The sequence below is a fragment of the Bradyrhizobium brasilense genome, from assembly GCF_029714345.1.
GTDB lineage: Bacteria > Pseudomonadota > Alphaproteobacteria > Rhizobiales > Xanthobacteraceae > Bradyrhizobium > Bradyrhizobium australafricanum.
On sequence record NZ_CP121669.1, the window covers coordinates 8,803,153 to 8,976,199 of the forward strand.

Consider the following 173,047-nt stretch of genomic DNA (forward strand, 5'->3'; position numbering starts at 1 on the left):
TCCCCGCGCTTGCGGTTTTCGGCGTGGGTTAACCTACTTATCCTCTTAAAGGAATAGACGCGTCGTCATGGGCCGCCTCGTGATGAAATTCGGCGGTACATCCGTCGCCAATATCGATCGTATCCGCAACGTCGCGCAGCATGTGAAGCGCGAGGTCGACGCGGGCCACGAGGTCGCCGTCGTCGTCTCAGCGATGTCCGGCAAGACCAATGAGCTGGTGGCCTGGTGCACCGATGCCTCGCCGATGCACGACGCGCGCGAATATGACGCGGTGGTCGCCTCCGGCGAACAGGTCACTTCGGGCCTGCTCGCGATCGTTCTGCAGGGCATCGGCATCCAGGCGCGCTCCTGGCAGGGCTGGCAGATCCCGATCAAGACCTCGGAGGCGCATGCCTCGGCGCGCATCCTCGATATCGACGGCACCGAGATCATCACCCGCTTCAAGGAGCGCAAGGAAGTCGCCGTGATCGCCGGCTTCCAGGGCATCAATCCCGATACCGGCCGCATCACCACGCTCGGCCGCGGCGGCTCGGACACCTCGGCGGTGGCGATCGCCGCCGCGCTGCGCGCCGACCGCTGCGACATCTACACCGACGTCGACGGCGTCTACACCACCGATCCGCGCGTGGTGCCGAAGGCGCGCCGGCTCGACAAGATCGCCTTCGAGGACATGCTGGAACTGGCCTCGCAGGGCGCCAAGGTGCTGCAGGTTCGCTCGGTGGAACTCGGCATGGTGCACAACATGCCGATCTTCGTGCGCTCCAGCTTCGACAAGCCAGAGGATATCGACCCGCACGCCAACCAGCCGCCGGGCACGCTGATCTGCAGCGAGGAGGAAATCATGGAAATGCACGTCGTCACCGGCATCGCCTTCTCCAAGGACGAAGCCCAGATTTCCGTGCGCCAGATCGAGGACAAGCCCGGCGTCGCCGCCGCGATCTTCGGGCCGCTCGCGGATGCCAATATCAATGTCGACATGATCGTGCAGAACGTGTCCGAGGACGGCAAGACCACCGACCTCACCTTCACCGTTCCGGCCGGCGACTATAACCGCGCCAAGGACACGATTACCGCCGCCAAGGCCAAGATCGGCTACGCCCGCCTCGACACCGCGACCGACGTCGCCAAGGTCTCGGTGATCGGCAGCGGCATGCGCAGCCATGCCGGCGTCGCGGCCAAGGGGTTCAAGGCGCTGGCCGACCGCAACATCAACATCCGCGCCATCACCACCTCCGAGATCAAGTTCTCGGTCCTGATCGACGCCGCCTATACCGAGCTCGCGGTCCGCACGCTGCACACGCTGTACGGCCTCGACCAGGCGTAGGTCTTTGGGAGCCCTCTCCCCTTGTGGGAGAGGGTGGGTTCGATGCGGGAGCATTGAAACCGGGTGAGGGGTCTGTCTCCGCGGATGGAGACCCCTCATCCGTCGCGGACTTCGCATAGGCGATGCGCAGCATCGGCGTCTTCCAGGGACGGCGGCCTGTGGGCGCCTACGGACACCTTCTCCCACAAGGGGGAGAAGGGAAGAGGGTCCCCCAGCCGCGCCCCGGAGTTAGAATTTCTCTTAGCGGGCGCAGCATTAGGCTGACGCAGACGTTATTTGCTACTGGCAGGCGTTTTGCTTGGCAAAGCAAGCCTCGATTGGCTATACGGCCAGTCAGGTAGGCTGTCGCAAACTGTGGCACAGTTTCGGTGATCGCGAATCGGCGGGAACTGGCGAGCGGCGACGCCGAATGACTAAAATTGTTGTTTTTGACGAGTTTTGCGCCAGCGGCCGGCCGCACCGGTGCGCTGGCTTCGCGGGGAGGGACTGAAACACATGCGGAGCGCGTCGGGAGGCCCCCGCATCCTGTTGAGACGGCTCCGCGAGACCATGGCGGAGCAAGTCTCCGCCCAGGAGCGGCTCGACAAGATCGTGGTGCTGATCGCGGCCAACATGGTGGCCGAGGTCTGCTCCTGCTACGTGCTGCGCATCGACAACACCCTCGAACTCTACGCCACCGAAGGTCTGAACCGCGACGCCGTCCACCGCACCGTGATGAGCGCGCATGAAGGCCTGGTCGGCCTCGTCGCCAGCGAGGCGACGCCGCTCAATCTGTCCGACGCGCAAAGCCATCCCGCCTTCGCCTACCGCCCGGAGACCGGCGAAGAGGCCTACCACTCGTTCCTCGGCGTGCCGATCCTGCGCGCCGGCAACACGCTCGGCGTGCTCGTGGTGCAGAACCGCGCCAAGCGCACCTATGTCGAGGAAGAAGTCGAGGCGCTGCAGACCACCGCCATGGTGCTGGCGGAGATGATCGCCTCCGGCGAGCTTGCCGCGCTGGCGCAGCCCGGCGCCGAGCCCGCCGCGCGGCACTCGCTGCACAAGACCGGCGCGGTGCTCTCCGACGGCATCGCGCTCGGCCACGTCGTGCTGCACGAGCCGCGCGTCGTCATCACCAACTACATCGCCGAGGATCTGCCGAAGGAGATCAAGCGGCTCGACACTGCGCTCGCCAATTTGCGCGCCGATCTCGACCGCATGCTGGAGCGCGGCGACGTCGCCGACGGCGGCGAGCACCGCGAGGTGCTAGAAGCCTACCGCATGTTCGCCAACGACCAGGGCTGGTCGCACAAGCTGCATGAGGCGGTCGCCACCGGCCTCACCGCGGAAGCCGCCGTCGAACGCGTGCAGTCCGACACCCGCGCGCGCATGCTGCGCTCGACCGATCCCTATCTGCGCGACCGCCTGCACGACCTCGAGGATCTCGGCCATCGCCTGATGCGGCAGCTGGTCGGCCAGGACCATGCGCCCTCGCGCGAGCAGCTGCCCGACAACGCCATCCTGATCGCCCGCGCGATGGGTCCCGCGGCATTGCTCGACTATGACCGCAAGCGGCTGCGCGGCCTGGTGCTGGAGGAAGGCACCGCGAATTCCCACGTCTCGATCGTGGCGCGCGCGCTCGGCATTCCCGCGGTCGGCGAGGTGCCGAACGCGCCCGGCATCGCCGATCCGGGCGACGCCATCATCGTCGACGGCATTTCCGGCGAGATCTATGTCCGCCCCTCGACCGAGATCGAATCCGCCTACGCCGAGCGCGTCCGGTTCCGGGCGCGCCGGCAGGCGCAATATTCGGCGCTGCGCGACAAGGCCTGCGTGACCAAGGACGGCCAGCCGATCGAGCTTCTGATCAATGCCGGCCTGACCATCGACCTGCCGCATATCGACGACACCGGCAGCGCCGGCATCGGCCTGTTCCGCACCGAATTACAGTTCATGGTGAGCCCGAACCTGCCGCGCTCGAGCGACCAGCTCGCGCTGTACCGCACCGTGCTCGACGCCGCGGGCAGCAAGCCCGTCACCTTCCGCACGCTCGACATCGGCGGCGACAAGGCGCTGCCCTATATGGAGACCGTGATCGAGGAAAATCCCGCGCTCGGCTGGCGCGCCATCCGGCTCGGCCTCGACCGTCCCGGCCTGCTACGCGGCCAGATCCGCGCGCTGCTGCGTGCCGGCGGCGGCCGCGCGCTGAAGATCATGTTCCCGATGATCTCCGACATCGCCGAGTTCGATCAGGCCAAGGCGATCGTCGAGCGCGAGTTGACCTATCTGCGCCAGCACGGCCATTCGCTGCCCGAGCGGATCGATATCGGCACCATGGTCGAGGTGCCGGCGCTGCTCTACCAGCTCGACGAGCTCCTGAAGAAGGTCGACTTCGTCTCGGTCGGCTCCAACGACCTGTTCCAGTTCCTGTTTGCGGTCGACCGCGGCAATGCCAAGGTCTCCGAACGCTTCGACATTTTGTCGGCGCCGATCCTGCGCGCGCTGCGCGACATCGTGCGCAAGGCCAAGACGGCGAAGAAGGCCGCCTCGCTGTGCGGCGAGATGGCGTCGAAGCCGATCGGCGCGCTGGCGCTGATCGCAATCGGCTACCGTTCGCTTTCATTGTCGGCAACCGCGCACGGCCCGGTCAAGGCGCTGATCCTCGACCTCGATGCCAAGAAGGCCGAGGCGATGATCAATCCGCTGCTGGACGCGCCGGTCGGCAGCGTCTCGATCCGCGCGGCGCTGACGAAGTTTGCGGAAACCGAGGGGCTGGCCTTGTAGCGACGCTGCCGTCGCCGCTGCCGCCCTTCCGGACCTTCCGCAATTCGAGATACCGCCATGCTACCCGAAGCCAAACTCGACGTCCTGCTCGCCCATCATGCCTCGCTCGAGGCCGAGCTGCTCGGCGAGGTCAAGTCCGAGCGCTATGTGCAGATCACGCGCGAGCTCGCCGAGCTCAACCCGCTGATCGATGCGGTGAAGCTCTACCGTTCCGCGCGTAGCGAACTTGCCGACACCGAGGCGATGCTGGCGGATGCCGGGACCGACGCCGAAATGCGCAGCATGGCGGAAGCCGAGCTGGAAACGCTGCAGGCGCGGCTCGGCGAGCTCGAGCAGGAGATCCGGATCGCGCTGTTGCCGAAAGACGCGATGGACGACCGCAACGTGATGCTGGAAATCCGCGCCGGCACCGGCGGCGACGAGGCCTCGCTGTTCGCCGGCGACCTGTTCCGGATGTATGAGCGCTTCGCGTCCTTGCAGGGCTGGAAGGTCGAGGTGATCTCGGCGAGCGAAGGCACCGTCGGCGGCTACAAGGAAATCATCGCCGAGGTGCAGGGCTGCGGCGCGTTCGCCAAGCTGAAATTCGAATCCGGCGTGCACCGCGTGCAGCGCGTGCCCGACACCGAGACGCAGGGCCGCATCCACACCTCGGCCGCCACGGTCGCCGTGCTGCCGGAGGTCGAGGACGTCGACGTCGATATCAAGGACACCGACTTGAGGATCGAGACCATGCGCGCGGGCGGCGCCGGCGGTCAGCACGTCAACAAGACCGAATCGGCGATCCGCATCACCCATCTGCCGACCGGCATCGTCGTGATGATGCAGGACAGTCGCTCGCAGCACAAGAACCGGGCGTCGGCGATGAACATCCTGCGCTCGCGCATCTACGATGCCGAGCGCCAGCGCGTCGATGCGGCGCGCTCCGCCGACCGCAAGGAGAAGGTCGGCTCCGGCGATCGCTCCGAGCGCATCCGCACCTACAATTTCCCGCAAGGGCGAGTCACCGACCACCGCATCAACCTGACGCTCTACAAGCTGCCGCAGGTGATCGCGGGCGAAGCGCTCGGCGAATTGATCGACGCGCTGACCACCGAGCACCAGGCGGCACAGCTCGCCGCGCAGGGCGCCGCGGCCTGACGCGCGCCGCCGCTTGCGCCGGCGAATGCTGCGCTCAGTCCTCTCCGGAAGACGGCGAGGACTTCAGCAGGCGCCGCAACGCCGGGCTCGCGACGCGGCGCAGCTCCTCGATGTTCTTCTTCGAAACCGCCTGGAGCTTCTGTTCTCCCTTTGCCGTCAGCTTGAGCTGAACCCGCCTCGCGTCGTCGGGATCGGCAAGGCGGCTGACCAGTCCGAGCTTTGCCATGCGGTTCATCAGTTCGACGGCGGAGTGATGCCGTATCAGCAGGAACCGCGCGATGTCACCGACGGTCGGCGGACCGGGGTCGACGAAACCCTTGATGCCGAGCAGCGCCTGGTGCTGTCGCGGCGTCATTCCGGCCTTCCGGGCGCCCTCCTCGCTGAATGCAAGAAACCGGCGCAGCTCGTAGCGAAACTGCGCCAGCGCCCGGTAGTCCACCGTCGCGGCCGCCGCCTTGCGTTTGGTTGCTCCGGCTGGTGCTCGTCGTTGCTTTGGTTGCGGCATTCAGTCGTCCTGCTGCTGGCTCGCTCCGCCGGACGGCAGACGCCATGCAACGCTATCAAGCCCGCGCCGGACGCACCATACTACCGGCCGCCCCCACTCATGTTTTCAACGGTTTGACGGTCGAGCGGCGGCGCCGGGCAAGCTCAGGGCTGCGGCCAGTGATCGTAGGTCGAGCTCAATATCTTCAGCAGCACGATCTGGAAGGCGACCGGGATCCGCGGGCTCCTGCGGCGAATGGATTTCTCCAGCGCCTCGGTGATCTCGCTCTTGGTGAGATGCCCGGCCGAGGCGCGCGCGACCAGATCGCCCCAGACCTCCGACAACGACTTGCCGGTGTGATGTGGAGACGGGATCGTTATTCCGCGCGTCTCGGCCCAAGCGATGATCTCGCGCATGGTTTGCCGTCCGCAATTTCGCGCCGTCGCGAGATGGCGCGCGGTGAGCAGGCGCAGCAGATCGTCCGGCGGCGTCCAGCCCACCTTCGGCGGCACTTCGTCGAGCAGCTCGACCGCCAGCTCCTTCAGGACGTTGATCGCGCGGATGCTCAGGCTGCCCGATTGCTCGGCGCCACCGTGCTCGGTCACGGCGTGCTCTCCGGCATTTCCGGTGCGACTTGAAGGCTCATGGATCATCGCTCCCTCACTTACAGGACCCGCACCCGGTCGGTAAACCCTCGATACATCGTAGAGCGATATTAATTCTATCGTAGGCCGATATGATTCGACGAAAGGTGACATTGACTAAATATGCCGGTGGGGAATTGTAGCTGTGACAGGCTGCTCGATTGCAGCCGGCGCATCGTGCCGCCGATCGATCCGATCAGGCGACGAGTGAGCATGCGCGCCAACAATCAATATAATTGGAGGATACTGAGCGATGAGCACCAAGGATTTTCGGCCGGGCAGCGCCCCGAACGTTTCGCGCCGCACTTTGCTGCAAGCCGGCGCGGGCCTGATCGGCGGCACCGTGCTGCCGGCCTCGATCGCGTCGCGGGCACTCGCCGAGGACCATCCGGCGATCGGAACCTATCCCGCGGGCACGTCCGGCTCTTCGGCGTTCATCGGCATCTCGGTGCCGCGCACCGGCACCTATGCGGTGCAGGGCGAGGATGAGCTCAAGGGCTACCAGCTCGCGATCGAGCACATCAACAGCGGCCACGAACTGATCAAGAAGATCTCGCCGAAGACCAGCAAGGGCGTGCTCGGCAAGGAGCTGAAGTTCGGCGTCGCGGATTCCGCGGCGAAGCCGAACGAGGCCGTGCAGGCGCAGCAGCGCTTCATCTCCGAGAACAAGGCGGTGATGATCACCGGCGGCACGTCGAGCGCGGTCGCGGTGGCGCTGAACAAGCTGGCGCAGCGCGAGAAGGTGATCTTCGTCTGCGGCATTTCCGGCTCCAACGACACCACCGGCAAGGATTGCGTGCGCTACGGCTTCCGCCAGAACTTCTTCGGCCAGACCGCCGCGGCGGCGATCGCGCCGGTGCTGATCAAGCAGTTCGGCAAGAACAAGAAGGCCGCCTACCTGACGCCGGACTACACCTACGGCCACACCGTCACCAAGTCGATGCAGGACTACCTCGCCCAGGCGGGCTGGACCACCGTCACCAACCAGGTCTCGCCGCTCGGCGCGCCGGACTATTCGTCCTATCTGCTCAACGTCGCGAATTCCGGCGCCGACGTGCTGATCAACGTCAACTGGGGTCACGATGCCGTGCTGTCGACGCAGCAGGCCAAGCAGTTCGGCGTGCTCGACAAGATGAAGCTCGTGGTGCCCTACCAGGTGCCGTTCATCGCCCGCGAAACCGGCGGCCTGATGCAGGGCGTCTACGCCGCGACCGACTATTGGTGGACCATCGAGGACAAATATCCGCTGGCCAAGATGTTCAACGAGGCCTTCGAGAAGAAGTACGGCTACAAGCCGGAATGGGGCGCCGAGAACGCCTATGTCAGCTTCGCGCACTGGGCCCGCATGGTCGAGGAAGCCGGCAGCTTCTATCCGCCCGACGTCATCAAGGCCTATGAGAAGGGCGAGACGCTGCCTTCGCTGGTCGGCGACGTCCACTATCGCCCCGAGGATCACCAGTGCGTCCGCCCCGTCGTCATCGTCCGCGGCAAGATGGAAAAGGAGATGAAGAACAAGGAGGACTATTACGAGGTGGTCGAGATCGTCCCCGGCGACGGTCTGATGCAAAAGCCGGATGCGTTCGGCTGCCATCTCGGCGACTACACCTGATTAACGTGGGAAGACTCGGCGCCGTGGGCGGGGCGACCCGGCCCGCGGCGCCGCTTTTCTCGGAACGCATCCTCCATCGACCGGGCCAGGTATACGGCTGAGTGAACGCGCGCCATGATCAACTGGCCAAATTTCGTCTCGCAACTTTTCAACGGACTGGCGCTCGGCGCGCTGCTGGCGCTGATCAGCTCCGGATTGACGATCATCTACGGCACGCTCGGAGTGCTCAACCTCGCCCACGGCGCCATGTTCATGATCGGCGGCTACGCCGGATATGTGGCCTATTCCTACACCGGCTCGTTCATCCTCGCCGTGATCGCGGGCTCGCTGTTCGTGATGGCGCTCGGCGTGGCGATGGAGCGGATCATCATCCGCCATTTCTACCATCGCCCGCATGAGGACCAGCTGCTGGTCACGTTCGGCCTCGGCATCTGCTTCGTCGAGATCGTGCGGCTGATCTTCACCAGCCAGTCGCAGGTGGTGCCGCCGCCGGCGATGCTGCAGGGCATCACCTCGCTCGGCTTCCTGTTCTACCCGACCTATCGGCTTGCGGTGGTCGGCATCGTCGCGGTCGCGCTCGGCGCGCTGTTCCTGATCCTGTACCGCACGCGGCTCGGCATGATCGTGCGCGCCGGCATCGAGGATTCGGTGATGGTCGATTCGCTCGGCATCAACGTCTACCGCGTCTTCATGATCGTGTTCGGCATCGGCGCGATGGCCGCAGGCTTCGCCGGCATCATCAACGCGCCGGTGGTGTCGCTGACGCCGGGTGTCGGCGACGACATCCTGGTCGAGACCTTCGTGGTGGTGGTGATCGGCGGCGTCGGTTCGTTTCCCGGCGCCATCCTCGGCGGGCTGATCGCCGGCGAGATCATCAGCATCACCTCGATGTTCAACCCCGGTTACGCCTACGTCATGCTGTTCGCGGCGATGACGCTCGTGCTGGTGCTCAGACCGCATGGCCTGCTCGGCACGCAGGGCCGCGAATGACGACGGACAATTTAGATGCTTAAACAGCGCCCATACCTGATCGAATTCCTGACCGCCGCCGGACTGATCGTCGCGCCCTTCGTGCTGCCGTGGCTCGGCTTCGCGCCCAACACGGTGAACCGGATCCTGGTCTGGGGTCTGTTCGGCCTCGGCTTCGACATCCTGTTCGGCTTCACCGGCCTGCTGTCGTTCGGCCAGTCGGCCTTCTACGGCACCGGCGGCTTCGTCGCCGCCTATCTGCTGACGCGCGCCGGCTTCCCGTACGTCGTGCTCGCGCTCGTCATCGGCATGATCGCGGCCGCCGCCACCGGCTATCTGATCGGCCTGATCGCGCTGCGCCGCACCGGCATCTATTTCGCGATGATCACGGTGGCGATCGCCGAGGTGTTCTTCTTTGTCGAGTTCAATCCGCTGTCGGACTTCACCGGCGGCGAGAACGGGCTGCCGGGCGTGCCGACCCCGAGCTTCAATCTCGGCTTCACCACACTGCACTTCACCACCGGCTGGTCGCTCTATCAGTTCCTGGCGCTGTGCTACTTCATCGGCGTCGTGATCGCGCTGCGCATCGTGCGCTCGCCGGTCGGCGCCGTGTTCAGCGCGATCCGCGACAATCCGCTGCGCGCGACCGCGGTCGGCCACAACATCCACGGCTACAAGCTGACCGCCTTCGTGATCGCCGCCGCCTATGCCGGCTTTGCCGGCGGGCTGCTCGGCGTGCTGCAGGCCTTCATGCCGCCCGACGCGTTCACCTTCGACACCTCGGGGCAGCTCGTGATGCAGACCGCGATCGGCGGCCGCGGCACGCTGTTCGGGCCGCTGGTCGGCGCCGCGGTGTGGCTGTCGCTGCAGGACTTCCTGCAGGCGGCGCTCGGGCTCGGCGCGGCCTGGAAGCTGGTGCTCGGCATCGTGTTCGTGCTGCTGGTGTGCTTCCTGCGCCGCGGCATCATCGGCGGCCTCGCCGATCTGTACCGTCTCCTGACCGGACAGCGCGGCGCCAAGGAGCCGGAGGAGAGTGCACCCGAGGTCGTCGTCGTGGCCAGCGAGCGGCACGCTGCAGCGCCCGTCGCACCGAAGCCGGTGGCGGCTCGCGCCGGCGGCAATCCGTCCGGCCCGATCCTCCAGGCCCGCGGCCTGACCAAGCGCTATGGCGGCCTGCTCGCCAACAGCGACATCGACTTCACCGTCAATCACGGTGAGCTGCGCGGCATCATCGGCCCGAACGGCGCCGGCAAGTCGACCTTCTTCAAGATGCTGACCTGCGAGGTGCATCCGACTTCGGGCACTATCCTGTTCGAGGGCCGCGACATCACCGGCATGAACGTCACCGACGTCTGTCAGCTCGGCCTGACCAAGAGCTACCAGGTCAACCAGCTGTTCGCCGGGTTGACGGTGCGCGAGAATTTGGTGATCGCGGCGCTGTCGGCGCTGCGCGGCAAGTTCAAGCTCGACCTGTTCCGCAGCATCGACAGCATCCCCGGCCTGTCCGAGCGCGTGCAGCAGACGCTCGAGCTGGTCAATCTGACCTCGAGGCCGGACACGCCGGTGTCCGAGCTTGCCTATGGCGAGAAGCGGCGGCTGGAGATCGGGCTGGCGCTGGCGACGTCGCCGAGCCTGTTGCTGCTCGACGAGCCGCTGGCCGGCATGAGCCCGCGCGAGCGCGTCGAGACCGTCAAGCTATTGAAGTCGATCAGTCAGGGCCGCACCATGATCATCATCGATCATGACATGGATGCGCTGTTCGAGCTCGCCGAGCGCGTCACCGTGCTGCAGGAGGGCCGCGTGCTGGTCGAGGGAACGCCGGAAGAGATCAAGACCAATTCGACCGTCCAGGAGGCCTATCTTGGCGGCGTGCATGGAGTGCTCGCCGCATGAGCTTGCTCGAGGTCAACGGACTGAACAGCTACTACGGGGATTCTCACATCCTGTTCGACGTCTCGATGCGCGTCGAGCGCAACGAGGTGGTGGCGCTGCTCGGGCGTAACGGCGCCGGCAAGAGCACGACGCTGAAGAGCCTGATGGGCGTCGTCACCCCGCGCCGCGGCTCGGTGATGTTCGACGGCGTCGAGATCTCGGGCAGGAAGAGCCACAAGATCGCGCAGGCCGGCATGCAGCTGGTCCATGAGGAGCGCCGTATCTTCGGCAGCCTGAGCGTCGAGGAGAACCTCGTGATCGCCGGCCTGACCGCCTCGCAGCGCTGGCCGCTCGAGCGCATCTACGAGATGTTCCCGCGGCTCCGCGAGCGGCGGAGCAACCGCGGCACCGACCTGTCGGGCGGCGAGCAGCAGATGCTGGCGATCGCGCGCGCCCTGGTGCGCGATCCCAAGATCATCCTGCTCGACGAGCCGTTCGAGGGACTGGCACCGGTGATCGTGCGCGACCTGATGAAGGCGTGCCGCGATCTGGCCGAGGCCGGACAGACCATCGTGCTGGTTGAGCAGAACCTCGCCGCGACGCTGGCGCTGGCGCAGCGCATCTACATCATCAACAACGGGCACATCGTCCATGAAGGGCCGGCGCAGGAGATCAAGGCGCAGCCCGAGGTCCTGCAGCGCTATCTCGGGGTTTAGGGCGCGTCACTTTCTCCGCCGTCATTGCGAGCCAACGGGTCGCGCGAACGCGCGCCCGATGACAGGCTCCGCGAAGCAATCCATCGGTCCGCATGCGCGGATGGATGGATTGCTTCGTCGCTACAGCGCAAAATTGCTTTGCAAATTTTGTCGCGAGTTCCTCGCAATGACGAACTCGATATTGCGCATGGCCTCTCGGGATAGGGATTACGGCATTCCCGCGTCGGACCGGGCCACCCGCTCACCCACCCAGCGCCGCGATCATCCGCCTGGCGTGATCGGCGAGCACATCCATCTCCGCCTTGACGGTCTGCGCCGGCAGCAGTGCGATGCCGGCCTTCACCGGCATCACATGCATGTGCAGGTGAAACACCACCTGGCCGCTGGCGGGCTCGCTGAACTGCTGGATGATGATGCCGTCGGCGGCAAACGCCTTCATCGCGGCGACGGCGATGCGCTTGGCCGACCGCGCCACCGCGGCGAGGTCGGCTTCGGCGATGTCGAGGATGCCGCGCGCGGGCGCCTTCGGAATCACCAGGGTATGTCCCGGCGATCGCGGCATGATGTCGAGAAAGGCAAAGGTCCGGTCGGTCTCGTAGACCTTGAAGCTCGGGACCTCGCCGCGCAGAATCCTGGCGAAGATGTTCTGGTCGTCATAGCCCGTCATGGTCGCGCGTCCCGGATCGCTAGGTTGAGATTTCGACCGTGCGCGCCGGCCGCACGGGGCGCAAGTGATATCGACGCCGCATCGGCCATCGGCTAACAACGCGCGATGAGCGAACCCGCAGGACATGGCCAGACCGTCGAGCGTATCAGGCGCAGCCTCGCCGCCCGCCTCAAGGCAGCCGGCAACGACGCCGCCGAGCTCGATGCGCGACTGCTGGTCGGCGCCGCGCTGGGGCTCGATCTGACCGGCATGGTCACCGGCGCGAAGCGTGCGCTGACGAAGGATGAAGCCGATCGCCTCGAGCGCCTCGCGCAGCGCCGCCTCGACGGCGAACCGGTCGCGCGCATCCTCGGCGTCAAGGAGTTCTGGGGACTGCCGCTGCATCTGTCCGCCGCGACGCTGGTGCCGCGCCCGGACACCGAGACGGTGGTCGAGCGCGCACTCGAACTGCTGCGCGCCGACGGGGTGGCCGAGCGCGCCTTGCGGATCGCCGATCTCGGCACCGGTTCTGGCGCGATCCTGCTGGCGCTGCTCTCGGAACTGCCGAACGCGCATGGCTTCGCCACCGACATCTCGACGGAGGCGCTGCAGACCGCAAGCCGCAACGCCGCCGCGCTTGGACTTAGCCAGCGCACGACATGGATCGAATGCGACTACGGCAGCGGGCTCGTCGGCGCGTTCGAGCTGATCGTGTCCAACCCGCCCTACATCCCCTCGGCCGACATCGCCGGGCTCGACATCGAGGTGCGTGCGCACGATCCGCGCGCGGCGCTCGACGGCGGTGCCGACGGGCTCGACGCCTACCGCGCGCTGATTTCGCAATCTGCGGGTCTTTTGACATCAGGAGGATTTCTGGTTGTGGAGGTCGGACAGGGTCAGGGCGGCGACGTTAAAGCGCTGATGACGGCATCGGGGTTATCCCCAACGGGGCCGCCAAAAGCCGATCTGGGGGGCGTCCCGAGGGCCGTTTCCGCCCGCCGGCTGCCCCGATAAAGTCCTATTGGAACGAAAAAAAACCTCTTGGATTATCCCCCGGGAACGACTACGTTCCGGGCACAACATCGGTGCTGGCCCCGTAATCCGTTACGGGTGATGACCAGGGTTCAGCAGAGCCCGCCGATCGAAAGGTTCCAGGAACGCAGGTCATATAGAGCGCAATAGCCGACGCTGTGCTGCTCTCGACCGCCAAGCGAACGAAAGCCTGTTATTGCGCTTGAAGACTTACGCACGAGAACTGAGCCTGTCTCAACGGGCGGAATGATTTGGTCGCTGGCGCGATTGCCGGCGGTTGGGGAACGCGTCTTTGCTGCACGCGACTTTGCTGAACGAGATGGTCGGCGACATCGAAACCACTTCGAACGGTATTGCGATTCCGTGTGCCTAGGCGCGCGCCGAATCGGACTCTGGGAATCGGACTTCTGAGAAATCGGACTGCTGAGAAATCGGACTGTGGACTGCAATAACTTCAGGGCTGGAATAAAAGGCGACAGATGAGAAACGGTCAGAACAACAAGCGGATGCGCAACCGGAATAACAACAACAATAACAACAACAATAACCGGCGCGGCCAGAATCCCCTGACACGGGTGTACGAATCGAACGGACCTGACATCAAGATCCGCGGCACGGCCTCCCACGTGGCCGAGAAATACGTTCAGCTTGCGCGCGATGCGCGCTCCTCCGGCGATCCGGTGGCAGCTGAGAACTATTACCAGCACGCCGAGCACTACTACCGGATCATCGCGGCCGCGCAGGAGCAGTTCCGGCAGAATCAGCAGCCGCCGCGCCCCGACGCCGAGGTCACCCCGACCGAAGACGGCGACGACGACGGCGACGGCTATTCGAGCTTCGGCCAGGAGCCGGGCTTCGTGCCGCAGCAGCAGCAACCTTTCATGCGCGACAACGGCCAGCAGCCGTACCAGCGCGAGCAGCAGCAGCCGCGCGAGCATCGCGAGCGCGAGCATCGTCCGCAGCCGCAATATCAGCCGCAACCGCAGAACCAGCCGCAGCCCGCGATGGCCGATGCCGGCGGCGTCGATCGCCTGCCGTCGTTCATCACCGGCGGCGCGCAGCCGCAGGTCAACGGCGCCTATGAAGGCAATAATGGCGGCGCAGAACGCGGCGAACGGAGCGAGCGCTTTCCGCGCCGCCGCCGCCGTCCGCACGGCCCGCGCCCCGACATGGCGACGCAGCCCGCGCCGAGCGACGACTTCAATCCGGGCAACGAGTAATCCTGAAAATCTGTCACCCTCCCTTCACGGGGAGGGTGAATTGTCCGCGTCACGCCTCGGGTCGTGTTACGACTCTGCGTGAGTCGATTTGCGCGTCGCCGTCGAGGACGGCACCAGCACCGGACGCAATGACGGGATCAGCTGCGTGCGCTCGCGGCGCGCGGGAATCGCCCGATAGACCTGCTTGGTCGCCTCCACGATATGCACGCCGGCGAACGGCATCGACAGCGCCGCGCCGACCCGCTCCCACGCCATCGCCGAGCGCAGGAACCAGCTGCCCTGCACCGGCGGCATGAACAACGCCTCGCCCCACGACGACGGCGTGAACCAGGTCTGCCGCAACAGCTGCGTGATCTGCGCCCGCGAATAGGGCCGGCCATGGCCGAACGGCGTGGCGTCGGTACGCGTCCAGACGCCGCGCCGATTCGGGATGATCGCGATCAGCCGCCCCGAGGGCGAGAGCACCCGCCACACCTCGCGCAGCAGCCGCTCCGGGTCATCGGACATCTCCAGCGCGTGCACCAGCAGCACGCGGTCGACCGCGGCATCCGGCAGCGGCATCGAGAATTCGTCGATCAGGGTGGCCAGCGCCGGCCGGCCGGTCGGCCATTTCAGCACGCCTTGGGCCGCCGGCATGAAGGCAATGCAGCGCTCGCAGGACTCACGGAACAGGCCGAGATAGGGGGTCGGATAGCCGAGGCCGAGCACGCGCTGGCCTTCCGCGTTCGGCCACCGCGCGCGGATACCCCGGTTGATCAGCTGCCGCGCCACGATGCCGAGGCGCTGCGAATAGAAGTCGCGCAGGTCGATGACGTCCATGGTGTTTAGCCTAACACGCCCCCTGCTGCCCAGGTGCGCCGAAAATTGCATTGCCGCCGGAGCGTTAACGCCATATTTCACCCCTATATTGGGCGCGTTAAAAGCATGACCCGGGAAAGTCGATACCGGTCTTTCGAATACACCATGCTTTGAAATGTCCGTCCCGTTTGTTCGTGGAGATATCATGACCGCCGAAATTCGCACTTTCAGCTGCCTCACCGACAATTTCGGGTATTTGATCCACGATCCCGCGACCAAGGCGACCGCGTCGATCGACGCGCCGGAAGCCGGCCCGATCATCAAGGCGCTGGAGCGCGAAGGATGGACTCTGACGGATATCCTGATCACCCATCACCATGGCGACCATGTCGGCGGCGTCGCCGAGCTGAAGCAGAAATACGCCTGCCGCGTCGTCGCCCCGCACGACCAGTCGGCAAAGATCGCCAATGTCGATCTGCGCGCCGCCAATGCCGATGTCATCAAGGTCGGCAGCCTGCTCGCACGCGTGGTCGAGACGCCCGGCCATACGCTCGATCACATCTCCTATGTGTTCGACGGCGAGAAGGCGGTGTTCGCCGCCGACACGCTGTTCTCGATCGGCTGCGGCCGGGTGTTCGAGGGCACCTATCCGATGATGTGGGATTCGCTGCTGAAGCTGCGCTCGCTGCCGGACGATTTTCGTCTCTATTGCGGCCACGAATACACTGCGGCGAATGTGAAATTCGCGCTCACTATCGAGCCCGACAATGCGGTCCTGCAGAAGCGGGCCGAAGAGGTCACAAAACTGCGCGCCGAGAACAAGCCGACGATCCCGGTGCTGCTCGGCGACGAGAAGAAGGCCAACGTGTTCCTGCGCGCCGACGAGCCTGTGGTCGCGGCCAAGCTGCACATGAAGGGCGCCGATCCGGCGCTGGTGTTCGGCGAGCTCCGCGAGCGCAAGAACAAGTCGTGATGGCAGACCTCTCGGCGGCCGATATCATCGCGCAGCTTGCGCTGAAGCCGCATCCCGAAGGCGGACATTATCGCGAGACGTTTCGCGACGAGCGCGGCGACGCCAATGGCCGCGCGCATTCGACCGCGATCTATTTCCTGCTGGCGCGCGGCGAGCGCTCGCATTGGCACCGCATCGACGCCGTCGAGATGTGGCACTATTACGCCGGCGCGCCGCTGACATTGCGGATCGCGCAGGACGGCGGCCCACATGCGATCACGCTCGGGCCGGATGTGGCGCGCGGCGAGCAGCCGCAGGCGATCGTGCCGGCAGACGCATGGCAGGCCGCCGAAAGCAACGGCGACTGGACGCTGGTCGGCTGCACGGTCGCGCCGGGATTCGAATTTGCGAAGTTCGAGCTCGCGCCAAAGGGCTGGGAGTCGGCGTCGTAAGAGCTTTTTCCCGTCATCCCTGCGCAAAGACACCGCCTTTGTCGCTGGAGGTGCGAGCCTTGCGGCGCAATTGCGCCGCTGGGCGAGCCTCGAAGGATGAATCGGCCACAGACGGGGCCGTCGACCCTTCGAGACGGCCGCGTTGCGGCCTCCTCAGGGTGACGGTGAAACAGTAGCAACAACCCTCTTTGTAGGATGGGTAGAGCGCAGCGAAACCCATCAATTCCTATCTACTCTGCGGGATGATGGGTTTCGCTGCGCTCTACCCATCCTACGTTCTTTTTCTCAGCACCATGTCTTTGGCCGCGATCAACCCGCCGCCGGCGATCAGGATTGCGGCGATGGCGATGTTGGCGCTCGGCCTAGCGAAGCCCGCCAGGATCAGGAACGCGGTCGAGAGCAGCGGCGTGGCATAGGAGGCGGCGCCGAGCACGCGGATGTCGCCGCGCTTCATGCCGATGTCCCAGGCGAAGAACGCGGCCCCCACCGGGCCGATGCCGAGCGCGACGACGGCGAGCCATTGCAGCGGCGTCGCAGGCCACACCGTCGTCTCCACCGTCATGTGCACCAGCGCCGCAAGCACGGCGGTTGCGAGGCAGAAGCCGGCCACCGCATCGGTCGGCACCGCCTTGAGCCGGCGCGACATCACCGAATAGGACGCCCAGACGAACGCCGCGACGAAGGCGGCCGCGAAGCCTGGAATCTGCTCTTTTGTGAAGGCGCCGGTGTTGCCGGCGAACAGCAGCACGGTGCCGGCGAGGCCAAGCAGCGCGCCGACGATGTGATGCACCGCAAGCCGCTCGCCCGGCAGCAGCGACGAGAACAATACGATCAGCAGCGGCCAGAGATAGTTGAGCAGGCCGGCCTCAGCCGGCGGGGCGAAGCGCAGCGCCAGGAAATACAGCGCGTGATAGCCGAACAGCCCGCCGACGCCGACGACCCAGGCGACCAGCGGTTGCTTCAACGCGCCGAAGGCTGATGGGCGCAACAGGAAGCTCGCGAACGCGAACGCGGCGCCGATCGCAAAGGTCATGGCCGCGAGCTGGAACGCCGGGATAGTCCCGGTCGCGACCGTCATGACCGACAGCAGCGACCACATCAGGATGGCCGTCAGTCCGACAAGGGTGGCAGTTCGGGTCGTCATCTCAATTCAATCCGTCGTGGCCGGGCATGACTGTCCAAAGGATGGCCGTCTGCAGCCGCTCGCCGATGTCCCGGCCGGCCACGTCTTCCTTCGCGTGTGGCGCGTTGTAAAGACGAAAATGCCCGGCACAAGGCCGGGCATTCGCTACTTGATTGTGCGCGCCTGCGACGCGACGACGCTGCTCGCGTCAGGCGTGATACTGGCCGCCGTTCACGGTCAGCGTCGAGCCGGTGATGAAACCGGCATCGTCTGCGGCGAGGAAGACCACGGCCCGCGCGATCTCTTCGGGTTCGCCGAGCCGGGCGACCGGAATCTGCGGGATCACGTTCTTCTCGAGCACGTCCTTCGGTACCGCCTGCACCATCTCGGTGTTGATGTAGCCGGGGCAGATCACGTTCACGGTGATGCCGCCCTTGGCGTTCTCCAGCGCCAAGGCCTTGGTGAAGCCGATGTCGCCGGCTTTGGCCGCCGAGTAGTTGACCTGGCCGAACTGGCCCTTCTGGCCGTTGATGGAGGAGATCGAGATGACGCGGCCGAACTTGCGGGCGCGCATGCCCTCGATCACCTGGCGCGTCATGTTGAACAGCGAGCCGAGGTTGGTGTTGATCACGGCATTCCACTGCTCGACCGTCATCTTGTGGAACGCGGTATCCTTGGTGATGCCGGCATTGTTGACGAGCACGTCGACCGGGCCGAGATCGGCCTCGACCTGCTTGACGCCGGCCGCGCAGGCGTCGAACGACGCGACGTCCCACTTGTAGACCGGAATCCCGCTCTCCGCCTTGAACTTCTCCGCCGCGGCGTCATTGCCGGCGTAGCTCGCCGCCACCTTGTAGCCCGCCGCTTTCAGCGCCTTGCTGATCGCAGCTCCAATACCGCGCGTTCCGCCCGTCACCAATGCAACACGTGCCATGTCCGTTTCCTCCTTGGCCGTCTTTTATAACCGGATAACTCCGGCCTACGCACTCACAACCCCTCGAAACAAAAATGCCCGGCGCAAAGCCGGGCATCTTATTTATCAGCTCGCTTCGCGGTTGACAGATGATCTTTTCATCACCTAACCGGCCTCGCTGCCTTTTGTTCAGTCGCGTGCAACGCACATAGCGATGCCCATGCCGCCGCCGATGCACAGCGTCGCGAGGCCCTTCTTGGCATCGCGCTTCTGCATCTCATGCAGCAGCGTCACCAGCACGCGCGCACCCGACGCGCCGACCGGATGGCCGATCGCGATCGCGCCGCCATTGACGTTGACCTTGGCCGGATCCCAGCCGAGGTCCTTGTTCACCGCGCAGGCCTGCGCGGCGAACGCCTCGTTGGCCTCGATCAGATCGAGGTCGGCGATGTTCCAGCCGGCCCTCTTCAGCGCGGCGCGCGAGGCAGGGATCGGGCCGGTGCCCATGATCTTGGGGTCGACGCCGGCCTGGCCCCACGACACGATGCGGGCCAGCACCTTCTTGCCCTGCTTGGCGGCTTCCTTGGCGGTCATCAGCACGACGGCGGCGGCGCCGTCATTGATGCCCGAGGCGTTGCCGGCGGTCACGGTGCCGTCCTTCTCGAAGGCCGCGCGGAGCTTGGCCATCGCGTCGAGCGTGGCGCCATGGCGCGGATACTCGTCGGTGTCGACCACGATATCGCCCTTGCGGGACTTGATGGTGACCGGGACGATCTCGTCCTTGAACTTGCCGGCCTTCTGCGCCGCCTCGGCCTTGTTCTGCGAACCGACCGCGAACTCGTCCTGCTGCGACCGGGTGATCTGGTACTGCTTGGCGACGTTCTCGGCGGTGTTGCCCATGTGGTAGCCGTTGAAGGCATCCCACAGCCCGTCCTTGATCATGGTGTCGATCAGCTCGAGCCCGCCCATCTTGACGCCGCCACGCAGATATTGGGCGTGCGGGGCCATGCTCATGGATTCCTGGCCGCCGGCGACGACGATCGAGGAATCGCCGTTGAGCAGCGCCTGGTAGCCGAGCGCCACCGTGCGCAGGCCCGAGCCGCAGAGCTGGTTGACGCCCCAGGCCGGGCTTTCCACCGGGATGCCGGCCGCGATCGAGGCCTGGCGGGCCGGGTTCTGGCCCTGCGCGGCGGTGAGGATCTGGCCCATGATGACTTCGGAGACCTGACCACCCTCGACGCCGGCACGCTCCAGCGCTGCCTTGATGGCGATCGCGCCGAGGTCATGGGCCGGCGTGGTGGCGAAAGCGCCGTTGAAGCTACCGACGGGGGTGCGGGCGGCGCTGACGATGACGACATCGTCTGACATGGACATCTCCTATGGGTTGTAGCTGGGTTTCTCGACGGCGGGCGGCCGATTTGGCGGGCCTGTCTCTTGACGGCTATCCTGTAAACCTCGTTGAGACATGTCAATCGCACTGTCGGGCAAATCGCGCCGCGACGCACTCAAAATGACGCCCTTGGCACTTTCCTGAGCAAATCCTATGCTTTGGAATTAACCGCACAGCACAAAACTGTAGCCGAACCGCTTTGAAAATGCTTACCTTTGCTGCGATGCGTTGCATTTTGCCCTGCGGCGATGCCGTAGGGTTCCAGGTTCTTCGGTGTTGAAGTGAGAGCCCATGGCAAAATCTGAACAACCGACCACGATCAAGAAATACGCGAACCGGCGGCTCTATAATACCGGGACGAGCACCTACGTGACGCTCGAGGATCTCGCGGCGATGGTGAAGGAAGGCGAGGATTTCCTCGTCTATGACGCCAAGACCGGCGACGACATTACCCGCTCCGTGCTCGCGCAAATCATCTTCGAGCAGGAAAACAAGGCCGGGCAGAACCTGCTGCCGACCACTTTCCTGCGCCAGCTGATCCGCTTCTACGGCGACAGCATGCAGATGGTGGTGCCGAAATATCTCGAACAGTCGATCGAGACGCTGACCAAGGAACAGGAAAAATTCCGCAAGCAGATCGCGGGCGCGCTGAGCGGCACACCGTTTGCGCCGCTGGAAGAACAGGTCCGCCGCAACATGGAGCTGTTCCAGCAGACCTTCTCGATGTTCAAGCCGTTCGTGCCGCAACGCGGGGGCGGCGAGGCCGAGAAGGCGCCGGAGCCGACGCCCGATGACGGCAACATCGACGATCTTCGGCGCCAGATGAAGGACATGCAGGAACGCCTCGAGCGCATGTCGCAGCCGACGAAGAAGGACGAGTAGGTCCTTAGCGCCGATCGGCCGGACCTCCGGCCGCCATCGCTTCTGAAGTCCTGACGGCGGCTCTCGCCGACGTCGGGCGGTCGCCGTCTGATCGAGCATACCCTCGCGGGCGCGTCTATGCAGGCCGACGGCAGACGAGATCGATTTCGATCAACGCATCATAGGCGAGACCGGTGACGCCGACGCAGGTGCGGGCCGGCAGGCGGTCGGACGGGAAATAGCTGCGATAGGTCTCGTTCATCGCCGCATAATCTTCCTTGAAGCGCGTCAGATAGATGCGCGACATCACGATATGCTCGAGGCCGAGATCGAGGCCCGCAAGCACCACGCGCAGATTCTCCATCACTGCGCGGGTCTGCGCCACGATGCCCTCGGGCAATAGGCCGGGTGCGGCCGGCGTATCCGGCATCTGGCCGGTGACGAAGACGAAGCCGTCCGTCTCGACCGCATGGCTGAACGGCGCGACCGGCTTCGGGCCGCCGGATATCATGTGAAACTGCAACGACGTCTCCTCGCCTGCTCTTTGATGGATCATGATGCTCGTCTACGGAATCGCATCATGATCTCATGTCTTTGTTCGAGCATGATCTTTCATGCTCTAGTTTTGCGGCGCGTGATCGAAGACGCGCTTGCTGAGAATGGCATGGACGCCCCAATTGCCGTCCACCACCTGCGTCACGCCGAAATCCACCGCCACCGACATCAGCGCGATCGCCTCGTCCTCGGTAAGGCCTTTGATGTTCATCAGGAAGCGCCGCATCTTGCGGAACGCATCCTTCATCGCGAGATCGAGCGACGAGGTCGCGTAGACCTCGCTCTGCCCCTTGGCGCCGAATTCGGCGAGATAGTTGGGATGACTGAAGCCCATCAGCACCCAGTCGGCTTCAGTCTCGATCAGCGGATAGGTAAGATCGGCGAAGGGCTGATTGGTAAGCTCGTTCTTCTTGTGCAGGATGACCTGGAACGTGCCGGTCATCGAACATTCGATGGCGGTGCCACCGAGCTCGCCGTCGCCCTGCGCAGCATGGGGATCGCCGACCGACAATAGCGCGCCCGGCACCGACACCGGCAGATAGACCGTCGAGCCCTTGCCGAGCCGCCAGTTGTCGAGATTGCCGCCGAAATATGCGGGCGGGACGGAATCGACAAGCTCGGCCTCGCGCGGCGCAAGCGCGATGACCCCGAAATGCGGGCGCAGCGGAATGCGGATGCCGTCGAGCACGTCGTGGCGGCGCCGCACCGATGACGGCGGGATCGGAATGCCCGGATAGTCGTAAGTCTTGTGCAGCGTCCCGAACGGATCGGTCTGTGGCTCCCAGCGATAGGAATACAGCGCACGGGCATGCGGCGCGTCATCGTCGTCGACGATCTCGTAGATCGTCACCGCCTCATGGGCGTTCTGCTCGGCAAGGAACTCCTTGTAGTGATAGCCCCACCAGGCCGCGACGCTGCTGCCGAACACGCGGCCCTCGAAGTCCGGATTGCGGCTCGCGCGCGGCGCGATGTCGAGGATGCGGATTTCCAGTACGTCCCCTGGCTCCGCGTCCTTCACGGCCACCGGCCCGGTGCAAATGTGAACGCCGAATCCCTCGCCGGCGCCGCGGCCGTAGATCGAGGCATCGAGCGGGCCGGCGCCGCGGCGATCGACGTTCTTCCGATCGCGCGTCCAGTGGAACACGCTCTCCGCGCCTGGATCACCCTTGATCATGCGCTCGGGATCGTCGGAGGCGTGCTGGGTCAGCGTCTCAATGGTGATGGTGTCGCCGGAGCCGATCTCGACCTGCGGCGGCAACGAATGGCTGAAATAGCCCCAATGCACGCGCGAGGCATCCGCGGCGAGATGGTGATGGCGCGGCGCGTCCGCGATCTCCACGTCGTGCGCGTTGAACGGCGCAGCCGTCCTGCGCGCCAGCGCTGCGCGCCGGCTGCACAGCTGCGCCAGCGCCTGTTGAGGCCAGCCGCGTTGCACCGTGGCCGCGGATGCAGTCTGCCGCTCGGCTTCATGCTGGCGGAATTCGCGCGGCGACAGACCGAAGCGCTGGCGAAACGCGCGGCTGAAATGGGCAGAGTCGTTGAAGCCGACACGGAACGCGATCTCGGAAATCGAACGATGCGCCTCGGCGGGATTCGACAGATCGGCCCAGGTACGCTGCAGCCGCCGTTCGCGCAGGTAATGCGTGAAACTGGTGCCGGCCCCCTCGAACAGCTTTTGCAGATAGCGTTCAGAAATGCCCTCGGCACTGGCGATTTTGACCGGCGTCAGATCGGGTTCCTCGAGGCTGCGTTCGACGGTCTGGCACAGGCGATGCAGCGTCGCTGCCTTGGAAGCGCCGCCGCCGCCGCGATCGCCCGCCGTCTCGCCGTGCTGACGCATGAAGGTCGGCAGCAGATCGGCGAGACTTCGCGCCAGCGCCGTCCATTCGACATCGGACAGCGCGTCGAGATCGCGCGCGGCGAGCTCCATCATCTGCGCGAATACGCTGCCAAAGCCGCCGGGCTGGAGCACCCGCACCTCGCCGCCTTGCAACGTGGCGCGATGGCGATGTGCCGGTTCGGACGTCACCGACAGCACTACCGCGCGCATCTCGCGCTGGAACGACACGCTCCAGTCCCCGGCGCGTGGCAGCAAGAGAAGATGCCGCGCAGCAACGATCTGATAACCGGTGGTCGTCTTCAGCGCCACCCCGTCTTCGAGCGGCAGCAGCACCAGCGGATGATCGGCCACCGCATCCGTGCGCGGCGATACCGATTGTGGTCCTGCCGAAAGCCTGGCCAGCGTCACGCCCTGAAAGCTGCGCCGCACCGCGATGGCATGGCCGGCATGGGTGCTCGTGGCGACCGTGGGCTGCAAGCCGACCGACGCCAGGACGTCCCGCCACGCCTCGGGGCGGTCGCCTTCGGAGTAGGATTCACTCGTGAACGGACGCAACCTCATGCATCGACCTTTATGGCCGAAGCGAAGCAATCTCCGTGCCATCCCCGAGGATGACACGTCCTGCTCAGCGGCCGGCGCGTGATCAGTCACACCGGAACACGTTCTTGCGGATGGTCCCGTGCACGCCCCAATTGGCGTCGACCACTTGCGTCACGCCAAAATCTGCCCCCACCGACATCAGCGAGATCGCCTCGTCCTCGCTGAGCTTGTGCACCGTCATCAGGAAGCGCCGCATCTTGCGAAAGGCGTCGCGCATGGCGCGGTCGAGGCTGGAACGATTGGCGATTTCGAGCTGCGCATTGGCGCCGAGCTCGGCGAGATAGTTCGGGTAGGTGAAGCCGTAGACCGACCAGGCGTCGGGGGTTTCCAGCATCGGATGCATCAGTCCTTCGAGCTGTGTGCCGCCGAGATCGCGATGCTTGTGCAGGATGAATTCGAAATCGCCGGTGAGCGAGGTCTCGATCGCCGTGCCGCCGAGCTCGCTGTCGCCCTGTGCGGCATGCGGATCACCGACCGAAAAGAACGCACCGGGCACCGCAACCGGATAGAACATCTTGGCACCCTTGCCGACGCGCCAGTCGTCGATGTTGCCGCCAGTATAGCTCGGCGGGATCGAAGAGACGAAATCCTGCTCCGACGGCGCGAGGCCCATGGTGCCAAAATGCAGCCGCGCGGGCACACGGACATTGCTCAGAACATTCTCGCGCTTGACGACGGTGGCGTGATCGACGCGGACGCCGGGATAGTCGATGGTCGGGTGCACGATGCCATCAGGATCGGTCTGCGGCGTCCAGACATAATTGTAGACCGCTTTGGCGGAAGGCTCACCCGACGCGTCGAGCTCGAAGATCGTCACCACTTCGCGCGGCTTCGGCTCTTCGATCAGGTCGTGATAGTGAAAGCCCCAATTGGCCGCGACGTTGGAGCCGAAGCATTTGCCGGCATGGCAGGCCTTGCAGGCCGGCCTCGGTCGCACGTCAAGAATGCGAACCTCCAGCACGTCGCCCGGCTCGGCGCCTTCGATCGCCACCGGACCGGTGAGCAGGTGCACGCCGACGCCTTCGCCGGAGCCGCGGATGAACGGCGCTTCGATGGGCCCCGAACCGCGCCGCACCACCGCCTTGTGCTCGCGCGTCCATTTGAACACGCTCTCGGCACCCGGATCGCCCTCGATCATGCGCTCGTAATCGTCATTGGCGTGATGCGTCAGCGTCTCGATGGTCGCGCGGTCGCCGGACTTCAGCGTCAATGCCGGCGCCACGACCTTGCTGAAATAGCCCCAATGCACAGTCTTCGCAGATACCGGCAGCAGATGATGTTTCACGCAGGGGTCCTCACGCGGATGGAAACGGAACGGGTTCTATTCATGCGACCTCGGCCTCCATGGCATTGAGGAAACGCTGCGCGACCGGATTGCGCGGATTGCTCAGCACCTCGTCGGCCGGGCCCTCCTCGACGATCGCGCCATCCGCCAGCAGCACCACGCGATCAGCGACTTCACTGGCGAAGCGCAGTTGATGGGTTGAGATGATCATGGTAAGGCCGTCTTCCACCGCGAGGCGGCGGATCACTTCAAGCACCTCATTGACGAGTTCGGGATCGAGCGCGGAGGTCGGCTCATCCAGCAACAGCACGCTGGGATTCGGCGCGATCGCACGGGCGATGGCGACGCGCTGCTGCTGGCCACCGGAGAGATGCCGCGGCAGCGCATCGGCGCGGTGGCTGAGGCCGACGCGCCCGAGCAGTTCGGTCGCCCGGCGATCCGCATCGATGCGCGACACGCCATGCACCCAGCGCAGCGGCCCGGCGATGTTCTCCTTCGCGGTGAGGTGACCGAACAGGTTGAACTGCTGGAACACCATACCGACACCGACCTCGGCGCGCGCCTGCGCCAACAGTCGCGGCGACAGCGCCTTGCCGCTATCGCTGAAGCCGAGCCGGCGACCGCCGACCTTGATGCTGCCGTCGTTCCAGAGTTCGAGATTGTTGATACAGCGGAGCAGCGTGCTCTTGCCGGAGCCGGACGGCCCGAGCAGCGCGACCACCTCGCCGATCCGCACCGTGAGATCGACGCCGGCGAGCACCATTTGCTTGTCATAGCTTTTGCGCAATGCGGCAACATCGACCGCCGCATTGTTCCGCTTCAGGATCTCGTTGCGTTTGGCGCGATCGACACGCTCGGTCTGCGCCCGCGGCGGCGGCAATTCGGCGACACCGGCATCGGGCAAGATCTCGGGCGGCGCGTCCTCGGCCGCAATCAACGGATCATCGAGTCCCTGCGCGCGATACCACGGCATCATCCGCATCAGTTTGATCTGCTTCGATGCGCGGTCGAGATCGAACAGCCATTCGAGGAACAGCTGAATGCCGGCGATCGCCGCGGTAAGGAACAGATAGATCAGGCCCGAGGCGAAGAAGATCGAGAAGAAATCGAAAGTTGCCGACGCCATCTGGGTCGAACGCAACGTCAGCTCCTGCACGGCGATCACCGACGCCAGCGAGGAATTCTTCAGCGCGCTGACGGTCTCGTTGCCGAAAGCGGGGATCATCGAGCGGATCGCCTGCGGGGCGATGATCCGGCGCATCAGGACGCCGGGCGTCATGCCGAGCGCCTGCCCGGCCAGCACCTGGCCGCGATCGACGCCGAGCACGCCGGAGCGCAGCATCTCGGCGATGAACGGAGCTTCGTTGCAGGCCAGCGCGAGGCCGGCGGCGAGAATGGCCGGTAGCTTGATGCCGATCTGCGGCAGGGCATTATAGGCGAACACCATCTGCAGGATCAGCGGCGTGCCGCGAAAGATCACGGTGTAGACCCGGGCGAAGGACGCCAGCGCCTTGAAGCGGCTGAGTTGCATCCACGCCAGGATCACACCGAGGATCAGGCCGCCGAGCAGACCGAGGGCGGTGACCTGCAAGGTCGCCTGAATGCCCTCGATCATATACGGCATGGTCAAATAGTGGAGGAACAGCTCCATGGAGCATGTCGTCCTTTTTGCCGGTGCTGGGGCCTACTTGACCGTCAGCAGACCGGGCTCGATCAGGTTCTCCGGATCGAGATTCCACTTCTTCAGCAACGCGAGCTGATCGCCCGATTTGTAAATCTCGGTCAGCGCCGCCTTCACGGCATCGCGGAAGGCCGGCTTGTCCTTGGGCACGCCGATGCCGACCTTGTACGGGATCGTCACCGCGATAGCTTTTTCGAGCTTGTCCGGATAGGCCTTCACCGCATTGTCGACGGTGTTGACGTCGTTGACATAGGTGTCGGCGCGTCCGGCCAGGATAGCCTGGATGCAGTTGGCGTTGTTGTCGTAGAGCTGAATGGTCGGCTCAGGCTTGCCCTCCTTCTTGCACTCCGGCACGAGCGCCTGGATCAGCGGAACTTCAACGTAGCCTGTGTTCTCGGCCGCTGCCGCGCCGCACATCGAGGTGTTGATGCCGGAGATCTTCTTCGGATTGCCCTTGGCGACCAATACGCCGTCGAACACCTTCGAATAGGTGATGAAGTCGGCCGCCTTGGCACGCTCTTCCGTGGCGTAGATGTCGGAGATCACAATGTCGGCCTGACCACTGGACAGCGTGGTCAGGAGTGCGGCGAAGGTCACCGCCTTGTAGGTCAGCTTGAAGCCGAGGCATTCGCCGATCTGCTCGCCGAGATCGATATCGAAGCCGACATATTTGCTCGGATCCTTCGGATCGATCGACTCGTAGCCCGGCGTATGCGGATTGATTGCGTTGACGAGGGTCTTGCCCTTCCAGTCCGGATACTTTGCCTGCAGCTCCGCACAGGCGGCCGGCGCAGCTGCCCTGGCGTCGGTTGGAGCACCGACGCCCACAACGAGCAATGCCCCTAACGCTGCGATGTGCATGAGTTTGTACGCGCGCGGAAAAGATAACGTGACCATTCGATCCTCTTTCGACGTTGTCATGGCGCAAGCCACGGTCCAAACCTCGAAGAAGTAAACGGCGGTCTCCGGCGGAAAACTTGTCTGGGGACGCACAATTAATTGGATGAACTCCCGCCAAACCTTGGGCAGGACGCGCTCATATTTTGAGCAATCCCTTTCGCGGGTATCACGACCGATATTGTGAAACGGCCTATGGCCGCTTCAGCCCGTGGCGGGCACGGGCTTCTCCGCCGGCGCGTTCCACGGGCGGTCCGGCGAGGCGAGGCCGATCAGGCGGCCCTGGATGAAGTCGCAGCCCCATTCGCGCAGCATCACGGCGGCTTCCTCGTCCTGCACCCATTCGGCGACCGTCTTGATCTCGAGGCGGCGCGCGAGATCGATCAGCGTCTGCACGAAGGCGCGGTCGTCGGCCGAACGCACGATGTTCTGCACGAAGGCGCCGTCGATCTTCACGATGTCGACGCCGAGCTTGCGCAGATTGCGGAACGAGGTGTAGCCGGCGCCGAAATCGTCGATCGCGATCCGGCTGCCGAAGTTCTTCAGGCGCGTGACAAAGCCGCGGACGTCGTCGATGTCCTGGATCGCGACCGTTTCGGTGATCTCGACGATCAGCCGCTCGCCGACGCCGGGATGCGCGCGCATCAGGGATTCGATGGTGGCCCACCAGTCCGGATCCATCGTGGTGTCGGGCGAGATGTTGAGGCTGAGCTGTACACCGGGCGCGGCGGCGAGCTCGGCGATGGCGAGCTCCAGCACGCGGTGGTCGACCAGCCGGATCAGGCCGAGCCGCTCGGCGACCGGCACGATATCGGGCGCGAGCAGCGCGCGGCCGTCGTCCTGCTCCATCCGGACCAGGCACTCGTAGAACGCCGGCTGCCGCAGGCGCGCATCGACCACGGGCTCGAAGCCGATCACGATGCGGCGCTCGTTCAGCGCGGTGACGATCTCGTCGGTGACGCGGATGTTGACGCGGCGCTGGGCGTCGCGCTCGACATTCGGCTTCCACAGCGCGAACGATCCGGCGCGGCGGCTCTTGGCCGCGTCCAGCGTCTCCTGGGCGCGATTGACCGCCTCCTCCGCCGACCGCGCATGGCGCGGAATGGTGACCGCGCCGATCGACACCGTTACCGACACCGGGCCGGACTTGGTCGGCACCACCTCGTCGCGCACCGCGGCCAGGAAGCGCTCGGCCGCGACATTGGTGTCGTCGACGGTGCAGTTGCGCAGGATCAGGCCGAACTTGTTGCCGGAGAAGCGGCCGAGCATGTCGCCGCTGCGCAGCCGCGCGCGAATCCGCTTCGCGACCTCGGCAATGACGGCGTCGGCGACATCGAAACCGAACGCATCGTTGACGCGCGCGAGGTGATCGATGCCGATCAGCATGAAGGCGCAGGAGCTGCGGAAGCGCGCGCACTCCTCCATCGTCTCGGCGAGCGAGGCGATCAGATGGGTGCGGTTGAGCTCGTTGGTCAGCGGATCGTGCCGCGACAGCTTCAACAGCTGCTCGTCGCGGGCATGCCGCTCATTGTTGATGCGGACGACGCCCTGCACGCGCGCCGGCCTGCCGTCGGCGCCGGCAAACCAGCAGCCGGTCTCCTCGATCCAGATCACCGGCGCTGAGGTGACGGCCCGCACGCCATATTCGATCCGGTAGGGTATGCCCTCGCCGCTCCGCACCGGCGCCGGCGCGCCGAGCGCATCGGATCGCACAGAGCGCGATGGCTCGATCAGCTTTGCAAGCTCGGCGCCGCTCGCCAGCGCCGCGACCGGGATATCCGGGAAGACTGCCGCCACATCGTCGCTCCAGGCAATCGCATCGGTCGCCAGGTCCCAGGCGAATGTCGCTTGGCCGAGCGAGGCGAGGATGCTGGCAGCTGGCGGGACAGGGGGCATCGAACATGTCTCGATTTGGGACGGCGCCCGGTGATTCTACACGCTCTCAAGATAGTGGTTCCGGCGAATCCAACGCTAGGTGAAGTTGATAAATAATCTGGAAACCACGTTTTCGACTGTCCGGGAACGAACTGGGGACGGCGGGCATGACCCTTGCCACGGGGGTGTTGCGGAGGGACGCGACGTCCCAAACTATGACGCTCCAACGGGTCGCAGACGATGCCGGATATCGATCAATCGGAAATCCTCGACGGTAAGTGCACCGGCGATGCCGCGGCGGCCAGCACGGCGCTGGTGCCGCTGGCCGCGACCACCCATTGGGCGCCCAAGATCCCGCTGCCGCATGCCGATCCGTCGTTTGTGGCTCATCTGATCGCAACCGCCGCACACGAACCGCAGACGCGCGGGCAGCGGCGTGGGTCATTGGCCGACGCGCAGAGCGCTTACGGCCCGCATGTCGACGAACGCCGCAGCGTGGCGCGGCGGACCCGGCAGATCATCTAGAAAATATCAGCGCTGCGGCGCGTCCGACGGCGGATGGCCGCCCGGCTGCAAATCCGGCGAGGTCACCGTCGGCTTTGGCGCGGACTGATCGAGCAGCACGGATTCCGCAACCGACGTCGCCGAGGGAACCGGTGCGGCCGGCGGCGGCGCGGCAGGCGCCGGTGCTGCGACGGGCGCGGGCTCAGGCCGGGGTGCCGGCTCCGCTACGGGTGCAGGCTGCGGTGCCTCAGCTGCCGCAGGGTGCGCTCTGCCGGCGCTGGGCGCCGGTGCGACCACCGCACGGCGGCGGGTGCGCAGCGCAATTCCGGAAATGAAATCGACCAGCGCCAGCAGCGTGAGCAGGCCATAGGTCGAGTTGCCGAATTTCGGCCAGAGCACGAATTCGGCGGCGGCGGCGCCGAACACGATCAGCGACAGCAGATGGTCGGTGAGATATTTCGCGCCGGGGCGCGCGCCCTTGATGACCTCGAGCAGCAACAGCAGCACGGCGGCGGCGAGCAGCATGTCGCTGAGCGTGATCTGCCACTGCTCGCCCGACAGCAATGTCAGCCTGATCAGCGGGTCCGTGAACGACACGCCGGGCATCAGGAAAGCGATGATGTTGTAGACCGCGAGCGGAACGAGCAGCAGCGGAAAACCGACCATCGGGGCTTGCGCCTTATTCAGGGAGAACCAGCAATGCGGCGATGCTCATTGGCCTCGCCGCGGACGCGCCCGTCTTGGCCGCACTCGTTGACCGAATTCAGGCGCCGCGCCGCATGGCTGCGGCGCGTAGGCCGAATGTCCGATCAGGACTCTTTCTTGGCCTTCAGGACCTGGCGGCCCTTGTACATGCCGGTCTTCAGGTCGAGGTGGTGCGGACGGCGCAGTTCGCCGGAGTCCTTGTCCTCGACATAGGTCGGGGTCTTGATCGCATCGGCCGAACGGCGCATGCCACGGCGCGACGGCGAGGTTTTTCTTCTGGGAACGGCCATGACGGTGTCCTCTAGGGGTGTTGCGGAGGCATCGTCCGAAATGGGGACGAGCGCACAGCGCTTCAAAGCGCCAGCTGCGATGCCGGTAAGGCCGCGCTTATAGAGGAAGGCACTGCGTAAAGCTAGGGCCGGAGACAGCAAAAAGCGTCCGAAATCGGCCTCAGGAGCTGCGATTTTCGCGCCAGCAGCGCGTCACGGAGTTGGCCCGGACCATATAGGTGGCGGACAGCCTGCGGACCCCCGGACCGGGGTTCCGAGCGCTCCTCTTGACCGGATTCGGCAGGATCGCGGCCAAAAGCGCGGCCTCACGGGCTGACAGCCCAGCGGCGGACCGGCCGAAGGCATATTGGGCGCCGGCTTCGGCGCCGAACTGGCCGGACGGGCCCATTTCCGCGATATTGAGGTAGATTTCCAGGATCCGCTGCTTGGGCAGCACGAGATCGATCCAGAGCGCCAGCGGCAGTTCCAGCCCCTTGCGGATCACGCTGCGGCCGGACCACAGGAACAGGTTCTTGGCGACCTGCTGGGTGATGGTCGAGCCGCCGCGGGCCACCTCGCCATCCTCGGCGTCGTCGAGCACCTCGCGCAGCGCGCCCCAGTCGATGCCCCGATGCTTGCAGAAATGGGCATCCTCCGAGCCGACCACGGACCGCGCCAGGTAGGGCGACATCGCGCCGAAATCGATCCAGTGCCGCGTCACCGGGGCCCCGCGCAGGGTCCGCCACGCCATCAGCGCCGAAACCGGATGGCCGGTGCGGTAGAACGGCGCCACCAGATACGGCAGCAACAGCAGGGCCAGCAAAAGCAGCAATAAAATTCGGACGATGCGCAAAACAGGGGTTTCCGGGGAGGACCATTCCAGGAAGGATTTGGGACCCGCCCGCCAGAACACGGCCGGCGCCGTCGACGTCTGCGGGATAATTCACGGTTTTTCCAGCACTTTTAAGGCGCATTCCGTCGCAGGGCGGGAATTGACGAAGCCGATGCCATCAACGATTGTCCGGCCGAAAATCGATCTGGAGCAATTCTTAATGACGACCGGTACTGCAGAGTTTTCCAAGCGGCTGGACCAGACCGCGGAGGATACCGAAGCCCTGCTCGCCAAACTGCTGTCCGACGCGACCGAAAGCGACGAAATCGTGCGCCCGAAGCGGCTGATCGAGGCGATGCGCTATTCGAGCCTCGGCGGCGGCAAGCGGCTGCGGCCGTTCCTCGCGGTCGAGAGCGCGGCGGTGTTCGGCATCCCGCGCGAATCCGCGCTGCTGGTCGGCGCCGCGCTGGAATGCATCCACTGCTACTCGCTGATCCACGACGATCTGCCGGCGATGGACAATTCCGATCTGCGCCGCGGCCGCCCGACCCTGCACAAGGCCTATGACGACGCCACCGCGATCCTCGCCGGCGACGCGCTGCTCACCATCGCCTTCGACATCATCACCCGCGATGCGATCCACAAGGACGCCCAGGTCCGCCTGCTGTTGACCCGCGCGCTGGCGCGCGCCTCCGGCGTCGGCGGCATGGCCGGCGGCCAGATCCTCGACCTTGCCGGCGAAGGCCGCTTCGGCGACCGCGAGCCGGTCGACGTCGCGCGCCTGCAGCAGATGAAGACCGGCGCGCTGCTCCGTTTCGGCTGCATCGCCGGCGCGATCCTCGGCCAGTCCTCGCAAAAGGAGTACCAGGCGCTCGACGATTACGGCAAAGCGCTCGGTGAAGCCTTCCAGATCGCCGACGATTTGCTCGACGTCGAGGGCGATGCTGCCGCGCTCGGCAAGCCGGCCGGCGCTGACGCCGCGCTCGGCAAGACCACCTTCGTCACCCAGCTCGGCATCGATGGCGCCAAGCAGCGCGTCCGCGATCTCCTCGCGCGCGCCGATGCCGCGCTGTCGGTGTTCGGCGACCGAGGCGACGTACTGCGCGCGGCCGCCCGCTTCGTCGCCGAGCGCAAGAACTAGCCGAAAGCGGCGCGAAATGAACAAGGAGATCGACGACCGCCTTGTTCGCTTCCGCAAGCTGCCGCTGCCGGTCCGCGTCGTCGTGGGCCGGCCGCGCACGTTCAGCTCGATCGCTTTCGGCATCCTGGCTGCGCTGCTGGTGCCGGGAGCACCGCGCATCGTCACGCGCCTGCTCGCGGGCTGGGATGCCTTCGCCGCGCTGTATCTCGTGCTTGCCTATGTGATGATGCTGCGCTGTGGCGTCGCCCATATCAAGCGAAGCGCCATCCTGCAGGACGACGGACGTTTCCTGATCCTGCTGCTGACCGCGTTCGGCGCGCTGGCGAGCCTCGCAGCCATCGTGTTCGAGCTCGGCGCATCGAAGGGCAGCCCGGCCGGACTGGCGCTGGCAATCGTCACCATCACGCTGTCATGGGCCGTGGTGCACACCGCGTTCGCGCTGCACTACGCCCACGAGTATTACCGCGGCAAGACGCCCGGCGGCCTGCAGTTTCCGAACGGCGAGGAACATGTCGACGCCGATTACTGGGACTTCGTCTATTTCTCGTTCGTGATCGGCATGACGGCGCAGGTCTCAGACGTCGGCATCACCGACAAGATCATCCGCCGCACCGCGACCGTGCACGGCATCATCTCGTTCGTGTTCAACACCGCGCTGCTCGCCCTGATGGTGAACATCGCCGCGAGCGCGATCTAGTCGTGCCGCCTGATGAGATGCCGTCCGCAAGGCGGTCGGCAAGGACGACAAGCAGCACGCCGATGACGTCGCGCGGATTTATTCCCCGCCTTGCGTCACGTGCTCCTGATATTGCGGCAGATCGTCCGTTATCGCGTACCACGGCGCCTTGGAGCCGACGAAGATGTGGGCGGTCGGCCGGATCGCCGGCGCATCGCGCAGCGTGCCCATCGCGACATGGACATAGGCGCCGCCGCGGACCTGCGAATAGAGCAGCGAGCCGCAGCGGCCGCAATGCGCGTCGTGGGTGAGCTCATCGCCATAAATCAGGAGCCCATCAGCGCCGCTGACCACGGTGAATTTGTCGCGCGCGATTCCCGCGAATGGCTTGAACGCCGATCCCGTGGTGCGCCGGCAGTTCGAGCAGTGACAATTGAGCGCATAGGCAAACGCGTCGGCCACCTCGTAGCGCACGTCGCGGCAGAAGCATTCGCCGGTCAGGATATGTTCGTTCGAATTTGCAGATGCGGTCACAACTCGTCCCTCACGCAGAATTTTGTCGCCGGCCATGGCGCAATCTAGCGGTTCATGGCTAAATCCTGGAGCCCTTTCCGTTCCGATTGAATCGGAACGGGGGCTCTAGATTCGAGCCTGACGCGTTTTCTCCACGCGAACCGGCACCCGCTTCGCTCGAAAACGCTCCAGCCGATCCAATCCTGCCGGGAGGACCAACCAATGAGCCAAGATCGATCCAGCGTCGAAAGCGTCGTGCAAACCTATTTCGACGGTCTCTACGAGAGCAATGCCGACAAGCTCGCCGAGGCTTTTCATCCGAGCGCCGATTTGCGCTGGGTGGAGAAGGGCGAGCTGAAGGTCCTCACCGTGCCGGACTGGCTTGCCTTGGTGCGCAAGCGCACCTCGGCGAAGGCCGAAGGCAAGCCGCGCGAGGATTTTATCGTCACCATCGACCGCTCCGACGACAACACCGCCTTCATCAAGGTGCGCTGCCAGCTGCCGCCGCGCTATTTCACCGACTATCTGGTGGCGATGAGGCTCGCCGACGGCTGGCAGATCGTCTCGAAGTCCTACCGCTACGACCTCAGGGATTGATCGACCGGGCGCGGCGCGCCCGCGACGGCTTTGTGACACGCCCTCCGCGGTCCGGCTCCGGCCGGACCGCATTGACTGGCACCGGTTTCCGGGCGAATTGAGCCCGTTATGGAAGCCAAATTTCAGATTTTTCTCACTTTGCTCGGCGTGCTGGCGGGAACCGCCCTGGTGGCGCGGCGGACCGATATCGCGCCCGCGATCCTGCTGCTGCTGGTCGGCATCGTGCTCGCCTTCGTGCCGGGCATGCCGTCGCTGGAACTGCCGCCTGAGCTCGTGCTGCTGGTGGTGCTGCCGCCGCTGATCTATTCGGCGAGCGTCGCGATGAGCTGGCGCGAGTTCAAGGCCAACCTGCGGCCGATCATCCTGCTGTCGGTCGGCTGCGTGATCTTCACCGCCTTCATGGTCGCAACCGCGACCCATTATCTGATCGGCCTGCCCTGGAGCATCGGCTTCCTGCTCGGCGCTATCGTCGCGCCGCCGGACGTGGTCGCTCCGCTGGCGATCGCCCGCAGGCTCGGCATGCCCCGCCGCATCCTGGTGGTGCTCGAGGGCGAAGGGCTCGCCAATGACGCGACCGCGCTGATCCTCTACCGCTTCGCGCTCGCCGCGATCACCACCGGGCTGTTCTCGCTGCCGAAGGCGACCGGCACCTTCCTCGTCATCGTCGCCGGCGAGATCGCGTTCGGCACCGCGGTCGGCTGGCTCAGCCTGCGCGCCCGCCGCCGCGCCAGGGATCCGCAGGTCGAGATCACGCTGTCGCTGATCACGCCCTATCTCGCCTACTGGATCCCCGAGCATTTCGGCGGCAGCGGCGTGATCGCGACCGTCGCCTGCGGCCTCTACATGAGCTGGAACGGGCCGCTGCTGATCTCGGCCGCGACGCGCCTGCAGGGCATCTTCTTCTGGGATCTGATCATCTATCTGATCGAGGGCCTGCTGTTCCTCTTGACCGGCTTCCAGATGCGCTCGCTGTACGAGAAGTCGAAGTCGTTCCCGCTGCACGACATCCTCACCGCGACCGTGCTGGTCGCCGTCATCGTGATCGTCGCGCGCTTCGTCTGGGTGTTTCCCGGCACCTATCTGCCGCGCTGGATCAGCGCCCGCGTGAGCGAGCGCGATCCGCTGCCGTCGTGGCGGGCGGTGTTCGTGGTGGCCTTCACCGGCGTGCGCGGCGCGGTCTCGCTCGCCGCAGCGCTGGCGCTGCCGCTGACATTGCCGAGCGGAGACGCCTTCCCGTATCGCGACCTGATCCTGTTCGTCGCCTTCGGCGTGATCTTCGTGACGCTGGTCGGGCTCGGCCTCACCTTGCCGCCGGTGGTGCGCTGGCTCGGCCTCGCTAGGGACGGGCGCAGCGAGCACATCGCCGAGCACGAGCAGGAGATCGCGGCGCGGCGCGAGGCGCTGAACGCCGCGCTGAAGTCGCTCGATGCCATCACCGACGACCGCGAGCTTTCCGACGAGGTCATCAAGCTGTTGCGCTCACGGCACGAGATCCGGATCAACCAGCTGCCCGACTCGCTCAATCCCGACACGCACGACGTTTCCGCCACCGGCACCGAGCTGACGCGGGAGCTGATCGCCTCCGAGCGCAAGTTCATCCATATGCTGCTGCGCGACGGCAAGATCACCGACGAGACCAGGCGGCGGATCGAGCGCGACCTCGACCTCGAGGAAGCGAGCCTCGCCAACCGCGAGTATCGCAGGATGCCGTTGTAGCGCGTGTAGCGCGCGGTATCCCTCCCCACGTCGTCCCGGCGCAGGCCGGGACCCATAACCACCGTCGCTGGTTTGGCGAAGGTTGGGGCCACAGCGCATCTCAATAATATCCAACGGTGGTTATGGGTCCCTGCTTTCGCAGGGACGACGGTGCCCTACTCCGCGGCGGCGTTCTGGCCGGGACCGCCGACGAAGCCGGAGGGATCGCCGAACCGCTCGATCATCACGGCGGTGAGGTCCTTGGTCTTGCTGGTGACGCAGGCGCCGGAGCGCACGGTGTAGCGGTCCTGATGCTGAGCATGCGGCGGCGCCTCGCCCTTCTGCAGCGCGCGGGCCGCCTCCATCATGAGCTTGCGGAAATGCATGATGCCGAGATCGGTCGGGCCGAGATGCTCGCGGGTGCGGTCGGCGATCGGGCCCTGGCTGTCCTGCACCGCGGCGTCCTGCTCGGAAACGCCCTTGATGCCGGTGTAGCTCTTGGTCCGCTGCAGCTTGCGGTCGATCAGATAGTCGTTTGCCTTGTTGCGCAGCGGCACGTAGTTCTCGTCGACGACAGCCATCACGCCATTGCCGTTGGCGTAGCCTTCGCGCTCGGCGTCGGTCAGCGGGCGGTGCGGATTCCACGCATAGGTGTAGATCCAGCAATTGGTGTCGGTGACCGGCACGAAGGTCTGGCCGAACATGTTCTCGCCCGGCATCGAGCTCGGCGCGTAGCTGTGGAACGGCATCAGGAACTGGGCGATGCGCCAATAGATGTTGTCGCTGCCGGTGAGCCGTCCGCCCGCCACCGTGAGGCCGGCCTCATGCGGATTGATCTTGATCACCGGGCGCGGGTCCTCGGCGATCCAGCGCATGTGATCGGTCGCGACCCGGGTCAGCGGGTTCACGAAATGCTTCTTGATGTCGAGGATCTCGTTCTCCTCCTTCTCGAAGGAGAGATGCGCGAAGGTGAAATGCGCGGTGTCGATCGAGCCTTCCACCGCCTGCACCCAGTTGCAGTCCTGCCACTTCTTGGTGACGAAGCGGTGCGAGGCCGGCAGCAGCGCCATTTCCAGCGCCGGCAGTTCGGGCATCACATCGGCCGGGCCCATATAGGCCCAGATCATGTCGCCCCATTCACGCACCGGATAGGACTTGATCCGGATCAGGTCCTTTGCGTTGAGGTCCGGATACGACGTCGGCATGTCGACGCAGCGGCCGTCGGTGTCGAACTTCCAGCCGTGATAGACGCAGCGGATGCCGCATTCCTCGTTGCGGCCGAGCCAGAGATTTGCGCCGCGATGCGGGCAGTATTGGTCGATGACGCCGACCACGCCTCTCGTGTCGCGGAAGGCGAGCAGGTCCTCGCCCATGACAACGATCTTCTTCGGGTCGCTGTCCGGTTCCGGGAGTTCTTCGGACAGCAGCACCGGAATCCAGAACCGCCGCAGCAACTCGCCCATGCCGGTCCCCTCACCGGATTCGGTGAGGAATTTGTTGTCCTCCGCGCGAAGCATGGGCGGTCTCCCGATGGCATTTTTTTCAGTTCGTAGTTCGTAGGATGGGTGGAGCCAACGGGGCCGCGCGTTGTGCGGACCCGTTGGCTCTACCCATCCTACGCAGCACGCAATTCCTCACACCGGCCGCTCTCCCTTCACGGTGACGCGGGTGCCGGAGCGGGTGTGCGGCCAGTAATCCCACATCGCGCGATGCTGGGCGCAGCGGTTGTCCCAGAACGCGATCGCGTTCTCGGTCCAGCGGAAGCGGCACTGGAACAGCGGGTTCTCGGCGTGCTGGTAGAGATAGGCCAGCATCGCGTCGCTCTCGTCGCGCGGGATGCCGACGATGAAGCGGGTGAAGCCGCGATTGACATAGAGCGACTTCTTGCCGGTCACCGGATGGGTGCGGACCACCGGATGCTCGGCGCGGGGATATTCCCGTTTGTCGGCGACGCCGTAGTTGGCATACAGGCCACGATAGGTCTGCTCGCCGTCATGCAGCGCGGTCAGCCCGTCGAGATAGGCCTTCATGCGGTCCGACAGGGCCTCATAGGCGGCGTACATGTTGGCGAACAGCGTGTCGCCGCCGCGCGGCGGGCACTGCTTGATGTAGAGGATCGAGCCCATCGGCGGCTCGAGGTCGCAGGACACGTCGGTGTGCCAGCCTTCGCCATTGGCGCGCGGGGAATCCTTGTCGGCGTAGATCTTCATCAGCGCCGGATCGCCCTCATTGGGCGCGGCGGGATGCACATGCAGCTCGCCGAACTTGCGGCCGAAGGCGAGATGCTGGTCGGGGCTGATGTGCTGGTCGCGGAAGAAGATGACGAGGTTTTCGGCGAGCGCGCGATGGATCTCGTCCATCTGGCGGTTGGAGCGCGCATCGTCGCCGACCAGCTTGCCGATATCGACGCCGGAGATCTCCGCGCCGATGATCGGCGTCAGCTTCTCGACGCCGATGGTCTCATAGGGCTCGGATTGGTCGGCGAGGTGGCGGTAGCGCGGGCCTTGCTTGCCGGACAGCGAGCTCATGGGCGTTCTCCCGATCATTCTTGATTGGGAGCATGGTAACGCGCATCGACGGAAGCGCAATCTGCGCCTCAAACATATCTGTCGTCCCGGACAAGCGCAGCGAAGCGGAGCGCAGATCCGGGACCCATAACCGCAGGATCGGGTTTTGCGGAGGCTGGTAACCCAGATCTCGCGCCACAACCACCGTCTGTGGTTATGGGTCCCGGCCTTCGCCGGGACGACGGTTGAGTGTGGGTCACGCGCGGAGTGAAACTACTCCGCGGCGCCGGCCTGCTCCGGCAGCTTGGCGCCGTTGCCGTAGCGCTGGTCGATATAGTCGATCACCAGTGCCTTGAAGTCGGCGGCGATGCCCGGACCGCGCAGGGTGCGGAACTTCTTGCCGTCGACGAACACCGGCGCGGCCGGCGCTTCGCCGGTGCCGGGCAGCGAGATGCCGATATTGGCGTGCTTGGATTCGCCGGGGCCGTTGACGATGCAGCCCATCACCGCGACGTTGAGCTGCTCGACGCCCGGATACTTGGTCTTCCAGGCCGGCATCTCGTCGCGGATGAAATCCTGGATCGAGCGCGCCAGCTCCTGGAACGTGGTCGAGGTGGTGCGGCCGCAGCCCGGGCAGGCCGCAACCAGCGGCACGAAGGTGCGGAAGCCCATGGTCTGCAGCAATTCCTGCGCGACCTGCACTTCCAGCGTGCGGTCGCCGCCGGGCTCCGGCGTCAGCGAGATCCGGATGGTATCGCCGATGCCCTGCTGCAGCAGGATGCCGAGCGCGGCCGAGGAGGCCACGATGCCCTTCGAGCCCATGCCGGCCTCGGTGAGGCCGAGATGGATCGCATAATCCGAGCGGCGCACCACTTCCTGATAAACCGCGATCAGATCCTGCACGGCGGAGACCTTCGCCGACAGGATGATCCGGTTCTTCGGCATGCCGAGCTCTTGCGCGCGCGCCGCCGACAGCAGCGCCGACTGCACCATCGCCTCGCGGGTCACCGCGCGGGCATCGCGCGGATTCGCAGACGCAGTGTTCTCGTCCATCAGCTTGGTGAGCAGCTCCTGATCGAGCGAGCCCCAATTGGCGCCGATGCGCACCGGCTTGTTGTTCTTGTTAGCGATCTCGATGATGTCGGCGAACTGGGTGTCGCGCTTGTTCTTGAAGCCGACATTGCCGGGATTGATACGGTACTTGTCGAGCGCCTCGGCGCAGGCCGGATATTCGGCGAGCAGCTTGTGGCCGATATAGTGGAAGTCGCCGATCAGGGGCGTGGTGATGCCGCGCTTGCGCAGGCCGTCACGGATGTGCGGCACGGCAGCGGCGGCTTCCTCGCGGTCGACGGTGATGCGGACCATCTCGGACCCGGCGCGGGAGAGCGCGGTTACTTGGGCGATGGTGCCGTCGACATCGGCGGTGTCGGTGTTGGTCATCGACTGCACGACGATCGGCGCGCCGCCGCCGACGGCGACGTTGCCGACCATGACCTGCGTGGTTTGGTGCCGCGGCGCGGGGCCGGCGACGTCGTCTTGCGGCAAAATCTCGGGCTTGTTCATGGCGTCTCGAATATCAGGTTTTGGTGACATTCACCAAGGGGGCGATGGGCCTCGCGCGCGGCGGGCCAAACGATCGTGTTTCGGAGTGAATTCAACAGCTTATGGCGCCGATTGAGGCCAAACGCAAGCCATGCAGCGGCGTCCTGCATGCCCCGCTATATTGGACCGGATTGGGGTGAATCAAAGGGCAAGTGACAGCTTTTCATGTGATCCGGAGCATCCTAGCATTGTCTTAAGATCATTCCGGGAGGGCGCGAAATGGCCGGCCACAGCGAGCTGATCACCACGGCGGAACTTGCCGAGATCCTGACCCGGCCGGACCTTCGCCTGTTCGACTGCACCACTTATCTGGAGCCGGCCCCCGCCGGCAGCAACGTTCCCTATATTGTCGTCTCGGGCCGCCAGACGTTCGAGGCCGGCCACATCCCGGGCGCCAATTTCCTGGATTTGCAGGCCGAATTCTCCGAGGCCCATACCCATCTGCGTTTCATGATGCCGCCGACAGCGCAGCTCGAAGCCGCGTTCGGCCGCCACGGCATCTCGGCGGGCAGCCGCGTCGTGCTCTATTCGATCGGCACCGCAATGTGGGCGACGCGGTTCTGGTGGATGCTGCGCTCGCTCGGCTTCGAGGGTGCTGCGGTGCTCGACGGCGGCATCGACAAATGGACCGCCGAAGGACGCGACATCGAGACCGGACTTGCCGGCGGCTATCCGCCGGCGACGTTTCCGGCGCGGCCGAAGGACGGCATGTTCGTCGACAAGCATGACGTGCTCGCCGCGACCGCGGAGGACGACACCGTCATCGTCAACGCGCTCGGCCCGCAATTCTACAAGGGACTGGAGCCGAGCCGTTACGGCCGGCCCGGCCGCATCCCCGGCAGCGTCAGCGTGCCGGCGGCGACCTTGATCGATCCGAAGCACAAGACGTTCGTGCCGCTTGAGGAGGCCGAAGCAACCTTCGCTGCGCAAGGCATCACCAGGGACAAGCGCGTCGTCGCCTATTGCGGCGGCGGCATCTCCGCGACCATCGACCTGTTTCAGCTGCATCGGCTCGGCTACGACAATCTCACGCTCTATGACGGCTCGATGGGCGAATGGGCGAAGGATGAGTCCCTGCCAATCGAGAGGGGTTAGTGGGGAAGCGCGATGTCTCCTCCGTCGTCCTGGCGAAGGCCAGGACCCATAACCACCGAATTTGCTTGTGAACGGGAAAGCGGCCCCCAGCGTCGCGCGACAACCGACAGTTGGGGTAATGGGTCCTGGCCTTCGCCAGGACGACGCTGAATGTTTGGCGCGCCGATGAGGCATACATCCGCATTCTCGCGACATGAATCGTCGGAGTCTTGAGGCGATCAAGCCGGCTTCTTGACGATCTCAAGGCCTCGGGCCGCCAATTCCTTCAAGATGCTCCGTGCGAGGTGGGAGCACTCATCCGGCTTGATCCAGCACGCGCTCCGCCAGTCCGGATCATCCTCCTTGGAGTATGCGGTGAACGCGGAGCGAATACCGGCTTCAATTGCATCGGTGGCATCGATTGGCATCGGCGCGCCTCCAACGGCATCCCTCGCATGGGAGCCTTCGTGGAGGCGATGTTGACGTAAATCGATACCGTCCGCAATTGCGCCTGAAGGCCACAATTGTCCGCTCAGCAATAGGGAAACGTAAATCTTCGCCGCTAGAGTGCTGCCGTCTGCCGGAGATGGTCGTGCATCCCACCGCGTCGATCGCCACCTGTTTCAGGAAGTTCGCTGATTTCACCGGACGGGCTTCGCGCGCCGAGTTCTGGTGGTTCTTCGGCTTTTGTCTGCTGCTCCTGCTCGCAGCCCATCAGCTCGACAAGACGGTCTACGCCGCCGTCGCAATAGCGCTGCCGCTGTTTGCCGTGACGGCCCGGCGCTTCCACGACAGTGGCCTGACCACCGGCCTTGCGGTGTTCTTCGCCATTGCGCCGTTTGTCATCTTCTACTTCTTTTCCGCTGTCCAGGATCGCATCGAGGCATGGTTTGGCGTGCACGTGCCGTATGGATTGATCGCCGCGATCCCGGCGACCTGCGCCTTTGCTTTCTCTGCCTTCTGCTTCCTCGCCGCACTCGGCCGCCGAAGCCTGCAGACCGCTTCGACGGTACGGTCGAGGTCCGACGTCGATTCATCGGAACCAAATCCGGCCGTGCTCGCCAGGCAAGAGGCGGAACGCAAGGTCTCCGGTTTTTCCAAAGCCGTCATGGCCGTATTCGCGATCCCGGCGGATGGCGGGACGTCGGCCGTCGCCGACAAGACCGACCCCGGCGTCACCGCCGCGTGCGGGATCGTCGTCGATCTCTGCGCGCGTTACGGACACGGCATCACCTCACCGCCATTCAACGCGCTGTTTTCCGGATCAGGGGCGCGACTTGAGGCCGCCGGCTGGCACGCCCTACCGGACGGCGGCGCGGAGATCGACCTGAACCATCGCGCAAGCACCAGCATCGTGCGCAATTGCGCAGTTGAACTGCGCAAGGACGCGGGACAGACCGACATTGCCGGCCTGCTGCGCAAGGAGAAAGAGCAGTTGCAGGCGGCCGAGACGGCGACGCCGGAACAGGATCGGACGACGGCCTATTACGCGCTCGACGGAGTGGGCGCAGCCGGATTCATTGCGATCGAGAAGCTGCGTCAAAGCTACAACACCTATTTCCGAATCCGCATCTACCTTGCCGAAGGGCATGGGCGCGCCGCGATGGAGACCCTGCGATCGTCGACGCTCTACCAGGCATTCCGCCACGCGTTCTCCGATGGCGCGCCGCCCTATCCCGCGTTCGGCCAGAGAATCATCAAGGGCTATCAGCCGATCCTCTACCGGGACGGGCTCGGCATCTCACTCGAGGTCACCGAACTCGGAGCCGGGAGCGCAAAAATGCTTGCCGACCGCGGGCTGCATCTTCCGCAGGTCTACGTCGATTTCGAGATGCATGAGCGGATGATGTAACGGGACTGCGCTCCGGTTGTCTGCGGCATTCCGCTCCTCTTTGCTCGTCATCCTGAGGCGCGAGCTCTTGCGAGCCTCGAAGGATGAACGGCCCGGCTGCCGGCTGGGCCGTCGTGCTTCGAGACGCGCGTTCCGCGCTCCTCAGCATGACGGGGAGAGAGTTGAGCGCACGGCACCCAGGATAACCTCACGCCGGCACGTTGGGATCCGGCGTCACCTTCGGGTCGGGCTTGTTGACGAGATAGAGGCCGGCGATCACCAGCAGCGCGGCGACGCCGAACACCGCCGTCAGGGTGTCGTGCATGATGAAATAGGCCGCAACCACGCCGAACAGCGGCGTGACGAAGGTGAATGCGGACAGCTTGCTCGCGGAGTAGGTTTTCACCATCGCGAACCAAATGACAAACGTGCAGCCCACCACCCAGACCGCCTGATAGGCGAGCAGCGAGATCGACAGCGCGCTCGGCACATGCTCGATGCGCTCGCCCGCAATCCAGGCGGCGAGGCCGAGGATCGGAATCGAGATCGCGACCTGGTAGCCGAGCGCCTTTTCCGGCGCCGCCTTGCGCAGGTTTGTGCCCTTGGCGACCAGCGTGGTTGCCGCCCACAGCGCGCCGCCGCCGACCACCATGAGGTCGCCGAGCAGCACCTTGGCATCGACGTTCGGCTGCGGCACGCCGATCGCGAGCGCGACGCCGGCAAAGCTCAACGCAAGCCCGCTCCACTGCACGGTCGAGAGACGCTCGCCGAGGAACTGGTGCGAGCCGAGCGCGACGAAGAACGGCGCGGTGTAGAGGAACACCGAGGCACGCGACGCCGAGGTGAAGACGAGGCCGGTGAAGATCAGCACGAACTCGCAGCCGAACATCAGCCCGGCGATGATGCCGGGCACGAGCGTGCCGTCGCGCTCGAAGAATTTGACGCCGCGCAGGTGGCCGACGATCAGCATCACCGGCAGCGCGCCGGCGGAGCGGATCATCGCCTGCAGCATCGGCGGCACGTCGGGCAGCGCGAGTTTCACCGCGAGCTGGTTGAAGCCCCAGCTCACGCACAGCATCAGCATCACTGCGATGGCGCCGGGCGGCAGCCCGTGCCCGACGCTGACGGGCCTCGTGACGCTGGCGGAGATCGCTTGGGTCGACATGTTTCCTCGCGGGCCGGCTTGGTGCCGTGTTGTTAATTGCCGGTTGGGCTCCCTCGCCCCGCTCTTGCGGGGAGAGGGTTGGGGTGAGGGGCCGTCGCCGCAAATTCGATAGAGGCGAGCGTGCGGAGAGTCTCCCTCACCCGAAATTCGCTACCGCGAATTTCGGCCTCTCCCCGCAAGCGGGGCGAGGTAGCTCGAAAGCAGTGCGAGTTAGCTGAAACCATCGCGCCATCACGTCTTCTGGCAATGCGCGCAGGTGCCGGCGATCTCGACGACGGAGAGTTTCGGGATGAACCCCGAGGCCCGCGCCGCCGCGGTCAGGCTTTGCGCGACGGGGGCGGCCGGGATCTCGCCGACCGAGCCGCAATGGTCGCAGATCAGGAACGCCACCATCGAGGTCTCGTCATGGTCATGCGCGCAGGCGAGGAAGGCGTTGCGGCTCTCGATGCGGTGCACGAGGCCGTTCTCCATCAGGAAGTCGAGCGCGCGGTAGACGGTAATCGGTGCCGGCCGCGGCATCGTCTTGGCCAGCTCGTCGATCACCTCATAGGCGCCGAGCGGGCGATGGCTCGACAGCAGCGCCTGCAGCACCTGTCGGCGGATCGGGGTGAATTTCTGGCCGCGGCGCGCACACACCTGCTCGGCATGCGCCATCGCGTCCGCGGCGCAGCGGCCGTGATCGTGGTCGGGGGCAGGAAATGTCGGCTTGGCCAGGCTCATTGCCTCGATATGTAGCATTTGCGCGGCCGTTCCCAAAGCCCGGCCCGCCAACCCCGGTCGGCCGCCGCGTTGCAGCCATGCCCGCAATGCGGGGCAGCCTCGCGTTAACCCGGCATGCAGAAATCATAAGCAAGCTTATTATATCCCAAGCTTATGGAGACAGGATCGATGCGCGGTTCCGTGGATACGGATTTCTTGTTTACGCTGGGCGAAGTGTTCCGGCTGATCCGCGTCTATGCGGACAAGGAGGCCGCACGCTACGGCATCACTCGCGCACAATGGGCCGTGCTGTCCAAGGTGGAACGCCAGGAAGGGTTGAAACAGACCGAGCTCGCCGAGCTGCTCGAGGTGCAGCCGATCACGCTGACGCGGCTGATCGACAAGCTCTGCGACAATGGCTGGATCGAGCGCCGCAGCGACGAGAACGACCGCCGCGTGAACCGCCTCTACCTGAAGAAGGCCGCGCGCCCGCTGCTCGGCAAGCTCGCCGGCCTCCGCTCCGAACTCACCGCGACCGCGCTCGAGGGCATCAGCCCGACTGACGCGCATCGCCTGCTCACCCAATTGGAATCGATCAAGGAAAACGTTCGCAATGCCGTCCAAACCCCAGCCGGCGAACCCTCCCGAAAGGAACAGCGCTATGGCTGAACCCGTCCTCAAACTGGCCCCCGAGCAGAAGAGCAATCCGGGCGAGCCCAGCCCGTCGGGCAAGGCCAGCCGCGCGCCGCGCCGTCGCCTGATGGCGGGCCTGCGGCGCTATCGCCGCACGCTGCTGCTGGTCGTGCTGCCGACGCTCGCTGCGATCGGCGGCATCGTGTTCTATCTCAATGGCGGCCGCTATGTCGGCACCGACGACGCCTATGTCGGCGCGCAGAAGGTGCTGATCACGCCGGAAATCTCCGGCAAGATCGACAAGATCGTCGTGAAGGAAGGCCAGCACGTCAAGAAGGGCGACGAGCTGTTCGAGATCGACCCGGTGCCGTTCCGCCTCGCGGTGGCGCAGGCCAAGGCCGCGCTCGACCAGACCAGGACCACCTATGACAACCTGGTCGACAACATCAAGATCAACAGCAGGATGCTGGAATTCGCCCAGCAGAGCATCGAATTGAAGAAGCGCGACGTCGATCGCAAGTCGACGCTGGCCAAGCAGAATTTCGGCTCGCAGCTCGACCTCGACAACGCGGCGAACGCGCAAGTGACGGCCGAGAGTCTGGCGCAATACATCAGGCAGCAGATCTCCAAGGACAAGACGCAGCTGCTCGGCGACGTCGACCTGCCGATCGAGCAATTCCCACCCTACGCGCAGGCCAAGGCCAAGCTCGACGACGCCCAGCGCAATCTCGATCACACCGTGCTGCGCGCGCCGATGGACGGCGTCGCGACCCAAGTCGACCAGATCCAGCTCGGCCGCTTCGTCGCCGCCGGCTCGCCGGTGTTCTCGATCATCGATGTCGACCATCCCTGGGTCGACGCCAATCCGAAGGAAAGCGACTTCACCTATGTCGCGGTCGGCCAGCCGGTTGAGCTCGACGTCGACGCGTTCCCGAACCATCGGTTCAAGGGCAAGGTCAGCTCGCTGTCGCCCGGCACCGGCGCGCAGTTCGCGATCCTGCCGCCGCAGAACGCGACCGGCAACTTCGTCAAGGTGGTGCAGCGCGTGCCGGTGCGGATCTATTTCGACGACAACGATCCGTTCGTGAAGAAGCTGAAAGCCGGCATGAGCGTCTACGCGACGATCGACACCAACCACCGCCGCACGCTGGCCGGCCTGCTCGGGCTGGCGCCGGCCTCGGCGCACCCGGACCACGAGTAGAGAGAAGAAGCGGTCGATCATCGACCGCAGAGACAGTGCGCCCCCTCTCCCGCTTGCGGGGGAGGGGGTTTCCAACGCTCGAACAGGACCGACCTGAATGAATGCACCGTCACCATCCGCCGTACCCGGCATGCGCCGGAACATGGTGACGATCTGCGCGATGACCGCGACGATCATGCAGGCGCTCGACACCACGATCGCCAACGTCGCGCTGCCCTATATGCAGGGCTCGCTGTCGGCCTCGCAGGACCAGATCAACTGGGTGCTGACCTCCTACATCGTCGCGGCCGCGATCATGACCGCGCCGGTGGGCTGGATCGCCAACCGCTATGGCCGCAAGCGCATCTTCATCATCTGCTCGGCCGGCTTCACCGTCGCCTCGGTGTTCTGCGGCCTGGCGCAGGACATCAACCAGATGGTGCTGTTCCGCCTGCTGCAGGGCGTGTTCGGCGCGGCGCTGGTGCCGCTGTCGCAGGCGGTGATGCTCGACTCCTACGCGCTGCATGAGCGCGCGAAGGCGATGTCGATCTGGGGCATGGGCGTGATGATGGGCCCGATCATGGGACCATCACTGGGCGCCTGGCTGACCGAGACCTATTCCTGGCACTGGGTGTTCTTCGTCAACCTGCCATTCGGCGCCATCACCGTGCTTGGGCTGGCGATCTTCATGGACGAGACCAAGCAGGACCTCAATCTGCGCTTCGACTGGTTCGGGTTCGGCGCGCTCGCGGTCGCGATCGGTTCGCTGCAACTCGCGCTCGACCGCGGCGAGCAGCTCGGCTGGCTGGAATCCAACGAAATCATGATCGAATTCATCGTCTCCGCGGTCGGCTTCTACTATTTCTTCGCCCATTCGCTGACGACCAGCCGGCCCTTCATCCAGTTCGCGCTGTTCAAAGACAAGAACTTCCTCGGCGGCTGCGTGTTTATGACTGTGATGGGCCTCGTGCTATATTCGACGATGGCGCTGTCCTCGCCCTATCTGCAGAACGTGGTCGGCTACCCGATCATCACCGCGGGCCTGTTGTTGGCGACCCGCGGCGCCGGCACCTTCGTCGCGATGATGCTGGTCGGCCGCATGATGCGCTATATCGAGGCGCGCACGCTGATCATCTCCGGCCTGGCGCTGACCGCGGCCTCGCTGTTCCAGATGACCGGCTGGACCGACATGACGCAGGCCAACGAGATCATCGTCGTCAGCGTGGTCCAGGGCTTTGGCTTCGGCCTCGTGTTCGTGCCGCTGTCGACGGTGGCGTTCATGTCGCTGCCCAACCATCTGCGCACCGACGGCACCTCGATGCTGACGCTGCTGCGCAACGTCGCGAGTTCGGTCGGCATCTCGATCGTGATCGCGCAGCTGACGGAAGGCGGACGGCGGATCTACGCAAAGCTGTCGGAGCAGATCAATCCGTTCAACCACGCGCTGCAGATGCCCGACGTATCGGGCATGATCAACCTCAACACCGATGCCGGCCGCGCGATGGCCGACAAGATGGTGGCAGCGCAGTCGCAGATCATCGCGTTCTCGCACGACTACCAGCTGGTGATGCTGTTCATCCTGGTCTCGATCCCGCTCGCGCTGATGATCGGCTCGACCAAAGCCGCGCTGCGCGCGCAGTCGGCGCCGTCGGACCATGCCGCGGTGATGGAGTAGGTTTTCGCCCTACGTTCTCCGATTGTCGGGGCGATTGGTCACACCGTCATCCTGAGGCGCGAGCATTTGCGAGCCTCGAAGGATGCACGGCCCCGTTGGTGGCCGTCGACCCTTCGAGACGCGCTACGCGCTCCTCAGGGTGACGGTGAAAGAGTGAGGACGCCCCCTCCGAAAGCGCAAGACGCCGCAGCCGCAAGCCGCGTTGACTTTCCGACCTCGCCTCCCAATACTCCGCGAAAACAAGCAGACCCGTCATACAACTGACGGTTTCAGGGGAGGACGCGATGCCGACTTCACGCAGGACGCTGCTGAAGACTTCAGCGGCTGCCGCCGCTGCTTTCAGCTTGGATTGGACACGGGCGCAGGCCCAGGCCGAGACGGTCCGGATCGGCGTGATCTACGACCTGACCGGCCCATTCGCCGCCGGCGGCTCGGTCGCCTCCTCGATCGGCACCCAGATCGCGATCGACCTCGTCAACGAGAAGGGCGGCATCGGTGGCAAGTACAAGATCGCGCCGGTCAACGTCGATTCCCAGAGCAAGCCCGATGTCGCGATCAACGAGGCCAATCGCCTGATCGACCAGGAGAAGGTCGACATCCTCAACGGCGTGTTCGCAAGCTCCCACGCGGTGCCGCTCGCCGCCAAGGTCGAGCAGCAGAAGCGGATCCTGTGGATCACGACCGCGGTCTCGACCGCCGTGTTCAAGGACAAGAACCTGCAATACGTGTTCCGCGCGCAGATCCATTCCGACCAGTACGGCCAGGCGTTCGCGAGCTTCATCAACGAGCACGCCAAGGCCAAGCTCGGCATGGAGCCGAAGGACGTCAAGGTGGCGCTGATCCATGAAGACGGGCCCTATGGCGTCGGTGTCGCCGCCGCGGACGAGGCCTTCGCCAAGGAGGTCGGGCTGCAGGTCGCGCTGAAGGAGGGCTATTCCGCCTCCGCGCCCGATCTCTCGGTGCTGGTGACCAAGCTGAAGCGCGCCAAGGCCGACGTGATCTCGCATGCCGGCTACAATCCCGACATCACGCTGTTCCTGCGCCAGGCACGCGAGAGCGGGCTGAAGTTCAAGATGCTGTTCGGTGCCGGCGCCGGCTACAGCCAGCTCGACAAGCTGCGCGCGACCTTCGGCGCCGACATCGACAATTTCTGCAACATCGACCCCGTGCCGGCGCAGCTGCTCGATCCGGCCAAGCTCGCACCCGGAATCGGCGACCTCACCAAGACCATGGTCGCGCGCTACCGCGAGAAGACCAATGCGACCGAAGTGCCGCCGCACTGCTCGATGGGCTTCAACCAGACCTGGATCCTGCTCAACAATGTGCTGCCCGTCGCCAAGGAGAAGTACGGCGGCTTCGATCCCGAGGCGATCCGCAAGGCGGCGCTCGACGTCGACATCCCCGCAGGCGGCACCATCCAGGGCTATGGCGTGAAGTTCTATCCGCCGGGCACGCCGCTGTCCGGCCAGAACGAGCGCTCGACGCCGGTCGTGATGCAGAACGCCGGCGAGCGTATCACCGTGGTGTGGCCGACCAATATCCGCACGCAGGATCCGGTGTTCCCGCTGCCGAAGGGCTCGGTCTACGCGGCGTAGGGACGATCGTTTGCTGTGCGGCTCGCCGGAGAATTATCCCCGTCATCCCCGCGCAAAGGCTTCGCCTTTGTCGCTGGAGGAGCCCGCACTTGCGGGCGTCTCGAAGGATCGACGGCCACCGGCCGGGCCGTGCATCCTTCGAGACGCGCTACTCGCTCCTCAGGATGACGGGTCTGGCGTGAGTATACGCGCGTAATCTCGTCGTTCCCGCCACCCTACAGCACCACCCGCCTGCCCTCATCCGCCGCCCAGTAGCCGGCGTAGTTCACCCTGGTCGTCTCATACGCCAGCGCGAGATCGGCGAGCGGCTGCCGCCCGGTCGCCACGCACTCCATGAAATCCTGGATCTCCTGCAGGTAGCCGCGGGTCCATTCTTCCTCGAGGCAGACATATTGCCAGCCGGTTTTGCGATCGACCTTTTCGGTGATGTAGACCGAGGCGAGCTTCTCCTCGGAGGTCTGGTAGCTGGTCAGATGCGTGTTCGGGGTGATGTTGGCAAACAGTGAGCCGCCGCTCGTATAGGTCTCGATCAGGTTGCGCACGCCGCCCATGATCATGTCGCCCGAAAACACCGTCGCCTTGGTTCCGTCGGAGAAGGTTGCGGTCAGCGTGCCCCAATCCTCGACGTCGACCGGCTTGGCCTTGATGTAGGCGCGCTCCTCGGATTTAAGGCCGGCGGTGACATTGCCGACGTCGCAGGTGACGCTGGCGACCGTGATGGTCTCGCCGCGCGCCTTGGCCTCGACCTGCTTGAGATAGAGCACCGCCGACAGGGGATGACAGCCCATCCGGATCAGCGAGCCGCCACCGGTCATCGCCCACTCGGCGGCATGCGCCGCATGCGAGCCGGAATGGCTCTCCTCGCCCTTCATGAACAGGATCTTGTCGCCTGTCGCGCGGATGATCTCCGCGGTCTTGGTCACCGCCGGCGCGTAGATCCAGTCCTCGGCATACATGAAGAGTTTTCCGCTTCGCTCGATCGCGGCGCGGGTCACCTCCATCTCCTCCATCACCCGCTGGTACATCAGCGCTTTCGGCACGTGCCTGCCGATCGGCGCCTTGTCGCCGTCGCGGCCGAAATAACCGCTGAACGGCTTCTCGCAGATCACGTGCTTGCCCGCCTGCATCGCCTCTACGATCATCCCGGCATGCAGATTGGGCGGCGTGCAGATGTCGATGACGTCAAGCTCGCGGTCGGCGATCAGCTCGGCGAAGCTGCGATAGGCGTTCGGGATTGCGTGCTTGCGCGCGAACGCATTGACATGATCGCCGCGCGCCGCGACCGCCCTCACCTCGACGTCGACGCCATAGACGCGCCGGTAGGCAACCATATGCAGCTCCGACACGAAGCCGCAGCCGGCCAGCCCGATCCTGATCTTTGTCATTTTGTGTCTCCGCCCCTCAGGCCGGCGCAGCGTAGCGTGCGGCCATCACCGCGTCGAACGCATTTGCCATCACGGCGTGCGGCGGCGTCAACCCCGTGAACAGCTCGAACGCATCGGCCGACGCATTGATCGCGAGGTCGCGTCCGGTCAGAACATCTGCGCCCCTTTCCTTCGCCATGGTCAGCAGCGGCGTCCAGAGCGGCGTGTAGACCGCATCGGCGACCCACATCGAGCGATGCAGCAACGCATCCGGCACCGGCGTGTCGCGGCTCGGCAGCATGCCGACCGGCGTTGCGTTGACGAGACCGACGGCGCCGTCCACCGCGGTCACGACGCCAGTGGCGTGGACCACATGGCGATCCGCCAATTGAGCGGCAAGCTGCGCTGCCCTGACGTCATCGGCGTCGAAGATGCGGAGCTCACCGACGCCAAGGCCGGCGAGCGCGAAGGCGATCGCCTTGCCGACGCCGCCGGCACCGATCAGCGCGATCGGGCCGCGCGGCGCTGATGCAAGCAGCGGCGCGATCGCGCGCGCAAAGCCGGTCGCATCGGTGTTGTGCCCGACCAGTCGCGCACCATCGGCGACGATGGCGTTGACCGCGCCGATCGCGCGCGCATTGGGTGCGAGGTCGTCGAGCAGCTCGACCACCGCCTCCTTGTAGGGAAAGGTGACATTGACGCCGGCAAAGCCGAGCCGCCGGATGCCTTCCAGCATCGCGCGCAGCTCGTCGCGGCCGGCGCCGTTGACCTCGATGAGCTGGTAGTGACAGCGAACGCCGAGCGCAGCTGCGGCCGCTTCGTGCATCGCAGGCGCCGCCGAATGCGCGATCGGATAGCCAATCAGACCGGTCAGGAAGCGGTCGCGCATTGTCCCTCACGTCAGTCGCGTTCAGCTCATGCGGTCGAGCCGAGCATAGCTGTCTTCCATGCCGTGCTCCATGCCGGTCGCGAGCATCGCCGCGCGCGTCTCGGCATTCGGCAGCGTCATCCGCATCGTCATCAAGGTGCCGTCGCCGTCGGGCGCGAAGCGCGTCTCGACATGATTGTCCGGCGTCGGATCCGGCAGATGCATGCGCTCGACATGCACGATGCGGCTGAACGGTTCGAGCGCGAGATATTCGCCGGTCAAATGAAAGCCGCCGCCCTTGCCGTCGGTCCATTCGTAGCGGATCCGGCCGCCGGGCTTCGCCTCGCTGATGCAGACCGGCATGGTCCAGCCGTCGGGACCGAGCAGCCATTTCTGCAACAGCTCCGGCTCGGTATGCGCGCGATACACCGCCTCCGGGGGCGCGACGAAGCGTCTGGTCACGACGACATGGCGGTCGCCTTCGGTCTTCAGCGTCAACTTGCTCATGGGGATACCCTTCACTGCTCAGGCTTCATTGTGGCCAGCACGTCGTCCAGCCGGTCGTAATTGGTTTCCAGCGCGCGGCGCAGCATGCCGAGCCATTGATCGATCTCGGCAACCGCCGATGGCGCCAGCCGGCACGGCCGCTTGGTGCCTTCGATGCGCCGCACGATCAGGCCGGCGCCCTCGAGCACCTTGAGATGGCGGGAGATCGCGGGCTGGGTCATGTCGAACGGCTCGACCAGTTCCATGACAGTCGCCTCGCCCAGCGCGAGGCGCGCCAGGATCGCCCGGCGGGTCGGGTCGGCGAGCGCGGAAAAGGCGGCATCGAGGTTGGCCATGCTTGATCTCGCATCGGTTATATAACAATATTTTTATATAATCGATGACGCATGGTCAAGCGAACCCGCTGCGGCGAACGCGCGCAGGGGATTTCGCTTGTCCCTTCAATGCTGGATTTTCGCGTGCGGCTCGCGGCGCGCAGCTAGACGTCGAAGAACACCGTCTCGTTGTCGCCCTGCAGATGGACGTCGAACGTGTAGGCGTTGCCCGCGCCGGCCTTGCGCCTTGCGATCAGCGTCGCGCGTCGCTCGGCCGGCACCAGCGCGAGCGTGGAGTCGCCGGCGTTGCCGGCTTCGTCGTCGAAATAGATCCGGGTGTAGAGGTGCAGCAGCATGCCGCGCGCGAACACCGCGAGCCCGATATGCGGCGCCTGCGGCTTGCCGTCGGCATCCGGCACCACGCCCGGCTTGATGGTGTCGAAGGCGTAGCCACCGCTCTTGTCGGTGCCGCAGCGGCCAAAGCCCTTGAAGGAGGAATTGGGCAGCGCGCGCGCATCCTGCGGATCGGAGAAGCGCCCTTGTGCGTCGGCCTGCCAGATCTCCAGCATGCAATCCGGGATCACGGCGCCGTCGCCGTCATAGACCTTGCCCTCGACGCGGATGCGCTCGCCGGACACATCGGGCGTCAGCAAATTGCTGGTGAAGGCATCGTTCCATTCGTACTCGCCGTTCGGCGTCAGGCCATACTTGAAATAGGGGCCGACGGTCTGCGAAGGCGTGATGCCATCAGGACGCGGGTTCGACACTTACCTGGTCTCCATCGGCGTGGCACTCTGCCCGCGCAGCACGATATCGAAGCGGTAGCACAGCGCCCATTCCGGTTTGGTGTTCTCGAGATCGAAGGACGAGATCATCCGCGCCCGCGCCTTCTCGTCGGTCACCGAGTTGAAGATCGGATCGAACGGAAACAAGGGATCGCCGGGGAAATACATCTGGGTCACCAGCCGCGAGACGAACGAGTGGCCGAACACCGAGAAGTGGATGTGCGCGGGCCGCCAGGCATTGTGGTGATTGCCCCAGGGATAGGCGCCGGGCTTGATGGTGATGAACTTGTAATAGCCCTTGGCATCGGATTGCGTCCGGCCTGCGCCCGTAAAATTCGGGTCGAGCGGCGCCGGGTGCTGATCGACGACATGGATGTAGCGGCCGCAGGCATTGGCTTGCCACAGCTCGACCAGCGTGTTGGGCACGCCGCGGCCGTCCTCGTCGAGCACATAGCCGTGCACGATGATGCGCTCGCCGAGCGGCTCGCCCTTGGCCTGGATGGTGAGGTCGTTGTCGTGCGCGCGCACGGTCTCATGACCATAGACCGGCCCGGTCAGTTCCGAGAGCGTGTGCCGCATCGGGATCAGCGGCTTTTGCGGCGAACGCTTGATCGCGCTCCGGTACGCAGGCGACAGGCGCGCGGGATGGACGCTGTTCGAAGCGACAGGATAGATCAACGTCATGAGCTTTCTCCAGACCGGATTGCCGCCCGCGCCGGATATCAGGCCGGCGCCTTGAAATCGTAGGAGATGCGCCCAGCCGGCAGATAGAACAGTGCGATGACCGCGCCGCCCCTGACCTCCGGATAGTGCCGGCTGCCGGGATCCGGCGCGGTCCAGCCCGGACCTTGCCAGCCCTGCAGCCCCTTCAACTGCGCGCCCTTGTCGAGCGGAACGACGAGGTTGAGCTCGCCATAGGGATGGCCGTGATATTGCCCGCGCAGCACGTCGTGATCGTCCTCGTCCTTGAAGCGGCGCGGATCGGTGCTGTTCATGTAGACCGCGGTGATGCTGAACTGGAACGTCTCTGGGACCGGCTCAAGGATGCGGCTGCGCCGATAGTTCGGACCTTCCACCTCCTGGTTCGCGGCCCAGCCCTCCTCGACTCCCATTTTGATCAGGCGGGCCAGATCCTGGTACAGCGCGCTGTCCTCTCCATAGGTCTCGTTGAGCCATCGCTCCATCGCCGCGCCCGGCGTCATGTCCTTGACCTCGCGCAGAAACGGAATGCTGCGTTCGATAAGCTGTTCCCGGCTTCCCATGACTTTCTCCTGGTTTAATCCTCGAAACCCTTGAAGGAGGCGAATGCCTCCAGTTCCGCGCGCGGCATCAGCCGCGTGCGCGACCGCTCCCTGGGGTGGCCCATCGAGATCCCGCAGGCCACCATCTGCTCGGCGGGGATCGACAGCAGCGGACGCAAGATCCGATGGAATCTGGCGAAGGTCTCCTGCGGACAGGATTGCAGCCCGCGTCCGACCGCCGCCAGCATCACGTTCTGGATGAACATGCCGAGATCGAGCCAGCTTCCCATCGCCAGGCGCCGATCGATGGTGACGATCAACCCAACCGGCGCGCCGAAGAACATGAAGTTCTTTGCGGTCTGCCGGCTCCTCGCCGCAGCGTCGCTTTGCGCGATCCCGAGCGAGTCATAGAACAATCGCCCGAACTCCTGACGACGGCCGAGATACGGCTCGGGGAAAGCGCTGGCGTAGTATTGATATTCGGAGACGTGCTCGTTCGGCTCGTTCTCATACGCATCCAGCAGCGCAGCCGACACCTCGGTCTTGGCGGCGCCGGCGAGCACGAAGACGTGCCAGGGCTGGATGTTCGCGCCGCTCGGCGCGAACCGCGCCACGCGCAGGATCTGCTCGATGGTCGATCGGGAGACCGGACTGCCGGAGAACTCGCGGCACGACAGCCGGCCGGCGATCACCTCGTCGATTGGATTGCGTGCGGCTCCGCACGCCACACCCCGGTCGATCACGACTTCTTCACGAGCGAGCATCCGCCGTCCTCCATCGGTCTGAAGGCCTCTTCACCCGGGATCGTGGCCAGCAGCTGGTAGTAGTCGAACTGGTATTTCGACTCTGCCGGCGACTTGACGCGGAACAGATACATGTCGCGGACCAGCCGGCCGTCGGGACGGATCCTGCCGTTGCGGGTCATGAAATCATTGACCGGCAATTCGCGCATCTTGGCCGCGACCGTCGGCCCATCAAGCGTGCCGGCGGCTTCGACCGCCTTGAGGTAGTGCATGACAGCACCATAGGTGCCGGCGTGGATCATGGTGGGCACCTTCTTCGTCTTCTCGATGAAGCGCTTCGACCACGCCCGCGTCTCGTCGTTGAGGTCCCAGTAGAACGCCGAGCTCAGCATCAGGCCTTGCGCACTCTGCAGCCCAAGGCTGTGAATGTCGGCGATGAAGACGATCAGGCCGGCAAGCTTCTGCCCGCGCGTCACCCCGAACTCGCCGGCCTGCTTCACGGCGTTGATGAAGTCGCCGCCGGCGTCGGCGAGCGCGATCACGTCGGCCCTGGAGGCCTGCGCCTGCAGCAGGAAGGACGAGAAATCGGGCGTGTTGATCGGGTGTTTCACGGCGCCGACCACCTTGCCGCCGGTCGTGTCGATCACCTTGCGGCTGTCGGCCTCGAGCTGCGCACCGAGCGAGTAGTCGGCCGAAAGAAAGAACCAGGACCTGGCGCCGAGGCGCGAAATCGCCCTCGTCGTCCCCTGCGACAGCGCATAGGTATCGTAGGTCCAGTGGATGCCGGTCGGCGAGCACTCGTCGCCGGTCAGCCGGGACGTTGCCGCGCCGGTGGCGAGAAACAGCTTCTTCTTGTCGCGCGTGATGCCCTGCACCGCCAGCGCGACCGCAGAATTCGGGACATCGAGAATGGCCTCGACATTGTCGTTCTCCAGCCAGCGCCGGGCAATCGCCGAGCCGATATCCGCCTTGTTCTGATGATCGCCGGCAACGATCTCGATCGGGCGGCCGAGCACGTTGCCCTTGAAATCGTCCACCGCCATTTGCGCCGCGACCACCGAGCCCTGGCCGCCATTGTCAGCGTACAGCGACGACATGTCGGTCAGCACGCCGAGCCTGACCGGCCCGTTCTGTGCAATCGCCGACGTCGCCGTCGCCACCAGCATCAACGCCAGTCCGATTGATTTATGCGCGCCACTTTGGGCCAACATCACCCAGGCCTTCATCGCTTTTCTCCTCCCAACCCGGTGCCGGCAATCTTGGCCAGAACGCCGCGTTGCGGAAGTGAAAGTCTTGCAGAGTGATCCTGAACCGGCTTCAGATGGCAGGTGGTGACGACACGGCTATACGCTCGTGGAGAATCCGCTCGGTTGCATCCGCCAGACGCCTGGCCTTAACTGCCGTCGATCGCGGAATTTTGCCGAGGCGAGCGATCTGCCATAGACGGGGACTCTCAACGTGTCCGTTTCCTTCAAGACCCTGGATCTGAATCTGCTCAAGGTATTCGACGCCGTCATGGAGGAGCGCAGCGTGCTGCGGGCCAGCCAGAAGGTCGCGCTGAGCCAATCCGCTGTCAGCCACTCTCTGGCGCGGCTGCGCGAGATGCTGGATGACGACCTGTTCGTGCGCACGGCCACCGGCATGCAGCCGACCGCGCGCGCGTTGACGATGGCGCCGCAGGTTCGCCAGGCGCTGCGATCGCTGGAGGCCGCGGTCGAGCTGCCGACCTTCGCTCCAGCAGCCTCCACCAAGCCGTTCACGCTGGCCGCCAACGACTTCACGACGATGGTGCTGGCGCCGCCGCTCCTGAAGATCCTGGGCCGGGAAGCTCCTGCGATCGACCTCACCATCAAGCCGGTGACGCGGATCGATCTTGCCGAGCAGATCGACCTCGGCCGCATCGACGTCGCGATCGGCGTGTTCTCGTCGCCGCCGAGCCGTTTCCGCACGGCGCTGCTGTTCGAATATAATGATGTGCTGATCGTCGGCAAAAGGCGCAAGCTTGGCCGGCTCGACAAGGCAAAGCTCGCGACCTTGCCGTTGGTCGTGGTGTCCTTTGGCGGCGAGCAGGAAGGCGCGATTGGCGGCTTCATCTCCGAGCGCGGACTCGCCAGGCGTTCGGAGATGTACGATCGCCCCGCGCTCGAACGGGCGCTGTCCGACAGCGACCGGCCGCCGCGGATCGCGGTCTCGCTGCCGCACTTCCTTGCCCTGCCCGCACTGCTGATCGATTCCGAGTTGGCTGCGATCGTCCCGCGGCCGCTGGCGCGTGCACTCGAGCAGGCACATGCGATCACGACCTATGAACTGCCTTACACCACGACGCCCGTGGAGGTTCGGCTGCTCTGGCACGAACGCGTCGAGGACGAGCCTTCGCACGAATGGCTTCACGAGGTGCTCCGGCGCGCCACCGAAGAGCTGCGGCGCGACGGCTAGCGGCCGGGCTAGACGTCGAAGAACACCGTCTCGTTGTCGCCCTGCAGATGGACGTCGAACGTGTAGACGCTGCCCGCGCCGGCCTTGCGCCTTGCGATCAGCGTCGCGCGTCGCTCGGCCGGCACCAGCGCGAGCGTAGAATCAGCGGCGTTGCTGGCCTCGTCCTCGAAATAGATCCTTGTGTAGAGGTGCAGCAGCATGCCGCGCGCGAACACCGCGAGCAGGATGTGCGGCGCCTGCGGCTTGCCGTCGGCATCCGGCACCACGCCGGGCTTGATGGTGTCGAAGGCGTAGCCACCGCTCTTGTCGGTGCCGCAGCGGCCAAAGCCCTTGAAGCTCGAATTGGGCAGCGCGCGCGCATCCTGCGGATCGGAGAAGCGGCCCTGCGCGTCGGCCTGCCAGATCTCCAGCATGCAGTCCGGGATCACGGCGCCGTCGCCGTCATAGACCTTGCCCTCGACGCGGATGCGCTCGCCGGACACATCGGGCGTCAGCAAATTGCTGGTGAAGGCGTCGTTCCATTCGTATTCGCCGTTCGGCGTCAGGCCGTACTTGAAATAGGGGCCGACGGTCTGCGAAGGCGTGATGCCATCAGGACGCGGGTTCGACACTTACCTGGTCTCCATCGGCGTGGCACTCTGCCCGCGCAGCACGATATCGAAGCGGTAGCACAGCGCCCATTCCGGTTGGGTGTTCTCGAGATCGAATGACGAGATCATCCGCGCCCGCGCCTTCGCATCGGTCACCGAGTTGAAGATCGGATCGAACGGGAACAGCGGATCGCCCGGGAAGTACATCTGGGTCACCAGCCGCGAGACGAACGAGTGGCCGAACACCGAGAAGTGGATATGCGCGGGCCGCCAGGCGTTATGGTGATTACCCCACGGATAGGCGCCGGGCTTGATGGTGATGAACTTGTAATAGCCCTTGGCATCGGACTGGGTGCGGCCGGCGCCGGTGAAGTTGGGATCGAGCGGCGCCGGGTGCTGGTCGACGACATGGATGTAGCGGCCGCAGGCGTTGGCTTGCCACAGCTCGACCAGCGTGTTGGGCACGCCGCGGCCGTCCTCGTCGAGCACATAACCATGCACGATGATGCGCTCGCCGAGCGGCTCGCCCTTGGCCTGGATGGTGAGATCATTGTCGTGCGCGCGCACGGTCTCATGACCATAGACTGGCCCGGTCAGCTCCGAGAGCGTGTGCCGCAGCGGGATCAGCGGCTTCTGCGGCGAACGCTTCACGGTGGAGCGATAGTCCGGCGACAGCCGCGCCGGATGGGCCGCAAGCGATTGCAGCGGGTACAACAAGGTCATGGCGAATTCCTCCGCGGCCCACGCGCCCGGTGAGCTCACGTCAGATCATTATAATGCATAACCAAATTGGGGAAGGGCTGTTTTCAGCCCCTCCAAGCCATTGGCTTAATTCAGCTTTTCGATCGCGACCGCGACGCCTTGGCCGACCCCGACGCACATAGTTGCCAAGGCAAGCTTCCCGCCCCGCTTCTCCATGCCGTGCACGGCGGTCAAGACCAGCCGCGCGCCGCTCATGCCGAGCGGGTGGCCGAGTGCGATCGCGCCGCCATGCGGATTGACGAAATCGGCGTCTTCCTTGACGCCGAGCTGGCGCAGGCAGGCGATGCCCTGCGAGGCGAAGGCCTCGTTGAGCTCGATCAGGTCGAAGTCCGACACCTTGATGCCGAGACGCTCGACCAACTTCTTCGTTGCCGGCACCGGACCGATGCCCATGATGCGCGGCGGCACCGCGGCCGAGGCAAGGCCGAGGATTTTTGCGCGCGGCGTCAGGCCGTGCTTCTTAACCGCGGCTTCGGAAGCGAGGATCATCGCGGCGGCGCCGTCATTGACGCCGGATGCGTTGCCCGCGGTCACCGTGCCCGGATTGCGCACGATCGGCTTCAGCTTGGCGAGGCCTTCGAGCGTGGTCTCCGGACGCGGATGTTCGTCCTTGTCGACGGTGATCGGGCCGGCCTTGCCGCCGGGCACCTGGACCGGAATGATCTCCTCGGCGAAATAGCCCGACGCGATCGCCGCGCCCGCACGCTGCTGCGAGCGGATCGCCATCGCATCCTGATCGGCGCGCGACACCTGGAATTCCTCGGCGACGTTCTCGCCGGTCTCCGGCATCGCATCGACGCCGTACTGCGCCTTCATCAGCGGATTGATGAAGCGCCAGCCGATCGTGGTGTCGTAGATATCGGACGAACGCGAGAAGGCTTCCGCGGCCTTGCCCATCACGAACGGCGCGCGCGTCATCGATTCGACGCCGCCCGCGATCGCGAAATCGATCTCGCCGGCGCGGATGGCGCGGCCCGCGGCGCCGACCGCGTCGAGGCCGGAGGCGCAGAGCCGGTTCAGGGTCTGGCCGGGAACCGACTCCGGCATGCCTGCGAGCAACAGCGCCATGCGCGCAACGTTGCGGTTGTCTTCGCCGGCCTGGTTGGCGCAGCCGAAATAGACCTCGTCAACCTCGTTCCAATTGAGCGTCGGGTGCTTGGCCATCAGCGCCTTGATCGGGGCCGCGGCGAGATCGTCGGCGCGCACCTTGGCGAGCGAGCCGCCGAAACGGCCGATCGGGGTCCGGACGGCATCGCAAATGAACACATCACGCATTGAATCTCTCCCTGAATGCCGCGACTTAGCGCTGGATCGGCTGGAACTTGAGATCGGTTTTAGGAGCGTGCCCGCGGCAGGTCAATTGACGCGGCTGCGGGCCCCGCACGCATTGCCGTGAGGGCTGACATAATTGGTACCGTGGACAGGGTGGAAAACCCCGACCTCGCGGATAGGACCGCGCGACGAAATTTTGTAGTTTCCGCCCCCTCATGACAGTCCAGCAGCCCATCCCCGTTCCGCCCGAGCCACCTCCCGCCGCCGAGGCGCCGTCGCGCGTCACGCCGATGATGGAACAGTATCTGGAAATCAAGGCCGCCCACCCCGGCCTGCTGCTGTTCTACCGGATGGGCGATTTCTACGAGCTGTTCTTCGAGGACGCCGAGATCGCCTCCCGGACGCTCGGCATCGTGCTGACCAAGCGCGGCAAGCATCAGGGCATGGACATCCCGATGTGCGGCGTTCCGGTCGAACGCTCCGAGGATTATCTGCATCGCCTGATCGGCGCCGGCCACCGTGTCGCGGTGTGCGAGCAGACCGAAAACCCCGCGGAAGCCAGAGCCCGTGGCAACAAGAGCGTGGTCCGCCGCGGCGTGGTGCGGCTGGTGACGCCGGGCACGCTGACCGAAGACACCCTGCTCGACGCCCGCACCAACAATTATTTGATCGCGATCGCGCGCGCCCGTGGCTCGGCCGGCGCGGATCGTCTTGGCCTTGCCTGGATCGACATCTCGACCTCCGAATTCATGGTGACGGAGTGTTCGACCGCGGAGCTCGCGGCCACGCTGGCGCGCATCAATCCGAACGAGGCCATCGTCACCGATGCGCTCTACAGCGACAGCGAGCTGGCGCCGACCTTGCGCGAACTGCCGTCGGTGACGCCGCTGACCCGCGACGTGTTCGACAGCGCCACCGCCGAGCGGCGGCTGTGCGACTATTTCGCGGTCGCGACCATGGACGGCCTGTCGGCGATGTCGCGGCTGGAGGCGACCGCCGCAGCCGCGGCCGTCACCTATATCGACCGCACCCAGGTCGGCAAGCGTCCGCCGCTGTCGCCGCCGGCGCGCGAGGCCGCCGGCACCACGATGGCGATCGATCCGGCCACCCGCGCCAACCTCGAACTGACGCGCACGCTGGCCGGCGAACGCCGCGGCTCGCTGCTCGATGCGATCGACTGCACCGTCACCGCGGCCGGCTCGCGCCTCCTGGCGCAGCGTCTTGCCGCGCCGCTCACCGATGTCGCCGTGATCGCGCGGCGGCTCGATGCCGTCTCCGCGTTCGTCGCGGATTCCGCGGCGCGCGAGGACATCAGGACCGTGCTGCGCGCGGCGCCCGACATGTCGCGCGCGCTGGCGCGGCTCTCGGTCGGCCGCGGCGGCCCGCGCGATCTCGCCAGCCTGCGCGACGGCATCCTCGCCGCCGACCAGGCGCTGGAGTTGCTGGCGCAGCTTGCCAATCCGCCGGCCGAGGTTTCGACCGTGATGGCGGCGCTACAGCGCCCCTCGCGCGATCTGGCGCAGGAATTCTCCCGCGCACTCTCCGAGCAGCTTCCGCTGATCAAGCGCGATGGCGGTTTCGTCCGCGAGGGTTATGAGGCCGCGCTCGACGAAAGCCGCAATTTGCGCGATGCCTCGCGCCTCGTCGTCGCCGCGATGCAGGCGCGCTACGCCGAGGATACCGGCATCAAGACGCTGAAGATCCGGCACAACAACGTGCTCGGCTATTTCGTCGAGGTCACCGCGCAGCACGGCGACAAGCTGTTCGCGCCGCCGCTGAATGCAACCTTCATCCATCGCCAGACGCTGGCCGGACAGGTCCGCTTCACCACCGCAGAGCTCGGCGAGACCGAGGCCAAGATCGCCAATGCCGGCGAGCGCGCGCTCAATCTCGAGCTCGAGATCTTCGAACGCCTGAGCGCGATGGCGCTCGCGGCGAGCGATGATCTCCGCAATGCCGCGCATGCCTTTGCGATGCTCGACGTCGCGACGTCATTGGCCAAGCTTGCGATCGACGACAATTACGTGCGGCCTGATGTCGACGGCTCGCTCGGTTTTGCGATCGAGGGCGGCCGGCATCCGGTGGTCGAGCAGGCGCTGAAACGCGATGGCCAGCCGTTCATCGCCAATGCCTGCGACCTGTCGCCGGCGCCGGGCCAGAAATCCGGTCAGCTCTGGCTGATCACAGGTCCGAACATGGCCGGCAAGTCGACCTTCCTGCGCCAGAACGCGCTGATCGCGCTCTTGGCGCAGATCGGCTCTTACGTGCCGGCGTCGCGCGCGCGGCTCGGCATCGTCGACCGGCTGTTCTCACGCGTCGGCGCCGCCGACGACCTGGCGCGGGGACGCTCGACCTTCATGGTCGAGATGGTTGAGACCGCGGTGATCCTGAACCAGGCGAGCGAACGGTCGCTGGTGATCCTCGACGAGATCGGCCGCGGCACGGCAACGTTCGACGGGCTGTCGATCGCCTGGGCCGCGATCGAGCATCTGCATGAGAACAACCGCTGCCGCACGCTGTTCGCGACGCATTATCACGAGCTGACCGCGCTCTCGGCGAAACTGCCGCGGATGTTCAACGCCACGGTGCGGGTCAAGGAGTGGCAGGGCGACGTCGTGTTCCTGCACGAGGTGCTGCCGGGCTCGGCCGACCGCTCCTACGGCATCCAGGTCGCAAAACTCGCCGGCCTGCCGCCGGCCGTGATCACGCGCGCCAAATCGGTGTTGGCAAAACTGGAAGCCCAGGACCGCGGCCAGACCGCGCGTGCCTTGGTCGACGATCTGCCGCTGTTCGCCGTCCCCTCCCGCGCCGCCAGCGAGGACAAACCGCCGAGCGAAGCCGATCTGCTGGTCGAGGCGGTGAAGGCGCTGCATCCCGACGAGATGTCGCCGCGCGAGGCACTGGATGCGCTGTATGCGTTGAGGGCGAAGCTGCCGAAGGGGTAGCTCCTGTCGTCATTCCGGGATGGTCCGAAGGACCAGACCCGGAATCTCGAGATTCCGGGTTCGATGCTTCGCATCGCCCCGGAATGACGGCGTCAACGTTTTACTTTCCTCCGTCCGATCTGCCACAGCACCAGATTCCAGACGATGCAGGTGACGAGCGCGCAGCTGAGGCCGATTGGCGAGCCGAATTGCAGCACCGCGACGTGCAGCACCGCAACGCCGAGGCCAAAGCCCATCAGGCCCCAGGCGCTGTTGGCGAGCACGGCGGCGGTGGCGGGGCCGCCGATGCGCGGATGCAGGATCAGCATCATCGAGGAGAACACGATCGGAAACAACGCCATCACGCCGGTGACGCGCGGGCCGACCCAGCCTGACGCCGTGACCACGGTGCCGACCAGGCTTGCGACCAGCGCGGCGCGCAGCGGAATGTCGTACCAGCGCCGCGCGATCAGCGGCATTTTCGCGACGTGCCGATAGGGCCGGAGCAGCGGGATGCAGATCGCAAAGGTGATGGCGTTGACGATCAGCCCGGCGGAAAGCGACCACTCGAACTGGCGGATGATGGTGGCGAGCACCAGCCACACCGCGATCGCGCTGGCCGCGCTGATCCACATGCTGAAGCGCTGCGCCAGCACGGCGTAGGTCAGGCCCATATAGATCGTGGCGGCGTTGACCGGCAGGCTCGCCAGCGCCCCCTCGGCGATGAAGGCGGCGTCATGGTCAAGCGCGAGGAAGGTGTAGGACGGCCCGGCCGAGATCGGCAGGGTTGCGATCAGCGCGCCGATCACCGGTCCCGAACGCTCCGTGATGATGGACGCGCTGACCACGAATGCGGCCGCAACCGCCATGCGCAGCACGAGGATCAGGACGAAGTGGAGTTCGGGGGACATTTGTTCCGTCGTCCCGGCGAGGGCCGGGATCCATAACCACGACTGTTCGTGGGGAGCGAAAGCCGTCGGGCAGCGGGGCTTGAATCGAGAAGACACGGCGTATGGGTCCCGGCTCCGTGCGCAATCGCGCACTAGGCCGGGACGACATCCGGCTAAACCCGCTGCATCGTCACCGACACCTTCGGGCCGTTCTTGATGGTCTGATAGACCACACAATAGCGCTCGGTGAGTTTCAGCAAAAGGTCGAGCTTGTCCTGCGGCGCGTCGGTGCCGATCTCGAAGCGGAGGCGGATCTCGCGGAAGCCGACCGGGGTCTCCTTGTCGACGCCGAGCGTGCCGCGGAAATCAAGATCGCCCTCGGCGAAGACATTGCCGGGCTTCAGCGGCACGTCGATCGCGGTGGCGACCGATTTCAGCGTGACGCCGGCGCAGGCGACCAGCGCTTCCAGCAGCATGTCGCCGGAGCAAAGCTCGAGCCCGGAGCCGCCGGTAGCGGGGTGGAGGCCGGCGATCGCGAGCGCACGGCCGGTCTCGACCTTGCACGAAATGCCTTCGCTCTCGGTGGAGCCCTTGGCCTTCAGCGTGATCACGGCGGTCTGGGGATCGGTCTTGTAGCGCTCCTTGATCGGAGCCTGCATTGCGCGGAGTTCGGAGGCGTCCATGGTCTTATCTCCCGGCTATTCTTCTTTATGCCGATGTAAGGCCTTAACGAGCGGATGTCACCACCACATCGCCTCGCCGGCGCTCGATTTGTCCGTGACGTCCCGCACCGTGCGGTCCAGCGAGCGGTCGAGCGCGGTCAGCACGCGGCGCTTGAAGGTGTCGAACAGCTCCGATTTACGGTCGCGCGGCCGCGCCAGGTTGATGGTAATCTCCTCGAACAGCCGGCCCGGCCGCGGCCGCATCACCAGCACGCGGTCGGCGAGCACCACGGCCTCGTCCACGTCATGGGTGACCAGGATCAGGGTCGGCCGCGTGTCGGCCCACAGATCGAGCAGATGATCCTGCAGATCGCGCCGCGTGAACGCATCGAGCGCCGAGAACGGCTCGTCGAGCAGCAGCACTTCGGGCTGCGGCACCAGCGCGCGGGCGATCGCGACCCGCTGCGCCTGGCCGCCGGACAGTTCGCGCGGCCAGGCCGCGGCCTTGTCGGCAAGGCCGACGCGGGCGAGCGCCGCCGCGACGCGCGCGCGCCTCGCCTCGGCCGGAAGGTCGGCGAGGCCGAAGCCGATATTGTCGGCGACGCTGAGCCAGGGCAGCAGCCGCGGCTCCTGGAAGATGATCCCGATCTTGGCGTGCGGCGAGGTGATCTCCGCATTGTCGAGCGTCACGCTGCCCGTGCTGGCGCGATCGAGGCCGGCGATGGCGCGCAGCAGCGTCGACTTGCCGCAACCGGAGCCGCCGATGATCGCGATGATCTCGCCGGGTGCAATCTCGGCCGAGAACCGCTCCAGCGCGTGGACGCCGTTCGGATAGGTCTTGCCGACTGCTTTGAGCGCGAGCATTACTGCCCTCCCCGCGCGCCGAACGCGTCCTGCCAGCGCAGCAGCGGTGCGGCGGCGACCTCGATCAGCCAGTCGGTGAGCTTGCCGAGAATCGCGAAGATCACGATCGCGGCGAGGATCTGCGCCGGCTTGCCGAGCTGCTGGCCGTCGAGCAGCAGATAGCCGAGGCCTTCGGACGCGCCGATCAATTCGGCCGCGACCACGAACATCCACCCCAAACCGAGCCCGACCCGCAGCGCCACCACATAGGCCGGCAGCACGGCGGGCAACAGGATGCGACGGATCATGGCGGGTCCGGACAGGCGGAATACGCGGCCGACCTCGACGACCTTGCGATCGACCGACAGAATTGCGCCCATCACGCCGAGATAGATCGGAAAGAACACGCCGACCGCGATCAGCGCGACCTTCGAGGTCTCGAAAATGCCGAGCCAGAGCACGAACAGCGGCACCCAGGCGAGCGAGGGGATCGCGCGCAGCGCCTGCACCGTCGGATCGAGCAGCCGCTTGGCGAAATCCCAGTAGCCGGAGATCGCGCCCATGATGGTCCCGGCGACGACGCCAAGCGCAAAGCCCGCGCCGACGCGCCACAGCGTCGCGAGGATATGGCGCGACAGCTCGCCGCTCTTGGCGAGCTCGACGATGGTCTCGAACACCTTTGACGGCGGCGGCACCAGGCGGCCGTTGGAATAGCCGAGAGAGACGACGAGTTCCCAGCCCAGCGCCAGCGCAACCGGCAGCACGAGCCCGAGCACCGGGCGCGCATAGCGCGACCACCGCGCAGGTGCACCGGGCGGGCCCGTCTGTTCCAGCGCGGGCAGGTCAACGGTCATGGCCATAGCAAGAACTATTCTTCCGGCGGGATTGCAAGGTGGAGCCAACTCCATCCACGTCGTCCCGGCGAAGGCCGGGACCCATCACCACAGGGCGTGGTAATCAAGCGAGCTGGGGCCACAGCCTTGTTCAACAATAAAGCCCTGTGGTTATGGTCCCGGGTCGCGCTTCGCTTGCCCGGGACGACGGAGGTTAGTTTAACGACAGCGGTTAGTTGGTGGGCAGCGGGACCTGATCGTCGATCAACGAATCCAGCGCGGCCTTGACGTCGGTCTTGGCGTCGATCACGCCCGCCTGCTGCAAGGCGAGGCTGGCGGCGAGGATCGATTCGCGCTGGGCACTGCCGATCCGGCTGTGGGTCAGCTCGGTGCGCTCCTTGAGTTGCTTGTCGACCACGGCATCCGGCAGCTTGGTGACCGCGATGAAGGTCTTCTTCAGTTCGTCATAGTTGGCCAGCGAATATTTCCGCGCTTCCTCATACGTCGCGAGCACGCGGCGAACGATATCCGGATGCGCCTTCAGGAACTCCTCGCGCACATTGAGGATGCCCCAGGTGTTGGCGTCCGCCTTGCGGTAGAACAGCTTTGCGCCGTCCTCGACCTCCGCCTGCGCCATCATCGGATCGAGACCGGCCCAGGCGTCGACGTCGCCGCGGATCAGCGCGGTCTTGCCGTCGGCGTGCTGCAACAGCACAGGCGTGATGTCCTTTTCGGTGAGGCCGGCGCCGAGCAGCGCACGAACCAGGAAGATGTGCGGGTCGGTGCCACGCGTCACCGCGACGCGTTTGCCCTTGAGGTCGGCGACGGACGCGACCCTGGAGTCCTTGGTCGTGACCAAGGCGGTCCACTCGGGGCGCGAATAGACATAGATCGACTTGATCGGGTTGCCGTTGATCTTCGCAACCAGCGCGGCCGAGCCCGCGGTCGAGCCGAGATCGATCGAACCGGCGTTGAGGAATTCGAGCGCCTTGTTGGAGCCGGCCGACTGCACCCAGACGATGCTGATGCCGTCCTTGGCGAACTCCTTCTCCAGCAGGCCCTTCTGCTTCAGGACCATCGACACCGGATTGTAGGTCGCCCAGTCGATCCGGATCTCCTTCAGCGCGTCGGCGGCGCGCGCCGCGCCGGGCAGCAAGGTCGAGACCGCGAGCAGCGCAGCGAACGTACGCCGGGAAAATTTTTGCATTCGTCGACCCCCCGATCAGATGTAAGAAACAATCTTTTATTTCAATGAGTTAGCCTTGCGGTCAACGAGAAAATCTCTACCCTTTACGAGATGGCGCGAGAACGATCTTGCTCGAAGCGCCGCCATGAAAGCATGGAGCTGCTGTCGTTATACTTTGGTCAGTGACAGCAACGGCTCCGTCCGATATCGGATGAACCTATGGACAGCGTCGTAGCCGAGGCCCGCCCTGAAGCGGATGATCGTTTCGAGACCGAGCGGATCACCGCGGCGGTGAATGCGCTTGCCGAACGGCATGCCGGCCGCGAGGACCAGTTCCGCGCCGCGATGGCGCAGCTGCTCAAGGCCGAGCTGATCGCGGCGCGCGCTACGGCGCAGGCGCTGCTGCTCAAGGACCGTCACGGCCGCCGCTGCGCCGAACGGCTCTGCTTCGTGCAGGACGAAATCATCCGCATCCTCTACGCGGCGGCGACCCGCCACCTCTATCACTCGCCGATCCCCTCGGGCGCCGAACGCATGGCCGTGGTCGCGACCGGCGGCTATGGCCGCGGGCTGATGGCGCCGGAATCCGACATCGATCTGTTGTTCATCCTGCCCTACAAGCAGACCGCCTGGGGCGAGCAGGTCGCCGAAGCCATCCTTTATTGCCTCTGGGACATGGGGCTGAAGGTCGGCCACGCCACCCGTTCGGTCGATGAATCGATCCGTCAGGCGCGCGGCGACATGACGATCCGCACCGCGATCCTGGAGACCAGGTTCCTGACCGGCGACCAGCCGCTCTATGACGAGTTGGTCGAGCGCTTCGACAAGGAAGTGGTGCAGGGCACCGCGTCGGAATTCGTCACCGCCAAGCTTGCCGAGCGCGAGGAGCGGCATCGCCGCGCCGGCCAGTCGCGCTATCTGGTCGAGCCCAACGTCAAGGACGGCAAGGGCGGGCTGCGCGACCTGCACACGCTGTTCTGGATCGCCAAATACGTCTACCGCGTGCGCGAGACCGACGAGCTGCTGGAACGCGGCGTGTTCGACGCGCAGGAATACCGCACCTTCCGCCGCTGCGCTGACTTCCTGTGGTCGGTGCGCTGCAATCTGCACTTCTTCGCCGGACGCGCCGAGGAGCGGCTGTCGTTCGACATGCAGCGCGAGATCGCGGTCCGCCTCGGCTACACCTCGCATCCCGGCATGCAGGACGTCGAGCGCTTCATGAAGCACTACTTCCTGATCGCGAAAGACGTCGGCGACCTCACCGCCATCCTGTGCGCCAAGCTCGAGGAAGAGCACAACAAGCCGGCGCCGGTGCTGAGCCGGATGGTGGCGCGGCTGCGGCCCGGCACCAAGCGGCGGCGGGTTAACGGCAGCGACGACTTCATCGTCGACAACAACCGCATCAACCTCGCCGCGCCCGACGTGTTCAAGCACGATCCGGTCAATCTGATCCGGATCTTCCGCCTCGCGCAGCAGAACAACCTTGCCTTCCATCCCGATGCGATGCGCACGGTGACGCGCTCGCTGAAGCTGATCAACACCCAGCTACGCGAGAACGACGAAGCCAACCGCTTGTTCATGGAGATCCTGACCTCCGACAATGCGGAGATCGTGCTGCGGCGGATGAACGAGACCGGCGTGCTCGGCCACTTCATCCGCGCCTTCGGCAAGATCGTGTCGATGATGCAGTTCAACATGTACCACCACTACACGGTGGACGAGCATCTGCTCCGCTGCATCGGCTACCTGCAGGACATCGAACGCGGCGGCAACGAGGAGTTCACGGTCGCCAGCGACCTGTTTCGCAAGATCCGCCCCGAGCACCGCCCGGTGATCTATATCGCGACGCTGCTGCACGACATCGCCAAGGGCCGGCCGGAAGACCATTCGATCGCCGGCGCCAAGGTGGCGCGGCGGCTGTGCCCGCGGCTCGGCTTCTCGGCGGCCGACACCGAACTGGTGGCGTGGCTGATCGAGGAGCATTTGACGATGTCGACGGTGGCGCAATCGCGCGACCTGTCGGACCGCAAGACCATCGAGAATTTCGCCGCCGTGGTGCAGTCGGTCGAGCAGATGAAGCTGCTCACGATCCTGACCACCGCCGACATCCGCGGCGTCGGCCCGGGCGTGTGGAACGGCTGGAAGGCACAGCTGTTGCGCACGCTGTATTACGAGACCGAGCCGGTGCTGACCGGCGGCTTCTCCGAGGTCAACCGCGCCCAGCGCATCGCGGTGGCGCAAGCCGAATTCCGCCGCGCCTTCACCGAATGGCCGGAGGCGGAGCTCAACGCCTACATCGGCCGGCACTATCCGGCCTACTGGCTCAAGGTCGAGCTGGCGCGCAAGATCCGCCAGGCCCGCTTCATCCGCGCCAGCGAGCAGGCCGGCCACAAGCTTGCGATCAATGTCGGCTTCGACGAGGTCCGCGCCGTCACCGAACTGACGATCCTGGCAACCGACCATCCCTGGCTGCTGTCGATCATCGCCGGCGCCTGCGCATCTGCCGGCGCCAACATCGTCGACGCCCAGATCTACACCACGACCGACGGCCGCGCGCTCGACACCATCTCGATCTCGCGCGAATACGACCGCGACGAGGACGAGGGCCGCCGCGCCACCAGAATTGGCGAGATGATCGAGCACGTGCTGGAAGGCAAGCTGCGGCTGCCCGAGGCGGTGGCGAAGCGGGCGGTGCGCAGCAAGGCGCGGCCGTTCATCGTCGAGCCCGAGGTGACCATCAACAACCAGTGGTCCGACCGCTACACCGTGATCGAGGTCTCCGGCCTCGACCGGCCCGGCCTGCTCTACCAGCTCACCACCGCGATCTCGAAGCTCAACCTCAACATCGCCTCGGCCCATGTCGCGACCTTCGGCGAACGTGCCCGCGACGTGTTCTATGTCACCGACCTGCTCGGCGCCCAGATCACGGCGCCGACCCGGCAGGCCGCGATCAAGAGCGCGCTGCTGCATCTGCTGGCGAGCGAGGACCAGGCAGCAAAGCCGGCGGCGTAGATCGAATCGTAAGAAGCGTACACGCCTGTCCCGTCATCCTGAGGAGGCCGCGCAGCGGCCGTCTCGAAGGATCGACGGCCACGTTCCTTCCCCAAGAGAGTGGAAGTATGCGGAAGCGGCCGGGCCGTCGATCCTTCGAGACGCGCGTTCCGCGCTCCTCCAGCGACAAAGGCGAAGCCTTTGCGCGGGGATGACGGGATCGAAAGCCGTTTCCACCGAAGGAGCGAAGCCCCAATCCCGTGGCGTATCAACCGAACAGCCGCATCAGCAGAGCCTTGCCGACCGGCGCCGCGCGCACACCGTGGAAGGCGCGGACATATTCGCCAGCATAGAATGCGCGCACGACATTGACCCGTGTCGCCATAGCATCCTCGAAGCGGACGCCGAAGCCGTCGCGGGTGCGGCGGACCACGGTCGCGGCGACGTTCTGTCCGTAGACATTGCATTTGATCAAGGAACCGATGGCGGGCGGGACGGGATCGATGAAGCGCGCACCCGAGATCGAGATATCGGCCATCCGGATCAAGCGCATCTCGCTGTCCTGATGGATGAGGATCGGCTCGTCGCGTTCGAACCGCTCGGCCTTGCGGCGCCGCGGCTGCTCGATGCAGATGAAGCACACGATCGCGAGCACGACGCAATTGTAGAGGCTCCAGGCCAGCGCCAGCCCGCCATAGGCTATGCTGTCGCCGCGCAGATGCAGGATGAAGGCATAGGCGATCGCCAGCAGCGTGATCAGCAGGGCGGCGCCGTAGAGCCGCAGCAGCGGCCATTCGATGAAGCGGCGGTTGCGGTCGCCGCCCTTGGCCGTCACCTTGAATTTGTGGCCCTGCGGCCTGGCGAGGCCGGTCACCACCGCCTTCAACACCGCGGGCGCCGCGATGTATTGCGACACGTCGGTCATGATCGCGAGCGAGCGGCCGCGCGATATCCAGGCCATCGTGAAGGCGTGCCAGACATAGAACGGCAGGAAATATTTCAGCAGCTCGAACAGGTCGGCATGGACCGCCTTGACCCCGAACAGCAGATAAAGCCACGGCACGACCAGGCCGAAAACCTTGGTGCCGTAGACCGCCGCCCAGCTCATGAAGGCGTCGACCAGCGACAGCCGGTCCATGAATGCGAGCTTCGATTGCCGCGAGAATGGCCCGCTGCGGCCCCGGAAGATCTGCATGAAGCCGAGACACCAGCGCCCGCGCTGCGTGATGTATTCCTTCAGCCCCTCCGGCGCGAGGCCGATGGTCAGGCGCTCGTTCAGATAGACCGTGCGCAGTCCCTTCTCCTTCAGGCGCAGTGTGACGAGGTAATCCTCCGTCACCGAATCGGTCGGGAAGCCGCCGATCTGCATCAGGCCGGAGAAGCGGATCAGCGACGAGGTGCCGCAGCAGAATGCCGTGTCCCAGGCATCCTTGGCCGGCATCAGGATATCGAAGAAGAAGCGCTGCTCGTCGGGCCACACATCGGTCGCCGCAAGATTGGTCTGGATCGGATCCGGGTTGATGAAGTGCTGCGGCGTCTGCACGACGCCGACGCTGCCGTCCTGCATCAGGCTCATCGCCCGGGTCAGGAAATCCGGCATCGGGACAAAATCCGCATCGAGGATCGAGATGAACTCCGGCCGCTCAGCCAGCCCGGAAACGTGCTGGAGCGCATGATTGATGTTGCCGGCCTTGGCGTGGCGGTTGTCCGGGCGGGCCAGATAGTTGCAGCCGAGTTCCTGGGTGAGCCGGCGCAGCCAGAGCCGCCGCCCGTCGTCGAGCACCCAGACGCGGTAGTTCGGATAGTTCAGCCCGGTCGCGCCGATGATGGTGCGCTCCAGGATCGCCTTCTCCTCGTTGTAGGTGCAGATGAAGACGTCGACGAGCGGCGCGTTTGCGGGCAACCTCGATCGGCGCAGGATCGCATTGACCTCAGGCGAACGGTCGATCGTGCGGCTGAGAAACAGCAGCGACAGGCACACCGCGATCATCGAGGCCGCCTCGGCCAGCATGAAGGGATAGCCGACCAGCGTGTCGGCGGTGAGGCCCGGAGGCGGCAGGGTGTGGGTCACCCGCCACGCGAAATAGTGGACCAGCAGGACGAACGACATGCCGGTCATCATGACGCGGGCCAGGGTCTGCTCACGGTGGAGCAGTGGCAGGATTGCAAGGCAGGCGCCGAATGCGACCAGCCCGGGCGCAAATGCCGCCATCATGACTTTGCCGCGTCCGCGTTGAACACCACGCGCCCGGTGCGGCCGACCGCGCAATCCTTGCCCGTGGTGTCGAGCGCCGGCATCGACACCGTCACCCGATACGGCTCCTTGTTCAGCGCATCCGGATTGATCGCAAGGTTCGCGGGCGCGCCCGACGCGCCGGTGAGATTGACGATCTCGCCCTGCAGCGCGGCGCTGCCGTCATTCGGCTCGAAGCTCGCCTGCTCGCCCAGTTTCAGACCGTTGTAGACGCTCTCGGTGACGTTCGCCGTGACCACTGCGCCGCTGCAGTCGAGCAGCTTGAGCAAGGGCTGCCCGGCCCTGACGTCCTCGCCGGGCGACGTCATCATCTCCCAGATGCGCCCCCCGACCGGCGCCTTGATGTCGGCTTCCGCCCGGTTGACGTAGTGCAGCTGCTCGGCGGCGATCTCGTGGGTCAGCCAGTCGATCTCGGCATCGGCATGTGCCAGATCGGCGCGCAGATCGCTGACGCGCTGGCGCATCTCCTCCTCGCGCTGCACGGAGCTCGGCCGGTCGTTGTAGCTGTCGCCGAGATAGGTGCCATTTCTTGCGGCGGTGAGCTCGACCTTGGCGGCGTCGAGACGCCGTCGAGCGCCGATTTCGGTCTGCTGGGCGATCGCCTGCTCGCGCGTCAGGCGAGCCATTTCGACCGTCGACACGCTGCCCGATTTGATCAGCGACGACGCCCGCTCGACGGCGGCCACGGCCTCCTCCCGCCGCGCGGCGGCGGCCTCGATCGCAGTCTGGATTTCGGCGATCCGGGCCTCGAGCTGGAGGATGCGGCCGTCACGGAACTGGCCGGCCTGGCGGGCAAGGTCCTGTTGCGCCGTCTCGGCAGCCGCAAGCTTGGCCGCCAGACTCGGGCGCTCATTTTCCAACCGCGACATCTGCCGCCGGAGATCATCGAGCCGGGCGCGATCGCCGCGCGCGTTGACGACGTGAAGGATCGCATCGCCCTCGCGCACCACGCTGAGCTGCGTGGATTTCTGCGGCTTCGCGCTCACGGTGCCGTCGATCGGCGAGCGCAAGGTCACGATCCTGGCGTTGACCACGGCCTCCACGCTCGAGGTCTGCAACACAGCCCTGAGCGGCAGCCATCCGAAGACGGCCACGATGGCAAGGCCAATGCCGACCTTGAGCAGGCGGCGAACCATCCGGCCTGATCCGGCAGGCGCTTCGGGATGGGGAGCGCTATCGCTGACCGGCTCGTCGTGCTCCGGCTGCAGCCGTTCCTGCAGATCGCGCTGCAATCCTCGCGCGCCCTCCGCTTCATCCCTGGTGACGGAACTATTGTCTTCGGGAAACGGCTTGTGCTGCTGCGCCTGATTCATGATGACCGGCCCCTGATCTGTCAGTGCGCGAACCAACGCACAGCTCTGCAGAGCGATGCCGTTGCCGGACAGATCCAATAATCAGGTGCTTCAAAAGCGGCTAAAGCGAACCGGGCATCTTTCGAAAAAATTGCTGCAATTTGCCTCCGTCGGGAGCCTGGCGCGGGAGCCGCGCCGTCGACCTGCTCCGCCCATCATTCCGGTGCGCCATTGCGCAGCCGAGGGCGTCTGCAGAACTGAGCCCGGAATCCATCAGGGCCGGGGCTAGGCGGGGAATGGATTCCGGGCTCTCACGGAGGCTGTGATCGGACCCGTCTTGCGCGACCCAGGCGTGAGCAGCCAGCGCTTCGGTCCCGGCAGCCTGCCGGACTTGGAATTCAGGGCCGGCTACCCTGAATCTGGCACGTCGAATTGCGGCTGCAGCGCCGCCAGGCTGGCTCCCAGCAAGGCCAGGTAGCTGGCCTGACAGACCACCACGCCGAGATCGAATGCGTCCAGCAGATCGATCCACGGGTTGTCGGCCGACGTGCTTGCTGTTTGCTTGCCACCATCGATAACGGAAGGCTGGAAGCTGCGATCGCGTCTCTGAGGCCTTGCCTCGTGGTCGACGTCGTCGGAGCAAACGATCAGATGCAGGCGTGCGCTGGGCATTTCAATCTCCGTCACTGATTGGCGATTGCTGAACCCCGGAAATCTCTACCGTCATCGAGTTACCCAATAAGCGTAGTCACCGGGATGGAACGGGCCATTGAACGGAGGTTGATCCGACCGTTACATTCGGTGGGGACGACTCATACTTGAGTTTAGGTCGCAACCTGGACCTGAGCGCGCTCAATGGCTTCGCTTTCTGCGCGATCTCACGGGTTTGGACCACCAAAAAGGCCGGCGTCATCCCGCCCGGGCGGCAAGAAAGCTGCTAACATACAGTCTATTGGGAGGGCGACGTTGTCGCCGCTGATGGTAGCAGTCACCTAGCGACGCAGCGCGGCCCATGATGATGGCCAAGTGCTGGGCTGCCGATGATCCGCGACCCGACCACGAAGTCTTGGTCGGCCGAGCAATGGCTGCTCGGCGGCATGGTGCTGGCCTTGGCGGCAACCTGCATCGGGCTGTTGCTAGGTCCGCAGCCGGCAGCTTCCGCCCATCTGGTTGCCCTGGCGCTGCTCGTCGCGTCGCTGACCGCCGCATTGCTGATGATCCGCCTGGTTGGCCGTTCGCAAAGGCGGATGGAAGCCATGTTGCGCGGCCGAGCCAGCAGCGAGGAGCGCGCGATGGAGGCGCTGCGCAACAGCGAAGCGCAATGGAAGGAGGTATTCGAGCACAACCCGGTCATGTACTTCATGGTCGACGCAACGGGCCTCGTGCTGTCGGTCAACACGTTCGGCGCGGCACAGCTCGGCTACACCGTCGACGAGCTGCTCGGACAATCGGTGCTGCGGGTCTTTGCCGCCGAAGACCGGGATATGGTCCAACGCAACGTCGCGGCATGCCTCGACAACATCGGCCAGACCCACAATTGGGAAATCCGGAAGGTCCGGAAGGACGGTTCAAGGATTTGGGTTCGTGAAAACGCCAAGGCGGTGCGGCGGCTGGGCGATCAGCTGATCGTGCTGATCGCATGCGAGGACATCACCGAGCGCAAGCACGCCGAAAATGCGCTGCAGCAGAGTGAAATGTACCTGACCGAAGCCCAGCGATTGAGCCACACCGGCAGCTTCGGCTGGCACGTCGCCAGCGGCGAGATCATCTGGTCGGAAGAGACGTTCAGGATCTTCGAATTCGACAGAGCTCCTTCCATCACGCATGCCACGGTCCTGCAGCGCGTCCATCCGGACGATCGCGCCCGCGTGCAACGGACCATCGACCGCGCCTCGCTCGACGGCAAGGACTTCGAGCACGGCTACCGATTGCTGATGCCCAATGGGGCGATCAAATTTGTTCACGCCAGGGCGCATACGGTGACGAACCTTTCGGGCGACACCGAATTCATCGGAGCGGTCACCGACGTGACCGCCCGCAAGCGAGCCGAGGCGGAGTTGCACGAAGCGCAGACCAACCTCGCGCACGTCACGCGCGTGACGGCGCTCGGCGAGCTCGCCGCGTCGATCGCCCATGAAGTGAACCAGCCGCTTGCCGCCGTGGTCACCAATGCCGCGGCATGCCTGCGGTGGCTCAACCGGGCGGCCCCCGATTTGAACGAGGCTCGCGGCGCGGTCAGGTCGATCATCAGCGACGGCAACCGGGCGGGCGAGGTCATCCAGCGCGTCCGCGCGATGGTGAACAAGACCACCGGTCAGAAGGCGCCGCTCGACGTCAATGAAGTCATCAACCAGGTGATCGGGCTGGTGCAGCATGAACTGCAGCGTCACCTGGTATCCTTGCAGCTCGACCTCGCTCCCGCGCTCCCGTCTGTCGTCGCCGACCGTATCCAGCTGCAGCAAGTCATCCTCAACCTGGTCCTCAATGGTATCGAGGCCATGCAGCCGGTCACGGACCGGCCGCGGGAGCTCGTGATCCGGACACGCCATGACGAGGCCGGGCAGATCGTGGTCACGGTCACCGACTGTGGCGTCGGAATCGCGACCGAGAATGCCGAACGGCTGTTCGACGCGTTCTACACCACCAAGGCCAGCGGCATGGGGATGGGGCTGTCGATCTGCCGATCGATCATCGAAGCTCACCGAGGCCGCCTGTCCGTGGCCGGAAACATCGGCCCCGGCGCGACGTTCCAGTTCACCTTGCCACTGCACGAAGAGGATCATGCATGGTGACCGGGCGCGCGGCATCGCCTTCTGGTCTGGCAAACGCCGAGGATCCCATCGTCTTCGTCGTCGACGACGACGTATCCGTGCGGGACGCCCTGAGCAATCTGTTCCGGTCGGTCGGCTTGCGGACCGCAGCATTCGGCTCGGCCCATGAATTTCTACAGCGCAAGCCCCCGGATGTCCCGAGCTGCCTGATCCTCGACATCAGGTTACCGCGGGTGAGCGGGCTGGACTTTCAGGGGGAGCTGGCGAAGGCGGGCATCGATATTCCGATCATCTTCATGACCGGCCACGGCGATATCCCGATGACGGTCAGGGCCATGAAGGCCGGCGCTGTGGACTTCCTGACCAAGCCATTCCGCGATCAGGACATGCTGGATGCCGTCACGACGGCGATCGAGCGCGACAGGAATCGTCGCGATGAGGCCAAGGTTCTTGCCAACCTGCGCGCCGCCTTCGCGACCCTGACGCCGCGTGAACGCCAGGTGATGACGCTCGTCACGGCGGGGTTGATGAACAAGCAGGTCGCCGCCGAAATCGGTGTGGCCGAGATCACAGTGAAGATACACCGCGGGCACATCATGCGGAAAATGGCGGCAAAGTCGTTACCCGATCTGGTCAGGATGGCACAGATGCTCCAGATCGGACCGGCAGCCGGCGGGGCGCAAACCTAAGTATGATTCTCCGGCCCCGATTGGCGACGCACTGTGGTCCCCACATGATGCACACGCCAGAGGCCCTTCCGGCCCGGGAAAACCTCCTTGCCCAACCCGCCAGTGATATCAATCATCGACGATGACATGTCGGTTCGCACCGCGACCGACAATCTCGTCAGGTCGCTAGGCTACGCGGTCGAGACCTACGCGTCGGCCGAGGAATTTTTGCACTCGCCCCGCCTGAATGACACATCCTGTGTGATCGCGGATGTCAGGATGCCGGCCATGAGCGGGCTCGACCTGCAGAGCCACCTCATTGCCAGCGGACACCGCTTTCCGTTCATTTTCGTCACGGCGTTCTCGGTCGAAGGCGATCGCGTCCGGGCGCTGAAGGCTGGAGCGATCTGCTTTCTGAGCAAGCCCTGCGACGGGGACGTCCTGATCAAATGCCTCGATACCGCCCTCAGGCAGCACAGCGCGGCGCCGGGCGCGTGAAGTTGGATCAGCCGTGACCAGGCCGGCTATACGCAAGGATGATGCCACAAAACATCTGGACAAGTTGCGCATGGACGGCGGCGGCGCGAGATTTCGCATCGTCGTCCTTCGGGAAGATCGACGGCAAGGACAGCACCAGACATTTTGATTGGCAAATGGCAATTCCTCGGAGGGAGGTCGCCATGCGTGCGGAACCGCGCTGCGCCCAGTGTGACAGCGAAGACCCCAAGATCATCTGTTTGCGAAATCCGGCGGGCGAACGCTACTGCGGACGCCTCTGCCTCTACAAAGGCCAGGAGGATTTCATCCGCTGGCTTTGGCGCGCGAATGCGGAGGCAGCGTCATGACAGCTCGTTGCGGAAATCCGGCCTGCAAGCGGCCTTTCGGCCTGATCCGGCACAATTGGTACTTTGAGCAGTTTTGCTCGACGAAGTGCCGCGAGATCCACAAGCGGCAGCTGGAGCGCAACAAGGCCTATTGGAAGTGGCTGTATCCCTTCCCCAGAACCGGCGCCCCATCGAAAAAGCCGATCTGACGACGTCGGCCAATAGCGCGCAAGGAGTCTCACATGACGACGGTCGATGCGATGCTGGTGGGAGCGATACTCGCGTGGGTACCTTCGCTCGTCGTGTTCCTCTATATCGTGCGCGATCTGCGCAACATGCCCAGCGAAGATCTCGATTGATCGCCGCACCGGCGGCCGAAGCGGATTGCTGGATCGTTGTCTTGACGCGCTTCTTCACGCGAACCGGTTCCCACTCGAAAACGCTCTAGACCTCCACGCCCTCGTGGCGCAGCAGCCAGCGCTTGCGCTCCAGCCCGCCGCCATATTTGACCAGCGAGCCGTTGGCGCCGATCAGGCGATGACAGGGCACGACGACGCTGATCGGGTTGGAGCCGTTGGCATGGCCGACCGCGCGCATCGCATTCGGCGCGTTCAGTTTCGCCGCCAGCGCGCCGTAGCTCATGGTGGTACCGTGCGGAATGTTCGGCAGCGCGTGCCAGACCTTCTGCTGGAACGGCGTGCCGGCGACGCGCCATTCGACATCGGTGAGCCGATCGAGATCGCCCTTGAAGTAATCGCCGAGCGCCTTGCGCATCGCAGTCGGCGCGTGGCCGTCCCGCAGCGTCACGGCGCCATAATGCAGCCGCAGCAGGTCGAGCATGCGCCCTTCATAGTCGTCCCAGTCGAGCGCGCGCAGCACGCCGTCGTCATCGGTCACCAGCAGCGCGGTGCCGATCGGGGTCTTGAGGCGGTCGAGGTTGAAGGTCTGTGCAGTCCTGCGGTCGGCCATTGTCATATCTCGGGCAAGCAGATCGGTCGGCATACAATTCACCGCCCGCATGCTAGCGTCCACCCGAATTCCGGTTAAAGCGTTTTCAAGCGAAGTGGACACCGGTTCGCGTGAAGAAAACGCGTCAAAACAACAATCTTGAGCTTTGATTCTGATTCAATCAGAACCGAAGCTCTGGGGGACCGCAATATGCTGCTTGCCAATGTTCTGGTCGCGGTGGTGGCCATGCTGCACGTCTATTTCCTTGTGCTCGAGATGTTTCTCTGGACCAAGCCGCTCGGGCTGAAGACGTTTCGCAACTCGATCGAGAAGGCAAACGATTCTGCGGTGCTCGCCGCCAATCAGGGGCTCTATAACGGCTTCCTCGCCGCCGGACTGATCTGGGGCCTCGTACATGGCAATCCGGCCTTCGCGTTCCAGATCAAGACATTTTTCCTGCTCTGCGTGATCGTCGCCGGTGCCTATGGCGCCGCCACTGTCAGCCGCCGCATTCTTTATGTGCAGGCGGCTCCCGCTGCGTTGGCGCTGATCCAGCTCTGGCTGGCCTAACGCGCGGGCGCGCTTTTGTTTTCTTGAGCATGATCCGCTCGGAAACCGCTTCACAGTTTTCCGGATCATGCTCAAACGCGACATCGCGCGCAGGGTGCATCGTCTTGCAATGGCCCAGCCGTTCCTCCATCATCCCGTGCAACGGTGACATCCGCCGGCCTGAGCTTGCGGACAAGATCACCGGCAACAGGGAGGTCACGGACATGAGAAGCGTGCAATTGCTCGCTGCGACGGCGCTTGCGATCGCGTTGTCGGTTACATCGGCCACCGCGCAGAAGAAATACGACATCGGCGCGACCGACACCGAGATCAAGATCGGCCAGACCGTGCCGTTCTCCGGCCCCGCATCCGCCTATGCCGGCATCGGCAAGACCCAGGCGGCGTACATGAAGATGATCAACGATCAGGGCGGCATCAACGGCCGCAAGCTGAACCTGATCCAGTACGACGACGCCTATTCGCCGCCGAAAGCGGTCGAGCAGGTACGCAAGCTCGTCGAGGGCGACGAGGTGCTGTTCACGTTCCAGATCATCGGCACGCCGTCGAATGCGGCCGTGCAGAAATATCTGAATGTCAAGAAGGTGCCGCAGCTGCTCGCCTCCACCGGCGCCTCGCGCTTCTCCGACCCGCAGAACGCGCCGTGGACGATCGCGTTCAACCCGAACTACCAGTCCGAGGGACGCATCTACGCCAAATACATCCTGGCCAATCACCCCAACGCCAAGATCGGCATCTTCTACCAGAACGACGATCTCGGCCGCGACTACATCACCGGCCTGAAGAGCGGGCTCGGCGACAAGGCCGCCAGCATGATCGTCACCGAGGTGTCCTACGAGCTGACCGACCCGACGGTCGATTCCCAGATCGTGAAGCTGAAGGCCGCCGGGGTCGATTTGGTCTATGACGCCTCGACACCAAAATTCGCCGCGCAGGCGATCCGCAAGATCGCCGATCTCAACTGGAACCCGGTGCACATCCTCGACATCAATGCGAGCCCGGTGTCGGCGACGCTGAAGCCGGCCGGTCTCGACATCTCCAAGGGCATCATCTCGACCAATTACGGCAAGGATCCCGCCGACCCGCAATGGAAGGACGATCCCGGCGTGAAGGCCTATTTCGCCTTCATGGACAAGTATTATCCGGAAGGCGACAAGCTCAACACCGTCAACACCTACGGCTACTCGACGGCCGAGCTCCTGATCCAGGTGCTCAAGCAGTGCGGCGACGACCTCACCCGCGAGAATCTGATGAAGCAGGTGACCAGCCTGAAGAAGTTCGTGCCGAGCCTCGCGCTGCCGGGCATGTCGATCACGACGGGGCCGAACGACTATCGCATCAACAAGCAGATGCAGATGATGAAGTTCAACGGCGAGCGCTGGGAGCTGTTCGGCCCGATCATCGAGGACACCGGACCGGCGGGCTAGCCGCGGTCGGGACGAGACTCCACTCCCTCTCCCCGTTCTTACGGGGAGAGGGTCGGGGTGAGGGGCTGCTTCCGCGCATCGCTGCATTAGCTGCGCCCGCGGAGACTCCCCTCACCCGCAGGCGGGGCGAGGTAAAGCGGGCCCCAACCTTCGCGCCGCTCCACCCACCTTTTCGCACCGCCCCCTACTTTGGTTGACTGAAATCGCTCACCTTTTCGGCAGCGCTCGTCTTGCGTTGCAACAACGGTTCCTCCAGTATCCCGGCCCAGCGATGGCGACCGCGGGACCTTGAGCCCGCGGACAAGATCATCGGCCAACCATCAGTCACGTGAGGGAAACAGCACTATGAGGAACGGGATTTTCCACCTGGTCACGGGAACGGCGCTCGCGATCGCGCTGTCTGCAACGTCGGCCTTTGCGCAGAAGAAGTACGATCCGGGCGCGAGCGACACCGAGATCAAGATCGGCCAGACCGTCCCCTTCTCCGGACCGGCCTCCGCCTATGCCTCGATCGGCAAGACCCAGGCAGCCTACTTCAAGATGATCAACGATCAGGGCGGCATCAACGGCCGCAAGATCAACCTGATCCAGTATGACGACGCGTATTCGCCGCCCAAGGCCGTCGAGCAGGTGCGCAAGCTCGTCGAGAGCGACGAGGTGCTCTTGACCTTCCAGATCGTCGGCACGCCGTCGAACGCCGCCGTGCAGAAATATCTCAACGCCAAGAAGGTGCCGCAGCTGTTTGCCGCCACCGGCGCCTCGAAGTTCACCGACCCGAAGAACTTCCCCTGGACGCTCGGCTTCAACCCGAACTACTTCGTCGAAGGCCGCATCTACGGCCAGTACATCCTGAAGGAGCATCCCAACGCCAAGATCGGCGTGCTCTATCAGAACGACGACCTCGGCAAGGATTATCTGAACGGCATCAAGGCCGGCCTCGGCGACAAGGCCGCCAAGATGATCGTGGCCGAAGCCTCCTATGAGGTCTCCGACCCGACCATCGATTCCCAGGTGATCAAGATCAAGGACGCCGGCGCCGACCTGTTCTTCTCGGCCTCGACGCCGAAGCAGGCGGCGCAGGCGATCAAGAAGATCGCCGAGCTCGGCTGGCACCCGATCCACATCGTCGACATCAACGCGACCTCGGTCGGCGCCGTGCTGCAGCCGGCGGGCCTGGAAGCCTCCAAGGGCCTGATCAGCACCAATTACGGCAAGGATCCCGCCGATCCGCAGTGGAAGGACGATCCGGGCATGAAGCGCTATTTCGACTTCATGGCCAAGTACTATCCCGACGGCGACAAGAACTCGAACTTCAACACCTATGGCTACTCGACCGCCCAGTTGATGGTGCATGTGTTGAAGCAGTGCGGCGACGACCTGACCCGCGACAACGTGCTGAAGCAGGCGACCAACCTGAAGAATGTCGAGCTCGACATGGCGCTGCCCGGCATCAAAGGCAACACCGCGCCGAACGACTATCGCGTCAACAAGCAGCTGCAGATGATGCGCTTCAACGGCGAGCGCTGGGAGCTGTTCGGCCCGATCCTCGAGGACGCCGGCCCGGCCGGCTAGCCGGTTCGCGCAGGTTTGAAATGCAATCGGCGGCCTCCACCAGGCCGCCGATTTGTTTGCGGGGATGTCCTATCACCGTCACCCTGAGGAGCGCGAAGCGCGTCTCGAAGGGTCGACGGCCACCAGCGGGGCCGTGCATGCTTCGAGGCTCGCTCCGCTCGCACCTCAGCATGACGGGGATGGAGATCGCCGCGACCCATCGATTTTTACGCGCCTACTCCGGAATCTCGCCGAAATTCTTCCCCACCGGCAGCACGGCATGGCGGATCAGGCGGGAATCGTCCACCGCGGCCTGGCGGTGTTTCACGGCCTCGCGATAGACGGGATCGCGGATCATCTCGACGAAGGCGGCGACGCTTGGATATTCCGCGATGAAGCAGTGATCCCAGCGCTCCTGCTGCGGACCGATCAGCATCAGCTCGAAGCGGCCTTGCCAGACGATGCGGCCGCCGAGCCGCTCGAACACCGGCCCGCTCTCGCGGCCATAGGCCGCATAAGCCTCCGCGCCGGTGGCCCTGCGGCCATCGGGATAGGCGGCCCATTCGCGCAAGCGTACCAGGTTGAGCATGTGGATCGGGCCCGGCCGGTTGTTGTCCCGGAATTGCGCGAAAACGTCCTTGGTCGGATCGATATGGCCCATGCGGCGCTCCTTCGTTTCTTGTTCCCTAGCGCGATCGCTCGATCGCGCTCTTCCATCCTGTTTGAGCATGATCTCGGCGCAAACGCTCCGCGTTTGTCGCGAGGGAAAACCGGTGCCCACTTTTCCTGATCATGCTCTTTATGTAGCACGCGCTGCCTCACCTCCTAATGCCCCGTTAAGCTTTGCGTAACCGCCCCTTAAACCGGGAACGCTAGCGTGCGTCCCTGTCAGGGTGTGAGCGTTGCGGATGGCGTGGGGACGGAAAAAAGGCGGTGCGCGCAAGGAGCCGCTGTTCGGGCTTCCGGCCGCGCTTGCCGACCTTCGGCTGTCGCCGTCCGACCGCATTCCCGGCGGCGGCGACGACAAGCCCGCCAAATCCAAACCCAAGAGCAGCGACAAGGTCAGCGATTCCGGCAGCGAGAAACCGCGCCCGTCGCGCAGCGGCAGCAAGCGGCGCAGCAAGTCGCGGGGCTTCGGCATCGGCCGCCTGTTCTATTGGACCGCGGTGCTCGGCCTGTGGGCCGGCATTGCGGTGATCGGTGTCGTGGTGTGGGTCGGCGCGCATCTGCCGCCGATCCAGTCGCTGGAGATTCCCAAGCGTCCGCCGACGATCCAGATCGTCGGCATCGACGGCAGCGTGCTGGCGCAGCGCGGCGAAATGGCCGGCGCCAATATCGCGTTGAAGGATCTGCCGCCCTATCTGCCGAAGGCCTTCATCGCGATCGAGGACCGCCGCTTCTATTCGCATTACGGCGTCGACCCGGTCGGCATCCTGCGCGCGGCGGTGACCAACCTCCTGCATCGCGGCGTCTCGCAGGGCGGCTCGACGCTGACCCAGCAGCTCGCCAAGAACCTGTTTCTGACCCAGGAGCGCACCATGCAGCGCAAGCTGCAGGAGGCCGAGCTCGCGCTCTGGCTGGAGCGCAAGCATTCCAAGAACGAGATCCTCGAGCTCTATCTCAACCGGGTCTATTTCGGTTCCGGCGCCTATGGCGTCGAGGCCGCCGCCCAGCGCTATTTCGGCAAGTCGGCGAAGAACGTCACGCTGCCGGAAGCCGCGATGCTGGCCGGCCTCGTCAAGTCGCCGTCGCGGCTGGCGCCAAACCGCAACCCTGAAGGCGCCGAGCAGCGCGCGCAGGTCGTGCTGGCGGCGATGGCCGACGCCAAGTTCATCACCGAGGCGCAGGCCAAGGCCTCGATCGGCCAGCCCTCGATTGCGGTGAAGCCGGCCGGCGCCGGCACCGTGAACTATGTCGCCGACTGGATCGGCGAAGTGCTCGACGATCTGGTCGGCCAGATCGACCAGGACATCGTGGTGCAGACCACGATCGATCCGAAGCTGCAGAACGTCGCCGAAGCCGCCATCATCGATGAGCTCGCCGCCAAGAGCGTGAAGTTCAATGTCAGCCAGGGCGCGCTGGTGGCGATGACGCCGGACGGCGCAGTGCGCGCCATGGTCGGCGGCCGGAACTACTCGGAGAGCCAGTACAATCGCGCGGTCACCGCGAAGCGGCAGCCGGGCTCGGCGTTCAAGCCGTTCGTCTATCTCACCGCGGTCGAGGCAGGGCTGACGCCGGACACCATCCGCACCGACGCGCCGCTCGACATCAAGGGCTGGAAGCCGGAGAACTACACCCACGAATATTTCGGCTCGGTGACATTGACCCAGGCGCTGGCGATGTCGCTGAACACCGTCGCGGTGCGGCTCGGCGTCGAGGTCGGCGCCAAGAACGTGGTGCGTACCGCGCACCGGCTCGGCATCTCCTCCAAGCTGGAGCCCAACGTCTCGATCGCGCTCGGCACCTCGGAAGTCTCCGTGATCGAGCTGGTCGGCGCCTATGCGCCGTTCGCCAATGGCGGCTACGTGGTGTCGCCGCATGTGGTGACCAAGATCAAGACCAGTTCGGGCAAGCTGCTCTATGACCGTCCGACCGATCCGCCCAACCAGGTGATCGAGCCGCGCTACGATTCGATGATGAACAGCATGATGCGCGAGACGCTGATCTCGGGCACCGCGCGCAAGGCGGAGATCCCGGGCTGGACCGCCGCCGGCAAGACCGGCACCAGCCAGGATTATCGCGACGCCTGGTTCATCGGCTACACCGCCAAGCTCGTCACCGGCGTCTGGCTCGGCAACGACGACAATTCACCGACCAAGAAGGCGACCGGCGGCGGCTTGCCGGTGGAAGTATGGACCCGCTTCATGAGGGCGGCGCATCAGGGCGTGCCGGTCGCCGCGATCCCGAACTCGCAAGGCAGTTGGGGGCCGGCGAACCTGGTGCAGATCTCGTCGCAGGTCACCGCGCCGTCAGCACCGGCGGGGCCGATGCAGATTCAGCCACCGACGCAGGCATCGCAACCGCCGGCGCCGGTACCATCCGGCGGTTACTATCGCCCGCCACCGCCGACGCCGGCCCGCGCCTCGGCGCCACCCAACCCGAACGCGCGGCCCGAGGCTGCGGCTGGACTGGACGGCTGGCTGGCCGATCGGTTGTTTCGGTAGGCGGTCGATAGCTGGTGCGTGGGATGGGTAGAGCGCAGCGAAACCCATCAGCTTCGTACCGCGACATCAATTGATGGGTTTCGCTTCGCTCTACCCATCCTACAAGAGCCAACTGCCGTCATTGCCGGGCTTGACCCGGCAATCCATCCAGAAAGAGCTTCTTTGTTCGCTGGATGCGCGGGTCGAGCCCGCGCATGACAAGTTGAGGAGCCGGCGCTGCTACGCCCTACTCCTGAATCCCGTAGCGGTGCAGGTCGTTGCCGTAGGTATCGAGCCAGTTCTTGGCGCGCGCCACCGACGCGCAGACCTTGTCGACCACCCGCCAGAACCGCGCCGAGTGGTTCATCTCGACGAGATGGGCGACCTCATGCGCGGCGAGGTAATCGAGCACGAAGGGCGGCGCCAGGATCAGCCGCCATGAGAACGACAGCGAACCCGCCGAGGTGCACGAGCCCCAGCGGCTCGACTGATCACGGATCGAGATCCGGCGTACCCGCACGCCGAGTTCCGCGGCGTGAAGCTGCGCCGCCTTCTGCAGGTCCTTGCGCGCCTCGCGCTTGAGGAAGTCGTGCACGCGGCGATCCATGTACTCGACGCCGCCGGCGACGCAAATGATCCTCTCGCCGCTGTCGCGCGTCTCGGTCCACACCGTGCCGCGCTCGCCCGAGCGGTGCACCAGGCGATGCGGCACGCCGCGCAACGGCACCACGGTGCCGGGCTGGAACGGCGCGGCCTTCGGCAAGCGGCCGAGACGGGCGGCGATCCAGCCGCCATGGAGATTGGCGAACTCCTTGGCTTCCGGAATCGTGCCGCGCGGCGGCATCGTCAGGATCGCTTCACGATCGGTTGGATGTATCCTGAGTGTGTAGCGGCGCGCGCGCCTGTGCCGGCGCAACCTGACGGTGAAGAACTGGGAGCCGTGTCTGACCAATACGGTCGCGGGTTCGGCAGGCCGCCGATAGAGGAGCGCGCGAGTAGCCATTTCTGAGAGTCCGGGGAGCAGGAGTTCGCCCGAACTTTGCCATATCCGCCGCCAGGGAAAGCGCTCGGCGCAAAAACAAATCATTTGCCCAATATACAGGGGTCGGACGTTAATTGACCTCTACCGGCAGGGGCTGGAACCGGAATTTTTCCGATGAATCAAGGTTACGAAAAAAGCCCAAAGAATGAAATTATACTCATCCCTTGAACCCTGCCCGATTTGAGATTCTTTTAGTTAAATCAGTGGCTTGCGCGACCGCGAAAATCGCGGCCGGGGCGATACCTATTCGGCGGCGGCGACCAGGGAAAGCCGCGTATTGGCCGCCGAAACCATGAAATCGGAGATCCGCGGCACGATTTCGGACCGGAAACGCGAGCCGTTGAACACGCCATAGTGCCCGACGCCCTTCTGCACGTAATGCACGCGGCGATGGTTCGGGATCGCGGTGCAGAGTGCGTGCGTCGCCTCGGTTTGGCCAAGACCTGAGATGTCGTCCTTCTCGCCTTCGACCGTCATCAGCGCGACGCGGCGGATCTTCGACGGATCGACCGGCTTGCCGCGATGGGTCATCTCGCCCTTCGGCAGCGCGTGCTTGACGAAGACGAGGTCGACGGTCTGCAGGTAATATTCGGCGGTGAGATCCATCACCGCGAGATACTCGTCATAGAATTCGCGGTGCTTGTCGACGAGATCGCCGTCACCCTTGACCAGATTGGCGAACAGCGCCTTGTGCGCGTCCATGTGCCGGTCGAGGTTCATGCTGATGAAGCCGTTGAGCTGCAGGAAGCCCGGATAGACGTCACGCATCACGCCCGGATGCGGGAACGGCACCTTGGTGATGACATTGTTGCGGAACCACTCGATGCCGCGCTCTTCCGCGAGGTTGTTGACCGCGGTCGGATTGCGCCTGGTGTCGATCGGCCCGCCCATCAGCGTCATCGACAGCGGCACGAACGGGTCGTTGTTGGCTTCCATCACCGAAACCGCTGCGACGACAGGCACCGAAGGCTGGCACACCGCGATGACATGCATATTGCCGCCGAGCGCGTGCAGCATCTCGATCAGGTAGTCGACATAGTCCTCGAGATCGAACCGGCCGGCCGCGAGCGGCACCATGCGCGCATCGGCCCAGTCGGTGATGTAAACCTCATGCGTCGGCAGGAACGCCTCGACCGTGCCGCGGAGCAGCGTCGCATAGTGGCCCGACATCGGCGCCACGATCAGCACGCGCGGCTGCGGCGAACGCAGCGGGCGCGTCAGCTTGCGATCGAAATGCAGCAGGCGGCAGAACGGCTTTTCCCAGATCGAACGGACCTCGACCGGGGTGCGGATGCCGTTGACCTCGGTCGTCGGCAGGTTCCATTCCGGCTTGCCGTAGCGGCGCGTGGTGCGCTCGAACAGCTCGCAGCCGGCGGCGATCGACTTGCCGAACTCGGTGTGGGTCCACGGATTGAGCGGGTTCTGAAACAGGATCTTGGTGGCGTCGGTCACCGCGCGCACCGGATTGAGCGACGCATGCGCCATCTCGTACATCCAGTACAACGGCGTCGTGAGTGCCGGGCTGCCTTCCGCCGCTAGTGGCGGGGCACCGCCAAATTCACCGATGGGCATAGTATTTTCAGACCCCTGTTTTGCGCCGCAGCATACTGACCAATGCGTAACAATGCGTCAATGCGCCGCGAGCCGAATCTGGGGGCGATATCGGGCTAAAAGGCCGAGAATCCACGAGAAAGTGACATTTATTCACCACCGCCGAGCAGCGAGCCGTTGCGCTTGGCGCTCTGCAAAAGGGCAAGGAAGATCGCAAAAGAGGCAGCGAACAGGACCGCGTTGATGACCAGCGCCCACGCCATCAGGTCGGCGCGGAAGACGTGATCGATCAACAGCGAGCGCATGCCTTCGAACACATAGGTCGGCGGCAACGTCCAGGCGACAACTTGCAGCCACGCCGGCAGCACCTCGACCGGATAGTAGATGCAGGCGAGCGGCATCACGGCGAACATCAATGTCCAGACGATGCTTTCCGCCCCTAACCCGTTGCGCAGCACGAGGCCCGAGGCGAACACGCCGACCGACCAGCTCGTGAAGATCAGATTGCAGAAGAACGCGATCAGCGGCAGCCCGATGGCGTAGAAGTTGAAGCCGAAAAAGAACAGCGCCAGCAGCGTCATCGGGATCACGCCGATGGCGAGTCGGATCAGGCTCATGATCATCAGCGAGAGCAGGAATTCGATCGGCTTCAGCGGGCTCATCATCAGGTTGCCGAGGTTGCGCGCCCACATCTCCTCCAGGAACGAGATCGAGAAGCCGAGCTGCCCTCGGAACAGGATGTCCCACAGGATCACGGCGCCGATCAGTGTGCCGCCCGCCTTGGCGAAGAAGCCGGATGCCTGCGAGATGTAATTCTGCAGGAAGCCCCAGGTGATGATCTGCAGTGCCGGCCAGTAGACCAGCTCCAAAAGCCGCGGCCACGACGACATCAGGAGATACCAATAGCGCAGCACCATCGCGTTGATGCGTTGCAGTGAAATGGCGTGCTGGTGCTGGCTGACGAGTTCGCTCATGGTGTGCCCTCAGGCGCGCCCTCCCGCAGGCGGCCGCGCGCCACGTCGAGAAACACCTCTTCCAGCGTGTCGCGGTTGTAGCGCGCCATGATCCGCTCGGGGCTGTCGTCGTCCTCGATCTTGCCGCGCTTCATGATGATGACGCGGTCGCAGAGGCGCTCGACCTCCAGCATGTTGTGTGACGCCAGCAGGATGGTCGCGTTATGGGTCTTGCTATAGGTCTCGAGATGCTGCCGCACCCAGTCGGCGGTATCCGGGTCGAGCGAGGCGGTCGGCTCGTCGAGCAGCAAGAGGTCCGGTTCGTTGATCAGCGCCTTCGCCAGCGCGACGCGGGTCTTCTGCCCGGCGGAGAGCTTCCCGTTGGAGCGGTCGAGGAATTCCTTCAGATCGAGATCGTCGGCGAGCTGGTCGATCCGCTCACGCAAATGCTGCACGGCATAGAGGCGGCCGAAAATGGTCAGGTTCTGCCGCACCGTGAGCCGCATCGGCATGTCGACATAGGGGCTTTCGAAGTTCATCCGGCCGAGCACGTCGTAGCGCTGCTCGGGGATTCGTGCACCGAGCACCTCGACGCTGCCCGAGGTCGGCAGCACCAGGCCCATGATCATCGCGATCGTCGTGGTCTTGCCGGCACCGTTGCCGCCGAGCAGGCCGGTGATGCTGCCGCGCGCGATGCGGAACGAGATGTCGTCGACCGCGCGGGTGGTCTTGTAGACCTTGACCAGATGCGCGACGTCGATCGCGGCCGACTCGCCTTGTTCAGCCGCCGGAGCTTGCCTCTGACCTGTCCCGACCTGTTGCATATGGCCGTCATTGAGCCATTGCGACAATAAGCGCAAGGCTTGGCGGTAATTAAAGGCTCGCCCTGCATCGTTGCGCTAAGTCGCGAATTTGTGCGCCGCCCACGGCACAGCTAAGGTCCCGGCATGACCGACGTCGCCTCCGATTTCCGCCAACCCCGCCGCTACGTCCGCCTGGATACGATCCTGCGGCTGCGCTGGCTCGCCGCGCTCGGCCAGCTCGTCGCCATCTTCATCGTGGCGCAGGGACTGGAATTCGACGTTCCGATCGTCCCCTGCGTCACCATCGTGACGTTCTCGGCGCTGCTCAATCTGGCGCTGCAGATCGCCTTCAACCCGATGCAGCGGCTGGAGCCGGCCTATGCCGCGGCCCTGCTCGCGTTCAACATCGTCGAGCTCGGCGGCCTCCTGTACTTCACCGGCGGATTGCAGAACCCGTTCTCGTTCCTGTTCCTGGCGCCGGTCCTGATCTCGGCCACCGTGCTGCCGATCCGGCTGACGATCGCGCTCGGCTGCCTTGCGGTCGCCTGCGCCTCGGCGCTGTTCTTCTACCATCTGCCGCTGCCCTGGGATGCCGACGATCCCTTGGTACTGCCGCCGATCTATCTGATCGGCGTCTGGCTTTCGATTCTGCTCGCGATCGGTGTCACCAGCCTTTACGCATTCCAGGTGACCGAGGAAGCGCGCCAGCTCTCCGACGCGCTCGCGGCGACCGAACTGGTGCTGACGCGCGAGCAGCATCTGACCCAGCTCGACGGCCTCGCGGCCGCCGCCGCGCACGAGCTCGGCACGCCGCTGTCGACGATCTTCCTGATCTCGCGTGAACTCGAGAAGACGGTGCATGACCAGGCGATCGCCGGCGACCTCAAGACCCTGCGCGAGCAGGCGCAGCGCTGCCGCGACATCCTGAGCAAGATCGCGCAATTGTCATCGAGCGGCGCGCCGTTCGACACCATGAAGCTGTCGACCTTGATCGAGGAGGCGGTGGCGCCGCATCGCGATTTCGGCATCAACATCAAGGTGCGGCTAGCTGTCGCAGCAACGCCTGAACCGGTCGCCGCGCGCAATCCGGCGATCCTCTATGGCGTCGGAAACATTCTCGAAAATGCGGTCGATTTTGCGCACCAGACCGTCGAGGTGAACGCGTGGTGGAACGCCGAGACCGTTGAGGTCGTCGTCTCCGACGACGGTCCGGGCATCGCGCCCGACATGCTGAAGCGGATCGGCGAGCCGTATCTGTCGCGTCGCCGAGGTGCGGATGAGGCCCAAAACCCACGTGGGGGCCTCGGTCTGGGCGTTTTCATCGCAAGGACGCTGCTGGAACGCACTGGCGCCAAGGTGTCGTTTACCAATCGCACCTTTCCCGATCACGGCGCCGTGGTGCAGATCGTCTGGCCGCGCGAGCGCTTTGAGGAATCCGCGCCGGGCGACGAAACCGAATCCTAAGAACGATTCTTAATCGCAACCCTGGCATTACGGATGCATTGCTCTTTCCAGACGAGCACGCGACTTTCGGCTGCCTTGGCAGCGCCGCAGTAGGACCCCATATAATAGGGGTCTGCCACAGGGAAAAATGGATCGTGAACGCCATCACTGAACTGAATGACCATGCCGACCGCTCGCTCCTCATCGTCGAGGACGACAAGCCGTTCCTGGAACGCCTGTCGCGCGCGATGGAGACGCGGGGTTTCGCGGTGAAGTCATGCGACACGGTATCTGATGGTCTCGCCGAGATCGGCCGCGCCGCGCCCGCTTTCGCGGTCGTCGACCTCCGCCTCGGCGACGGCAACGGCCTCGACGTCGTTTCTGCGTTGAAGCGCAAGCGCCCCGAGGCGCGCGCGATCGTGCTGACCGGCTACGGCAACATCGCCACCGCCGTCACCGCGGTGAAGATGGGCGCCGTCGATTATCTCTCGAAGCCCGCCGACGCCGATGACGTCGTCGCCGCGCTGCTCGCGACCGGCACCGAGAAGTCCGAGCTGCCGGCCAATCCGATGTCGGCGGACCGCGTGCGCTGGGAGCACATCCAGCGCATCTACGAGATGTGCAACCGGAACGTCTCGGAGACCGCGCGCCGCCTCAACATGCACCGCCGCACCTTGCAGCGCATCCTCGCCAAGCGCGCACCGCGTTAAGCGATCGGTTCATTTGTTTTCGCGATGGCCGGGCTCGTCCCGGCCATTTGCTTTTGTAGGGTGGGCAACTTCGTAGCGTGGGTAGAGCGAAGCGAAACCCACCAACTTCACGCCGCGGCGACAAATGATGGGTTTCGCTTCGCTCTACGCATCCTACGCCTCTATGTCCGTCACCCTGAGGAGCGCGCCCTTGCGCGCGTCTCGAAGGGTCGACGGCCACCAGCCCGGCCGAACCATCCTTCGAGGCTCGCTCCGCTCGCGCCTCCGGCGACAAAGGCGAGGCCTTTGCGCGGGGATGACGAGGCAACAGCAATGTTCTTCGCTAAAACTCGTGCCCCTCCGGATCGACCAAGCGGTTGATGCGCTGCGCCGCGGCCATGGCAAAGCGCACCGTCATCGCCTTGCGGGTTGCCGCCGGCAGGCGATGCTCCGGCGCCTCGCAATGCAGATGCGCGCCATAGGCGTCGGCGATGATCAAACCGGTGTCCTCCGGGAAGATCTCGCACGGCAAATCCTGCGTGAAGGCGAAGAACAGCCGGTCGCAATGCATCCGGTAGTCCTGCCATTTCTGGTCGGCGCGCAGATCCTCGACCGATGACTTGATCTCAACGATCCAGATCTCGCCGCGCTCGTTCAGCGCGACCAGATCGGCTCTTCGGCCGGACGGCAGCGGCAATTCGCTGATGCAAGAAAATCCCAGCGATCTCAGAAGCCTCGCCGTGCCGCGCGCGATCGCAAGCGCGGTCTCCGACTGGCGTCGGTCGGGCGCGGGCACAAGCGCGATCTGGCGGGCGGATGAGTCCATTGCGCGAAGATTAGCCGATTCCACGAGAGCATGATCCGGAAAAGTGGAAGCCGGTTTTCCGTGGAGATCATGCTCCAACCGATGGAGCGCGGCAGCGTCGGCCGGCGCGGAGCGTCGTCCGGCTCCGTTGCGGGACGGCGCTCCGCAGGAACCCGTCGCCGCCTCACCGCTTATCCTCCCGGCCGCCGCCACGGGTGGGACTGGAGAGGATTGCCTGGTGATCGACGACCTCTGGTACAAGAACGGAGTGATCTACTGCCTGTCGGTTGGCACCTACATGGATGCCAACGGCGATGGCATCGGTGATTTCAGCGGTCTGCTCCGGCGCCTGGACTATTTGCACGGGCTCGGCATCACCGCGATCTGGCTGATGCCGTTTCAGCCTTCGCCCAACAGGGACGACGGCTACGACATCTCGGATTATTACGACGTCGATCCGCGCTACGGCACGCTGGGCGATTTCGTTGAATTTACCCATGGCTGCCAGCAGCGCGGCATCCGCGTCATCATCGACCTCGTCGTCAATCACACCTCGGATCAGCACGACTGGTTTCGATCGGCGCGCAGCTCGAAGGACTCGCCGTACCGCGATTGGTATGTCTGGTCGGACAGGAAGCCCGCCAATGCCAACACCGGCATGGTGTTTCCCGGCGTTCAGAAATCGACCTGGACGCGCGACAAGCAAGCCGGCGCCTGGTACTTTCATCGCTTCTACGATTTCCAGCCGGACCTCAACACATCGAACCCGCATGTGCAGGCCGAGATCCTCAAGATCATGGGGTTCTGGATTCAGCTCGGCGTCTCGGGCTTCCGCATGGACGCCGTGCCCTTCGTGATCGCGACCAAGGGCGCCTCCAGGCGCAAGCCGGTCGAGCAGTACGACATGCTGCGATCGTTTCGGGAATTCCTGCAATGGCGCCAGGGCAACGCGATCATCCTCGCTGAAGCCAACGTATTGCCCGAGACGGACATGGAATATTTCGGGCGTGACGGCGACCGGATGCACATGATGTTCAACTTCCATGTCAATCAGCATCTGTTCTACGCGCTGGCGTCGGCGGATACGAAGCCGTTGGCGAAGGCACTGACGGCGACCAAGCCACGGCCCGCGACCGCACAATGGGGCTTGTTCCTGCGCAATCATGATGAACTCGACCTCGGCCGCCTGTCGAAGCCGCAGCGCGAGACGGTGTTCGAGGCATTCGGTGCCGACAAGAGCATGCAGCTCTACGACCGGGGCATCCGGCGACGGCTTGCGCCCATGCTGGGCGGCGACCGCCGACGCATCGAGCTCGCTTACAGCGTGATGTGCACGCTTCCCGGCACGCCCGTGATCCGCTACGGCGATGAGCTCGGCATGGGCGACAATCTCGACCTGCCCGAACGCGGTTGCGCGCGCACACCGATGCAATGGTCGACCGAGCCACACGCCGGCTTCACCGAGAGCGATCGGCCATGTGTGCCCGTCATCGACAATGGACCGTATGGCTATGAGCACGTCAACGCGGCCAAGCAACGGCGCGACCCCAATTCGATGCTGAACTGGACCGAGCGCATCGTCCGTATGCGCAAGGAAGTCCCCGAGGTCGGCTGGGGAGATTTCAAGGTTATCGCAAGCCGAAACCCCGCCATCCTGATCATCCGGTACGACTGGCGTAACAACTCGGTGCTGTTCGTGCACAACTTCGCGGAAAAGCCGCTCGAGATATCGTTCAACGTCGGGCTGCCCGACGACGCCGGCAAACTCCTCGTCAATCTCCTGACCGAGGACCACAGCCGCGCCGACGAGGCCGGTCGCCACAAGCTTCTGATCGAGGCCTACGGCTATCGCTGGTATCGGGTCGGTGGGCTCGACTATCTGCTCAAGCGCAGCGACATCGATACCATGGAGCCCCGCACCCGGCGTCAATCGTCCTGATGCGGCCCAAGGATCACGCCCTCATTGGCGCGCAGATCGAGCACGCCTTCGACCTTCTCGCCCTGCCGGTCCATCGAGGTCGACAGCAGGACTTCATTGCTGAAGCCGATCGCGCTCGAGGAGACCGACGCGGCGGCCGCGCCGAAGTTCAGCGCGATCACGGCCACGCCCTCAGTGCTGCGCCGCCGGTAGAGCAGCACATCACCGTGCGCCGCCACCGGCTCATAGCTGCCATGGACGAGCTGCGGCAACCTTCGCCGCAGCGTGATCAGCGCCTTGTAGAGATTGAGGATCGACGCACGCTCCGCCTCGAGACTTGCGACATTGTCGCTGGCAAAATCCTGCGCCAGCGGTAGCCACGGCGGCGCCGTCGAAAAGCCGGCATGGCGCTCGGCGCTCCATTGCATCGGCGTGCGGCAGCCGTCGCGACCGACGCCGATATCCGGCACGTTCTTCTCGAAGGGATCGCGCACCTGATCCGGCGCAATTGCAACCTGGCGCATACCGATCTCGTCGCCATAATAGAGCGTCGGCGTGCCGCGCAGCGTCAGCAGCAGCATCGCGGCGACCGGCGCCTGCGCCGGCCCCACCCGGCTCGCCACCCGCGGCCGGTCGTGATTGCCGAGCACCCAGTTCGGCCACGCCCCCGGCGGCAGCGCCTTTTCGTAGTCGGCGATGATCATCTCGACCGCGCGTGCGCTCCACAAGGTCGACAGCAGCGCAAAATTGAACGGCATCTGCGCGCCGCGCAGATCGTTGCCGTAATAGGCGACCAGCCGGTGCAGCGGCAGATAAATCTCGCCGATCAGCACGCGGTTGTCGAATTCCTCGGTGACGCCGCGCATCTCGGTGATGACGGTGTGCACCTCGAGCTGATCGGTCGAATATTGCGTCAGCAGCTTCTCGTGCGGCGGTCGGTCCTCGCGATAGTGCGGGTTTGTCGGGTTATCGCGGAAGTCGGCATCCTTGATCAGGTGCCAGATCACGTCGACGCGAAAACCGTCGACACCCTTGCGCAGCCAGAAGCGCATCACGTCGTAGATCGCGTCCCTGACCTCGCGATTGCGCCAGTTGAGATCGGGCTGCTGCGCGAGGAAGGCGTGATAATAGTATTGGCCTGAGGCCTCGTCATACGCCCAGGCGCTGCCGCCGAACTCCGACAGCCAGTTGTTGGGCGGGCCGCCGTCCGGCGCCGGATCGCGCCAGATGTACCAGTCGCGCTTAGGGTTATCGCGCGAGCTCTTCGCCTCGATGAACCATTGATGCTGGTCGGATGTGTGGTTCGGCACCAGATCGAGGATCAGCTTGAGGCCGGAATCGTGCGCGGCCGCGACCAGCGCGTCGAAATCTTCCATCGTCCCGAACAGCGGATCGATGCCGGTGTAATCGGAGATATCGTAACCGAAATCGGCCATCGGCGACGGGAAGATCGGCGACAGCCACACCGCGTCGACGCCGAGCCGCGTCAGATAGGGCAGCCGCGTGATGATCCCCTTGAGATCGCCGACGCCGTCACCGTCGCTATCCGCGAACGAGCGGGGATAGACCTGATAGAAAATCCCGCGTCGCCACCAGTCCCTGCTGTCCTGATCCATCCCGTCCCCCCAAGCTCGCAGCCCGGCCCAGGCGGCTCCGCGCCCGGAGCGGCCGATCGGTTCAGGGATGACGCACAATTCGGGACGGAAAGATGGCGCCGTAGCCCGTAGCCCGGATGGAGCAAAGCGTAATCCGGGACCACTGGCACAATTGGCGAGATTCCCGGATTTCGCTTCGCTCCATCCGGGCTACGGGTAGACTTAGTGCCGAGCCATCGCCAGCTGATAGATGGTGATCAGCACCTCGAACAGGATCAGGAAGACGATGATCAGCTCCAGCCGCAGCGAGCGGCTGGTGTCGATGATGTCGGTCAGCACCTGCGCGGTTTCGGCGACGACTGCGAGCTTGCGGTTAAGCGACTCCGCACGCTCCTTCAATTCATACTCGTCCTCGAGCCTGGCGTAGAGGCGCTCGAGCTGCGGCTTGTCCCAGAGGATGTCCGGCTTCTCCGATACCTCGACCGGTCCGGCCACGCGATGCCGCACCAGCAGCGCGTTGCCGATGTGCTTGAGGATCGCAACGCGGCCGCGATGGACGCGGCCGCCCTTGGCGAGCTCACGCGCAAGCGGCTCGGTCGTGTCGAAGACTGCCCGGACCTCGCGCTCGTGCCGCGCCAGCACCACGCTTTTCGCCAACGCCTCGCCGACCAGTATCAGCCGCTCCGGCGAGAGGCCTTGCAGATAGATCGGGCCGCCCGGCGGAATCTGATCCTCCTTCTCGGCGGCAAGCTCGATGATCGCGATCTCCTCCTCGCGCCGCGTGAACAGGCCGGTCATGCGCGACTGCAGGCTGCGCAGGAATTCATCCTCCTCCAGCGCATTGAGGCCGATCAGAACGACGACGCCGTAGCGGAACAGGATCGCCACGCCGTTTTCATTGACGCGAAACGCCAGCGGCGTCGTGGCCAGCACGTCGCCGCGCTCAAGGCCCGACGTGTTGATGCGGTCCGCGACGAAGAAGGCGCGCGCGGTGGTCCGGGGTCCGCCGAGCGGTGATTTGGGGGCCTGGGTCATGAAGTTCCGGACTGCGAGGACTTGAATCATGATCGAGAGCAGCCGCGTACCGGCCTGCTCACGAACTTGTTCTGCTGGAGGTGACCTTATCACGGTCCGTTTTGGGATCACACGCCGGGGCAGCTGCATTTCCGGTGCGTGTTGACGACGTTTCCCGGAAGCCTATGGTGCCCCCATGAACGAGACAACCGACACCAAACCGAAGGCCGGCGCGATCATCGTGCCGGTGACGCTGTTCGAGCAGAACTGCACCATCATCTGGCACGAGCCCACCAAGAAGGCCGTGGTGATCGACCCGGGCGGCGACGTGCCGAAGATCCAGGCCGCGATCAAGCAGACCGGCGTGACGGTCGACAAGATCTGGCTGACCCACGGTCATATCGACCATGTCGGCGGCGCCGCCGAACTGCGCGACGCGCTGCAGGTCAAGATCGAGGGCCCGCACATCGCCGACAAATATCTGCTCGACAATGTCGTCTCGAGCGGCGCGCGCTTTGGCATGACCGGGGTACGCAATTTCGGGCCAGACCGCTGGCTCGATGAGGGCGATCAGGTCTCGATCGGCGATCTCACCTTCGACATCCTGCACTGCCCCGGCCACTCACCGGGCAGCGTGGTGTTCTTCAACAAGGAGCTGCGCTTCGCCCATGTCGGCGACGTGCTGTTCGCCGGCTCGGTCGGACGCACCGATTTGCCCGGGGGCAGCCATCCGACGCTGATCCAGTCGATCAAGGACAAGCTGCTGCCGCTCGGCGACGATGTCGGCTTCATCTGCGGCCATGGCGCCGGATCGAGCATCGGCCAGGAGCGGATGACGAATCCGTTCCTGACCGGCGAGATGTAGCTACTTCATCAGCCCCGCGGCGGTGAGCGCCCGCGTGATGACGCCGCCGACATCGACACCCTTGCTCCGTCGCTTGCGCGGCCGATCGCTCTTGCGGCCGGATGCCACCTCCGGCTCGGCCGCGGGCACCGGTACCGTCATCGAGACCGTGTCGGCGCGCTCGCGCGGAATTCCGGTCGGCGCGATATGCGGCTGACGGACCTTGTCGGTCAGGCCGAAGAAGCTCGCGATGTGATAGGACGAGGAGATCCCGGCCTCGATCAGGAACGCGCCCTCCACGCCATAGCGCTCGTCATTGTCGGCAAGCCCGAGCGGCGTGCCATGCGCCATGTCGGCGATGGTGTAGGACTCGACCAGCGTTTCGCCGTCGGCGTTCCACCACACCTCGCGCGGATGGCCGTCGACATCCGCCTTCGACATCGCGGCAAGCGGCAGGCCGTGCACGTCGAGCCACTGCCGCACGATTGCATCGGCATTGCCGGGATGCACTGTGCGGTCGGCACTGCCGTGCCACACCGAAATCTTCGGCCATGCGTCGCCATGCGTCGACGCGTTGCGCACCAGACCGCCGAGTTCGGGCGCGGACAGCGCACTGCCATGCATCATCGCGTGCAGCGCTTCGCGCAGATCGGTGGCGACGCCGAACGGCAGGCCGGCGATGATGGCGCCGGCAGCGAACACATCCGGATAGGCCGCGAGCATGACCGAGGCCATCGCGCCGCCGGCGGACAGACCCGTCACATAGATGCGGTGCGGGTCGATCTCATGCGTGCCGACCAGATGCGCGATCATCTGCCTGATCGACGCGGCCTCGCCCTGCCCGCGCGCGATGTCTTGCGGGTTGAACCAGTTGAAGCAGGTGTTGCCGTTGTTCAACGCCTGCTGCTCCGGCATCAGCAGTGCGAAGCCGTAGTGCGCCGCAAGCGCCGACCAGCCGGCGCCGTGATCGTAGGACGCGGCAGTCTGGCCGCAGCCATGCAGCACCACGACGAGCGCGGGCGACCGCGCCAGCTGCGCGGGCACGAACGAGAACATCTTCAGATCGCCGGGGTTGACGCCGAATTCGGTCGTCTCGACGAGCGGCGTCGGCACGGCCGGCGCGAGTGCGCCAAGGCCGCTGAACGCGTTCATCTTCGGCAGATGACGCAGAAATTCGACGTTGTTGATCAGGGACAACAGCAACTCCTGAGGTGATTTAGTCTTCTGTGTCACCCGATCAGATAATTGCTGCACTGCAAAATGAAAAGGCCGTGTGCTGTCTTTCCCTGCGGAATTGTGAGAATCGGCGTTAATGCGTGATCGTGCTGCGAGCCGGCCGAAATAGTTGCCGTAGCACCTTGTTTGAGCATCAACTTTTCAGGAATGCGCGCCACGTGCTGCCGGATTCACGCCGTAGCGCGGCGCATCCATGACAGAAATGCGGCTGAAATGGCGATCGACAGCACAAACAATGCGCATGCCGCAAACAGCGCCAGACGTGCCGACATCGTACTCTCGATTGCGAAGAAGACTGCGCCGATCGCGGCGACGCCGGCCGCGTTGCCGATCTGCGTCGTCGTGCCGTACATGCCGGAGCCGGCACCGGCGCTGGCGGGCTGCACGCTCGCGAGCACCGCGCTCGACAATGGCGCCATGACGAGCCCTTGGCCGTAGCCGAAGATCATCAGCACCACCGCGAGCAGCAGTGCCGACGGTGCCGCGACCACCTCAATTGTCGCGACGAGCATGGCGAGACCGACGATCTGCAGCGCACAGCCCTCGATCAGCACCAGCGTGCCGCGATGCCGGGCGCGCACGCCGCTGTGACGCGAGGCGATCACGAAGGTCAGCGCCAGCGGCACGAACACCAGCCCGGCCTGAAGCGGCGGAATCTGCAGGCCCTTCTGGATGAACATGGTCATGATCAGGTAGAACGACAGGTTGGCGAAGAAGAAGAAAAACACCGCGACCAGGCCGCGCATGAAGGCGCGATCCGACAGCAGCGACAGATCGATCAGCGGCATGCCGCCGCGGCGCGCGACGGACCGCTCGAGCCGCACGAAGGCCGCGATCACAGCGATGCCCACGGCCATCACCAGCCACACCCATGCCGTCCAGTTGAGATCATGGCCGAACAGCAGCGGACCGATCAGGCACAGCAGGCCCGCGAACAGCACGATCGCGCCCGGGATATCGAGCCGCGTGCCGGCCCGGCGCGGCACCGTCGGCATGATCTTAAATGCCGCCGCGATGATGACGAAGCCGCACGGCACGTTGACGAAAAACACCGCGCGCCAGCCGAGCCCGGCGAGATCGAGCGTCACCAGCACGCCGCCGAGCATGAAGCCGGCAGCTCCCGCGAGCCCCAGCACGATGCCGTAGATGCCGAACGCCCGCGCGCGGCTGGCGTCTGAGAACAGCAGATGCAGCGTCGCCAGCACCTGCGGCACCATCAGCGCCGCGGTTGCACCCTGCGCGAGCCGCGCGACGATGAGCTCGGGCCCGGACTGCGCGAGACCGCACCACAGCGAGGTCACCGAGAACCCGGCGACGCCGGCGATGAACACGTTCCTGGTGCCATGGATGTCGCCAAGCCGGCCGCCGGTGACCACCAGCGTGGCATAGGCGATCAGGTAGATCGCGATCACGGCCTCGATCTCTGCCGGCGTCGCGTGCAGTTCCGCCGCGATCGTCGGGATCGCGACGTTGACGATGAAGGCATCGACCCCGAACATGAATTGCGCCGACACTACGATCGCCAGCACCCACCAGCGGCGGGACGTGTCCGCTCGCGTCGAAACAATCTGGTGCATGTCCTGTCCTGCCCGAAATGACGTTACAGCGGACATCAGCAGATTCCGGTCATCGCTTCGATTACCTGCGAGGTAAGCCCGGGATCACAGACGCTCGAGCCCCGGCTGCCAATTTGCGTTGACGCGCTGGGAAACATTCCGGACGGCGGCAATCGCCGCCGATTTGCGCAACAACCATGCGACCGCCGCAACCCCCGAGCATTGCCTTGCCCCGGGCCACCCCGTAGGTTGGCGGAAAGCCCCCGATAACAATAGTCCGGAGAGAACGACCCATGGCGCGCCTCAAGTTCGGAGCCTTCCTCGCCCCGCATCACCCGATCGGCGAGCATCCGATGCTGCAATTCCGCCGCGACCTCGATTTCGTCGAGCAGCTCGACGCGCTCGGTTACGACGAATTCTGGTGCGGTGAGCACCACTCCTCGGGCTGGGAGACCATCGCTTCGCCGGAAATGTTCCTGGCCGCCGCCGGCGAGCGCACCAAGCGCATCAAGCTCGGCACCGGCGTGATCTCGCTGCCCTATCACCACCCCTTCAACGTCGCGCAGCGCATGGTGCAGCTCGACCACATGACCGGCGGCCGTGCCATCTTCGGCTCCGGTCCCGGTGCGCTCGCCTCCGATGCCCACACGCTCGGCATCGACCCGATGACCCAGCGCGACCGCCAGGACGAGGCGATCGCGGTGATTCGCCGCCTGTTCAACGGCGAGCGCGTCACCGCCAAGACCGACTGGTTCGAGATGCACGACGCCGCGTTGCAGATCCTGCCGCTGCAGGAGGACATGCCGTTCGTGGTGGCCTCGCAGATCTCGCCGTCGGGCATGACGCTCGCCGGCAAATACGGCATCGGCATCATCTCGCTGGGCTCGATGTCGACCCAGGGCCTGATGGCGCTGCCGCAGCAATGGCAGTTCGCCGAGGACGCCGCCAAGAAGGCCGGCACCACGGTGAGCCGTTCCAACTGGCGCGTGCTGCTGTCCTGGCACATCGCCGAGACGCGCGAGCAGGCGCGGCGCGAGGCCGGCGCCGGGCTGATGCGCTGGCACAACGAATATAACGTCGGCACCCTGATGCGGCCGGGCCTGACCGCATTCTCCTCGCCGGACGAGGCCGTCGACAAGACCGCCTTCGTCGAAGGCGCCGCGTCCACCATCGGCACGCCGGATGATCTGATCAAGATGATCAAGAACCTGGTCGATGTGTCAGGCGGCGTCGGCTCGATCATCGGCTTCGCTCACGACTGGGCCAATCCGGAAAACACCCGCCGCAGCTGGGACATGGTCGCGCGCTATGTCGTGCCCGAGATCAATGGCTATATCGACGGCCTGCGCAAGTCGCGCCAGTTCCTGATCGACAACCGCGCCGTGTTCGAACGCGCCGGTCAGGCTGTGATGGCCAAGATCATGCAGAACGACAAGGCCGCTGCCGCGCTTCAACAAACCGGCCCCGGCCGCGTCGCGATCCCCGCGGTGAATGCGCCGGATCTTGCGAAGGAAGCGGCCAAGCAGAAGGCGTGATTTGCGACCCTTCCTGGAGGAAGAAAGAACGCCAGCTCGCGCCACATCCACCGCCGTCGTCCCGGCGAAGGCCGGGACCCATACGCCGCGGCGGGTGTTGTGAAAGGGGCTCGTCGTTCCAGCGTCGCTCAACAATGACCATTCGGGGTAATGGGTCCCGGCCTTCGCCGGGACGACGGCGGGGATGGTTTGCGCTTCAAGACGCCAAACAATGCGGCGTCATCACCCGCACATGCCGCGTGCGAGTGAGACCATTCGGGTGTGTCAAGGTCGTAAGCCTGATGACCTCGCGCAACCAACTCTTCGATCGCGGACGATTTCTCCGTTCCAGACATGGCCGTGATCAAGACACGCTTCATACATTTTCCTCGCCCTGAAGGAATCGGCAGTGCACGATGGATTGCTTCCGCCTTCGCCAAGGCTTCGGCGGACAAGTCGCTCCGCTCGCAATGACGGATACTGCTACCCCGCGCCCTGATCGAACGCCTTGCGCAGCGCGACGTAGCCCGCCTGCTGCTGGCTCCAGTTGCGGCCGCCGGTGATGGCGCCGTCGATGACGAGGTCATGGCCGTTGATGAAACTCGATTCGTCGCTCGCCAGGAACACCGCGGCATGCGCGATGTCGTCGGGCAGGCCGGCGCGCGGGATCGGCTGCGCCGCCTTGTAGACCTCGCGCATCACGGCCGCGGTCTTCTCCGCCGCTTCCGTCGACAGCCCGAGCGCCTTGCCGAAAATGCCGGTGGCGATCGCGCCGGGCGAGATCGAGTTGACGCGGATGCCGGACTCGCCGAGCTCCATCGCCACGCATTTGGTGAAATGAATGACCGCGGCCTTCGCGGCGCCATAGACCATCGACGAGGAGAAGCCGGCGAGCCGTCCGGCGATGCTGCCATTGTTGATGATGCTGCCGGAGCCCTGTTTGCGCATGTAGGGCGCGGCATGCTTCATGCCGAGCATGACGCTGCGCACCAGCGTCGCCATCGCGGCATCGAACCGCTCGACGTCGAGGCCTTCGATGCCCCCGGTCTGCGCCGGGCCGCCGGCATTGTTGAACAGGCAGTCGATCCGGCCGAACCTCTCAACCGCAAGCGCGATCAGCGCCTGCATCTGTTCCTCGACCGTGACGTCGGTCTGACGGAACACGCAGGTCTCGCCGAGCTGTTGCGCCAGTGCCTCGCCCTCCGGCGCACGACGCCCGGCAATCACCACCTTCGCGCCCTCCGCGACAAAGATCTCCGCCGTGCGCAGCCCGATGCCGCTGGTCGCCCCTGTGATCACCGCGACCTTGCCGTCCAGCCGTCCCATGTCGGTCCCCTCAACTTACGTATGATGTTGCGGATATTCCCCAGCTCCTGCTGTCAATACAAGCACTTGCAAGCCGCCACGCCCGCAAGGTCCGCCTGTGGCCAGAAGGCCACAACTGCGGTTTTTCGGTCGCAGTGGCCTTATTTTGGGTCGCCTGTTCACGTGAACTGGAACGACCGATGGCGAAGTGGATCGACGATTTCAGGGCGTGTTGGCGGGGCGATGCCCAGCCGTCGGTGCGGCTTGCGATTGCCTTCGCGGTGCTTTGTCTCGTTTTGGCCACGGCCGCGCGCTTCGGGCTCGCCCAGATCCGGCCGGATGTGTTCTTCACGCCCTATTTCCCGGCGGTGTTCTTTGCCACCGCCCTTGGCGGTTTCCGGATCGGGATCGCGACCGCGCTGGCGAGCGGCCTGCTCGGCGTCGTGCTCAATTTCAGCGGCGCGCACGCCGATCCTGCGCGCTTTGCGCTGCTGATGATCTTCTGGGTTGTGTGCGGCATCGCGATCTGGGGCGTCGAGCATTACCGTTCCCTGGTCGCACAGCAGCGCGAAGTTTCCAAACGGCTGATCGAGGAAGAGCAGTACCGCAAGGTGGTGGTCGACGAATTGCAGCACCGGCTGAAGAACAAGTCCTCGACCATTCACGCCGTGCTGCATCAGGCGCTGCAGGACCGGCCCGATGTCTGGCAGCGCATCGACCATCGCATCCGCGCGCTCTCGGCGACCGACGATCTGATCGCGCGGGTCGACGGCTATGGCTGCGATATCAAGGATTTGCTGCGCTCGGAACTCGGGCCCTACGGCCACGTGCGGTTCAATCTCAATGGCGAGCAGCTGTTCCTGCCCGCCAAGCTCGCCGTCTCGCTGGCGCTCATCTTCCACGAACTCGCAACCAACGCCGGAAAATACGGCGCCTTCTCCTCGCCGCGCGGATTTTTACAAGTGTCATGGACGGTCGACGACGGACGTCTCAACGTTATCTGGGACGAGACTGAAGGACCGGAGGTCGAGGCGATCGGCGAAGCCGGCTTCGGCACCAAGCTGCTCAAGTCGGCGCTGCGGCCGTTCGACGGCAAGACCGAGATCAGTTACCTGAAGACCGGTGTTCACTGCACCATGCAGTGCAAGCTTCCGAGCTGTTGATAAGTCAGCTTTCCGGCACACGCGCATGTGTTGATGCAACCGCGCGCAGCGCAATCGCTTTCACCAGCGGTCGCAGCCGACATTGATACTCTGTTAATGACAATTGCCGCGACGGCTTGCGAAAGCTGCCGCGGTCTCATTCTGTCACGGCATTTCGCAGGTCCGCTTAACCAAAACTACAACGGACTTTGCCAAGGTCGGCGCATGCATAGTCTCACCAGACACGATTTTCAGGCGGGCGCGGCAGTGCCCGGCCAAGACGATATTTCCGGCAATGAATTGCGTATCCTGCGCGACCTTCTCCAACTCCTTCCGGCGGGAGTGACCGTCCAAGACGAGCAGGGCCAGATCATCCTGGTGAATGAAGCAGCCGCGAGCCAGCTGCAGCTGGCCGCCAGCGCGAGCCAGCCGTCCCCGGTCGACGAGCGCCACGCCGCCAACCTGGATCTGCTGCGCAGCGGCCATCCGGTGGTGCTCGAGGAAACGCTCTCCTGCGGCGCATCCAAATACGTGTTCCTGACCTCGCACCGGCCCGTCCGGATCGCCGGTCGCAATCTCCTGATTTCGACCTCGACCGACATCAGCGAGCAGAAGGCGTTCGAGGACCAGCTGTTCCGCTCGGCCTATTACGACGAGCTGACCGGCCTGCCGACCCGCCGGGTGATCGAGCACCGCGTCAACGGCCTGATCCGCGACGATTCGCAAGGCCATTTCGCGCTCGCCTTCCTCGACGTCGACAACTTCAAGCACATCAACGACTATTACGGCCACGCGATCGGCGATGCGCTGCTCGTTGAACTGTCGAAGCGACTCGGCCACGCGCTGCGCGACACCGATATCCTGTCGCGCATCTCCGGCGACGAATTCCTGCTGCTGCTCAACCCGATCAGCGGCAATGACGAGGTCGCCGAATTCATCCATGTCATGCAGGAGCGGCTGAAGGCGCCGTTCTTCATCGAGGACTCCGAAATCTTCGCCTCGACCTCGATCGGCGTCAGCCTCTATCCGATGCATGGCCGGAGCTACGAGGCGCTGCGCCAGAACGCCGACATCGCGATGTACCGCGTCAAGAACAACGGCAAGGGCTCGACCGCGTTCTTCGACAACAGCATGGAGCGCGAGGCGCTGGCGCGGATGAAGATCGAGCAGTCGCTGCGGCTTGCGATCCTGGAAAAGCGCTTCTGCTGTGCATTCCAGGCCAAGGTCGATATCCGCACCCAGGAGGTGAAGGGCATCGAGGCGCTGGTGCGGCTGCGCGACGACGAGGGCGTGATCCAGGCGCCGGGCACCTTCATTGATCTCGCGGTCGAGCTCGGCCTGATCGACGAGCTGACGTTCCTGGTGCTGGCGGAGATCGTCAAGTCGATCGACCTGATCAACGACACGTTCGGTCCGACGGCGACGATCAGCATCAATGTCGCCGCCAAGCAGGCCTCCAACCTCGAATTCATGCGCCGGTTCGCTCGCGCGCTCGAGGAGACCGGCTTCCCCAAGCGCTTCATGATCGAGGTGACCGAGGACGCGTTCGTGACGCGGTCGCATTTCCAGGACCAGATCCTGCCGATCCTGCGCGGCATCGGCGTCGGCATCTCGATCGACGATTTCGGCATCGGCTATTCGTCGCTGTCGGCGCTCGCCGATATCACCGCCGACGAGATCAAGATCGATCGCTCCTTCATCACCGACATCCATCAGCGGCCGCGCAGCCAGGGCATTTTGCGCGCAATCGAATCGCTGAGCGAGGCGCTCGGCATGACCGTGATCGCCGAGGGCATCGAGTCCTACGAGGAGCTCACCTATCTGCAAGCCGCGACCAAGATCCGCTATGCCCAGGGCTATTACTTCGCCAAGCCGATCTTCCTCGAGGATTTGAAGCCGGCGACGCCGGTCGCCAGCGAAACGCGCGCCAGCATGGCCGCGCGCCCTGCCCAGGAAGGCCGCCAGGGCTATTCGCGCGCCAGCGGTTTCCGGCGGTAAGGGCGCGATGTGACTGCGCTCGCTCCCTCTCCCGCTTGCGGGCAGGGGAATCGCATATGGAATGAACCGACTCTTCCGCGCCGTCATGGCCGGGCTTGTCCCAGCTATGACGAGTTTGTGGGAACTCCGATCGCCTCAAACGGCCATATGCGATAGCCCTGCGCTTGCGGGGAGGGTTGGGGTGGGGGTTTCACCACGAGCCATACTGGGGAGAGAGCCCCCACCCGCCCCGCGCTGCGCGCACGTCGACCTCCCCGCAGGCGGGAGAGGTAAGAACGCGAGACCGCTGCAGACGCCCTACTTCTCCAGCACCGCCAACGGCTGCACGCCGTTATTTGCGGGGCCGGCCTGCATCGTGATCAGCATCATCGAGACCATGTCGTAATAGCCCATGATGGCGATGATATCCGTGATGCCGCGCTCGCCGAATTTATCCAGCGCCGCCGTGTAGACAGCGTCGCTGACTTTCTTGTCGCGATAGAGTGCGATGCCGAGATCGTACAGCGCGGCCTCGTCGTCCTTCATGCTCTCGGGCCGCGTGCCCTTGGCGATCGCGTCCGCGATTTTCGGATCGAGCCCGCCCTTGATCGCCAGCGGATGGTGCGCGGACCATTCATATTGCGCGGTCCAGTGCCGCGCCGTGATCAGGATCGCCATTTCGCTGAGCCGCGCCGGCAGCGAGGTATTCCAGCGCAGATACTCCGACAGGTTCGACAGCTTTGGTGCCAGATCGGGATTGCGGATATAGGCGCGGTAGGGCGGCGCGGTGAATTTGGCATTGCGCGGCGGCGCGCTGATCATGTCGGCCCAGGCCTTTTGCGCCGGCGACAGTTCCTCCGCCTTCAGCGGCGCGAAGCGCACGGCGTCCTCAGCCCGCACGGCCGACACCGACAATGCCAGCGCCGCCAAGATCCCTGCTCCGAATATTGTTCTCATTGTTGTTCTCCCTTTTCGGTGCAGGCGTCTTTGCGCCCTGCCCGGTCGCGCGAGATTAATTGCCGTCGCGATGGATGCAATGAGGTGCCAGCTGTCGTTCGGTGCCGGCCGCCGGTGAAGCGCCTCGTCACGGCAGGCGCGCGGTTAGGCCACACCTACCGCAGCGCCGGGCAGCGGCGTATATAAAGTGCAGTCCCAAGCGGCGCGAAGGTGTTAGCCATGCAGCCTGTATCTATCCTCCTGAACATCCTCTGGATCCTGATCGGCGGCGCGTGGATGGCGTTCGGCTGGCTGATCGCCGCCGTGATCATGGCTGTGACCATTATCGGGCTGCCCTGGGCGCGCGCCGCCTTCAACATCGCCGTCTACACGCTGCTGCCGTTCGGCTCGCGTGCGGTGCGCCGCGATGAGGTGACCGGCACGTCCGACATCGGCACCGGACCGCTCGGGGTGATCGGCAATCTGATCTGGTTCATCCTGGCCGGCTGGTGGCTCGCGATCGGCCATGTGATCACCGCGATCCTGCTGGCGGTGACCATCATCGGCATCCCGTTCGCCTGGGCGCATCTCAAGCTTGCCGGCATCGCGCTGTGGCCGATCGGCAAGGTGATCGTGCCGGCGTGACGCTGGCCAGGCCGTCGACGGCTAGTGTCCCGAATCCGAAGTTCGCATCATTTGCCGCACCTTCGGAGCGAACTTCGGATTCGATAAGGACACTAGCAAACTTATGATTCTAGTGTGCTTTATGAATGCGAAGTTCGTGAAAGTGGCTGCCGCGAAATCGCACGAACTTCGCATTCAGCACACTAGAGCCAATCCTTCGTGGTCTGGCTGCAAGCCTGGTAGTCGCGCCGCCAGACGAAGCCAGCGCCACCACACGGCGGGCGCGGGCGCGAGGTGGCGGGACACTCATTCCTGACCCGCGCGGCGGTGCCCCAGCCGTCGATCACGCAGGCACCTCGTGAGGTCCTGTGGCAACCGTCACCGCATCCCTCTGCGGCGTTGGCCGGGGTCAAGCCGAGGAAGGCACCGGCTGTCAGAAGCGTGATCAAACCTGCTCTCATGATGTTCTCCATCGAGCTGTCGGTCGTGCTGCTCCATTCGCGGCACAAGCGTAGGCGATCTCTGTGCCGCTTGCCACCGAATCTTCCGGTGTGTGGGCTTAGCGCGCCGCCTCGCAGCCGGGGATGTCGAACACGGCGGTCAGGCCGCAGGGCGAATTGAGCATCTTGCCGCCGGCGTGGCCGACGCCGGGCACGTCCCACACGCTGTGGTTCGGCGCGCCGCCGTCGCGGGCCTGCATCACGGCGGCATAGGAATGCCCGCGCGCGTAACGGTACGGCCCCTCGGCCTCCGCCATGCAGGATTTGTCGAGCGCGGGATGATTGGGGTTGGTGTCGAGCGTTCCGAGCAAATAGATCACGCGGCGCGCGACATAGGCCTGCTCCGCGCGGCCGGCGAAGGCTCGGCAAGATAGGGCGGGCGGTTGTCCATGCCGAATTTCCAGCTGTTGTAGCCATGGCAGCTCGCCGCTATCGCGGGCTCCGGCCGCTCCTTGGTGAAATAGGCATAGGAGGACGGATTGGCGACCACATAGCGCACGCCGATGCCCTCGCGCAGCAGGACCTGGTCGCCCTTCACCGCGATCGCATAGCGCTGCACCACTTGGCCGCCGCCGGAATGGCCGAACACGACGACCTGCTGCAGGTTGGGAAACAGCTTGCGGTCGCCGAGTTTCGCCAGGATGGTGTCGAGCGCCTCGAACGAGCTCGCCGGGCTCGGCGCGAGCGCAGGCTCGCCGCCCTGCCAACCATAGAGACTCCAGCGCAGCGTCTCCGCCGGCAGCTTGAAGGCGTCGACGTCGGACTCGATCAGGAATTGCGGCGCGATCATCAGCGCATGCTCGCCGGCATCGCCGGCAGCGGCCTGCGCGCTCAGCGCCGCGCGAAAATAGTCGTCGGCATTGCGCAGCACGCCGTGCAGCACGAGGACGGCGCGCGTAACGTCCGGCAGCGGATTGGACCAGTCGGCCGAGAGGTAGAGCGGAAAGCTCGCTTTGCCGACGGCAATCCGCGCATTGGCGATCTCCTTGACCGGCTTCAGGTCGCGCTCGGTCTGTGCCTGCGTCGCGGACGCCGTGGGTACGTGCGCCGCCGCCACGACGAGCAATGCCGCGGCCGCAAGCCAGGCCCGGTGATGCATGGTTCGACTCCGTTGCTGCCGCGAGCTCGGCTGGATCATGGCGCGTCAGGCGCAGATTCACCCGTGAATTTTCGGAAAGCTTCAGCACCCGCGCCTCAGGCGACGAGCCGCCCGCGATTGTTGGCGGCGAGGATCGGGCGGATCAGGCGACCGAACCGCTCGGCCTCCTCGTCATGCAGATAGCCGGACAGGCAGAAGGAGTGGCAACCGGCATCGATGAACTGCTGCAAGGTCGCGGCGCATTGCGCGGGATTGCCGACCACCGCGATGCCGGCGCCGGGCCGCACCTTGGTGATGCCGGTCCACAGATGCGGCATCAGGAGATCGCCGTAGTCGCGCGCGAGCTGCTGCACGCGCTGGTTGGCCTCCGAGCGATTGTAGAGCGTCTTCATCTCCTGCTTCTGCCGCTCGGTGGCGTGGCGCACCAGCTGGTCGGCCGCCTCCCAGGCATCCGTCTCGTTCTCGCGGCAGATCACCTGCAGCCGCATGCCGAAGCCGATCGCATCCTCGCGGTCATGCGCCCGCGCCATCCGCCGGATCTCGGCGATATTCTCCGCGATGCGCTCCGGCAGGTCGCCCCAGAACAGATGGACGTCGGAATGCTTCGCCGACACCTCCCAGGCCTGCCGCGAGCCGCCGCCGAGATAGAATTTCGGAAACGGCTGCTGCAACGGACGCGGCCTGATATGCGCGCCGGAGATGGTGTGAAACCTGCCCTCGAAATGCACCGGGCCGCGCGTCGTCCACAGCGCCTTGAGGATCGAGACCTCCTCCTCCATCAGCGCGTAGCGCTCTTCCTTGGGCTGACGCACGCCCTCGGCCTCGACCTCGCTCTCGTTCTGGCCGGCGATCAGATTGATGCAGATCCGCCCGCCCGACATCTGGTCGAAGGTCGAGATCATCTTTGCCATCAGCACCGGGTTGATATAGCCGGGCCGCGCCGCAATCAGCGGCTTGATCCGGCGAGAGCGCGCCGCCATGAAGGCGCCCGTGATCCAGGCCTCCCAGCACACCGAGCCTACCGGGATCAGCAGATACTCGAAGCCGGCGTCCTCAGCGGCCGCGACCACGCGCTCGCAGAGTTCCGGCGAACCGGCGATCTGGGCTTCCATCAGCCCATAGGCCGTGGTGTCGCCATGCGTGGGCAGATACCAGCCGAATTCCAGCGGACGCATGGGCAAACTCCCTCGAAAGACGGCCCTTTTGGATGGCCTGTCATATTGTCGGGAGGCAGTTTACAGCCCCTGACCAGTTGGACAACGCCGTTGCCGACGCGGAGCCAATCAGCTAAATGAACCCCTGCACGCACCCGTAGCTCAGCTGGATAGAGCGTTGCCCTCCGAAGGCAAAGGTCACACGTTCGAATCGTGTCGGGTGCGCCAAGACGCGACAGAGCATCCACTCGTCCGTCGTCATGCCGGTGAAGCACGACATATCCGCTGTTCCCGAACTCACGAGTGCCTTACCATCACTCGAATCTTCCAACTTTCGGTCGAACGTCGACGGATGTACCCGACCGGCAGCCTCGGTGCCGCATGAAACGACCCTCGATGGCTCTCTTCGTGGCCATTTTGGCCTTGTTCGGCTGCCGTGGATCCGATTCGGCGGCTCAAGGTATGTCCGCGACCCCCGATCCACTTGCGTCCGCGCGCGAAGGCCTGCTGCTGTGTATCCGACCCAAGATCGACAAGAGGGAATGCAACACGCTCACGAGATACGTTTTCGACAGCGCAAGCGCGATTGAGGCGCACGCCGACGTGACGATGTCGGCGGAGGTGGTCATGTCGTTGAAATTTGTCACGACGATCCAATCGGGGGCGGTCTGCAGCGCATTCCGCGAGGAAGACACACGGTCAGCAACGTTCACGATGGCCGGCCGCCCAGCGTCTGCACAAGAAACAAGCTTCCTCCGCGATCAGGTTGCGAGCAACATGCGAATCCGACCGACCGGCGTGACTTGTTGGAATTTTCTGAACAGCCCACAAGGCTTGGTGGCACAGGTCATTCTTGACGGGGTGCGACACCCCGAAATGGATGAACCGGTGATTTGGACTTCTCCGGACCAGGGATACATCGCCCATCCGTGAGGCCCTGGCTCCCGCGTATTCCAGCGCGCTCTTGAGCGCCGCTGCGCGGCCCCTCACGGATCATCATAGCGCCACAGCGAAGCAGTAGTGCCCATCTTCGTCGCGCGTGGTGCGCCATTTTTGCTTCATTTGCCGCCGACCAATCGTGGCCCTTGCTGCGCTTACGGGATTCTTGCCACAACGTTGGGCCGGTTTTTCTCGAGCCAGGCGACGGCCTCGGGTCCATCGACGACACACTCGAAGGTTTCCCAGGTTGGGTCCTCCAGAGATTCCAGTTGCAGTCGCTTCGTCGCATACTCAACGAGGTCGTGGAGGCGTTCGTATCCTTCTCTGTGCTCGAGGGAATCTGCAATCGCAGTGCTGGTCCATCCTCGTTGGGCCAAATCGATAATGCTCGGAGCGTCAGCCTCGCTGAACCACGGTGTGGCATCGAACTCGATGCAGCGAACATTGTCGGCGGTATGGCAGGTGGCGTGGATCATTGGATTCCTCCGTTTGCCGGCTAACGACCTGCGCCAGCATCGCGCTTCTCACATCGCTGCCTCACACGCCGTCAGGCCTTGACCAAGTCCCCCAGCAGGTTCGCCGCCACCGTCAGCTTGGCGAGGGTCAGGCCGCTGGCAGCGATCTCCTCGACCGAGCGGCGGATACGCGTCGCCTCGGGGTGAGCCGCGAGCCAGGTCTCGACGGCCTGCTGGCCAGACTGGCCGGTTGCCAGCATATCGGCGGCCAGTCTCCTTTCGGCGCCGGCGATCTGCTCGACGGCGCGATCGATGGCCATGCGTTCGAAATAATCATTGGCCGGCACACTGCGTGCGGCGGCGATGATGCGGTCGAGACGGAAATTCGCCTCGGCGGCGTAGAAGGTCGCGGCGGCATCGCCGATGGGGCGCCCGGTGCGCTCGGCAACCGTCACGATGTCGGGAGCCGAGACCAAAGCGTCAAGATCGGCGAGCTCGCCGGCGAGGCCGGCCGGGACACCGGCGTCGGCGAGTTCCTGCCGCCGCTTGACGCGCGCCGCTTGCAAGTCCGGCGGCAAGGCAGTGTCGAGCCCGGCGACGATCTGGCGGATCGCCGGGCCGAAGCGCGCGACGACGGCCTCCAGCCCGTCCTTGAAATCGACATTGCGCACGTACCAGACCATGCGGGAGAGCAGGAGGTCCTGCACCGAAGCGTAGAGGGACAGCTGCAGCTGCCCGTCGATGCAGGCGTCGAGCGCGTCGATCGCGTCATTGAGCCACTTCAGGCCGAAGCATTCATCGACCGCCACATAGGCCATGACGATGGTCGGGATATCGGCGTCGGTCTCGTCGATCAGTCGCACGACGCAGGCCGGGCCGCCGCGATTGATCACCGCATTGGCGAGGCTGGTCGCGATTATCTCCCGCCGCAGTCGATGCAATCCGGCCGCGGTCGGGAATTTGTCCTGAACCTCGCGCGGAAAATACTGGGATAGTTCGCGGGCAAGATAGGGGTCATCGGGCACGCTGGTGACGAGCAGGTCATCGTAGAGGGTCAGCTTGGCGTAGGCGAGCAACACGGCAAGCTCGGGCCGCGCGAGGGACTGGCCGCGCCGTGTGCGCTCGGTAAGCGCCGCGTCGTCGGGCAAGAACTCAACAGCGCGGCTAAGCAAGCCGCGCTGTTCGAGCGATTGCATCAGACGGGTGAGGAAGCCGGTCTCGGCCACACCCTTGCGCTCGGCCAGCGACAGCGCCAGCGTCTGCAGATAGTTGTTGCGCAGCACCAGCGCGCCGACCTCGTCGGTCATCGCGGCAAGCAGGCTGTTGCGGTCAGTGGGACTGAGGCGTCCCTCGCGCTCGGGGCGCGCCAACGCGATCTTGATGTTGACCTCGACGTCGGACGTGTTCACGCCGGCCGAATTGTCGATGGCGTCGGTGTTGAGCTTGACGCCCTTCTGCGCCGCTTCGATGCGGCCGCGCTGGGTAACGCCGAGGTTGGCCCCTTCGCCGATCACCCGGGCACGCACGTCGCCACCCGCGATGCGGATCGGATCGTTGGCGCGATCCCCGACCTGGTCGTCGCTTTCCCCGGAGGAGCGGACATAGGTGCCGATGCCGCCAAACCACAACAGGTCCGCGCGAGCCTTCAGGATCGCCGTCATCACCTCGAAAGGCGTGGCTTGCGGCTTGTCGAGATCGAGCAGCGTGCGCACCTCCGGCGCAAGCGGGATCGCCTTGAGCGAGCGCGAGAACACGCCGCCGCCCTGCGAGATCAGCGACTTGTTGTAGTCCTGCCAGCTCGATCGCGGCAGATCGAACAAGCGCTTGCGCTCGGCGAAGCTGGTCGATGGATCGGGCGAAGGATCGATGAAGATGTCGCGATGATCGAAAGCCGCCACAAGCCTTGTCGCCGGCGAGAGCAGCATGCCATTGCCGAAAACGTCGCCCGACATGTCGCCGACGCCGACCGCGGTGAACGGCATGGTCTGAATGTCGGTGCTGAGCTCGCGGAAGTGGCGCTTGACCGCCGTCCAGGCGCCGCGCGCCGTGATCCCCATCTTCTTGTGGTCGTAACCCTGGCTGCCGCCAGATGCGAAGGCATCGCCGAGCCAATGGTTCTTCTCGGCCGAGATCGCGTTGGCGACGTCGGAGAAGGTGGCGGTGCCCTTGTCGGCGGCAACGACGAGGTAGGGGTCGTCGCCGTCGTGGCGCACGGTGGATTCGGGCGGCACGACGATGTCGCCGTCGAGATTATCGGTGAGTTCGAGCAGCGAGCGAACGAAGATGCGATAGCTTTCGGTGCCCTCCGCGAGCCAGGCGTCGCGCTTGGAAGGCGGCGGCAGGCGCTTGGGCACGAAGCCGCCCTTGGCCCCGACCGGTACGATCACGGCGTTCTTGACCTGCTGCGCTTTCACCAGGCCGAGGATCTCGGTGCGGAAATCCTGCGGCCGGTCGGACCAGCGCAAGCCACCGCGCGCAACCTTGCCGAAGCGCAGGTGGATACCTTCGACACGAGGGGAATAGACGAAGATCTCGTAGAGCGGTCGTGGAGCGGGCAAGTCGTCGATCCGGCGCGCCTCGAACTTGAAGGAGATCACCGGACGCGGGTGTCCATCCTCGCCGATTTGCCACAGATTGGTGCGAACGGTAGCCTGCACCAGATTGGTGAAGCGGCGCAGGATGCGGTCTTCATCGAGCGAGGCGACGGATTTGAGCTGTTCCTCGACCTCGGCAAGCAAAGCCGTCTCGCGCGCCGCGCGCTCGGCGTCCGTCAAGGCGAGGCGCGGATCGAGGCGGGTCTGGAACATCGCGACCAGGCTGGCCGTGATCGCGGCGTTCTTGCGCAAGGTCTCCCACATGTAATCCTGAGTGAACGGAGCGCGGATCTGGTGCAAATAACGCGACAGCGCCCGAATGGTCGAGACTTCCCGCCAACTTAGGGCGGTGCGCAGGATCAGGCCGTTATATCCGTCGGATTCGGCGCGATCGGTCACCACCGCCATGATCGAGGCTTCCAGGCGATGGCTGAATTCCGGGTTGATCTCGATGGGCTGGCCGTCGCTGGTCTCGATCGTCATGTCGTGTAGCCATACCGGCGCAGGCCTGGTACCGGGCACGACCTGATAGGTGCGTTCGTTGACCACGCGCAGGCCGTGATTTTCGATCACCGGCACGCGGTAGGACAACGACAGCGGTACGGCGTCCGAAAACACCTTCAGGCCGAAGCGCCTCGGATCGTCGCCTTCGATGCGGTAAACCGAAATCGTCACCGGGCGCGCCGGCGTCAGCTTTTCGACGGTCGTGATATCGGCGATCGCCTGTTCCGCGCTGAACACCTCGGTATAGCCGCCGCTGAAGGCCTGGGCATATCGGTTGGTGAGCATGCGCGCCCGCATGCCATCGGTCGACGCGGTTAGCGCGGCCTTCAGCTTGTCGGCCCAGGTCGCGGCAATGGCGCTGATCCCGGCTTCGAGCAGGGCGCGGTCGACGACGGGCGTTTTGCCTTCATAGCGTCCGATGATGAAGTGGACCCGCGCAAGCGCCCCTTCCGGGAACGATACGTAGGAGGCGGACAGCTTCCCTTTGTAGGCCTGCGCCAAAAAGGCTCCGACGCGCGTGCGGACGTCGGTGTCGTATTTGTCGCGCGGAATGAAGGTGAGGATGGAGACAAAGCGATCGAACTTGTCGACCCGCGGCAGCGCCCGGACGCGCGGACGCTCGTAGAGGATCAGTATCTCGATGACGAAGTTGTAGAGCGTGTCGACGTCGATCTGGAACAGCTCGTCGCGCGGATAATCTTCGAGAATATGCATCAGCGCCTTGCCGGAATGGCCGTTCGGGTCGAAGCCCGCGCGCTGCAGCACCCGCGAAACCTTGTGGCGGACATAAGGGATCTGCCGTACCGAGCGAGTATAGGCGCCCGAGGTGAAAAGGCCGACGACGCGCAACTCGCCTTCGAGCCGACCGTCGGGCGAGTAGAGTTTGATGCCTACATAATCCATCCGGGTGCGGCGATGGACGCGGCTGGAGACATTGGCCTTGATGACGATCAGCAGGGTCGGCTCGTGCATGAACTCGCGGATTTCCGGCGTCATCACCACCATTTCGCTGCCGCGGCGCAGGACCTTCACGTCCGGATCGCGCAGGATGCCGAGGCCTTCGCCGGTTGTAATGTCGTCCGACGCGTCGCTGTCGGGCGAGAAGCGATATTTGCGCACGCCGAGGAAAGTGAAATTGTCCGCGCAGAGCCATTGCAGGAACTGATTGGCTTCGGCGAGTTCGTCGATCGGCAGCGGCGGCGGATTGGAAGAGAACGTCTTGATCGCTTCCTCGACACTGTCACGCATGACGCGCCAGTCGGCAACGCAGGCGCGGACATTGTTCAACGTCCTGGTCAGGCCGTCGATCAGCTTCTGGCGATCGGAATCCGCGTCCAGGCGGGTGATGTGGAGATGAATCAGGCTTTCGCGCGCGCCCTTTGCTCCGTCCGGCAGTGCTTCCCCGTAGAATCGCAGCAGCTTGCCCCCTTCATCGCGCTCCACGGCGATGATCGGGTGAGCGACCAGAGTGACCTCGAGGCCCTGCTCGGCGAGCTCCGCCATGGTGGAATCGAACAGGAAAGGCATATTGTCGTTGAGAATTTCGAGCACGGAAATCTCGCGCCCATTCGGCAACGTCGGATTGACGACGCGGATATCGGCGCTGCCGGCCGTGCGCCGCTGCACGTGCTCCCAGGCCTGCTCCGCCAGTTGGGCAAGCGAGGCGGCATCGTAATTGGCGAGATCCTCGATATTGGTGTAGCCGAACAAGGGCTCGGCAAAGGCCCTGGGGCTCTTGCCCGCTGGCACGCTGCCCGCTGCATCGCGGATCAGGGCTGCCCGGGCCTTGTCGTCACGCCACGCCATAATGTCCTCCATTTGCCGTGCCGTCCGATCGCAGCCGCGACCATCCGCTTGATTCTGGAGTGCATCTCTTCGTGCGTCGCGATCGAATGCTACGCGAAATCCTAGCTTCGACGGCTGCCGACGACAATACTACGATCCCGCAGCGAACGGCGCACGCTGTCGTGAGGCGTGCTGAATTTCGCTTGTGACAGCGGCTGGGCCGAAGGCGGTGGCGGCCGAACGCCTGGGGCAGGAAAAATCACATGCAATTTCAATTATGTATGGGTTCGCGCCACCGTTCGGCAGGGATGTGGTATCTGACGGGCGGTCAGCGACGGCGGGCAACGACCGCACTCAGGTCAGGTCTTTCGGCATCGTGATGCCGAAGCGGACAATCTGGCGATGGATGGTCGAGCGATCGACGCCGCGTTCGCGCGCCACCTGCGAGACATTCCAGCGATTGTTGCGCAACGCCGCAAGTAGCGCATCGGCTTGCCGCGATGTCGCCGCTCTGCCACGTGCCGGCTTTCCGGAGATATCCACACCCAGGGGATCAGCGATCCGGTCCGGCAAATCGGCAAGATCGATCGTGCCGTCGTTCGACAGCGCGCAGCCATGATCGAGCGCGTTGATCAGCTCGCGGATGTTGCCAGGCCATTGGTACTTGAGCAGCGCGCTGCGCGCGCTTGCCGTCAGCGCATAGTTGGCCTTGTGCTCCGTCGAAAGCCGATGCAGGGATTGATCGATCAGCCACTCGATATCGGTGCGCTGACGCAGCGGAGGCAGCGCAAGCACCGCGCCGTTGAGGCGGAAATAGAGATCCTCGCGGAACTGCCCCGCCTTCACCAGCGCGACGAGGTCGCGATGGGTGGCAGCGATGACGCGGACATTGAGCGGGACCGGCCGGGTACGGCCGACCGGTGTCACCTCGCGCTCGGCGAGCACGCGCAACAGGCGCGTCTGCGACGAGATCGGCATGTCGCCGATCTCGTCAAGGAACAGGGTGCCGCCGTCGGCTTCGAGCACGAGACCCTTCTTGCCCTTGGCCGCCGCTCCGGTGAAGGCGCCTGCCTCGTGGCCGAACAGTTCGCTCTCGATCAGGCTTTCCGGCAGCGCGGCGCAGTTGACCGCGACGAAGGGCCTGCCTGCCCGCGCACTGACCGAATGCAGCGCCTTCGTCAGGTGCTCCTTGCCGGTGCCGGTTTCGCCGGTGATGAGCAAGCCCATCTGGGTGTTGATGAGCTTGGCGGCGCGCGTCACCACGTGATGCATGGCGGGATCGCCGCGGAACAGGTTGCGTAGCGGCGCCGGAAGCGCCGACTCGCTGCGGGAGGAGGCCGGCGCCGCCAGCTTGTTCGGGGGCGGCAGGGTCTGCGCGAACAACGTCGCGCCGCTGTTGGCTAGCCGCAGCGTACGTTGGCCGGTGGGGCGCGAATGGGCGAAGCGCGGCAGATCGTCGATGGTGCATTCGAAGATGTCGGACACGCCGAAGCCGTCGGCCCGCAGGCGAAGGTCCGGACGCTTGGCCAGTTCGCGGGCGAGCAGCTGCCTTGCGCGATTGTTGAAGCCGATGATGTGGCCGCTGCTATCGACGGCCATCACATAGTCCGGATCGACATCGGCGAATTCCGCGGAGCCGGACAACTTGATGATCCATTCCTGCCGGAAACGGTTCAGCAGGTTCGCATTCTCGATCTTGTGGGCGAACGACTTGACCAGTTGCAGCGCAAGGAACTGGCTGGCCTTCGGTTCCGGCGAGCGCAGCGCGGAGATATCCAGCACAGCAGCGAGCTTGCCGCTGGGATCGAAGACCGGCGCGGCCGTGCAGGTCAGCGGAATATGGGTGGCGTCGAAATGGTCGGATTGATGCACCGTCAGGGCTTCTTCGGTCGCGATGCAGGTGCCGACCGCGCAAGTGCCGGCATGCGGCTCGTTCCAGTCGGCGCCGAGATAGAGGCCGGCCCTGCGAAGCGTGTTGTTGAATGTCGGATCGCCGATGAAATCCACCGTGATGCCCCTGGCATCGGTGAGCAGCAGCACGTAGCCGAGTCCGGCGATCTGACGATACAGCATCTCGACGCCGAAGCGCGCCGTGTGGAGGAACTCGTCCATGGCGTCGCGATGCTCGCGCAGCCGCCCGGATGTCACGATATGAGCGTCGCGCAGCTCCAACGGATCGAGCTTGTGTTCGGAGACGCATCGTACCCACGACTGATGGATGATTGCGTCACGCGCGCTGGTCTGGCCGTCCGCAACGCGAACCAGCTCGTCGATGTGCGCAGCCCGCTCCGTCGTCACGGCTGATGCTCCTGGATGTTTCCCCGCACGTTGTTGCTTCAAGTGTCACTCGGATTGTGCCGCCGATCAAGTTTGTTGCGTGCAACACCTGTTGCATGGCGCAACAAGTGAGGCGGCCTCGCCTTGGCTGTTAACGCGAGGAAATGCCGAGCGTTTTCGAGATTCGCCGCGGTGGCATGAGGCTTGCTGACATGGTGGTCGAGGCAAGATTCGACCTCGCTAACAAACGCGCCGGACCCACGACGCAAAGGCGATCGACGCCGGCATATGGGAGAATGAAACCATGCTCACGAAGGCCCCGGACGGGAAGATCACCGCGCTGCTCGACGAGTTCAACGTCGCATTGTCGTCGGGTGACATCGAACGCGCGATCGCGCTGTTCCAGACCAATTGCTACTGGCGCGATCTGGTCACCTTCACCTGGAACATCAAGACCATGGAAGGCAAGGATCAGATCCGCGACATGCTGAAAGCGCGGCTTGCGGACAGCAAACCGTCGGGATGGCGCATCGCCGATGGCGAAGCCGCGAGCGAGGCCGGCGGCATCATCGAGAGCTGGATCGAATTCGAGACCGATGTCGCGCGCGGCTATGGTCACCTGCGCATGAAGGATGGACGCATCTGGACCTTGCTCACCACCATGGCCGAGCTCAAGGGACATGAGGAGAAGTCCGGCTTCACCCGTCCGCTCGGCGCCAAGCACGGTCATGGCAAGGACCGTAAGAGCTGGCGCGAGGAACGCGACCAGGAAATCACCGAACTGGGTCATGCAAAACAACCCTATGCGCTGATCATCGGCGGTGGGCAGGGCGGAATCGCGCTTGGCGCGCGGCTGCGGCAACTGAACGTGCCGACCATCATCATCGAGAAAAACGAACGCGCCGGCGATTCCTGGCGCAAGCGATACAAGTCGCTCTGCCTGCACGATCCGGTCTGGTACGACCATCTGCCTTATATCGACTTCCCGAAAAACTGGCCGGTGTTCGCGCCGAAGGACAGGATCGGCGACTGGCTGGAGATGTACACGAAGGTGATGGAGCTCAACTACTGGAGCTCGACCACGGCGAAGTCAGCCAAGTATGACGAGAAGGCCGGGGAATGGACCGTCGTGGTCGAGCGCGACGGCAAGGAGATCACGCTCAAGCCGAAGCAGCTCGTGCTGGCGACCGGCATGTCGGGCAAGGCGAACTGGCCCACCTACAAGGGGCAGGACATCTTCAAGGGTGAGCAGCAGCATTCCTCGACCCACCCGGGGCCGGAGAAATATCGCGGCAAGAAGGTGGTGGTGATCGGCTCCAACAACTCCGCCCACGATATTTGCGCGGCGCTATGGGAAGGTGGCGCCGACGTCACCATGGTGCAGCGCTCGTCCACGCATATCGTGAAATCCGACACGCTGATGGATATCGGACTCGGCGCGCTCTATTCGGAGCAGGCGGTGGCGAGCGGGATGACCACGCGCAAGGCCGATTTGATCTTCGCCTCGTTGCCCTACAAGATCATGCATGAATTCCAGATCCCGCTCTACGAGCAGATGCGCGAGCGCGACAAGGATTTCTACGCCGCGCTGGAGAAAGTCGGCTTCATGCATGATTGGGGCGACGACGGCTCCGGCCTGTTCATGAAGTACCTGCGCCGCGGCTCGGGCTATTACATCGACGTCGGCGCCTGCGATCTCGTGATCGACGGTTCGATCAAGCTCAAGAGCGGCAAGGGCGCTGCGGTGCGGGAACTGACCGAAACCGGCGTCAGGTTCGTGGACGGCAGCGAACTCCCCGCCGATCTCGTCGTCTATGCCACCGGCTATGGCTCGATGAACGGTTGGGCCGCCGACCTGATCTCGAAGGACGTCGCCGACAAGGTCGGCAAGGTCTGGGGTCTTGGATCCGAGACCACCAAGGACCCCGGCCCGTGGGAGGGCGAGCAGCGCAACATGTGGAAGCCGACCCAGCAGGAGGCGCTTTGGTTCCACGGCGGCAATCTGCACCAGTCGCGGCATTACTCCCAGTATCTGGCGCTGCAACTAAAGGCGCGGATGGAGGGCATCCCGACCCCGGTCTACGGCTTGCAGAAGGTTCATCACCTGGGCTGATTGACCAGGCGATATCGCGACGGCGGGCGGATCGTGGTGCGATCCGCCCCTCGACAGATCGGATGGAGATCGAACGGTGCCGATAGCCGTCCAGCTTCGGGACGATGCCTGTGAGACAGCCGGCACGGGTTGCCTTCCCGGTTGATCATGATACTGGCCGGTCTGCCGGATTCCCGCAGACCGGCCTCGCCTCAATGATGAGCCGACACGCTCTTCATGCATTGGGACACGAGATCGGCACCGGCAAAGTGGCCCACATCGCCCAGACTGATCATGCCAACCATCCGCTTGCTCTTGTTGATCACAGGCAGTCTGCGGATCTTCAGCGTTTCCATGTGATGTATAGCTTTCGTCAGATCGTCGTCTTCCCGGCAGCAGTGGATGCCTTCAGTCATCACATCCCGCGCCGTGGTACGCGCAGGGTTGAAGTCCTTGCTCGCAAGACCTTTGCAGACGAGGTCGCGATCCGTCACCATCCCGATCAGACGATCGTCTTGCCCGATCGGAATGCAGCCGATGTCGTGCCCTTGCATCAATTTCGCGATTTCGGTGATTGGCGTGTCGGGGCTCACCCAATCGACGCCCTTGTGCATCACGTCCTTGACTTTCATGGAGGACCTCCCGTCCAAGGCAGCACCCCCTCGCTCGCAATTATACAACAGAGCTGGCGCGACTGCATGCGTGCTGCGCCTTAAGGCACGATGAAACCGGGTCGAAGCGTCATCGCGCTCGAGCCCCTTGCTTGAGCATGATCTCCGCGCAAGCGCGTTCCTCCCTTGTCTCGGGGAAGAGCCGCTTCGCACCCCTCCGGATCATGTTCCAGTCGGGGCGCACAGATAGATGGTCCCGCTGTCACGCCGCCTCAGTCATGCGCACTGAAGCTGCCATGCAGGGAACCGGCGGTCAGGCGTGCGAATTGCGCACGACCGAGATGAAGCAACGTCTCATGATCGCCGGCTTCGATATAGATCTCGGGCTGCATCCGGATGCTGTCATCAACGATAACGTCGAGCCCGTAGCAGCTACCGGCGGCGGGAACCGCCCCGTGCGCACAGTCCGTGAACAGCCGATCGATCTCGCCTTCAGCGGCCATGGCGATATCGTCACCGAATCTCGCCCTGAGATCCGCCAGCCTGAGGTGATGCGATGCCGGCAGCACGGCGAGCAGGTACCCGTCGTTGCGGCGCAGCACAATGGCCTTGGCCAAGCGATCGCCCGAGACGTGACAAGCCTGGGCGGTAAGGGCTGACGACATCGTCAGTACGTGCGGGATTTCGTCGTACTCGATGTTTTCTGCAGCGAGATAATTGTGCAGTTTGGGAGAAATGGTCATGGCGTCACCTCCGGTGCGACATGCAACCATCCACCGTGGTCCTGCCCGCCGCACGATGAGCGGCTGCGTGGTTCTCAAGACAGAACATAGGTCTTGTCGCAGGACACTGCAATTCGATCCCTAACGGGGGCGCCGCGCCAAGTTCAAGTTCCGGGCCTTGTCCAGATTGCGGGCCTCGGCCAGCGCCGCCGCGCTCGGCAAGAGGGCCGACGCAAGGTCGGCCTCGGTGAAATCTGCGCCGGCGACATTGGCGTCGGATAGGTCGGCTCCCGCAAGGTCAGCTCTATGGAGGCTGCAGTTCGCCAAATTGGCATTCTGCAGTTGCGCGAATTCGAGATCGGCGCGCGAAAGATTGGCGCCGCTTAGATCCGCATTCCGCAGATCGGCGGATTTGAGCACGCCACGCATCAGGCCCATCGATTGGTTGCGCATATCAGCGCTGAGATCGGCGCCCGCAAGCCTGGCCCCGATCAGGCTGGCACCGGAAAGATCGGCGGTTATCCGAGCGCCGCTCAAATCGGCGCCGCCAAGCTTGGCGCGTTGCATCTGCGTGCCGAGCAGCGATGCCTTGACGAGGGACGCCCCTGACAAATCTGCGTCGATCAGCCAGGCCTGGTTCAAGATAGCCCGATCGAAGCGGGCGCCTTTCAGATTGGTCCGGTTGAGCTTTACGAGATGAAGGTTGCCGCCGGAGAAGTCGAGGCCCGAGAGATCGAGGTGCGACAGTCGCTTTCCATCCAAATCTGCAGTGCGTCCGTCCCCTTGAGGGACCGACTTGAGGAGCGCGTCGACCTCGGCGCGCGTCATCTCCGACGCCGTCATTTCCGGACTGTTGAGGTCGACACTCCGCAGCATGTCCTGCGACACGGCGTCAGTCGGATCAACCAGCAGCGCCGCTATCGACACAAAGGCAAATGCGAGACGAAACGACATCGCCGTCTCTCCGCCGCTCAGAAACCCGGTATTGTCTCTTGTATTCTCCGGGTTGGCCGCGCCGTCAGGTTAGCTGGCCGGCTCCGGCCTATGCCAGAGTATGAAACCGGATATCGATCCTGGCAATGCCAGTGACCCGTCTCAGCCGGAGCAGCACCAGGCGGAGCAAGCCAGGCGCGGAATATGGTCGGGCACCTTCATGCCGCCGGAGGAATGGCGCCGGCTCAACCCGAGGCCTGATCCCGATTGACAGGACGCCGCCAACACCTCGCGATGCGCCACCGAGCCGGTTAACGCAAGGTCAGCCGGCCGCGCTCGTCAACAAGCGCCGGAAAATGAGCCGCGAGAGTGGCGGTGAGCGGCGCGTCCTGCTCGACCACTTGAAACGTCATTCTGCCGAGCCGGTAGCCCGCCCCGAAGGCGGCGGCGAGATTGTCGGGCGAGACCACGACAACGGATTTAGGCTTGCTCGTGTCGGTGAACGTCACCAGCGTCGGATAATCCTTCGGACGCAAGACGCCGGATGGCTTGGCTTTGACGGCCGCGCTCATGGTTCTCGCGTTGTCGCCGGACGGAAGTGGCGGCGCCAGTTCGCGATAACCGAGAACCTGGACGACGATATGCGTCATGCTGCTCAGATAGCTGTAATTTCGATCGTAGTTCGTCGCGAACAGAACCTTTCCGTCGCCAAGATCCACAAATGGGGCTTCGCCGTGCACGGTGAAGCCACCACCCCAGTCGGAACCACCAGCGCCCGGCATCGGGATCAGGAATTCCCGCTCAAGGCGCAATTCCATGACTGAAGAGCCGGACCTCATTCCGCCGGGGGTTTCGACCTCGATGGTCATCCGGTAGCGCAGAGATGCCTGCGGCGTACTGCATCGAACCAACAGCCACGCCAATGCAATGGCCATGACGGCAAGAATGACAGGCCGTTTCAAAAGGACACCTTTGCGCAGCCAGCAATCGGATATTGGCCGTCTTTCGCTTCGCTGATCATTCGGCTGCCACCGGCAACCGCCTTTGCGGCGGATCTGTCAATTCGATACATCCACCCGCACATGTCTGAAGTCGTGCCGTGCAAGATCGGAGCGGGAGATCGAGACGACGAGGTCGCTGACATCGCCGCATCTGAAATGCGTGAGATTGTTGCTCGGAAATTGCAGCAGCATGACCGAGTTCGGCTTGTTTTCGATAAAGTCCGCGCACCAGCCGCGCGGGGCGCCGCCGATCTGGAGCGTGGCTTGCTCGGCGTCGAACACCCAGTCGGTCTCAAGGGGATGCCGGGCGGCCGTGATCACTGCATCGGGATCGTCGGCGTAAAGCTGCTTGGCGATTTCGGAGCGCAACACCCTGTACCCCGTCGACCAGAACTCCGGCAGCGCTTGATCGGCCGCCCGCTCATCGAGCAGCCGATACAGCGCGGTCCACTCGTCAGGCACGAACGCGGCCTCGCTCCGGCGATCGCGAATCTTGTGCATAACCGTCTCCAGCTCTGCGACGAGCGCCTCGGCCTTCTGCTGCCTGTTCCGTGCGATGGCAGGCCTCTGGCCCTCGCTTGCCTCGGCCGTTCCGAACCTGCGCAATTGCTCATGCGCCCAGTCGCGCTCGCTCACCGCGCGCCCGCGGGCGTCTGCCCAGCTGTCGGGCGGCGGCAGCCCGCGACCATGCGCCATCGTCGGCTCGAGCGCCGCGGCGTTGTCGATCCAGAACGCATAATACGGCCTGCGAACCTGGCGAACCCGCGCCGCATAGGCTTCCCAGTCCTGCGGAAACTTCTCCCTGTATTCCAGCCAGCCGACGAGATCGGCTGAAACGCCCCTGTCGGGCGACGGCATCCGCACGTCGGCCTGAAGATCCCGTTCAAGGTCCTGAATGAGCCGAACCAGCCCGGCATATCTGCGCCCTTGCTCGGTGTCGGGCGGAAACAGAGGCGCTTTCGATTTCACCCAGATCGGCGCCAGAAAACCCTCGCCATTGGCGAGCTCGATTTCCGACTTGTCGAGCGCCGCGACGAAGCTGCTGCCACGCTGCAAGGTGATCTCGTCGTGCAGCTCCCTGATGCGCAAGACCAGTTCGGCGTGGGACAGCCAGCCTTGCAACGAGAATGGCTGCTCCGCTTCGGAACGTACCAATGCCTCGCGCAGCCGTTCCGCTGTTTCAGCGAGTTGCTCGAACGCAGTCACCAGTTCCTTGCGCGGCGGCTTGAGCCGCGCTTCCTGCTGCCGCGCCGCGTCGGTCAGACGCGCCGCCCACGCCCTCGATTGGGCAAGCGCCTCCTGCACGAGCAGTTCGAGCGTTCTCCAATCGATCGGCTGAAGCTCCCACGATGCGATGGCGAAAACTGCATCGGCAGAAGGATTGCGCCGCAGCCGGTTTGGAACGCAGCTTTCGCCGTCGACGGGATGCACGAAGTCGAGCGGCCATTTGGGCGGCGGTGCCAGCAGCCCGTCATACTTGTCATCGACCCAATACAGACCCGTGGCGCTCTTCTGCCAGGCGCGTTCGTTGCGACGTTGCGGTCCGAGCGTCGGTTGATGGATCACCTTCACGTCGATACGGCCGGACACGGCTGCGAAAAATGCCAGCCATCCCGTCCTCGGACCGACGCCGCCCCACAGGCTGGGCGGCAAGTATGCGCAATTGATCTGGCAAAGAAACTGATACGGCTGGCCGTCCCTGCTGGGCCATTGGAAGGGATCGGGAAGCTTTGGATTGCCGCCGATCCAGCCGATCTCGGCTGCCGCCGGACGAGCCGGAATCGCAGCGCGCAGCCAGACTGCATTCCGGTCATGCGCGGCCGGATCCTCATCCGAGGCCTTGGCAAGCATTTCCAGATTGTACGTTAGGAACTTGGCAATAAAGTCCTTCATCGCGCGCCGATCCTCAACCTGGGCCAGACTATCGGCGTCGATTCAGGATTGCGCCATCCAAATTCTGTATCTTGGAAAGCGAGTTCTTAATTCCCGCGAACGGGCGCGCTTGATCTGGTAAAGGCCAGTACTGTGCTACGCGCCATTTCGCCGCACGTTGGGCGGCGCGCCGCTCACATCGACGATCGCACGAACGTCCGTCCAAAGTCGCCGAACGCGCCCTCGGCGGCGAATCTCCCGAGCCGATCGTCGCTCCAGCCGAGCCATTCCGCAAACACCTCGCTTGTGTGTTCGCCGAGCATCGGCGGCGGCGTGGACGGCGCCGGCGGTTCGTCGCCGAATCGCGTCGGCCTCGCGATGAACTTCACATCTCCCGCCGCCGGATGGCTGATGGTCTGGACCATTCCGCGCTGCGTGAGTTGAGGCGTTTCGCAGACCTCGCCGACCGACTTGATCGCGCCGCACGGAATGCCTGCCACCCCGAGCACCTGCAGCCAGTCGGCGCGGCTTCGCCGGGCAAAGATCGGCGAAAGGATCGCGACGAGCTCGTTGCGGCTCGCCGCGCGCTTGGGAGCGGTTGCGAAGCGGACGTCTTCGCGCAGCTCCGGACGGCCGACGACGCCGCAAAACGCCGCCCAGAACTTGTCGTTCGCGACCCCGACATTGATCCAGCCGTCACTCGCCTCGAACGGTTCATACGGGCTGATGGTCGGATGGACATTGCCGCGGCGCTTCGGGCTTTGTCCCGAGGCGAAGTACATGCCGGCGTTGAACGTCAGCAGCGATGCCATGGCGTCGAGCATGGAGACGTCGACGCGGCCGCCCTCGCCGGTGCGGTTCTTCCGCATCAGGGCGGCCAGCACCGAATGCGACGCATAGAGGCCCGTGACGAGGTCGGCGATCGACGTTCCGACCTTGGTCGGCGGTCCGTCCGGATCGCCGGTGATGTCCATCACGCCGGATTCGCCCTGTAGGATCAGATCATAGCCGGGGCGCGCGGCGTCGGCGCCGGTGCGACCGAATCCCGAGATGCTGCACAGGATGATGTCGCCCTTGCGGGCCCTCAGCGCGTCGAAGCCGAGCCCCCATTTGTCCAGGGTACCCGGGCGGAAGTTCTCGATGACGACATCTGCGACGGATGCAAGATCGAGCACCGCGTCGCGCCCGGCCGGCGACTTCAGATCGATGGCGCAACTTCGCTTGTTGCGGTTCACCGACAGGAAGTACGCACTCTCGCCGCCGATGAACGGCGGCCCGTAACGGCGGCTCTCGTCGCCCTGTCGCGGATCCTCGATCTTGACGATGTCGGCGCCGAGATCGCCGAGCTGCATCGTGGCAAACGGGCCGGACACCACCCGGCAGAGGTCGAGGACCCTGATGCCCGACAGCGGCTCGCGATCAGACGATCGCATCGGCGAGGTCCTTCATCGACGGCACCAGGATGTCGGGCTGATGCGGCGTGATGCCGAACGGGCGGCTGCGCCGATCGATGAAGGCCGTCCGCATGCCGGCGGACTTGGCGCCGATGCAGTCGAAGGCATGATTAGCCACGAACAGCACCTGCGCGGGCTTCACGCCCATGATCTCGGCCGCTCTCGTATAGGTCGCGACATGCGGCTTGAACGAATTGGCCTCGGCCACCGAGATCACGCGATCGAACGGGACCTTGTGGTACTGCTTCGCGGTCTCGAGCATGTCCGGATCGCCGTTCGAGAGCACGACGAGCTTATACTTGCGTTGCAGCCGCGCGAGCGCGTCCGGCACCTCCGGAAACGGCACCAGCTTCTCGATCTCGCCCACGAGGTAGCGCACATCGTCCATCGTGTAGTCGATCTTCGCGCGGTCCATGACGTGGGCAACCGCGCGGTGCCCGATCTCGCGATAGGGCGTGTGCTCGCGATGCAGCAGCGCATCGATCATCGAGTTCTCGAAATGGGTGCGACGCCACCACGTGACGAACGAATTCGGATCGCCCTTCCAGCCTTTCTTCTCGAGGAACGGCGCCGCGATCCTGGTCAGGCCGCCCTGCATGTCGACGACCGTGCCGTACTGGTCGAACATGCAGATCTTCACGTCGCGCTTGATCATCTCAAAGCTCATTGATGCCTCCTTGGTCCTGATCGATTGATACGCGCTGCACCATCATGGATGAAATGGATTTGTTATCTCTCGTCATTCACGATATGAATGATAGATGAACCTTCGATCCATCGACCTCAATCTGCTCGTCGCGCTGGACGCACTGCTGGCCGAGCGTCACGTCACCAAGGCGGCAGACCGCGTCGGCCTCAGCCAACCGGCGATGAGCAATGCGCTCAACCGGTTGCGCGCGATGTTCAAGGACGAGCTCCTGGTGCGGACCACGACCGGGATGAAGCCGACGCCCCGCGCCACCGAACTGGCGGAGCCGCTGCGCCAGGTTCTGCGTCAGGTCGAGCGCGTGATGGCGAGCGACGCCGGCTTCGATCCAGACCGGACCGAACGCACCTTCACTATTAGGATGTCGGACATTCTCGCATGCCTGCTGCTGCCGCGGCTCGCCGCAACGCGGCCGCCGGAGGGCCGAATTTCCTACAACACGATCCATCTGCCGCCCGCCCTGACGATCGATGCGCTGGAGCGGGACGAGATCGACGTCGCGGTGAGCATGGGGCTCGAGCATTCCGCATCGATCCGTTCCGAGACGCTGCTGCGCGACCGCATGGTCTGCCTGATGCGACGCGGACACCAGATCAGGCGCGCACGGCTGACCTTCGAGCGCTTCATCGCGCAGGAGCACATGAAGGTCTCGATGAGCCCGACCGATCTTCGCTTCGTCGACGACGTGCTCGCCGAACGCGGCCACCGAAGACGCATCGCCCTGAACGTGCCGCATTGGCTGGTCGTGCCTCACGTCTTGAAGAAGACCGATCTGCTCGCGGTGATGCCGAGGCACCTCGCGACCGTGCTGATGGACGATGATCTGAGGATGGAGGAACTGCCGTTCGAATCCGCGCCGTTCGACTGGATGTTATACTGGCACCGCAGATACGATCAGAGCAATGCGAACGGCTGGCTCCGCGACCGGATCAGGGCGGCGTGCTCCGATCTGAACTAGACGCCGAGGTCCGCCGGCCTCCGCGCCATCGACGAGCGCTCTCCCGCCTCGGCGTCCGTGACCGCCGACGCGTCCTCCAGAGATCGTCCCTTGGTCTCGAAACCGAACATGAGGAAGACCACGGCCTGGAAGACGAGGATGCCGGCCAGGGTCGTCAGCACGCCGGTTAGCCCCTGCCAGGCAAAGATCGCAACCACGACGTATTGAACCAGCGCGGTCGCGATGCGTCCGGACGTGGCGCAGATCGCCGTGCCGCGAAGCCGATACCGCGTCGGGAACAGTTCGGGGACGTGCATCGCGAACCCGGTCGCCAGCATGACGTAGATTGCGGTGATGAGCAGGAAGCCCACGCCCGCGAGCGCAACACCGTCCGGCATGTATGGATAGGCGATACCGAGCGCCGCTGCCGCAATCGACGAGCAGACGATCGACAGCCTGCGTCCGAGCCGGTCCGCCAGCACGAGCCCGATCAGCGATCCGACCGGGCCGCCCAGCGCCATCACCGTGGTGTAGCCCAGCGACGAAACCACGCTGTGGCCGCCCTTGACCATGAAGGTCGGCAGCCAGCCGATGAACCCGTAGAGGCTGAAGCCGACGACGATGTGCAACAGGCTGCCGAGCAGCGTGCGCGCGAGATAGGGCGGCTGGAACAGACGCCAGACCGCGCCCGGAGACTCCTGCACCGGCGCGCGGGCAGCGACAGCAGGCAATATCGCCTTGCGCGCGGCCTCGGCTTCGATCGCCGACAGGATCTTCTCGGCTTCATCGGCGCGTCCGTTGGCGGCGAGCCAGCGCGGCGATTCCGGCATCGACTTGCGCAGAATCCAGACGACCATCGCAAGACAACCGACAAGGCCGAACATGTAGCGCCATCCAAGCGTCGGGATCACCCACAGGCCGACCATCGACGAGACGAACAACGAGAAATTGGTGATCACGGCCAGCAGCCCGATCCAGCGCCCACGCGAGGAAGCCGGCACGAATTCCGTCAAGGTCGCGTAGCCGACCACGATCTCCGCGCCGAGGCCAATGCCGATGATAAAACGCAGGCCGATCAGTACGATCATGTTCGGCGCGAAGGCCGCGGCGATCGAGGCGAGGCCAAAGATCGCGAGGTTCATCTGGTAGGAGAAGCGGCGGCCGAAGCGGTCGCCGAGGATACCGGAGAACCACGCGCCGATCGTCATCCCGACAAAAGTCGCGGAGACGAATGCGGCGTTGAGCTCGAGCGTCGACCATCCTTCCTTGAGCACGGCGCCCAGCACGCCGCCGGCCAGATAGATATCGAACGCATCGAGGAACATGCCGGCGCCGATCAGGGCCAGGATGCGCCAGTGGAATCCGCAGATCGGTAGCCTGTCGAGGCGCGCGCCCGCGTTGATGTCGATGTCGGCGGATCGCGCCATGCCAAACCTCCCTGCCCGGCCTTTGGCAGCCGGATGCTCCGGGCACCGATTGATGACGCGCAGGGGGTCGTCGTCCAATTCAAATCGAAAATTCGACTATTTGGCGCAATGATGAAGCTGACGAGACCGCATGATTGCGTTCCATCCTGACACCGAGCTGACTTGCATTCGCGGTCGTTAACGATCCCGCCGTCGCGCGATCTCGAAATCACGGTGTCAGCACAAACATTCACAACGGGTTCATGTCGCCGCCACTATTCGACTCCAACGCTGGGGGAAGAAGATTGGAGTATGTGCCATGCGCCGCATCGCCGGACTGCCTTTCGCCCTGGCTCTCAGCCTCTGCTGTCTTTCACCACCACACGCTGCGCGCGCGCAGCTTGCCATCGGCATCACCGTCAATGCGGCGCCGCCGCCATTGCCGGTCTATGTTCAGCCGCCGATCCCCGCACCCGGCTACATCTGGACTCCGGGCTATTGGGCATGGAGCGACGACACCGGTTACTACTGGGTGCCCGGCACATGGGTGCTTCCGCCGGCGCCTGAATTGCTGTGGACACCCGGCTATTGGGGCTGGAGCGACGGCGCCTACGCCTTCCACGCCGGATATTGGGGCGCGACCGTCGGCTTCTACGGCGGCATCTCTTATGGCTTCGGCTACACCGGCGTCGGCTATGAGGGCGGCTACTGGCGCGGCGGCAGCTTCTTCTACAACAGCTCCGTCAACAACATCTCGAACGTCTCGGTCACCAACGTCTACAACAAGACCGTCGTCAACAACACGACCAACGTCAGCTACAACGGCGGCACCGGCGGCACCACGGTGAAGCCGACGCCGCAGCAGCTCGCGGTCCAGGGCGCGCACCACGTGGCCGCGACCGGCGAGCAGGCGCGACACGCGGAAGCGGCGATGAAGAATCCGGCGCTGACGCTCGCCAACAACCATGGTCATCCGGCGGTCGCCGCGACCGCGCACGCAGCACGGTTCAGCGGTGCCGGCGTGGTGGCCGCGCGCCCAGGCAAGCCGATCGCGGCGCCGCCGCCCCGACATGCGCAACCCACGGCCGCACACGCCTTGCCAACGGGACATGCACGCCCGACGGGGAATGCTCCGCCGCCAGGACACGCCCTGCCGACAGCAAGCGCTTCGCCGGCCGGACACGCTCTACCGACGGGGAACGCTTTGCCGCCGGCACACGCCTTGCCGCCGGGACACGCCTTGCCGACTGCGCATGCTCTCCCCGGCGCCGGCGCACATCCCGCACCCGCGCCGCACGTCGCTCCGCCGGCGTCAAGACCGCAGCTCGTGCAGCATGCACCGCCGCAGCCACGCGCGGCCGCGCATCCACCGGCACCGCGCGTCGCGCAAGCGGTTGTGCATCGGCCCGCGCCATCGCATGTGTCACGACCGGCGCCACGGCCGCATCCTGCTGCGAGGCCGCGTCCGGCGCCACACCAACACTCTTGATCGGGTTCATCGGCGTGCCTGCAAGGGCACGCCGATGTCGTATGAGACCCCATCGCGGGCACCACGGCCCGCGATGCAATCATCAATCCCTGACTTTTGGACACGAAGCGCGTCGTCAAACCAGCGCGTCAGCCGCGCACCTGATCCCGTCGTAGATCTCCTCGAGATCCGCCTCCGTGACGCAGTAGGGCGGCATGACGTATATCGTGTTGCCGAGCGGCCGCAGCAGCAGGTTGCGGCGTTCGAAGAAGGCCTGAAGCTTTGGGCCGATGCCGGCGAGATAGCCCGCATCGCTTGCCTTCAGATCAAGTGCGGTGATGGTCCCGGTGCGGCGGACGTTCTCGAAGCGCGCGTCGGCGCGGAACGGTGCGATCAGCCGCTCCTGCATCGCAGCCACCGCGGCTGTGCGCGCGCCCGCGCCGTGTTGCCAGAGCTCGAGGTTTGCTTTTGCAGCGGCGCAGGCGATCGGATTCGCCGTGTAGGAGCTAGAGTGGAAGAAGGTGCGCGAACGATCGCTGGAATAATGCGCGTCGTAGATCTCCGCCCGGCACAGCGTCACCGCGAGCGGCAGCGAACCGCCGGTGAGGCCCTTCGAATAGCAAGCGATGTCCGGCGCGATGTCGGCCTGCTCGCACGCGAACAATGTGCCGGTGCGGCCCCAGCCGGTCATGACCTCGTCGGCGATGAACAACACGCCAGCGGCTTCGCAGATCCGCTTCATTTCCTTCAGCACCCAGGGCGGATACATCAGCATGCCGCCCGCGCCCAGGATCAGCGGTTCGACAATGAACGCTGCCGCGGATTCCTTCCTGCACGCGGCTTCGAGCGCGTCGAGCGTCGTCTGTTCATAGCCAGGCGCCGGAAACGGGATCGACGCGACGTCGAACAGCAGCGGCTCGTAAGCCCTGTTGAAGACGCCGCGCGCGCCGACCGACATCGTCCCGACCGTGTCGCCATGGTAGGAATTTTCCATCACGATGATCTGCGTGCGCGTCGCGCCGATATTGTGCCAGTAGCCGAGCGCCATCTTCAGCGCCACCTCGACGCTGGTCGAGCCAGAGTCGGAGAAGAACACGTAATCGAGCCCGTCGGGCGCCAGCTTCAACAGCTGCGCGGCGACCTGCTCGGCCGGATCGTGGGTATGGCCCGCGAAGATGATCTGGTTGAGCTGCTCCGCCTGGTCCTGGATCGCGCGCACGATGTGCGGATGGCAATGGCCGTGGGTCACGACCCACCAGGATGCGATCGCATCGATGATGCGGCGATCATCAGCGGTGTAGAGATAGGCGCCCTCCCCACGCACGATCCTCGTCATCTCGCCGTGCAGCGCGTGCTGGGTGAACGGGTGCCAGATCGGCGACTTCCGAGCGGATGTCATGGATTGAAATCTTCCCGCCGGAACGACGCCTTGAACGCTGCCTGCAGCGTGTCTGCCGCAAGCGGAGCAAGCCAGGGCAACCGGCCTAGCCGGCGCACCTGCCCGATCTCGCAGATCGCGCGCTCGCTCTCGGGATTGCTCTCGCCGATGAATGCGATCCCGTGAATGTCGATCCCGCGCGTGCGCAGCGCCTCGACCGACAACAGCGAGTGATTGATGGTGCCGAGCGCGGTGCGGGCGCACAGCACGACCGGAAGGTGCCATCGCGCGAAGATATCGATATAGAGCGTGTTGCCGTCGAGCGGCACCATCAGCCCGCCGGCGCCCTCGATCACCAGCGGACGGTCCCCGGCATCGGGCACGCCGAGCGCGGCAGCGTCGATGCGCACGCCGTCGAGTGCGGCAGACTGATGCGGCGAAGCCGGCGTTCGAAGCCGGTAACGCTCCTGCACGATGCGATCCGCCGGGAGCCCGCCAAGCCGTGCGACCAGTTGCGCATCGGTTTCCTCCTCGAGGCCGGCCTGAACCGGTTTCCAGTAGCGCGCGCCGAGGAAACCGGCGAGGCCCGCGGCGAACACCGTCTTCCCGATCCCGGTATCGGTGCCGGTGACAACGATGCGGCTCGTCATCGCGACCAGCCTTTCGTCTCCTCGACCAGCGCATCGAGCAGCGCGCGCACGTCGTCCTCGTCGACATTAAGGGTCAACGCAATCCGCAACCGGGCAGAGCCTGCCGGCACGGTCGGCGGCCTGATGCCTCTGATATCGAAGCCGCGCGCCTGCAGCGCAGACGCCAGCTGCATCGCACGCGCATTGTCGCCGACGATATAGGGCACGATCTGCGAGCGCGACGAGCTGCGCCAACCGCGCAGGTCGAGCTCGCGATGCGTGAACGCGACCAGTTTTGCCAGGCGCTGCTGATGCCCGGGCTCCTGCTGCAGGATCAGCAGCGCCTCGCGCACGGCAACGGCCACAAGCGGCGACGGCGCGGTGGCGAAGATGAACGGGCGGCAACGATTGACCATGAAGTCGCGCAGCACGGTCGAAGCCGTGACCAGCGCGCCGGCGGCGCCCAGCGCCTTGCCGCAGGTATGAACGATCACGAGGTTCTCGCGCCCCTCATAGGACGCCGTCAGCCCGCGCCCCTGCTCGCCATAGACGCCGGTGCCGTGCGCCTCGTCCACCATCAGGAACGCGTCGTGCTGGTCCGCGATGGCGACGAGGTCGTCGAGCGGTGCGACGTCGCCATCCATGCTGTAGACGCTTTCGACCACGATCCAGACCCGGCCCGTGCCGCCCTCCGCGCGCCAGCCGCGAATGGTGTCTTCGACCGACCCGGAATCATTGTGTGCGCTGATCCGGAATTCGGCCCGTCCGGCGCGCGCGCCTTCATGGATGCTGGCGTGCACGAGAGAATCGAGCACCAGGAGGTCGCCGCGCTGCGGTAGCGTCGTCAGCACGGCGAAATTGGCGACATAGCCGCCACCGAAGAACAACGCCGTCTCGGCTCCAAAGAACGCGGCGGCTTCGGCCTCTAGCCGTTCGTGCTCCTCGCAATTACCGCGCAGCAGCCGCGACCCACCGGCGCCGATCGGTGTGCCGGCCTCGAGCGCGGCCGAGACCGCATTCTTGATGCGCGGCGCGTTCGCGAGCGCCAGATAGTCGTTCGAGACGAAATCGATGCCCGCGCGCGGCTTGAGACCGCGCAGCCGATCGTCCTTGCTCAGGGCGTGCAAGGCCGCGGCGTAATCGGCGACCTTGGTCGCATGGATTGCGCTCATGCTTCTCTCTCAGATTTGTAGTTGGTCGCGCGGCGAATCCTGCCGCGCGCGTGCCGGAGGTGCGCTCAGGCGAGGGCGGAATTGATACCGAGCCGGTCCAGCAAATCGGCGTCGCGATCGCGCTGCGGGTTCCTGGTGGTCAGCAGCACATCGCCGATGAAGATCGAATTCGCGCCGGCAAGGAAGCACATCGCCTGCAGCTCGTCGGTCATGTATTGCCGTCCGGCCGACAGCCGCACCACGCTCTTCGGCATCATGATCCGCGCGGCGGCGACCAGACGCACCAGCGCGATCGGATCGGGCCGTTCCGCGGTGTCGTTGACCGGCACGCCCTTGACCTCGTTCCACAGATTGATCGGCACGCTCTCCGGATGGCTGGGGAGATTGGCAAGCAGCATCAGCATGCCGAGCCGATCATCGACCTGTTCACCCATGCCGATAATGCCGCCGCAGCAGACCTTGATGCCGGCGTCGCGCACATGCGCGAGCGTATCGATGCGATCCTGCAGGGTGCGGGTAGTGATGATCTTGTCGTAGAACTCGGGCGAGGTGTCGACGTTGTGGTTGTAGAAATCGAGCCCGGCGTCGGAGAGACGCTCGGCCTGCTTTGGCGTCAGCATGCCGAGCGTGACGCAGGTTTCCATGCCGAGGCCCTTCACCGCGCTGACCATGTCGCAGACCTGATCGAGATCGCGGTCCTTCGGGCTGCGCCAGGCCGCGGCCATGCAGAAGCGGGTTGCGCCGGCGTCCTTGGCACGCTGCGCGACCGCGACCACTTCGTCCCGAGGCATCAGGCGGGTGGCTTTCAGGCCGGTGTCGTAATGCGCGCTCTGCGAGCAGTAGCCGCAGTCTTCCGGGCAGCCGCCGGTCTTGATGCTGAGCAGGCTCGCGGTTTCGACGTGGTTCGGATTGAAGTTGGCGCGATGCACGCCTTGCGCCTGAAACATCAGGTCCGCGAACGGCAGGTTATAGAGTGCTTCAGCCTCGGCACGCTCCCAGGTCTTGCGGGGCGCTGCGCTGGTGCGGCTGTCGGTCCGTTCGATCTCCACGACATCAACCATAGAGCTTGCCTTCTCGTTTGCTATGGATCATAGATAATCTGACATATTATCTATGATAGTTGGACTTAGAACGATGCTAGCCGAGCCTGGACGAACGCGCACCCGTTTTTACGATAGATAATCTATGGCGAACGAAGGTGAGAACACGACCACCGCGGGGCGCATCGCCGAGGCGATCGGCGAGCGCATCATCAGCGGCGAGTTGCTGCCGGACGCGCCGCTGCGACAGGACCATGTCGCGCGCGAATTCCACTCGAGCCACGTCCCGGTGCGCGAGGCCTTCAGGCAATTGGAGGCGCAGCACCTCGTCGTTGCGGTGCCCCGTCGCGGGGTGCGGGTCGCGCCGCTCGACACCAGATCGGTGAAGGAGATCGCCGAGATGCGCGCCGCGCTCGAAGTGGTCGCGTTGCGCAACGCCGCCCCCCGGCTCACATCGGCCCATCTGGCACGGATCGAACTCGCCATGATCGAAGGCGACAATGCCGAGACGGTGCAGGATTTCGAGATGGCCAATCGCGCCTTTCATCATGCGCTGGTGGCGCCGTGCGCGATGCCGCGGCTGCTTGCCAGCCTCGACGGCCTACAGCTTGCGAATTCGCGACTGGTGTTCGCGATGGCGCGCAACGCCGGCTGGCGGCCGCGGCCGAGCCAGGATCATCGCGTGATCCTGCAGGCGCTGCGCGCACGCAACATCGAACAGGCCTGCAGCCTGCTGGCGCGGCATATTCAGACCATCGAGCGGCTTGCCCTGCCGGCGGCGTGATCAAGCGCGATTGGCTTCAGCGGAATCGGTCCAGAGGAGGATTTGCTGCACCTCTCCCGCTTGCGGGGGAGGTCGCATCGCATTGAAAATGCGATGCGGGTGGGGGCTCTCTCCACGATACGACTCGCGGAGAGAGCCCCCACCCCAGCCCTCCCCCGCAAGCGGGAGAGGGAGCAGGCCGTCTTTGCGGCCGATATCTAATCCCATCGCTCTCTAAGCGATCGCGACGATCTCCAGCTCCTGATCGCCCGAGCCCGCGACGTCGCCCAGGGCTTTGCCCATAAGCGACCTCGCCACCGGCGAGACAAAGGAAATCGAGCCTGCCTTTGGATCGGCTTCGTCCTCGCCGACAATGCGATAGGTGTGCACCCGCCCATCGGCGCGGCTAAACGTCACCGTGCTGCCGAAGGCAACGGTTTCGGTGGAAGCAGGGTCAGGCACGACCTGCGCGGTGCGGAGCCGCTCCGTGAGATAGCGCACGTCGCGCAACGGAACCGCCGACTGCCGCCGCCGTTCGTTGACGTCGTCCAGCTGTTGCGCGGCCTCAAAGGCCTCGCGCGCCGCCTGGAACTCACGCTCCAGCGCCTTGCGTCCTGCTTCGGTCACCAGGTTGGGATGCGGCGAAATGGGACGATCCGGCAATAGCGTTTCAGACGCGGTCTCAGCACTTTCTTCCTTGGTGAAGGCAACGCTCAATCCAGAACTCCATCGATGAGCCAGCAGCATAGACCCGCCCCACGCGCCTCCCTAATGCGCGAAGGGATTAGGCAGGATCTAATGCGAGGCAGGCTGTTCCGCCTTGCTCCGTCTGCCGAAGCGGTTCTTTACACCCTCGCGCCAGCCCTGGAAGGTGACGAACAGCATTGGCACCAGGAAGATGCCGACCGAGCTTGCGGCGAGCATACCACCGAACACCGCGGTGCCGACCGCACGGCGGCTGATTTCCGCGGCACCGGTCGCGACCACCAGCGGCACCAGGCCGAGGATGAAGGCAATTGATGTCATCATGACGGCGCGGAAGCGCATTTGCGCGCCCATCGTCGCGGCCTCCGCGATCGGCTTGCCGGCCTCGCGCTGCTCCTTGGCGAACTCGACGATCAGGATGCCGTTCTTGGCGGCGAGCGCGATCAGCACCACGAGGCCGATCTGACCGTAGAGATCGAGGTTGAGGCCCGCGAGCTTGATCGCAAGATAGGAACCGAACACGCCGACCGTGACCGATAGCAGCACGGGAATCGGGATCGTCCAGCTCTCATACAGCGCGACCAGGAACAGATAGGCGAACAGCACCGCGAGGCCGAGGATGATGCCGGTCTGGCCGGAGGCCGCCTGCTCCTGATAGGCGGTGCCGGTCCATTCATAGGAATAGCCGGAAGGCAGCGTCGTCTTGGAGAGCTCGGCCATCGTCGCGATCGCGGTGCCCGAGGACACGCCCGCCGCCGGGCTGCCGTTCACGGTGACCGAACGATAATTGTTGTAGCGCGTGATCACCTGCGGGCCGGTCACGATCCGCAAGGACGCGATCGAGCGGATCGGCACCATCTCGCCGCCGCTGTTGCGCACATAGATCTGCCATATGTCGGGGATGTCGCGGCGGTTGGCCGCGTCGCCCTGCACATTGACCTGCCAGGTGCGGCCGAACAGGTTGAAATTGTTGACGTAGATGCCGCCGAGCGTGGCCTGCAGCGCGGTGAAGACGTCGGCCATGTTGAGGCCGAGCGCCTGCGCCTTGGCGCGATCGATATCGAGAAAGACCGACGGGTTGGTCGCGGTGAAGGTCGAGAACACGCGGGCCAGATTTGGATTTCGGTTCGCCGCGCCGATCAGCCCGCCCATCACGCTGCTGAGCGAAGCCGGATCCTGCCCTTCCAGCGCCTCGAGCTGATATTCGAAGCCGCCGGAGGTCGAAAGCCCGATGATCGGCGGCAGGTTGAACGGCAGCACCGAGGCCTGGCGGATCTGCGATCCCCCGACGAAGGTCTGCCCGATCGCCGCCTGCACCGAGTCGGTGACGGCCTTGCGATCGGCGAACGCCTTCATGCGCGCCACCATGAAGGCCGAATTCGGCTCGCTGGCACCGTCGAGCAGCGAGAAGCCGATGATCGACAGCACATGGTCGATCGCCGGGTTCTTCTTCAACAGCGCCTCGACCTGCTTGGTGACCTCGCTGGTGCGCGCCACCGATGCGCCGTCGGGCAATTGCACCGCGATGAAGAAGGCGCCCTGGTCCTCCTCGGGCAGGAAGCCGGTCGGCGTGATCTTCGACACGCCGAACACCGCGCCGGCAAACACCAGCACCGCGACCAGCGACAGCACCGCCACACGAACCAGCCGTTGCACCACGCCGGCGTAGCGGTCGCGCACCCAGTCGATGCTGCCGAGCACCCGCCCCATGATGCCGCGGCGCGGTCCGCCATGGCGCAGGAACACGGCGCATAGTGCCGGCGACAAGGTCAGCGCATTCAGCGCCGAGATCACCATCGCGGCGCTGATCGTCACCGCGAACTGGCGGAACAGCGTGCCGGAAATGCCCGGGATGAACGCGATCGGCACGAACACCGAGAGCAGCACCAGCGAGATCGCGATGATCGGCGCGGTGATCTGCGCCATCGCCTTCTTGGTGGCGTCGGCCGGCGACAGCTCCGGCTCCTCCTCCATGACCCGCTCGACGTTCTCGACCACGACGATGGCGTCGTCGACCACGATGCCGATCGCCAGCACCATCGCCAGCAGCGAAACCGTATTGGCGGAATAGCCGAGCGCCAGCAGCACCGCGAAGGCGCCGATCAGGCTGACCGGAACCGCGACCGCCGGGATCACCGTGGCGCGCAGATTGCCGAGGAACAGGAACACCACGATCACGACGAGCACGAAGGCTTCGCCGAGCGTCTTCATCACCTCCTTGATTGTATCGGACACGAAGGTGGTGGAGTCGTATTGCACGAGATAGGTCAGCCCCGGCGGAAACCGCTCCGACAACCGCGCAAGCGTGGCCTGCACCGCCTTGGCCGTGGTCACCGCATTGGCGCCAGGCGCGAGATAGATGCCCATCGGCACGCCGGGATTGCCGTCGATCCGCGACTCCGAATCCGAGTTCTGCGCGCCGATCTCGACGGTTGCGACGTCCCTGATCCGCAGCACCGATCCGTCCGGATTGGCCCGCAGCACGATGTCGCCGAACTGCTTGGATGTCGTCAGGCGGCCCTGCGTCTGCACGTTGAACTGGAACTGCTGGTCATTGCTGATCGGACGCGCGCCGATGCGGCCGACCGGCGCCTGCACGCTTTGGGCCCGGATCGCGGCGATCACGTCCGACGGCGCCAGATTGAGGCTGGTCAGGCGCTGGGTGTCGAACCAGATCCGCATCGAATAGTTCAGCTTCGCGAACAGCGAGGCCTGTCCGACACCAGGCGTGCGCGAGATCGCGTCCAGCACGTTGATGATGGCGTAGTTGGTGATGAACAGCGGATCCTGATCGCCGCTCTTGCTGTACAGCACGATGAATTGCAGCACCGCCGAGGATTTCTTCTGCACGGTCAGGCCCTGCGCCTGCACCTCGGTCGGCAATTGCGCGAGCGCGCTCTGCACGCGGTTGTTGACGTTGACGGTGTTGATATCGGGATCGGTGCCGAGCGCGAACGAGACCGTCAGCGTGTAGCTGCCGTCATTGCCACTGGTCGACTTCATGTAGAGCATCTTGTCGACGCCCACGACCTGCGCTTCCAGCGGCTGGGCGACGCTCGATTCCACCACTTCGGCCGATGCGCCGGGGAACACGGCGGAGACCGTGACCTGCGGCGGCACGATGTCCGGGAACTGCGCGACCGGAATCTGCATCAGCGCCAGCGCGCCCGCGATCGTGATCACGAACGCGATGACGATCGCAAGCCGCGGACGATCAACGAAGACGGCAGAAATCATGGGTTATTGCCCGTCGATTTCGGCGCGTTGCTCGCGCCGCTGTCCGCCGAAACCTTCATGCTCGACTGGATCAGCGCGCTGACGGGCCCCGGCGCCACCACCTCGCCCGGCTTGACCTTCTGCAATCCCTCGACGACGACCTTGTCGCCGAGCGAGATGCCGCTCGTCACCGCCGCAATCGTTGCGGTCGATTGCCCAAGCTGGATCCGCCTTTGCTCGGCCTTGTTGTCCGCGCCGACGACATAGACATATTCGCCTTGCTGGTCCGACAGCACCGCCGAACGCGGGATCGCGAGCACCTCGACCGGCTGCACGCCTTCGAGGAGAACGGTCACGAACTCATTGTCGGTCAGCTCGCGGACCGAGCCGCCGGCTGCGACGGACGTGTACGTTGACGGGTTGGGGATGACGCCGCGCAGGGAGATGGTGTCGGTATTCTGCGCGATCGTGTTGTTGACGAAGTTCAGCTCACCCGTCTTCTCGTAGAGCCGGCCGTCCGTCAGGCGCAAACGGATGATGACGGCCTTGAAGCCGCCGCGCGTCGCATAACGGTCGCGCAGATCGAGCGCCTCGCGCACCGGCACGGGGAAAGTAACATACATCGGGTCCTGGCTGACGATGGTCGTCAAGGTTCCCGAGCTCGGCGTCACGACGTTGCCTTCGGTGACCGCCGTGCGTCCGATCCTGCCGTCGATCGGCGAGTGGATCATGGTGTAGTCGAGATTGATCTGGGACAGGTCGACCTGCGCCTGCGCGGCCTGCACCTGTGCCTCGAGGCTCTGCTGGTTGGCGACCGCCGCATCAACATTGGATTGCTGGCCGGCCGGGCCGCCCATCAGGGCCTTGGCGCGATCGGTGGTCAGCTTGGCGTTGACCAGCGTCGCCTGCAGTTGGGCGACTTGTGCTTTCTTCGACGCGAGATCGGCCTCGAACGGGCCGCGCTCGAGTTGATACAGGAGATCACCGGCCTTGACCTCCGAGCCCTCGACAAAGTTCCGCTTGTCCAGGAACGCGGTCACACGCGCCACCACGTTGACGCGGTTGGGGGCCTCGATGCGTCCGAGAAATTCATTGGTTTCGGTGATCGGCCGCTTCACCGCCTCGAACACGCCCACGGCAGGAGGCCCGGGCGGCCCCGCCTGGGCATGGGCCGCCGATACTCCCGCCGCCATTAGTCCCGCCGATACGAGAAGCCCTGCCAAGCCACCGAGCATGCGTTCCGTACCACTCATGCAGTCCAACCCTTCGGCTACCAACAGACGCTACGAGACGGATATGACGTCGAGTTCCCTCAGACCCGAAGGTCAGGATGGGCAGGTGCGTTGCAGCAGATCATAACGCGGCCAATCCGACAATGCTGTAACTCGGCCGCGATCGTTGCGCCGATCCCGACGACAGCCAGCTTTCAAGAGCGCTGCAATGCCACCATGACACAGCCATTGCTGCCGCGCGGACCGGCTCAGTGCATGCCGCCGGCGCCGAAAGCTCCCGTCAATGTGATCCACACGAGCGCACCCTCGGTACCCTCGAGGTCAGGCTGCGCTCACAACGCGATGGCGTTCTTCAAGCGAGAGGTGTCTTGATAGGCTGGCGACGCTAGACGTTCGGATAGCCACGGCCGCGCGCACTTGCCGCTGACCTCGTGCACACCGTCGAAGATGTCCATGTCGATCAAATGCGGATGGCCTGACGATGCGTAGATCGACTGCATTTGAGAAAACTTTTCATCCCGCCCAAGCTCCAGCGCGTTTGCACCGTCACGGCTCCCGATCTCGACGAACAGCGGACACGGGCAGAGCAAGTACGCCAGCTCCGCGCCGGCGTACTTGGCGCGGCCGTTGCTGAAATGAATGTAAGCCGCAAGTTCGACACCGAGATTCCTGGTGATCACGGATGACATCAGGAACTTCTTCTCGTCGCGCATATATCCGGACACGACAGTCGGCCGCATCTGCCCCGTCGCGGCTTCCAGATGCAGCGCGAGAAAGGCGCCCCAGGACACCCCGTAGACGCCGACATTCAAACCCGACGCGCCGGTGAGCTTCCTGCAAACGATTTCGCCGGCGTCGAGCGATGCGCATGACACGTTGTGGGCGGAGACACCGTGCGATGCCAGCATCGCGGCGATGTTGTTCTGGCTCTCCTGATTTCCGATTTGGATGATGTAAGGACACCAGACGACGTAGCCGTCCCGACATAGCTGTTTGCCGAGCGCGTTCATGTAGTCCTTGTCGGCATCGTCGAAGCAGCGCTCCGGCGTGCTCGCCATGCCGTGGCCGAGCAGGATCAACCCCTTGAATTCTCCGTCGGGAATTCCAAGACATCCGCGCACCGGCACACCGCATTCCAGATCGAACTCGACCTTCACGACCGAGAAGCCATCCGCGGGCGCGCGCCAGAGCACCCGGATCTCGTCCTGCGACGGCCGATAAAGCCGCCGCGCCCGGAACAGAGATCGCATCTCTCCGCGAATCTCCGAACCGGTTGCGACCGCATGCAGCCTGCCGCTTGCCGCGATATCGAACAACGACCGGCAGAACTGATCGTAGCCAAGGGTCGGCAAGTCGACATTCGCGCATGATCCCTGGCAATGGCCCAACGCCAGCCCCTCGTTGCCGGGCCGCGACGAGGGGCCGACCAGCGTCATCAACAATCCGGAAAGCGCCCTGCGGCTGATCATCGGCCCTCCCCGAGCCGACGATGGCTCGCATGAATGTCAGAGGTGGCTGCGCAAAGCGCGATGAGACCTGGTTTGAATCGTCATCGCGCTTTAGGCCGCCCCTTAGACATGATCTTTTTCGGAAAACCGCCTCGCACTTTTCCAGATCATGCCCTAGCTGGCGCCACGGATTGCGCGGATACAAATTAAAGGATGTTCATGCTCGAACGATCGCGTGCAGCGTTGCAAATGTGTGACGCCGACGAGGCTGGCGCAGCGCCTGTCACGCCAATTAGGTTTCGAGATGCTTCGGAATGTTTCCACCTGTCACGCAGCTTCGATTTTGCGACACGCGGCGATGATCGTCGGGCCCTGATTATCGGGTCTTCATCAAGTCTCTATCGAGTCTCTATCAAGTCTTGAGCCTGCCCCCGCCGACCTGGCATCGGCCTTGGAATTCGTCGTCCGGGCGCCGGCGGCCGCGTGCCGGGTCGCAGCCGAGCGAGCGAGACCCCGGCCACCGCGCGAAAATCGCGAAGAAGAGGCGGCGAAAACGTCGGAATTCCCCCTGATGCGCGTGAACGCGCACCGGAATAACCCGGACTCGTGGCTCGGGCTGAATTGCTTTACGCAATATTTCCGGGGTCGCCGGGTTTATCTATTGGGCAACAACGGTTTTTGGGATGACCGATGGCGAACGACCTGCACGAGCATCTGATTGAACTGGCCTATGAGGCCGCGGTCATCCCCGAATTGTGGCCGAATGTCCTGCATCAGGTCGGTGCGATCGCGCGTGCGCGCGGTATCGTGCTGCTGACGGCGGCCCCACACGACGTCCGCTGGGTCGCGTCGCCCGACATGCACGACGACACGGTGGCCTATGTCGAGGGCGGCTGGCACGAGCGCAACGGGCGATTGCCGCGCCTGCTCGCGGCCAACCATGCCGGCTTCCTGCGCGACATCGACGTGTTCGATACGCCCGAGGAGGTGCAGCAGGACTTCCAGATCCGCGAATTCTTCCGCCCGCGCGGGCTCGGATGGGGCGCCGGTACTGCGATCCCGGTGCCGAGCGGCGATGTGCTGATTTACAGCGTCGAGCGCGAGTACCAGCACGGGCCGATCGAGCGGGAAGCAATCGAGCAGCTCGACGCGCTGCGGCCGCATCTGGCGCGTGCGGCGCTGCTGTCGGCGCGGCTCGGGATGGAACGCGCCAGGGCGGCAACCGAATCGCTGGCGATGCTCGGCCTGCCCGCGGCAGTGCTGCGGCGCGGCGGCCGCCTGATGGCAGCCAACACGCTGTTCGACCGCCTGGTGCCCGACGTGATGCAGGATCGCGGCGAGCGCCTGACGCTGGCGGCGACCACTGCCGATGCGCTGTTCGCACAGGCGTTGGCCGCGCTTGATCAGGGACTGATCAGCGTGGAGGTGCGCTCGGTGCCGATCGCGGCGCAGGAGGATCGGCCGCCGCTGATCGTGCATCTGGTCCCGATCCACGGCGCGGCACGTGACCTGTTCGACCGCGCGGCGGCGATCGTGATCGTGACGCCAGTGGTGCCGGCCGAGGTGCCGACCGCGGAGGTGCTGCAGGGTCTGTTCGACCTGACGCCGGCGGAGGCGCGCGTTGCGCGCGGCATTGGCGAAGGACGCACCGTCGAGGCAATCGCCGGCGCATTCGGCATATCCCGCGAAACGGTGCGCAACCAGCTCAAGGCGGTGTTGGCCAAGACCGGACTGGGCCGGCAGGTGGAGCTGGCCAGACTGCTCGCCGGCGCGAAGGTGCCACCGGGGTCGTCAGGAGACTAGCGCACGCCGCGCAAGCCTCGGCACAGGGGTCGGGGCGATCCTCCGGGAATTCGCAAAACGATCGCATGTTCAAACGGTACCGGTTACGCTAGGGGTAGCTCCCCTCCGGGCGCCCCGCCCGGCGCATGTCCAGTCAATGAGTGCAACTGAATGGCCGAAGCCGACCTCGACGCCGTCATCCGGCAAACCGCAAAAGCGCAGACCAAGGCCGTGATGGCGGCTGCCAAGAAGCGCCAGGCCGTCTGGGTCACGCGCGCGGCCAAGGCCAAGGACAAGGAGACCAAGGCGCGCTTCCGCTTCCTGGCCAAGAGCACGATGATGAACGCAACCGCGACCGCCAAGCGGTTGCAGAATTCGGCCGAGAACGCCGCCGACGCCTACGCGCGCGCTATGAAGAAAGCGATGGAAGAGCCACCACCGGCAAAGAAGCCTGCGAAGAAGAAAGCCGACGGCTAGTCGATGCCGCGTTACGTCGCCCTGCTGCGCGCGGTCAACGTCGGCGGCACCGGCAAGCTGCCGATGACCGAGTTGAAGGCGATGTGCGTCGACGAGGGATTTGCCGACGCGCAGACCTATATCGCCAGCGGCAATGTCGTGTTCTCCTCGAAGCTCGGCCCGGCCAAGGTCAAAGCCGCGTTGGAGCGACGGCTGCAGGCCTATGCCGGCAAGCCGGTCAGCGTCGTCGTCCGCAGCGCGGACGAGATCGCCGCGGTGCTGAGGGCCAATCCGTTTCCGAAAGCGTCGCCGAACTATACTGTCGCGATCTTCCTCGACGAGCCGCCGCCGAAGGACGCCTTGAAGGACATCAAGGGCCAGCAGGACGAAGAGGTGCGGCTCGGCAAGCGCGAGATCTATGTCGCCTATGGCAGCGGCATGGGCCGCTCGAAGCTGAAGATCCCCGCCGCCGCCAAGGGCACCGCGCGCAACATCAACACCATCGCGAAGCTCGCCGAGCTCGCGGCGGGGGACTAAGCAATCTGTCCGGCGAATCTATGAACCGTCATCCTGAGGAGCGCGCACTTGCGCGCGTCTCGAAGGATCGACGGCCCGGCCGGTGGCCGATTCATCCTTCGAGACGGCCGCGTTGCGGCCTCCTCAGGATGACGGATCAGGTGCTTCGACTCGCTGATGGGACCGCGTTGCTAACTCTCCCGCACCGCGAATCCTTCGGCGCTGAGCCTTGCCAGCACGTCCTCCAGATGGGCGCGGTCGCGGGTTTCGATCACGAGCTCGAGCAGCGTCGCCTTCGCCGGAAGATCGGAGAAGGTGCGCTGATGCGAGACCTCGATGATATTGGCGCCGGCGTCGGCAAGCAGGATCGACACCGCCGCGAGCTGTCCGGGCCGATCAACGATGTCGAGCGCCAGTTGCGTCAGTCGTCCCTCGCGCGCGAGCTCGCGGGTCAGGACCGAGGCAATCAGCCTGGTGTCGATATTGCCGCCGGTCAGCACCAGGCCGACTGAGCTGCCCGCAAAGCGCTCGGGAGCTGCGAGCACCGCCGCGAGACCGGCGGCGCCGGCGCCTTCGACCACCGTCTTTTCGATCGAGATCAGGGTCGCGACCGCGCGCTCGATCTGGTCCTCGCTGACCAGGATGATGTCGTCGACGAGCTGGCGGACGATTTTCGTGGTGATCTGCCCGGGCGCCTTGACCGCAATGCCCTCGGCGAGGGTGTCGCCGCGCATCGGCAGCTGCTCGCCTTTGACCGCATTGTACATTGACGGATAGAGCTGGGCCTGCACACCGACGACCTGGATCGACGGCTTCAGCGCCTTCGCGGCCGTGGCGATGCCCGAGATCAGCCCGCCGCCGCCGATCGGCACCACCAGGATATCGAGCTCCGGCACCGTCGCGAGCATTTCAAGTCCGATGGTGCCTTGTCCTGCAATGATCAGCGGATCGTCATAGGGATGGATCAGGATCAAGCCCTTCTGCGCGGCATGCGAGCCGACGAACGCGAAGCATTCTTCCAGCGTCTGCCCGGTGATGATGACCTCGGCGCCGTGCCGCCTGGTGTTCTCGATCTTCACCATCGGCGTGCCGATCGGCATCACGATGGTGGCGGGGATGCCGAGCCGCTTGGCGTGATAGGCCACGCCCTGGGCGTGATTGCCGGCCGACATCGCGATCACGCCGCGCTTGCGCTCCCCGGGCGACAGCGCCTGCAGGCGATTCAGCGCGCCACGCTCCTTGAAGGTCGCGGTGAACTGCAGGTTCTCGAATTTGAGGAACAGGCGGCAGCCGCAGATCTCGCCCAGCGTGCGGCTCTCGTTGCAGGCCGTGACCATGACCGCATCCCGGATCACATCCGCGGCACGGCGTATGTCGGCAAGCGTGATGGCGGCGGTATGGGCAGGCTGCGGCATCGGGTTTCGCTTTGGTCCGTTTCGTCAGACGGAACCTAGCGGGTTTCGGCGCCGAAAACGACCGTGCTATCGTGCGGCTAACACCCGTTCCTCCGGCCTCGCCGGCCCGGTCAGTTGAACCTCATCACATTTCGGGCATACCAGCGCGGTGCGGAAATGCTTGTCGAGCACAATGGTTCGCGTCCTGCCGCACTGGCAGCGCATCGGCTTATCCATGGAAGACCGGCCCGGGTTAGAGATGCAAGGAAAGCGTGCGCCGGGCTACCTCGGTCCAGTTAACCCAATATGACTTGAGGCCGGATAATTTGTCGCGCGGCTAAAAGAGACCAACGCTGAGATCGAGGCCGTAGCTTGCCCTGAGCGCCGCGACGAACAGGACCGCGGAGGCAAGCAGCAGGACATGCCGGGCGATGCTGCTCCGAAGCGAATTGGTCGGAAACGCGCGTGCGATCGATTGAGCCAAAGCAGTCATTTGCGACCTCCGAACCCACGTCCCGAAGGTAGGTCGCGGGCAGCGCAGTGAGGTTCAATGCGGCTCGCGGATCGGCCGGCGGCGCGCCAACGTGCTCTGTTCGGGATCACGCTGTGGCCGCACCCGGCTTTTGAAGCGGTGACCGACCACGATCAGCTTGCCCTCGGCGCGGATCGCGGCCTCGGCCGCGGGCGCGGACGGCAGATTGTCTTGCGTTACCGCTTCCAGCGCGCGCAGCAACTCACGACCGGACGATGTGATCTCCCAGCCTTCGACGTCACGGAGCACATAGCGATTGCTAAAGATGTCGAGTTCGGGAACCCGCGACGCCAGACGTTTGATCCGCGCATGCCAATCGTCGCCGCTGGATGAGAGGATTGCGAGGTCGTGCTTGAGTGAATTGAGGGTGGCTCTGCCGCCGACGTGACTGGCCAATATTTTTAAGATCGCAACCTGTATGCTCAACTCGACGCCTCGACCGCCACGGTTCTTTTTGTTCTGCGCAGCCGACCAGGAAATTATCGCGCTGATGACTGAGGCGTCCAGTCATCAGCGCCAGTTATCCAGAACCCGACAAGACGGTATCGACTTGCGCCGCGCCTGATGTGCCGACGCGGCGCTCGGGCCGGTGCGACGACATCGATTCCTCCTCCATATCCTGCGGCGCGCCCCAAAATTCCTGCACGGTCGGCCCGTTCTTCAACCTCTTGTCGCGCAGGAAGCCGAGGATTTCATGCGGCCAGACCCGGCGGCCCATCTGCGTGTACCAGCGCATCGCGTGACGAAGTCCGGCGTCGCGGTGAAGCAGCACGCGGAGCAGCGCCTTCGGGCGGCATTGCAGCACCATCTCGGTGAACTTGAACCAGAGCAGCACGCGCCATGGTGGCATGTGCCGGGTCGCCAGCACCTGATGCTTGTAGTCCCAGAGCCTGCGATCGGTCTGGATGACGCGCCGCTCCGCCGCGAGCCGGAAATACGGCGTCCAGCGATGCGGCGTGACGTAGAGCATCTGGATCTGGTCGGGATCATAGGACAACAGCTGCCTGAGACCGCGCCAATGATCGCGGTCGGTCTCCTCCTCGAAGCCGACCACCCAGGTCGCCATCGACAGGATGCCGTGCTGGCGCATCAAACGGATGGCTTCGCGATCAATCGTGGTGGTCGCGCCCTTGCGGATCAGCTCCAGCGTCTTCTCGTCGGTGTTCTCCATGCCGAGCAGGAAGCGCTGCCAGCCCGCTTTCTTGTAGAGATGCAGGATATCGGCGTCGCGCACGATGTCGTCGGCGCGGGTCGAGCCGACCAGGATCAGATCGACATCCTCCGCGATCAGGGCCTCGAGAAAGGCCCGCCACGCCTTCTTCGAGACGGTCGGATTCTCGTCGGCGAAATTGATCACCTTGACGCCGTGCTCGCGATGGAGCCGCGCCAGCTCCTTCGCAAAGCGCACGGGATCGCGGTGCCGCCACCGCGTCCAGAAGCCGCGCTGGCCGCAGTAATTGCACAGATGCGGACAGCCGCGCGAGAACTGCACGACGACGGCGCACAGGCCGCCCCAATAGCTGTAGCGCGCGTGATCGATCAATTCCCAGCCGACGCGATAGGCATCGAGATCACGGATGACAGGCGCAGGCGGAGTCACGCGCGGCCCGTAATCGTCGCGAAATGCGATGCCGTTGATGATGCGGAGATCCTCGCCGGCCTCCAGCGCCCGCATCAGACGCCGCGCTGTCTCTTCGCCCTCGCCGCGCACGATCGCGGTGACGTAGCGCTCCTCGCGCAGGATGTCGCGCCAGTGATAGGTCGGAAACACGCCGCCATAGACGATCCGCACACCGGGCACGGCCTTGACGATCGCCTGCGCCACCTCGGCGATGACAGGATGGCCCGACGTCGAGCCGGAATGGCCGAACAGCACCGCATCCGGTGCAAATCTCGATGCCTCCGCCACGATGGCTTGGACCGGCATCGGCCCGAACTCGGCATCGATAAGATCGACGTCGTGGCCGTCATCGATCAGGGGGCCGCCGATCGACAACAGGCCAAGTGGCGGCAGATGGTCGTCGGGGATCCGGCTGCCGATCGCCGGGTGCGGCACGTTGATGAGAAGAATGCGCATGGATGATCGCTCCCGCTTTGGTTGGCGTGATCGTTCGTCCCCGCATCTTGTGAGAGAGAGCCCAACCCCCCGGCCGGGCTTTAGGAAGAGAGCAGTTGGCGCGGCTTGACGCGTTAGAGGTTCGGCACCTCCGCCGGCGCGATCGCGGTCAGTCCGCCGAAGCGGCGCTCGCGGCGATGGAAGGAGCCGAGTGCGTCGGCGAGATCGTCGGCATCGAATTCGGGCCACATCCGCTCGGTGAAATGCAGCTCGGCATAGGCGCCCTCCCAGAGCAGGAAGTCCGACAGCCGCTTCTCGCCCGAGGTGCGGATGATCAGGTCGACGTCGCGCAGCCCGGCCTCGCCGGTGATGAGATCGGAGAACGTCTCGCGGCTGAGCTCGCCGGCACCGGCCGCGCGCGCGGCGGCGTTCAGGATGGCGTCGCGCGCCGAATAGTCGATCGCGATGCGCAGATGCAGCGTGGTGCCGCCGGCGGTCTCGGCCTCGGCGCGCCTGATCGCGGCGGCGATGCCGTCGGGCAGCCGGTCGCGGCGGCCGATCACGGTGAGGCGAACGCCGTTGCGCACGAGCGCAGCGATCTCGTTGGCGAGATAGAAGCGCAGCAGCCCCATCAGTGCCGCGACCTCGGCCTTCGGACGGCGCCAATTGTCGCTCGAGAAGGCGTAGAGCGTCAGCGTGCCGACACCCTGGTCCGGCGCGGCCTCGACGATGCGGCGGATCGCCTCGACGCCGGCCTCGTGTCCGCGCAGCCGTGACAGGCCGCGCCGCGTCGCCCAGCGGCCATTGCCGTCCATGATGATGCCGACATGGAGCCTGATGGCGGCTTCCGGCTTGAGCGCGACGTTACTTTGCATCACAAAGTCTCCGGACAAAATGAGATGGTTCAAACCGGCTGGATACCGAGGCGGCCGGCCGCGCCGTCGTCCTTGCCGACGGTCTTCTCAGCCTTGCCGGCAGCCTTTTCTGCCGTGCCGGCAGCCTTGGCCGCGTCACGCACCAGCTGCTCGAGCACGGCGAGATAGTCGAGGAAGCGGCGGCGACCGCTCTTGGTCAGGCGGCAGGTGGTGTGCGGACGATTGCCTTCATAGCCCTTGATGACGTCGACGAGACCGGCCTCCTGCAGCACTTGGAGGTGCCGGCTGAGGTTGCCGTCGGTCAGGCCGCAGAGCTGCTTGAGATCGGCAAAGGCGAGCCCCTTCGGATGCGCCATCAGCGAGGTCAGCAGGCCGAGCCGCGCCTTCTCGTGGATGACGCGGTCGAGGCCGTCATAGGCGAACGGCGCGGTGGTCAGGTCAGTCTTCGGCATCATGGCCTCCGGAAGCGAAATAGAGCAGCGCTGCGAGCAGCAACTGGCCGATCGCGAATGGCAGTCCCATGGTCCAGGGCGACAGCGCGTGGCTCTGGCTTGCGATCAAGAGCACCGTGAAGCCCGACAGGAAATACCAGGCGCCGCCGAGCGCGATCGTGCGCGGCAGCAGGCGGACCGAGGCGAACACGCCGAGGCTGACCAGCACCTGCCACAGGCCGGGCAGCATCCACAACGTCTCGGGCGCGAACTTCCATTGCAGGATCGCGAGCAGCACGCCGGCGATCGCCGCGGGAACGAACTGCTCGATCGCCTGCTGGACCATCGCGTCCGCAAGGCCGGAATGATGCCGCCGCGAGCGCGCCTGCATCTCGATCCAGATCAGCACGGCGGAGACCAACGCGGCCGCCGCCCAGCCTGCGAGGAACGCGATCGGATGAGCGGTGGGATCGGCGAGCCAGAGATATTGCGCAAGCGCCGTGACCAGCGCGATGCCGCTGGTGGCGGCGACGGTTGCCGGACCGTAGCCGCGGAACGCCGTTCCGGCCGCAATCTGGCTGCGGATGGCGAGGATATCGGCCAACGCCTTGTCGAGGTCACGCATGATTCGCCCGAACTTTGTATTGCAAAGTATACGGGATCACCAAGTAAACGCAAGCGGCATCGCGCGGCTTGCCGAGCGTGATGTTTAACAGCCGGTTACTGCGCGGATTGCGGCGAAACCGTGCCGCGTCAGACCTTCACCAGGCTGGCGAAGCCGCCATAGATCATCCGCTTGCCGTCGAACGGCACGTCACCCATGCTCATCGATGCCAGGCGCGGATCGGCCATCACCTTGGCGTTGATCCGATCGCGCTGGGCGCGCGACTTGTAGGTGATCCAGGCAAACACGACGGTTTCGCCGGCCTTCAGTTTCACGCTCTGCGGAAATGAGGTCAGCTTGCCTGGCTTGACGTCGTCGGCGACCCATTCGCGATAATCCAGTGCGCCATACTCGCGCCAGACCTTGCCAGCCTTCTTCGAGAGTTGCGCATAGGCTTTGAGTTTCTTCTTCGGCACGGCGACGATGAATCCATCGACGTAAGGCATTGGGCGGTTTCCTGCTGTTTGGGCTCCCTGTCATTGCGAGCGCCAGCGAAGCAATCCATCTCTCCAAACGCTGAAGATGGATTGCTTCGTCGCTTCCACGCAAAATTGCCCTGCAATTTTGTCGCGAGCCCCTCGCAATGACGATCAGCTGTGACAGCAGGATGCCTGAACCGGCGCCGGTTGGTACTGGTCACGTAGCCGCACCCAATCCATCGGATAGGGCAATCCTTCCTCGTGGCGGCCGAGCGGCGTCAGGTCGAGATAGTGATAGGCGGCATTCATCATGTCGAGGCCGCGCGCGAAGGTCGAGTAAGTGTGGAACACGCTCCCTGTCTCATCGCGGAAGAACACGCTGATGCCGGGCAGTTCGGGACCATAGAGCGGCGTCGTTCCATAATTGTATTTCGCGTCCCCCGCATCGATCTGCCCTTGCGTGAACGACACGCCGTAATCGTAGTTGAAGTCGCTCTCTCCCGAGGAGACCCAATCGAAGGTCCAGCCCATCCGCGCCTTGAATGCGTCGAGCTTGACGAGCGGCGCCCGCGAGATCGCGATCATCGTGGTGTCGCGCGCAGCCAGATGCGGAACCATTCGCTCGAAGCCGTCGACCCAGAACGAGCAGCTCTTGCACGCTGCGTCCCACTCCGGCGCGAACATCACATGCTGCACCACGAGTTGCGGCCTGCCCTTGAAGAGATCGCCGAGCGTCATTTTGCCGCCCGGCCCGTCGAACACATAGTCCTTGTCGACCTTGACCCAGGGCAGTTCGCGGCGCTGCCGGCTGAGCGCTTCGCGGGCCTGGGTCAGCTCCTTCTCACCGGCCATCAATGCCTTGCGGGCTGCGATCCATTCTTCGCGCGAGACGATCATGTGCTGTTGCATGGGATGCTCCTTTGCAGGTCAGGCGTCGACGAAGCTTTCCAGATTGCCAAGGAATGCGGTCCAGCCGCGCTGGTGGTTGTCGCGGGCGGTCTCATCGACGAACTGCGCGTGATGGAAGGTGAGCAACGTACCGCCGGCATCGGGCTTGATCGATATCGTCACCTCGGATTCGCGTTCGGGCGTCGAATGCCAGGCCCAGCTGAACACCAGCTTCTCGTTCGGCACCACCTCACGATAGACGCCGCCAACCTCGTGATATTCGCCGTTGGTGCCGATGAATCCGATGCGATAGCGTCCGCCGACGCGGACATCGAGCTCCGCACGCGTCGTGGCCGGCTTGACCCCACCCGGTCCGAACCACTGCGCTAGATTTTCCGGCTCGGTCCACGCGGCGTAGACTTTTTCCGGCCGCGCGCGGAGGCGCCGCGTGAGGGTGAGGCTTGGGCGCGCGGCGAGGCCGGCGTCGGCGGCGACTGCGGATTGGTTTGCCATGGTTCTTCCTCCACAAAGGCGGCAAGGCGGTCGAGATTGTCGGACCAGAATTGCGCATAGCCATTGAGCCAGTTCATCGCCTGCTCCATCGGCCGTGCGGTGAGCCGGCACGCCACCGTGCGGCCGGTCTTTTCGCGCGCGACGAGACCTGCATCGGTGAGCACGTCGAGATGCTTCATGATCGCCGGCAGCGACATCGCGAATGGCTGCGCCAGTTCGCTCACCGACAGGCTTTCCTGGTCGCCGAGCCGCGCCAGCAGCGCGCGACGGGTGGGATCGGAAAGCGCCGCAAAGGTGCGGTCCAGCGTCTCGTCCGGATACTTAACCATGTGGTTTAGTATAGGCACAAACGGCGCGACGTCAAGTGCGCGGCTTCACGATCGCGTCAGGATGGACCCGGCGCAAGGGACGAACGTCAGGAACGGTGGCGACAGGCTGCCTTGCGGTGATGCCGCAACGCTAGTCGGGATATACGGTCCGGTGCCGACGCTGATAGCGGCCCGGCGGTGGCGGCGGCGGTTCGCTGAACAGGAAGCGCGGATTCTCGCCGCAATAGAGATAGCGGCCGGACACGCTCGCGAGGCATTGCTGGTAGGTCCGGTAAGCGCATTCGCCGGGATAACCCAGGCTCGGGCCCTGCGCGCACCATGGGTAGTCATAAGGATCGGCGGAAGCGGGCGTGATACTCGCCGCGCCTGCGAGCGTCATCGTTCCCAGAACAAGCATTGCCAATCCCGATGCGCGCATGATCCGGCTCCTCGGACGCCGCAGTTAGCCAGGTGCGGCATCTTTGATAAGGTTCCTGAACGTCATTTTATTCCGGGTCAAGGCCGACGAATTCGGCTTCGGCCAGGGACCGGCTGTACCACGCGGGCCACGTTTGTCCCGCGCGATCCAGCATCGCGACTCTTGCGAGGCCTACTCGACCTTGAGGCCGGCGAACTCGACCACCTTCTTCCACTTGTCGGTCTCGGCCTTGATGTCGTTGCCGAAGGCTTCCGGCGTCTGGATCAGCGGATCGCCGCCGAGCTCGACCAGACGCTTCTTCATGTCGGGTTCGGCGAGCACGGCGTTGATCTCGGTGTTGAGCTTGGCGACAACTTCCTTCGGCATGTTCTTCGGCGCGCCCATGCCAAACAGCGCGCTCGCCTCGTAGCCCTTCACGGTTTCGGCGACCGACGGAACATCGGGCAGTTGCGAGGATCGCTCCGTTGACGTCACAGCCAGCGCGCGCAACGCGCCGGAGCGGATGTGCTGGATGATCGAGGGCATGTTGTCGAAGATCACCTGCACCTGGCCGCCGAGCATGTCGGTGATCGCGGGCGCGGCGCCGCGATACGGCACGTGCTGCATCTTGCAGCCGGTCATCGCCATGAACATCTCGCCGGAGAGATGCACCGAGGTGCCGTTGCCGGAAGAGGCCATGTTCACCTTGCCGGGATTGGCCTTCACATATTCGATGAACTCGGCGACGGTCTTGGCCGGCACGTCCTTGTTGACGGTCATCACGTTCGGCACGCGATTGAACGAAGCAACCGGCGCGACGTCGCGCACGAAGTTGAACTTCAGATTGGCGTAAAGCGAGGCATTGATGTAATTGGCCGGATTGACCAGCAGCACGGTGTAGCCGTCCGGCTCGGCATTGATCGCCGCCTCGGTGCCGATATTGTTGCCGGCGCCCGGCTTGTTCTCGATCACGAATTGCTGCCCGAGCCTCTCCGACAGCCGCTGCCCGACCAGGCGCGCGATGATGTCGGTGGCGCCGCCCGGCGGATAACCCACGATCCAGCGCACCGGCCGCGCCGGATAGTCGGCAGCGGAAGCGCGGCCGATCGCGAATGTCGAAATCCCCGACCCGATCAGGCCCAGCGCGGTACGGCGTGAAATCATGAAGCTTCTCCCAATCCAGCAGGGTTTGGCGCCCTGCCCGTTTCTGTTGCGTTGCGTGCGGCGCGGTTTTAACAAACAATGCCTGAAGCGACCAGTGCGACACGTGCGCCGCCGACCGCGACGAAAGACTAAGCTTCGGCACTGATCGCACCAGAACCGGCGACCACATCGCTCGAAAGCACTCTGGACCGAAGAGGATCGATCATGTCCGTCAAGGTGAATGGCCTCGACCATCTCGTGATCAACGTCACCGATGTCGTGCGCTCGGTTGCCTGGTACAGCAGGATCCTCGGCATGGAGGTGAAGGTGTTCGACCCGGGCAAGGGCAAGACACCGCGCACCTCGCTGGTGTTCGGCAACCAGAAGATCAATGTGCGGCCGCGCGATGCCGACAAGGTGGACTGGTTCACCGCCGATCACGAGGCGGCCGGCAGCGACGATCTCTGCTTCCTCACTTCGAGCACGCCCGAGGAAGTGGTCGCACATCTGAAGGCCAATGGCGTCAGAATCGAGGAAGGCCCGGTGGCCAAGCAGGGCGCGCGCGGCACGCTGCGCTCGGTCTATTGCCGCGACCCCGACGGCAGCCTGATCGAGATCTCGTCATACGAGAAGAACGCGACGTAGCTTTCGTTCGTCCTTGCGAGCCGACGCGGCGTGCGAATGCGCGCCCGATGACGGCTGCCGCGAATAAATCGATCTCTTCCGTGCGGCGGAACAGATTGCTTCAGCGCAAAACCGCTTTGCAAATCCCGATTTGCTCTCGGCACACGCCGATGGCAGAACTGCTCCCAACCAAGATCAATGGCGGCCGGCAAGGCCGCGCGGGAGGACATATGAGCAATTCAAAAGCAGTGCCGGGCATCGTGGGACCGTTTGCGGGACTCGACGTGCCATGGCTGCTGCGGATGCGCGCCGAGGTGCGGCGCGACCATCCATTCCTGATCTGGGCGCCATTCGACGCGCCGGCACGGCGCTGGAGCTACGGCGAATTCCATGAGCGGGTCGGCGCGCTCGCTGCGGGCCTTGCGAAGCGCGGCATCCGGCAGGGCGACTATGTCCTGGTCCATCTCGACAATTGCGTCGAAGCGATCATGTCGTGGTTCGCCTGCGTCGAGCTCGGCGCCATCGCCGTCACCACCAACACCCGCTCGGCCGCCGCCGAGATCGAATATTTTGCCGGCCATTGCGGCGCGGTCGCCGCGATCACCCAGCCGGCCTATGCCGGGCTGATATCAGCCAACTGCAAGGGCCTGCGCTGGATCGCGGTGACCTCGCACGACGCCGGGCAAGCGCCGGCACAACCGCCCGCGCGCGGCGACAGTTTTGACGCGCTGTTTGCCGACGGTGCCGACCGGCCACGTCGCCCAACCGATCCGCTCGCCCCCTGCAGTGTACAATACACCTCCGGCACCACGTCGCGGCCGAAGGCGGTGCTGTGGACCCACGCCAACGCGCTGTGGGGCGCCAAGATCAACGCCGCGCATCAGGACCTGCACGCCTTTGACGTGCATCAGACCTATCTGCCGCTGTTTCACACCAACGCGCTGGCCTATTCGATGCTGGCGAGCCTGTGGGTCGGGGGCACCTGCGTGATCCAGCCGCGCTTCTCGGCGAGCCGCTTCTGGCCGGTGGCGCTCGAGCACGGCTCGACCTGGACCTCGACGATCCCGTTCTGCATGAAGGCGCTGCTGGAGCACGAGGTGCCGAAGAATCACAAGTTCCGGCTCTGGGGCACCGCCGTGAACGAGCCGCCGGCGTTCAGCGTGTTCGGCATCAAGATCATCGGCTGGTGGGGCATGACGGAGACCATCACCCACGGCATCATCGGCGAGGTCGATCAGCCCAACACGCCGATGTCGATCGGCCGCGCCGCCCCCGAATACGAAATCCGCATCGTCAATGACGACGGCGCGCCGACCGGCGTCGGTGAGACCGGCAATCTCCTGATCAAGGGCATTCCCGGCCTGTCGCTGTTCGCCGAATATCTGCACAACGAGACGGCCACGCGCGAGAGTTTTGACGAGCACGGCTACTTCATCACCGGTGACCGCGTCACGATGCTGGAGCGCGGCTACATCAAGTTCGGCGACCGCTCCAAGGACATGCTGAAGGTCGGCGGCGAGAATGTCGCGGCCTCCGAGATCGAACAGGTGATCGCGGTGGTGCCGGGCGTACGCGAAGCCGCCGTGGTGGCGAAGAAGCATCCGATGCTGGACGAGGTGCCCGTCGTCTTCATCATCCCGCAAGCCGGCGTCGCCGCGTTGCCCGTCGACCTCCACGACAACATCATGGCCGCTTGCCGTGCAGGCCTCGCCGACTTCAAGGTGCCGCGCGAAATCCGCTTCGTCGACGAGATGCCGCGCTCGACGCTGGAGAAGGTCGCGAAGGCGGAGCTTAGGAAGATGGTGGAGTAAGGTTTTTCTCCGTCATTGCGAGGAGCGGAGCGACGAAGCAATCCATGTTTCCGCGTGTGCGGCGCTATGGATTGCTTCGCTTCGCTCGCAATGACGGACGGACTTCAATTCACCTCGAACCGGATCGGCAGCTTCTTCGGGCCGTTGACGAAATAGGCTTGGGTCATCTTCACCTCGCCGTCGAGCGACAGCGACTTCAGGTGGGGAAGCAGCTCCTCGAACAGGATGCGCATCTCGAGCTTGGCGAGGTACTGACCGAGGCAGAGATGCGCGCCATAGCCGAACGCGACATGGCGGTTGGGCTTGCGATCACTGCGGAAGCGATCGGGGTCCTCGAACACCTCCTCATCGCGATTGCCCGAGGCGTAGCACAGCATCAGCCAATCGCCCTTGGCGATCTTGCGGCCGCCGAGCTCGGTATCCGCGGTGGCCGAGCGCATGAAATGCTTGACCGGCGTCATCCAGCGGATCGACTCGTCGACCAGGCCCGGGATCAGTTCCGGATTGGCCTTCACCTTGGCGAATTCCGCGGGGTCCCTGGCCAGCGCCCAGATCGCGCCCGCGGTCGAGGATGAGGTGGTGTCGTGGCCCGCGGTCGCGACGATCATGTAATAGCTGGTCTGATCGTGCTCCGGCATGTAGTCGCCGCCGATCTTCGCGTTGGCGATGACGGTGGCGAGATCGTCGCGCGGGTTCCGGCGGCGATCCTCGGTAATCTTGCGGAAGTAGGCGGAGAAGTCGGCGATGATCGCCTGCAACATCGCGGAGACCTGCTCCGCACTGAGCGCGTCGCGGACGCGTGCGGTGTCGGGATCCTGCGGCCCGAATAGCTCCTGGGTCAGCTTGAGCATGCGCGGCTCGTCCGCCTCGGGCACGCCGAGGATCTCCATAATGACGTGCAGCGGATAGCCGAGCGCGACGTCCTCGACGAAGTCGCAGGCGCCGCCCCTCGCGAGCATGCGCTGCACCGTGGCGCGCGCGATCTCGCGGACGCGGGCCTCGAACTTGCCGAGATTGGCCGGCATGAACCAGCCTTGCGTCAGCGCGCGATATTTCGGGTGATCGGGCGCGTCCATCTGGACCAGCGAGCGCACCAAATTGGGCCCGCCCGTGATCTTGCGAACGCGCTCCTCGAGCGCCTGCGTCGTCAGCGTGGTCGGCCGATCGGCGTTGTGGAACAGCTCGTTCTGCCGGCTGATTGCCTGGATATGCGCGTGCTTGGTCACCACCCAGAACGGATCGAACTTCTCGGGCCGCGCGATGCCGAGCGGATTGTTGGCGCGCAGCCAGCGATAGCTGTCGTGGATGCGGTCGTCCGCATAGGCGACGGGATCGACGAGGGTTGCCGCGATGTCGGCGGGGATGTCGAAATCCCCGGTCGTTGCCGTATCCATGATCGTCCTCACCCGTCGGAGCATCGGTCTTGCCGATGATCACCGGAATCTAGGCGGAGGTAAGGAGGACGACTTGCGTTGATTGGCTAGGATCCCCGCCAAAGGCGTCATTGCGAGGAGCCAACGGGTCGCGCGAACGCGCGCCCGACGACAGGCTCCGCGACGAAGCAATCCATCGGCCCGCACACGCGGAGCGATGGATTGCTTCGCTTCGCTCGCAATGACGACAAAAACCGTTGGAGTTCAATAATGCCCGAACGCCACCGGGCGGAACGCCTGCAGCAATTGCTGGTCGAGCTTGCCGCCCATCTCCTCCATCATGGAGAATGCCTTGGCGTGGGTGAACTGCAGCCGGTAGGCGCGCTTCTCGACCAATGCAGAATAGACGTCGACGATCGTGGTGACGCGGACGATGTCGCTGATCTGGTTGCCGCTGAGGCCGTTCGGATAGCCGGTACCATCGAGGAATTCGTGGTGATGCAGGATCACGTCGAGCATTTCCGGCGGGAAGCCGCCCTGCGCGGACAGCGCCTCGTAGCCGCGGCGCGGATGCTCGCGCATCTCGGCCATTTCCTCCACCGTCAGCGCGCCGGGCTTGTCGAGCAGCGCGACCGGAACGAAGGCCTTGCCGACGTCGTGCAGCAGCGCGGCGCGGGCGAGCCGGCGCTGATCGTCGTCGCGCATGCCGAGATGCTGCGCGAAGGCGACCGCGAAACCGGTCACGAACAGGCAGTGGCGATAGGTCTCCTGGTGATGGCAGCCGACCGTGGTCAGCCATTCGCGCAGCGAGTTGTGCTTGATCGCCTTGAGGATCTTGTTCTCGGCGGCGACGATGTCCTCGAACTTGAGCGGCTCGCCGGCGCGCATCCGCTCGAACATCTTGACCATCACGCCGTGCGCGGCTTCGACGCCGCGGTTGAGCGCCTTGCCGCGATCGGTCTCGTCATAACCGCTGTCGTCGGGGAATGCAGCGCGGATGCGCTGCAAGATGCCGCGCGCATCGAACGGCCGCGAGATCGTGTCGGTGGCGCCGAGCGCCCAGGCCTGCATCGAGGCGTGATGCAAGGCATCCGCCAGCACGAACAACCGCGGCATCTCGCGATAGGCGTCGGCCTGCAGCTTGGCGCGGACGAGTTGCACGGCTTCGGGCGAGCGCAGGTTGATGTCGACGACGATGCCGGAGAGATCGCGGGCCGGCTGCTCGGGAATGTCAGAGGTCGGAACGGTATCGACCTCGCCCACCGAGCGCAGGATGTTGGCGAGCTCGTTGCTCTGATCGCTTCGATCTGACGCCAGCAGGAGGCGGCGCTTCGAAGTCTGGTTGTTGGCTAAGGCTGTCATGAAATCCCCGTCGCGGTAACGACCGACGTCGGGACGCTACCTGACGATGCGTTCCCTCCGACTTAATGGGGATGCTGAACGGCGCTTAAGCGCAATGGATACAATTTGAGGGATCGCCGAATCCGCCAGCAAAATCAGGCCGGCCGGAAATCGATGCAGTTGCGCAGATCGGCAGCGAATCATGAATTTTTGCCGCGTCGAAGTTGATGCCGTCATCGCCCGGCCGACGCGCGAAGCAAAGAAAAACGCCGGAGAGCTCGTGCTCTCCGGCGTTCTTGTTCGTTCAGGCCGTTACGCCTTCATCGCAGCCTTGACGGCTTCCGCGGTGATCGGCAGGCCGCGAACGCGGGCACCGACCGCGTTGAAGACGGCGTTGCCGATCGCCGGCGCCACCACCGTCACCGCGGGCTCGCCGACGCCCGTCGCCTTCTCGCCATTGGCGATGACGTTGACCGCGACTTCCGGCAGCTGGCTCATCCGAAGCGGCGTGTAGCTGTCGAAGTTGGTCTGCTCGATGCCGCCGTCCTTCAACGTCGCCTTCTCGAACAGCGCCAGCGACATGCCCCACAGTGCCGCGCCCTCGACCTGGGCGCGGATGCCGTCGGGATTCACCTGCGTACCAACGTCGGTCGCAACCGTCAGCTTCTTCACCGTCACCTCGCCCGACGGGGCGACCGCGACATGGGCGACGCAGGCGGTCCAGCTCGCCGTGGCGCGCTCCTGCGACGACACGCAGGCGACCCCCATGCCTTCGCCCTTGGGCAACTGCTTGGTGCCGTAGCCGGCAAGCCCCATCGCAGCGAGCAAGGTGTTGCGGAGACGCTGCGCGCCGCCGTCATTCTTGCCCTTGCCGTCGAGCAACGAGATGCGCAGCTGCGCCGGGTCCTTGCCGGTCGCATGCGCGATCTCGTCGATCATGCTTTCGACCGCCCAGAACGTCCAGCCAGGCGCCACCGAGCGGAGCTGACCCGACGGGGTGGCGTTGTGCGCCATCTCGTTCTTGATCGCCCGCACATAGTGGTTGGGCACGGTATAGAAGAAGTCCGCTCCGTTCACGGTGAAGGAGTCGAGCGGACCCTTCTTGTCGACCGACGGTGTCAGGAAATCGGGGATTCCCCAACGCGCGGTCGGCCAGGCCGAGACCACGTCGTGGCTCATCGCGACGATCTTGCCGTCGCCGTCCATGCCGGCTTTCACCTTCTGGTAGGTCAGCGGACGCGAGAAATCCATCGTCATGTCGTTTTCGCGCGTGTAGATGACCTTGACCGGCTTGCCGACGGCCTTCGCCGCCTGCACCGCGGGCACCATCATGTCGGCGTCGAGACGCCGGCCGAAGCCGCCGCCCAGCCACATCTGGTGCATCACCACGAACTTCGGATCGATCCCGGCGGCGCCGGCCGCAATCGCGCCGGAGCGCGTCGCGAACTGGTTGCCGGAATAGATGTGCAGGATGTCGCCCTTGAACTCCGCGGTGGCGTTCATCGGCTCCATCGGAGCGTGGATGTTGATGTTGGTGGTGTATTCCGCCTCCAACACCTTGGCTGCCGAGCCGAAGGCCGCCTTGGGATCACCGTCCTTGACGAAGAACTGGCCGGAATCGTCCAGTCCCTGAAGCCGCTTGGCTTCCGTGAGCAGCGATTCGCTCGACAATTTTGCGTTCGGGCCGCCGTCATAGCTGATCTTCAGCGCAGCCGCGGCCTTCTTCGCCTGCGCATAGGTGTTGGCGACCGCGACGACCCAGCCGGTCGTGGTTGTGGTCTTGTCGTCGAGGGTGACGGCCTTGATGAAGCCGGGCAGCTTCTTGGCCGCGCTATCGTCGACCGACTTCACGGTGGCGCCGTAACGCACCGGTGGGGTAACCAGCGCGCCGTAGACCATGCCCGGCACCATCACGTCGATGCCGTACTTGGCCGTGCCGTTGGTCTTCGACGGGATGTCGAGTTGCGGCACCGAGACGCCGATCATGGTGTACTGGTCGGGCGTCTTCAGCTTGATCGCCTTCAGGTCATCCGCCGTGAAGGTCTTGGTCGCCTTGCCGCTCTTCACCACTTCGGCGAACGACATCGACTTCTTCGACTTCGCATGGCTGATCCTGGAGTCGCGCACCACCAGCTCGCCGGCCGGCACGCCCATGGAGGCCGCCGCCGCCTCGGTCAATGCGATGCGGCCGGCTGCGCCGGCGCGGCTCATGGCATCGAAGTTCATCATCGTCGACCAGCTGCCGCCGGTGATCTGCGCGCCGAGCACGGGATCGTTGAACTTCGGATCGTTGGAGGCGAGCTGAACCCGCATGTCCTTCCAGTTCGCGCCGAGCTCTTCGGCCACGATCTGCGCCATGGTCGAGGCGACGTGCTGGCCCATGTCGGCCTTGCCGCAGGTCACGGTGACGAGACCGTCGGGCGCGATCGAATACCAGACGCTCGGCTCGAAGTTGGCGGGCGCGGGTGCCGCGAGCGCCTGATCGATGCCGGACCCGGCGTAGCCGAGCACGAGGCCGGTTGCAGCGGTGCCGACCAGGAAGGAACGGCGGCTGAGATCGGTCGTCTCTGGCGCGAGGTTTTTCACGTGCTTGTTCATGTGGCCCTCCGCTCGGATCCGGTGGCCGATGCGGTGCGCATGTCGGACGCAGCGCGCATGATCGCCTTCTGGATTCGTGAATAGGTCATGCAACGGCAGAGGTTGCCGTCCATATGCGCGACCACTTCTTCCTTGGTCGGGTTGGTGTTCTTCGACAGCAGCGCCGCCGCCTGCATGATCTGGCCGGACTGGCAGTAGCCGCATTGCGGCACCTGCTCGGCGACCCAGGCCTTCTGCAAGGGATGATCGCCCTTGGCGGAGAGGCCTTCGATGGTGGTGATCTTCTTGCCGACGGCGTCGGCGACCGAGGTCTGGCAGGACCGCACCGCTTCGCCGTTGACGTGAACCGTGCAGGCGCCACACAGACCGGCGCCGCAACCGAATTTGGTGCCCGTCATCTGCAATTGCTCGCGGATGACCCAAAGCAGCGGCGTGTCATTGGCCGCCTCGACGGACATATTCCGTCCGTTGATATTGAGATTTGGCATCTCTCTCCCCTTCCGGTGTAGGAAGCCGCTTACGGCGGCAACTCACTGTTGGGTCTTGGCCGGCGCCCACCGGGTAAGCGACAGTTGCCGAAACAATGATCCGGTTCCCGGCTGGAGGCAATCCAATTTGGAATTGCTCGAAAAGAATAAATTTCCGAAGATGACTGTTGTGCGATGCGGCAACGGCATGACGCTTTTTGGAATGGCAGCGTTGGTGTCTAATCGCCAGGCGCTTGCTCAAAGCGTCGGCAGCAAGCGCCGGCAACGCCGTCCGATGACAGCGGCGAGAGAAACACAAGGAGCCCGTCAATGGCCAAGCTCAACCGCAACGGCGTCGAGATCTACTACGAGGTTCACGGCAGTGGCCCGCCGCTGATCCTGACCCACGGCTATTCCTCGACCTCGGCGATGTGGCAGGGCCAGATCGAGGCGCTGTCGCAGCGGCACAAGCTGATCCTGTGGGACATGCGCGGGCACGGCCAGTCCGACTATCCCGACGATCCCGATGCCTATAGCGAAGCGCTGACGGTCGGCGACATCGCCGCTCTGCTCGACGCCGCCGGCGCCGACAAGGCGATCGTCGGCGGGCTGTCGCTCGGCGGCTACATGTCGCTTGCCTTTCATCGCGCCTATCCGGAACGGGTGCGGGCGCTGCTGATCATCGACACCGGCCCGGGCTTCAAGAAGGACGACGCCCGCGAGGTCTGGAACAAGCGCGCCCGCGAGACCGGCGACCGCTTCGACCGCGAAGGGCTCGAGGTGCTGAGATCGTTGAGCGCCGAGCGCGCGTCGGTCACCCATCGCAACGCCAGGGGCCTCGCGCTCGCCGCGCGCGGCATGCTGGCCCAGCGCGATGCTCGGGTGATCGAATCGCTGCCCGGGATCCAGGCGCCATCGCTGGTTGTGGTCGGCGCCGACGACACGCCGTTCCTGGCGGCGTCCGATTACATGGCGGCGAAGATCCCCGGTGCACAGAAGGCGGTGATTCCGAACGCCGGCCATGCCGTCAACATCGACCAGCCGCAGGCCTTCATCACCGCGGTGCTGCCGTTCCTGGATGGGCTTGAGGCCGGCGCGCCGGGAAAGACCGCGCCATGAAGTCAGTCGCCGTTGCCTTGTTGCTGACTGCGGCCACGACAGGGGCGAGCGCGCAGAAGCTGCCGTTCGTCACAGCCCCGTCCACTTTCACGACGACGTTGTCGAACACCACGCCGCTGGCGTTCGGCATGGGCGTTGCGGACGCGCAGCGCGCGCTCGGCACGCCCCTCACCTATGTCAGCGGACGGCCCGGCAACGAGATCTTCCTGACCTTCCGCGACCTCGGCGGCAGCGGGCTGTTTCCGCACCACGACCGCCTCTTCCTGCAATTCCGCAAACACCGGCTGACCGGCTGGAAGGCCGACTGGGGCGAGAACTGGATGTGGCGCTAGAGCATGGTCCGGAAAAGTGCGAAGCGGTTTTCCGAAAAGGCCATGTTCAAACGAAGAGCCAAAGCGCGACGACGATGTCATCGCGCCTCATCATCGAGAGCTTCATGCAACCCCCAAACTGACAAGGATGGACCATGGGACAAGACATCAAACTCAAAGCTTCGGACGGATTTGAACTCGGCGCCTACCGCGCCGATCCTGCCGGCGCGCCGAAGGGCGCGGTCGTCGTGATCCAGGAGATTTTTGGCGTCAATCACCACATCCGCTCGGTCTGCGACCGGCTGGCGAAGGAAGGCTTTGTTGCGGCTGCACCTTCGATCTTCGATCGCATCACGCCGAACTTCCAGAGCGGCTATTCCCCCGACGAGATCGCCGAGGCGCGGAAGTTCGTCGCCAATCCCGACTGGGCCGCGATGCTGCGCGACAGCCAGGCGGCGATCGACGCTGTGAAGCCGGTCGGGCCGGTCGGCATCATCGGCTTCTGCCTCGGCGGCAGCGTCGCCTATGCGGCCGCCACCAAGCTGGCCGGGCTGTCAGCCGCGGTCGGCTATTACGGCGGCGCGGTCGTACGCTTCGCCGACGACAAGCCGGCGGTGCCGACGCAGCTGCATTTCGGCGAGAAGGATGCCGGCATTCCCTTGGGCGATGTCGAGACCATCAAGTCGAAGCGGCCCGAGGTCGAGGTCTTCATCTATCCCGGCGCGCAGCACGGCTTCCATTGCGACGAGCGCGCCAGCTACGACAAGGCAAGCGCCGACATCGCCTGGCCGCGCAGCATGGAATTTTTCGCGAAGCATCTGCGCTGATAGGGCGAACCCGGAATGACGAAGGACGCTGTCCTTCTTCAGAACCAGCGCTCGCCGACGAACACCGTATCGCCCGGGCTCATCGGCGTGCCCAGCGGCACCACGAAGCGCCCGGAGCCGGACGCATCGGTGTGGGTCAGCGTCACGCTGTCGCGGCGGGCACGCGGCGAGAAGCCGCCGGCAATCGCGACCGCGCTCTCGACCGTCATGTTCGGCACGTAGGGATATTGGCCGGGGGCCTGGACTTCGCCGAGGATGAAGAACGGACGATAGGACTCGATCTCGACCGCCACCGAAGGCTCGCGGATATAGCCGTTGCGCAGCCGTGCCGAGATTTCGCCGGCAAGCCCGGCCGGCGTGCGGCCGCGTGCCGGCACCGAGCCGATCAGCGGCATGGTGATCGCGCCCGCGGCGTCGATCGCATAGGAATTGGTCAGGCCTTCCTGGCCGTAGACCACGACGCGGAGCTTGTCGCCGGGGCCAAGGTGATAGCCGTTGTCGTAACCGGCGGGGGGTCCACCCGGGGAGGCGGCGGCATAGACGACCGGGGCGGCGGCCGGGACGGCATAGCCATAACCAGGGGACGTGCTGGCGAAGGCTGAACGCAATGCGCTGATTGCACCGCCGCCGCCTGCATCGGCAACCGGAGCGGGTGCGTAGGCCGGGCCGTAGGTGACGGCATCGACGCCTTGCGGGCCGACGGCGACGGGACCGGACGTGCTCATGCAGCCAGACAGCGCGAGCGCAGCCACAACGGCAGTGATCGGCAATCGTAACGCGCGTGCAACCGGCACCGGACCTATCCCTCAACGGCGAGACAGGCCCAGTCTTGCACCACTTATGGTTAACAAAGGGTTTTCGAGGATCGAGCGGGAGGCCGGAAAAGCCGGCCTCCCATTGGCTTGGAGCCGTACCCGGGAAGAGCGCAAACCGGTTTTCCGGAGCGAGCTCTTTCTCAACAAGACCTCAGCAAGGCGGTCAGGCGGTGACGCCGACGCCGATCGGGCAGGACACGCCGGTGCCGCCGAGCCCGCAATAGCCCGCCGGATTCTTGGCGAGGTATTGCTGGTGGTAGTCCTCGGCGAAGTAGAATTCACCGGCCGGCGCGATCTCGGTGGTGATGGCGCCGAGGCCCTTGGCGGCAAGCGCCTTCTGATACATCGCCTGCGACTCATCGGCGGCTTTGCGCTGCGCGTCGCTGAACGTGTAGATCGCGGAGCGATATTGCGTGCCGATGTCGTTGCCCTGGCGCATGCCCTGCGTCGGGTTGTGGTTCTCCCAGAACGTCTTCAGCAGCTTCTCGTAGGAGATCTTCTTCGGGTCGAACACGACCAGCACCACTTCGGTGTGGCCGGTGCGCCCCGAGCATACTTCCTCATAGGTCGGGTTCGGGGTGTGGCCGCCGGCATAGCCGACCGCAGTGGTGTAGATCCCCTCGCCGAGTTCCCAGAATTTGCGCTCCGCGCCCCAGAAGCAGCCGAGCCCGAACACCGCCTGCTCGAGGCCTTGCGGATAAGGCGGCTGCAACTTGCTGCCATTGACGAAATGGGTGATCGCGGTCGGGATCGGCGTCGCGCGGCCCGGCAACGCCTCGGCGGCGCTTGGCAACGCAGTGGTCTTGCGCATGAACAACATGGACACCTCCAGGCGGGACATCGGCCGACGCGGCAACGGCCTGCGGGCCGGCTGTCACCTATATATGTCCTTACGCGGATGATGGCAGCCCCGTTACGGGGCGCTGCAGCCAAGGAGGGCCGCCGACAAGTCAGTCGCGCGCGTAGCCGATCAGGGGCTTGCGCGGCCGGAACAGGATCATCAGCAGGATGCCGGCAATACCGAGCACTGCGAATACCGGCTGCTCCAGAAGCAGGCGGATCACGTCATTCCAGAGCCAGGGGGCGAAGCGATCCACCCAGGCATGGAATGCCTGCTGGCTCGACTGGTGGATGTCGTTCCAGAACTGGCCGAATTGGGTGAACCGCAGGCTCTGGTCGGCGACGTAGCGGGCCCCGTCATAGACCATGAAGATGAAGCTGCCGGCCAGCAGCAGAAGGCCGATCAGACGGAAAAAGCCGCGGATCATGCGTCACCCTAACTCCCAGTCGCGCCCCACGCGTCGTCAGGCCTTACCGGGCGCCCCCCGGAAATTCAACCTCTTCAGCGGCTTATCCGGCCCCCGCAGGGACGATTTCGGGCCCTTTTTGGGTCCCGAAAGCGTTGACGCTTAAGCCCGCGCCATCTATAAGACCGACCGATGGCGGCGGGCGCAATCCTGCCGCCGCTGTTCTTTGGACAGTGCCGCATGCGGAGGCAGCATTTTGCGCTCTTCGCATGGCCGCCTCAAGGACACCCAAGAAAACCACCTTGGACAAATACATCAGAGTTGAGATTTGAACCGGCCGGTGCGCGCAAGCCCGACCACCGAGCGATCACCGCCGAAGGACAGTTAGAGAACCATGGCCAACACCACCTCCGCCAAGAAGGCGACCCGCAAGATTGCCCGCCGCACCATCGTCAACAAGTCGCGCCGCACGCAGATGCGTGGCGCGGTGCGCACCGTCGAGGAAGCGATCAAGAGCGGCGACCGCGAGGCGGCACTGAAGGCGATGAGCCGCGCCGAGCCCGAGCTGATGAAGGCAGCGCAGCGCAACATCATTCACAAGAACCTCGCGAGCCGTAAGGTGTCGCGCCTCACGCAGAGCATCGCCAAGCTCGCGAAGTAACGGCTCGCCGCGCGAGCTGACTGGAAAACACATTTGTCACGAAGCCCGGCTCGCGCCGGGCTTTTTGTTTTTGTCTCGACTTTTGTCGTGGAAGTTTCATAGCGCGAGAACACTTCGCGTTGCCGCGCAACGAACTGCGTGTCATGTTTCGTTTCGTCGCGTCCGTAGTTCTACCGGCTCGACATGCTTAACGCGCCGCACTCGCCCACAGATTGCTCTTCGCTAAGCTAGATAGATGGAATAGTGCGCGAGCATTTCGCGGACGAAACTTGCGAAGCGGGGTTACCCTGCAAAAGTAATCGAGAAAAATGACGTCTCGCGAATTACTTATGCACATAGCGTTGGACAGCGATTGGAAAAATGACCGGCGCGAGACCAAATGTAAATTTTCTATGAAAAATTTTTGGTATTGCACCGTCGTTTGTGACACGCGTGAATCTGTGCGCTGATTCAAAAACTTGCTTTCGCAACTCAGCATCGGCAACGCCGCAACAGTCGCGAAGAGTCGCGATCCCCGTCGAATCCACGGATTGTCAGAAAATCAGCTTGGTGTATTTATTTCTTGTTCGCGACGCCCACGGCTCTCCAGATCAGCGCGGTTTGAGACCCAGGGGCGGACGCACAAATCGGCGGCGGTGTGTGCGTTAGCGACGCTTTCCAAGCGAAGCTGAATTGACGGCTCATAGCGATATGAGGACGGTCGACCTGTGTCAAAATTTCTCCGGCGATGTCCCCGGCAATTTGGGGGATCGAACAAGAGAGACCAGGACGTCAGTCGGAATTTGGCAGCGGGAACGCGGAGCGAGTGAACGGGTTGACAACGACACGGCGGCGGCGAAGCGCCGGGCATTTCGGTGTTCGGTAGCAGCAGTTCGAATTTGAAGACACGAGCAAGCTGACAACTTGCCGCGATACGTCGCGGCGGGAGGGGGAGGTCTTATGGCTTACGGTATCATCACTGCAGTCGAACCAACGACAGCCGAAGCGCAAATTTCCAGTGGTGCCGTAATCAACCCCTCGGACGTCAGCTCCCACCCGAAGCGTCCGTCGAGTACGCGCTGACCTCGCGGGGCGCATCTTCTCCAAACAGCTGATCTGTCGGGTGGCGCATGGACGCCACACGGGAGAGCTTTGTCCGGAGCAGACGGCGCCCGCTAGAGGTCGCGCCGCGGCAGGAAACCTGCACGGCGCTTTCGCAACGATTATCTCTCAGACTTGGAAGTACGAAGGCA

Annotated in this window: 153 protein-coding genes, 1 tRNA gene and 2 pseudogenes; 58 read left to right on the forward strand and 98 right to left on the reverse strand. The window is 64.7% G+C overall.

Translation table 11 applies throughout. The features are described 5' to 3' along the window. Window positions 1–67: 67 nt before the first annotated feature. The 3 genes from QA635_RS40775 (at window position 68) to prfA (ending at window position 5,224) form a co-directional block, all read left to right on the forward strand. Window positions 68–1,324, forward strand: coding sequence for an aspartate kinase (locus QA635_RS40775; protein WP_038387056.1), 1,257 nt, complete (start codon window positions 68–70; stop codon window positions 1,322–1,324). 495 nt (window positions 1,325–1,819) lie between these two features. After that, window positions 1,820–4,087: a phosphoenolpyruvate--protein phosphotransferase gene (gene ptsP / locus QA635_RS40780; protein WP_283065745.1), complete on the forward strand. Its 2,268-nt coding sequence runs from the start codon at window positions 1,820–1,822 to the stop codon at window positions 4,085–4,087. 57 nt (window positions 4,088–4,144) lie between these two features. Next, window positions 4,145–5,224: a peptide chain release factor 1 gene (gene prfA, locus QA635_RS40785; protein ID WP_283065747.1), complete on the forward strand. Its 1,080-nt coding sequence runs from the start codon at window positions 4,145–4,147 to the stop codon at window positions 5,222–5,224. Between the two features lie 34 nt (window positions 5,225–5,258). On the opposite strand, the gene QA635_RS40790 is transcribed toward prfA, so the two are convergent. Further along, window positions 5,259–5,729: a MarR family winged helix-turn-helix transcriptional regulator gene (locus tag QA635_RS40790; protein WP_283065749.1), complete on the reverse strand. Its 471-nt coding sequence runs from the start codon at window positions 5,727–5,729 to the stop codon at window positions 5,259–5,261. Window positions 5,730–5,872: 143 nt separating this feature from the next. After that, window positions 5,873–6,313, reverse strand: a complete 441-nt coding sequence (locus QA635_RS40795; RefSeq protein WP_225647089.1) for a hypothetical protein — start codon at window positions 6,311–6,313, stop codon at window positions 5,873–5,875. A 292-nt stretch (window positions 6,314–6,605) separates the two neighbouring features. Between QA635_RS40795 and QA635_RS40800 the strand changes: the two genes are divergently transcribed. From QA635_RS40800 to QA635_RS40815, 4 genes are all read left to right on the forward strand, one after another. Further along, a complete protein-coding gene (locus tag QA635_RS40800) occupies window positions 6,606–7,961 on the forward strand; it encodes a substrate-binding protein (protein ID WP_283065752.1) in 1,356 nt (451 codons plus the stop codon). Between the two features lie 114 nt (window positions 7,962–8,075). Next, window positions 8,076–8,951, forward strand: coding sequence for a branched-chain amino acid ABC transporter permease (locus QA635_RS40805; RefSeq protein ID WP_283065754.1), 876 nt, complete (start codon window positions 8,076–8,078; stop codon window positions 8,949–8,951). A gap of 15 nt (window positions 8,952–8,966) precedes the next feature. Further along, complete coding sequence (locus QA635_RS40810) at window positions 8,967–10,823, forward strand: branched-chain amino acid ABC transporter ATP-binding protein/permease (protein ID WP_283065756.1); 1,857 nt, start codon at window positions 8,967–8,969, stop codon at window positions 10,821–10,823. Then, a complete protein-coding gene (locus QA635_RS40815; RefSeq protein ID WP_283065757.1) occupies window positions 10,820–11,518 on the forward strand; it encodes an ABC transporter ATP-binding protein in 699 nt (232 codons plus the stop codon). Before QA635_RS40810 ends, QA635_RS40815 begins: the two co-directional genes overlap by 4 nt. Window positions 11,519–11,759: 241 nt before the next feature. Here QA635_RS40815 and QA635_RS40820 read toward each other — a convergent pair whose 3' ends face one another. Next, window positions 11,760–12,185: an HIT domain-containing protein gene (locus tag QA635_RS40820; RefSeq protein WP_283065758.1), complete on the reverse strand. Its 426-nt coding sequence runs from the start codon at window positions 12,183–12,185 to the stop codon at window positions 11,760–11,762. 105 nt (window positions 12,186–12,290) lie between these two features. Between QA635_RS40820 and prmC the strand changes: the two genes are divergently transcribed. Then, complete coding sequence (gene prmC / locus QA635_RS40825) at window positions 12,291–13,178, forward strand: peptide chain release factor N(5)-glutamine methyltransferase (RefSeq protein ID WP_283065760.1); 888 nt, start codon at window positions 12,291–12,293, stop codon at window positions 13,176–13,178. 497 nt (window positions 13,179–13,675) lie between these two features. Further along, window positions 13,676–14,416: a DUF4167 domain-containing protein gene (locus QA635_RS40830; protein WP_283065762.1), complete on the forward strand. Its 741-nt coding sequence runs from the start codon at window positions 13,676–13,678 to the stop codon at window positions 14,414–14,416. A 66-nt stretch (window positions 14,417–14,482) separates the two neighbouring features. Here QA635_RS40830 and QA635_RS40835 read toward each other — a convergent pair whose 3' ends face one another. Beyond that, on the reverse strand, window positions 14,483–15,235 hold the full coding sequence (locus tag QA635_RS40835; RefSeq protein WP_028343579.1) for a class I SAM-dependent methyltransferase: 753 nt from the start codon (window positions 15,233–15,235) through the stop codon (window positions 14,483–14,485). Window positions 15,236–15,419: 184 nt separating this feature from the next. On the opposite strand from QA635_RS40835, the gene gloB reads away from it, so the two are divergent. After that, complete coding sequence (gene gloB / locus QA635_RS40840; RefSeq protein WP_283065764.1) at window positions 15,420–16,187, forward strand: hydroxyacylglutathione hydrolase; 768 nt, start codon at window positions 15,420–15,422, stop codon at window positions 16,185–16,187. Further along, entirely contained in the window at window positions 16,187–16,618 is a 432-nt protein-coding gene (locus tag QA635_RS40845) for a cupin domain-containing protein (RefSeq protein WP_283065765.1), read from the forward strand. Before gloB ends, QA635_RS40845 begins: the two co-directional genes overlap by 1 nt. Window positions 16,619–16,889: 271 nt before the next feature. Here the strand turns inward: QA635_RS40845 and yddG are convergent, their stop codons facing one another. The 3 genes from yddG to QA635_RS40860 all read right to left on the reverse strand — a co-directional run bounded on the left by yddG (window position 16,890) and on the right by QA635_RS40860 (window position 20,022). After that, window positions 16,890–17,762 (reverse strand): aromatic amino acid exporter YddG, encoded by an 873-nt coding sequence (gene yddG, locus QA635_RS40850; RefSeq protein ID WP_283065767.1) that lies wholly within the window; start codon window positions 17,760–17,762, stop codon window positions 16,890–16,892. Between the two features lie 187 nt (window positions 17,763–17,949). Next, window positions 17,950–18,675 (reverse strand): acetoacetyl-CoA reductase, encoded by a 726-nt coding sequence (gene phbB, locus QA635_RS40855; RefSeq protein WP_016841131.1) that lies wholly within the window; start codon window positions 18,673–18,675, stop codon window positions 17,950–17,952. Window positions 18,676–18,843: 168 nt separating this feature from the next. Further along, entirely contained in the window at window positions 18,844–20,022 is a 1,179-nt protein-coding gene (locus tag QA635_RS40860) for an acetyl-CoA C-acetyltransferase (RefSeq protein WP_283065770.1), read from the reverse strand. 313 nt (window positions 20,023–20,335) lie between these two features. Between QA635_RS40860 and phaR the strand changes: the two genes are divergently transcribed. Then, entirely contained in the window at window positions 20,336–20,926 is a 591-nt protein-coding gene (gene phaR, locus QA635_RS40865; protein WP_016841133.1) for a polyhydroxyalkanoate synthesis repressor PhaR, read from the forward strand. A 115-nt stretch (window positions 20,927–21,041) separates the two neighbouring features. Here the strand turns inward: phaR and QA635_RS40870 are convergent, their stop codons facing one another. From QA635_RS40870 to QA635_RS40895, 6 genes are all read right to left on the reverse strand, one after another. Beyond that, window positions 21,042–21,428 carry a RidA family protein gene (locus QA635_RS40870; RefSeq protein ID WP_225162692.1) on the reverse strand — a complete coding sequence of 129 codons (387 nt, stop codon included), beginning with the start codon at window positions 21,426–21,428 and terminating at the stop codon, window positions 21,042–21,044. Window positions 21,429–21,524: 96 nt separating this feature from the next. Continuing rightward, window positions 21,525–23,861 carry an acetamidase/formamidase family protein gene (locus tag QA635_RS40875; RefSeq protein WP_092090503.1) on the reverse strand — a complete coding sequence of 779 codons (2,337 nt, stop codon included), beginning with the start codon at window positions 23,859–23,861 and terminating at the stop codon, window positions 21,525–21,527. A gap of 82 nt (window positions 23,862–23,943) precedes the next feature. Further along, window positions 23,944–25,185 carry an acetamidase/formamidase family protein gene (locus QA635_RS40880; protein WP_283065775.1) on the reverse strand — a complete coding sequence of 414 codons (1,242 nt, stop codon included), beginning with the start codon at window positions 25,183–25,185 and terminating at the stop codon, window positions 23,944–23,946. A gap of 40 nt (window positions 25,186–25,225) precedes the next feature. Next, on the reverse strand, window positions 25,226–26,836 hold the full coding sequence (locus QA635_RS40885; RefSeq protein WP_283065777.1) for an amino acid ABC transporter permease/ATP-binding protein: 1,611 nt from the start codon (window positions 26,834–26,836) through the stop codon (window positions 25,226–25,228). 33 nt (window positions 26,837–26,869) lie between these two features. Further along, window positions 26,870–27,763 (reverse strand): ABC transporter substrate-binding protein, encoded by an 894-nt coding sequence (locus tag QA635_RS40890; protein ID WP_076824695.1) that lies wholly within the window; start codon window positions 27,761–27,763, stop codon window positions 26,870–26,872. 204 nt (window positions 27,764–27,967) lie between these two features. Further along, on the reverse strand, window positions 27,968–29,659 hold the full coding sequence (locus QA635_RS40895; protein WP_283065780.1) for a putative bifunctional diguanylate cyclase/phosphodiesterase: 1,692 nt from the start codon (window positions 29,657–29,659) through the stop codon (window positions 27,968–27,970). 219 nt (window positions 29,660–29,878) lie between these two features. Between QA635_RS40895 and QA635_RS40900 the strand changes: the two genes are divergently transcribed. Further along, on the forward strand, window positions 29,879–30,163 hold the full coding sequence (locus QA635_RS40900; RefSeq protein ID WP_283065781.1) for a hypothetical protein: 285 nt from the start codon (window positions 29,879–29,881) through the stop codon (window positions 30,161–30,163). A gap of 6 nt (window positions 30,164–30,169) precedes the next feature. Here the strand turns inward: QA635_RS40900 and QA635_RS40905 are convergent, their stop codons facing one another. The 3 genes from QA635_RS40905 to mtgA all read right to left on the reverse strand — a co-directional run bounded on the left by QA635_RS40905 (window position 30,170) and on the right by mtgA (window position 31,969). Beyond that, entirely contained in the window at window positions 30,170–30,808 is a 639-nt protein-coding gene (locus QA635_RS40905; RefSeq protein ID WP_057015581.1) for a hypothetical protein, read from the reverse strand. Window positions 30,809–30,951: 143 nt separating this feature from the next. Beyond that, on the reverse strand, window positions 30,952–31,137 hold the full coding sequence (gene rpmF, locus QA635_RS40910) for a 50S ribosomal protein L32 (RefSeq protein ID WP_021077536.1): 186 nt from the start codon (window positions 31,135–31,137) through the stop codon (window positions 30,952–30,954). A 160-nt stretch (window positions 31,138–31,297) separates the two neighbouring features. Beyond that, on the reverse strand, window positions 31,298–31,969 hold the full coding sequence (gene mtgA / locus QA635_RS40915; protein WP_225162727.1) for a monofunctional biosynthetic peptidoglycan transglycosylase: 672 nt from the start codon (window positions 31,967–31,969) through the stop codon (window positions 31,298–31,300). A 199-nt stretch (window positions 31,970–32,168) separates the two neighbouring features. Between mtgA and QA635_RS40920 the strand changes: the two genes are divergently transcribed. Together QA635_RS40920 and QA635_RS40925 are read left to right on the forward strand one after the other, a co-directional pair. After that, window positions 32,169–33,089, forward strand: coding sequence for a polyprenyl synthetase family protein (locus QA635_RS40920; protein ID WP_076824685.1), 921 nt, complete (start codon window positions 32,169–32,171; stop codon window positions 33,087–33,089). 16 nt (window positions 33,090–33,105) lie between these two features. Next, window positions 33,106–33,786, forward strand: a complete 681-nt coding sequence (locus QA635_RS40925; RefSeq protein ID WP_283065788.1) for a DUF1345 domain-containing protein — start codon at window positions 33,106–33,108, stop codon at window positions 33,784–33,786. A 78-nt stretch (window positions 33,787–33,864) separates the two neighbouring features. Here the strand turns inward: QA635_RS40925 and QA635_RS40930 are convergent, their stop codons facing one another. Further along, window positions 33,865–34,299 carry a GFA family protein gene (locus QA635_RS40930; RefSeq protein WP_283065790.1) on the reverse strand — a complete coding sequence of 145 codons (435 nt, stop codon included), beginning with the start codon at window positions 34,297–34,299 and terminating at the stop codon, window positions 33,865–33,867. 201 nt (window positions 34,300–34,500) lie between these two features. Here QA635_RS40930 and QA635_RS40935 point away from each other — a divergent pair, with 201 nt between their 5' ends. Together QA635_RS40935 and QA635_RS40940 are read left to right on the forward strand one after the other, a co-directional pair. Continuing rightward, window positions 34,501–34,875, forward strand: coding sequence for a nuclear transport factor 2 family protein (locus tag QA635_RS40935; protein ID WP_038387088.1), 375 nt, complete (start codon window positions 34,501–34,503; stop codon window positions 34,873–34,875). A 108-nt stretch (window positions 34,876–34,983) separates the two neighbouring features. Beyond that, window positions 34,984–36,591 (forward strand): Na+/H+ antiporter, encoded by a 1,608-nt coding sequence (locus tag QA635_RS40940; protein WP_092090493.1) that lies wholly within the window; start codon window positions 34,984–34,986, stop codon window positions 36,589–36,591. Window positions 36,592–36,746: 155 nt separating this feature from the next. On the opposite strand, the gene QA635_RS40945 is transcribed toward QA635_RS40940, so the two are convergent. The 3 genes from QA635_RS40945 to ispG form a co-directional block, all read right to left on the reverse strand. After that, a complete protein-coding gene (locus tag QA635_RS40945) occupies window positions 36,747–38,087 on the reverse strand; it encodes a Rieske 2Fe-2S domain-containing protein (RefSeq protein ID WP_283065792.1) in 1,341 nt (446 codons plus the stop codon). A gap of 117 nt (window positions 38,088–38,204) precedes the next feature. Further along, window positions 38,205–39,098, reverse strand: a complete 894-nt coding sequence (locus QA635_RS40950) for a TauD/TfdA dioxygenase family protein (RefSeq protein ID WP_028343560.1) — start codon at window positions 39,096–39,098, stop codon at window positions 38,205–38,207. Window positions 39,099–39,350: 252 nt separating this feature from the next. Then, window positions 39,351–40,640, reverse strand: a complete 1,290-nt coding sequence (gene ispG, locus QA635_RS40955) for a flavodoxin-dependent (E)-4-hydroxy-3-methylbut-2-enyl-diphosphate synthase (protein ID WP_283065794.1) — start codon at window positions 40,638–40,640, stop codon at window positions 39,351–39,353. A 258-nt stretch (window positions 40,641–40,898) separates the two neighbouring features. On the opposite strand from ispG, the gene QA635_RS40960 reads away from it, so the two are divergent. Next, entirely contained in the window at window positions 40,899–41,774 is an 876-nt protein-coding gene (locus tag QA635_RS40960; protein WP_283065795.1) for a sulfurtransferase, read from the forward strand. Between the two features lie 218 nt (window positions 41,775–41,992). Here QA635_RS40960 and QA635_RS40965 read toward each other — a convergent pair whose 3' ends face one another. Then, entirely contained in the window at window positions 41,993–42,181 is a 189-nt protein-coding gene (locus QA635_RS40965) for a hypothetical protein (RefSeq protein WP_038387623.1), read from the reverse strand. Here QA635_RS40965 and QA635_RS40970 point away from each other — a divergent pair. Further along, a complete protein-coding gene (locus QA635_RS40970) occupies window positions 42,175–43,605 on the forward strand; it encodes a DUF805 domain-containing protein (protein ID WP_283065799.1) in 1,431 nt (476 codons plus the stop codon). The genes QA635_RS40965 and QA635_RS40970 overlap by 7 nt on opposite strands. Window positions 43,606–43,792: 187 nt before the next feature. On the opposite strand, the gene QA635_RS40975 is transcribed toward QA635_RS40970, so the two are convergent. After that, window positions 43,793–44,749, reverse strand: coding sequence for a DMT family transporter (locus QA635_RS40975; protein WP_283065801.1), 957 nt, complete (start codon window positions 44,747–44,749; stop codon window positions 43,793–43,795). Window positions 44,750–44,980: 231 nt separating this feature from the next. Then, window positions 44,981–45,469: a Fur family transcriptional regulator gene (locus QA635_RS40980; RefSeq protein ID WP_026191999.1), complete on the reverse strand. Its 489-nt coding sequence runs from the start codon at window positions 45,467–45,469 to the stop codon at window positions 44,981–44,983. Window positions 45,470–45,622: 153 nt separating this feature from the next. Between QA635_RS40980 and QA635_RS40985 the strand changes: the two genes are divergently transcribed. From QA635_RS40985 to QA635_RS41000, 4 genes are all read left to right on the forward strand, one after another. Then, window positions 45,623–46,117: a MarR family winged helix-turn-helix transcriptional regulator gene (locus tag QA635_RS40985; RefSeq protein ID WP_176937303.1), complete on the forward strand. Its 495-nt coding sequence runs from the start codon at window positions 45,623–45,625 to the stop codon at window positions 46,115–46,117. Beyond that, window positions 46,110–47,282, forward strand: coding sequence for an HlyD family secretion protein (locus QA635_RS40990; protein WP_283065804.1), 1,173 nt, complete (start codon window positions 46,110–46,112; stop codon window positions 47,280–47,282). Before QA635_RS40985 ends, QA635_RS40990 begins: the two co-directional genes overlap by 8 nt. A 97-nt stretch (window positions 47,283–47,379) precedes the next feature. Next, window positions 47,380–48,936 carry an MDR family MFS transporter gene (locus tag QA635_RS40995; protein ID WP_283065806.1) on the forward strand — a complete coding sequence of 519 codons (1,557 nt, stop codon included), beginning with the start codon at window positions 47,380–47,382 and terminating at the stop codon, window positions 48,934–48,936. Window positions 48,937–49,220: 284 nt separating this feature from the next. Continuing rightward, the gene (locus QA635_RS41000; RefSeq protein ID WP_057016785.1) at window positions 49,221–50,531 is read left to right on the forward strand and encodes an ABC transporter substrate-binding protein; all 1,311 of its coding nucleotides are present in this window, start codon (window positions 49,221–49,223) and stop codon (window positions 50,529–50,531) included. Between the two features lie 215 nt (window positions 50,532–50,746). Here the strand turns inward: QA635_RS41000 and QA635_RS41005 are convergent, their stop codons facing one another. The 9 genes from QA635_RS41005 to QA635_RS41045 form a co-directional block, all read right to left on the reverse strand. Further along, a complete protein-coding gene (locus tag QA635_RS41005; RefSeq protein WP_283065809.1) occupies window positions 50,747–51,916 on the reverse strand; it encodes a Gfo/Idh/MocA family protein in 1,170 nt (389 codons plus the stop codon). A 16-nt stretch (window positions 51,917–51,932) separates the two neighbouring features. Beyond that, window positions 51,933–52,784, reverse strand: coding sequence for a shikimate dehydrogenase (locus QA635_RS41010; RefSeq protein WP_283065811.1), 852 nt, complete (start codon window positions 52,782–52,784; stop codon window positions 51,933–51,935). A gap of 21 nt (window positions 52,785–52,805) precedes the next feature. Beyond that, on the reverse strand, window positions 52,806–53,270 hold the full coding sequence (locus tag QA635_RS41015) for an SRPBCC domain-containing protein (protein WP_283065813.1): 465 nt from the start codon (window positions 53,268–53,270) through the stop codon (window positions 52,806–52,808). Between the two features lie 11 nt (window positions 53,271–53,281). Next, complete coding sequence (locus tag QA635_RS41020) at window positions 53,282–53,605, reverse strand: ArsR/SmtB family transcription factor (protein WP_283065815.1); 324 nt, start codon at window positions 53,603–53,605, stop codon at window positions 53,282–53,284. Window positions 53,606–53,748: 143 nt separating this feature from the next. Continuing rightward, entirely contained in the window at window positions 53,749–54,351 is a 603-nt protein-coding gene (gene pcaG / locus QA635_RS41025; protein ID WP_283065816.1) for a protocatechuate 3,4-dioxygenase subunit alpha, read from the reverse strand. Beyond that, the gene (gene pcaH / locus QA635_RS41030) at window positions 54,352–55,053 is read right to left on the reverse strand and encodes a protocatechuate 3,4-dioxygenase subunit beta (protein ID WP_253605996.1); all 702 of its coding nucleotides are present in this window, start codon (window positions 55,051–55,053) and stop codon (window positions 54,352–54,354) included. Window positions 55,054–55,091: 38 nt separating this feature from the next. After that, window positions 55,092–55,631, reverse strand: a complete 540-nt coding sequence (locus tag QA635_RS41035; protein ID WP_283065819.1) for a 4-hydroxylaminobenzoate lyase — start codon at window positions 55,629–55,631, stop codon at window positions 55,092–55,094. Window positions 55,632–55,645: 14 nt separating this feature from the next. Further along, window positions 55,646–56,374, reverse strand: coding sequence for a nitroreductase (locus tag QA635_RS41040; protein ID WP_283065821.1), 729 nt, complete (start codon window positions 56,372–56,374; stop codon window positions 55,646–55,648). Continuing rightward, the gene (locus QA635_RS41045; protein WP_425249111.1) at window positions 56,350–57,579 is read right to left on the reverse strand and encodes an ABC transporter substrate-binding protein; all 1,230 of its coding nucleotides are present in this window, start codon (window positions 57,577–57,579) and stop codon (window positions 56,350–56,352) included. Before QA635_RS41045 ends, QA635_RS41040 begins: the two co-directional genes overlap by 25 nt. A 232-nt stretch (window positions 57,580–57,811) precedes the next feature. Here QA635_RS41045 and QA635_RS41050 point away from each other — a divergent pair, with 232 nt between their 5' ends. Continuing rightward, window positions 57,812–58,789: a LysR family transcriptional regulator gene (locus tag QA635_RS41050; protein WP_283065823.1), complete on the forward strand. Its 978-nt coding sequence runs from the start codon at window positions 57,812–57,814 to the stop codon at window positions 58,787–58,789. A gap of 8 nt (window positions 58,790–58,797) precedes the next feature. Here QA635_RS41050 and pcaG (QA635_RS41055) read toward each other — a convergent pair whose 3' ends face one another. The 3 genes from pcaG (QA635_RS41055) to pcaF all read right to left on the reverse strand — a co-directional run bounded on the left by pcaG (QA635_RS41055) (window position 58,798) and on the right by pcaF (window position 61,416). Further along, window positions 58,798–59,400, reverse strand: a complete 603-nt coding sequence (gene pcaG / locus QA635_RS41055) for a protocatechuate 3,4-dioxygenase subunit alpha (RefSeq protein ID WP_283065825.1) — start codon at window positions 59,398–59,400, stop codon at window positions 58,798–58,800. Beyond that, window positions 59,401–60,102 (reverse strand): protocatechuate 3,4-dioxygenase subunit beta, encoded by a 702-nt coding sequence (gene pcaH, locus QA635_RS41060; RefSeq protein WP_283065827.1) that lies wholly within the window; start codon window positions 60,100–60,102, stop codon window positions 59,401–59,403. Window positions 60,103–60,207: 105 nt separating this feature from the next. Then, on the reverse strand, window positions 60,208–61,416 hold the full coding sequence (gene pcaF, locus QA635_RS41065; protein ID WP_283065829.1) for a 3-oxoadipyl-CoA thiolase: 1,209 nt from the start codon (window positions 61,414–61,416) through the stop codon (window positions 60,208–60,210). Between the two features lie 212 nt (window positions 61,417–61,628). On the opposite strand from pcaF, the gene mutS reads away from it, so the two are divergent. Then, window positions 61,629–64,358 carry a DNA mismatch repair protein MutS gene (mutS, locus tag QA635_RS41070; RefSeq protein WP_283065831.1) on the forward strand — a complete coding sequence of 910 codons (2,730 nt, stop codon included), beginning with the start codon at window positions 61,629–61,631 and terminating at the stop codon, window positions 64,356–64,358. 92 nt (window positions 64,359–64,450) lie between these two features. Here mutS and QA635_RS41075 read toward each other — a convergent pair whose 3' ends face one another. From QA635_RS41075 to QA635_RS41095, 5 genes are all read right to left on the reverse strand, one after another. Further along, window positions 64,451–65,248 carry a hypothetical protein gene (locus QA635_RS41075; protein ID WP_283065833.1) on the reverse strand — a complete coding sequence of 266 codons (798 nt, stop codon included), beginning with the start codon at window positions 65,246–65,248 and terminating at the stop codon, window positions 64,451–64,453. A 152-nt stretch (window positions 65,249–65,400) separates the two neighbouring features. Further along, a complete protein-coding gene (locus QA635_RS41080; protein WP_283065835.1) occupies window positions 65,401–65,910 on the reverse strand; it encodes an OsmC family protein in 510 nt (169 codons plus the stop codon). Window positions 65,911–65,967: 57 nt separating this feature from the next. Beyond that, window positions 65,968–66,753 carry an ABC transporter ATP-binding protein gene (locus QA635_RS41085; protein WP_283065836.1) on the reverse strand — a complete coding sequence of 262 codons (786 nt, stop codon included), beginning with the start codon at window positions 66,751–66,753 and terminating at the stop codon, window positions 65,968–65,970. After that, window positions 66,753–67,586, reverse strand: a complete 834-nt coding sequence (locus QA635_RS41090) for an ABC transporter permease (RefSeq protein WP_283072105.1) — start codon at window positions 67,584–67,586, stop codon at window positions 66,753–66,755. The genes QA635_RS41085 and QA635_RS41090 overlap by 1 nt, the downstream gene beginning before the upstream one ends. Before the next feature lie 211 nt (window positions 67,587–67,797). Continuing rightward, window positions 67,798–68,772 carry an aliphatic sulfonate ABC transporter substrate-binding protein gene (locus QA635_RS41095; protein ID WP_283065838.1) on the reverse strand — a complete coding sequence of 325 codons (975 nt, stop codon included), beginning with the start codon at window positions 68,770–68,772 and terminating at the stop codon, window positions 67,798–67,800. A 198-nt stretch (window positions 68,773–68,970) separates the two neighbouring features. Here QA635_RS41095 and QA635_RS41100 point away from each other — a divergent pair, with 198 nt between their 5' ends. Continuing rightward, window positions 68,971–71,763, forward strand: coding sequence for a [protein-PII] uridylyltransferase (locus tag QA635_RS41100; RefSeq protein ID WP_283065840.1), 2,793 nt, complete (start codon window positions 68,971–68,973; stop codon window positions 71,761–71,763). A gap of 247 nt (window positions 71,764–72,010) precedes the next feature. Here QA635_RS41100 and QA635_RS41105 read toward each other — a convergent pair whose 3' ends face one another. The 3 genes from QA635_RS41105 to QA635_RS41115 form a co-directional block, all read right to left on the reverse strand. Further along, on the reverse strand, window positions 72,011–73,957 hold the full coding sequence (locus QA635_RS41105; RefSeq protein WP_283065843.1) for a glycosyltransferase: 1,947 nt from the start codon (window positions 73,955–73,957) through the stop codon (window positions 72,011–72,013). Further along, on the reverse strand, window positions 73,954–75,309 hold the full coding sequence (locus tag QA635_RS41110; protein ID WP_283065845.1) for an HlyD family secretion protein: 1,356 nt from the start codon (window positions 75,307–75,309) through the stop codon (window positions 73,954–73,956). The genes QA635_RS41105 and QA635_RS41110 overlap by 4 nt, the downstream gene beginning before the upstream one ends. A gap of 387 nt (window positions 75,310–75,696) precedes the next feature. After that, window positions 75,697–75,960, reverse strand: coding sequence for a hypothetical protein (locus QA635_RS41115; RefSeq protein ID WP_283065847.1), 264 nt, complete (start codon window positions 75,958–75,960; stop codon window positions 75,697–75,699). Between the two features lie 368 nt (window positions 75,961–76,328). Between QA635_RS41115 and QA635_RS41120 the strand changes: the two genes are divergently transcribed. The 5 genes from QA635_RS41120 to QA635_RS41140 all read left to right on the forward strand — a co-directional run bounded on the left by QA635_RS41120 (window position 76,329) and on the right by QA635_RS41140 (window position 79,760). Next, a complete protein-coding gene (locus tag QA635_RS41120; RefSeq protein ID WP_225164062.1) occupies window positions 76,329–78,080 on the forward strand; it encodes a PAS domain-containing sensor histidine kinase in 1,752 nt (583 codons plus the stop codon). Next, entirely contained in the window at window positions 78,074–78,748 is a 675-nt protein-coding gene (locus QA635_RS41125) for a response regulator transcription factor (protein ID WP_283065849.1), read from the forward strand. Before QA635_RS41120 ends, QA635_RS41125 begins: the two co-directional genes overlap by 7 nt. 126 nt (window positions 78,749–78,874) lie before the next feature. Next, on the forward strand, window positions 78,875–79,225 hold the full coding sequence (locus tag QA635_RS41130; protein WP_283065851.1) for a response regulator transcription factor: 351 nt from the start codon (window positions 78,875–78,877) through the stop codon (window positions 79,223–79,225). A gap of 38 nt (window positions 79,226–79,263) precedes the next feature. Next, window positions 79,264–79,572: a hypothetical protein gene (locus QA635_RS41135; protein ID WP_225164064.1), complete on the forward strand. Its 309-nt coding sequence runs from the start codon at window positions 79,264–79,266 to the stop codon at window positions 79,570–79,572. After that, window positions 79,569–79,760, forward strand: coding sequence for a hypothetical protein (locus QA635_RS41140; protein WP_092088849.1), 192 nt, complete (start codon window positions 79,569–79,571; stop codon window positions 79,758–79,760). Before QA635_RS41135 ends, QA635_RS41140 begins: the two co-directional genes overlap by 4 nt. Before the next feature lie 235 nt (window positions 79,761–79,995). Here the strand turns inward: QA635_RS41140 and QA635_RS41145 are convergent, their stop codons facing one another. After that, entirely contained in the window at window positions 79,996–80,520 is a 525-nt protein-coding gene (locus QA635_RS41145; protein ID WP_283065854.1) for a methylated-DNA--[protein]-cysteine S-methyltransferase, read from the reverse strand. Between the two features lie 189 nt (window positions 80,521–80,709). On the opposite strand from QA635_RS41145, the gene QA635_RS41150 reads away from it, so the two are divergent. From QA635_RS41150 to QA635_RS41160, 3 genes are all read left to right on the forward strand, one after another. Then, window positions 80,710–81,069 (forward strand): DUF1304 domain-containing protein, encoded by a 360-nt coding sequence (locus QA635_RS41150; RefSeq protein WP_283065856.1) that lies wholly within the window; start codon window positions 80,710–80,712, stop codon window positions 81,067–81,069. A gap of 203 nt (window positions 81,070–81,272) precedes the next feature. Further along, a complete protein-coding gene (locus QA635_RS41155; protein ID WP_283065858.1) occupies window positions 81,273–82,493 on the forward strand; it encodes an ABC transporter substrate-binding protein in 1,221 nt (406 codons plus the stop codon). A 345-nt stretch (window positions 82,494–82,838) separates the two neighbouring features. After that, on the forward strand, window positions 82,839–84,065 hold the full coding sequence (locus QA635_RS41160) for an ABC transporter substrate-binding protein (protein WP_018269220.1): 1,227 nt from the start codon (window positions 82,839–82,841) through the stop codon (window positions 84,063–84,065). 214 nt (window positions 84,066–84,279) lie between these two features. Here QA635_RS41160 and QA635_RS41165 read toward each other — a convergent pair whose 3' ends face one another. Further along, window positions 84,280–84,705 carry a DUF1330 domain-containing protein gene (locus tag QA635_RS41165; RefSeq protein WP_283065861.1) on the reverse strand — a complete coding sequence of 142 codons (426 nt, stop codon included), beginning with the start codon at window positions 84,703–84,705 and terminating at the stop codon, window positions 84,280–84,282. 247 nt (window positions 84,706–84,952) lie between these two features. On the opposite strand from QA635_RS41165, the gene QA635_RS41170 reads away from it, so the two are divergent. Then, window positions 84,953–87,208: a transglycosylase domain-containing protein gene (locus QA635_RS41170; RefSeq protein ID WP_283065863.1), complete on the forward strand. Its 2,256-nt coding sequence runs from the start codon at window positions 84,953–84,955 to the stop codon at window positions 87,206–87,208. Window positions 87,209–87,434: 226 nt separating this feature from the next. Here QA635_RS41170 and QA635_RS41175 read toward each other — a convergent pair whose 3' ends face one another. From QA635_RS41175 to QA635_RS41190, 4 genes are all read right to left on the reverse strand, one after another. Continuing rightward, entirely contained in the window at window positions 87,435–88,274 is an 840-nt protein-coding gene (locus QA635_RS41175) for a M48 family metallopeptidase (RefSeq protein ID WP_283065864.1), read from the reverse strand. A gap of 198 nt (window positions 88,275–88,472) precedes the next feature. Next, window positions 88,473–89,801 (reverse strand): polyhydroxyalkanoate depolymerase, encoded by a 1,329-nt coding sequence (locus tag QA635_RS41180; RefSeq protein WP_028341465.1) that lies wholly within the window; start codon window positions 89,799–89,801, stop codon window positions 88,473–88,475. A 128-nt stretch (window positions 89,802–89,929) separates the two neighbouring features. After that, on the reverse strand, window positions 89,930–90,754 hold the full coding sequence (locus tag QA635_RS41185) for an ABC transporter permease (protein ID WP_283065867.1): 825 nt from the start codon (window positions 90,752–90,754) through the stop codon (window positions 89,930–89,932). Next, window positions 90,751–91,557, reverse strand: coding sequence for an ABC transporter ATP-binding protein (locus QA635_RS41190; protein ID WP_283065868.1), 807 nt, complete (start codon window positions 91,555–91,557; stop codon window positions 90,751–90,753). Before QA635_RS41190 ends, QA635_RS41185 begins: the two co-directional genes overlap by 4 nt. Before the next feature lie 123 nt (window positions 91,558–91,680). Here QA635_RS41190 and QA635_RS41195 point away from each other — a divergent pair, with 123 nt between their 5' ends. Continuing rightward, a complete protein-coding gene (locus QA635_RS41195) occupies window positions 91,681–93,000 on the forward strand; it encodes an ActS/PrrB/RegB family redox-sensitive histidine kinase (protein WP_283065870.1) in 1,320 nt (439 codons plus the stop codon). 134 nt (window positions 93,001–93,134) lie between these two features. Further along, on the forward strand, window positions 93,135–93,689 hold the full coding sequence (locus QA635_RS41200) for an ActR/PrrA/RegA family redox response regulator transcription factor (protein WP_016845514.1): 555 nt from the start codon (window positions 93,135–93,137) through the stop codon (window positions 93,687–93,689). Between the two features lie 322 nt (window positions 93,690–94,011). Here QA635_RS41200 and QA635_RS41205 read toward each other — a convergent pair whose 3' ends face one another. Continuing rightward, complete coding sequence (locus tag QA635_RS41205; protein WP_283065872.1) at window positions 94,012–94,494, reverse strand: MmcB family DNA repair protein; 483 nt, start codon at window positions 94,492–94,494, stop codon at window positions 94,012–94,014. A gap of 217 nt (window positions 94,495–94,711) precedes the next feature. Between QA635_RS41205 and QA635_RS41210 the strand changes: the two genes are divergently transcribed. Continuing rightward, complete coding sequence (locus tag QA635_RS41210; RefSeq protein WP_076824628.1) at window positions 94,712–96,412, forward strand: alpha-amylase family protein; 1,701 nt, start codon at window positions 94,712–94,714, stop codon at window positions 96,410–96,412. Here QA635_RS41210 and QA635_RS41215 read toward each other — a convergent pair. Both QA635_RS41215 and QA635_RS41220 read right to left on the reverse strand, forming a co-directional pair. Further along, on the reverse strand, window positions 96,400–98,007 hold the full coding sequence (locus tag QA635_RS41215; protein ID WP_283065875.1) for an alpha-amylase family glycosyl hydrolase: 1,608 nt from the start codon (window positions 98,005–98,007) through the stop codon (window positions 96,400–96,402). The two genes, QA635_RS41210 and QA635_RS41215, sit on opposite strands and share 13 nt — an antisense overlap. Window positions 98,008–98,208: 201 nt before the next feature. After that, entirely contained in the window at window positions 98,209–99,021 is an 813-nt protein-coding gene (locus QA635_RS41220; RefSeq protein ID WP_225164263.1) for an RMD1 family protein, read from the reverse strand. A 175-nt stretch (window positions 99,022–99,196) separates the two neighbouring features. Here QA635_RS41220 and QA635_RS41225 point away from each other — a divergent pair, with 175 nt between their 5' ends. Then, window positions 99,197–99,865, forward strand: coding sequence for an MBL fold metallo-hydrolase (locus tag QA635_RS41225; RefSeq protein ID WP_283065877.1), 669 nt, complete (start codon window positions 99,197–99,199; stop codon window positions 99,863–99,865). Here the strand turns inward: QA635_RS41225 and QA635_RS41230 are convergent, their stop codons facing one another. Beyond that, entirely contained in the window at window positions 99,866–101,041 is a 1,176-nt protein-coding gene (locus QA635_RS41230; protein ID WP_283065879.1) for an extracellular catalytic domain type 1 short-chain-length polyhydroxyalkanoate depolymerase, read from the reverse strand. A 209-nt stretch (window positions 101,042–101,250) separates the two neighbouring features. Next, the gene (locus tag QA635_RS41235; RefSeq protein ID WP_283065881.1) at window positions 101,251–102,657 is read right to left on the reverse strand and encodes an MFS transporter; all 1,407 of its coding nucleotides are present in this window, start codon (window positions 102,655–102,657) and stop codon (window positions 101,251–101,253) included. A 272-nt stretch (window positions 102,658–102,929) separates the two neighbouring features. On the opposite strand from QA635_RS41235, the gene QA635_RS41240 reads away from it, so the two are divergent. Continuing rightward, window positions 102,930–104,171 (forward strand): LLM class flavin-dependent oxidoreductase, encoded by a 1,242-nt coding sequence (locus tag QA635_RS41240; protein ID WP_283065883.1) that lies wholly within the window; start codon window positions 102,930–102,932, stop codon window positions 104,169–104,171. A 462-nt stretch (window positions 104,172–104,633) separates the two neighbouring features. Here QA635_RS41240 and QA635_RS41245 read toward each other — a convergent pair whose 3' ends face one another. Beyond that, window positions 104,634–105,476, reverse strand: coding sequence for an SDR family NAD(P)-dependent oxidoreductase (locus tag QA635_RS41245; RefSeq protein ID WP_283065885.1), 843 nt, complete (start codon window positions 105,474–105,476; stop codon window positions 104,634–104,636). Window positions 105,477–105,655: 179 nt separating this feature from the next. Between QA635_RS41245 and QA635_RS41250 the strand changes: the two genes are divergently transcribed. Both QA635_RS41250 and QA635_RS41255 read left to right on the forward strand, forming a co-directional pair. Continuing rightward, window positions 105,656–106,618, forward strand: a complete 963-nt coding sequence (locus tag QA635_RS41250; protein ID WP_283065886.1) for a sensor histidine kinase — start codon at window positions 105,656–105,658, stop codon at window positions 106,616–106,618. A 204-nt stretch (window positions 106,619–106,822) separates the two neighbouring features. Further along, entirely contained in the window at window positions 106,823–108,595 is a 1,773-nt protein-coding gene (locus QA635_RS41255; RefSeq protein WP_283065888.1) for a putative bifunctional diguanylate cyclase/phosphodiesterase, read from the forward strand. Window positions 108,596–108,892: 297 nt separating this feature from the next. Here the strand turns inward: QA635_RS41255 and QA635_RS41260 are convergent, their stop codons facing one another. Next, a complete protein-coding gene (locus tag QA635_RS41260) occupies window positions 108,893–109,531 on the reverse strand; it encodes a carboxymuconolactone decarboxylase family protein (RefSeq protein WP_283065890.1) in 639 nt (212 codons plus the stop codon). Window positions 109,532–109,750: 219 nt separating this feature from the next. Between QA635_RS41260 and QA635_RS41265 the strand changes: the two genes are divergently transcribed. Beyond that, window positions 109,751–110,155, forward strand: coding sequence for a YccF domain-containing protein (locus QA635_RS41265; RefSeq protein ID WP_028335598.1), 405 nt, complete (start codon window positions 109,751–109,753; stop codon window positions 110,153–110,155). 182 nt (window positions 110,156–110,337) lie between these two features. On the opposite strand, the gene QA635_RS41270 is transcribed toward QA635_RS41265, so the two are convergent. From QA635_RS41270 to QA635_RS41280, 3 genes and pseudogenes are all read right to left on the reverse strand, one after another. Beyond that, a complete protein-coding gene (locus tag QA635_RS41270) occupies window positions 110,338–110,595 on the reverse strand; it encodes a GCG_CRPN prefix-to-repeats domain-containing protein (RefSeq protein ID WP_156436045.1) in 258 nt (85 codons plus the stop codon). Between the two features lie 98 nt (window positions 110,596–110,693). Then, window positions 110,694–111,733 (reverse strand): annotated as a pseudogene (locus tag QA635_RS41275) (alpha/beta hydrolase). Window positions 111,734–111,828: 95 nt separating this feature from the next. Beyond that, window positions 111,829–112,908, reverse strand: coding sequence for an LLM class flavin-dependent oxidoreductase (locus QA635_RS41280; protein ID WP_283065893.1), 1,080 nt, complete (start codon window positions 112,906–112,908; stop codon window positions 111,829–111,831). A 130-nt stretch (window positions 112,909–113,038) separates the two neighbouring features. On the opposite strand from QA635_RS41280, the gene QA635_RS41285 reads away from it, so the two are divergent. After that, window positions 113,039–113,115: transfer RNA gene (locus QA635_RS41285), tRNA-Arg, on the forward strand. Between the two features lie 168 nt (window positions 113,116–113,283). After that, complete coding sequence (locus QA635_RS41290) at window positions 113,284–113,820, forward strand: hypothetical protein (RefSeq protein ID WP_283065894.1); 537 nt, start codon at window positions 113,284–113,286, stop codon at window positions 113,818–113,820. A 161-nt stretch (window positions 113,821–113,981) separates the two neighbouring features. Here QA635_RS41290 and QA635_RS41295 read toward each other — a convergent pair whose 3' ends face one another. The 3 genes from QA635_RS41295 to QA635_RS41305 form a co-directional block, all read right to left on the reverse strand. Then, window positions 113,982–114,302: a hypothetical protein gene (locus tag QA635_RS41295; RefSeq protein WP_212057865.1), complete on the reverse strand. Its 321-nt coding sequence runs from the start codon at window positions 114,300–114,302 to the stop codon at window positions 113,982–113,984. A 71-nt stretch (window positions 114,303–114,373) separates the two neighbouring features. Then, window positions 114,374–119,197 carry an NAD-glutamate dehydrogenase gene (locus QA635_RS41300; RefSeq protein ID WP_283065897.1) on the reverse strand — a complete coding sequence of 1,608 codons (4,824 nt, stop codon included), beginning with the start codon at window positions 119,195–119,197 and terminating at the stop codon, window positions 114,374–114,376. A 321-nt stretch (window positions 119,198–119,518) separates the two neighbouring features. Then, entirely contained in the window at window positions 119,519–121,462 is a 1,944-nt protein-coding gene (locus tag QA635_RS41305) for a sigma-54-dependent Fis family transcriptional regulator (protein WP_283065899.1), read from the reverse strand. Between the two features lie 283 nt (window positions 121,463–121,745). Here QA635_RS41305 and QA635_RS41310 point away from each other — a divergent pair, with 283 nt between their 5' ends. Beyond that, window positions 121,746–123,554, forward strand: a complete 1,809-nt coding sequence (locus QA635_RS41310) for an NAD(P)/FAD-dependent oxidoreductase (protein WP_283065901.1) — start codon at window positions 121,746–121,748, stop codon at window positions 123,552–123,554. A gap of 191 nt (window positions 123,555–123,745) precedes the next feature. On the opposite strand, the gene QA635_RS41315 is transcribed toward QA635_RS41310, so the two are convergent. The 7 genes from QA635_RS41315 to QA635_RS41345 form a co-directional block, all read right to left on the reverse strand. Continuing rightward, the gene (locus tag QA635_RS41315; protein WP_092089937.1) at window positions 123,746–124,165 is read right to left on the reverse strand and encodes a CBS domain-containing protein; all 420 of its coding nucleotides are present in this window, start codon (window positions 124,163–124,165) and stop codon (window positions 123,746–123,748) included. Window positions 124,166–124,416: 251 nt separating this feature from the next. Beyond that, the gene (locus tag QA635_RS41320) at window positions 124,417–124,887 is read right to left on the reverse strand and encodes an aminoacyl-tRNA deacylase (protein ID WP_176937234.1); all 471 of its coding nucleotides are present in this window, start codon (window positions 124,885–124,887) and stop codon (window positions 124,417–124,419) included. Between the two features lie 120 nt (window positions 124,888–125,007). Then, a complete protein-coding gene (locus tag QA635_RS41325) occupies window positions 125,008–125,820 on the reverse strand; it encodes a pentapeptide repeat-containing protein (RefSeq protein ID WP_283065905.1) in 813 nt (270 codons plus the stop codon). A gap of 290 nt (window positions 125,821–126,110) precedes the next feature. Further along, a complete protein-coding gene (locus tag QA635_RS41330) occupies window positions 126,111–126,761 on the reverse strand; it encodes a hypothetical protein (protein WP_283065907.1) in 651 nt (216 codons plus the stop codon). Window positions 126,762–126,857: 96 nt separating this feature from the next. Beyond that, a complete protein-coding gene (locus tag QA635_RS41335) occupies window positions 126,858–128,693 on the reverse strand; it encodes a DUF1963 domain-containing protein (RefSeq protein WP_283065909.1) in 1,836 nt (611 codons plus the stop codon). Window positions 128,694–128,866: 173 nt separating this feature from the next. Beyond that, on the reverse strand, window positions 128,867–130,105 hold the full coding sequence (locus QA635_RS41340) for a CaiB/BaiF CoA transferase family protein (RefSeq protein WP_283065911.1): 1,239 nt from the start codon (window positions 130,103–130,105) through the stop codon (window positions 128,867–128,869). After that, the gene (locus QA635_RS41345) at window positions 130,092–130,793 is read right to left on the reverse strand and encodes a haloacid dehalogenase type II (RefSeq protein ID WP_283065913.1); all 702 of its coding nucleotides are present in this window, start codon (window positions 130,791–130,793) and stop codon (window positions 130,092–130,094) included. Before QA635_RS41345 ends, QA635_RS41340 begins: the two co-directional genes overlap by 14 nt. A gap of 94 nt (window positions 130,794–130,887) precedes the next feature. On the opposite strand from QA635_RS41345, the gene QA635_RS41350 reads away from it, so the two are divergent. Continuing rightward, a complete protein-coding gene (locus QA635_RS41350) occupies window positions 130,888–131,790 on the forward strand; it encodes a LysR family transcriptional regulator (protein WP_283065915.1) in 903 nt (300 codons plus the stop codon). Here the strand turns inward: QA635_RS41350 and QA635_RS41355 are convergent. Beyond that, complete coding sequence (locus QA635_RS41355; RefSeq protein WP_283065917.1) at window positions 131,787–133,196, reverse strand: MFS transporter; 1,410 nt, start codon at window positions 133,194–133,196, stop codon at window positions 131,787–131,789. The two genes, QA635_RS41350 and QA635_RS41355, sit on opposite strands and share 4 nt — an antisense overlap. Window positions 133,197–133,494: 298 nt before the next feature. Here QA635_RS41355 and QA635_RS41360 point away from each other — a divergent pair, with 298 nt between their 5' ends. Further along, entirely contained in the window at window positions 133,495–134,664 is a 1,170-nt protein-coding gene (locus tag QA635_RS41360; protein WP_283065919.1) for a YXWGXW repeat-containing protein, read from the forward strand. A 115-nt stretch (window positions 134,665–134,779) separates the two neighbouring features. On the opposite strand, the gene QA635_RS41365 is transcribed toward QA635_RS41360, so the two are convergent. The 4 genes from QA635_RS41365 to bioB form a co-directional block, all read right to left on the reverse strand. After that, window positions 134,780–136,042: an adenosylmethionine--8-amino-7-oxononanoate transaminase gene (locus QA635_RS41365; RefSeq protein WP_283065921.1), complete on the reverse strand. Its 1,263-nt coding sequence runs from the start codon at window positions 136,040–136,042 to the stop codon at window positions 134,780–134,782. Continuing rightward, entirely contained in the window at window positions 136,039–136,671 is a 633-nt protein-coding gene (gene bioD, locus QA635_RS41370) for a dethiobiotin synthase (RefSeq protein ID WP_283065923.1), read from the reverse strand. The genes QA635_RS41365 and bioD overlap by 4 nt, the downstream gene beginning before the upstream one ends. Further along, complete coding sequence (locus QA635_RS41375) at window positions 136,668–137,822, reverse strand: 8-amino-7-oxononanoate synthase (RefSeq protein ID WP_283065925.1); 1,155 nt, start codon at window positions 137,820–137,822, stop codon at window positions 136,668–136,670. The genes bioD and QA635_RS41375 overlap by 4 nt, the downstream gene beginning before the upstream one ends. A 65-nt stretch (window positions 137,823–137,887) precedes the next feature. Next, window positions 137,888–138,883, reverse strand: a complete 996-nt coding sequence (bioB, locus tag QA635_RS41380) for a biotin synthase BioB (RefSeq protein WP_283065927.1) — start codon at window positions 138,881–138,883, stop codon at window positions 137,888–137,890. Between the two features lie 124 nt (window positions 138,884–139,007). Here bioB and QA635_RS41385 point away from each other — a divergent pair, with 124 nt between their 5' ends. Next, window positions 139,008–139,646 (forward strand): GntR family transcriptional regulator, encoded by a 639-nt coding sequence (locus tag QA635_RS41385; protein ID WP_283065929.1) that lies wholly within the window; start codon window positions 139,008–139,010, stop codon window positions 139,644–139,646. A 213-nt stretch (window positions 139,647–139,859) separates the two neighbouring features. On the opposite strand, the gene greA is transcribed toward QA635_RS41385, so the two are convergent. The 4 genes from greA to QA635_RS41405 all read right to left on the reverse strand — a co-directional run bounded on the left by greA (window position 139,860) and on the right by QA635_RS41405 (window position 146,247). Then, a complete protein-coding gene (greA, locus tag QA635_RS41390; RefSeq protein WP_283065931.1) occupies window positions 139,860–140,342 on the reverse strand; it encodes a transcription elongation factor GreA in 483 nt (160 codons plus the stop codon). Between the two features lie 78 nt (window positions 140,343–140,420). Continuing rightward, window positions 140,421–143,567 carry an efflux RND transporter permease subunit gene (locus tag QA635_RS41395; RefSeq protein ID WP_283065933.1) on the reverse strand — a complete coding sequence of 1,049 codons (3,147 nt, stop codon included), beginning with the start codon at window positions 143,565–143,567 and terminating at the stop codon, window positions 140,421–140,423. After that, window positions 143,564–144,739 (reverse strand): efflux RND transporter periplasmic adaptor subunit, encoded by a 1,176-nt coding sequence (locus QA635_RS41400; protein ID WP_283065935.1) that lies wholly within the window; start codon window positions 144,737–144,739, stop codon window positions 143,564–143,566. The genes QA635_RS41395 and QA635_RS41400 overlap by 4 nt, the downstream gene beginning before the upstream one ends. Before the next feature lie 371 nt (window positions 144,740–145,110). Further along, window positions 145,111–146,247, reverse strand: coding sequence for a hypothetical protein (locus tag QA635_RS41405; RefSeq protein WP_283065936.1), 1,137 nt, complete (start codon window positions 146,245–146,247; stop codon window positions 145,111–145,113). Between the two features lie 669 nt (window positions 146,248–146,916). Between QA635_RS41405 and QA635_RS41410 the strand changes: the two genes are divergently transcribed. The 3 genes from QA635_RS41410 to QA635_RS41420 all read left to right on the forward strand — a co-directional run bounded on the left by QA635_RS41410 (window position 146,917) and on the right by QA635_RS41420 (window position 149,001). Then, window positions 146,917–148,029, forward strand: coding sequence for a helix-turn-helix transcriptional regulator (locus QA635_RS41410; RefSeq protein WP_283065939.1), 1,113 nt, complete (start codon window positions 146,917–146,919; stop codon window positions 148,027–148,029). 150 nt (window positions 148,030–148,179) lie between these two features. Beyond that, window positions 148,180–148,485, forward strand: coding sequence for a hypothetical protein (locus tag QA635_RS41415; RefSeq protein WP_283065941.1), 306 nt, complete (start codon window positions 148,180–148,182; stop codon window positions 148,483–148,485). 3 nt (window positions 148,486–148,488) lie between these two features. Then, window positions 148,489–149,001 carry a DUF1697 domain-containing protein gene (locus QA635_RS41420; RefSeq protein WP_283065943.1) on the forward strand — a complete coding sequence of 171 codons (513 nt, stop codon included), beginning with the start codon at window positions 148,489–148,491 and terminating at the stop codon, window positions 148,999–149,001. Between the two features lie 170 nt (window positions 149,002–149,171). On the opposite strand, the gene QA635_RS41425 is transcribed toward QA635_RS41420, so the two are convergent. From QA635_RS41425 to QA635_RS41485, 13 genes and pseudogenes are all read right to left on the reverse strand, one after another. Continuing rightward, window positions 149,172–150,395 (reverse strand): threonine ammonia-lyase, encoded by a 1,224-nt coding sequence (locus QA635_RS41425; protein WP_283065945.1) that lies wholly within the window; start codon window positions 150,393–150,395, stop codon window positions 149,172–149,174. Between the two features lie 316 nt (window positions 150,396–150,711). Continuing rightward, entirely contained in the window at window positions 150,712–150,867 is a 156-nt protein-coding gene (locus QA635_RS41430; RefSeq protein ID WP_283065947.1) for a response regulator, read from the reverse strand. 54 nt (window positions 150,868–150,921) lie between these two features. Then, on the reverse strand, window positions 150,922–151,332 hold the full coding sequence (locus QA635_RS41435) for an aminoacyl-tRNA deacylase (protein WP_283065949.1): 411 nt from the start codon (window positions 151,330–151,332) through the stop codon (window positions 150,922–150,924). Window positions 151,333–151,426: 94 nt separating this feature from the next. Next, window positions 151,427–152,983, reverse strand: coding sequence for a magnesium-protoporphyrin IX monomethyl ester anaerobic oxidative cyclase (gene bchE, locus QA635_RS41440; protein ID WP_283065951.1), 1,557 nt, complete (start codon window positions 152,981–152,983; stop codon window positions 151,427–151,429). A gap of 113 nt (window positions 152,984–153,096) precedes the next feature. Beyond that, on the reverse strand, window positions 153,097–153,837 hold the full coding sequence (locus QA635_RS41445) for a di-trans,poly-cis-decaprenylcistransferase (protein WP_283065953.1): 741 nt from the start codon (window positions 153,835–153,837) through the stop codon (window positions 153,097–153,099). A 29-nt stretch (window positions 153,838–153,866) separates the two neighbouring features. Beyond that, complete coding sequence (locus QA635_RS41450) at window positions 153,867–154,289, reverse strand: transcriptional regulator (protein ID WP_225646647.1); 423 nt, start codon at window positions 154,287–154,289, stop codon at window positions 153,867–153,869. Beyond that, window positions 154,276–154,893 carry a hypothetical protein gene (locus tag QA635_RS41455; protein WP_057015349.1) on the reverse strand — a complete coding sequence of 206 codons (618 nt, stop codon included), beginning with the start codon at window positions 154,891–154,893 and terminating at the stop codon, window positions 154,276–154,278. Before QA635_RS41455 ends, QA635_RS41450 begins: the two co-directional genes overlap by 14 nt. A gap of 128 nt (window positions 154,894–155,021) precedes the next feature. Next, the gene (locus tag QA635_RS41460) at window positions 155,022–155,378 is read right to left on the reverse strand and encodes a DUF1428 domain-containing protein (protein ID WP_028335567.1); all 357 of its coding nucleotides are present in this window, start codon (window positions 155,376–155,378) and stop codon (window positions 155,022–155,024) included. A gap of 144 nt (window positions 155,379–155,522) precedes the next feature. Next, a complete protein-coding gene (locus QA635_RS41465) occupies window positions 155,523–156,260 on the reverse strand; it encodes a DUF899 domain-containing protein (RefSeq protein ID WP_283065955.1) in 738 nt (245 codons plus the stop codon). 18 nt (window positions 156,261–156,278) lie between these two features. After that, window positions 156,279–156,641 (reverse strand): annotated as a pseudogene (locus tag QA635_RS41470) (SRPBCC family protein); the annotation flags it as partial. Further along, window positions 156,626–157,081: an ArsR/SmtB family transcription factor gene (locus QA635_RS41475; RefSeq protein WP_283065957.1), complete on the reverse strand. Its 456-nt coding sequence runs from the start codon at window positions 157,079–157,081 to the stop codon at window positions 156,626–156,628. The pseudogene QA635_RS41470 and the gene QA635_RS41475, both read right to left, overlap by 16 nt. A gap of 130 nt (window positions 157,082–157,211) precedes the next feature. Beyond that, entirely contained in the window at window positions 157,212–157,499 is a 288-nt protein-coding gene (locus QA635_RS41480; protein ID WP_076824556.1) for a DUF3551 domain-containing protein, read from the reverse strand. A 171-nt stretch (window positions 157,500–157,670) separates the two neighbouring features. Then, window positions 157,671–158,642 (reverse strand): Bug family tripartite tricarboxylate transporter substrate binding protein, encoded by a 972-nt coding sequence (locus tag QA635_RS41485; RefSeq protein ID WP_092080933.1) that lies wholly within the window; start codon window positions 158,640–158,642, stop codon window positions 157,671–157,673. Window positions 158,643–158,846: 204 nt separating this feature from the next. On the opposite strand from QA635_RS41485, the gene QA635_RS41490 reads away from it, so the two are divergent. After that, a complete protein-coding gene (locus QA635_RS41490) occupies window positions 158,847–159,266 on the forward strand; it encodes a VOC family protein (protein ID WP_057015344.1) in 420 nt (139 codons plus the stop codon). Between the two features lie 209 nt (window positions 159,267–159,475). Continuing rightward, the gene (locus QA635_RS41495) at window positions 159,476–161,056 is read left to right on the forward strand and encodes an AMP-binding protein (protein ID WP_283065960.1); all 1,581 of its coding nucleotides are present in this window, start codon (window positions 159,476–159,478) and stop codon (window positions 161,054–161,056) included. A 104-nt stretch (window positions 161,057–161,160) separates the two neighbouring features. Here the strand turns inward: QA635_RS41495 and QA635_RS41500 are convergent, their stop codons facing one another. The 4 genes from QA635_RS41500 to QA635_RS41515 all read right to left on the reverse strand — a co-directional run bounded on the left by QA635_RS41500 (window position 161,161) and on the right by QA635_RS41515 (window position 166,856). After that, a complete protein-coding gene (locus QA635_RS41500) occupies window positions 161,161–162,450 on the reverse strand; it encodes a cytochrome P450 (protein ID WP_283065962.1) in 1,290 nt (429 codons plus the stop codon). Window positions 162,451–162,693: 243 nt separating this feature from the next. Continuing rightward, a complete protein-coding gene (locus QA635_RS41505) occupies window positions 162,694–163,791 on the reverse strand; it encodes an HD-GYP domain-containing protein (RefSeq protein ID WP_283065964.1) in 1,098 nt (365 codons plus the stop codon). Window positions 163,792–164,082: 291 nt separating this feature from the next. Further along, a complete protein-coding gene (locus QA635_RS41510; RefSeq protein WP_076824548.1) occupies window positions 164,083–166,368 on the reverse strand; it encodes a xanthine dehydrogenase family protein molybdopterin-binding subunit in 2,286 nt (761 codons plus the stop codon). Next, the gene (locus QA635_RS41515; protein ID WP_026192016.1) at window positions 166,365–166,856 is read right to left on the reverse strand and encodes a (2Fe-2S)-binding protein; all 492 of its coding nucleotides are present in this window, start codon (window positions 166,854–166,856) and stop codon (window positions 166,365–166,367) included. The genes QA635_RS41510 and QA635_RS41515 overlap by 4 nt, the downstream gene beginning before the upstream one ends. A gap of 309 nt (window positions 166,857–167,165) precedes the next feature. On the opposite strand from QA635_RS41515, the gene QA635_RS41520 reads away from it, so the two are divergent. The 3 genes from QA635_RS41520 to QA635_RS41530 all read left to right on the forward strand — a co-directional run bounded on the left by QA635_RS41520 (window position 167,166) and on the right by QA635_RS41530 (window position 169,092). Then, on the forward strand, window positions 167,166–167,954 hold the full coding sequence (locus tag QA635_RS41520; protein ID WP_283065969.1) for an alpha/beta fold hydrolase: 789 nt from the start codon (window positions 167,166–167,168) through the stop codon (window positions 167,952–167,954). After that, window positions 167,951–168,286 carry a hypothetical protein gene (locus QA635_RS41525; protein WP_283065971.1) on the forward strand — a complete coding sequence of 112 codons (336 nt, stop codon included), beginning with the start codon at window positions 167,951–167,953 and terminating at the stop codon, window positions 168,284–168,286. Before QA635_RS41520 ends, QA635_RS41525 begins: the two co-directional genes overlap by 4 nt. A gap of 134 nt (window positions 168,287–168,420) precedes the next feature. Next, window positions 168,421–169,092 (forward strand): dienelactone hydrolase family protein, encoded by a 672-nt coding sequence (locus QA635_RS41530; RefSeq protein WP_283065973.1) that lies wholly within the window; start codon window positions 168,421–168,423, stop codon window positions 169,090–169,092. A 38-nt stretch (window positions 169,093–169,130) separates the two neighbouring features. Here the strand turns inward: QA635_RS41530 and QA635_RS41535 are convergent, their stop codons facing one another. The 3 genes from QA635_RS41535 to QA635_RS41545 form a co-directional block, all read right to left on the reverse strand. Further along, the gene (locus tag QA635_RS41535) at window positions 169,131–169,886 is read right to left on the reverse strand and encodes a polysaccharide biosynthesis/export family protein (RefSeq protein ID WP_283065975.1); all 756 of its coding nucleotides are present in this window, start codon (window positions 169,884–169,886) and stop codon (window positions 169,131–169,133) included. A gap of 184 nt (window positions 169,887–170,070) precedes the next feature. Continuing rightward, on the reverse strand, window positions 170,071–170,727 hold the full coding sequence (msrA, locus tag QA635_RS41540; protein WP_050383605.1) for a peptide-methionine (S)-S-oxide reductase MsrA: 657 nt from the start codon (window positions 170,725–170,727) through the stop codon (window positions 170,071–170,073). 130 nt (window positions 170,728–170,857) lie between these two features. After that, window positions 170,858–171,175: a hypothetical protein gene (locus QA635_RS41545; RefSeq protein ID WP_016842666.1), complete on the reverse strand. Its 318-nt coding sequence runs from the start codon at window positions 171,173–171,175 to the stop codon at window positions 170,858–170,860. Window positions 171,176–171,548: 373 nt separating this feature from the next. On the opposite strand from QA635_RS41545, the gene rpsT reads away from it, so the two are divergent. After that, window positions 171,549–171,815 carry a 30S ribosomal protein S20 gene (gene rpsT / locus QA635_RS41550; RefSeq protein ID WP_057015335.1) on the forward strand — a complete coding sequence of 89 codons (267 nt, stop codon included), beginning with the start codon at window positions 171,549–171,551 and terminating at the stop codon, window positions 171,813–171,815. Window positions 171,816–173,047: the final 1,232 nt, after the last annotated feature.

Coding starts and splice junctions, on each gene's coding strand:
- QA635_RS40775 (WP_038387056.1), top strand. CDS start 68: ATGGGCCGCCTCGTGATGAAATTCGGCGGTACATCCGTCGCCAATATC.
- ptsP (WP_283065745.1), top strand. CDS start 1,820: ATGCGGAGCGCGTCGGGAGGCCCCCGCATCCTGTTGAGACGGCTCCGC.
- prfA (WP_283065747.1), top strand. CDS start 4,145: ATGCTACCCGAAGCCAAACTCGACGTCCTGCTCGCCCATCATGCCTCG.
- QA635_RS40790 (WP_283065749.1), bottom strand. CDS start 5,729: ATGCCGCAACCAAAGCAACGACGAGCACCAGCCGGAGCAACCAAACGC.
- QA635_RS40800 (WP_283065752.1), top strand. CDS start 6,606: ATGAGCACCAAGGATTTTCGGCCGGGCAGCGCCCCGAACGTTTCGCGC.
- QA635_RS40805 (WP_283065754.1), top strand. CDS start 8,076: ATGATCAACTGGCCAAATTTCGTCTCGCAACTTTTCAACGGACTGGCG.
- QA635_RS40810 (WP_283065756.1), top strand. CDS start 8,967: ATGCTTAAACAGCGCCCATACCTGATCGAATTCCTGACCGCCGCCGGA.
- QA635_RS40815 (WP_283065757.1), top strand. CDS start 10,820: ATGAGCTTGCTCGAGGTCAACGGACTGAACAGCTACTACGGGGATTCT.
- QA635_RS40820 (WP_283065758.1), bottom strand. CDS start 12,185: ATGACGGGCTATGACGACCAGAACATCTTCGCCAGGATTCTGCGCGGC.
- prmC (WP_283065760.1), top strand. CDS start 12,291: ATGAGCGAACCCGCAGGACATGGCCAGACCGTCGAGCGTATCAGGCGC.
- QA635_RS40830 (WP_283065762.1), top strand. CDS start 13,676: ATGAGAAACGGTCAGAACAACAAGCGGATGCGCAACCGGAATAACAAC.
- QA635_RS40835 (WP_028343579.1), bottom strand. CDS start 15,235: ATGGACGTCATCGACCTGCGCGACTTCTATTCGCAGCGCCTCGGCATC.
- gloB (WP_283065764.1), top strand. CDS start 15,420: ATGACCGCCGAAATTCGCACTTTCAGCTGCCTCACCGACAATTTCGGG.
- QA635_RS40845 (WP_283065765.1), top strand. CDS start 16,187: ATGGCAGACCTCTCGGCGGCCGATATCATCGCGCAGCTTGCGCTGAAG.
- yddG (WP_283065767.1), bottom strand. CDS start 17,762: ATGACGACCCGAACTGCCACCCTTGTCGGACTGACGGCCATCCTGATG.
- phbB (WP_016841131.1), bottom strand. CDS start 18,675: ATGGCACGTGTTGCATTGGTGACGGGCGGAACGCGCGGTATTGGAGCT.
- QA635_RS40860 (WP_283065770.1), bottom strand. CDS start 20,022: ATGTCAGACGATGTCGTCATCGTCAGCGCCGCCCGCACCCCCGTCGGT.
- phaR (WP_016841133.1), top strand. CDS start 20,336: ATGGCAAAATCTGAACAACCGACCACGATCAAGAAATACGCGAACCGG.
- QA635_RS40875 (WP_092090503.1), bottom strand. CDS start 23,861: ATGAGGTTGCGTCCGTTCACGAGTGAATCCTACTCCGAAGGCGACCGC.
- QA635_RS40885 (WP_283065777.1), bottom strand. CDS start 26,836: ATGGAGCTGTTCCTCCACTATTTGACCATGCCGTATATGATCGAGGGC.
- QA635_RS40890 (WP_076824695.1), bottom strand. CDS start 27,763: ATGGTCACGTTATCTTTTCCGCGCGCGTACAAACTCATGCACATCGCA.
- QA635_RS40895 (WP_283065780.1), bottom strand. CDS start 29,659: ATGCCCCCTGTCCCGCCAGCTGCCAGCATCCTCGCCTCGCTCGGCCAA.
- QA635_RS40900 (WP_283065781.1), top strand. CDS start 29,879: ATGCCGGATATCGATCAATCGGAAATCCTCGACGGTAAGTGCACCGGC.
- QA635_RS40905 (WP_057015581.1), bottom strand. CDS start 30,808: ATGGTCGGTTTTCCGCTGCTGCTCGTTCCGCTCGCGGTCTACAACATC.
- rpmF (WP_021077536.1), bottom strand. CDS start 31,137: ATGGCCGTTCCCAGAAGAAAAACCTCGCCGTCGCGCCGTGGCATGCGC.
- QA635_RS40920 (WP_076824685.1), top strand. CDS start 32,169: ATGACGACCGGTACTGCAGAGTTTTCCAAGCGGCTGGACCAGACCGCG.
- QA635_RS40925 (WP_283065788.1), top strand. CDS start 33,106: ATGAACAAGGAGATCGACGACCGCCTTGTTCGCTTCCGCAAGCTGCCG.
- QA635_RS40935 (WP_038387088.1), top strand. CDS start 34,501: ATGAGCCAAGATCGATCCAGCGTCGAAAGCGTCGTGCAAACCTATTTC.
- QA635_RS40940 (WP_092090493.1), top strand. CDS start 34,984: ATGGAAGCCAAATTTCAGATTTTTCTCACTTTGCTCGGCGTGCTGGCG.
- QA635_RS40945 (WP_283065792.1), bottom strand. CDS start 38,087: ATGCTTCGCGCGGAGGACAACAAATTCCTCACCGAATCCGGTGAGGGG.
- QA635_RS40950 (WP_028343560.1), bottom strand. CDS start 39,098: ATGAGCTCGCTGTCCGGCAAGCAAGGCCCGCGCTACCGCCACCTCGCC.
- ispG (WP_283065794.1), bottom strand. CDS start 40,640: ATGAACAAGCCCGAGATTTTGCCGCAAGACGACGTCGCCGGCCCCGCG.
- QA635_RS40960 (WP_283065795.1), top strand. CDS start 40,899: ATGGCCGGCCACAGCGAGCTGATCACCACGGCGGAACTTGCCGAGATC.
- QA635_RS40965 (WP_038387623.1), bottom strand. CDS start 42,181: ATGCCAATCGATGCCACCGATGCAATTGAAGCCGGTATTCGCTCCGCG.
- QA635_RS40975 (WP_283065801.1), bottom strand. CDS start 44,749: ATGTCGACCCAAGCGATCTCCGCCAGCGTCACGAGGCCCGTCAGCGTC.
- QA635_RS40980 (WP_026191999.1), bottom strand. CDS start 45,469: ATGAGCCTGGCCAAGCCGACATTTCCTGCCCCCGACCACGATCACGGC.
- QA635_RS40985 (WP_176937303.1), top strand. CDS start 45,623: ATGGAGACAGGATCGATGCGCGGTTCCGTGGATACGGATTTCTTGTTT.
- QA635_RS40990 (WP_283065804.1), top strand. CDS start 46,110: ATGGCTGAACCCGTCCTCAAACTGGCCCCCGAGCAGAAGAGCAATCCG.
- QA635_RS40995 (WP_283065806.1), top strand. CDS start 47,380: ATGAATGCACCGTCACCATCCGCCGTACCCGGCATGCGCCGGAACATG.
- QA635_RS41000 (WP_057016785.1), top strand. CDS start 49,221: ATGCCGACTTCACGCAGGACGCTGCTGAAGACTTCAGCGGCTGCCGCC.
- QA635_RS41005 (WP_283065809.1), bottom strand. CDS start 51,916: ATGACAAAGATCAGGATCGGGCTGGCCGGCTGCGGCTTCGTGTCGGAG.
- QA635_RS41010 (WP_283065811.1), bottom strand. CDS start 52,784: ATGCGCGACCGCTTCCTGACCGGTCTGATTGGCTATCCGATCGCGCAT.
- QA635_RS41015 (WP_283065813.1), bottom strand. CDS start 53,270: ATGAGCAAGTTGACGCTGAAGACCGAAGGCGACCGCCATGTCGTCGTG.
- QA635_RS41020 (WP_283065815.1), bottom strand. CDS start 53,605: ATGGCCAACCTCGATGCCGCCTTTTCCGCGCTCGCCGACCCGACCCGC.
- pcaH (WP_253605996.1), bottom strand. CDS start 55,053: ATGACGTTGATCTATCCTGTCGCTTCGAACAGCGTCCATCCCGCGCGC.
- QA635_RS41035 (WP_283065819.1), bottom strand. CDS start 55,631: ATGGGAAGCCGGGAACAGCTTATCGAACGCAGCATTCCGTTTCTGCGC.
- QA635_RS41040 (WP_283065821.1), bottom strand. CDS start 56,374: ATGCTCGCTCGTGAAGAAGTCGTGATCGACCGGGGTGTGGCGTGCGGA.
- QA635_RS41045 (WP_425249111.1), bottom strand. CDS start 57,579: ATGAAGGCCTGGGTGATGTTGGCCCAAAGTGGCGCGCATAAATCAATC.
- pcaH (WP_283065827.1), bottom strand. CDS start 60,102: ATGACCTTGTTGTACCCGCTGCAATCGCTTGCGGCCCATCCGGCGCGG.
- pcaF (WP_283065829.1), bottom strand. CDS start 61,416: ATGCGTGATGTGTTCATTTGCGATGCCGTCCGGACCCCGATCGGCCGT.
- mutS (WP_283065831.1), top strand. CDS start 61,629: ATGACAGTCCAGCAGCCCATCCCCGTTCCGCCCGAGCCACCTCCCGCC.
- QA635_RS41075 (WP_283065833.1), bottom strand. CDS start 65,248: ATGTCCCCCGAACTCCACTTCGTCCTGATCCTCGTGCTGCGCATGGCG.
- QA635_RS41080 (WP_283065835.1), bottom strand. CDS start 65,910: ATGGACGCCTCCGAACTCCGCGCAATGCAGGCTCCGATCAAGGAGCGC.
- QA635_RS41085 (WP_283065836.1), bottom strand. CDS start 66,753: ATGCTCGCGCTCAAAGCAGTCGGCAAGACCTATCCGAACGGCGTCCAC.
- QA635_RS41090 (WP_283072105.1), bottom strand. CDS start 67,586: ATGACCGTTGACCTGCCCGCGCTGGAACAGACGGGCCCGCCCGGTGCA.
- QA635_RS41095 (WP_283065838.1), bottom strand. CDS start 68,772: ATGCAAAAATTTTCCCGGCGTACGTTCGCTGCGCTGCTCGCGGTCTCG.
- QA635_RS41100 (WP_283065840.1), top strand. CDS start 68,971: ATGGACAGCGTCGTAGCCGAGGCCCGCCCTGAAGCGGATGATCGTTTC.
- QA635_RS41105 (WP_283065843.1), bottom strand. CDS start 73,957: ATGATGGCGGCATTTGCGCCCGGGCTGGTCGCATTCGGCGCCTGCCTT.
- QA635_RS41110 (WP_283065845.1), bottom strand. CDS start 75,309: ATGAATCAGGCGCAGCAGCACAAGCCGTTTCCCGAAGACAATAGTTCC.
- QA635_RS41115 (WP_283065847.1), bottom strand. CDS start 75,960: ATGCCCAGCGCACGCCTGCATCTGATCGTTTGCTCCGACGACGTCGAC.
- QA635_RS41120 (WP_225164062.1), top strand. CDS start 76,329: ATGATCCGCGACCCGACCACGAAGTCTTGGTCGGCCGAGCAATGGCTG.
- QA635_RS41125 (WP_283065849.1), top strand. CDS start 78,074: ATGGTGACCGGGCGCGCGGCATCGCCTTCTGGTCTGGCAAACGCCGAG.
- QA635_RS41130 (WP_283065851.1), top strand. CDS start 78,875: ATGTCGGTTCGCACCGCGACCGACAATCTCGTCAGGTCGCTAGGCTAC.
- QA635_RS41135 (WP_225164064.1), top strand. CDS start 79,264: ATGATGCCACAAAACATCTGGACAAGTTGCGCATGGACGGCGGCGGCG.
- QA635_RS41140 (WP_092088849.1), top strand. CDS start 79,569: ATGACAGCTCGTTGCGGAAATCCGGCCTGCAAGCGGCCTTTCGGCCTG.
- QA635_RS41145 (WP_283065854.1), bottom strand. CDS start 80,520: ATGGCCGACCGCAGGACTGCACAGACCTTCAACCTCGACCGCCTCAAG.
- QA635_RS41150 (WP_283065856.1), top strand. CDS start 80,710: ATGCTGCTTGCCAATGTTCTGGTCGCGGTGGTGGCCATGCTGCACGTC.
- QA635_RS41155 (WP_283065858.1), top strand. CDS start 81,273: ATGAGAAGCGTGCAATTGCTCGCTGCGACGGCGCTTGCGATCGCGTTG.
- QA635_RS41160 (WP_018269220.1), top strand. CDS start 82,839: ATGAGGAACGGGATTTTCCACCTGGTCACGGGAACGGCGCTCGCGATC.
- QA635_RS41165 (WP_283065861.1), bottom strand. CDS start 84,705: ATGGGCCATATCGATCCGACCAAGGACGTTTTCGCGCAATTCCGGGAC.
- QA635_RS41170 (WP_283065863.1), top strand. CDS start 84,953: ATGGCGTGGGGACGGAAAAAAGGCGGTGCGCGCAAGGAGCCGCTGTTC.
- QA635_RS41175 (WP_283065864.1), bottom strand. CDS start 88,274: ATGATTTGTTTTTGCGCCGAGCGCTTTCCCTGGCGGCGGATATGGCAA.
- QA635_RS41180 (WP_028341465.1), bottom strand. CDS start 89,801: ATGCCCATCGGTGAATTTGGCGGTGCCCCGCCACTAGCGGCGGAAGGC.
- QA635_RS41185 (WP_283065867.1), bottom strand. CDS start 90,754: ATGAGCGAACTCGTCAGCCAGCACCAGCACGCCATTTCACTGCAACGC.
- QA635_RS41190 (WP_283065868.1), bottom strand. CDS start 91,557: ATGCAACAGGTCGGGACAGGTCAGAGGCAAGCTCCGGCGGCTGAACAA.
- QA635_RS41195 (WP_283065870.1), top strand. CDS start 91,681: ATGACCGACGTCGCCTCCGATTTCCGCCAACCCCGCCGCTACGTCCGC.
- QA635_RS41205 (WP_283065872.1), bottom strand. CDS start 94,494: ATGGACTCATCCGCCCGCCAGATCGCGCTTGTGCCCGCGCCCGACCGA.
- QA635_RS41215 (WP_283065875.1), bottom strand. CDS start 98,007: ATGGATCAGGACAGCAGGGACTGGTGGCGACGCGGGATTTTCTATCAG.
- QA635_RS41220 (WP_225164263.1), bottom strand. CDS start 99,021: ATGACCCAGGCCCCCAAATCACCGCTCGGCGGACCCCGGACCACCGCG.
- QA635_RS41225 (WP_283065877.1), top strand. CDS start 99,197: ATGAACGAGACAACCGACACCAAACCGAAGGCCGGCGCGATCATCGTG.
- QA635_RS41235 (WP_283065881.1), bottom strand. CDS start 102,657: ATGCACCAGATTGTTTCGACGCGAGCGGACACGTCCCGCCGCTGGTGG.
- QA635_RS41240 (WP_283065883.1), top strand. CDS start 102,930: ATGGCGCGCCTCAAGTTCGGAGCCTTCCTCGCCCCGCATCACCCGATC.
- QA635_RS41245 (WP_283065885.1), bottom strand. CDS start 105,476: ATGGGACGGCTGGACGGCAAGGTCGCGGTGATCACAGGGGCGACCAGC.
- QA635_RS41250 (WP_283065886.1), top strand. CDS start 105,656: ATGGCGAAGTGGATCGACGATTTCAGGGCGTGTTGGCGGGGCGATGCC.
- QA635_RS41255 (WP_283065888.1), top strand. CDS start 106,823: ATGCATAGTCTCACCAGACACGATTTTCAGGCGGGCGCGGCAGTGCCC.
- QA635_RS41260 (WP_283065890.1), bottom strand. CDS start 109,531: ATGAGAACAATATTCGGAGCAGGGATCTTGGCGGCGCTGGCATTGTCG.
- QA635_RS41265 (WP_028335598.1), top strand. CDS start 109,751: ATGCAGCCTGTATCTATCCTCCTGAACATCCTCTGGATCCTGATCGGC.
- QA635_RS41270 (WP_156436045.1), bottom strand. CDS start 110,595: ATGAGAGCAGGTTTGATCACGCTTCTGACAGCCGGTGCCTTCCTCGGC.
- QA635_RS41280 (WP_283065893.1), bottom strand. CDS start 112,908: ATGCGTCCGCTGGAATTCGGCTGGTATCTGCCCACGCATGGCGACACC.
- QA635_RS41290 (WP_283065894.1), top strand. CDS start 113,284: ATGGCTCTCTTCGTGGCCATTTTGGCCTTGTTCGGCTGCCGTGGATCC.
- QA635_RS41295 (WP_212057865.1), bottom strand. CDS start 114,302: ATGATCCACGCCACCTGCCATACCGCCGACAATGTTCGCTGCATCGAG.
- QA635_RS41300 (WP_283065897.1), bottom strand. CDS start 119,197: ATGGAGGACATTATGGCGTGGCGTGACGACAAGGCCCGGGCAGCCCTG.
- QA635_RS41310 (WP_283065901.1), top strand. CDS start 121,746: ATGCTCACGAAGGCCCCGGACGGGAAGATCACCGCGCTGCTCGACGAG.
- QA635_RS41315 (WP_092089937.1), bottom strand. CDS start 124,165: ATGAAAGTCAAGGACGTGATGCACAAGGGCGTCGATTGGGTGAGCCCC.
- QA635_RS41320 (WP_176937234.1), bottom strand. CDS start 124,887: ATGACCATTTCTCCCAAACTGCACAATTATCTCGCTGCAGAAAACATC.
- QA635_RS41325 (WP_283065905.1), bottom strand. CDS start 125,820: ATGTCGTTTCGTCTCGCATTTGCCTTTGTGTCGATAGCGGCGCTGCTG.
- QA635_RS41335 (WP_283065909.1), bottom strand. CDS start 128,693: ATGAAGGACTTTATTGCCAAGTTCCTAACGTACAATCTGGAAATGCTT.
- QA635_RS41340 (WP_283065911.1), bottom strand. CDS start 130,105: ATGCGATCGTCTGATCGCGAGCCGCTGTCGGGCATCAGGGTCCTCGAC.
- QA635_RS41345 (WP_283065913.1), bottom strand. CDS start 130,793: ATGAGCTTTGAGATGATCAAGCGCGACGTGAAGATCTGCATGTTCGAC.
- QA635_RS41350 (WP_283065915.1), top strand. CDS start 130,888: ATGAACCTTCGATCCATCGACCTCAATCTGCTCGTCGCGCTGGACGCA.
- QA635_RS41355 (WP_283065917.1), bottom strand. CDS start 133,196: ATGGCGCGATCCGCCGACATCGACATCAACGCGGGCGCGCGCCTCGAC.
- QA635_RS41360 (WP_283065919.1), top strand. CDS start 133,495: ATGCGCCGCATCGCCGGACTGCCTTTCGCCCTGGCTCTCAGCCTCTGC.
- QA635_RS41365 (WP_283065921.1), bottom strand. CDS start 136,042: ATGACATCCGCTCGGAAGTCGCCGATCTGGCACCCGTTCACCCAGCAC.
- bioD (WP_283065923.1), bottom strand. CDS start 136,671: ATGACGAGCCGCATCGTTGTCACCGGCACCGATACCGGGATCGGGAAG.
- QA635_RS41375 (WP_283065925.1), bottom strand. CDS start 137,822: ATGAGCGCAATCCATGCGACCAAGGTCGCCGATTACGCCGCGGCCTTG.
- bioB (WP_283065927.1), bottom strand. CDS start 138,883: ATGGTTGATGTCGTGGAGATCGAACGGACCGACAGCCGCACCAGCGCA.
- QA635_RS41385 (WP_283065929.1), top strand. CDS start 139,008: ATGGCGAACGAAGGTGAGAACACGACCACCGCGGGGCGCATCGCCGAG.
- QA635_RS41395 (WP_283065933.1), bottom strand. CDS start 143,567: ATGATTTCTGCCGTCTTCGTTGATCGTCCGCGGCTTGCGATCGTCATC.
- QA635_RS41400 (WP_283065935.1), bottom strand. CDS start 144,739: ATGGCGGCGGGAGTATCGGCGGCCCATGCCCAGGCGGGGCCGCCCGGG.
- QA635_RS41405 (WP_283065936.1), bottom strand. CDS start 146,247: ATGATCAGCCGCAGGGCGCTTTCCGGATTGTTGATGACGCTGGTCGGC.
- QA635_RS41410 (WP_283065939.1), top strand. CDS start 146,917: ATGGCGAACGACCTGCACGAGCATCTGATTGAACTGGCCTATGAGGCC.
- QA635_RS41415 (WP_283065941.1), top strand. CDS start 148,180: ATGGCCGAAGCCGACCTCGACGCCGTCATCCGGCAAACCGCAAAAGCG.
- QA635_RS41420 (WP_283065943.1), top strand. CDS start 148,489: ATGCCGCGTTACGTCGCCCTGCTGCGCGCGGTCAACGTCGGCGGCACC.
- QA635_RS41425 (WP_283065945.1), bottom strand. CDS start 150,395: ATGCCGCAGCCTGCCCATACCGCCGCCATCACGCTTGCCGACATACGC.
- QA635_RS41430 (WP_283065947.1), bottom strand. CDS start 150,867: ATGACTGCTTTGGCTCAATCGATCGCACGCGCGTTTCCGACCAATTCG.
- bchE (WP_283065951.1), bottom strand. CDS start 152,983: ATGCGCATTCTTCTCATCAACGTGCCGCACCCGGCGATCGGCAGCCGG.
- QA635_RS41445 (WP_283065953.1), bottom strand. CDS start 153,837: ATGCAAAGTAACGTCGCGCTCAAGCCGGAAGCCGCCATCAGGCTCCAT.
- QA635_RS41450 (WP_225646647.1), bottom strand. CDS start 154,289: ATGCCGAAGACTGACCTGACCACCGCGCCGTTCGCCTATGACGGCCTC.
- QA635_RS41455 (WP_057015349.1), bottom strand. CDS start 154,893: ATGCGTGACCTCGACAAGGCGTTGGCCGATATCCTCGCCATCCGCAGC.
- QA635_RS41460 (WP_028335567.1), bottom strand. CDS start 155,378: ATGCCTTACGTCGATGGATTCATCGTCGCCGTGCCGAAGAAGAAACTC.
- QA635_RS41465 (WP_283065955.1), bottom strand. CDS start 156,260: ATGCAACAGCACATGATCGTCTCGCGCGAAGAATGGATCGCAGCCCGC.
- QA635_RS41475 (WP_283065957.1), bottom strand. CDS start 157,081: ATGGTTAAGTATCCGGACGAGACGCTGGACCGCACCTTTGCGGCGCTT.
- QA635_RS41480 (WP_076824556.1), bottom strand. CDS start 157,499: ATGCGCGCATCGGGATTGGCAATGCTTGTTCTGGGAACGATGACGCTC.
- QA635_RS41485 (WP_092080933.1), bottom strand. CDS start 158,642: ATGATTTCACGCCGTACCGCGCTGGGCCTGATCGGGTCGGGGATTTCG.
- QA635_RS41490 (WP_057015344.1), top strand. CDS start 158,847: ATGTCCGTCAAGGTGAATGGCCTCGACCATCTCGTGATCAACGTCACC.
- QA635_RS41495 (WP_283065960.1), top strand. CDS start 159,476: ATGAGCAATTCAAAAGCAGTGCCGGGCATCGTGGGACCGTTTGCGGGA.
- QA635_RS41500 (WP_283065962.1), bottom strand. CDS start 162,450: ATGGATACGGCAACGACCGGGGATTTCGACATCCCCGCCGACATCGCG.
- QA635_RS41505 (WP_283065964.1), bottom strand. CDS start 163,791: ATGACAGCCTTAGCCAACAACCAGACTTCGAAGCGCCGCCTCCTGCTG.
- QA635_RS41510 (WP_076824548.1), bottom strand. CDS start 166,368: ATGAACAAGCACGTGAAAAACCTCGCGCCAGAGACGACCGATCTCAGC.
- QA635_RS41515 (WP_026192016.1), bottom strand. CDS start 166,856: ATGCCAAATCTCAATATCAACGGACGGAATATGTCCGTCGAGGCGGCC.
- QA635_RS41520 (WP_283065969.1), top strand. CDS start 167,166: ATGGCCAAGCTCAACCGCAACGGCGTCGAGATCTACTACGAGGTTCAC.
- QA635_RS41525 (WP_283065971.1), top strand. CDS start 167,951: ATGAAGTCAGTCGCCGTTGCCTTGTTGCTGACTGCGGCCACGACAGGG.
- QA635_RS41530 (WP_283065973.1), top strand. CDS start 168,421: ATGGGACAAGACATCAAACTCAAAGCTTCGGACGGATTTGAACTCGGC.
- msrA (WP_050383605.1), bottom strand. CDS start 170,727: ATGTTGTTCATGCGCAAGACCACTGCGTTGCCAAGCGCCGCCGAGGCG.
- QA635_RS41545 (WP_016842666.1), bottom strand. CDS start 171,175: ATGATCCGCGGCTTTTTCCGTCTGATCGGCCTTCTGCTGCTGGCCGGC.
- rpsT (WP_057015335.1), top strand. CDS start 171,549: ATGGCCAACACCACCTCCGCCAAGAAGGCGACCCGCAAGATTGCCCGC.